We start from the raw sequence: 218,521 nt of genomic DNA, 5'->3' as shown, positions 1-218,521 counted from the left end.
GGGTGCGCGCTTAGGAACACAGATCGACTTCACCTCCAGTGGCGAGGTGGTGCTTCCATCCGGCGAGACGGCTCCCGCGAATGGCTTCATGGAGTGGGAAATCCCGCGCGATGCGCCCGCTGGTTGGCCCACCTCGGCTAAAGAGGCTCTGACGAGCTTTTGGGAGGCGAGGATCGCCCGCCAGAGCGAGATCGACGCCTCTATCGCCGCCAAAGCGGAGTTCGAATACCTCTACGACAAGCCCTACACCGACAACTCCAAGGTCCGTGTAGCCGGTCCATTCACAGTCGAAAGCCTGTCGCCCCATATCACGTTGGCCGTGGGACCGGATGACGAACTCCTCAACCTCTCGGGTGCAGACGTCGCTGACGAAGGGCTGGAGTTCGAAGACGCCGACGATTTTGCCAGCATGATCCTGAAGAACCTGCGAGTCGCGGGTGTTCAGCAGGCACACAAGGAAGACCGGATCACCTTCACCAGCCTGATTGGCTGGCCCGGCGACCTGATCTGCGCCGAGGGCCGTTATCTGGAAGGCGATGTCGAGAAGCGTGCAGGCATCTTCATCGGCCCTGAATTTGGCACTGTGTCACGACCTGATCTTGTTCAAGCGGCTCGCGAAGCAGGAGACGCAGGGTTCGATGTTCTGGTCGCCTGCGCCTTCAACTACGACGCCCATTCCGCCGAGTTCTCCAAGCTTGGACGCGTGCCGGTCCTGCGTGCGCGCATGAACCCGGACCTGCACATGGCGGGCGATCTGGCCGCGACCGGCGCGGGCAATCTGTTCGTCATCTTCGGCGAACCCGACATCAAGATCGAAGATGCGGGCAAGGACGCGGATGGCGCCGAACTGATCCGCGTGAAGGTCTCTGGCGTCGATGTCTTCAAGCCTCAGACGGGCGAGGTGGTTTCCGAGGACACGGACGGCATCGCCCTGTGGATGCTGGACACCGACTACAACGAAGAGAGCTTCTTCGTTCGCCACGCCTACTTCCTCGGTGCCAACGACCCCTACAAGGCGCTGAAGACCACCCTGAAAGCCGAGATCGACGAGGAGGCGTGGGCCACCCTGAACAGCGACGTCAGCCGCCCCTTCCCCAAGCCCACCTCCGGCCGGATCGCCGTGAAGGTCATCAACCACCTTGGCGACGAGGTGATGAAAGTGTTCGAGGCGCGCTGATGAAGGCCCTGATCTCCAAGCCCGTGAACGACCTCCAACGGCAGTTCAACGAACTCTGCGAGAAAGGTGGCGGCGTCAAAGGCGGGCCGGTTCGTGGGAAGACGCTGGAGCTTTTGAAGTTCTACGGCCAGACCCTGAACCAAGGCGCCAGCGAGGAGATTCAGGAGCACCTCGCCGCTTTCCCTGACGCCAATCCGTGGCACGTCTGCTTCGCGCTCGGCCTGTGCTGGGGCCACCTCGCGAAGGTCGATCTGACGTTCACTGAGGCCGCTATTGGCGCCTTGGAACACATCAACGACGACGACCTGAAGACCGCCGGAAGCTTCTGCCTTGAGCGCGGCCCAGAGCCGATCATCAACTCGCTGAGGGGCGGCCACGCGCTGTTCCAGCGGGTCATGCTGCCATCGACACTTCCCGACACGCTGGATCGCATGGATCGAGCGCAGCAACGCTGGCTCACACCCATCGTCCACCCGACCGACCGCCCGCCCTACATCGGCAGTTGGAACGCGACGGCGATGTTCATGACGGCTCTGTTCGCCAACCCTGCGCTGGCGGCCACGCAAATGGAGCCGAAGCCGGTTCTGCCGCCGGGAGGCCCGATCTTCACGGGTCTTTCCCTTCTGCATCAGGCGGGCTTGCTGCCAACTCCGCCCGATACGGCGGACATCGACGGCAAGTCCTTCGAACCGGGGGTGCTCTACACCAACAATGGGCTGCTCCAGTCGCTGCTGGCAGGCTGCACTGGATGGTCGATGACCGATGTGCACAGCGGCGTCTACCTGCTGGGCACCCGGCATCACGAGTCCGATAGCTGGATCAAAGCCAAGACAGCGGCGGTGGCCTGATGCCCTACTTCTTCAAGCCCGTGGTGTGGAACAGCGAGGGCTATCGCCGCCCTTCCGGCGGTCGCTTCAGCAGCGGCTTTCCGAAGGAGAACGGCTATGGCCATGAGGAGTGGAACAACGCACCTCAACTGGCCTACGCGGATGGCGCTGACCGCTTCAAGGTCTTCCATAGCGAGGGGCTAGGCAATCAAGACCTTGAGGCTCAGGCGGGCCTGATCGCGATGATGTTGATCGCATCACACAAGGGCAGCCAGTTCTTGGTCGGGATCGCGGCGGGCTGCACACCCTTGATGACGGAAGCAGATCGTCCCGCGCGGGTGAAGTTGGCGCAGCGCCTCGGTTTAAATTCCGACGCGATGGCCGAGGAGGCATGGTCACTGAAATCCGTTCGGGACGCCTATGACAACGACCGCCGCGCCTTTGTTCGGAAATGGCGCGCGGACTTCCATTGGTTGCCAAACTGGACGTGCCCGGCCGATCTCTACCTGCCTCTATTCGAACCGGTCGCACTCGATCCGATCTCGCTGACCGGTAAAAAACGGCTGGTGGCGATGTATGGGTCTTACCAGCCGGTGGATCGGGCTACCTTCCATCAGGTTCTGGCCCGTGTCCCTGCCTCGGCGGGTCAGGCCACGATTGAACGGCTTCGTGCTTGGGCAGGCTCCGCCACCGAGATCACCCATGACGTCGAGCAAGCGTCATCCGCTCCGACCACTGTCCGGGCGGCGCTTGTGCAGGCGCGGATCGGTCAAGGGGCCTATCGGGCAGAGGTGATGGCGGCGTGGAACCACGGGTGCGCCGTGACCGGCTGCACCATCCCAGAACTCCTGCGCGCCTCTCACATCCGCCCGTGGGCGGCCTCGAACAACGACCAGCGCTTGGACAGCGAGAATGGCCTGATGCTCGCCGCACATCTGGACGCTCTGTTCGACCGGGGCCTGATCTCGTTCGAAGAGGACGGTCGCATGATTGTCGCGGAATCAATCAGCACGGAAGCCAAGGTCGTCTGGGGCATCGGCGAGGGGCTGCGGCGTAGGCCGGGGGGACGGCTCGCCGACTATCTCGCCTATCATCGCGAGCGGGTCTTCGTCGGCTGACCATGACGACATCGACCCTCAAGAAGCCGACCCAGCACAGCCTTTTTGCGATGGCGTTCCTCGACGCCTCCAGCGAGACGCTGCTGCGAGACTTCTTTACCAAGCGCTGCGGTATCCCTCCCGCCTTGGTCTGCCGGGACATGCACGTCACGGTCTATCATGCTCGCCGCCCGATGGGCGTCGCTGACGCCACGGAGACCATCCAGTTTTCAGTGCCGGGCAGCGAACTTCGTATGATGACTATGGCGCCGGGCGGGGAGAACCCGCGCGACGACATTGATCCGCGCCGCTGCTCTATCGGGCTTCGAATTCGCCGGGCGGAAGGAGCCGCCAAACCACTGGAAGCCCTGCGCCGTCGCTTCTACGGTCTCGAAAGCGTCCGCGCGCTTGGAGCACGTCAGCGCAGCGACCGCCGGAACAGCGCCTTTGGCGCACGGCACTACCAACCTCATGTGACGGTGCTCCGACCGGGCGCGATCTCCGATCCAGACCTTTCGAAGCTAGGTGAGGCTCTGCGCGCCCATGTGCCCGCCATCGCCTTCGACCGCTTCGTCATTCGCAATCGAGTGCGCTGATGGATTTCCGCATTGCCGACACCTTCACCGAGAGCCTCGCGCGGTTGACCGGGCAGGAGCAGAAGGCCGTGAAGACAACCGCCTTCGATCTCCAGATGAACCCTTCGTCGCCGGGCCTGTCGTTCCACAAGTTGGATCGGGCGAAGGATTCCAACTTCTGGTCCGTGCGGGTGAACGCCGACATCCGGGTGATCGTCCACCGCACGCCCGGCAGCATCCTGCTGGCCTACGTCGATCACCACGACAACGCCTATCGATGGGCCGAGCGCCGCAAGATCGAGCGGCACCCGACGACCGGCGCCATGCAGTTGGTGGAGGTGCGGGAACGTGTCGAGGAACTGCCCTCGCCGCCCGCTCAACCGGCGGCTCCGGCACCGGTAGTGATGCCTACCGGCAAGCCCTTGCCGCTGCTGTTCGACAACCTCCGCAAGTTCGAACTGATGGCCTTCGGGGTGCCCGAGGAGTGGGTCGATGACGTGCGCCGAGCGACCGAGGCGACTCTGTTCGATCTGCTCGAACATCTGCCGCAGGAAGCGCAGGAAGCTCTGTTGAAGCTGGCGGTTGGCGAACAACCCGCGCCGCCCGAACCCGTGGCTCCCGATGTCGATCCCTTCGAACACCCGGACGCCCAGCGTCGCTTCCGTATTCTCACCAACGTCGAGGAACTGGAGCGCGCGCTCGACTCTCCGTGGGAGAAGTGGGCGGTGTTCCTGCACCCAGCGCAGCGAGAAACAGTCGAGCGCACCTATTCCGGCCCGGCGCGCGTCACGGGGTCGGCAGGCACCGGCAAGACTATCGTGGCGCTGCACAGGGCTGTCCATCTGGCCCGAGCGAACCCGACATCTCGCACCCTGCTGACCACCTTCTCCAAGGCTCTGGCAAATGCGCTGGAGGGCAAGTTGGCGCACCTGACAGGCAATCAGCCAGAGATCGCTTCGCGCATCCATGTGCAGGCTCTGACGGGCGTCGGCTACGATCTCTACGCCCAGCTATTCGGCCAGCCGACCTTGGCTTCGACCAGCGTGATCCAGTCGCTAATTACCAAGGCGGCCGAGGAAATCGCCGAGCCGCGCTTTACCCCGCACTTCTTGCTCGGCGAGTGGACCGATGTCGTCGATGCATGGCGACTGACCTCGTGGGAGGACTACCGCGACGTATCCCGCCTCGGTCGCAAGACCCGGATCGGCGGCAAGCAGCGCGAGACCCTTTGGGCGGTATTCGAACAGGTCCGCGCGGGCCTACGTGACCGCAAGTTGGTCACATGGGCGGACATCTTTGGCCGACTGGCGGACCACTACGGCAGCGGGGCTGCGGCGCCCTTCGATTTCGTCGTGGTGGACGAGGCGCAGGACATCAGCGTGGCCGAAGCTCGTTTCCTCAGCGCTCTCTCGAAGAACCGGCCCGAGGCTCTGTTCTTCGCGGGAGACATTGGCCAGCGCATCTTCCAGCAGCCGTTCTCATGGAAGTCTCTCGGTCTGGACGTTCGAGGGCGGTCATCGACCCTGCGGATCAACTACCGCACTTCGCACCAGATCAGGTCGCATGCTGACCGTCTGCTGCCCATCACCGTCACCGATGTCGATGGCGTGACCGAGAGCCGACGCGGGACCGTCTCCGTGTTCGATGGCGCCGAACCCATCGTGCAGACGTTCGACGACACCGGCGACGAACAGACCGCTGTCGGCGCATGGATCGCCGCACGGATCGCAGAAGGCTGTCTGCCGCACGAGATCGGGCTGTTCGTCCGATCCGATGCCGAGATGAAGCGTGCACGCGCCGCCGCCAAGCTGAGCGGCGCGGCGGCCGTCGAACTGAGCGACAAGGTGGAAGCCGAGCCGAACAAGCTGGCCGTTAGCACCATGCATCTGGCGAAGGGGCTGGAGTTCCGCGCTGTGGTGGTCATGGCTTGCGACGACGAAGTGATTCCAGATCAGGATCGCATCGAACGGGTCGCCGACGAGTCCGACCTGCAAGAGGTCTACGATACTGAGCGGCACCTCCTCTATGTCGCCTGCACCCGCGCCCGCGACCACCTGCTGGTGACGGGCGTAAACCCGGCGTCAGAGTTCTTGGAAGACTTCGGCGTCTAGCGGCCCGCCCCCCGAATGTTCCACGGCAAATCGAAGCTTTCGATCAAGCCGAGTTCGAGACCAGCATCCCCGCTCACTGGCATGCCGTTCCACGTCAGGTCGGGCGGATGAGCCGTGTAGACTTCGATCACGTCGCCGACGCCGAGCGCTTCAATAAGAGCGGCGTTCAAACGCTTGCTAGTCCTCTGGGACTTGCCGGGGCGGCAATAGGATCGAAAGCGCTGAAACACCCCCTTGGTCGCCAAACCGACGTATAGCGCGGCGCCGTCCTTCACAAAGGCGTAGACGCCACGCTCTTTCGGGAAGTCTGCGCCCTGAACGAGCGATGCCTCGGTCACCGTCCATGCACCCACCCGGCTAAAGCCGCCCTCCTCAAGGAGAGCTACCGTAAGCGGCGGTTTTCTCGGAGGAGCTTTGCGAACTCGCGGCACCGGGTTCGGCGCTCGGAGAGCGCTGCCCAACAGGTCACAGCGCTTCAGGACGTTGTAGGCGTGTTGGTAGCGCACGCCGACCTGATCAGCGATCTGTGAGGTCGTGAATCCCTCAGCGGCAAGCGCTCTGATCTGATCCGCCTTCGTCATGAGATGCCCGACTCAGGCTGGGCCGCCAGTCGTTCTGAGAGCCAGTCCCAGCGGCCTTGGAAGGGCTGAAGTCGCTGTCGCAGGTCCGCACCAACGCGGGTCACGGCGTATTTGCCTCCGGCCGCCCATGAGTTCGTAGCCATCGCCTTGGCGCCGAGGACCACCAAAGCTTCCTCATAGGTCATCAGGAATAGGACTGGCGCGCTCGTGACATTCCAGATGTAGGCCAACGGAATGCCTCGTCCCTCGTATTTTCGGTCCAGACTGAAGCTTTCACCCGAGGCGCACTTCAACTGAAGAGGGAGCGCCCGGATGCCCTGCTCACCGACTTCCTTGAAGACAATGAGATCGACCCCTCGGTCCACGACGGGGGTCGCCACTTCGAAACCGCGCATCAGGAGTTGAGCCGTAAGCCAGTTCCGCCCCGCCACTTCGACGGTCGCTGAACTGATGTTCGAGCCTGCGATCATTCCGCCTCCGAGGCTTAGATAAATACCGGAAAGGAGACCCTCCGGTATGGACATCTACCACCACTTCCTCGCTCGTGGACTGACCGACTCCCAACGGCATTTCAGCAGCGCATGGCTCGGTCGCGCCGAGAACTACCTGTGTATTCGGTCTGATCGAGGACCATCCGCCGACGCGCTAATCGGCCTCTTCCAAACCCTAATTCGCGAAGGTCGGCTGATGCTGGCCGCAAGGGTCGGCTGGTCGGTGCTCTGGCTTCCCGAGGAGGCGCGGCGATGAACGAGGATGATCTTCTCTTCGGGTTAGACGATCTGGTCGGCTGGCAGCGCGGCGAGCGACCGAAAGAGTGGCTGGAAGAGCGGAAGGAGGTGCTTCTCGCACGTTGCCAAGCGCAGACCGCGCGACTGAACATCCTTCTATCGTCAGCACACCCAGCTCTAGTGGCGCGACTTAATAGGCCGATCTGACAGCCATCGCGTTTTTTTCGGCGAGCGAGTTATCATTCGCATTGGCTCCGACCAAGCCGTCGCTTTCTCCAGAGCAGGCACCCAAGAGGCGCTCCTCGGCCATCTGGCAGTAGACAGGCGACTGCTCGATACCGATGAACTTCCGGCGTTCCATCAGGGCGGCCACGCCCGTCGAACCCGAGCCGCAGAACGGATCACAGACGGTCTTGGCGTCCGTAGCCCCGATGATCATGCGCGGCAGTTCGACCGGGAACGGCGCCGGATGCGGATTGCCGCAATCCGGCAACACCTTGAGGACATCCTTCAGACCGTGGCCCTTGCGGAACCGGAACTTCGGCTTGGCGAACACATAGATCACCTCGTGCGAAGGCGTCGCGAAGCTGCGGTTGAAGTTCATGCCGGAGCCGCGATCCCAGACGATGATCTGGCGCACCGGCAAGCCGGGATTGAGGTCGTGCGGCGTCCGCAGCACGCCGTGCTGAACCCGGTTCTTGTGCTGGTAGAAAATAGCACCGTCCTCGGGGATCAGGCGCCAGCATTCCAGCAGGAAAGCCCTCTGCCACGCGACGTAATCCTCGTGGGGCATGGCATCGCCGTGACCGTCGTAGCCTTCGCGCAGCTTCGCGGACTTCCACTTACCATTCTGCGTCGGGAAGCCTCCCTGCCCCTCGCCAAGATTATAGGGCGGGCTGGTCACGATGATGTCCACGGAGCCATCCGCCATCTTCTTCATCTCGGTCAGGCAGTCGCTATTGATGACCATCGCCCCGGTGAGGTCGCCAGAGGGGACTTTCCGCCCGAGGTTGTCATTCGCGGGCGACGTCAGCCCAACATCTTCAACACCGTGGGTCGCCGCCGAGACCGCATCCGGCAACAAGTCCGGCTCGACCGATTCGATGCGCTTCTTGGCGATCTGGAAGAACTCGGGATCGCGCTCGATACCGATGAATTTGCGCCCAGCGGCCACCGCCGCGCAGCCGGTCGTTCCGCTCCCCATCGTGTTGTCGAGCACGACGTCACCGGGATTGGAGTAGGTGCGGACGATCCAGTCGAACAGTTCGACAGGCTTTTGGGTCGGATGAACGCCCTTTTGGACCGAAGGAAAGCGCAGGACCGAGCGGGGATAGTTGGTGTGCGTCTGACGACGCTCGGAAGAGCAGCGGTAGGGATGGGTCTTGTAGAGGTTCGACCCCACGCCTCCGTTGCGGCTCATGCGAGGTTCAGCGAGTTCGACCAGTCCCTGCGGATTGTAGGTCATGGGGCTGGAAGCGCGGTTGCCGATCCCGCCCTTCGAGAACACCAGAACGTCCTCATGCTCCATCAGAACCTGCGACTTCGCATGGACGAAGCGGGTGGCGCGGGTCTTCTCCCAAACCAAGGAGTATTTGTAGAGGCCGGGGGCGGACATCATCAGCTTGGCCGAGAACAGCCCCGCCGACGTGAGAACGATGGTTCCGGTCGGCTTCAGAATGCGACGATACTCGGCCCACAGAGCAGCCATCGGAATGATCTCATCCCAAGGCGCTCGCGTGCAGCCATACGGAAGATCGGCCGCAATCAGGTCCACCGACTGGTCGGCGATTTCACCCATGCGGGCGAGGGTTTCGCCCAGCATCAGACGAACGGCATCGTCTTGCAGTCCGAGACGCTTCTCGATGATCGGCCAGTAGGTCGCCTCGCGCTCGATCATCACCGAGGAGCGGCCGTGGGCCATCGCCGCCGCACCAGTCGTTCCCGAGCCAGCGAAAGGGTCCAGCACCACATCACCGGGGTTCGAGCACGCCAGCACGATGCGCTCGATCATGGCCTGCGGGAACGGGCAGGGATGCGCGGTGCGCTCCTTCGACGTGCCGTGGACCTGCGTGAAATCCCAGATGTCGGCGGGATTGGCTCCCGCCGGGTTGTTTCGCTTGTCCGCCGACGTGGAGAGACGACGAACTTCATCGAGGTTGAAGGTCGGTTCGATCTTCTTCGGACGACCGCGACCGCCTTTCAGCACGCCGGGCTTGACCAGATAGAGCCAGCGCTCCGAGCGCGTGGCGAAGCGCTGGGTGGTGTTCTGTTGCGCGCGACGATCCCAGACGACCTCCTGAACAAAGGTCAGGCCGGTTCCAGCGATCAGGGGGAAGAGATAGTAGGTCAGCGGCACGCGGCTGTTCGGTCCCGCCTTGTGCATGCCGACGTTGATCCAGATGGCGCCACCCGGCTTCAGCACGCGAGCCGCAGCCGTGATCCATCGGCGCGAGAACTCGATGTAGTCCTCGATGCTGGCGAAGGCGTCGCCATAAGCCATGCCGATGTTCAGATAGGGCGGCGACGTCACGATCAGATCGACCGAGCCAGCAGCAAACCCTTCCATCGTGGCGATGCATTCGCCCTTCAGGAGACGCGCGGAGGGCGCGGAAGGCGGCGGCGTGATGGTCGGCAGATCGTCGTTGGAGGCGACCGCGAGAATGGCTTGCACGGTTTGTTCAGGGCGGACCGTCAGGTTGGACAATGAGAAGCTCCGGCTGTGACTGGAAGCTTCAATTTGCCACGAGAAGTTCGCTGGTCGCTCCAACATGAGACGCCGAGAAACCTTTTATATTTCCTCTGCTTCCGACATCGAGGCCGTTGGCCCGGATGTGATCGCCGACGACTTCATTGGCATTTACTGGACGCTTCCAGCCCCCGGTCGGCTGGCGCTCCCCACCCCAATCGACGAAGCGGCAACGGCGAGCTTCACCATCAAACGCCAGCGGCATCTAGTTTCGGCAGTCGCAACTCGCATTGGGCTGAAACCGCTGGCCGAATGCGCCCTGCAATTTTCCACAAGTCTCGAATGGACCGAGGAATTGGACGAGGTGCTGGCAGATGCACTCGCGCGTTCCGACGAGGATACCGTTCTGATCAGCGTGGATTTTCAGGCGTTCGGATGGCGCACCCACCACGCTCTACGGCACCGTCTTCGAGGGGCTGGGCTACAGGATATACGTGTGTCGGCCGGGATGGACCTCGATGTGGCGGACCACTTCGCGCTCAACCGGCATTGGGATGAACGGCACCGACAGTTGCGGAAAGAAAGGAGGACGGGACTGAAGTCCCCTCGCTTCCAGCCAGATCGTCAGCGGTTGGATCAATTTCACGAATACATGCGACGCCGCATCGAGAACATCGACGAATGGCAGGATTGGTCGCTGGCGAAGAAGGCAGAAGCTCTCAATGCCCGGGCGCTATGGACCGTCAGCGGACTTCGCTGGAATGTCGAACTAGTCCGCGATCTTGAGGCGGCGCTGCGCGCGAGACCCGACTGACCAACTGGTCGGGCTGGATCACGAGCTTCAGCTAGGTCCGCTCACTGGTGAAACTTCAGCCCAGATAGGCGATGGGATCGAACTCCGGCCCTCTGAACGAGATTGAGTTCAGGTAGGCGTGCCCGCGCGTGGTCCAGAGCGCGTTCACGCCCATCGACGTGATCGTCCCCGCAGCCATGGCCGCACAGACTCGCCAGCAGACCTCGGGAGGCAGAAAGCCGCCGAGTTCGAACCGGCTCTTGGTCGCTTGGATGCTGCCTACCGCTAGAATCGGTTCAGTCGGTCTCCGGCGTCGGGCTTCGCTTCCAGCCGTCAGACTGTCGCGCGCGAAGAAGTGGGCCTCGGCCTCCCGGCCCTTGAAGCGATCCGGCGACAGGCACTCGACGAGGAAGCTGAACGACTGGTGCTCGTCATACGGCTCGTCGATCCGCCGATCATGCTGGAGGCTGAAGGTGTAGGTGGCCGAGGGACGGCGAACCCAGAACACGAACTCCTCATAAGTCGGCTTCGGGCGCCGAGGCACCGCATTGGCCATTGCAGGCTCCTGAACGATCACAGAGGGAACGTCGGAAAGTCGATCCTGTCCATCGCGGCTTTCAGCACACTGATCCGCGCGCCTCGGCCGTATGCACGCCCCACGGCATTTCCGCCGGAATGCCCGGAGATAAGGTCGTGTATTTCATCTTTGACGTCTGTCTCCCGCACGGCCTGTTTCCAAGTGTGCCGGAAGGAATGGAAAACCTTGGCCGGGTTATCGAGACCTTCGCCCTCGACCTTTGCATTGGCATGGCACCAGCGCCCCCACCACGGGCCGAAGCTGGCAGAAGCCTTTTTTCCGTTCCTGTTCAGCTTCGGAAACAAGGGACCGGGCGGCAACGCAGCGACATGCTTCAGGAAGCCTAGCTGAACTAGCCGGTCATGGATCGGGATGATCCGGCGGGCGGAACGGTTCTTGACCCGCCTCGGGCCTTTCAGAGGCCGCTCCGTAAGATCGATGTAGTGGACCCCGCCTTCGATCTTGATCTCACTCGTTTCCAGCGTTGCGAGTTCCTCGACACGAGCGCCCGTCCACAAGCCGAGGATGGGGAGCCAATATTTGTGGTCGCGCACCACGTTCGAGCCGGGCCGGTCGCGGTAGCCCCTACTCCCGCTACCCGCGAACCCATTGAACATTGGAGCCGAGAAGATCGCGGCCAAATCGTCGTCATCGTAGGGGTCGCGTTCCTCGCTCTCTTCAGCGGAGGGTTTCCGCATGGTCTTCGCGGCTGGATTCTTACGAATGAGGTCTCGATCTAAAGCGAACTCAAACAGGCGCTTATAGGTGGTGATCCAGTTCCACACCGTCTTGATGTGAAGGGTGCGGTAGCTGCCCTGCTGTTGAGCCAGAGCGATCAGTTCTGTGAACGGAATCTCGTCGTCAGACAGCCGCTTGGTTAGGGGAAACTTCTCCAACTCCAGCTTCATCGCGTCCATCTGGAGGGCCGTGACGTCGGCTATGTCAGGGTCACCGAGGTATTCCACCAGCCGCTTGACGTAGCCTCTGTGACGCGGTTCCAGCTTGGCGGCGCCAGAGGCTTCCCACAGATCGTAGACCTCCATGATCTTCGTGCTCGACGAACTGGGCGGGGTAGTCAGTTCACCCGGCGGTTCGAAAGCCACATCCATGATGGGAGCAGGAGGCTCCGGCGCATCCGAGAGGTTTCCCTTCCGATACTCCATGATGCGGTGTTCGACCGTCGCGAGCGCATCGGCGAACCAATCCCGCATTGACGGTATTGCCGGGTGCTTCGGGTCGCACATGACCCGCTGCTCGTTCAGCGCCGCAGCAAGCTTGTGGTCGAAGTCGGCGACAGCGCTCCAATCGCCTTCGCGAAGACTACCTACCAAATGAACGTGCGCTCGCATCTCGTCGCTGAAGCCGACTGGCGCCGGTTCAAGCGCGCCGTTGAAGGCGAGGTTAAGGGCGTCCTTTATTTGCTGGGACTTCCAGCGCTGAATAGCCAGATAGGCCCTGTCGCGGTCGATAGCCTGACGTGGGAGGGGCTTTGCCGCCAGCGCCACCCTACCCTTCGCCGCATCAATCTGATCTGACCAGTCAGCCAGCAGCGGTGCGCCGAGGCGAATGGCCTCGTTTTCGTCTTTGGTGTTGAGCGCGGCTTTGAACTCGCGCTTTCCGAAGACCGGTCGCAGCGCCTCGGGGATGGCCTTTCGCGCCTCCCACAGACCAGCCGAACCGCTACGGCTCAACCCCTTCAGTCTCGACGATGTGTGCTTCAGCTTTTTACCCATTTTGTGCCGACCTTTTGTGCCGAGGTCAGCGCGGAAATCCCCCTGAAAGAGGGACTTCCAATGATTTCAATGGGCTTAAAAATGGATGGCTGGGGAACTAGGACTCGAACCTAGAATGACGGTACCAAAAACCGTAGTGTTACCATTACACCATTCCCCAGCAGGGCCGGTGCGTCGCGGGCGGGCCCGCGAGAGGCGCCGAGATACGCCAAGGCTGCGGGCGATGCAACACCCCGTTTTCGCTTCTTTTGCGGCGCTTTACATCTCGCTGAGAAATAGGCCCGATCCCGGCTTGCGGGCGGTGTCCGGCCTCGGTATAAGCCCCCTCCTCAAGTCGGAGTGTGGCTCAGCCTGGTAGAGCACTGCGTTCGGGACGCAGGGGTCGGAGGTTCGAATCCTCTCACTCCGACCATTTTATCTGCAGCGCGACCCGGGCGCTGATCGGGGCTCCCGGGCCCTCCTCCCCTCCCTACGCCTTAAATCTGCCAGCCACCTCCGCCAGATGGCGGCCCACGGCCTCGATCGGCCGTTCGCCCAGCGCCTTCCTGCGCGCCAAGAGGTCGGGGGAGCCCGCGTCATAGTCGGCCATAAGTGTCTTCACGAAGGCGCCCGAGCGCACCTCAGCCAGCACCTCGTCCATGGCGGCCCTGGACGCCTCGCCCAGCACGCGCGGCCCGGTCAGATAGGCGCCATACTCGGCCGTGTTCGATATCCGGCCGAAGGCCCCGGCGATGCCCTTTTCGAACATCAGGTCGGTGACCAGTTTCAGCTCATAGAAGCATTCGAACCAGGCGACCTCGGGCGGATAGCCGGCGTCGACCAGTTTCATGAAGGCCCCGTCGACCAGCTCCCTGACCCCGCCGCACAGCACCACCTGCTCGCCGAACAGGTCGCTCTCGCACTCAGCGGCGAAGGTGGTCTCGAGAATACCCTTGCGACCACAGCCCAGCGCCGCCGCATAGGACAGGCCGAGGGCATGGGCCCCGCCGGACGCATCCTGATGCACGCCGAACAGGCAGAAGACCCCCTGCCCCTCTTCATACAGGTCGCGGATGCGCGGACCGATCCCCTTGGGCGAGGCCAGGATCACATCGAGGTCCGCCCGGGGCGTTACCAGGCCGAATCGCACCGACAGGCCATGGGCAAAGATCAGGGCCGCGCCGGGGCGGATAGCGGGTTCGATCTCGTCGGCCCACAGATCGCGGTGCGCCTCATCCGAGACCATGATGGCTACGACATCGGCCCCGGCCGTCGCTTCGCCGGCGGTCCGGACCTTGAAGCCGTCCGCCTCGGCCACCGCGCGGGTCTTCGAGCCGGCTTTCAGGCCCACGACGATGTCGGTCACGCCCGAATCGCGCAGGTTCAGCGCATGGGTCCGCCCCTGACTGCCATAGCCGATCACGGCGACGCGTTTGCCCCGGATGATCGACAGGTCGCAGTCGCGGTCGTGGAAAACGGGCAGCGGGGTCAAAACGCAGTCCCTCCACGGAGTAAATAAATAATGGCCCCGGCGCGCCCGAAACCGGAATCCCGGCCGGCGATCCTCGTCGTCAGTGAGCCGTCATCAACTTCAAGCGTCCAACGTGTGTTGTCGGATGAGGTGACATGGGCAAACTCTGAAACGAACGGCTCACGAGCGAGGCAAGGGTCGGAAACGAGTTCGTCCATGCGCCGAGATGCCTCGGAGTCCAGAGTGCGTTGATCGCGCCTGACAGTGCCATCGTCGTAGCGTTGCACGTAGTCTACCCGCCAACTCCCATCCGGGAAGCGTACGGCAACGGTGCTTTCCGAGTGCCAGGCCCAATGTTCTGTCCGCTGGAACAGCAGGACGCTGGGCGAACCCGCAGGAAATTCGGCCACGGCCTGTCGCCTGACCGCCTCGTGCTCCTCCCGCACGGAAACAGGCCGGATCCAAGTCTCTGGTTCCGACAACACTTCCTTGGGCACTGCCGGAGGATCGATCCAGTCATCGTCGCCGGCCCAACGGACGTCGATTGGATCCCGCTCCATAACGATCAAGGTCGGATCATCCGGGGGCGAAGGCGCGCGTCTGGGCGCAGGTATCCACAGGGCTATTCCCGCGGCAGGGCAGGCCAGATAGGCATCGGCACGAGCCCGCGCGTCCTGGCCATGAGCCGTCGAACTGGCGAACGCCAGCAGCGCTGTCGCGAGCAGCAGGCTTGAAAGCAGGTTCACTTTGAGAGGACTATGACTGGCATGACCCAAGATATTTCTCCCACTGAAGTTGTCACCTTCTGGAAAGAGGCGGGCCCCGGCAAGTGGTTCGCCAAGGATGAGGCGTTCGATGCCGCCTTCAAGGACCGTTTCCTGGACGCCCACATGGCAGGCGCCCGGCGCGAGCTGGACGGGTGGATGGAGACGGCAGAGGGGGCGCTGGCGCTGATCATCCTGCTGGACCAGCTGCCCCGGAATGCGTTCCGCGGCACGGCCCACCAGTTCGCCACCGACCCGCTGGCGCTCAGCCTGGCGAACGATGCCGTGGCGCGGGGGCATCTGGAGCGGACCGAGGCGGGCTTGCGCAAATTCCTGCTGCTGCCCTTCGAGCATTCCGAGCGGCTGGAGGACCAGGATCGGTTCATGGCCCTGATCGGGGATGACCCCGAGGACCGCAAATGGGGCGAGATCCATCGCGACATCATCGTGCGCTTCGGCCGCTTCCCGCACCGCAACGCCGCCCTGGGCCGCGAGACGACGGCCGAGGAGCAGGCGTTTCTGGATGAGGGCGGGTTCGGGGGGTAGCTACAGAAAATACCGTCTGAATGGTCTGAATGGTCTGAATTGCGGGTGCCGAAAACACCGTCTGAACCGTCTGAACCGTCTGAAATGAGTGCACCTCTGTCGGCCAGGCATTCGGCAACCGCACAGTATGGGTGCGGCGCGGACCAAGGTGGGCAGAACGGTCCCGGAAACGCTGGGGTGTTGAAGGTATTCGGGAAATAGGTCGCGGCTATCGCGGTTCCCGTCTCCTCCTTATCGAAGATGGGGAGGTGGCGCGGCGCGCCAGCGCCGTGACGGAGGGGTTCTTGAGAGCGTGCTCAAGAAAGATCCCCTCCACCACTCCGTGGTCCCCCTCCCCACCGCTGCGCGGCAGGGAGGAGACGCCGATCCGACTGAGTCCACAGATGGGTGGGCAAGCTATCCACCGCCGCGCATTGGCGTTTCGCGAATCAGCGGCAAAGTGGCGGGATGAACGCCCTCGCCCCGATCCTGACCGACGATGCCGGACCGGCGGCGGATCCCGCGCATCCCGAGTATCAGTATCTGAACCTGCTGCGGGACATTCTGGACAATGGCGCGCGGCGCGGCGACCGGACGGGCACGGGCACGCTGGGGGTATTCGGGCGGCAGATCCGGTTCGACCTGTCGAAGGGGTTTCCGCTTCTGACCACCAAGAAGCTGCACACCCGGTCGATCATCGTCGAGCTTTTGTGGTTCCTGCGGGGCGAGACCAATATCCGCTGGCTGAAGGACAACGGCGTCCGCATCTGGGACGAATGGGCCGACGCCGAGGGCGAGCTGGGCCCCGTCTATGGCAAGCAGTGGCGCAGCTGGACCGCGCCCGACGGCCGGGTGATCGACCAGATCGAAAAGGTGGTCGAGAGCATCCGCACCAATCCCAACAGCCGCCGGCACATCGTCACGGCCTGGAACCCGGCCGATGTCGACGACATGGCCCTGCCGCCCTGTCACTGCCTGTTCCAGTTCTTCGTGGCGGACGGCAAGCTGAGCTGCCAGCTGTACCAGCGCTCGGCCGACATCTTCCTCGGCGTGCCGTTCAACATCGGCAGCTATGCGCTGCTGACCCTGATGATCGCCCAGGTGACCGGACTGGAGCCGGGGGAATTCGTCCATAGTTTCGGGGATGTGCACCTGTATCTGAACCATCTGGATCAGGCCGAGGAGCAGCTGTCGCGGGCGCCTCGCCCCTTCCCCACCCTGACGCTGGCCCCGCGCGACGACCTGTTCGCCTATGAGCTGTCGGACGTGACGCTGGAGGGCTATGACCCCTGGCCCCACATCAAGGCCGTGGTCGCGGTATGAGCGGTGGCTTGGTAGAGGCGGTCAACGCACTCCTCAAGCAGCCGCTCCGACTATCAGCGATATGCGGCGGCGCCGCAGCAATGTTTCTTCTGGCGGACTATAAAAACCTACTGCCTGACTTCGAGGATTGGGGCCCTCTGGGTAGTTTGATTGCAACCGGAATACTGCTGATTTCAGTTTTTACCTTTGTCGTAGTTGGTTTGATGCGAGTTGCTCCGCTGTTCAGCGGTTGGCGTTATGAGGCCGATGTCAAGAACAGGATTAGCAAGCTCCCCGACGAGAGTTTGGTACTGCTGAGATCGAGCTTGAAAGGCGGAAACAACCAGACATGGATCAAGCCAGATTACCCGGGCATTGAGCCGCTGCGTCGTAAGGCGTTGGTCGAGGTAGACACGAGTGTTCCGGGTGTAGTTGCCGTCGCCTGCCATGGTCCGGTATGGGCGGTACTCGTGAAAAATTACGAGAAGTATACGACGCGGCCAGTTTCAGACGATGTTCGACAGGAATTCACCGCAGCCCTCAGCCATGCTTGGTGGGCTTTGGATCAGGCAGGATATGACCATAACGGTAGACCAGTTAAAGCGTGACGTCCTGCGCATTTCCGACATCTATGCGGCCGAACACGGGATCGATCGCGACCGCGACTGGGCCCTGCTGAAGCTGCAGGAGGAGCTGGGCGAGCTGACGGCCGAGCATCTGCGGATGAGCGGACGGGCCCGCGGTGAGGCGGATGCCGGAAAGCTGGGCGATGAGGCGGCCGATGTGCTGGGTATGCTGCTGATCTATTGCGACAGCGCGGGCATCGATCTGGAGGCGGCCATGCAGCGGAAATGGCTGCACTGGCTGGAGAAGGCCCCCGCATGATCCGCCCTCGCCTGTCCCTCGTCGCGGCCCGGGCGCGGAATGGCGTGATCGGGCGCGACGGCGACCTGCCCTGGCGGCTGCGCGGGGACCTGCAGCGGTTCAAGGCCGTGACCATGGGCAAGCCGTGCCTGATGGGGCGGACGACGTGGGAGAGTTTGCCGCTCAAGCCCCTGCCCGGCCGGCTGAACATCGTGCTGACCCGCGACGAGAGCTTTGAGGCCAAGGGCGCGGTGGTCTGCACCAGCCTGTCGGAAGCGCTGGAGATGGCGCGCGAGCAGGCGCGCGAGGACGGCGTCGACGAGATCTGCGTGATCGGCGGGGCGCAGCTGTATGAGGCGGTGATGGACCGGGCCGACCGGCTGTACATCACCGAGGTCGAGGCCGAACCCGAGGGCGACACTCTGTTTCCGGCCTTTGACGAGGCGGCCTTTGTCGAGATGGCGTCCGAGGCGCATGATGCGGGCGAAAAGGACGACCACCCCTATGTGTTTCGCACCCTGGACCGGAGAGCCAGATGATCGTCGCCACTACCAATGACCTGCCCGGCCACCGCGTGGTGCGGGTGCTGGGCATGACGCGCGGGATCACCGCGCGCTCGCGCAACATCGTCTCGGACGCCATCGGCGGCCTGCAGTCGATGGTGGGCGGGCGCGTGGGCGCCTATGTCAAACTGGCCGAGGCCGCCCGGCAGGAAGCCTATGAGGCGCTGCTGGAAGACGCGAAGGGCATGGGCGCCAATGCCATCCTGGCCATGCGCTATGACGCCAATGAGATTATGCCCGGCATCACCGAAGTGCTGGCCTACGGCACGGCCGTGGTGGTCGAAGCCGAGTGATGAGTGTCGAGTGTCGAGTGGCGAGTGACGAGGAAAGCCTGAACGTCCGGCCGCCCGTCTTACACGCCACTCATCACGCGCCACTCGCCACTTCCTAGCTGAGCGTCGCCATTGCCGAGCGTTCGAAATCCTTGAGCTCACCCAGACGGCCGTCGCGGATTTTCTGCACCCAGTACGGGTCGGCCAGCAGGGCGCGGCCGACGGCGACCAGATCGAACTCCTCCCGCTCCAGCCGGGCGATCAGGCCGTCCAGCGAGGCGGGCTTCGACCCCGCGCCCCCGAAGGCCGCGATGAACTCTCCGTCCAGACCGACCGAGCCGACGGTGATAGTGGGCTTGCCCGTCAGCTTCTTGATCCAGCCGGCGAAATTGAGGTCCGAGCCCTCGAACTCGGGCTCCCAGAAGCGGCGCTGCGAGCCGTGGAAGACGTCGACGCCGGCCTCCGACAGCGGGGCCAGCCACTGGGCCAGCTCATCCGGGGTATGGGCATTCCTGGCGGCGAAGTCGTGGGACTTCCACTGGGACAGGCGCAGGATCAGGGGCATGTCGGGGCCGATGCCCTCGCGCACTGCCTTGACCACCTCCGCGCCGAAGCGGGCGCGGTCGGCGATGGTCGGGCCGCCCCAGCGATCGTTGCGATCGTTCAGGCCGCTCCAGAAGAACTGGTCAATCAGATAGCCGTGGGCGCCGTGGATCTCGACCGCGTCAAAGCCCAGCTCGCGGGCGGCCTTCGCCGAGCGACCGAAGGCGGCGATGGTGTCGGCGATGTCTTCCTCGGTCATGGGCTCCAGCTTGCGGTTGCCGGGGGTGGTCATGCCGGACGGGCTGTCGACCTTGCCGAGGGGCTTCCAGTCCTCGCCCTGGCCGCGGGCCGAGCCGACGTGCCAGATCTGCGGCGCGATCAGGCCGCCTGCGGCGTGGACCTCGTCGACCACCTTCTTCCATTCGGGCAGGGCCTCGCCGTGGAAGACGGGAACGTTGGCGTCATTGCGCGCGGCGGGGCGCTCGACGACGGTGCCCTCGGTGATGATCAGGCCGACGTCGCCCTCGGCACGCCGGCGATAGTAGCCGGCCACATCGGAGGTCGGGATGCCGCCCGGCGAGAAGGAACGGGTCATGGGCGCCATGACGATGCGGTTGGGCAGTTTCAGCGACTTGATCTGGAAGGGCTGGAACAGGGCATCGACGGACATGGCAGGCTCGCGGTTCAGTGACTGGAACCGCCAAGGTGGCGATTAGGGTTGCGTTTGAAAACCCTGCCTCGCGGATTTTTCTCAGGACGCCGTGAGATTGAGCCTGTCGGCCACGGCACGGGCCAGATCGGTGAAGCGGCGGCCGGCCTCTCCGTCGGGGCTGTCGAGGGTCACGGGACGGCCCGCATCGCCCGCCTGCCGGACGGCGGCGTCCAAGGGGATATCGCCGAGGACGGGGATGCCCAGCCGATCCGCCTCGGCCGGACCACCTTCGGTGCCGAAGATGTCGCCGCTCATGGTCTGGACCAGTCCGAGCACCGGCGCGCCGACTTTCTGGAACAGGGCGTGGGCGCGGCGGGCGTCGGCGAGGGCGACCTCCTGGGGCGTAGTGACGATGATGGCGCCGTCCAGCGGGGTCTTCTGGATCAGGCTGAGATGCACGTCGCCGGTGCCGGGCGGCAGGTCAACGACCAGCACGTCCAGCGGCGCCTCAGCCGTGCCCCAGCGGGTCTGGGTCAGCATCTGGGTCAGGGCCTGCGACGCCATCGGCCCGCGCCAGATCATGGCGTCGGAGGCTTCGGTCAGCAGGCCGACGGACATCGCGGCAAGCCCGTGCACCCGGTGCGGCTCCATCTTGCCGTCGACATAGTCGGGCTTGCCGGAGATGCCGAGCATGGTCGGCAGCGACGGGCCATGGACATCGGCGTCGAGAATGCCGACACGCAGCCCCTGCTGCGACAGGGCCACGGCCAGATTGACCGCGACGGTCGACTTGCCAACCCCGCCCTTGCCGCTGCCGACGGCGATGACGCGGCGCACATGGTCGGGGCGGTCAGTGGGCACCGGGGCCTTCGGGCGGCCCTGATCGACGGCGGCCTTGGACAGGCCGGCGGTGCGGCGCGCGGGCGCCGGTGTGGTCTCGGCCGTCAGGATGACCGACACGCGGGTGATGCCCGGCAGGGCCTTGAGCGCGGCTTCGGCCTGGTCGCGGACGGGGGCATAGCGGGTCACCTCGGCCTGATTGACCTCCAGCACAAAGCCGGCGCGATCCTCGGCCACCACCAGACCCTTGACCTTGCCGCCGTCCATCAGGCCGCCGCCGGTGACCGGATCGGTCAGGCGGTTCAGCAGATCGATGACGGCCTGTCTGTCGGGCACGGCTTGCTCCTGAGCGCGCGAGGGGGTTTACCGGACCTTCTATCCCCCTGACCGCATCGGCGCGAGGTTCCATTTGTCCCAGGGCGAGGCCGCCAGACTGACCCTGATCGGGGGGCCGACCGCGTCGGGCAAGTCGGCGCGGGCGCTTGAGCTGGCCGAACGGACCGGGGCGGTAATCATCAATGCCGACAGCCAGCAGCTTTACGCCGGGCTGCGCGTGCTGAGCGCCCGACCGGATGCGGAGGAAGAGGCGCGGGCCGAGCACCGGCTGTACGGCGTGGCGGCGGGCGATGACCCCTGGTCGGTCGGGCGCTGGGTGCGGGCGGTCGAGGACCTGCTGGACGAGATCGGGGGGCGGCCCGCCGTGCTGGTCGGCGGCACGGGCCTGTATTTCACGGCCCTCACCCGGGGGCTGGCCGACATTCCGCCGGTGCCAGACGCGGTGCGGCAGGCCGTCGAGGCCGATTATGACCGGGTGGGCGAGACGGCATTCCGGCAGCGACTGGCGGGGGTCGATCCCGAGGCCGCAGCGCGGATCGAGGCCAATGACCGGCAACGGTTGATCCGCGCCATGGCGGTGGCCACGCATACCGGACGGGCCCTGTCGGACTGGCAAGCCGACACCCGCCCGATCCTGAGCCCCGGCCGCTGGACCGGTCAGTTGATCCTGCCGGAACGCGAGGCCTTGTATACTGCCTGCGATGCCCGCTGCGCCGTGATGCTGGAACGCGGGGCGCTGGGTGAGGTGCGGGCCCTGATGGACCAAGGCCTGTCCCCTGCCCTGCCGGTCATGAAGGCGGTCGGCGTGCGAGAGCTGGCAGCGCATCTTCGCGGTGAGACCTCGCGGGAGGAGGCGCTGGCCCAGATGCGTCAGGCCACCCGCAACTATGCCAAACGCCAGCTGACCTGGTTCAGGAATCAGATGCCGGACTGGGAGCGCATCTGATCTGCGCGGCCAGCAGACCGACCCCCAGCCAGAAGCCCACGATGGGGCTCATGCCGATCCCCAGCAGGGGCATGGGGAAGGCCCCGAACAGGGTCGTGCCGACCGTCAGCAGGAAATAGACTGACAGGGGCAGGCCCATGCCGGGCAGCCTCGCACCCGACCGGGCACCTGGCATCGGGGCCAGCGCTGTCGCGAGGATCAGGACGACCGCCGCCACTGCCAGCACCGGCGTGATGCCCCAGGCCAGAGCGACGATCTCCTCGACCTCGGGTACGGGCGCCAGCGGATCAGGCCTCAGCCAGCTGAAGGCGGTCAGCCCGGCAGCCACCGTGACAAGGCCGACCCGCACAGGCGTCGAAAGCGGTGCCCGAAGCGCGATGAGGGCCATTGCCCCCGCGAACGCCGTCGTCTGTGAGGCATCGGGCTGGAGGACCAGAAGGCCCAGAAGGACAAGAGCGAGACCCCAGCTGGACGCGCGCTCCCGCGTCCAGCCCAGGGCCACGACGGCCATCGGCAGCATCAGCAGGGCAAGGTTGATGTGCAGCGGGCCCAGCACCAGCCAGCGGTGCACCCCCTGCTGCGCCGGGCCCAGCAGGCTGGCGGCCACGAGCAGGGCCGCCAGCCCGAGCAGGACGGTCGCGGTCCGCTTTCCGGCGAGGGTGGCAATCCCCCAGGCAGCGGTCAGACCCACGCCCCAGGCGATCAGATTGCGCACCCAGGATCCGGTCGGCACGCCCGCCAGCGCACAGATCAGGCATCCCAGCCCCACGGTCGCCAGGCTCAGTGCGCCATAAACCAGAAGCAGACGATGCGAACTCCTCAGCACGGTCACGATAGCCTTCTCCCCCGGCGCTGGGCGCTACTCGATGATTTCCATGGTGCCGGGCTGGAAGGTGACACCTTCGAACTCGGGGTAGGCCTGGCGGAGGATGGCCGCCTGGGCGGGGTCGTTGACGTCCATGATGTACCAGACGCCGTCATCCTTGAAGGCGAGATTGGGCGACACGGCCTTCACCCGGATGCCCTGGGTTTCCATCACCATGTTGAGGTCAAGGATGACATACTGCCGGCTGCCGTCCGGGGTGACGAAGGTCTCGGCTCCGGCCAGGTCGACGTCGTATTCTACGATGGTCACCTGGCTCATCAGTTCATCCACCATCTGCCGGCTGGCCTCCCGCGCCTCGTCGGCAGTGACTCCGTAGGTGTCGGCGATGGTCTGAAGCACCTTCGGTGGCAGGAATTCGATCATGGCCGAGAACTGCCCGGCCTCGATCATGCCGCTCATCTGATCGATCCGGGCGTCGAGACCCGCGCGGTCGGAGGCGGACAAGGTGGCTTTCGAAGCGTCCTGGGCCAGGGCGGGCGCTGTGGCGAGGCCGGACCCCAGGGCCAGCACCACGGCAATCATGAGAAGACGGGTGAACACAGGGGCCTCCTTGGAAAAATGGTTTCCGTTGATTGCCCCAGGTCCGCGTCTCTGGCCAGCGCTAACGGATGCTGTGGCCGGTTATTGGATTTTCATCCCTTCGCCCCTATATTGGGAAGGTCCGGGTTCGCCCGGACTATGGCGATAAAGGCGCTTGTAATAAGCGGACCGGACCCGGGTGCGATTCCCGGCGGCTCCACCATTTCCCCCGCGTTATCGGCGGAGATCATGGGGCCGACTAGCATCGACGGACGTGTAAAGAAGATTGCTTTCGCTCGTACTGGCCCATCGTCATCGGGCCGTTTTCTAACTGCGAACGATAACTTCGCTGGGGAATACGCTGTCGCCGCGTAATGCGGTTCCGGTAATTCCAATCTAAACTCCTGGAGGTTCAGATCTTCAGGCGGGGCCTGTCGGGAGCCTGGCAACAGAATCCCGGCGCTTTCCTGCATTGATGGCGAGACTGCCCTTCCGCTGATGGGCGCGCGGGGTTATCAGGGTCCGTTCCTCACAGAGGCAGGCATGACCAGCGCGACCCCTCCCGTCGATGAAATGCACTATGAACGCCTGGCACAGGATGCCCTGCGCGGCGTGATCCGTGCCGCGCTTGAACGCGCGGCCGAACCCGGCGGCCTGCCCGGGGCGCACCACTTCTACATCACCTTCCAGACGCGGGCACCCGGCGTCCTGCTGCCCCCCGACGTGGTGGCCAAATATCCGGAAGAGATGACCGTCGTCCTGCAGCACCAGTATGAGGATCTCGCGGTCGAGGCCGACCGGTTCAGCGTGATGCTGCGGTTCGGGGGCGTGCCCAAGGCCATGACCGTCCCCTATCTCGCCATCACCCGCTTCTTCGACCCGTCGGTGCAGTTCCTGCTGCAGTTCGAGACCGTGGTCGAAGAGGTGGTCGAGGACCCGGTCGAGGAGGCACCGGCCGAGCCGACCACCCCGCCTCCGCCGTCCGGCGACGACGGCCCCAAGGTCGTCTCTCTGGACCAGTTCCGGAAGAAGTAGAGCGGCTGGCTAGCTGCAGCGGTCCGTGGCAGGGGGTTGCGAGAAGCGGACCCGGCCTATCTCACAAGCGCGATGACCCTCTGTACGGCTTCCGCTAGCGTATCGGAGTCTGCGGGATTCGGAGACAGGTCTTCCGTCGATACCAAGAGCCTGAAGGTCCGAGGTGGGAGGCTGCCCGATGCCACCACTAGATCTTTGATCGCTCCGTTCCAGTGCTCAAGCTGGTGGCGGTTATGGCCGATACTTAGCTCCGAATTACCTATGCCTTTCCCAGCCGCTCGGACATCGGCTCTTGCGATGGCTTCTTGGCCGCCCTGTTTCGCCGCCATCAAAGCGATATGACACCCCTTCTCAGTTGGCCGCAGGTTGACCCCGACGATATAGTGGCCGTCGTTTTCCAGAGGCATCGACAGTCGCACAATCTCGCCCGCCGGGGTCTGAACTTTCCACTGCTCACTCAGGCCGTCGTAGTACAGCCATAGCCCCTCGCTGATTTCGCAGATCGAGAACCGCTCCTCGATTTTGAGCCCCGCCCAGCTGCCGGGCACCGCGCGTACAAATATGTAGCCACATTTGCCATTAGGAGCACCATAGCGGACGACTTTCGAGAGATCGGGGAGCTCGCCATCGCCGCTGTAGCTTCTGGACACCTCCCAGTACTGCCACGCTTCAATGCCCGCAGCACGCGCCTCCACGATGAACTCAATGTCGTCCGTTATAATTGCTGCATCGAGGTGCCGCGCTGCGCGCGCAATCGGTTCGTCAATTTTATTGACGTGCGGAATTGGAGGTCCTCTGGGAGGCGGAGCAAAAAGTATTCCTTGAGCGCGAAGAACAGTGCGGACTGCCTGTGCCGGGTCATACGCTAGCCTGTACTTCCGCTTCAAACGATCCGAAACGCGCCCAACCTCCGCTTCAATCGACGGTGTGACATAGACCGGGGTAGCCATTCTTCGAAGAACAGAGATGGCATGAGCCGCCAAGCCACCACGATTGAAGGTGGCGTTGAGCAGCGTATTTGTGTCCAGAATGACCCGCTTGCTAAAATCGTAGTCGAAGAGAGGCTTCAATCTAGGCCCCCTGCGAATAGTTTGAGCCGATCAACGGGCCGTCGAAACATCCACATCTATTCCGCACCCTTTATGAGCCATAGGCAAAGCTTGTAACGTGCTTTTCGGGTGAGGGAAGCCACTGTCGCTCGGGTCTGGAGCTAGGCGCCAAGAACGGTCATAAGTTATAATCTCTGGACTGGCCCCCGCCGTCAGCCCCTGTCACTTCCCAACGCCTCCTCCATAGTTTAGCGAATTCAGTCCGTAATACGGAGTGGACCGCATGAACGCAGTGGATCGCAGGGCGTGGGCGTCGGACAGTCTGATGGCGACCATTGATCCCGGCCAGACCGAGGCGAATTTCGCGGGCCGCAGGCGCGTCGTCGATGGCGTCCTGACGCCGTCCGAGGCGACGGCTCCGATCACCCCGGACCAGTATGGGGAGCAGGATTTCATCATCGTTCCGGACTTCCTGACGTCGGCGGAATGTGACCGCCTGCTGGGCATGTTCGACCGGTTGCACGGCCTGGTGAAACATCGCCGCATCGGCATCGACTTCTGGGAGGGCCGGATCGTCTATATGACCGATGTCGCGGCGCACGATGCCTCGGCGGCGGCGATCATGGGTGGGTTCCAGAAGCGGGCGACCGCCATGCTGGGTGAGTTCTATGCCCTGACCCGCCCGCTGTGGACCGACACGGTGCAGCTGAACATCTGGGAACAGGGCTCGTGCCTGCCACCCCACACCGACAACAGCAATCCCGACGGCACGGCCCACAGCACCCCGTGGCGGGACTTTTCCAGCATCGTCTATCTGAACGACGACTATGAGGGCGGAGAACTGTACTTCACCGCCAAGGACCGGGTGCTGAAGCCGAGGCGGGGCATGCTGGTGGCGTTCAGCGCCGGCTATCACCACGAGCATGGCGTGCTGAAGGTTACGCGCGGGCGCCGCATTACCATGCCGGCCTTTTACACTTTCGATCAGCGCAAGGCCGATGCCCATATCTATCCGGAGCTTTATCCTCCCGCACCCGCCCCGGCTTCCGCACAGGTCCAGCCTCTGTCGGCCATCCTCGCCAAACCGCAGGCCAGCCCGGCCCGGGACCCGCTGTCGATCCTGTCGCCCGGAGGACAGGCACCCACCTGGCAGCCCCCGGGCAAATGGCGGCCGCCGGGGTGAGGGGAATCAGCTTCCGACGGGTTGACCCTCGCCGTTTCGCCGGGATCAATGGCGTGTAACGCTGATTGGGCTGGGGAGCCGCAAATGATCCGTCGTGCCGTTGTCACCCTCATCGCCGGCCTGTCGCTGGCGGCCTGCGCGACCACCTCGAGCGGTCAGACTTCCGAAGGCGCATTCGACGGCTGGGCCGCGTCGATCGTCGCCGCCGACTGGACCACCAGCCGGGGCACGCCGATCCAGGCTTTCGACAATGCGCGTCGCGATTTGGTGGCGGGCTTCCAGGACGTCGGCTTTGCGCGGGCCGACATGGTCGACTTTACCCTGCGCCCCGATGTACCCAACCCGACCTCGGCCGATCAGGCGCTGGACGCCATAGGGCGCAATGCCGAACAGGCGACCCGGGGGTGCTTTCTGTATTTCACCTCCCACGGATCGCCGCGCGGGATCGTGTTCGGCCCCAATCGCCTGATGAGCCCCGACGAGATGGCGCGCCGGATTGACGGCTGGTGCGGGACGCGGCCGACGGTGGTGATCGTTTCGGCCTGTTTCTCGGGCGTGTTCGCCGACCGGCTGGCGGCCCCGAACCGGATGGTCATCAGTGCGGCGCGGCGGGACCGGTCGTCATTCGGCTGTTCCGAGGACGCGACCTACCCCTATTTCGACGGCTGTATTCTCGAGAGTCTGCCGACCTCACCGAACTTTCTGGTCCTCGCGGATCAGGCGACCCTGTGTGTCTCCCGGCGTGAGCGCGAGGAAGGCCTTCGGCCGGCCTCCGAGCCGCAGACCGTGGTCGGCGTGGACATCGCGCCGCTTCTGGCCACCACCTACGCCTTCCGCCGCTGAGGTCGCCTTCCCCGCTTGCCACGATCCGTCAGGCGTGGAACATTTGCGGAACATGGAGCGCGGGAGGACGATATGCTCGAGGGCGGATGCCATTGCGGCGCGGTGCGATACCGGACGGACGGTAAAGTTGAGCATCACGCGCTTTGCCACTGTATTGACTGCCGAAAGGCCTCGGGTGCGCCAGCCGTCAGCTGGTGTCTTGTACCGACCGACAGCCTGACGATTACGGGCGAGACTCGTACCTATGCCTCGTCCGAGCATGGCCGACGCTCGTTCTGCGTCACCTGCGGAACGGGCCTGTTCTATACGAATGACGTCATCTTTCCGGGCATGACCGACATCCAGGGGGCCACGCTGGATGACCCCGACGCCCTGCCCATCCAGGCCCAGATCCAGACCGCCGAACGGATCGGCTGGATGGCCGCTCTGGACCAGATCCCGGCGTTCGAGCGCTATCCGCCGATCGGGCCGGACGCCTGACCTGAGCGCGGAAAGACCCGGATGGTGATGCGCTCACGGTCACCCTCGTGGCGCTGGACCAGCAAGCGGGCGACCTGGGCATCGTCGTGGAACAGATAACCCTTGATGGCGTCCAGCAGGGCCTTGGCCAGATTGTCGAGATCCATGTGCGGGGGCTCGCCGACATGCTCCATGTCGATCTCGACGACGTGGTCGCCCCATGAGGGCCGGGCGCCGCGCCATTCCTTGCGCATGAACTCATAGACCAGCGGCTTATAGTATTTGGCCTGGGTTGTCAGGCCGTCGATGGTGATCTCGACCCCCTGCCCCACCTCCCGCGCCCGGACCTTGCCGATCCCGATCCAGTCGGGGCTCATGGGTGACAGGGGGCGGGCACCTCGCCCACCACGGTCGCGGCCAGGATTTTGATCGGCGGCGTCAGCTGTTCTTCGGCACCAGCCGGGCTGCGATGGATGTCATGGACCACGCCCATGCCGGCGGTCACCCGGCCAAAGGCGGCGAACCCCTGCCCGTCCGGATTGCGCGCACCGCCATAATCGAGCGCCGGCGCGTCCTCGACCATGATGAAGAAGCTGGAGGTGGCCGTATCGGGCCCGTCGCGCGCCATGGATATCGTGCCGGCCCGGTGGCTGAGGCCCGTGTCACGCGTGCGCTCCAGCGGAATCGGCGGGTTGAGGTCGTCGTCAGCCCCGCGCGGGGTGGCCGCCTGGATCACACTGATCGGATTGGGGTTGGCGTTGGTCTCGGCGACGACGGTGCGGAAGAAGCTGCCCCCCTCGTAATGGCCGTCGGTGACATAGGACAGGAAGTTGCAGACCGTCAGCGGCGCCTTGTCGGTGGCCAGCTCCAGCGAGATGACGCCGCGTTCGGTGACCAGATCGACGCGCACCGGATCGCCGGACACCCTGGCCTCGGTCGCGCAGCCTGCGAGGGCCGCCGCCGCGAGGGTGATCATCGCCAGATATCGCATCCTGTGTTCCCGCCCCCGGGGCGCTTGTCCCCCTGACACTTCGTGCTACACCCGCGCCCATTCCCGCGCCAAGCCCCTGATCCCCGCTACCGGAAAGCCGCTCATGTCCGATACCCAGAAGCCCCGCGTCGAAACTGATACCTTTGGCCCGATCGATGTGCCTGCCAGCCGCTACTGGGGCGCGCAGGCGCAGCGCAGTCTGGGGAATTTCAAGATCGGCTGGGAGACGCAGCCCCTGCCGGTCGTGCGGGCGCTGGGCATCGTCAAGAAGGCCGCCGCCGAGACCAATATGGCACTGGGCAAGCTCGACCCGAAACTGGGCCAGGCCATCATCAAGGCCGCCGATGAGGTGATCGAGGGCAAGCTGAACGACCACTTCCCGCTGGTCGTCTGGCAGACCGGCTCCGGCACCCAGTCGAACATGAACGCCAATGAGGTGATCTCCAACCGCGCCATCGAGATGCTGGGCGGCGAAATGGGCTCCAAGGCACCGGTGCACCCGAACGACCATGTGAATATGAGCCAGTCGTCGAACGACACCTATCCGACGGCCATGCACATCGCCTGTGCCGAGGAGGTGGTGCACCGCCTGCTGCCGGCCCTGCAGACCCTGCACAATGCCCTGAACGACAAGGCGCAGGCGTGGAAGGACATCATCAAGATCGGCCGCACCCACACCCAGGATGCCACCCCCATCACCCTCGGCCAGGAGTTCAGCGGCTACACCCAGCAGATCGCCAAGGGCATCGAGCGGATCCGGTCGACCCTGCCCGACCTGATGCAGCTGGCCCAGGGCGGCACGGCGGTCGGCACCGGCCTGTCGGCCCCGGTCGGATTCGCCGAGGGCGTTGCCGACAAGATCGCGCAGATCACCGGCCTGCCCTTCACCTCGGCCCCCAACAAGTTCGAGGCCCTGGCCGCCCACGACGCCATGGTCATGACCCACGGCGCGATCAACACGGTCGCCATGTCGTGCTTCAAGATCGCCAATGACATCCGCTTCCTCGGCTCCGGCCCGCGCTCGGGTCTGGGCGAGCTGGCCCTGCCGGAAAACGAGCCGGGCTCGTCGATCATGCCGGGCAAGGTCAATCCGACCCAGTGCGAGGCCCTGACCCAGGTTTGCGCTCACATCCACGGCAACAATGCCGCCATTGGCTTTGCCGGCTCGCAGGGGCATTTCGAGCTGAACGTCTACAACCCGATGATGGCCTACAACTTCCTGCAGTCGGTGCGGCTGCTGGCCGATGCGGCGGTCAGCTTCACCGACAACTGCGTGGTCGGCATCGAGCCGCGCCTCGACAACATTGAGCGCGGCCTGAAGAATTCGCTGATGCTGGTGACGCCGCTCAAGGAAAAATACGGCTATGACCTGGCCGCCAAGGTGGCCAAGACCGCGCACAAAAACGGCACCACCCTGCGCGAGGAAGCCATCGCGCTCGGCATCCCCGGTGAGGATTTCGACGCCATCGTCCGGCCCGAGACGATGATCGCGCCCGGCTAGGGACCCATGGCGCGGCTGGATCGCCCGCGTTACAACTTCGTGCTAGGCTTCCCCTATGGGAAAGGCCGAGCTGAGAATCGAAATCGATCAGGCGCTGCTGGACGAAGCCCGCGCGCTGAATATTGACGTCGAAGCTCTGACCGTCGAGAGCCTTCGAGCCATCCTCGACGAGAAGCGCGTGAATCTGGCCTCGGCGGAAAAGGCCCGGCAATGGGCCTCGGAGAACGCCGAAGCCATCGCCCTGCACCGTGAGCGGATCGATCGCCACGGCGTGTTCGGAGAGGATGTCCGGACCTGGTGATCCGCCAGTTCGACATTCTGGATAACCCCGCACTGCGATCCCGCGAGATCGCCCCGTTTGTCGTAGTCGTGCAGTCCCATCTCTACGATGAGGGGCCCACGGTGCTGGTGGCTCCGCTCTTCCGAATGCCGGAAGAGGCCGTGCTTACGAAGGTGACTCTGCGGGTTTCCCACGCGGAGGAAGCGTTCGTGTTGATGCTCTCGGAATTGGCGGCACTGGATCGCCGATCTCTCGGGCCGACCCGAGGGTCTCTCGCTGGCCGCGAGGATGACATCCGCCGAGCTCTTGATCGCCTACTGACCGGCTTCTGACGCGCAAGACCCCGCCGGTGAAAGCGGGGCCTTCCGTCTTTCAGAGGCGGACCAGCCTACTGTTTGTCGGTCCAGCGGGCCTTGGCCTCGTCCTCGGTGAGGTTCAGGTGGACGTGCTCATCGACGTGGTTGACCCAGTCCATGGGGATCATCCGATGTTTGAAGCCGGTGTCGAAATCCAGCTTGGCCAGTTCGATCTCATTACCCCTGACGTGATCGACGCGGCCGATGCGGCCCCCGTCGGATCCGATGACGTCCATATGTTCCTTGATGGCTTCCAGCATGGTCGCTCCCTTTCGGTTGGATGTGTCCAATCAACGGGAGGGCGCGGAAAGCCGTTGCATACGGCAGCGCTGGAGGATGCTTCAGGGCTTGTCGCGGATGGTACGGCCGACCGGCGCGAGCGCCAGCTTGGCCAGCTCCAGATCCTTGAGCGCGAACGGGATGCCGATGATGGTGATGGCCTCCACAAAGGCCGCAATCAGGTGGCTGAGAGCGATGTACCAACCGGCGAAAATGAACCAGATGACGTTCAGGATCACGCCCACCGGACCCACCCCGATGTCACCCACGTCGGGGTCACGCCACACGATCTCTCGCCCGAATGGCCACAGCGTATAGGTCCCGATCCGCCAGGCCGCGAAGGTCCACGGCAGGCCGACGATGGTGAGCGCCAGCAGGGCACCGCCGAAGAACCAGCCGACGGCCGAGATCAGGCCGCCGAAGATCAGCCAGAGCACATTGAGGATCAGTCGAATTAGGTCCATGCGCGAATATATAGGCAGGGAGCCGGCCGGCACCGAGTGAATTTCCTGACATCCTGGGGTAGGCTTTGTCGCATGGCCGAGATCATCAACCTGAACCGCGCGCGAAAGGCCCGTCAGAAGGCGGCGGCAGCGGCGACGGCGGCAACGAACCGGCTTCTGCATGGCCGCACCCGCGCGGACCGTGAGGCGCGGCGGATCGAACGCGAGCGGGCGGACCGGCATATCGAGGGCCACAAACGGGAGGACGATCATGATTGATCCCCGCAAGGACAAGCGCGTCCGGCACGGCCTCATCCCCCTGCTGGTCGCCCTGCGGCTGGAGGCGAAGCGCAAGGCCGCGCGCCAAGGCAAGCCCGCCCCGGATGACGAGCACGACGACGACCGTCGCTAGCCTTGGGGCTAGCTGACCTTCGGCGCGCGGATCAGCAGCACCTGACCAGCCAGCACGAGGGCGAGGCCGAACAGCGCCGCCAGACCAAAGCTGGCTCCCTCGAACAGCACCGACACCAGCATGGCAATGGGCGGGGTCAGGGCCGAGATATAGCTGGCCAGCGCATAGCCCCGGCTCCGGGCAATGCTGAAATAGATGACGAAGGCGACGACCGAGCCGAGCAACGACAGATAGAGCAGCGAGCCGATGTAGCTGACCGTCGGCTCGATCCGCCATTCGACCCCCTGGGTCAGGCCGAAGACGGCCAGCATGGCGGTGCCATAGGCCATGGCCCAGGCGGTGGCGGGCATGACGGCCGAACCCGCGACCTGTCCTCTCCAGGCGAAATAGTTTCCGAGGGCCGAACTGAGCACGGCCAGCGCGGCCATGCCGACACCGAGGCCCGCCGCCTCTGTCATGTCGCTGCCCAGAATCTCCGAGCCAGACAGGACTGCGACACCGAGGAGGCCCAGCGCTGCTCCACCCCAGGCCAGACGCGACGCCTTTTGCCCGGCGATAAAGCGGAACAGCACCAGGTTGATGAAGGCCAGGCCGGCGAAAATGACCGCGACCACGGCCGACGGCACCCGCTCTTCCGACGCATAGACAAAGCCATAGGAGACGGCGAAGACGAAGGCCCCCTGCCCCAGCGCCGCCAGTTGCTGCACCCGGTTCAGCCGGACCGGACGCCGGGTAGTGAGGCAGAAGGCGAACAGGGCCAGCGCCGCCAGACCGAACCGCCAGACGATCGAGACGGTCGGCGCGACCGGCCCCAGCTGCAGGGTGATGGCATACCAGGTCGTGCCCCAGATGACGGCGCAGACACCGATGCCGAGAACCAGTTTCATCGTTGAGGAGGGGTGTCCGGGCGAGGTCAAGGAAGGAGCCGGTCAGATGGGAACGGAGCAGCCCGCCTCATGCCCCGAATTCCGCCCCGTGACGAGCGCCCATTTGCGCGCCCGCCGTCAGGGACCGTCAGTTTATCGCACCGCGCAGGTTGGCAAGCTGGGCCGGAGGACGGAATTAACGGGAGGACTGGAATGCATACGTTCCGTTTTCACACGGCGGCCCTTCTCCTGGCGCTGTCGCTGGGACTGAGCCAGGCCCCGGCGGCCATGGCCCAGAGTAATCCCTATGAGGCCGGCTGGGATGCCTACGAGGCCGGAAATCACGCCCGGGCGGCGCAGCTGTTGCGCCCCTATGCCGAAGCGGGTGATCCGCATGCCCAGAACGCCATGGGCTATATGAGCTTCTACGGGTACGGAATGCCCCGGAACCGGCTGGAGGCGGGCCGGTGGTACGGACTTGCGGCCCGTCAGGGTCACGAGCCGTCGCAGCAGGTCCTGAACCAGATCGCGCCACACATCATGGAGGCCTTGTTCGTCGATCAGATTGATCGATTTGGCCCCGACACCACAGATGTGGGCACCTTCCGCTACGACGTCGAGGTCTACTGCATCTACGGCGGAACCAACTGTCAGGCCTGGAGAACCCGGGCCCGCCAGTTCCAGGACGACTGGAACCGCGCTGCGGAAGCGGCCAATCTTCGGCGGGCATGGGGCGTCTATACCGGAGGGTCCGATGACTTCTGGCGGCGATCGCGTGAGCGCAGCGCCTGCCTCCGTCGAGTCTCGGAGTCCATCCAGCGTCAGACCTATGGTCAGCAGACCTGGCGCTATGTCGACAGCTGCGGCACGCTGTAGTCCGGGCCTCCGCCCGGGTCAGGCGCGCAGCTTCAGCGCCCGCCGGACTTCGACGGGCACCGACAGATAGATGTCGGGTGTGCCGATACGCAGGCGGCGGCGGGCCTCGTCCAGCGGGCGAGCGAACAGAGCCTCATAGTCCAGGCCGGGTAGCCATTCGGCCCGCCGTCCCATCTGCCACGCCTGCCAGACCGCGCGACGCGCCGGCACCGCGCGGTTCTCGCGCCGGATTTCCCCGGCCGCACCCCAGCCGATCAAGGCAAAGCCGAGGCTTCCCGTCTGGCCATAGGAAAAGGCGACCACGCAGGCCTCACCCAGGGCGTCAGGCTCAAAGCCGGTCAGCACATGCCAGATGTCGTGGACATCGCGCAGGCGTCGCGAATACCAGACGGTCGGGTGTTCGGCATCGATGAAGGGCACCACTTCACGCTCGACCCGGACCAGGCCGTCGGCGGTAAATCCCGTCGCTTCCCGGAACGCGCGATACGCCGCCCCGACAGACCCCTCGGGAAAGCGGGTCAGCCACTCGGGGTCATCCAGGCGCTGCGCCAGCTCCTCGCGCAGATAGGCCTGACGCCCGCCCTCGAAGGTGCCCAGCAGCTTCTGATAGCCCCGCGTGGTCGAACGACCGTTCAGGGCCTTCATGATCTCGAACACCTGGGCGGTGTCGTCCTTGTTTCGCACCAGGCGCTGGAAGGCCCGGAGCGCGGTCAGCGGACGCAGACGCTCCGCGCGCACCGGATTGAAGCTGTCGATGCCGGGGATTTGTGTGGCAAGGTCGGTCATGTGGGATTCCGGACAGGACGGTTGCTTTAGCATACGCTTGGCTGGCCCGGACGTCACGCCTCGACAGGACCCGTTCATGCTGAAGAAAAAGTCCGTGATGCTGGCCGGGCACGCCACCTCCATCGCGCTGGAGCCGGAGTTCTGGGCGGTGCTGGAGGCCCGTGCGGCGACACTGGACATCAGCCTGGCGGCGCTGTTGAAACAGATCGATGCCGCGCGCGGCCGACGCCCCCTCGCTTCGGCCTGCCGGGTTCACGCGCTGGCCTGGGCGTCGGATCCCGCCCCGCCCCCGGGCCGGAATAACCCCGTTCGCGATAGCGTTTGACTCGTCCCACCAAGGGATCATGGTGCGGAGATCAGCACAGGATTCCCCCCATGAAAGCCGATAACCGCCTTGTTCCCGCCGTCGCTGTTGCCGGGCTTCTGGCGCTTGGGATGGTCGGGGGCGGAGCCCTGATCGGCCAGGGCGTGGTCAATGCCAGGGTAGGCGACCGGGTAGTCACCGTCCGGGGCCTCTCGGAGCGGGATGTGGTGGCCGATCTGGCCATACTGCCCGTCCGCTTCACGGCGACGGGTGAGGTTCTGTCGGAGGTGCAGGGCAGGATCGATGCGGACCTTGCGGCCGTGCGCCAATTCCTGACGGCCCAGGGCTATCCGGCGGATGCCGTCACCTTGGGGCGGCTGGAGGTTACCGACATGCAGTCGCGGGAATACGGCGGCCAGAACAACGGACCCCGCTTTATTCTGGCGCAGACGGTGATTGTGCGGACGACGGACGTGGCGCGGGTGCAGACCACGACACGCTCACTGAACGATCTGGTGCGCCAGGGGGTGGTGATCCAGGATTTCAGCGGCCCCACCTATGTTTTTACCCGGCTGAATGATGTGCGCCCGGAGATGATCGCGGAGGCGACCGCCTCGGCCCGCACCGGTGCGGAACAATTCGCCAGGGACTCCGGGACGGCGCTGGGCCCCATCCGGGAAGCCACCCAAGGCTCGTTCCAGATCCTGTCGCGGGATGAGATCGGCGACGAGAGCCAGTCTCCCGACAAGAAGGTGCGGGTGGTCACGACCGTCCGGTACAGCCTGCGATAGGCCGAACCGAACGGTCGATCCCATGGGTTATTGAGCCGGCGCGGGCGAAGGCGTGGGAACGTCGGGCGCCGACACCTCGGGCAGGTTCACATCGACATCGACCTGCTTCTCCTGGGTGCCCATGCCGCCCGCGAAGACGAAGTAGGCGATGATGGCCAGCACGACGACGACACCGCCGACGATGAAGGCCAGACCCGCATTCCCGCCGCCGCCGTTGCCACCCGTGTTGTTCGATTGATCGGACATTGTTTCCTCCGGTTAAGCCTGATGTGCCAAACGGAGGCGAACGGCGCAGGTTCCCGGTCTCGTTGCCTTGCCGCGCATGATGGCCTTGGCGCGCGCCGGTTCCTATTATGTTTCGCTCATGTCCGACTCGCTCCCCCTCCCTCCCCGTATTTCCGACCTGGCGCGGGTCGGCTCGCCGCTGCCCGACTATCTGCAGGGGCTGAATCCCGAACAGCGCGAGGCGGTCGAGACGACGGAGGGGCCGGTGCTGGTGCTGGCGGGCGCGGGCACGGGCAAGACGCGGGTGCTGACCACGCGGCTGGCGCACATTCTCGCGACGGGCAAGGCGCGCCCGTGGGAGTTGCTGGCCGTCACCTTCACCAACAAGGCCGCGCGCGAGATGCGCGAGCGGATCACCCATCTGATCGGGCCGTCGGCCGAGGGGCTGCGCTGGCTGGGCACCTTCCACTCGATCGCCGCCCAGATTCTGCGGCGCCATGCCGAGCTGGTGGGCCTGAGATCCAGTTTCACCATTCTCGACACGGACGATCAGGAGCGGCTGCTGAAACAGCTGATGGAGGCCGAGGGCATCGACACCAGGCGGTGGACGCCCCGGACGCTGGCCGGTCTGGTCGACCACTGGAAGAACCGCGGCTGGACCCCGGCCAAACTGCCGGGTACGGAGGATTTCGCCAACGGCAAGGCGAAGTCGCTCTATGCCGCTTATCAGGACCGGTTGAAGACCCTGAACGCCTGCGACTTTGGCGATCTGTTGCTGCACAACCTGACGATCCTGTCCGAGCATGCGGATATTGCAGAGGAATACCGCAGGCGGTTCCGCTACATCCTGGTCGACGAGTATCAGGACACCAACGTCGCCCAATATCTGTGGCTGAGGCTGCTGACCTCCTCCACCGGCAATGTCTGCTGCGTCGGCGATGACGACCAGTCGATCTATGGCTGGCGCGGGGCCGAGGTCGACAACATCCTGCGCTTCGAGCGCGACTTTCCCGGTGCGAAACTGGTCCGGCTGGAGCGGAACTATCGCTCGACGGGCAATATCCTGGGCGCGGCCTCGGGCCTGATCGCGGGCAACCGCGGTCGACTGGGCAAGACCCTGTGGACCGAGGATGACGGTGGCGACAAGGTCCGCGTACGCGGGGTCTGGGACGGCGAGGCGGAGGCCCGTCTGATCGCCGACGAGATCGAGACCGCCCGGGCCTCTGGCCTGAAATACAAGGACATGGCGGTCCTTGTTCGCGCGTCGTTTCAGATGCGGGCGTTCGAGGAGCGGTTCGTCATGCTGGCCATCCCCTATACGGTGATCGGCGGGCCGCGCTTCTTCGAACGGGCCGAAATCCGCGACGCCCATGCCTATCTGCGGCTGATCCAGTCCGAGGACGACGATCTGGCCTTCGAGCGGATCGTCAATGTGCCCAAGCGCGGGATTGGCGACACCTCGGTGCAAAAGATCCTGCATCTGGCGCGCACGGCGGGCATCTCGGCCATGGCGGCGGTCCACAGGCTGATCGAATCCGACGAACTTCAGGCCCGCACGCGGACCGCCCTGGCCGGGTTCGCCCGCGACCTGCACCGCTGGCGGACCCTGGCCGCCGACCTGCCCCACCCCCAGCTGGCCGAAACCGTGCTGGAGGAGAGCGGCTATACCGACATGCAAAAGGCCGATCGCCTGACCGGTCAGACGCGGCTGGATAACCTCAAGGAGCTGATCCAGGCCATGCAGGGGTTCGATACCCTTCAGGCGTATCTGGAGCATGTGTCGCTGGTGATAGACATGGAGCGGGCCTCGGGCGACGACTCCGTCCAGATCATGACCCTGCACGGGGCCAAGGGGCTGGAGTTTCCGCTGGTCTTCCTGCCCGGCTGGGAGGAAGGCGTCTTCCCCAGCCAGCGGAGCATCGACGAAAAGGGCGAAAAGGGTCTCGAGGAGGAGCGTCGGCTCGCCTACGTCGGCCTGACCCGCGCACGCCGCGATGCGCGGATCAGCTTCGCCGCCAACCGTCTGGTCTATGGCCGCTGGACCGCCCAGATGCCCAGCCGCTTCGTCGACGAACTGCCCATCGATCACGTCCAGCCCGAAAGCGAGACCGGCTATTACGGGGCCGCTCCCAGCGCCCGTCAGGTGCAGGACCGCTGGTCCGAAGGCACGACCTTTGGCGGCGGCTACGACAGCCCCGGCTGGAAGCGGGCCCAGCAGCGGACGACGTCCGGTTCGGCTTCGCGCACCCCGCCCATCGAGGGCGTCGCCCGCCGCGTCGACAGCCCGGCGACCGCCGCTCCGTCAGGCCAGTGGGCCCGGGGCGAGCGCGTGTTCCACCAGAAGTTCGGCTATGGCCGCATCCAGGGCGTCGAGGGCAACAAACTGCGCGTCGCCTTCGACAAGGCCGGCGAAAAGAAGGTCATCGACAGCTTCGTCGAGAAGGCTTGAGGCGCGCTTCCCCAACGCTTCGTTAACGCCGCGCGTTCACCTTCCGGGGGTGCGCGCCTCACCGGGAGATTCGGCCTTGTCCCTGCCCGCGCCGCCCCTGTGGGAACAGGTTGCGGCGGGGTTGGTGATCGTCATGCTGACGGGGGCGCTGATCGGGCCGGTGTTCGCGCCGGATCAGGGTGAGACGCCGATCCTCAGGCTGATCTGGTTGCCCGTCTATGCGATTACCCTGGGACTGATCCTCAACCGTCTCGGGCGGATGGCCTCGGCCTGGCCCGCGTGGATCATTCTCGGCCTTCTGACCCTGCTGGCGCTGGCATCGCGCTACTGGTCGATCGATCCGGCGGTGACGGACCGGCGCGTGATCGCCCTGTTCATGACCAGCGCCTTTGCCGTCTATCTGGGCGTCGCCTTTACCGGGGCGCAGCTGCCCCGCCTGCTGATGCACACCGGGCTGGTGATGGCGATCGGCAGTCTGGTCATGGTGCTGGCCTTTCCCGCCATCGGCATCCACCAGGAAGACAACGCCGGTCTCTGGCGCGGGCTCTGGTACGAGAAGAACCAGATGGGGATCGTCATGGTGGCAACCGCCGTGGCGTCGGCCGCAGTGCTGGCTGCGCCCGACCGGCATGAGCGCACCGTCTGGACGGCCCTGCTGACCCTGGCGATCAGCATCGGCCTGATGCTGGGCACCCAGTCCAAGACCTCCCTGCTGTGTCTGATGGCCGGGCTGGGGGTCATCGGCGGCCTGTGGATCATGCGTCGGGGTGGGCCCGTCCTGTCGGTGCTGGCCGTCTGGGGCGCAGTGACCGCGGCCGGCATCGCCGCCTGGGTCTGGACCGACAATTCCGCCCTGATCCTCGAGCTGCTGGGCAAGGATCCGACCCTGACCGGGCGGACGGACATCTGGGAAAGCCTGATGCGGCGCGTCGCGGAACGCCCGTGGACAGGCTTTGGCTACAGCGCCTTCTGGGGCAAGGAGTCGGTGCCCGCCCTCTATGTCCGGCTTGAAACCGGGTGGCTGGTGCCATCGGCGCACAACGGCTGGATCGACCTGCTGGTCCAGGTCGGCTGGCCGGGCGCGATCCTGGTCGGCACGATCATGATGATCACCCTGGTTGCGCTGGTCCTCCGGCTGGGCGGTCAGGGCCTTCGCGAGGGCGGGTTTTCGCTGGCCTATCTGCTGGTTTTCACCCTGCTGAGCGCGTCGGAAAGCGTGCTGCTCAGCCATGCGAACCTGCCCTGGGCGCTGTTTCTGGCCATGACGGCGCGGGCGCTGACGCCCGACCCGATGCCGAGACGCCACACCGCCACGGTTCCGCTTGCCCGACGCCGCAGAGGGGCCTACCTGACCTCCCCTCGAATCGTTCCAAACTGAGGTCATGCCTCCCACCTCCGCGCCGTCCCTGTTCGACCTGCCCGAGCCCGAGCCCGAAAAGCCTGCGGCGGGGTCCCCGCGCCCGCCGGTGGCCCCCGTCGCGGCCGTGAGGCCCGCCGAGCCCGTACAGGCACCCGTGGCAACGACCGGCTATTCTGCCTCCTCGATCGAGGTGCTGGAGGGCCTGGAGCCTGTCCGCAAGCGCCCCGGTATGTACATCGGCGGCACGGACGAGCGGGCCCTGCACCACCTGTTCGCCGAGGTGCTGGACAACGCCATGGACGAGGCCGTGGCCCGCCATGCGAAACTGATCAAGGTCGAGCTGGACGCCGAGGGCTTCCTGTCTGTCCAGGACGACGGTCGTGGCATCCCGGTCGATCCCCACCCCAAACACCCCGGCAAGTCCGCGCTCGAGGTCGTCATGACCGTACTCCACTCGGGCGGCAAATTCTCGGGCAAGGCCTATGAGACCTCAGGCGGCCTGCACGGGGTGGGCGTATCGGTCGTCAACGCCCTGTCGGACCAGCTGGAGGTCACCGTCTGGCGCGACGGCCATGAGTGGCACCAGAGCTTCTCGCGCGGCCTGCCGCAGGGCGGCCTCGAAAAGCGACAACCGTCGAAGAAGCGCGGCACCCTGATCCGCTTCCGGCCCGATGCCGACATCTTCGGCACGGGCGCCGCCTTCAAGCCCGCGCGCCTGTTCCGCATGACGCGTTCCAAGGCCTATCTGTTCCGGGGCGTGGAAATCCGCTGGACCTGCGCCCCCGAACGGATCGTTGATGCGACGCCGGAGGCGGCGGTCTTCCACTTCCCCAACGGCCTGGCCGATGCCCTTGCCGAGCGGATCGGTGAGCTGGAGACCGTCACCCCGACCTTCAGCGGCCGGGTTGAACGCAAGGGCGAGACCGGCGCCGTCGAATGGGCCGTGACCTGGAGCCCGATCGGCTTTGGCGAGGCCGATGGCTTTGTGCAGTCCTATTGCAACACGGTCGCAACCCCCGACGGCGGTACGCATGAGGCCGGCTTTCGCGCCGCCCTGGTCAAGGGTCTGAAGGCCTATGGCGAGCTGTCGAATGAAAAGCGCGCCACCATCATCACCGCCGAAGACGTCATCGCCAATGCCGGCGCCCTTATCAGCGTCTTCATCCGAAATCCGGAGTTCCAGGGTCAGACCAAGGACCGGCTGTCGTCGCCCGAGGGACAGCGCCTGGTCGAGGCCCTGCTGCGCGACCCGTTCGACCACTGGCTGACCGAAAGCCCCAAACAGGCGAACGCCCTGCTGGGTTTTATCATCGACCGGGCCGAGGATCGGCTGAAGCGCCGCAAGGACAAGGAGGTCCAGCGCGCCGCCGCGACCCGCAAGCTGCGCCTGCCCGGCAAGCTGGCCGACTGCACCCGTCAGGCGGCCGAGGGCACCGAACTGTTCATCGTCGAGGGCGACTCGGCCGGTGGCTCGGCCAAGCAGGCCCGGGACCGCGCGACCCAGGCCATCCTGCCCCTGCGCGGCAAGATCCTGAACGTGGCCTCGGCGACGGCGGACAAGCTGCGCGCCAATGTGGAATTGTCCGACCTGACCCTGGCCCTGGGGGTCCAGCCGGGGAACCGCTTCAACCTGGGCGACCTGCGCTATGAGCGGGTCATCATCATGACCGACGCCGACGTGGACGGCGCCCACATCGCGGCTCTGCTGATCACCTATTTCTATCGCGTCATGCCCGAGGTGATCCGCGAGGGTCGGTTGTTCATGGCCCTGCCGCCGCTGTACCGCATCCAGGCGGGCAACCTGTCGGAATACGCCCGCGACGAAGCCCATCGCGACGAGCTGCTGGCCACCACCTTCAAGGGCCGCAAGGTCGAGATCGGACGGTTCAAGGGCCTCGGCGAAATGATGGCGTCGCAGCTCAAGGAAACCACCATGGATCCGAAGAAGCGGACCCTGGCGCGCGTCACCCTGCCCGAGTCCGAAGGCGAGATCGCCGATCTGGTCGAGCGGCTGATGGGCAAGAAGGCCGAGCCGCGTTTCGACTTCATCCAGCAGAACGCCCGCTTCGCCCAGGCCGATCTGGACCTGTGACGATCCGTCCCGCAATCGTCATCGAATGGTGATGATCCCGGCATGTTGAGGCGGCATATACGGCGCACAAGGAGCCTCCCATGTCCCTGATCCGCCGCCAGCTGCTGACCGCCGGTGCCGCCGGCCTGGCCTTCTCCGGCCTCGCCCGCTTCGCCCATGGCCAGTCCGCAGAGACCTATATCAATGAGGTGGAAGGCTATGGCCCGCTGAAGACCGATCCCGCCGGCCTGCTCGATCTGCCGGACGGGTTCACCTATCAGGTCATCTCCCAGAGCGGCGACACCATGGAAGACGGGCTGTTCGTGCCCGGCCAGCCGGACGGCATGGGCTGCTTCGATCTCGGCAGTGGTCGCGTGGCCCTGGTCCGCAACCACGAACTGAAGGGCTCCAGCGCCCTGCATCGCAATCTGGGTCCGGGCGGCCTCAATCAGGAACGGATCGGCGGCGTCGACGTCTCGAAGTCCTATGACACCTACAAGGACGGGCGCCCCCTGCCGGGCGGCACCACGACGCTTATCTATGATCTGGAAAGCCGCCGGACGGTCGGCGAATACCTGTCGCTGATCGGCACCTCGACCAATTGCTGCGGCGGGATCACGCCCTGGGGCAGCTGGCTGACCTGCGAGGAAAACACCGAGCTGCCCCAGACGGACAACGTCACCCGGCCGCACGGCTTCGTCTTCGAGGTCCCGGCGACGGCCGAAGGGCTGGTCGAGCCCGTGCCGCTCAAGGCCATGGGCCGGTTCGATCACGAAGCGGTCTGCATCGATCCCCGGACCGGCATTGTCTATCTGACCGAGGACAAGAACGACGGCCTGTTCTACCGCTTCATTCCCAAGGTCGCCGACAGGCTGGCCGAGGGCGGCACGCTTCAGGCCATGGTGGTGCGGGGACAGGCGGGGGCCGACACCCGGAACCAGGACGACCGGCTGTGGAACGTCGGCGACTGGCTGGAGGTCGACTGGATCGACATGGAGGATGTCGAGGCCCCCAATGACGACCTGCGTCAGCGCGGCCATGCCGCGGGCGCGGCCCTGGTCGCGCGGGGCGAAGGCCTGTGGTGGGGTCAGGACGAGCTCTACATGACCGCCACCTCTGGCGGGCCGATCCGCCGGGGCCAGGTCATGCGCCTGCAGCCGAGCATCGACGGCGGTCCCGACCGGCTGCAGCTGTTCGTCGAGAGCACCGACGAGAAGATGGTCAATATGGCCGACAACCTGACCATCGCCCCCTGGGGCGACCTGATCCTGTGCGAGGACAACTATTCCAGCCAGATCCGCAATCACATCAAGGGCGTGACTCCGGATGGCAAGCTCTACACCATCGCCCGCAACGTCTTCACCGGGAATGCCGAGTTCGCCGGCGCCTGCTTCTCGCCGGACGGACAGGTGCTGTTCGTCAACATCATGTACCCGGGCATGACCCTGGCGATCAGAGGCCCATGGACCTCGGTCCGGCGATAAAGCGCCGGGGCCGCGACCGCATCACCAGCCACAGATTGACCGTCGCGGCCGCCAGCACAACGGCGGCCCCGGCCTGGTGCAACACGCCCAGCCACAGGGGCACACCCTGCATCAGGGTGGCGATGCCCAGCCCGGCCTGCATCATCACGGTCGCCAGAAGCACCCAGGCCGCAGCTCCCGCCCCCTCGGCCAGTCGCCAGCGCCAGGCCTGAACCGCATAGATCACCACGGCCAGCATCAGGGCATAGGCGGTCATACGGTGATTGAACTGGGTCAGGGCCTGATCGTGCAGGAAGGCCAGCGCCCCCTGCCCCCAGTCTACCGGCGCGAGGAAGGCCCCGTTCATCAGCGGCCAGTCGGTATAGACCAGCCCGGCCTTGCCCCCCGCGACCAGCGCGCCCAGCAGGCACTGCACAAACACCAGCCCCAGCATCAGGCTGGCCCCGCGTGTCCAGCCCGACGGCGACTCGGACCGCTCGGGCCCGTTCAGCGCCTCCAGCCCCGTCCAGATCAGGGCCGCAAAGATCAGCAGCGCCAGCCCGAGGTGAAAGGCCAGGCGCTCGGGCGCCACGTCCACGCGCGCCTCCAGCCCCGACGACACCATCCACCAGCCGACCACGCCCTGCAGGCCGCCCAGCACCAGCAGGATCAGGCATCGCCAGACCAGCCGGTCCGGCAGGGCGGGCAGACCCATGCGCCTCAGGCCGGTGACATGGCGCGCCGCGAGGAACACCAGGAACGGCAGGCCAAAGGCCAGACCGATCACACGGCCCAGCTGGCGGTGGATCCACTCCCACCAGAAAATGCTCTGGAACTCGGCCATACTCATGCCGGCATTGACCAGCTGGTACTGGGGAATGGCCTTGTACTTGTCGAAGGCTTCCTGCCAGTCGGCGGCGTTCATCGGCGGGATGGCGCCCATCAGGGGCTTCCATTCGGTGATCGACAGGCCCGAGCCGGTCAGCCGGGTAATCCCCCCGACCACGACCATGGCGAACACCAGGGCCGCCACCAGAAACAGCCAGACGGCCACGGAAACGCTACGCTCGGGCTGACCAAAACGGTTCATTCAAAGCTCGCCACGGGTACACTACAGTGAAAGGCCGATGGACCCGACCTCGATACAGGCGATATGCCTGTCGATGACGGCAAGATCGAGTCGCTTCTGACGGTCACGCCGTCGCACAGGATCGGAGACGGACATGGGCAATCTGGACATCGCGGTGGCCGTCATCCTGACAGCGGCCCTGGCCTTAGGGTTTGATGCCGTAACCGGACGGCGGGGCCTGGCCGCACCGCTGCTGGTGGCCTTCACGGGGGCCCTGTGCGGAGGCTTTCTGGCCGTGCGGGTGTTCGCCGTGGCGACCATGGACCAGTGGCCGTGGGTCATCTGGTCGGTTGTCGGCGCGGCGCTGGCGCTGGGGGCCCATTTCCTGTTCCGGAATACCCGCTGATGCCCGTTCGCATGCGGCGTCTGGTGGCCATGGTCGGCATCCTCGCCTTTCTGGCCTTCTACATCTGGGCGGTGCTGGCCATCCACGCCCTCCTGCCGCGCTCCTTCTGGACCGACCTGATCTTCTATCCGATCGCGGGCATCGCTTGGGGCATCCCCCTGTTCCCCCTCCTGAAGTGGGCCGAGCAGGAGCCGCCGCCCCGCTGACCCGGGTCCTTCGGGACCTTTAAAATTCCTGCCGACTTTCCATATCCATACGGAACAGATCCGGATGGAGCGACGACACAATGGCAGGCGGCTGGACACGCGACGGCGCGGTTCTTGACCAGATCGAGGATACGGTCGGCGACGCGGTCTCGTCGGCCCGCGCCCGCCTGCCCACCGGCCCCGGCACGGAAGAGTGCGTCGAATGCGGCGAGGTCATCCCCGAGCGCAGACGCCTCGCCCTGCCCGGCGTCACCACCTGCGTCCAGTGCCAGTCCGGCCGCGACGCCACCATCCGCCACTCCGCCATCAACCGCCGCGGCAGCAAGGACAGCCAGCTGCGGTAGGAGGCCGCGGGGGCGACGTCTACTCGAGCCCGATGAGCACGGCCCTGCCGGAGAGTCCGCAACTCCGCCAGTCACCGACCAACGGACTTGCGGGAGGTCAGGGATGGGTGGAAAGCGGGAGTCATGCCAGCGTGCAGGCTTAAACTGGCGGCAGGCATCAGTACTGATGCTTTTCGCCTGCCAAGTCGATTGCTTCGTTCCGTCGCCGCCACGCGTAAGCCAACGCAATCTGTGCTAACTGAAAGGGATTTGGCTCGGGTAGCGTGACGCCCAGACCACGCGATGGAACTCGAATTGCTTTCTGGCGATCTTTTATCTCGATCGGCGTGAGAACAGCGGGTGCCACGAACGACCCTCCGATCAGCGGCTCGTTCTTGCCGGTTTCGGCTGGCCTAAGCCTAAAACTCTGGGCTACGCCGTGTTCGAGGGCGTTCCGGGCCTCGCTGACGAACGTCAGAGTCTCATCTTCATCAATGTCGAGAGTGCATTTCCTCCAAGAGGACCGATCGGCCTGCGTGCCAATCCGATCACATTTGTTGATGCAGCGCCGCCAGCTAACGAGGAAGTCGGTCCAGTGTCCAACCGCCTCCTCGAAGGTGAAATGCCCCCTCAGGCGGTCGAGCGCATCGTCGGCTTTCAGCAGAGCCTCATCTAAATCTACGTGTCGTCGCTCATCTCGATCAATAGAAATGGCCCACAACAGGGACTGGTCGCCGGGGGCTCTCGGGATGCTCACTCTCTGGTAGACAGGATGTTGCACCTGCTCGCTAAGAACGATAACCCCGCCAACAACTACCGACAGAGTGTAATCGGCTCGCATGGCGAAAGCCGCTTTAACGTTTGTGGCGTGCAGTTCTATCACGGGCAGATGCCAACTGAGCTCGCGCTTCCCTATCTCGGCAAAGGTTAGTATCCATTGGCCGGTTGGTAGAGCGTCCAAGCGGATCGCGATGTCCTGCGTCCTTTGATCAAGAAGCGTCACCGGCTTCTGGGGCGGCCAGACCGGGTCAAGCGCTAAGTCCAAGATGATGGTGAAGGGCGGTGGCGTCAGCATTGGCGGTTGGGTCATCCGCCTATCCTGAATGATTCGTGTTGGACGCACGCTATCCCGACGTTGACCGTAACGTGTAGTGGCCGCCAAGGATGGCGGTCGTCGTCTTAGACCGAGATGCGGACGACCTATTAAGCGGACCTTTTGAAGGTGTGTGATGTGTCGAGATCGGTCATCGACGCCATGCCAGATTGCGGACCCTGGACCAGCCCATAACGGCGCCTGTGACAACGCCCGCGACAACCACCCCAATTGCAAAGGGGCCGCCCGAAAGCGACCCCTTCAACCAACCGTCTTCATTGCGGAAGATGGTCGGAGCGACAGGATTCGAACCTGCGACCCCTTGACCCCCAGTCAAGTGCGCTACCAGGCTGCGCCACGCTCCGAAGGCGCTCCCTATAGACGGGGAGCCGTTGCGTCGTAAACCCAAATCACGGCCGGATGGCACAATAAAGCTGTCAGCGACCGAGGGCGGCCTCCAGCCGGCTTTGCGCGGCCTCAATATCGCGCAGCACCTCGGCCAGACGCTGGCGCTGCTCGGCGGTGAGGCCGGGTGCGGCGAAGGGGCTCTCCGGCCCGACCGGGGCCTCGGGGGCGGGGCTCACCGGCGCGGGGCCGACGGGCTCCTGGCCCAGGATGCGCTTGACGCCCTGGGCCTTGTGCAGGCGGGCGACGCCCTTGAGGGTCAGGCCTTCCTCATGCAGCAGGCGCCGCACGCCCTTCAGGACCTCGATGTCCTCGGGGCGATAGAAGCGTCGGCCCCCGGCGCGTTTCACGGGGGTCACAAAGGCGAATTTGGTCTCCCAGAAGCGCAGCACGTGCTGGGGCACGCCGACCTCGGTGGCGGCTTCGGAGATACTGCGAAAGGCTTCGGGGCTTTTGGCCACGCGCGGCCCTCCGTTCAGCCGGCGGCGGCGGCGTGGACGCGGCTCTTCATGATCTGCGAGGCGCGGAAGCTGATGACCCGGCGCGGATTGATGGCGGCGGGCACGCCGGTCTTGGGATTGCGGCCCATGCGCGCGCGCTTCTCCCGGACCTGAAAGACGCCAAAGCCCGACAGTTTCACGGTCTCGCCGCGCTCCAGCGATTCGACGATCAGGCCCAGCGTCCGCTCGACCAGGGTGGCGCATTCATTGCGCGACAGGCCCAGGGCCTCATGCACCGCGTCGCACAGATCGGCCCGGGTGAGCGTGTGATGGTCGTCCAAGCGTCCCTCCCCTCGCTGAAGTCAGTTCCACATTAAAGGCTGAAAGCCGTTGAAATGGAAAGGCGGAAATTCGTTTTACAGGCGAAGAGCGCAGGCACCCCAGGTCAGACCGCCGCCCATGGCCTCCAGCAGCACCAGATCGCCGCGCTTGATCCGCCCGTCCCGGATCGCGGAATCGAGGGCCAGAGGGATGGATGCGGCCGAGGTATTGGCGTGCAGGGCCACGGTCGAGACGACCTTGTTTTCATCCAGCCCCAGCCGGTCACCGACGCCCTTGATGATGCGTTGATTGGCCTGATGCGGCACGAACCAGTCGACATCGGCGATCTCGATCCCGGCGGCCTCGGCGGCGGCGGTGATGGCCTCGGCGATATTGACGACCGCGTGGCGGAACACCTGATTGCCCAGCATGCGCAGATGGCCGACCTGACCGGTCGTGGCCGGACCGCCGTCGACATACAACAGGTCGGTCTTGGTGCCGTCGCAGCGCAGGGCCGAGCCCAGAATGCCGCGATCCGCCGATGTTCCCTGCCCCTCGACCGGCTCCAGCACCACCGCGCCGGCGCCATCCCCGAACAGGACGCAGGTGGTGCGGTCCTCCCAGTCCATCAGTCGGGTCATTTCCTCGGCCCCGATGACCAGAGCGCATTTCGAGGTTCCACGCGCGACGAAGCCGTCGGCGACGCTCAGCGCATAGACAAAGCCCGAGCACACGGCCTGGATGTCAAACGCCACACAGACCGGCACACCCAGCTTCCTCTGCACGATCGAGGCGGTGGCCGGAAAGGTCATGTCCGGGGTGGTGGTGGCGACGATGATCAGATCGACGTCGGCCGCGGTCTTGCCGGCCTCCGCCAGGGCCTTTTTCGCCGCCTCGACCGCCAGGTCGCTGGTCGGCTGATCCGGCGCGGCCTGATGCCGCTGACGGATGCCGGTCCGCTCGACGATCCATTCGTCCGAGGTATCGACGAACTTTGCCAGGTCGGCATTGGTCACGACCTTTTCCGGCAGATAGGCGCCGACGCCGGTCACGGCACTACGAACAACAGTCACTGGTCAGTCTCCACACCGGGGCCGGTTGCCGAACCGGCCTCGTCCTCCTCGAGGACGGTCGTCATGCGCTTCAGGCTGGCGCTGACCTTGGTCATATAATCACTGCGGGCCAGATCGCCCGCCACGCGGATGGCATTGCCAAAGCCATAGGCGCTGGCCCCGCCGTGGCTTTTGACGACGATGCCGTTCAGGCCCAGCAGCGGCCCGCCGTTGATGGCATTGGGATCGATGCGGCTGCGCATCTTCTTCAGCGCCGGCAGCGCCATCATGGCCCCCAGCCGCGACGGCAGGCCGGACATCAGCGCGTCCTTCAGCAGGGCCGAGATGAACCGCGCCGTGCCTTCCGCCGTCTTCAGGGCGACATTGCCGGTAAAGCCGTCGGTGACGATCACATCGACCGTGCCCTTGGCGATGTCATCGCCCTCGACAAAGCCGTGATAGTCCAGATCGAAGGCGCCGCTGCGCAGCAGGCGGTGGGCTTCCCGCACCTGTTCGTGGCCCTTCATGTCTTCCGAGCCGACGTTCAGCAGGCCGATGGTCGGGCGCTTCGTGCCGTGGACGGCGGTCTGGAAGGCGTCGCCCATGATGGCGAATTCGATCAGCTGGGCCGCGTCGCAGTCGATATTGGCTCCGACGTCCAGCACGGCCGTGATGCCGCGAAGGGTCGGCCAGCTGGCGACAATCGCCGGACGTTCCAGTCCCGGCGCGGCCATGCGCAGCTGCAGCTTGGCAATGGCCATCAGGGCGCCGGTATTGCCCGCCGAGACGATGGCGGCGGCCTCGCCGGACTTCACCGATTCGATGGCGTTCCACAGGCTGGAGCCCTTGCCGCGCCTCAGCGCCTGGGCCGGCTTTTCGTCCATGGCCACAACCTTGTCGGTGTGACGGACGTCGATCCTGTCGCCGTGCAGCCGGTGCGCCCCGATCTGGGCCTCGATCGCGTTCGCATCGCCATGCACCAGAAACCGCAGGTCCGACCCCGGATGGGCCTTCAGATAGTCAGCAATCCCGCCCACCACCACGGACGGACCGTGGTCGCCGCCCATGGCGTCCAGCGAAATGACGAGCGTCTTCGACAAGCAGAAAACTCCTGGGGGGCCGGTCGGCCCCGGGTGGCGGACGATAGCGCCCGGCCCGGCGGATGCAACCGTTCTGCGAACTCAGCCGTCGCTATCGGCGCGCGGTTTGACATGGCCCTTCAGCACGGCAAAGGGCGAAATCTCGGCCGTTTCTTCCGGAGCCTCGAACACGGCCCCGGGTTTGCGCGGAAAGGGGTCGAGCGCCAGCGACAGATGTTCCAGCACATGACGGCTGATGTCGATGCGCCCGTCGCTGATCACGTCCGGCGCATCCTCGTCCAGACTGACCTCGACCTCGGTGCCGTCCGCGTGCTCATCGGCCTCGACCAGATCCAGACCAAAGGTCTCGTCGATCTGCTCCTCGACCGGCTCCAGCGTCAGGCCACAGGCCTGAACGGCCTCGGCCGTCAGCCGCCCCGACAGATGCCAGCCGACCCGGGCGGGCACCAGCGTCAGCTCGGCCTCGAACCGGGGCAGGTCCAGAATATCCAGCCATCTTGCGATGGCCCGGCGGGTCTCCGCATCGGGGGCCAGGGTGAAGGTTCGCATGTCCCCGATCTGGTTGATGCGGACGGCCTCGATCAGCACGGGCGGTGCGCCGCTCATGAGGACACCCCGGCCCAGTCGGGGGTCTTCAGGCAGGCGTCGACCGGCTGGGCCGCGAGGCGTGCCCGGCATTCCAGGGCGTAGGCGGCCAGCCAGGGCGCGTGGTCCGCGCCGCTGCCGGCATAGACGTTGCGGTCCAGGGCCTCGGCCAGGCCGGCGGCATCGTTCGCGCGCAACGGTGCCTCATAGGCGTTCATACGACCGTAGACCGCCTCGCCCAGCTTTCGCATCTTCTTCGACACGGCGACGTCCCCGACGCCCAGTTCGCGCAGCGCATTGTCGAGCGCCGATACATAGGTGTCGAACAGATCCTGGGCCGCGTCCCGGGCCGCAGGCGTGTCCTCGTCGCGCAGACGCAGCACCAGCAGCAGCACATGCAGGGTATAAAGCTCGAATCGGGCGTCGATCCGGTCCTCGACCCCGTGGTCCAGATAGAATTCGCGGGCGCGGGCGCGGGAGACGGCCAGTCCATAGGCCTCGCGGCCCGGCGAGGCCCTTTCCCTGAGACCGAGAAGATTTTTCAGCATGATCACACGGCCCCTTTTCCGCCGCGACGTTGAACTAGGACGCGGCAGGGTCTAGGTCAAAGACCTTGTATTGTCGCAGGCGCTGTCCATGAACCGTTCCAAGTCCCTCGTCGCCGCTTTTCTCCTGTCCGCCGGGCTTGTGGCCTGCGCCCCGGTCGTGGGCGTGCATGGCTTCCAGGCCGTCGACGTCAGGCCCGCCGACATCGTGGCCGGCACCGACACCAAGGAAACCGTGCTGGCGCGGCTGGGCTCGCCCTCGGCCACCTCGGTCTTCGAGGAGGACAGCGTCTGGTACTACATCAGCCAGACGACGCGGAAATACACCTTCAACCGGGCCTTTGTCGCGCAACGCAATGTGACCGAGATCACCTTTGACGAGGCCGGCAATGTGGCGGGCGTCCGCACCCTGGGGCTGCAGGATGGCGAGCAGATCGCCATGAACCGCAACCAGACCCCCACCCGCGGTCGCGAACTGACCATCATCGAACAGCTTCTCGGCAACGTCGGGCGCGGCCAGCTGCCCCGCACCGACGAGGACGCCCCCGGCCAACGCCGCCCGGATTAACGCCTCAAGTCGCCAGACTCCGCGAGGCGAGAATAGGCACAAAAAAGGCCCCGGAGATCGCTCCCCGGGGCCTTTCTTTTGTCTCCTCCCTGTCGCGCAGCGATGGGGAGGTGGCTCGAAGCGTAGCGAAGAGACGGAGGCGGTCTTGCCACCCACAGAGCCCCTCCACCGCTTCGCGGTCCCCCTCCCCATTCACCAGGCGGCGAACAGGGAGGAGACCCGGTCGATCAGCCGATGTTCCCGCTGGCCAGCACCGCCAGCAGCAGCAGGGCGACGATGTTGGTGATCTTGATCATCGGGTTCACCGCGGGACCGGCCGTGTCCTTGTAGGGATCGCCGACCGTATCGCCCGTCACAGCGGCCTTGTGGGCTTCAGAGCCCTTGCCGCCATGATGACCTTCCTCGATCAGCTTCTTGGCATTGTCCCAGGCCCCGCCGCCCGAGGTCATGGAAATGGCCACGAACAGGCCCGTGACGATCACCCCCATCAGCATGGCGCCCACCGCGGCGAAGGCCGCGGCCTTGTCCGGCTGGATCAGCATGACGGCGACGAACAGCACGATGGGCGACAGCACCGGCAGCAGGCTCGGCACGATCATCTCCTTGATCGCCGAACGGGTCAGGATGTCGACCGCCTTGCCGTATTCCGGCTTGACCTCATAGGTCATGATGCCCGGGTTCTCGCGGAACTGGCGGCGCACCTCGGCGACGACCGATTCGGCCGCGCGACCCACCGCCATCATGGACATGCCACCGAACAGGAAGGGCAACAGCCCCCCGAACAGCAGGCCGACCACGACGTAGGGGTTGCTGAGGTCGAACGCGACCGGGCCCATGTCGGCAAAGAACGGATAGTCCGCCGGATTGGCCGAGAAGTAGCGCAGATCCTCGGTATAGGCGGCGAACAGCACCAGCGCGCCCAGACCGGCCGAGCCGATGGCATAGCCCTTGGTCACGGCCTTGGTGGTATTGCCGACGGCGTCCAGCGCGTCCGTCGAAGTCCGCACATCGGCCGGCAGTCCCGCCATCTCGGCGATGCCCCCGGCGTTGTCGGTGACCGGACCAAAGGCGTCCAGCGCCACGATCATGCCCGCCACACCCAGCATGGTGGTGGTGGCGATGGCGATGCCGAACAGGCCTGCCAGCTGATAGGTGGCGACGATGCCGATGATGATCACCAGGGCCGGCAGAGCTGTCGCCTCCAGCGAGACAGCCAGACCCTGGATGACGTTGGTGCCGTGGCCCGATGCCGAAGCCTTGGCTACCGACTTCACCGGACGGAAGCCCGTGCCGGTATAGTATTCGGTGATGACCACGATGGCCGCCGTCACGGCCAGACCGACCATGCCGCACCAGAACAGGCTCATGGCCTCGAAGGAGTTGCCGTTGGCCGTCTCGATCAGCGGCGGGGCCATGCGGGTCACGATGAACCACAGGGCCGCGGCCGACAGGACGCCCGTCACGATCAGCCCCTGATACAGGGCTCCCATGATGTTGTTCGACTTGCCCAGACGCACGAAGAAGGTGCCGAGGATCGAGGTCACGATACAGACGCCGCAGATGGCCAGCGGCAGCAGCATCATCACATCGACATAGGGCTGGTCGCGGAAGAAGATCGCCGCCAGCACCATGGTGGCCACCGTGGTCACCGCATAGGTCTCGAACAGGTCGGCCGCCATGCCGGCGCAGTCGCCGACGTTGTCGCCCACATTGTCGGCGATCGTCGCGGCGTTCCGGGGGTCGTCCTCGGGGATGCCGGCCTCGACCTTGCCGACCATGTCACCGCCGACGTCCGCGCCCTTGGTGAAGATGCCGCCGCCCAGTCGGGCGAAGATCGAGATCAGCGAGGCACCGAAGCCCAGCGCCACCAGACCGTCGATCACCTCGCGGCCCGTCCGTTCCAGCCCCAGCATTTCGGTCAGCACGGCATAATAGCCCGCCACACCGATCAGCGCGCCGCCCGCCACGAACAGGCCGGTGATGGCGCCCGAGCGGAACGCCAGGTCCAGGCCCTTCGAAAGGCTCTCGGACGCCGCCTGGGCCGTCCGCACATTGGCGCGCACCGAGATCAGCATCCCGGCATAGCCGGCGGCGCCCGACAGCACGGCGCCGATCGCGAATCCGATGGCGGCCCATTCGCCGATCAGGACATAGGCGGCGATCAGGATAACGATCCCGACCAGGCCGATGGTGGTGTACTGGCGCTTCAGATAGGCCGAGGCCCCTTCCTGGATCGCCGCGGCGATCTCGCGCATCTTGTCGTTACCGGTTGAGGCCTTCATCAGCGCAGCGGTCTGGACAAGCCCGTAGAGGACTCCCAGCGCGCCTGCGGCGATGACCAGCCACAGATAGTTTGTCATGGCGTTTCCATACCCTGTTCATGCAAGGCGCCCGGACCCTTGGCGCGGCGGGCTTTTCGCCTCTGTCCGCCTTCCGGTCCCCCCGTGCGCGATGGACGCGACGCTGCGTCCTTCGGGAATTGCGGCGGAAACGTGCCAAATGCCCGGGCGAAGCGCAACAGCAGAACGGTGGTCAGGCGGTGGGAATTCCTGTCCGTCGACGCGGCGCCTGATGCAGCACCTCGACCCGGCTGATCTTGCCCTGCCCGGCGATGCGCGCCGCCGAGGCCATCAGACTGCGGGACAGGGCCACCGCGTCCAGTTGGGACCAGTCACGGGCCAGGGTGAAGGGCGTCCGGTGGGCCGCCTTGACCAGGGCGTCGCGGAAATGGGCATCCTTGGCCCGCACCGCTTCCATCGAGGCCGATCCCGACAGATGCAGGCGGATACTGACGAACACATAGTTCCGCACCCGCCCGTCTGCGATCACCGGCAGGCCGACCCCCTGCAGATTGACGACGGCGGCGGCGGGCTTTTCATCCCCCGCGGCCAGCGCCGGTCCGGCGACGCCGATGCCCAGTCCGGCACCCATCAGGGAGAGAAGATGTCTGCGATCCATACCCCCGCATAGCCGACACGGGTTAGAATTCCGTTGCCGGACCGGTCAGCGGTGAACCCAGCCCGCCCGGTCGATCGGCACGGCCTCGCCCTGGTAGCGGACATGGACCCCTTCCCCCGCCGTCACCTCGCCGATCCGGGTCAGGCGCAGGTGCAGCCGCTCGGCCTCGCGCCGTAAAGCCCCCTCCACCCCGGGGCGGGCCGTAAAGGCGATTTCATAGTCATCGCCCCCCGTCGCCAGTTGGGACAGGGCGTCGACCGGATCGGCGCGGTCCTCGAACCAGGCCTGCCCTGCCAGCGACAGGGGCAGGCTCTCCAGGTGCAGCGTCAGACCGACCGCGCTGGCGCGCGCCAGATGGCCCAGGTCCGCGATCAGGCCGTCCGAAACGTCCAGCGCCGCGCTGGCATGCTCAAGTACCGCCGGCGCGAAGGCGGTGCGCGGCATGGGACGCCGATAATGTTCCACGAGTGCGCCCAGCCGCTCCGGTTCCAACCCCAGCAGGTTGCGCGCGGCCCGCAGACCCAGCCAGCCGTCACCCACCGTGCCCGTCACAAACACCGGGTCCCCGGGCTGGGCCCCGGCGCGACCGACGATACGGCCCTTTGCCGCCCAGCCCATCAGGGTGATCGAAAACGACGCCGGTCCCGGCGTCGACACCGTGTCTCCGCCCAGCAGGGCCACACCGAACATGTCCTGATCGCGGCCCAGTCCCTCGACGAAGGCCTGGCGTTCCGGCCAGCCGCACCGCTCCGACCAGTGACAGGCCAGCAGATAGCCGAACGGCTCGGCGCCCTTGGCCGCCAGATCCGACAGATTCACGCGCAGCAGCTTCTGGGCGACCGTATCCAGCGGGTCGGTCGCCAGAAAGTGCACGCCCTCCACCAGCGCATCCTTGGTGACCACCAGATCGTGGCCCCTGCGCGAGGGGATCAGGGCGACATCATCGGATAGCCCTCTGCCCCACTCAGGGTGAGCCAGCGGCGCAAGCAGTCTGCGGATGGTCTCGAACTCGTCGGCGACGTCGACCGCCGGCATCAGGACCGGGTGTCGCGCGCCACCCCGTCCAGGGCGGCATTGACGAACTTGGCCTCGGCATCGTCGAAGAAGGCCTTGGCCAGCTCGACATATTCATCGATGACGATTTCCAGCGCGACTTCGGGCTTCCGCATCAACTCCCACGCGCCCGAACGCAACAGGGCCCGCAGGGTGGCGTCCAGCCGCTCGATCTTCCAGTTGGACGCCAGACGCGCACGAATGGCCGCGTCAACGGCCTTCTGCTCGGTGACGACACCCCGCACCACATCGGCAAACCAGGCCTCATCGGCCTCGGCCAGCATCTGGCCCTCGATGTCGCCGTCGAAGCGGTGGCGCGAGAACTCCTCGATGACGGTCTCTACCCCCTCGCCGCCCAGCTCCATCTGATAGAGAGCCTGAACGGCGGCCAGGCGGGCGACGGTGCGCGCGCGCCTCTGGCGCGAGCTCAGGGTCGGGGCATCCCCGGGTTTCTGGGCTTCGAGAAGGTCCAGGACGGATTTGAGGCTGTTCGGTTCGGTCACGCGCCCAGTCCTACGCGCAACCGCTTCTTCAGGGCAATCATCTCCAGACAGGCGCGGGCGGCCCCGCCTCCCTTGTCGCCCTCGCTGCGTCGGGCCCGGGCCCAGGCCTGGTCCTCGTCCTCGGTCGTCAATATGCCGTTGCCGATCGACAGTCCCTTGATGCTCAGGTTCATCAGACCGGCCGCCGACTGGTCCGAGACGATCTCGAAATGATAGGTCTCGCCCCGGATGACACAGCCCAGGGCGACATAGCCGTCATAGCGGGGCGCGGTCGGATAGCGCCCGGCCTCCTCTGCGGCGGCGATGGCGCCCGGCACCTCAAGCGCGCCGGGCACGGTCACGACGTCATACTGGACCCCATGGGCTTTCAGCGCGTCGGTCGCACCGTCCAGTAGGGCATCGGCCAGCGCGTCATAGAACCGCGCCTCGACGATCAGAATACGATCGGGATCCTTCACGCCACCGGTTCTCCGTCCATGTCACGCCAGCCGACGATGCGCAGGCCATAGCCCTCCAGCGCCGTCGGATTGGGGCGGGTCGAGCTCATCACAATCATGTCGCGCACACCGAGATCCTTCAGGATCTGCGCGCCGACGCCATAGTTCCGGATCGACCGGTCGACCGCCTGCGGCCGCGGCGTGCCCATCAGTCGCTCGGCCAGCCCGTGCAGTTCCGGATCGCGCAGGAAGACGACGATGCCCGCTCCGGCATGCTCGCTGATCGTCTTCATCGACTTCGGCACATAGTCCTGACGTCCCTCGACATGGCCCAGCAGGTCGGCGGCGAAATCCACCTGATGCATGCGCACCAGGGTCGGCTTCGACGGATCGACCTTGCCGCTGACCAGGGCGACATGCTCCACGCCCTCGATCGTATTGCGATAAAGGACCATGCGGAACGGGCCGCCGTGGATGCTGTCGAAGTCCGTGTCCAGCACCCGCTCGACGAAGGTCTCCGTGCGCCGGCGATAGGCGATCAGGTCGGCAATCGTGCCGATCTTCAGTCCATGCAGCTGGGAAAAGGCCACCAGGTCCGGCATCCGCGCCATGGTGCCGTCGTCATTCATGATCTCGCAGATCACCCCGGCCGGTGTCAGGCCGGCCATGCGGCTGATGTCGACGGCCGCCTCGGTGTGGCCCGTGCGAACCAGCACGCCACCGTCCCGCGCCACCAGCGGAAAGACGTGGCCGGGGGATACCAGGTCCTCGGGCCCCCGGCTCGGGTCCACGGCAATCTGCACCGTTCGCGCGCGATCAGCGGCCGAAATGCCGGTCGTCACCCCTTCCTTCGCCTCAATCGAGACGGTGAAGGCCGTGCCCATGCTCTCGCGGTTCTCCGCAGCCATCGGCGGCAGGCGCAGCTGCCGCGCGCGATCAGCGGTGATCGCCAGACAGATCAGGCCGCGCGCGTGCTTGGCCATGAAGTTGATCTGGTCGGGCGTGGCGAACTGGGCGGGGATGATGACATCGCCCTCATTCTCCCGGTCCTCGGCGTCCACGAGGATATAGGGCCGCCCGTTGCGGGCGTCCTCGATGATGTCCTCGATGGGGCTGATCGGGGTGTCGGTTTGCCGGGCGGTTTGCATCATTGCGTCTCCTGCCATCTGGCAAGGTAACGCGCCAGCATGTCGATCTCCAGATTGACGGAATTTCCGACCTGAAGCCCGCCCAGCGTCGTGTGGTCCCAGGTATGGGGGATGATGTTCAGGCCAAAGGTCCGGCCCTCGACCGCATTGACTGTCAGCGACACCCCGTCGACCGTGATCGACCCCTTGGCGGCGATATAGCGATGCAGGGGCGCGGGCGCCTCGATCACCATCCGATGCGAGCCCCCCTCGGGCGTGATGGACACGACCGTGCCCAGCCCGTCGACGTGGCCCGAGACGATATGGCCGCCCAGCTCGTCCCCCAGCCGGGCCGCCCGTTCCAGATTGACGCGCGTACCCTCGGCCCAGTCGCCCAGAGTGGTCTTCGACAGGGTCTCGCCCGACACCTCGACGGCGAACCAGCCGGGGCCCTTCTCGGTCACCGTCAGACAGCAGCCCGCATGGCTGATCGAGGCGCCCAGATCGATCGTCGCCGTACCGAACGTCGTTTCGATCTCATAGCGATGATCGCGCGCGGTCGGCGTGATGCGCCGCACCCGCCCCACGTCCGTGACGATGCCGGTGAACATTCAGATCCTTTCAAGCCGCTCCCACAGATCGTCACCGACGACCTCAGCGGATATGCGCCGAAACTTGGGGGCATCCGCCAGCTTTGCAAGCGACAGGGCGGCGACGCACGGCCGCCCCTCGCTGCCCAGCAGGATCGGCGCGCGAAACCACTCCAGTCGGTCGACCAGGTTTTCGCGCAGGAAGGAGGCCGCCACCTCCCCGCCGCCTTCGATCAGCACCGAACGAACGCCGCGCGCATGGAGGATGTCGAGGGTCGCATGGAGGTTCGCGCGCCCGTCCACATCGACAACCTCTACGACTTTGGCCTGACCGATGGGGCGGGGTTCAACCGTCGTGACGATCAGGCTGTTGCCCTGTGCCACCTGCGCTGTCGAAGGGGTCCTGAGTCGGCTGTCGAGCACCACCCGCAGCGGCTGGGGACCCGTATGGTTCGGCAGCCGGACGGTCAGGGCCGGATCATCTGCCAGCACCGTGCCGACACCCACCAGAATGGCGTCATGCCGGGCTCTCAGCCGGTGGCCCTGTTCCCGCGCAGCCTCTCCCGTGATCCATTTTGACTCGCCCGATGCCAGGGCGATACGACCATCCAGCGAGGTGGCCAGCTTCAGCGTGACGGTCGGGCGGCCGCTCATTCCCGGGTGCCGTCGTCACCCGGCCTGTCGTCGTTGTAGCCCTCGTCGCCGAGGAAGCGGGCGAAGTCGCCCGTGTGCCGGAAGTCCTTGTAAACAGAGGCATATCGGACATAGGCCACGTCATCCATGCCCTTCAGCGCCTTCATGATGAAGTCGCCGACCACGCTGGACGGGATCTCGGTCTCGCCCAGGCTCTCCAGCTGGCGCACGATCCGGCTGACCATCTGCTCGATCTGTTCGGGCTGAACCGGCCGCTTGCGCAGGGCGATGCCCAGCGACCGCTCCAGCTTGTCCCGGTCGAAGGGCGTGCGCCGCCCGTTCCGCTTCAGGATCACCAGTTCCCGCAACTGCACCCGCTCGAAGGTGGTGAACCGCCCCTCGCACGACGGACACATCCGACGGCGCCGGATGGCCGCCCCGTCATCCGACGGGCGACTGTCCTTCACCTGGGTGTCCGCATGACCGCAGAAGGGACATTTCATCAGAGGGTTATCCGTAAATTGGGAAGCGACGCGTCAACGTGCGCACTTCGTCCGCCACCCGGCGCGAGACCTCGGGATCGGCCTCGTCGCCGCCCTTCATGCTGTCGATCACATCGGCGATCCAGTGGCCGATCTGCTGGAACTCGGCCACGCCAAAGCCCCGCGTCGTGCCGGCCGGGGTCCCCAGACGCACGCCCGAGGTCACGGTGAACGGCGCCGTGTCGAACGGCACGCCGTTCTTGTTGCAGGTCATCAGGGCGTGCTCCAGCGCCGCCTCGGTCGCCTTGCCCGTCACGCCCTTGGGACGCAGATCGACCAGCATCAGGTGGCTGTCGGTGCCGCCCGAAACGATGTGCGTGCCGCGCTCGACCAATACCGCAGCCAGCGCCCGGGCATTGTCGACGACCTGCTGCGCATAGGCCTTGAACTCCGGCTTCAGCGCCTCACCGAAGGCCACGGCCTTGGCCGCGATCACATGCTCCAGCGGCCCGCCCTGCAGGCCGGGGAAGACGGCCGAATTGATCTTCTTGCCCAGATCGACGTCGTTCGACAGCACCATGCCGCCGCGCGGGCCGCGCAGGGTCTTGTGCGTCGTGGTGGTCACCACATGGGCGTGCGGCAGCGGATCGGGATAGACGCCGCCGGCGATCAGACCCGCGTAGTGGGCCATGTCGACCATCAGATAGGCCCCCACGCTGTCGGCGATCTCGCGGAAACGTTTGAAGTCGATGTGCCGCGAATAGGCGCTGGCCCCCGCCAGGATCAGCTTCGGCTTCTCCCGCTCGGCCATCTCGGCAACATGATCATAATCAATCAGATGATCGTCTTCTTTCACCTTGTAGGTGACAGGCCGGAACCACTTGCCCGACTGGTTCGCCGGCGATCCGTGCGTCAGGTGTCCTCCGCAGGCCAGGTCCATGCCGAGGAAGGTGTCCCCCGGCGTCAGCAGGCTCATGAACACCGCCTGATTGGCCTGCGCGCCCGAGTGCGGCTGGACGTTGGCAAAGGCACAGCCGAACAGCGCCTTCGCCCGCTCGCGCGCCAGATTTTCGGTCACATCGACATATTCGCAGCCGCCGTAATAGCGCCGCCCCGGATAGCCCTCGGCGTATTTGTTGGTCAGGACCGACCCCTGCGCCTCCAGCACCGCCTTCGAGACGATGTTCTCGGACGCGATCAGCTCGATCTGCTCCTTCTGCCGGGCCAGCTCGCCCTGGATGCCGCCGAAGATATCCGGATCGGCCTCGGCCAGCGTGCGCGAGAAGAAGGCGTCATGGGTATGAGCAGTCACGGCGGTCCCCGAATTCAATGGTGAACCTATCTAGGCCCCGCGGGGAGAGACCACAACATCTTGTGGTCAGCGGGCCGCCAGCGCCCGTTTCAGCTTGGCGAGAGCGATGCGCTCCAGCCCGTGGCGCTCTGCGACGGGCCCGACGGCCGACACTTCGACCCCCGTCGCCACATGGACCGCCGAACACTTCAGCCAGGCGCCGTTGCGCACAAACTCGACGATCACCTCGCCGGGGGCAGACCGGTCGTCAGGCGACGGCAGGGAGGCGCGCCACGTTGCAGTGGGTCCACAGCTTGTCCATGGCGGTCACCAGCGCATCCATCATGCCGTCGTCGTGGTTCGGAGAAGGCGTGAAGCGCAGGCGCTCGGTACCCTTGGGCACCGTCGGATAGTTGATCGGCTGGACATAGATGCCGTGCTCTTCCAGCAGCATGTCCGAGATCATCTTGCAGTGGACGGGATTGCCGACATGCACGGGCACGATGTGGCTGACCGACGGCATGACCGGGATGCCCGCTGCGGCAAAGCGGTCCTTCAGCGCCTGGGCCCGCTCCTGGTGCGCCGCGCGCAGTTCGGGGTGGGCCTTCAGGTGGCGCACCGAGGCCAGCGCCCCGGCGGTCAGGGCCGGCGGCAGGCTGGTCGTGAAGATGAAGCCCGAGGCCCAGCTGCGGATCGCATCCACGATCACCGCGTCGGCCGCGATATAGCCGCCCATCACGCCAATAGCCTTGCCCAGGGTGCATTCGATGATGTCGATCTGGTCCAGCACGCCGTCGCGCTCGGCGATGCCGGCGCCGGTGTCGCCGTACAGGCCCACGGCATGGACCTCGTCCAGATAGGTCAGGGCACCATATTTGCGGGCCAGGGCAATCGTCCCGGCGAGGTCGGCGATGTCGCCGTCCATGGAATAGACGCTCTCGAAGGCGATCAGCTTGGGCGCATCGGCCGGCGCCGCTGCCAGCAGGGCCTCAAGGTGGTCCAGATCGTTGTGCTGATAGATGTGCCGCTCACAGCCACCATTGCGGATGCCCGCGATCATCGAGGCGTGGTTCAGCGAATCGGAAAAGATAATCAGCCCCGGCAGGATCCGCTGAAGCGTCGTCAGGGTCGCCTCATTGGCCACATAGCCCGAGGTGAACAGCAGGGCCGCTTCTTTGTGGTGCCAGGCGGCCAGTTCTGCCTCGAGGTCCACGGCGGAACGGGTGGTGCCCGAGATGTTGCGCGTGCCCCCGGCTCCGGCGCCCGTCGCCTCGACCTCGGCCTGCATGGCCTCGACCACCACAGGGTGCTGGCCCATGCCCAGATAGTCGTTCGAGCACCAGACCACGACGTCCCGCTCGGTGCCGTCCTCACGGCGCCAGACAGCGCGCGGGAACTCACCGCGAACGCGTTTCAGGTCGGCGAAGACACGATAGCGCCCCTCGGCCCGGACCTGGTCCACGGCGTTTCCAAAGGCGGCCTTATAGTCGAACAAGAGCGGCGGTCTTTCGCTGATGCGTTTCCAACGCCGTCCTTTTGCGCTTCCGGGGGCCGAAAGTCCATGTTCGCGGTGCGGCGAATTGGCCGCAACCCCCTAATTGATAACGGTTCTCAAACTCGCCGGTCAGCCCTTCGGCAGCTCGTCCAGCTTGCCGCGCAGCAGCTGCAGGATGGCCGAAAAGTCCCGCCCGCCGTAGCCGAGACCGTTGAACATCTGGAACAGGGCCTCGGTCTGGGCACCCAGTGGGGTCGAGGCCCCCGCCTTGGCCGCCGCGTCCTGGGCCAGCTTCAGATCCTTGAGCATCATGGCCGTGGCGAAACCGCCATCATAGTTGCGGTTGGACGGCGCGGTCGGCACCGGCCCGGGCCAGGGGTAGTAGGTCGTCACCGACCAGCTCTGGCCCGACGACTTGGCGACGATGTCGAACATCTTGACCGGGTCCAGTCCCAGCTTCTCGGCCAGGCCGATGGCCTCGCAGGTGCCCAGCATGGTGATGCCCAGGATCATATTGTTGCAGATCTTGGCCGCCTGCCCCGCCCCGTGATCCCCGGCGCGGAAGGTCGCCCGGCTCATGGGCTCGAGCGCCGGTTCAATCCGCGCAAAGTCGCCCTCGTCACAGCCGACCATGAAGGCCAGTGTCCCCGCATCCGCCGCCATGGTGCCGCCCGAGACGGGCGCATCGGCAAAGGCATAGCCCGCATCTTTCGCCAGACCCGCGACCTTGCGCGCCGTGTCGACGTCGATGGTCGAACAGTCCAGCAGCAGGGCGCTGGAGGGCGCGGCCCCGATGATCTGCTCCGAATAGACCTTCAGCACATGCGGCCCGGCGGGCAGCATGGTGATGACGATGTCGGCGTCCTTGACCGCCTCGACGACCGAGCCGGCGGCTTCACAGCCCGCCTCGACCGCGCGCGCCACCGCTACTTCGGACAGGTCGAACGCCCGGACCTTGCGGCCCGCCTTCGCCTGGTTGGCGGCCATGCCCCCGCCCATGTTTCCCAGTCCGATGAAGGCGATGGTCATGGTCATGTCGGCGTCTCCCTGTCGTCGCGTTTCTTGCGCGGAGGGTTAGCCGCTCAGGGCGGCCAAGGCCAGCGTGACCTTAACCCGGCTTGCGGAAGCGATAGACGAACTGGTCGGTCTGCCCCCGGATCGACTCGTCGAACACGCTGACGGTCCGGTAATCGTCGGGATTGGCCAGGGCCTGGCTGGCGCCCTCGAAGACAAAGCCCGCCGCCTCAACCTCGGCCCTCAGGAAGTCGCCCTCGATCCGGTGCAGGCTCTGGACCTCGCTGTTGCCCGTGCCGGCACGCCCCGAGTGATCGATAATCACATAAAGGCCGCCGGGCTTCAGCGCGTCATAGATGGCGCGGTTCATCCGGGCGACATCCACGCCAAAGGCGGGGATGTGGAAGTCATGATATTCTTGGCTCATGAACACCACGTCCAGCGGGGTGTCAAAACGCATCTCGTCCAGCAGGCCGACGACCGGCACCACATTGCCATAGGTCGCGGCCAGCGCATCGGCATAGGGCTTCTCCCGTTCGGCCGTCCGCGTCGGCACACAGGCATAGACCCGGCCCTGATCCCCGACGACGGGTGCGAACAGGCGGGTGTAATAGCCTTCCTCGGGCCGGATGTCGGCCACGTGATCGCCCGGTCTGATTCCGGTAAACGTCAGCACCTGCATCGGCATGCGCAGGGCATCGCGGGCGCGGTCTTCCTCCGGGCGGCGGGGATCCGACAGGGCCATGGCGACGCGCGTGTCGGCGCGGGCCGTTGCGGGCGAGGTCGGGGTGATGATGGTCTGTCCGCCGCCGTCGCTGGCGATGATGATGCAGCCCGAGGCGGCAAACGCCGCAGCCATCGCGATCGTGGTTCTGAGAAGGGTGCGCATGGTCAATACTCCCGGCCGGTTCGGTTCAGGCTTACGCCAGTTGCGGCAGGGGCGTCCATTCCTCATCGGCCGCAAGCGGCGCAAACAGGGCGTCCAGCGTCTCATCGGTCACGCCCTCGATGGCGGCCGGCGACCACTTCGGGGCGTTGTCCTTGTCGACGATCACCGCCCGCACCCCTTCCTGGAAGTCGTGCGTGCGCACGACCCGGCCGCCCAGCCGGTATTCCATGGCCATGTTGTCGGCAAAGCTGTCCAGCGTCGCCCCGGTGCGCAGCTGGCGCAGCGAGACCTTCATCGACTGGGGGGACTTGGTCTTCAGGATCGCCAGCTGGGCGCCGGCCCAGTCCGAACCGTCGGCCTCCAGCGCCGCGAAAATCTCCTCCAGGGTGTCAAAGCCGAACAGCCGGTCGATGGCCGGCAGGTGCGGCTCGACCGGTGCCTCTCCGGCATCGGTCTCCAGACCATCGGCGACATCGGCGGGATGGGCCGGATCGGCCGCCAGGATGGCGCGGAACGCTTCCAGGGCATCGGTGGGCAGATAGTGGGTGTGGATCCCCAGAAACACCGTGTCCGCCGCCTTCAGCCGCGCCCCGGTCAGCGCCAGCCAGGTGCCGACAAAGCCCGGCAGCCGCGGCAGGAACCAGCCCCCGCCCACATCGGGGAACAGGCCGATGCCCGTCTCCGGCATGGCATAGGTCGTCCGCTCGGTCGCGATCCGCACCTCGGCGGGCTCGGAAATGCCGACACCGCCGCCCATGACGATCCCGTCCACCAGCGCCGTCACCGGCTTGGGGTATTCGAACAGCAGGTGATTCAGCCGGTATTCGGCGTGGAAAAAAGCCTTGGCCTCCGACGCATCCCCTGCCCCGCTTTCGGCGATCATGCGGATGTCGCCCCCGGCGCAGAATCCGCGCTCGCCCGCATGGTCGATAAGCACGGATTTCACCGCCGGATCGTCCTTCCACGCCAGCAGCGCCTCCGTCATGGCGTCGCACATGCCCTTGTTCAGCGCATGGATGGCCTTGGGCCGGTTCAGCGTGATCCGGCCCAGACCGGACTGGATGCGGGAGAGGATTTCAGGTTCGTCGGTCATACTTTCGCTTTCTCTGCATCGGCGACCCACAGATAGCTCGTCGCTGCGGCGGCGAGCGTGATCCAGAGGGCGACCGGAAACAGCCACGTCGGAGGATAGGCATAGGGCTCAGCGATCGATGTGGATGGCCACAACCCCGCCAAAAGCAAGGCGATGGGAATTGGCACACTGGTCAGAAGCACGAATCCGAACCTGTTCAGTCTGAGAAGCCGCGACAGCCAGAAGCTCAGCGCGATCACCACGACGCCAAACCCGCCGATTTGCGTCGCCCAGACGAGCAGCTCCAACGGCGTTCGCGTGGCCCAAAGGTGGTTCATGTCCGCGTCCAGACCTCGCCGGGTCTGGTCGACCAGATACATCGAAGCCACGGTCAGGCTTCCCGAGACCGCCCATGGGGCCACCAGGGCCCACCACGACCAGGGCAAAGAGGACGTGCCCCTCATTGCCGCATCATCTCCCGCGCGGTGATGACGCGCATGATTTCATTGGTGCCTTCCAGGATGCGGTGCACCCGCAGGTCGCGGACGATGCGTTCCAGCGGATAGTCCTTCAGATAGCCATAGCCGCCGTGCAGCTGCAGGGCCTCGTCGGCGATCTGGAAACAGGCGTCCGTCGCCAGCCGCTTGGCCATGGCGCACCATTTGGTCTTTTCGGGATGGTTGGTGTCGATGGCCCAGGCGCCGCGCAGCACCATCAGGCGGGCGGCCTCCAGCTGCGTCGCCATATCGGCCAGCTTGAACTGGGTGTTCTGGAAGTCGCCGATCGGCTTGCCGAACTGTTTGCGGCTGGCGACGTAGTCCTGCGCCGTTTCCAGCGCCAGCCGCGCCCCGCCCAGCGAACAGGCGGCGATGTTCAGCCGTCCACCATCCAACCCCATCATGGCATAGCGGAAACCGTGCCCCTCCTGTCCCAGCAGGTTTTCGGCAGGCACGCGGCAGTCATCGAACTGAACGATGGCGGTCGGCTGGCTGTTCCAGCCCATCTTGCGTTCCTGCCCGCCAAAGCTGAGGCCCGGCGCGTGCTTGTCAACGACGAAGGTCGAAATGCCCTTGGGCCCGTCCCCGCCCGTGCGGGCCATCACCACATAGACATCCGACGAGCCCGCACCCGAGATGAAGGCCTTGGATCCGTTCAGCACCCAGTGGTCGCCGTGCCGCACCGCCGTGGTCCGGAGCGCCGCCGCATCCGAGCCCGAGCCCGGCTCGGTCAGGCAGTAGCTGGCGATCTTCTCCATGGTCACCAGCGCCGGGACATAGCGGGCGCGCAGCTCGGCCGAGCCGACGCTGTCGATCATCCAGGTCGCCATATTGTGGATCGAGATGAAGGCCGCGGTCGAGACATCGCCGCGCGACAACTCCTCGAAGATCACCGCCGATTCGACCCGGCCCAGCGCCATGCCGCCGTGCTCCTCGCCGGTGTAGATGCCGCAAAACCCCATCTCAGCGGCCTGGCGCATGACGTCGACCGGGAAATGTTTGGTCTCGTCCCATTCGGCGCTGTGCGGCGCCAGCTCGGCCTCGGCAAAGGCGCGGGCGGCGTCCTGAATGGCGCGCTGGTCTTCGGTCAGGGCGAAATCCATGGGGGTCCTCTCTTGTCCTGTCGCAGGCCTTCTAGAGCATGGCGGCGCAAACTGAACCCCCGGCGACCGGCTGCGGCTTTGCCGTCCGCCCGGCAAGGGTTATGAGGCGGCATGTCCACGCCCGTCTTTCCCGCCAGCTTTCCCCTGACCCGCGGTCGCCGCCTGCGCAGCCAGCCCTGGGTGCGGCGTCTGGTCGCCGAGACGACCCTGACCCCGGCCGATCTGGTCTGGCCGCTGATCCTGCACGACGGCAAGGCCGACCGGGTGCCGGTCGCCACCCTGCCCGGCGTCGACCGCCTGTCGACCGCCGCAGCCGTCGAAGCCGCCCGACAGGCGCGCGATCTGGGCATTCCGGCCGTCGCCCTGTTTCCCAATGTCGACAATGCGCTGAAGGACTCGGTCGGCACCGAGGCCACCAATCCCGACGGCCTGGTCCCCGAGACCATCCGCGCGATCAAGGCCGCTGTCCCCGACATCGGCGTCATCACCGATGTGGCGCTGGACTGCTACACCGACCACGGCCACGACGGCGTGGTCGAGGACGGTCGGGTGCTGAACGACGCCTCGCTGGAGCGACTGGCCGAACAGGCCTTCATCCATGCCCATGCCGGGGCCGATGTCGTGGCCCCCTCCGACATGATGGACGGGCGGGTTCAGGCCATCCGGGAGGCGCTGGAAGCCAACGGATATCAGGACGTTATGATCCTGTCCTATGCCGCCAAATACGCTTCGGCCTTCTACGGGCCCTACCGCGATGCGGTGGGGTCCGCCAAAGCCCTGGTCGGCGACAAGCGCACCTATCAGATGGATCATGCCAATTCCGACGAGGCCCTGCGCGAGGTCGCCATGGACCTGGCCGAGGGTGCCGACGCCGTCATGGTCAAGCCGGGCACCCTCTATCTCGATATAATCCAGCGGGTTCGTCAGACCTTCTCGGTTCCGGTCTTCGCCTATCAGGTGTCCGGCGAGTACGCGATGATGCAGGGGGCCATCGACGCCGGCTGGCTGGACGAGGAGCGCGCCATCCTCGAAAGCCTCGGCGCCTTCAAGCGTGCGGGCTGCAGCGGCGTCCTGAGCTACTTCGCCCCGCGCGTCGCCGAATGGCTCAATCGCTGACCGCTTGACAGAGACGCACTGTCACCGGATTTACGCCGAACGCTGTTAACCATTCAGGCGTCAGGCGCTGGGGTCGTCTGCCGTTCGCGTTTCCGGGGGGTGCATGGGGTTCTTCGGCTTTGGAAAGAAGGCGCCGCGCGCCGTAACCGCCCTCGGCGACGGGCCGGGCGGCGCGACCACTCTCGAACGGCCCATGGAGCCTGCGGCCCAGCCCGTTGCGCCGCCGCCTCCCGCGCGTCCGACGCCCGATCAGGCCCTGGCCGAACTGAAAGCCGGCAATGAGGCCTTCCTGCGTGGCGAAAATAACCTCGGCTACGTCAAGGTGGATGATCTGGAACCGCTGCAGGGCGGACAGAATCCGATTGCCACCATCGTCGGATGCGCCGACAGCCGGACACCACCCACTATTCTTTTTAATCAGGGGTTTGGACGACTGTTCTCAATTCGTGTGGCAGGCAATACCGTCGACCGTCGCGGCCTCGCCTCCATCGTCTATGCAGTCAAACACCTGAACTGTCCTCTGGTGGTGGTCATGGGGCATACCGGCTGTGGGGCGGTGGCGGCGGCCGAGGCCATCGTCGACGGGGCCATGCCGCTCGACCCGTCGCTGGAGGAAATGATCGTGCCCATCATTCCCGCAGTGCTCGAGGCCCGCCGGTCGGACGCGACGGACATGGCGGTCAAGGCCGTCGAGCTGAACGCCCTGCGGGTCGCCGACAAGCTGCGCGTAGCCGACGCCTCGCTGGCCGATGCGCTGGAGGCCGGCACCCTCAAGGTTGTCGCCGCCGTTAAACAGATGCAGACGGGCGAGGTGAAATTCCTGGGCTAGGTCCGCCTGCGGGCCTGCAAGCGCGCGGCCAGGCTTGAGGTGTCCCAACGGGCCCCGCCCATGGCCTGAACCTCGGAATAGAACTGGTCGACCAGGGCGGTAATGGCCAGATGGCTGCCATTGGCGCGGGCTTCTTCCAGCACCAGCCCCAGGTCCTTGCGCATCCAGTCGACGGCAAAGCCGAAATCGAACTGACCCGCGGCCGCCGTCTTCCAGCGATTGTCCATCTGCCAGCTCTGGGCCGCACCCTGCGAAATGGCCTCATAGACGGCGTCCGTGTCGAGACCTGCTGACCGGGCGAAATGCACGGCCTCGGCCAGCCCCTGAACCACACCCGCGATGGCGATCTGGTTGACCATCTTCGTCAGCTGCCCGCTGCCCGCCGGTCCCATGTGCCTGATCGCCTTGGCATAGACGGTCAGCACAGGCTCGACGCGGGACAGGGCCCCGGCGTCGCCGCCGACCATGATGCTCAGCTTGCCCGCCTCGGCCCCGGCCTGCCCGCCCGAGACCGGCGCGTCGAGGAAGGCCATGCCCCGCTCGGCCGCGACGGCCGCCATGTCGCGCGCCACCCGGGCCGAAGTGGTAGTATGATCCACAATCACCGCGCCGGGGGCCAACTCCGGCAAGGCCGCCCCCACGACCTCGCGTACATCGTCGTCATTGCCGACGCACAGGATGAACAGGTCCACGCCCCGTGCGGCCTCGGCCGCCGTGCCTGCCGCCGTCCCGCCGGTCGTCTTCGCCCAGGCTTCGGCCTTGGCCGGGCTGCGGTTGTGGCCGATGACCTCATGGCCCGCCGCGACCAGATGCCCCGCCATGGGGGCGCCCATCACACCCAGACCGGAAAATGCGACCTTCATTCCACGCCCTCCTGGATGCGCCCATAGCGGCCCCGGAAGAAGGTCAGGCCGGCCCCTTCATGGGCCTCGAAATGCTCAACACGTCCGACCAGGATCTGATGATCCCCCATGGATATCTGCCGGTGCAGCACACAGTCAAAGCGCGCCAGGCCGCCCTTCAGCACCGGTGCCCCGGTTTCCGCCTGCCCTGTCTCTTCCGCCGCCAGCCGGCAGTCACCCCGGCTGAAGCGGTCCGCCCAGCCGGCCTGATCCACGCCCAGCACATGGACCGAAAAGGGCTTGCCCTGCAGAAACGCCCCGGCCCGCTCGGCGCTGTCGTCCAGACACCACAGCAACAGCCGCGGCTCCAGCGACACCGAGGTTACGGAATTGACCGTCATGCCGACCGGGCCCGAGGCCCCCTCGACCGTCACCACACAGACGCCGGTGGCAAAGGCCCCCATGGCGCGGCGATAGGCACGGCCTTCCGCGCCGTCGGGTTCAGGGGAGGAGAAGTCGGTCACGCGGCGACCTTAACGCCCACGCAGGGGCACACAAGCCGGGCGACACGGGAAACGTCGCCTTAACCTTGATCGACCAAGGATGCGCCCAATCCAGTGAGGCGCCCATGTCCCTGAGCGATCGTCCGATCCTCATCAAGAAGGTCAAGAAGGTTGCGGGACACGGCCACCACGGCGGCGCGTGGAAGGTGGCCTACGCCGACTTCGTGACGGCCATGATGGCCTTCTTCCTGCTCATGTGGCTGATCAACACCACCGACCCCGAACAGAAGCGCGGCATCGCCGAATATTTCGCCCCGGCCAGCATCTCGGCCACCACATCGGGCTCGGGCGGCATTCTGGGCGGGACGGCCCTGGGGGATGACGGCTCCAAGAGCTCGGGCTCCATGTCGGTCATCACGCAAATGGCGCCCGAAGCCCCCGACGCCCCGGACCAAGCCGGACAAAGCAGCCATCTGGCCGCCGCCAGCGAGACGGCCCTGCGCGAAGAGATCGCCCGGCGCGAGGCGGCCGACTTTGCCAGCGCCGCCGAGTCCCTGCGCCAGGCCATGCAGTCGATGCCCGAACTGGCCGAACTGTCGAAGCAGCTGATCATCGACCAGACCCCCGAAGGACTGCGCATCCAGATCGTCGATCAGGAGGGCCGCTCGATGTTCGAAGAGAATTCCGCACGCCCCAACCCGCGCGCCCAGATACTGCTGCGGGCCGTGGCGCGCATCATCACCGCCCTGCCGAACCGCATTTCGATCACCGGACACACCAGCTCGGTCGCCGGGTCGAACCGGTCCAGCGCCCCGGGCGACTGGAGCCTGTCGGCAAGGCGCGCCGACGCCGCCCGCTCCATCCTCGAAGGGGCCGGGGTGGATGTGGACCGGATCTATTCGGTCAACGGCAAGGCCGGGTCAGAGCCGCTCTATCCCGATGACCCCAGCCTGGCGGGCAACCGGCGGATTTCGATCATTCTGTTGCGCGAGGCGCCGGTCCTGCCCCGCGATACCAGCCTGTGACACCGGCCCCCGCCCTTAGCGCCTTGATGGCGAAGGGCCTTGCGCCCGAGCGCGGACTGGTTTCCCATCCCTGCATGCGTGGTGCGTGTCCGACAGGCCGAGACGTCCATTCCCGTGTCCGGGAGACCGGAGCCCGGCCCGGAGCACAGTCATGACCCGGCATGTGCCCCAGCGTCAGTTGCGCTTCTATCTGACCGCCATGGCCCCCTGCCCTTATCTGCCGGGCAAAATCGAACGCAAGGTCTTCGCCAACCTGCCGTTCAGCGACGGAGCCGGGGTCAATGACGAGCTGACACAGGCCGGCTTCCGCCGCAGCCAGAACATCGCCTATCGCCCGGCCTGCGAGGGATGCGACGCCTGCGTTTCGGTCCGCGTGCCGGTCTGCGGCTTTTCGCCCTCGCGCTCGCAGAGGCGCGTCCTTCACCGCAATGCCGATCTGACCCGCGACCAGGTGGAGGCCGAAGCCACCATGGAGCAGTTCGACCTGCTGCGCCGCTATCTGCTGGCCCGCCACGCCGGCGGCGGCATGAGCGACATGGGCTGGGATGATTATGTCGCCATGGTCGAGGACACGGCCGTGCGCACCCACCTCATCGAATACCGCCTGCCGGCCGCGGGTGCCGGCCCCGGAGACCTGGTCGGGGTGGTCCTGACCGATGTACTCTCGGACGGGCTGTCGATGGTCTACAGCTTCTTTGATCCGGTCATGCCGCGTCGCAGTCTCGGCCAGTTTGCCATTCTGGATCACCTGATGCAGGCGCGCGAACAGGCCCTGCCCTTTGTCTATCTGGGCTATTGGATCCAGGGTTCGGCCCGGATGGACTACAAGGCCCGCCTTCGCCCGCTTCAGGCCCTGACCCGCGAGGGCTGGCGCGACCTGCCCTAGGTCGTGTGCTCATAAGCGACGCGCGACGCCCTCCAAAAAACGGACTCGCGGAATGTCCGCTGGGGGTGGGAAGCGGACACTGGAACGCAGACTTAGGTGGCTGCGAGAACTTCAGCCGCTAACGCCCATCGCGACCGCGCTTTTGTCAGGCTATTCATCACCTCGTCGCTGAGATCACGATCCACTAACCGACCGGTCCGTGTGATCAATGCATCATGACCTATGCGGACGCACTTTTTGTAATGAGTTTTTTTGCTCTAAGTATGTCCCTAAAAAGAAATCCTCCCCAGAAAACCATGCATCCAAATGCTATTGATAATAGGAAAATATCCATGTTTTGATTATCACCAATCATAGCAAAAATGACTGCCAGCGCTATAAATATGGTTCTAGTGCGCCAGATAAATCCGATATCCCTGTAGAACTTAAGTTCCATAGACTCATCAAATGTTGCACCACTGCTATAAATTGATACAATCATTGGACCGCCAACTAATCGCATGCCAGCCCAATCCATACTAAGCAGAATAAAAAATAGTGCTATAGCTTTAATCATCTGATCATACAACTAAGCATTGCCCCGACAGTTAAATCTTTAGACTCACCAGAAGCGGTTGGCCTGCCTCCGTTAGATAATTCAGGTTCGATGTTAGTTCATCTGCGTAAATTTGTAGTCGATGCGCAAGCGGGCAAGAGGGCGAGCGCAGATACGGAACTGGCGATCTAAAGCAAGGCTGTGTCTCCACGTTCTCATCCACTGCGGGAGCGGGCACCTGACAAGCTGGACGTGAGCCACGATGGCGTCCCATGGGGGAGTCCGCAATGGGTCGAAGGCGGACATTGACTTGCCGCTTGTAAGCGGACCCGTCGCATCGGCGATTTTATGGGTACACACCCTAACCGGCGCTGGGCACCGAGGTGGAGGAAGCGTAGGTCTGCTGCGACCACGGCCCGGAATCACGGCCGCCGCCGAACTTGACCAGCGCCTCGATCCGTTTCGGGATCGGGGGATGGGTGGCGAACAGCCCCATGACCCCGGCCTTCTCCGGCTGATTGTCGAGGAACATCCCCTGCAATTCGTCCGGAGCCTTCAGCGTCGAACGCCCCTCGATCTTGCGCAGGGCCGAGATCATGGAATCCGGGTTCTTGGTCAGCTCCACGGCACCCGCATCGGCCACATACTCGCGCGTGCGTGACAGCATCATCCGGATGACAAAGGCCAGGGCAAAGCCGATTGCGGCGATGGCGATCCCGATCAGGATCAGCGGGCCGGCATTCTTGTTGTTCCCCCGCCCGCCGCGCGAGAAAAACAGGCCGCGAAACACCAGCTCGGCCATGACGCTCAGAATCCCGGCAAAGATGGAGGCGATCACCATCGTCCGCACATCCTTGTTGATCACATGGGTCAGCTCATGGGCCAGCACCGCCTCGACCTCGTCGCGGGTCAGGGTGTTGATCAGGCCGCGCGTGACGGTCACGCTGTAGCGCCCCTCATGCAGGCCTGAGGCATAGGCGTTCAGCTGGTCCGTCTCGATGATCCGCAGGGTCGGCGTCCGCATGCCGCGCGAGATCGCCAGGTTCTCGAGCAGGTTATAAAGCTCGGGATTGTCGCGCCGCTCGACCTTGCGGGCGCCCGTCATGGCATCGATCATCGCTTGGCTGCCGAAATAGGCGATGGTGAACCAGATGGCCGCCATCACCACGGCGGCCGGCACGGTCCAGCCCAGCATGCCAGCGGCCAGCGCCGTGTCGTCGCCCAGGGTGCCGCCCGACCCCGGAATAATGCCAAAGCCCATAAGCACCAGTTGCAGGCCATACAGCACCAGCACCAGCAGCACCGGGAACATGGCCAGCAACACGATCGAGCGGGTGTTGTTCGCCCAGATATGGGTCTGGAGGCCGACAGCCTGCATGGACGCTAGAACTGCACCGACGGCGGGGCGGCGGTCATGGCCGCGCGCTCACCCTCGCCCACGTCAAAGAAGGGCTTGTCCGAGCCAAAGCCGACCAGGCCGGCGAACAGCACGGTCGGGAACTGGCGGCGGACGGCGTTGAACTCCGAGACAGCATTGTTGAAGAAGCGGCGCGCGGCGGCCAGTTTGTTCTCGATGTCCGACAGCTCGGTCTGCAGTTGCTGGAAATTGGTGTTGGCCTTGAGATCCGGATAGGCCTCCGACACGGCGAACAGGCGGCCGAGGGTGGCCGTCAGCATGTTCTCGGCCTCGACCTTGTCGTTGACCGAGGTCGCCCGGGCGGCGGCTGCGCGCGCCTGGGTCACGGCATCCAGCGTGGCCCGCTCGTGCGTGGCATAGCCCTTCACCGTCTCGACCAGATTAGGGATCAGGTCCTGACGCTGTTTCAGCTGCACATCGATGTCGGCGAACGACTGGTCCGCGCGCTGGTCCAGCGCCACCAGCCTGTTGTAGCCGCCGACGACGACAAGCAGGATGAAGGCGACGATGACGCCGATAACGATCCAGGTGATCATGATGCGGTTCCTTTGCTGACGAACGCCCTTATCGCGCGAACCGATCCCCGCACCCAAGTGAAATCGGCGTTATGTCCGCAAGGAAACCCGCGCCGTCAGCGGAATTTGCGCAGACCTCGCGGTCCCTGACGCCCGACGGCAGCGCGCTTGCCGACCCAGTCGCGCCAGTCGGGCCAGTTGCGGCGGCGCCCGCCGCCATCGACCCACTCCGGTCCGGTCTCCTCGGCAAAGACCGTGGCATCGGCCATGCCGCCCTGACGGTAGGACTGGAACTTCACGCCCTTGCCCCGGCTCATCTCGGGCAGTTCGGCCAGCGGGAAGATCAGGGCCTTGATGTTGTCGCCGATCACCGCGACATGGTCGCCGGTGATGCGCAGACACACCGCCATTTCGCCGTTCAGCACCTGTTTGCCGCCGCGCTTCTGGGCCAGCAACTCATCCTCCGGCGCGACGAAGCCATAGCCGGCCCTGGATCCGACCAAGAGCTTCGCCCCCGGCTGGTGCGCCAGCAGGGCGACGATCTCCGCGCCCTCCTCCAGATCGATCATCAGGCGGATCGGCTCACCGTGCCCGCGCCCGGACGCCAGCTTGTCGGCCCCGATCGTGAAGATGCGCCCGTCGGTCGCCGCCACCAGCAGCTTGTCGGTCGTGTACGCCGGCACCAGGAAGGCCAGGCTGTCGCCCTCCTTGAATTTGAGCTCGGACGGATCGTCGACCTTGCCCTTGGCCGCCCGGATCCAGCCGCGTTCCGACAGGATGACCGTGATCGCCTCGCGCGGGATGAAGGCCTCGACCGGCGCGCTGGCACCGCCCTCGGGCGCCTCGCCAAAGATCGTGCGGCGGGGCGACGGCAGGGCCTTTCGCACCTCGGCCAGATCCTGACCGATGCGCTTCCACTGCCGCGCCCGGGAATCCATCAGCGCCCGCAGCCCGGCCAGCTCTTCGGTCAGTTCCTTGTACTCGGTCTCGATGGCCATCTCTTCGAGCCGCGCCAGATGCCGCAGCCGGGTGTCGAGCACAAAGTCCGCCTGCACCTCGGTCAGGTTCAGCCGGGAGATCAGCGCGGCCTTGGGCTGTTCCTCCTCGCGGACAATGCGGATCACCTCGTCGAGGTTGAGGAAGACGATCCGCAGGCCTTCCAACAGATGCAGTCGTTTTTCAATCCGCTCTGCCCGCCAGTTCGAGCGACGGATCAGCACCTCGCGGCGGTGATCCAGGAAGGCCTGCAGACAGGCCTTCAGCCCCATCACCCCCGGCGTGCCCGTCGCATCCAGCACATTGATATTGACCGGGATACGGACTTCCAGATCGGACAGCCGGAACAGGCTCTCCATCAGCACCTCGGGCTCGACCGTGCGCGCGCGCGGGTCCAGCACCAGCCGGATGTCCTCAGCCGACTCATCGCGCACATCGCCCAGCAGCGGCGCCTTCTTCTGGTCGATCAGATCCGCCAGCGCCTCGATCAGCCGGCCCTTCTGGACCTGATACGGAATCTCGGTGACGACGATCCGCCAGGTGCCGCGCTCCAGATGTTCGACCTCCCAGCGCGCGCGCAGGCGCAGGCCGCCGCGACCCGTCTCATAGGTCTCCAGCAGCGAGGCCTTGCCCTCGACCAGCACGCCGCCGGTCGGGAAGTCCGGCCCCGGCATGTGCTGCATCAGGGTCTCGGTCGAAGCCTCGGGGTCCTCCAGCAGGATCAGACAGGCCTCGATCAGCTCGCCGACATTGTGGGGCGGAATCGAGGTCGCCATGCCCACGGCAATGCCCGATGAGCCATTGGCCAGCAGGTTCGGAAAGCCCGCCGGCAGCACGACCGGCTCCTGGTCCTGATCGTCATAGGTGGGGCGAAAGTCGACCGCGTTCTGGTCGATCCCCTCCATCAACAGCACGGCCGCCGGCGTCAGCTTGCACTCCGTGTAGCGCATGGCCGCCGCGTTATCGCCGTCAATATTGCCGAAATTGCCCTGACCGTCGACCAGCGGATAGCGTTGGGCAAAGGCCTGGGCCATGCGCACCAGGGCGTCGTAGATCGAGGCATCCCCGTGCGGATGATAGCCGCCCATGACATCGCCCACGACCTTGGCGCATTTGCGCGCCGCCGCCTGCGGGTTCAGCCGCATCTGGTGCATGGCGTACAGGATCCGCCGATGCACGGGCTTGAAGCCGTCCCGCACATCGGGCAGCGCCCGGTTGGTGATGGTCGACAGCGCATAGGCCAGATAACGCCGCGACAGGGCGTCCGCCATCGGCTCATCAACGATACGGCCGCCGTCGGGCGGAGGGGTGTGCAGGGTCATGGCATCAATACAAAGGGGAAGCGGTAGACGAATCGCCCGCCGCCTCGGTCAGTCTAGGCTGAAATCGGTGCGGACGGGTGTCCGCCAGGCTCAGGGGCGGGTGGCGCGGCGCCCCCCCGGGTCGAACAGGTCGCCGAATTCATCGCCTTCGTACCACAGGGGGCGGTCCTCACCATCGGCGATGGCCCGGGCGATCGAGGTGTTGACCCGCACGAACCGGGCGGCCGCAGTCCAGTCGAACGGCAGGTCCGACTGGTCGCTGACCTGGTGATAGTTGTCCCGCAGGAAGGCCGCGATCGCTTCGCGCCCCTCTCCGCCCGGCCCGGTCGCCAGAAACACCGAAGGAATGCCGACCTTGACGAACTCATAGTGATCCGAGCGCACGAACAGGTTCTCTTCCGGCATGAAGTCCGGAACGGTGGCGACGCCGACCTCGGCGGTGGCCGCCGCAACAATGGTCCCCAGCGTCGAGTGGTCGGCGCCAAACGCGACGACATCGACGAAGTCATAGGTCAGGATCGGCATGTCCAGATTGACCACGCCGACGATGTTTTCCAGCGGCACGGTCGGGTCGGCGGCAAAGCGGCTGGAGCCCAGCAGGCCCAGTTCCTCGCCCGTCACCGCCAGGAACATGACCGACCGGCGCGGACGCTCATCCGACAGCGACAGGGCGCGGGCCACCTCGATCAGGGTGGCGATGCCCGAGGCATTGTCCATGGCACCGTTGGAGATTCTGTCCTCGGCGCTCTCGTCATCCGAAATGCCGACGTGGTCCAGATGGCCCATCACCACCACGACCTCATCGGCGACCGACGGATCCGAACCCGGCAGCATGGCCACGATATTGGGGCTCTCGAAATAGCGGGCTTCGGCCGTCAGGCTGACGCTGGCCGCACCCGGGATTTCAAATCCCTTCGGCGAGGTCCCGGCGGCAGCGGCGTCCTGGATGGCCCGCAGGTCCTGACCGGCCGCCTCGAACAGCAGGGCCGTGGTCGGCTGCGACAGGAAACCTTCGACCCTGATCCCCGGCGCATCGCCCTGCGGCACACCGTCGGCGGTGGCCCAGCGGGTCTGGGGTTCCCCGAAATAGCCCATCAGGGCCGACCACGGGATATTCCGCGTGTCGGCCGAGTGGATCATGATGTAGCCGACCGCGCCGTGCTGAAATGCCGTCGTCGCCTTGGCCGATCCCAGATGGGCCGCCAGTTCGCTGGGCAGACCTTCGGGCATGCCATAGAGCGCCAGCACCACCTTGCCCTCGACGTCCAGCCCCGCATAGTCGTCCAGACCATGGCTCGGCACATCCAGGCCATAGCCGACGAAGACAAAGCCGGTGTCGAAGGCCACCTCACCGACCTGCGTCGGCATCAGGGCCACGCCGTCGCCCTGGCTCCAGCGGTGGGCGGTGCCGTCCGGGCCGGTCCAGCTCAGCTGGCCCGCAGACAGGCTGATCTCGGCGAAATTGACGGGCTGGCGCCAGCTGGTCCGCTCGGCATTGCCCGCCGGGGTCAGCCCTAGCGAGAAGAAGTGGCTCTCGACATAGAGGGCCGCCAGCTCATAGCCGCGCGAGCCCGTATCCCGGCCCTCCAGGGCATCATGGGCAAGGAAGGTCACATGGGCCTCCATCCGCCGGGCCAGACCGGCGTCCTCCGTCGACTGGGCCAGGACCGGCGCGGCCAGCCCGGCCAGCAGCAGCGACAGGGCGGCGCCCAGACCTGCAAGACGACGATGGATCATGGTGTGACTTCCCCGATTACTTTCGGCGCGACCCTAGTCTCCCGACTGGGCCTATAACAAGCCGGATCGCCGCAGGCGCTCGATCATCCAGTCCCGCGCGGGCGGCAGGGGCTTGTCACGCGGATGAAAGACCCAGGCCTCGAGGAAATGGCCGGTCAGGGCCAGGCCCAGGCCGACATCCCCTTCCACGACCGCCGCCTGATTGCCCAGCAGGAAGGGCGGCAGGCCCAGCAGGCGATCGGCATAGGGCGCACCCTCGGTCCGGCTGACCGCCCTCCCCGTGCGCGGGCTGACCCAGGCCAGGTCATCCGTCGCCCCCGACACCGCACAGACATCCAGATTGAGACCGAACCCCAGACTGGCCAGCAGCCCCAGCTCGAAGCGGATGAACACGGCGGGCCAGACCGCATCGTGGGCAAAGGCCGACATCAGCGCCTCCATGGCCGCGAAGACACCCGGCTCGGGCTCCCGCTCCGGCAAGGCGCCCTGCACCACGGCGGTTGCAGCCGCCAGCCCCGCCAGGGCCAGCGGCGAGTCGAACAGCTGGCTGATGTCCTCGCCTCGCGGTTCCAGCCGGGCCGAGCCCAGCTGGCTGTCGTCCCGGGCCCGAAAGGCGGCCCGTACCCGTGACCCCGGCTGCAGAAAGGGCTTCATCCGGCGTGACGCGCCGCCCGCGACATAGGTCATCCGCCGCCCGTGATATTCGGTCAGCAGGTCCGCGACCACGCCCGTATCGCCGTGGGGACGGGCCGAGAGCACAAAGGCGTCGTCCTCGAACTCCATCAGGGCCGGGCGGCTTCCCCTGCGCGGATCACGGCCACGACCTGGCGCGCGACCTCATTGGGCACGGCAAAGCTCAGCACATATTGTTCGATCTTCCAGCCCTCGTCGGTCAGCCTCAGCACGCCCGAGCCACGCACCGTGCCATAGCTCGCATTCTCCAGCACCTCGTCGAACACCGCCACACACCGGCACGCGATCGGCAGGATCGACAGGTCCCGGGTGATCACCTGATAGTCCCAGCCCTGCCCCCGGCTGAAATAGGGCGTGGCATAGGCCTCGAACTCCGCCACGGTCCAGCGCTCGGTCGCATCCGTGCCGATGAAGCGAGCATCCGGCGTGAACAGGGTGAAATAGGTCTCACCGTCCGCCTCGCGCGCAGCCTGATGCAGGGCATCAATCACCGCCCCCGGATCCTGGGCCCGCGCGGGACCGGTCACGAGCGTCAGCGCGGCGAGAATGGGAACAAGGGCTTTCATGATCCGCTCCAGCATAGGGACCGCCCCAGCATCCCTCAATGCGGACCGCCTGTCTCTCGCTGATTGAGTGCTGGGCTCACGCCCTCAAACAGGATGGCCGCGCCAGAATTGCCACTCCTGACCAGATCCGCGTGTGCCCCCTGTGATGAACATTTTCCATGAGTCCCCTCTCCGTTGGGAGAGGGGGTTGGGGGTGAGGGGCTCAACGCGTCCTTCGGCGTGAGCCGCCGCACCGGTCCTGCCACGGCTTGCGCCGAATGAAGCCGCCGCCCCTCATCCGGCGCTCACGCGCCACCTTCTCCCATCGGGAGAAGGACGGAAACTCCAGCCGACGCATGCCCGAATTCAGACCATTCAGACGGTGAACCCGGATCCCCACGCTTCACTTAACCGATCGGTTGACAAGAGACAGACCCCCGGATATTTAACCCTTCAGTTACATACCATGGCTGCCATGACCCCCGACCCGCTCAGTGCCCAGTTCGCCGCCCTCGCCGACCCGACCCGTCGGGCCATTCTCGCGCGGCTGTGCGAGGGCGAAGCCACCGTCAACGAACTGGCCGAGCCGTTCGACATGAGCCTGCCGGCCGTGTCGAAACACCTGAAGGTGCTGGAAAAGGCCGGGCTGATCAGCCGCAGCCGCGAGGCCCAGTGGCGCCCCGCGAAACTGGAGCCCATGGCCCTGAAGGGCGTGGCCGACTGGCTGGAACACTATCGCCGCTATTGGGACGCGTCGTTCGATCGCCTCGATAGCTATCTGAGAAATCTGCAAAAAGGCAAAGACGATGGCCCACGAAACTGACAATCCGTGCGACACGGACGGAGCGGCCCACAATTTCGACCTGGTGCTGGAGCGCATTTTCGACGCCCCGCCCGAGAAAATCTTTCGCGCCTGGACCGAGCCCGAGCTGATCAGGCAGTGGCTGGCCCCCCGGCCCTGGACCATCACCGAAGCGGTCTGCGACCCCCGCCCCGGTGGGCTGACGAAGTTCACCATGCGCTCGCCCGATGGCCAGGAATTCCCGAACACAGGCGTCTTCCTCGAGGTCATCCCGAACCGGCGCATCGTCTCGACCGACGGCCTGACGCCCGACTGGAAGCCCGCCGGCCAGCCCTTCATGGTCAGCCGTATCGAGCTGGAGCCCCTGCCCGACGGCCGCACGAAATACACGGCCACCGCCCATCACTGGAACGAGGCGACGATGAAGCAGCACGAAGCGATGGGTTTCCATGACGGCTGGGGCCAGTGCGCTGACCAGCTGGGTGACCTGCTGAAGACCCTCTGACATGACCCTCACCGACGATCTCGCGACCCGCCCCACCCTGCACATGACGCGGGTGTTCGACGCGCCACGGCCGCTGGTCTGGATGGCCTGGACCCGGCCTGAGATGGCCGTTCAGTGGATGGGCCCGGTCGAATGGCCGGCCATCAGGGCCACCCAGGATTTCCGCGTGGGCGGCGAATGGCGAAAATGCCTGCGCTCGGTCGAGACGGGCGAAGAGCTCTGGCAGGGCGGCACCTATGTCGAGATCGTCGAGAACGAGCGTCTCGTCTTCACCTTCAAGTGGGACGAGAGCCACGAGGACGGCCCGCCCGCCGACACCCTGGTCACCGTGGTGTTCAGCGACACCGACGACGGCAAGACCCACATGGACTTCACCCACGCCGGCCTGAAGTCCCAGCGCAGTCTGGAAGGCCATCGTCATGGCTGGACCAGCACGACCGACCGGCTGGAAGCCTGGCTGGCCACTCACAAGGATTGAACGGGAGGAATTCCATGAAGATCGTCACCAGCCTCAGCTTCCGCGGCCAGTGCCGCGAAGCCTTCGAATTCTACGCAAAGGTTCTGGGCGGAAAAATCACCGCCGCCCTCCCCTATTCCGATGGCCCGCCCGACATGCCGGTGGGGGCCCAGTACAAGGACTGGCTGATGCACTGCTGGCTCGAGGTCGGCGACCAGGCCATCATGGGCGCGGACATGGACGTCGACTGGGCACCCGGCATCGACAAGCCGAAGAACGGCTTCGACGTCACCCTGCACACCGACGACATCGACGAGGCGCGCCGCTGGTATGACGCCCTGAGCGAAGGCGGAAAGGCCGTCATGCCGTTCGAGGCGACCTTCTGGTCACCCGGGTTCGGCAGCCTGATCGACAAGTTCGGCGTGCCCTGGATGGTCAACACCAATCCCGAAATGCCCGCTTAGAAGGCTAGACCTTCTCGTTCAGTAGGGCCTGTTGATAGGCCCGCACCCAGACGTTGCGAAACCGGCGCGACCGCTCCGCATGATAGATGTGGGCCAGCTCCGCATAGGAGCGGTCGAAGTCGTCATTGACGAACACATAGTCGAACTCGTCCGCGTGCTCGATCTCGCCTTTGGCGTTGCGGATACGGCGGTCGATGACCTCTTCCGCGTCCTGCGAGCGGGTCACCAGCCGTCGGCGCAGCTCTTCCAGGCTGGGCGGCAGGATGAAGACGCGTACGGCGTCCTCCTTGCAGCGGCGGGCCACCTCGCGGGCCCCCTGCCAGTCGATGTCGAACAGCACGTCCCGGCCCTCGGCCAGGGCCCGGTCGACCGGGGCGCGCGGCGATCCGTACAGATTGCCGTGCACATTGGCCCATTCCAGAAAGGCGTCCGCCTCGACCAGCCGCTGGAATTCCTCGCGGTCGACGAAATGGTAGTCGCGCCCCGCCTGCTCGCCCGGCCGGATGGGCCGTGTGGTCATGCTGACCGACAGCTCAAGCCCCGCGTGATCGGCCATCAGCCGCCGGCACAGCGAGGTCTTCCCCGCGCCCGACGGGCTGGCGACGATCAACAGGACGCCCCGGCGGGGCATACGCTCATTCGACATTCTGAACCTGTTCACGCAACTGATCGATGGTGGCCTTCAACGCCAGACCGACCCGAGTCAACTCCACCGTCGCCGATTTGGAACACAGGGTGTTGGCCTCCCGCATGAACTCCTGCATCAGGAAATCCAGTTTGCGTCCCGCCGGGGGCTGGCCCAGCAGGCGCCGCCCACTGTCCAGGTGGGCCCGCAGCCGGTCCAGCTCCTCGCGCACATCGGCCCGCGCGGCCAGCGCCGCCGCCTCGACCACGATGCGGTCCGCGACCTCCGGCGTGTCCGGCGTCAGCTCGGCCATCCGCCGGCCAAAGCGCTCGCGCACCGCCTCTGTCTGGGCGGCGGCCTCCGCCTCGGCCTCTTCAACCCGGTCGGCGATCTGGGCAAGGAAGCCCTCGATCAGAACAAGCAGCTGACGGCCCTCGACATGCCGCGCCTCGACCATCGCTGTCAGGGCCTGATCGATGCTGGCGCTCATGGCGGCCTCAAGCGCGGCCTTCTGGTCCTCGCTTTCCGCCTCCTCCGGACGGTCCAGAACACCGCGCAGCGCCAAGAGCCCGTCGGCGCGCGGACGCTCGGCCCCGCGCTCGACCAGGTCCAGCGACAGCGCCAGATAGCGATCCAGCAAGGCCTGATCGACGGAAACCTCCCCGGCGGCGTCTGCTTCGCGCCGCGCCTGCACGCCGAGCGTCACCTGGCCCCGGCTCATCAGCGCCTGGGCCTTCGCCTTCGCCTGCCGCTCAAGGCCGTCGAACCCGGGCGGGCCCCGGAAGCGGACCTCCAGACCTCGCCCGTTGACCGAGCGGGCCTCGACCGTCCAGACCCAGCCGTCAAGCGCCCCCTCCGCCCGGCCGAAACCGGTCATGCCGGACAGTCCGGTCATTCCGGCCGGGTCCCGCGCGGCAGGATGGTGATGTCGGCGCCCGTCTCTGGCGCGGGCTCGACCTGCAACGGCACCTCGGCCGGCGGCAAGCCCTGTCTCTGGCGTTCAATCGCCCGCCACCGCGCGACATTCTGCTGATGCTCAGCATAGGTCGAGGCAAAGGCGTGACCCCCGGTGCCATCCGCCACGAAGAACAGGGCGTCGGACCGCGGCGGGTTCAGGACGGCAGTGATCGCCTCCCGCCCTGGATTGGCGATCGGCGTCGGCGGCAGGCCGTCAATCTGATAGGTGTTCCAGTCCGTCCGCCGATCCAGCTCCGAGCGGCGAATGCCCCGCCCAAGAGGCCGCCCCTGGGTGATGCCATAGATGATCGTAGGATCGCTCTCCAGCCGCATCCCCAGCCGGATCCGGTTCGAGAAGACCGAGGCTACCATCGGCCGTTCCTCGGCCACGGCGGTTTCCTTCTCGACAATCGAGGCGAGGATCACGGCCTCCTCCGGTGAGCTGACCACTGTGTTCGGACTGCGCTGGGCCCACAACTCGGCGAGGTTGCGATCATGCGCCCTCTGCATGCGCGCGATGACCGAGGCCCGGCTTTCACCCCGCGTGATCTCATAGGTGTCGGGCCACAGCGTGCCCTCTTCCGGGATCTCGATCTGGCCGGTGAGAAGCTCTTCCGCCATCAGGATGTCAAAGGCCTGGGCCGAGGACCACCCTTCGGGCAGGGTCACATAGTGGCGCACCACCCGGCCCTCGACCAGCAGGCTGATGACCGAGCGCAGCGACGCGCCCGATGGCACCTCATACTCGCCCGCGCGCAGCTTGCGATCCGCCCCGGTCAGGGTCACCGCCGCCTTGAACATGTCGGTCGAGCGGATCACCCCGGCCTGCTTGAGCGTCGCCCCGATCGCCGACACGCCAGCCCCGCTGGGCAGCACCACGATGGTCGTATCGCCCTGGCGCGCCGAGGGCCCGGGTGCGTAAAAGACGCTCCAGCCCCAGATGAGGGCCCCGATCAGAAACAGGCTGAAGGTCGCCGATGCCGCCAGCAGGGCGGCTCCCAGCGGCCGTTTCGAGTCGGACGGCGCCAGCCCCTTACCCGCCACTCTGGTCGACCTTCTTCAGGATCAGGCTGGCATTGGTGCCGCCAAATCCGAAACTGTTCGACATGGCCACGTCGATCTTCATCGGCTTCGCCTTGTGCGGCACCAGGTCGATGGCGGTCTCCCGTTCCGGATTGTCCAGATTGATCGTCGGCGGCGCGATCTGGTCGCGGATGGCCAGCACGGTGAACACCGCCTCGATGGCCCCGGCCGCCCCCAGCAGGTGTCCCGTCATCGACTTGGTCGAGGACATGGCGACGGTCGAGGCCGCATCGCCCACCAGCCGCTCGACCGCGCCCAGTTCGATCCAGTCGGCCATGGTCGAGGTGCCATGCGCATTCACATAGTCGATGTCGCCCGGCTGGATCCCGGCCCGCTTCACCGCCGCCGCCATGGCTCGATACGCCCCGTCGCCGTCCTCGGAGGGCGCGGTGATGTGATAGGCGTCGCCGCTCATGCCATAGCCGACCACTTCGGCATAGATTTTCGCGCCGCGCGCCTTGGCGTGCTCATATTCCTCCAGCACCACGACGCCCGCGCCCTCGCCCATGACAAAGCCCGCATGGTCCTTGTCGTACGGTCGGCTGGCCTTCTCGGGCGTGTCGTTGAAATCGGTGCACAGCGCCTTGCAGGCCAGGAAGCCCGCGATGCCGATCGGCACGATCGAGCTTTCGGCCCCGCCCGCCACCATGACATCAGCGTCGTCCATGGCGATCATGCGGGCCGCGTCGCCGATGGCATGCACGCCCGAGGCGCAGGCCGTGACCACGGCGTGGTTCGGACCCTTCAGTCCATGGCGGATCGAGATCTGCCCTGACGCCAGATTGATCAGGGCCGAGGGAATGAAGAAGGGGCTGATCCGGCGGGGCCCCTTGGCCTCCAGCTCCAGCGAGGTATCGGCAATGGGGCCCAGCCCCCCGATGCCCGAGCCCATCATAACCCCGGTGCGTTCCCGGTCGTGATCGCTCTCGGGCTTCCAGCCGGCATCGGCCAGCGCCTCATCGGCGGCCGCAATCCCGTACAGGATGAAGTTGTCGACGCGCTTGCGGTCCTTGGCCGACATGATGCTGTCGGGGTCGAACACGCCCGGCGTGCCCGGCGTGCCGCCGCCCCGCCCGTCGACGCTCGGAACCTCGCCCGCGATCGTGCAGCCCCAGCCCTCGGTGTCGAAGGTGGTGATCGGCCGGATGCCCGACCGGCCTTCCAGAATGCCCTTCCAGCTGTGTTCCACGCCCGCCCCCAGAGGGGTCAGAAGGCCCAGTCCCGTCACGACGACACGACGCATCTTGGCGGCTCCTATCGATTCCACTGTGGCCACAAACACTAATGGCCGCCGGGCGGACCCGCTAGGGGCACACCACGGCGGCCATCGGGCCGGTTTCAGCCGGGCATCAGCCCGCCAGTTTCTCGTCGATGAACTTCACGGCATCGCCGACCGTCTGGATGTGCTCGGCGGCATCATCCGGGATCTCGATGTCGAATTCTTCCTCGAAGGCCATGACCAGTTCGACGTTGTCGAGCGAGTCGGCGCCCAGGTCGTCGATGAAGCTGGCCTTTTCAGTGACCTTGTCGGGATCAGCGTCCAGGTGGTCGATGACGATCTTGCGGACGCGTTCCAGAGTATCGGACATGGGTGTCTCTGCCTTGATAAGCCGCAGGGTGCGGCAGTTGTCTTACATGCCTGCCGTATGACGGCGTGGTCGTCGGCGCAAGCCTGAACCGGACTCGCCGCCGCCGTGTGCCCCTGCCCTTTAGCACAGTCGCTCGCGGGGGGAAGCCCACCCGGCACTGACATTGTCGAGAGGGTTCAGGCCCCCCCCCCGGCTAATCAGGCATTCTGAACTTCCCACGTGCGGGTATGCGGGTTCCGGCACACCAGTTCGCGGTCCAGGGATCCCGACCCCGTATCCTCGACCGTCAGCGTGGTCTGCCGATAGCGACAGATGTCGGTCACGGTACCCGGCTTCTGATCCGGTGCCGCAGCCGTCTGCGTCGCGTCGACCGGGACACTCCACTCGCGCGGCGGAGCATCCTCGGTGCGGACCAGAATCGTGCGTCGCTTGCCGTCCTTGCCGACATAGCTGTCCTCGCGGTCCTGGCCGGTTTCAAGGGCGGCATACTCAGCCTCCCGGATGCGTCGCTTGTCCTCCTCGGAAGCCATGGCCAGCAGCACGCCACAGATGCCAACCCCGACCAGACCGCCGGTGCCGGCACCCTGGCGGGCGTTACCGCTGCCGGTGTTGTTGCCGATGATGGCGCCCAGAACAGCGCCGCCGACGACAGCGACCCCGCACTGCCCCCAGGCGCGGTCCATGGCGGTGCCGCCCGCTGTGGCGCAACTGGTCAGGGCCAGGGATGCCACGGCCACCGGTACAATCAGCTTTTTCATTTCCATCTCCTGAGGATCAGAACGGGTTCAGTTCGAAAGGCAGGGATTTGACGGTCGGGGCGTCCAGAAACCCGTCGACATCGGGGTCCCAGATCTCGCCCCTGGCATGGTCGGGCGCGATCTCGGCTGTGATGGCGCGCATGCCGCTCAGGGGCAGCTCCGCGTCGAATTCCGGCTTGGCGTCGGTATTGAGACTCCAGCGCTGCCCCAGACCGCTGTTGTCGGACAGAAGTTCGCAGACATCGCCCGAGCACCTGAGCGACCCGCCGACCGGTGTGGCCCATTCGGCATCCGAAGTGACGAACAGCCAGCTGTTGACCAGGCGGTTCTGGGCGTCCCGACCAATGATCAGGCGCATGGGATAACGCATGCCCGGATAGCGCAGTTCGCCGCTATAGGTCTGGACCGCGACCGGCGCCGCCGGCAAGGAACCGAGCGCGCCGCTGCCCCATCCCAGCAGGTCACTCTGGCTGCCCAGGAAGAAGGCCGTTGCGAAATCGCGGGAACCCGCGGTTCCGCTGCCCTGGGAGCCGATCAGCACAACGTCCGCGCCGCCCAGGAACAGCCGGGACTCGCGCGCCAGTTCGAAGCCCGCCTCGCGCGCGGCCGTACTGTCGGACATGTCCGGAAATGTCGCCAGATCCGTGAAGACAAAGTAGCGCGCGACCCCGGCCCCGTCCCGGGCCAGTTGCCGCACGGCGGACAGCGACGACAGCAGGCTTGAGCGGGCGAAATCTCCCGCGCGGACCGGCGGGGGCGCAGCGATGTCGCCCATCCGGGCGATGCTGAGGATGAAACGTCGATTGTACGCCTCGGTCGCGCTCTCCAGCTCACCGGCAAGCGACCCGCCGACGAAATCTCCGACGCGAGACCGGTTCGATTGCGCATCGGCCAGTTCGCCCGCGGAAAAACCTGGCGCGCAGCCACTGTATATCAGGCGCGGCGCGCCCCCGTCCGACGGCATGACATAGACCGTCAGGCGTTCGCGGGGCGCCATTATCCCCGAGGCCTGGCCCTGGCTGGGACTTGCCAGGGTATTCATGGCCTCGAACAGTTTCGGATTCGCCGTCCGGAACGCGGCCCCCTTCCCCGGGACCAGCGCGCGCTCGTCAACCAGAAACACCGTCTGGCGCAGGGCGGGTGTCAGACCTTCACGATTGCACCAGGCTTCATCAAGGATGGCGCGGTGCGTCCCCCCTCCCGGGGCTCCCGTCGCGGCCCCGTCACCCTTGCACCCGGCGATCAGCAGGGCGACCAGGGCAGCAAACATCACGTGACGCATACGAGCCATCCTCAGAGCAGTTTCAGCGTGATGGGGCGGCCCAGATAGGTCGCGCCGGTGAGCACTTCCTCGCGCGCGGCATCGTCGCGCGTCACGACGGGCTGGACGAATTTTGGCGACGTCCCCTCGCCCTGCATCTGCTTCACCAGTGCGGTACGATATCGATGCAGGGCCGCCGCAACCTTGTGGTCGACCGCGCGAAAGGCGGCCAAAGCCTTGCTGTTGGCTTCCCACGAGACGCTGGCCTTCTGCGCCTTTTCCAGCGCATCCAGCTCTTTCTCACGGTGGGCAGCCTTGTCGTCGGCCTCCTTGAGGCGAGTGTTGATTTTCCGCGTCTCAACCATGGCCGCGGCCTGAGCCTGATCCACCTGCACCTTCTTCGGCGGATAGTCAGGGTCCTCATCATGATGGAAATAGGCCCAGATGACCCCCACGCCATAAACAATGATGTTGCTCAGGGTCATGAACATGATCGAGAAAATCATGCTTGGCGGGGTCTCGCCCGTCACTTCGGCAAGCTCGATCAACGGCATCACATAGAACATGCGGGACCAGCCGATCAGGCCCAGCGCCAGCGCCAGAAGACCCGCGCCAATGCCGAGCTTTCGGGTGGCTTTCCAGATGCGCGTCCTGTCGAAGCTGTTGAACCAGTAGTGCCACTGTTTCAGGATGGTGCCGTGGACGTGCGCGGCAAATCCGACGGCGAGGCCCACCAGAATGGCCATGCCGACCGCGAACATCCCGCTCTTGATCATCGGCAGCTTCATGAGGCTGTCGAAATTGATCGCGATCTCGATGCCCACGACGGTGATCAATCCCCCCCAGTACAGCCAGGGATTGGTCATGATGGGATCACGGTTGCCGTGCTCGGCACGGGCCTCCTCGAACTCCCGCTGCCGGGCGTCACGCTCCGCCAGCAGGTCGTGGTGGTTACGCCGCAGGTCGCTGTGGATGCGGTGATAGGTCAGCAGGCGATCATGCTGGTTTCTTGCCCGCTCCATCTCGACCAGGGTGCCGCGCCCCACGGCGGTCTTTCCAAGCGTTGCCGCCGCAAATCCGGAGCGGAGATGCTGAAGGGCGGCGGTCCGGATCGGCTGGATGCGCGACTGAAACCAGCTCAGCATCTCGGGGGTCAGACCCTGCGGATAGGTCCCCAACTCGTCCGTCAGCTCGACACGGCCCTGATCGGACTGTTCCCGTTCCAGCCCCTCCATCAGTTCCGTGCACAGCGCCGACCGGTCCGACAGGTCCAGGGCCTGCCAGACCTTCATGGCGTCTGGATCCGGAACGGCATCGCCGCTTTCGAAAAGGGTGTGATCCGTGGAGCCTTCCATGGGCGAGCCTTTCATCGGCGGGGCGCCTGGATCGTCCGGGGACGATGCAGGGGAATTGTCAGGGTTTGGGGAACCGGCGCGCTGGCCAGACTTCCGGGACCAGAGGTGGATGAGGCGGATCTCCCACCCGCAGGCACAGGGGCCGAAACCCGCCCATCGCCGCCGACCCCGATGGGGCGCCGGGTCGCCTGGGTCGCGACAAAGGTGGTCCGGGCCGGCAGTTCGACCAGACAGCGTCGGCTTTCGGCGACATTCGACGAGATGCACACCTGCTCCTCGCGTTGCCCGCTGAGGACGTGAACGACAGGCTCCACCCGCGCACCGAAAAGGAACTCGACCCGCCGGTTATAGCTGCGGTTCACGTCCGAATCGTTGGCGTACAGCGGCGCCGACTCTCCAAAACCGACCCGCCACAGGGCGACATCACCGACGCCGAACCGCATCATGGCTTCCGACACCGCATCGGCGCGGCGGACGGACAGGTTCTGGTTGTATTCGTCGCCGCCGACATTGTCCGTATGGCCGGCCACGAAGATCGCCACATCCGGGGCCTCCCCGCGGGCAGCCGCCGCGACGGCCTCCACCGCTCGCAGGCCGGTCGGCAGGATCCGCCATTGGGCGGTGTCAAAGAAGGTTCGTTCCGAGAACGACACCCTCAGCACCGGGACCGAGACCTTGAAATTCGCCGGCATACGATCGCGCGGCACCCGCACAACATTAAAGCGCGGGCGCGGGGTGATGCCCAGCCGGTCGACGGCCTGGTTGAGCCGGAATACGCGATCCTCGTGCTCGATCTCGACCGTGTCCTCAGCGCGGTAAACCTGCTGTCCCGCAAGCGCCGACGGGGCGGCGATCATGCCCCCCAATCCCAGCAGATACGCCCGCCGCGATACCCTCACCCCCACACACCCCCGTTAGTCGAACGAGGGCACGCTAGTATCGCCTAGGTTGCAACGCAAGTGACTTTCGGTTGTGGCGGTCGTTGCGCTCACGACTGCCGTCCTCTGAGGTTCCCCTCAGATCATCGCCATCCCGCCGTTCACATGCAGGGTCTGGCCGGTGACATAGGCGGCTTCGTCCGAGGCCAGATAGACGGCGGCGGCGGCGATCTCGTCGCCTGTGCCCAGCCGCCCGGCGGGGATGTTCTTCAGAATGGTCTCGCGCTGCTGGTCGTTCAGCACATCAGTCATCGGGCTGGCGATAAAGCCCGGCGCGATACAGTTGACCGTGATCCCCCGCGAGCCGACCTCCTGCGCCAGCGACTTGGAAAAGCCGATCATGCCGGCCTTGGACGCGGCATAGTTGGTCTGGCCCGGATTGCCGGTCACCCCGACCACCGAAGTCACGCCGATGATCCGGCCCGAACGGCGCTTCATCATGCCCTTCATGGCCGCGCGCGACAGGCGGAAATAGCTCTCCAGATTGACCTTGATGACGTCGGCGAAGTCCTCGTCCTTCATCCGCATCAGCAGGCCGTCCTTCGTGATCCCCGCATTGGCGACCAGGATGTCCAGCGGTGCCCCGGCGGCTTCCTCGGCGCGCGCGATCAGGCCGTCGACGCTCTCCGCATCCGACAGATTGGCCGCCGCAGCAAAGGCGCGGTCACCCAGTTCCTTCGCCAGATCCTGCAGCACCGCCTCGCGCGTGCCCGACAGCACGACGGTCGCCCCCTGGGCATGCAGCGCGCGGGCAATAGCCCCGCCGATCCCGCCCGTGGCCCCGGTCACAAGGGCCGTTTTTCCAGTGAGGTTGAACATTCTGATGTCTCCGGTTCAGATCGTCTTTGCGAACGCGTCCAGATCCTCCGGCGCATTCAGGGCCAGGCTTTCGGCGTCGGGGGCGATGCGCTTGGCCATGCCGGTCAGGACCTTGCCCGAGCCGATTTCGGCAAAGCGCGTCACGCCGCCTTCACCGGCCATCCACTCCATGCTCTCGCGCCAGCGGACGCGGCCGGTGACCTGTTCGACCAGCAGGCGGCGGATCGCCTCGGGGTCGGTCTCGGGGCGCGCCGTCACATTGGCGACCACGGGCACGGCGGGCGCGATGATCTTCGCATCAGCGAGCGCGTCGGCCATCTCGTCGGCGGCCGACTGCATCAGCGGACAGTGAAAGGGGGCCGAGACGTTCAGCGGAATGGCGCGCGCGCCCAGTTCCTTGGCCTTTTCGATGGCGCGATCGACGGCGGCCTTGTCGCCCGAGATCACGATATTGCCGGCATTGTTGTCATTGGCGACGACGCAGACGCCGACCTCTGAACCCGTTGCTGCGGCCGCTTCGGCCAGGGCCAGATCCGTCTTCGGCCCGATCAGCGAGGCCATGGCCCCCTTGCCGACCGGCACGGCGCGCTGCATGGCCTGACCGCGCAGCTTCAGCAGGCGGGCAGTGTCCGCGAGGCTGATCGCGCCCGCGGCGCACAGGGCCGAATACTCGCCCAGCGAATGCCCCGCGACATAGCCCGCCCTCGACACATCGATCCCGAACTCGACCTTCAGCACCCGGGCCACGGCCACCGACACGGCCATCAGCGCCGGCTGGGCATTCTCGGTCAGGGTCAGCTGGTCCTCGGGCCCTTCGCGCATCAGCATCGACAGGCGTTGGCCCAGGGCCTCATCCACCTCGTCGAACACCTCGCGGGCGCTGGCAAAGGCCCCGGCCAGGCTGCCGCCCATGCCGACGGTCTGGCTGCCCTGTCCGGGAAAGAGGAAGGCGAGGGTCATGCGTCCGGGTCCATAGCTGTGATTCCGCGTGCGGAGGGGTAGGCCAAGCCTGCCGCGACGGCAAGCCGGGGGCGTCCTCAGCCCGTGATGATCTCGTACAGCTGCTGCCCGGCCAGAACCGCGAACAGCAGGGCCGCCAGCCCCAGTGCCCCGTTCGACAGCCAGCCGCTGCGCCACGCGGCCGGCTGGTCCCGCCCGTTCAGCAGCCAGATGAGCGTCCCCGCGAGGAATGGCATGAACAGGCTGCCCAGCACGCCATAGGCCACGATCAGCCCGAACGGCCGGTCGATGAACAGCAGGGCCATCGGCGGAAAGGTCAGCCACAGCAGATAGCCGCGAAACGCCGGTGACTTCGACCCCGTCATGGTCGGGTCATCGGACCGCCCCAGCGCATGGGCGACAAAGTCGGTGACCATCAGGCTGACGCCCTGCCACACCCCGATCAGGCTCGAGAAGGTGGTCGCCAGAAAACCGACAAGGAACAGGATCGCAATCGGCTGGCCGAACCGCTCACGTAGCACATCCGACAGGTTCAGCAGGCCCCTGTCTCCACTGGCCAGGGCGATACCCGCCGCATGCAGCAGCTCGGCCCCCACGATCAACATGGCCACCACGAAAATGCCGGTCATGCCGTAGGCGATCCGGTTGTCCCAGCGCATCACCGGCATGAACTCCGGACCCTTCCAGCCCTTGGCCGTCAGCCAATAACCATAGGCTGCCATGGTGATCGTGCCCCCCACGCCGCCGATCAGGCCCAGCGTATAGAATCCCGACCCCGCGGGCAGGGTCGGCCAGAGCCCGGTGATCAACCTCGGCAGGTCCGGGGTGACCAGCACCGCCAGCCCGACCACGGTGACGAACATTATGGCCACCAGCCCGGCCATGATCTTCTCGAACAGGCCATAGCTGCCCAGCCAGACGAGGATCAGGCCGATCACGCCGGTGATCATGCCCCACGTCTTCAGGTCCAGCGCCGGGAACAGCGCCGTCAGTGGCAGGCCCGTCGCCGTCATGGCGCTGGCCCCGTACACAAAGCCCCAGAGGATGGCGTAGATACCGAAATAGAGCCCGGCCCAGTTCAGCCTCTGCCCGCCGCCGACCCGCACCGACGGCCCCGGCAGCCGCGCCCAGCCGTCAAACAGGGTCCGCCCCGACGCCAGTGTCCAGCGCCCGACGCCCTCGGCGAGCGCAATCTTCAACAGGGTCCCGACCAGCGCCGCCCACAGCAGCACATAGCCAAAGCGCCCACCGGCGATCAGGGTCGCCAGCAGGTCGCCGGCCCCGATGCCCGTCGCCGCGACGACAATCCCGGGCCCGACCAGCGACAGCCGCGGCTTGACCGGCGGCGGGGACACGCTCACCCCTTCGCCTCGTCCGGGATGAAGGCGCCCGCGATCCAGCTGACGATGCCGGTCACGATGGCGGCTCCGATGCCCGGCCACAGGCCGTCAACCACGAAGCCTCCCAGAAACAGCGAAGTCAGGCCGATCATCGCCGCATTCACCACCAGCAGGAACAGCCCCAGGGTGATCACCGTGATCGGGAAGGTGACCACCACCAGGATCGGCCGCACGAAGGCATTGACGATCCCGAGGATGATAGCCGCCGCGATCAACGACCCGGTCGAGGCAAAGGACACGCCCGTGATCAGATAGTCCGCCAGCCACAGCCCGACCATCGTCACCAGGGCCTGAACAACAAAGCGCACCATGACGCCGCCTCCCTTCCTGCAGATCTTTGGGACCACCCTCCGCCACAGCGCATGGGCCGGTCAATGGCTCCCGCATTCACCGACATGTTAGGCTTGCGCTCGATTCACGCCGGAGAGCACCGCATGAGCCTGCATGGCCCCTACGACACGGACAACATCTTTGCCCGCATCCTGCGTGGCGAGATCCCCTCGGTGACGGTCTGGGAAGACGATCACGTGCGCGTCTTCATGGACGTCTTCCCCCAGTCCGAAGGCCATATGCTGGTGATCTCGAAAACCTCCCGGGCCCGCAACCTGCTCGAGGTCGACCCCGACACCCTGAACCACATCATGCGCGCCGTGCACCGCACCGCCCGCGCGGCGGAAATGGCCCTCAAGCCCGAGGGGATCAGCATCATGCAATTCAATGGCGAAGCGGGCGGCCAGACCGTCTTCCATCTCCATTTCCACATCATCCCGCGCTGGTCGGATCGCCCGATGAAGGGCCACGGCCACGCCCCCATGGCCGACAGCGACCGGCTGCGCGCCCTCGCGGACAAGGTGGCGGCCGAACTTGAACCCGTCTGACAAGAAACGCCCCTTGCACCGGGGGCGCGGCCTGCGCATAACCGCCCGGCGCCGGTTTAGCTCAGCTGGTAGAGCAGCGGTTTTGTAAACCGAAGGTCGCGGGTTCGATTCCTGCAACCGGCACCACTTCCCGTCCCCTCCCCCGGGGTTTTATGGCCGACGCCGTCAACAAGCTGGGACACAGGATCGGCACGCGCGGCAGGCGCACCCGTTCGGCCCTTCTGACGGCGCTCCGGGACCTGTTGGCCACCCGGCATCTGGGCGAGATCCGCATCGCCGACGTCGCCCAGTCGGCGGGCATGTCGGCCCCGACCTTCTATACCTATTTCGACACCCTCGACGAAGCCCTGCTGGCCCTGTGCGACGAGGTCGCCAGCGACTGGCAGGGGCTGGCCCATCATGTCGAGGCTGACTGGTCCGGCGGCCAGGGTCTGGGCCACGCCCGCGCCCTCATCACCGATATGCTGGCCCTCTGGTATCGGCATGGTGCCATTATCCGGGTCGAGCAGATGATGGCGGATCGGGGCGATCCGGCCTTCGTGGAAGCCCGCATCGGACGCCTGCGCCGGCTGCATCTGGCGCTGGAACGCCGCATCGCCCAGGCGGCCAACGCAGGTCTCCACCCCCCGGGCTATGACCCCCGGCTGGCCTCCTATGAGGTCGCCAATATCGCCGAGTCCGCCGCCGCCAGTTTCAATCTGCTGAAGCGCGCCGACAGCGACAGCGCCATCATCGAGACCACCGCGCACATCCTCGTCCGCCTGATCACCGGGCGCTGATCGCCAGCCCCAGCGGGCCATACAGCCACGTCAACCAGATGCCGATCGCCAGAAACACACCGAACGGCAGGGCGTCCTGACCGCTGACGGCCTTGCCCGTCACCCGTCGCGCGACCACCAGACTGAGCCCGGCGATCCCCGCCCACAGCATGACACTGGCCAGGCCCATCCAGCCCACCCAGGCCCCGGCCCCGGCCATCAGGAACGGATCGCCGCCGCCCAGCCCCTCCCGACCTCGCAGCTTCCGGTACAGCCAGCCCAGCCCCCACAGCAGGCCGAACCCTGCCACTGCCCCGATGGCGCGCGCCGTCAGAGTGTCCGGCTCCAGCCACCAGGCGGCCACCAGCCCTGTCACGACCAAGGGCCAGGTCAGCACATCCGGCAGCCAGAAATTCTCGCCGTCAACAATGGCCAGCATCAATAGCTGCCAGGCCAGCAGCGCGCTGACAGTGGCAATCATCAGGGTCGGGGAGGCCAGCGCGGCCCAGACCCCGAGGCCCCCGGCCATCAGGCTGATCGCCCCTTCCCGCTTCAAAGATGCCGACCGCGCTGCCTCACCGTCCAGCCTCGCCAGCCACAGGCTCAGCCGGGACACCACCAGACCGACGACCAGGCCCCCTGCTCCGATCCCGACCGCAACCAGCATGTCCGCTCCATCTCAGCCGAGGCCGAACGCCACCGCCAGCCGATAGACCACAAGGGCCGCGAGATAGGCCAGGGCGAACATATAGACCACCATGACCCACATCCATTTCCATGAATTGGTCTCGCGCTTGACCACGCCCAGGGTCGCCACGCACTGCGGTGCAAACACATACCAGGCGAGGAAGGCCAGACCTGTCGCCAGCGACCACTGCACCGAAAGCACCCCCGCCAGGGTGCCGACCGCGCTCTCGGCATCGGCCACGGCATAGACGGTGCCCAGCGCCGCCACCGCCACCTCGCGCGCGGCCATGCCCGGCACCAGCGCCACGACCATCTGCCAGTTGAAGCCGATCGGGGCGAAGATCGGCTCCAGCGTCCGGCCGATCATCCCGGCGAAACTGTAGTCGATCGCGGCACCCGTCGCGCCCGGCGGCGGTCCGGGAAAGGTCGACAGCGCCCACACCACCACCATCAGCGGCAGGATGATCCGCCCGGCCCGTTCGAGGAAGATCCGCGCCCGCTGCCACAGGTTCAGGGCGACACTGCCCGGGTCCGGCATCTTGTAGGCCGGCAGCTCCATCATGAAGGGCTCGAACGCGCCCCTCCAGAAGATCTTGCGGATAATGAACGACACCACCAGCGCGCTGATGATCCCCGCCGCGTACAGGCCGAACATCACCAGCCCCTGCAGCTCGACCCAGCCCCAGATCGTCTCGCGCGGGATGAAGGCGGCGATGATCAGGGTGTAGACGGGAATGCGCGCCGAACAGGTCATCAGCGGCGCCACCATGATGGTCGTCAGCCGGTCCCGCTTCGAGTCGATCACCCGCGCCGACATGACCCCCGGAATGGCGCAGGCAAAGCTGGACAGCAGTGGGATGAAGGCCCGCCCGTGCAGGCCGGCGCCTCCCATGATCCGGTCCATCAGAAAGGCAGCTCGCGCCATATAGCCAAAGTCTTCCAGCAGCAGGATGAACAGGAACAGCACCAGAATCTGGGGCAGGAACACCAGCACGCTGCCGACCCCGGCGATCAGGCCGTCGACGATCAGGCTCTGCAGCAGGCCGTCGGGCAGGATCCCCGCCATCCAGCCTCCCAGCGCGCCGAGTGCCATCTCGATGGCGTCCATCCCGGGTGCCGCCCAGCTGAACACCGCCTGGAACATGACGAACAGCAGGGCCAACAGGATCAGCAGCCCCGCGACCGGATGCAGCAACACCCCGTCGATCTTGCCGGTCAGGGTGTCGGGCCGTTCGGGTGGTCGCACATGGGCGGAGAGGATGCGACCGGCCTCGCGGTGCGCCTGCCGGATCTCTCCCGCGTCCGGCTCGTGCCAGGTGGAGGCCCGGGCGGTCGTGGAGGCCAGCACCCCTTGCACTGCGACCAGCAGATCGTCCAGCCCCCGCTTTCGCGTCGCCACCGTGGTTACGACCGGCATGCCGATGGCTTTCGACAGCCCCTCCAGATCGATCCGGAGGCCCTGACGCTCGGCGATGTCATACATGTTCAGCGCCATAACCGCCGGCAGACCGACCGCCCTGATCTCCAGCGCCAGCCGCAGCACCAGCCGCAGATTCGTGGCATCGGCGACCACCACCAGCACATCCGGCACATCCTCGGGCCGCTGGCCCAGCACCACATCGCGCGTGATCACCTCATCCGGACTGCGGGCCCGCAGCGAATAGGTCCCCGGCAGGTCCAGCACCGTCATCGGCGTGCCGTCGGGGGCCTTGATCGCTCCGGCCTTCCGCTCGACCGTCACTCCGGCATAGTTGGCGACCTTCTGCCGACTGCCCGTCAGGGCGTTGAACAGGGCGGTCTTGCCGCTGTTCGGATTGCCGACCAGGGCCACAGTCGTCATCGACGCGCTCATGCTCCGGCGTCCGCCTCGTCCAGTTGCAGGCTCAGGCCCCGCACCTCGTGCCGCCGCAGCGCGATCCGCATGCCCTCGACGTCCAGCACGACCGGGTCGCGCCCCACCGGCCCTTCGTGAAGCACGCCCACCCGCGCCCCTTCGACCAGACCGAACTCCAGCAGACGCCGTTCCAGCTCCAGCGCATCGGCCGGGTTGTCCTCAAGGGCCTCGACCGCGTGAATCCGACCCCCCTGACCCCGGCGGGCCCGGCTCAGCTTGATGATATCGGTCATGAAAATTCGTACTGCCGTCGCGGGTCGGGCGGAAATTGTCGGGCTGCAACCGTCCGCGTTCGGCGCGCCTTCCAGTTGACAGTGATTATCAGGTGCTGCCCCGCGTCGTCCAGTCCGCTTGTCGATTTCCGCCGCCCGACCTATGCCGGACCGAACACGGAGCTGCCCATGAAACCCTCCCCGTCCCTTCGCTTCGCGGGTCTCACCTGCGCCGCCCTGGCCGTCGTCGCTTGCGGCGACTCGTCGGGCACGCCGATGCCGAAGGCACCGCCGCCCGAGCCCCTGACCGCCGAGCAGATCAGCCTGGCGCTCGCAGCCCTGCCGGCACCCTATAATGAGGCGGATTACGAAAACGGCCGGCGCGCCTTCGCCCGCTGCCGCGCCTGTCACACGGTCACCGAAGGCGGTCCCAATATGACGGGCCCCAATCTGTGGGGCGTGTTCGGTCGCCCGGCCGGGCAGCATGAGGGCTACAACTACTCAAAGGCCCTGCAGGCCGCCGACTTCACCTGGGACGGAGAACAGCTGGACCAGTGGCTGGCCAATCCCCGCACCTTCCTGCCGGGCAACAAGATGAACTTCGCGGGCATGCCCGGCGATCAGGACCGTCGCGACCTGATCGCCTGGCTCAAGATCGAGACCTCGCCCCGCTAGCCCGCTATTCAGCGGCCTTGGGCAGGGGGTCATTGGCCGCGACTTCCTGCGCTTCCCATTCCTCGATCAGGCGGGCCGTATACTCCGGCGAGCGGGTGAAGCGCGCCAGCACCCCATAGATCACCGGCACCACGAACAGGGTCAGCAGGGTCGCGAACATCGCCCCGGCAAAGATCACCACGCCGATGGTCTGGCGGCTGCCCGCCCCCGCGCCCTGCCACAGCACCAGCGGCAGGGCACCGAAGGCCGTGGCGATCGAGGTCATGATGATCGGGCGCAGGCGCAGGGTCGACGACTCGATGATGGCCTCGCGCACCGTCCGTCCCTGATCCCGCAGCTGGTTGGCGAACTCCACGATCAGGATGCCGTTCTTCGCCGCCACCCCGATCAGGATGATCAGGCCGATCTGCGAATAGATGTTGAGACTCGACCCCGCCATCACCAGACCGAACAATCCGCCCGCCGCCGCCAGCGGCACCGTCAGCATGATGACCGCAGGCGTGATCCAGCTTTCGAACTGGGCCGCCAGTACGAGGAAGACCAGCACCAGCGCCAGACCAAAGGCCCAGGCCACCGCATTGCCGGCCTGCCGCTGGTCGCGGGCCGCGCCATCCCACTGCACATTCACCACGCCCTGGGGCTGTTCGTCCGCCCGGGCCTGCAGGAAGGCCATGGCCTCGGCCAGGGTGGTCCCCCCGGTCAGATCGGCCTGGAGGCTGATCGCCCGTTGCCGGTCCTGGCGGCGTCGGTCCGGCGTATCCCCCGAGGTCTGGGTGGTGACCACCGCCGACAGCGGCACCAGCGCGCCCGACCCGGTCGAGACATACAGCGATTCAAGGTCGCTGACGGTGCTGCGGTTGCCCCGCTCGGTCTGCAGGATGACATCATATTCCTGCCCGCCCTTGATATAGGTCGTCGCCCGGCGCGATCCGAACATGGTCTCCAGCGTCCGTCCGATCTGCTGGGACGATACGCCAAGGCTGGCCGCCGTCTGCGGGTTCACATCCACCAGCAGGCGCGGGGCGTTCGGCTCATAGTCGATCCGGGGCCGCGAAAAGCCGGGGTATTCCTGGGCCGCCGCCAGGACGGGCTGAAGCCAGCGGTACATCTCGTCATAGTTCGAACCGGTCACCAGCATCGATATGCTGTTCGAGTTTCCGCCACCGCGCTGGAAGCCGCCCGGCACGCTGACGTTCACCTGCGCGGCCGTCTGGCCGCGGAGCTTGCCGTTGATCTCCCGGGCGATCTCCGCCGCGGACCGGTCCCGCTCTGACCAGTCGACCAGATTGAGCACGGCATTGCCGGAGTTAAAGCTGCCGCCACCGAAGCCTGGAGCCGAGATCAGATAGCTCTCGACCTCGCCCGAGGCCTTGTACTCGGCCAGGATGGGCTCCAGCCCCAGCATGATGGCGCGCGTATATTCGAACCCGGCGCCTTCCGGGCCCTGCACGCGGCCCACGACCCGTCCCCGGTCTTCCTCGGGCACCAATTCATTCGGCAGGCTCAGGAACATGGCGACACCGCCCGCCCCGACCAGGGCGATCATCCCGACCATGCCGACGACGGCGATCCGCCGGCCCAGCAGCATGGCGAGCGAGTTCCGGTAAGAGCTCTTCATACGCTCCATACCGGCGTCGACCTTGCGGGCCAGCCACCCCGAGCCGGAGGCCGGACGCAGGATCTTCGACGCCATCATCGGCGACAGCGACAGGGCGAGGAAGGCCGAGAAGCCCACTGCCGCCGCGATCGCAGCCGCCAGCTCGACGAATAGCCTCCCCACATAGCCCGGCAGGAACAACAAGGGAGCGAACACTGACAGCAGCACGATGGTCGTGGCGACGACGGCAAAGAACACCTGCCGCGCACCACGCTCGGCGGCCACCAGCGGCGGCTCGCCGTGATCCAGACGCCGCTGGATGTTCTCGGTCACCACGATGGCGTCGTCGACCACCAGACCGATGGCCAGCACCAGCGCCAGCAGCGTCAGCAGGTTCAGCGAAAAGCCCAGCGGTGCCAGCACGATGAAGGTCGACAGCAGGCAGATCGGGGCCACGATCGAGGGGATGATGGCCGCCCGCAGGCTTCCGAGGAACGCGAAGTTGACGAAAGCCACCAGGGCCAGCGCGATGCCGATGGTGATCCACACCTCATCAATGGCATGCTTGGTGAACACCGAATTGTCGGAACCCAGTTCCAGCTCAACCCCCTCGGGCAGGCTGGGCCTGACGGTCTCCATCATGGCCCGGACGCCCTCGGAGATGGCCAGGTCATTCGACTGGGCCTGCCGCGTGATGGCCAGACCGATCTGATCCAGCCCGTTGCCGCGGAACAGACGCCGATCCTCGGCCGGGGCCTCCTCGACCCGGGCGACATCGCCCAGCCGCGTCACATAGGTCGCGTCGCCGAGACTGGCGGGCATGCCCCCGAGCCGCGATGCCGCCCCGCCGGTGCCGATCGGCATCTGGGCGAATTCCTCGGCGGTGGAATAGTTGCGGGCCACCCGCACGGTGTAATTCTTGGCATCCGACTCCAGCGCGCCGGCCGGCAGCTCGACATTCTGGCTGCTCAGCGCTTGTTCGACGTCCTGCACCGTCAGGCCCCGCGCGGCCATCGCACCCGGGTCCAGCCAGATCCGCATGGCATAGCGCTGCTCGCCATAGATCTGCACCTGGGCGACACCGGGCACCGTGGACAGTCGGTCGATCAGGTAGCGATCTGCATAATCCGTCAGATCCATGCGGTTCATGGTGCTGGACCGCAGGAAGAGGATGATCACCGGCTGGGAATCCGAGTCCGCCTTGGCGACTTCCGGAGGCTGGGCCTGGTCCGGCAGGCGTCCCACCACGCGCGAAACGCGGTCCCTGACATCGTTCGCGGCGTCATCGATGTCGCGGTCCAGGCTGAACTCGATCCGCACGTTGGAGCGGCCGTCCCGGCTGGTCGATGAAATCCGCTCGACGCCCGGAATACCCGCGACCTGCTGTTCGATCGGCTCGGTGATCCGGCTTTCGATGACCTCTGCGGACGCGCCCGGATAGCTGGTGCCGATCGAGACGATCGGGGGATCGACGTCAGGCAGTTCCCGCACCGGCAGGAAGAAGAAGGCCGCCAGCCCGATGACGCACAGCACGATGGCCGCCACGGCGGCGAAGACGGGTCGGCGAACCGCGACATCGGACAGCATCATGGCGCGCGACCCCCTGACCGGGCCCGCACAGGCGCGCCAGCCTGAATGCGATTCAGCCCTTCCGAGATCACGGTTTCACCGAGGGACAGCCCCGACTGGATTTCCACGTATCCGCCCTCGACGGCACCGGGCACGACCTCGACACGCTGGGCCACCTGGCCCCGCTCGCCCTCGGCCACCCGATAGACAAAGGCCCCTGACCCTTCGTACTGGACTGCGGCTTCGGGCACAGCCACGCTCTGGCGTTGTCCCTGCTGGACCCGCACACGCACCGACATGCCCGGACGGATGCGCCCATCCGGGTTCGGCAGCTCCGCGCGGGCGGTAACAGACCGCGTCACCTCATCGATCCGGGTATCGACCTGCGCCACCCGCCCCCCGAAAACCACGCCGGGATAGGCGTCGGTCGTGGCTTCGATGGCGGCTCCGGGCCGTATCGACCCGATGAATCGCTCCGGCAACGGAAAGTCGATCCGCACCGTGCTGATGTCATCCAGCGTGGTGATCACCGTGCCCGGCCCGACGAGGGTCCCGGGTGTGATCGTCGTCAGGCCCAGCACGCCCGAGAACGGCGCACGGATCACGCGCTCGCCCCTGCGCGCCTCCGCCGCCTCCAGCGACGCCTGGGCAGCCTTCAGGGCCGAGTCCGCCTGTTCCAGATTGACCCGGGGCGCGATCCCTCGATCCACCAGTTCCCGGGTGCGATCATAATCCCGCTGGGCCTGTTCGACGCGGGCACGGGCCTCGATGATCCCGGCTTCCTGCTCGCGCGCCTGCAGCTCGACCAGCGGCTGCCCGGCCCTCACCGTCTGGCCGTCGCGAAACAGCACCCGCGTGATCAGTTCGGTGTTGGTCGAGGCGATATTGACTGACCGCTGTCCCCGCGCGACGCCCAGCAGCTGGAGGCTGTCGGAAAACTCCCGTTCCCCGACCTGGACCACGGCCACCTCCTGGCCGCCTCCGCCCCCCCGACCGCCGCCGGGGCCCCCGCCCCCGCCGCCCTCATCCGCGAGGGACAGCCGCACGATGACGGCGACGGCCATCAGCACGATCAGAACGCCGGCGGCGATGAGAAGGAAGTGGCGCTTGATCACGTGACGGAAGGTCCCTGCAATAATAGGGGCAGCACATAGCGGTCTGGTTGGCAGACGCAATTACTAATCAGGAACGCATCAGGTTGCAGATTCCGGCGCGGTGTTCCGTCGCAGCGTTAGAATCGACGCCAGACCCCCACGACCCAGCCCTCGGACTGCGGGGTTTCCCGCCCCGCCAGCGCCGTCCGCCAGCCCAGTTGCACGCTCCAGTCGCCCAGATCGCGCACCACCGACGTCTCGGCCGACAGCCAGCGCGGGCCGCCATTGTCGACCTGGCCGCTATAGACCTGGCTCAGCACCATCCAGTCCCGGCCGAACCGGCTGCCCAGCGTCACGTCCAGCCGCGTCTCGTCGTCCAGGCCCTGCCGGAAGCGCCGCGCGCCCTGAATGTCCACGAACAGGGACTGCATCCCCAGCAGGGGCCGGTCCGGCGTGACAGATCGCCCGGCCGACAGCCGCACCTCCCAGTCGCCCGTGCCCTCCCCCGGCGCCGCATAGCCGGCATTCCGCCCCTCGCCCCCGTCGGCATAGGTCACCTGCAGGGCCACGGCATTCTTCGTATCGCGATAGATCTGCCAGCTGAGACCGATCTCCAGCGGCCCCCGCCCCTCATAGTCGACGAAGGCATCCGATCCGGTCTGCCATTCGCTCCTGAACACCACGGTCAGCCGGTCGGTCAGGCCGTATTCCGCGTAAAGACTGAGGCTGGTGTCGCGCCGTTCCCTGAGCAGCGGCAGGCTGTTTCCATCCGGGTCAAAGCCGCGCTCGGCGCGCATCACTTCATATTTGAGGATGAACTGGGCCGTGGCCTGCTCACGGGTCCAGGGACCGGCCGCGACCGGAGAGGCCGCTGCCGCACCGGCAAGGACCAGGACGATACTGGCCCCCCGCACCATCGTCAGACGTCATAGCCCGGCGACTTCCGGTCCAGCATGCGCAGCGCGCCCGGCCAGGCCAGCGACGAGATGAAGCCGATGCCCTTGCCCTGCTCCTTCGTCTCGTTCTGCGCCGCATCGGGGGCGATCAGGACCTGGTCGCGTCCTGCCGACAGGGCCGCGATCTGCTGGGCACAGGCGCGCTCGAGGAAGAACATCCCGACCCAGGCCGCCGCCGCCGTCTGTCCCACCGCCAGCGTGCCGTGGTTCCGGAGCAGCATCAGCGGCTTGTCGCCCAGATCCGCCACCAGACGTTCGCGCTCGTCATGGTTCAGCGCCAGACCCTCATAGCCGTGATAGGCGACCTGATGCTGCAGCAGACAGGCGTTCTGGCTGATCGGCAGCAGGCCCTGCTGCTGTGCCGCCACCCCCACGCCCGCCACCGTGTGCAGGTGAATGACGTAATGGGCATCCTCGCGCGCGGCATGCACCGCCGAATGGATGGTGAACCCGGCCGGATTGATGAAGTTGCTGGTCTCCTGAACGATGTTGCCGTCCAGATCGACCTTCACCAGCGACGAGGCGGTGATCTCCTCGAAATAATAGCCATAGGGGTTGATCAGGAAATGATGCTCCGGTCCCGGCACCCGCGCCGAGATGTGGGTGAAGATCATATCGTCCCAGCCGTGCAGCGCCACCAGGCGATACAGGGCGGCCAGATCAACCCTGGCCTGCCACTCGGCTTCGGACACGCGGGATTTCAGGGATGCAGGGGCTCCGTCGGCCATGGGGCAGTCTCCTCGGTTTCAATGGGAAACTCGCGCCGTATGGCCATGCGGTCAAGCGGAGGCGGGATACGGCAGCGCTCGGCAAGATGTGGTTAACCCTGTCTTCACCGCCTTTTCCGATAGTCGGTTCGACATTGCATCGAGTCGGTCGTCGGCTTGACCTGTCGGGAGTTGTCGAACGTGACGGCAGTCGCCCTGAAAGACACCAGCCCCTATCAGTCCCCCGACACCCCTGTGTCCGAACTGCTGGCCCTGGCCCGCAGTCGGGCGCTCGAGGATCGTCAGCGCCTTCTGATGGGGGTCATGGCCCTCTGCGACCAGCATCCGGCCGCCAGTCAGAACCTGTCCCCCGTCCTGACCGACATCTTTCTGGTTCTGGCCCGTCAGGCCGAGCACGATATTCGCAAGGCCCTGTCCGAGCGGCTGGCCAGCGCCACCTGGGCCCCGCCGGCGCTCGTCAATATCCTGGCCCTCGACGACATAGAGATCGCCCGACCGATCATCGCCAGAAGTCCGATCCTCAAGGATGAGGATCTGCTGGCCATTCTGGTCAAGGCCAGCCTGGAGCATCAGATCGAGGTGGCACGGCGGCCCCATCTCAGCGCGCGGGTCGCGGACACCATTCTGGACCAGGCCCACCCCGCGCCGCTGACCGCCCTTGCGGGCAATGCCACCGCCGAGATCAGCGCCGAGGGGCTGCGGCGACTGGTCGAACATTCGCGGCGTCTGGCGGCCCTGCGGGCGCCCCTTGCCCGCCATCCCCGCCTTGACGAATCCATGGCGCGTCAGCTGTACAGCTGGATCGGCACGACCCTGCGCGAGTCCGTGCAGGAGCGTTTCGCCATCACCGATCTCAGGCTGGACGATGCCGTCGAGGAGGCGGTCCAGACCGCCTTCTCTTCGCTCGGCATGGGGACCCCGCCGGCCCCCGCCGACCCCGACCGCGACGAGATGGATCGGCGGCTGGTCACCAAACTGCAGGCGGCGGGCCAGTTGCGCCCCGGTTATCTCATCCGGGCCATCCGCGAGAAAAAACTGGGCCTGTTCCAGCATGCCCTGGTCGTGCTGGGCGGCTTTACCATGGCCCAGGTCCGGGCCTGCCTGTCCTACCGAACACCGGAAGCGCTCTATTATGCCTGCGCTGCCGTCGGCATCGACCGTGCCGTGTTTCCGCCTCTGCTCTACGAAATCCGCCAGTTGAACGGCGGACCTCCGGGCGAGGCCGGCGATGCCGTCTGGCTGCGCGGCGGCCTGTCTCCGCAGTCGGCGGCCCGGGCCCTGCATGCCCTGATCGGCGACGGAGACACGCCGACCGGATGATGCGCTCTCCAGGCGGCACTGCGCGTTTGACAAGTCGGCACCCCCGGTCTCACCTGTGACGGTGACACCTCCTCCCGCTCCCCGGCTGGCCTTCGTGGCCAGCGAACGTCCCGAGGCCCAGGCCGCGCTCGCCCGCCTGCGCGAGCGCTATGCCCATGTCCCGGAGACCGAGGCCGACGTCATCGTCGCCCTGGGGGGTGACGGCTTCATGCTGGAAACCCTGCACGTCAATCTGGCGCGTGGCACGCCGGTCTACGGCATGAACCGCGGGTCGGTCGGCTTCCTGATGAACGACTATGACGAAGAGGATCTGCTGCCCCGGCTCGCGGCCGCCGACCGGACCGTCATCCACCCGCTGCAGATGGACGCCTGGAGCGAAAGCGGCGCGACCCACAGCGGCCTCGCCATCAATGAAGTCTCCCTGCTCCGCCAGACCCGGCAAAGCGCCAAGCTCCGCATCCGCGTCGATGGACGGGTGCGCATGGAGGAGCTCACCTGCGATGGCTGCCTGATCGCGACCCCGGCAGGCTCCACGGCCTATAATCTGTCGGCCCACGGCCCCATCATCCCGCTGGACGCCCGCATCCTGGCCCTGACCCCGATCAGCGCCTTTCGACCCCGACGCTGGCGCGGGGCCCTGTTGCCCCACGAGGCCCAGGTCAGCTTCGAGGTGCTGGAGGCCGACAAGCGCCCGGTCAGCGCCACCGCCGACAGTTTCGAGGTCCGGCGCGTGCGCCGCGTCGACGTATGCGAACGGCGCGACATCAGGCTTACCATGATGTTCGATCCCGGCCGCTCCTTCGAGGAGCGCGTGCTGGCCGAACAGTTCGCCGGCTGACGGTCACGGCTTCTTAAGATCACCTGCGGCATGATCCGCTCCTGATTTCGACAGGAGCAGCCGATGAGTGGTCCGGCACAGGTCATTCGCCCTCCCAACACCCTTCGCCTGAAGGCCGGTGGGGGATTCGGCGGCGTCGATGCCAAGGCGATCGCCAAGGCCGAGGAAGCCCTGCAGGCGATGTCGTCCCAGTTCGCCCAATGGCTTCAGGATGAGATCGACAAGCTGGACAAGGCCCAGGCCGACATCCGCACCAAAGGTTATACGCCCGAGACGGCCGAGGGCCTGTATTTCCGGGCGCACGACCTCAAGGGGCTGGGCGCCACCTACCAGTATCCGCTGGTGACCCGCCTCGCCGGCTCGCTGTGCAAACTGCTGGACAACCCGGACAAGCGCATGACCGCGCCCATGGTGCTGGTCGATGCCCATATCGACGCCATCCGCGCCGTCGTCCGTGACAAGATCCAGACCGATGACCACCCGGTCGGCCAGACCCTGGCCGAAACCCTGGAAGCCCGCGTCGCCGAATATTCGGCCTGACGCAATAGTTGGTCAGGCCGCGTTTGCGGACCTGTCGGCGTCGGCGGGCAGAGGCGCCCGGTCCAGCCGCTCCATCAGATAGGCCAGATCCTCGCGCGGCACATTGGGCCGCTGCGTCAGGAAGCGTTCCAGCATGCGCTGGCGGAAGGTTTCGGCGGTGAAATCCGCCCCCTCTGCCTGTAGCGCCCGCCAGGTGTCGATCCCCGACCGGAAGGCCTGGAACAGGCGCGGTGGCAGACCCGCCCGGTCATAGATGGCTTTCAGCCCCAGCGGCCCCGCGTCATGCACCATCAGCCAGGTCCGCGCATGCGGCGTCTGCGCCAGCTCGGCCAGCCCATGCTCGACAAAGGTCAGCTGGCCTCGCGCCAGCGCCCGCAGCAAAAGCGACGGCGTCAGCGCCCGACGTCCGTTCAGCCTTGCGACGAAGGTCGCCATATCTGTCGCGCTGGCGGCCTGATCGACCAGATCCAGGGTGGCCCGCTCGCGCGCATGAGCCGACAGGCGGATGGCCGCCTCGGGCGCGATCGCATGGCGGCTGATCAGATGCTCGCGCACCGTTTCGGACACATGGGCGACCAGCCGTTCGGTGATGTCCGGCGGCAGCACCTGCCTGTACGACAGGGCGGTCATCACCTCGGATGCGTCGGCAAACCGGTCGACGACGACATTCATGGCCTCCTCGGCCAGATCGGCATTGTCATTGGCGGCCAGCGTCCGCACCGCCTCGCGGCTGCCGGTCTCGGCCAGCACCTGACAGACGTCCCGCGAAACGCGCGGCCGGGCGGCCACGGCCACCTGCCGGGTCGTCGATCCCGCCTTGACGATCTCGATCAGGTCCTCGTCGGAAAAAGCCGGTGAAAAGCCGATGATCGGCAGGGCCACACTGTCCACATCCGCCGCCAGCCGTCGCGCCACATCGCGCGGGATCAGATCCGATGACTTCAGCGTCACGGCCATTGCCCGCCGCACCAGCTCCGCCGCATCATGAGCCAGCACGCGCAGGATCTTTTCGGCCGCCGCCCGATCCTCGGGTGTCAGCTCGACCCGTTCCATATTCCGGCACAGCTTGTGGGTCGCCGCCGCACGTTCGTCCTCGTCGGTCGACTTGATCAGCCGGCGGATGTCGAATTCGGTAAGGCGGGCGCGATAGGCCGTCATGTCGGACTCAGCTTGTCTGTACGAACCGGTGTGCGCCGATTCCCGTCCCGAAGCATGCCGTGGACAGGCTTAATGCACGGTTTACCAACCGGGCCGGCTCAGGCGTCCGCGGTCCCGACAAACGCCCGCAGGAAGCCGGCATTGCCCTCCTCGCCTTCCTGACCCAGCAACAGCGCCAGCAGACTCTGGTCCTGACGCATGCGATCCATCTGGTCGGCGATCATCCGATCCTTCGGCGACAGGGGGTCGACCACCGGTGCCGAGGACGGCAGGGCGGGCATGCCCTGCCCCGCCTTGCTGGTCAGATTGGCATAGACCTCGCCCACGGTGGCTGGACGTCCATCCCGGTAAAAGATGGACCGGTTCGCCGACGCCGCCTCCGGAAACAGGGCCGCCGCGCTGGCACCGGGCCTGGTCTGCACCGCGTCGATCAGCCGGGCGGCCCCCGCCGGTCCCAGAAAGTGCGCGGCATAAAGGTCGCCGGCCGTGGGCTCGCGTCCGATCCGTCCACGTAGATAGGCCGCGTTCGAGGCCGTCAGCTCCCCCGCCATGGCCGAGGCCGCGACGGGATCATAGCGCAGATCCAGCACCACGTTCCGCGCCGCGCCGTCCACGCGCCAGCGACCGTCCTGCCCCTTGTAGATCAGGTCCGCGTACTGGCCATAGCCGTGTTTGCCGCCGTGTTGCTTGAGCGTCGCCAGCCAGGTCTGCTCGATGAACTGAAACAGCCCCGCCGCCGAGGATGTCCGGGCCCGGGCCGATGGATTCATGGCGCTTTCACGCTGGGCCGTCTTCATCAGGAAATCGAAGTCCACGCCCGTCGAGGCCGAGGCGCGCCTTATGGCCACCTCGACGCCACCCTGGGAGGGAATCGCACTGATCGACATGAGCGGAAGGCTGGGCTGACATGGTTAATTGAATCTTAACTCCCCGAACCGTGATCGCCGCTGGTCAGATGCGCCTTAAACTTGCCGCAAGGGAAGCGCCCCCTCACCTCAGGGTGTGCTGTGGGGACGGCATAAGGGAGAGACGTTCATGATGATGACTCACGCCGGTGGCCCCGGTCTGGTCAGCCCCCTCGACTATGGGGAAACGCCGCGCCGGAAACTGACCCCCACCACCCTGACCGCACTGGCGATCGTGCTGGCTGCCCATGTCGGCCTCGGTATCGCCCTCTACCACCAGCGCTTCGAACTACCTGTGAGTGCACCCTCCACGCCCGACTCGACGATCAAGCTCGAGTTCTACCAGCGGCCCCCGCCGCTGCTGGAGGTCGCGCCCGAACCGCCGGCCCCGAACCCTCCGATTCACCGTCCGACCCTGACCGTTCCGGCGACCGAGTCGCTGACCGTCGTCATTCCGGACACGCCCACTCCTGCGACCGGTCCAGCCGTCACCCTGACCCAGCTGATCCCGAACCCGACACCGGCCGGCACCGGGACGACGCCGACCGAGGCCGTGTCGGCGGGGCCCCCCGTCATCACCGACCCGGACTGGGTGCGCAAACCCACGGGCGAGGCCCTGATGCGCGCCTATCCCGAGCGGGCCATACAGGCGAACGTGACCGGTTCGGCCACGCTCAGCTGCACCGTGCGCGTCAACGGCACCCTGACCGACTGTCAGGTGCTAAGCGAAACCCCCGGCGGTTACGGCTTTGGCCGCGCGGCGACCCGGCTGTCGCGCGACTTCCGCATGAGCCCGCGCACCGTGGACGGGCAGGCCGTCGGCGGCGCCCGCGTCACCGTCGGCATCCGCTTCACCCTGCCCGAAGGCTAGCGACACGAAAAAGGGGCCGCCCATTCCAGGCGGCCCCTGATCATCCATCCGATGCCTGTCCGGTGGTCAGGAAAAGATCCCGGCATCCGTCAGGCCGGCGGGCCCTGCCTCGGCGTCTTCCATCTCCAGCCGGGTCAGCGTCGGCGCGGTCCAGGATTGCATGTCCTGAACCTCGGTGTCGATCTCGTGAGTCTGGTCGTGGGTCATGTGCATATCTCCCCATGTCTAATGGCTGGTCTCGTCCCGGGTTCCCTATCATGAAGCAGCCCTCAGGCCAACCGGCGCTATCCCTGAACGGCCTCGACCGTCTTCCGCGCCACCTCCGGCGCCATCAGCCAGCCGTTGCGACGCGGGGCCAGGGCCAGGTGAAAGCGAGGCAGGACCTCACCGGTCAGAGGCAGGCCATCGGCGGTCGCGCCCCTGAGCCCCATCCGCCATTCCACCGGGCCGATCTCCGTCAGACCCAGGGCCTGTCGCGCCCGCTCCAGAAGCGCGTCCTGCAGGGCCGAGGCGTCGGCCAGCAGCCCGCCTGCCTCCATGGTCGCGCCGATCACCGTGCCCTCGCCCAGCGGCACCGCATAGCCGCCGACGAACCGCGCCGGGCGTACGACCAGCCGCCGGGGCGTATACGCCAGTCGCCCGCCGATCGCCTGGACCCCATCCACCGCCCGCCGCACCGCCTCGGGCATTTCGGGAAAGGTCGTCCCGCACGCCAGCACCACTGCCCGCGCAGAAACGCCGGCCCCGTCGGCCAGCGTGAGCAGCCACGCCTCCCCTTGCGCCTGCACCACGGCGACCCGGCCCTCCAACCGTTCGACGCCCCGGCCGAGCGCTCCCAGCGCCGCGACCGGATCGACTCGCCAGTCCTCCGGGGTAAAGGCCCCGGTCTCCGTCCGCTCCGCGGCAAAGCCCAGCCCCGCCAGCCGGGCCATCACCCTGTCCGCGTCGTCGCCGATCCAGTCCGCCCCGTCACGGATCAGCTCGACACCATGGCGGGCGGCAAAGTCCGGCCACAGATCGCGGGCCTGCCGCAGCACGACGGCCCGCCCCACCGGATCGGCCTGCCAGGGGTCCAGCAAGCTCTCCATCGCCGGCGCGATCATGCCGGCCGCCACTGACGAGGCATTGGCGCCGCCCGGGTCGATGACGCACACCTCCCGCCCGTGCGCGCGCGCCTCTGCGGCGACGCTGAGGCCCAGCACGCCCGCGCCGATCACGGCAATGTCGCAAGAGGAGGTCACGCCCGGTGCATCGACCGGGCGCGTCCCGAAATCAAGCGGGGACGTGACCTATTCGGCGGCCATGGCGGCGCTGCGGGCCTCGGACAGCCGCTGCTCCAGCGCCTTCAGCTGATCCCACAGGGCCTTCGGCATGCGATCCTCGAAGGTCTCGAAAAAGGCCGGGATGCGCGAGGCCTCCTCGGTCCAGACCTCGACATCGACATCCAGCAGGGTGGCCAGATCGGTCTCCGACAGGTCCAGCCCGTCCAGATCCAGCGACTCGCGCGTCGGCACCCGGCCGACCGGCGTCTCGACTGCCCCGGCCTCGCCGTTCAGCCGCTCGCTGATCCACTTCAGAACCCGGGCGTTGTCGCCAAAGCCCGGCCAGACGAACTTGCCGTCCGATCCCTTGCGGAACCAGTTGACGAAGTAGAAGCGCGGCAGTTTCGCCGGGTCGCTCTTTCCGCCCATGGCCAGCCAGTGGGCGAAATAGTCCCCCATGTTGTAGCCGCAGAACGGCAGCATGGCGAACGGGTCGCGGCGCAGCTCGCCGACCTTGTTCTCGGCCGCCGCCGTGCCTTCCGACGCCACGGTCGAGCCCAGGAACACCCCGTGCTCCCAGTCGAACGCCTCGGTCACCAGCGGCACGGCCGACGCGCGGCGCCCACCGAACAGGATGGCGTCGATCGGCACGCCCTTGGGGTCTTCCCACTCGGGGGCGATGGTCGGGCACTGGCTGGCCGGGGCGGCAAAGCGGGCATTCGGATGGGCCGCAGGCTCGCCCGAGGCGGGATCGTGCGGCTGGCCCTTCCAGTTGGTCAGACCGGCAGGGGCCTCCTTCGTCAGGCCCTCCCACCACACATCATTGTCGGCCGTCAGCGCCACATTGGTGAAGATGGTGTTGGTGGCCAGCGTCTCCAGCGCATTCTTGTTGGTGTTGCGGCTTGTGCCCGGCGCCACGCCAAAGAAGCCCGCCTCCGGGTTCACCGCATACAGCCGCCCATCATCCCCGAACCGCATCCAGGCGATGTCGTCGCCGACTGTCTCGGCCTTCCAGCCGGGGATCGACGGCTGCAGCATGGCCAGATTGGTCTTCCCGCACGCGGACGGGAAGGCTGCGGCCACATATTTCACCCGGTCCTGCGGATCGGTCAGCTTCAGGATCAGCATGTGCTCGGCCAGCCAGCCTTCGTCGCGGGCCATGACCGAGGCGATCCGCAGCGCATAGCATTTCTTGCCCAGCAGGGCGTTGCCGCCATAGCCCGAGCCATAGGACCAGATTTCCCGCGTCTCGGGGAAGTGCACGATCCATTTGTCGTCATTGCAGGGCCAGGGCACATCGGCCTGACCCTCGGTCAGCGGCGCCCCCAGCGTATGGACGGCCGGCACGAAGGTCCCGTCGTCTCCCAGGGCGTCCAGCGCATCCTTGCCCATGCGGGTCATGATGCCCATCGACACGGCGACATAGCCGCTGTCGGTGATCTCGACGCCCAGCGCGCTGATCTCCGAGCCCAGCGGCCCCATGCAGAACGGCACCACATACATGGTCCGCCCGGCCATGCAGCCGTCGAACAGGCCGTTCAGGCGCGCCCGCATCTCGGTGGGCTCGGCCCAGTTGTTCGTGGGACCCGCGTCCTTCGGATCCGCGGGACAGATGAAGGTCCGGCTTTCGACGCGCGCCACATCGCGCGGGTCCGAGGCGGCATAATAGCTGCCCGGACGCTTGACCGGGTCCAGCGCCCTGAGCGTGCCCTTGTCGATCAGATCGGCGACGATCGCCGCCTTCTCGCTCTCCGAGCCGTCGCACCAGTGCACGCGCGCAGGCTTCGTCAGCCGGGCGATCTCCTCCACCCAGGCCACCAGCTTGGCATGACGGGTCGGGGCCGGGTGCAGCCCGGCAACGGGGGATTGGGCCATTTATGCGCTCCTGAACGTCAGACGGGAGCGCCGATCTTCGCCGGACTGCCCCCAGTGAGCGCGACGATCACGCTCTGTTACACGCTCAAAACACCGTCTGGACGCAAGGTCAACTGCTGCAAGTTTTGACCGCCCATGCCACACAACGCGCCCGGTCCGGGCACGCCGCATGGCTGTAACCGGTTACTTCGGGCACGGATGTGATGGAGATTTTTTTTGACGAACGGCAACGCTGCACACGATCCGGCCCTGTTAACCCCGGCTGGCGAACGAAACCTACCGCATATCCTCAAGTTCCTCGTCCCGCACCTTCCCGAGACCGGACGGCTGCTGGAAGTCGCGACCGGCACCGGCGGCCACGGCCTGGCCCTCGCCCGGGCCCATCCGGGCCTGAGCGTCCTGCCCACCGACTTCAGTGACGATGCGGTACGGGCTCTCGCGGGCTGGCGGGCCGCCCATGGCCCCGACAACTTCCTGCCCCCCGTCCGGCTGGACGCCGCTGACGCCGCGACCTGGCCGGACGGCCCGTTCGATGTCGTGTTGTGCATCAACATGATCCACATCAGCCCCTGGTCTGCGACCGTGGGTCTGATGAAGCTGGCGGGCGAGCGGCTGGTCCGGCCGGGTGGCCTGCTGGCCCTTTATGGCCCCTATTTCGAGGCCGACTTCGAAACCGCGGCCAGCAATCTGGCCTTCCATGAAAGCCTGAGGGCGCGCGACCCGGCGTGGGGTCTGCGCGCCCTCGAAGACGTCGTGTCAGAGGCCCGGTCGAACGGATTGAGACTGACGCGTCGCGCCGCCCTGCCCGCCAACAACCTCGGCCTCCTCTTCCGTACGCTCTGAACGCCCCTTCAGCCGATACGGGCAGTCGCCGCCGACAGGGCATCCCGGTCGGCCAGCATGGTCACGACGTCGCCATCGGTCACCACGGCCGGCGCATCCACATAGTCAGACGGATTTGCTCCGACCGCGCGGGTCGCATGCACCACGCCTTCGCCAAAGGCGATGACCGGCACGCCCCGGCTCCGGGCCGTGTCGATCAGCGCGCGCACCGCCTTGTCGCCCGCCTCGTCAGAATGGCCGCCCGGCACCACCAGCGCCTTCAGGTCACCGCTTTCCAGATCACGGGCCCTGGCCGTGGGCAGGACCGTCACGCCGTTGATGTGCAGGCTGGCATCACCGGTCGAGATCGGCGCGATCGACAGGCCACCGGCCTGGATCATCGGTTCGACATCGCCGAGCGGCCCGAAATTCATGTCACGGCGCATGGCCAGGCCGATGCGGGCCCGTGTCGGCACGCGCTGGAAACGATTACGATGAGCAGGCTTTCTGATGGTTTGAGCTTTCAAAACACATCCTTCTGTTATGGGCACGCATATTCCACGAAATCAGCGAGAAATCTGGACAGCGGCTCACTGCAGAAAACACAGCTTCATTTTCCGTAATCTGGGATCACGGGCCGCCACGCGTGCACGGTTCAATTGATGGGTTTTGATATAGGGCGCTTGTACTCAAAGTCAACGCGCGGTTAGGGCTTCAGTCCTGTATGCCCAGGTCGCTGGCGGCACGTCCTGCGACAGGATAAACCCGCCCCATGTCGCTAAGCCGCACCTATAAGGGCACCGAGCCCGTCCGCCTGAACAAGTTCATGGGCCAGTCCGGCCTGTCCTCGCGGCGCGAGGCCGACGCCCTGATCGCAGAGGGCCTCGTCTCGCTGGACGGCGAAACCGTGCGGGACGCGGGACGCAAGATCCTGCCCGGCCAGACCCTGACCCTCGCCCGTGCGGCACAGGACAAGCTGGCCGAAGCCGTGACGATCCTGCTGCACAAGCCCATGGGCTATGTCTCGGGCCAGCCCGAGCCCGGCAAGATTCCGGCCGCCCGCCTGCTGACGGCGGCAGCGCAACTGGATGACGGCCCCCTGCCCTCCTCGCGCGACAGCCTGCCTCCGATCGGGCGGCTGGACGAGGATTCCCGCGGCCTGCTGATCCTGTCGACCGACGGGGTGGTGGCCAAGGCCGTCATCGGTCCCGACGCCGACCTGCCCAAGACCTATCAGGTCTGGGTACGCGGCACGCTGACGGACTCCAAGATCGCCCGCCTACGCTTCGGCCTGTCGCTGGACGGCCGCGCCCTGAAGCGCGCCGAGGTCAAGCAGCTGGGGCCCCTCTGCCTGCGCTTCGTCCTGCGCGAGGGCCGCAACCGCCAGATCCGCCGCATGTGCGAAATGCTGGACCTGCGCGTCATGGACCTGTGGCGCACCCACATCGGCCCCCTCAGCCTCGACGGCCTGCCCGAAGGCCGCTGGCGTCACCTGACTGCCGCCGAGCGCGCGGCCCTCACGGGATCTGGCGCCGCAGGTGCCGCTTAGGCCGGGACGTAGGTCAGCTCGATCGCCTCCCCGCCGATCCGGCGGTGCATGACAAGGCGCAGCGGCGGCCGGGGCCCGACGAACAGCGGATCGCCTCCGCCCAGCACGACGGGGTGAACGCAGAGGCGATACTCATCGATCAGCCCGGTCAGACTGTGCGCCAGCACCGGCCCGCCGACATAGAGGTCGCCCTCCCGCTCCTGCTTCAGGCGGCCCACCACGCCCTCCACATCGTCGGCGACAAGCGTCGCATTGGGCCCCACCGACGTCAGGGTACGCGACACGACCCATTTGGGTTCGGCGCGCCACGCCGCCGCAAACTCATGCAGATCCGGCGTCCACTCGGGATCATCCTGTTCCCAGTAGCGCATGATCTCATACAGGCGCCGGCCATAGATGCTGCCGGCCGAGGTACGGACCTGTTCGATGAAATGCCGAAACAGGACCTCATCGGGTCCGAACTTCTCGTGATCGACATAGCCGTCCAGCGAGACATTCATTCCATAGACAAGACGGGCCATCCCGCACCCCCCACAAACTGACGCGTGTCCCCGGACGGGCCTGCGACCGGCTCAGGCCGGGGCGTGTTCCCGGAACGGCTTCATCTGATCCGCCAGCGCCCGCTGGAACGCCGGCCGCGCCTCGGCCCGGGCGACATAGGCGGCCAGCGCCGGATAATCCGCGACGATATCGGTGTGCCGCAGCGCCCGCAGGACATGGGTCATCAGGATGTCGGCCGCACTGAAGCGGCCTTCGACCAGCCACGGGCGGTCCCCCAGCGCCGTCTGGAGGGCAGAGAGACGCTGACGCACCCGGGCCTCAACCTGCGGGCGTCGCTCCCTGGTCCAGGCCTCGTCGGCGTGGAACAGATCGATCCCGGACAGTTCGGAGACCGACGGCTCGACGCTGTTCAGAGCCGCGAACATCCAGGTCATGACCATGGCGCGGTCGGCGGGGTCGGCGGGCATCAGCTGATCGGACGACTGGGCGATCCACAGGACGATGGCGCCGCTCTCGAACATTTCGACCGTGCCATCCCGATAGGCGGGCACCTGACCAAAGGGTTGCCAGGCGCGATACTCCGGCGTTGCCGTGTCCTCGAAGCCCAGCAGCCGATCTTCATAGGCCAGCCCCGTCTCCTCCAGCGCCCAGCGCACGCGCAGGTCCCTGACCAGCCCCTCCGCGAAAGGGGGCACCCATTTGAAGGCGGTGACGGTCGGCATGCTCTCTCTCCCTTTGACTTATACGTTGATATCAAGCTAATTGAGCGTATGTCAAACCCGATGCCCTATCAGGCCACGCTCCATGTCCGGGACCACTGCCTGTGCCTTCATGCCCAGCGAGCGGCGCGGGTGCTGGCCCGGCGATTCGACGTGGCGCTCGCCCCGGTGGGCCTGACCAGTGGTCAGTTCAGCCTGCTGAACGGTCTGAACCGACCCGAGCCCCCCACTATCGGTGCGGTGGCCCAGCTGCTGGCCATGGACCGATCGACCGTCACCGCCAACCTCAAGCCGCTTGAGCGCAAGGGTCTTGTGGTAACCACCCCCGACGCCCGGGATCGCCGCAGCCGCCGGGCCTCCCTGACCGATGCGGGCCGCACCATCCTCGCCGAGGCCCTGCCGATCTGGACGCAGGAACACGGTCGCCTCGATGCCGGGCTCACCGACGTCTCCGCGCTCCGCTCAGGTCTGAACGAAGTCACCGCCACCGCCTGACCCCGGCATTGCCTTTTCCGGGTCAGGCGAACTTCAGAACGCTATGAAGGCGCTGGTGCCATGGCGATGGCATCGGCGCAGGTCATCGTGTCGGGGGCGTTGTGGACGAACCGCACATATTGCACGCGGTCGGCCGAGTCATAGACCACCACCGCCGAGTAATCCCGGGCCGGTTCATACTTGAGAACCTTGGCCAGCACCTCTGTCGCGATTCCCATGTATCCCCGCGCTACGCCCTCTGTGCTGCACCAGTGCGTTTTCCGGCCCGCCACCGCAGGAACATTGACCCACGGAGCCAAGCGATGCGAACCGACATTCAGGTCCCCGCCCACCAGGACCTCGAGGGCCTCATTCACAACAACGGCTCCAGGAGACAAAGACGCGACGGTCGCGACCTTCGGATCCGGCATGGCGACAGTCACGATGGCCGTGTTGCCCTTGAGCGTGGAATGCAGGGCCTTGTCGAAATCGAGTGTGTCGCTGAAGCTCACAGCGGTGACGTTTGTGATTGGCAGGCAACAGAACTCGTTAGGAACGCAGGAGGTGACAGCGATACCGCTCGCCAGCACCGCAAGTCCGGCAAAAATTCTCATAGCGATCTCCTTGGATTTGAAGCGGGCGTATTGCCCCTCAAGACTCTCTCCGCGGTGCCATGGGTCGGGAAAGCCGCCATGACTATCGGTCGTTCAGATACGCTTCGTACTCACACGCATACGGGTAACCCAGCGCGCAGCCTCGCCTCAGCGCGGTGCGTGCCAGGCTCAGATTGGCGATACCGCCCCGGCCTTCGGCATACATTCGGCCCAGATTGCCGCAGGCCGGCCCGAAATCGGCGTCACACGCCCGTCGATATAGATAGAGCGCCCGCGGCAGGTCCCGCTCCACACCCAGCCCGGCGTCATAGTGGAACGCCAGGCCGCTACAGGCGGCAACATCATTGCCGTCGCACGCCCGCCGCAAGGTAGACGCGGCACGCCGGTCGTCGTGCGGCACCCCGCGAGCGTTGGCATAGGCAAAGCCCAGGTTTGCACAGCCCGGTGCAGACCCGCCCTGGCAGGCCTGATCATAGAGCCGCGCGGCCCGGGTATCGTCGCGGGGTACCGCGCGGCCCTCGGCGTACATGAACCCCAGACTGGAGCAGCCTTCTGCGCTGCCCCCGTCGCACGCCGACTGGTAAAGCGCGACGGCGCGAACATCGTCCGGCGCCACGCCCACCCCGTCCCGATACATATAGCCCAGGCTGTTGCAGCCCAAGGCCGAGCCCCCGCTGCACGCCGTTTCGAACAGGGCGAAGGCGCGCTCCACGTCCCGTGCGACCCCGCGTCCGTAGAGATGCAGAATCCCCAGATTCCGGCAGGCGACGAACACGTCCCCATCGCACGCCCGCTCAAACAATATGGCGGCCCTTGCATGGTCCTGCGGCACTCCCCGCCCCGCTTCATGGATGGCGCCCAGATCGTTGCAGGCGGCAGCGTTACCCGCCTCACACGCCTCACGCTTGCGGGCGCTGTCCTGCGTCTCCCCGGGCAACAGAGTGGCCGGGGCCGGCGCAAGCGCCGCCGTCAGATAGAGCGGCGCGGTCAGATAGCTGGCAACCATCGGGTTCTGCCGTCCCCCCGACGCCAGACGCACATCACGCCTTACCAGCATGAAGATGTCGTCCACCCGGTCGACGGAGCCATCCAGCCGCGGAAGCAGCGCGGCCGCAAACCGGCTGTTGGCCCCCGCCCTTCCATCTGCCGCTTCCTCACCGATATCAGCAGAATACGCGACCAGTAGCCCGGTGGCCGCCCGGCCGTTCGGCATGGCAAGGCCCGTGGAGGTCCCTCCCGTCTGACGACTCGGCAGCCGCAGATTGCGGCAGGCATCGATCACCACCACGCCAGTGACCTGGGCCTCATGCAATCGACCTAGCAAGGCGGTCAGCTTCACCGCCTGCTCCGGCAAATCCTCCCGGTACCGCAGGGCCCTGTCATCCTTGGGAATCAGATAGGTCTCCGCTTGGGCCCCGTCGCCGAAATAGCTGCCGTGACCCGCGAAATAGACGAAGACCATGTCTCCGGGGCGCAGCCGCCTCGCCAGGGCGTCGACCTGGTCCAGCAATTCCGCCCGGGTCAGGTCAATCTGGGCACCGCCGCCGACGAGCGTATATCCCAGCTTGCCCAGCCGGTCGGCGACATCCCGCGCATCCCGCACCGGGTTGTAGAGATCGTTACCGCTCTCATAGTCGTTAATGCCGATGATCAGGGCGTAGCGGTCCTGCGCCTGCGCCGGTCCCCACACAGCCACGAGGGCGACAATCAGACCCAACAGGGCGATGAAGCCCCTGCCCTTTCGAACGGCTGCCGGCAGCGGCAAGTCCATGGCCTCCCCAACCCACGTTCCCCGAACGACTAGACATCAGATGGGCCAGAGCCTGTCAACAACCCTGAGTCTGCCCCAGCGCTGCGATGTCGCAGGCCAGCGACGGAACTCTGCTGCGCCGCACGCGCTTGATGGCTAACGCCCCACCCCCATCCCATCAGGAGAACTTCATGACCGATCAACGTATCGAAGGCGCCGCTGAGCAGGCTATCGGCAAGACGCGCACCGGGCTCGGCCGACTGACCGGCGATCGCAAGCTGGAGCTCGACGGCCGCCTCACCGAATACAAGGGCAAGGCCCGCGACGCCTATGGCCGGGTCATCGACGGCCTTGACGGCCTCGTCGCCCGCGCCCCCGCCGACTATCAAGACACGGCCCGCAAGGGTCTGGACTTCGCTCGCCGCAAGCCGCTGCTGACCACCGGTATCGTCGCCGGTCTGGCCGTGGTGCTGGGTGCGCTCGGCCGCCGTCGCTAAACGCATCCCCTGACAGAGCAAGGGCCCGGAGATCGCTCTCCGGGCCCTTTTCGTGGGTCACATCACAGTCAGTCGGCAGCGGCGTCTTCGTCGGCTTCTGCGGCCTGCTTCGCCGCCGCCTCGGTGCCCGAGATGTCGAAGACGATCTTGCCGTCCTTCAGCGCCACCTTGACGTGCCCGCCCCGGGTCAGGCGTCCGAACAGGATGTCGTCGGCCAGCGGCTTCTTGATGTGCTCCTGGATCACCCGGCCCAGAGGCCGCGCGCCATACAGTTCATCAAAGCCGTTCTTGGCCAGCCAGTCGGTCGCCTCATCGGTCAGCTCAAGCGTGATGTTGCGATCGCCCAGCTGGGCTTCCAGCTGCAGGATGAACTTCGTCACCACCTGGCGGATGGTGTCCGCCCCCAGCGCCTTGAAGGTGATGATCGCATCCAGCCGGTTGCGGAACTCGGGCGTGAACAGGCGCTGGATGGCCTTGTCGTCCTCGCCCTCGACCTTGCCCCGGCCAAAGCCGATCGCCGCCCGCGCATTGTCGGCCGCCCCGGCGTTGGTGGTCATGATCAGCACCACATTGCGGAAGTCGACCTTCTTGCCCAGGGCATCGGTCAGCATGCCGTTGTCCATCACCTGCAGCAGGATGTTGTAGACGTCCGGGTGGGCCTTCTCGATCTCGTCCAGCAGCACCACGGCATGCGGATGCTGATCGACGGCATCGCTCAGCAGCCCGCCCTGGTCATGCCCGACATAGCCGGGGGGCGCCCCGATCAGACGGCTGACGGTGTGCCGCTCCATATATTCCGACATGTCGAAGCGCAGCATCTCGATGCCGAGCGTCGCGGCCAGTTGCTTGGCCACCTCGGTCTTGCCGACGCCCGTCGGACCGCTGAACAGGAAGCTGCCGATCGGCTTGTTCGCCTCGCGCAGACCGGCCCGCGCCAGCTTCATGGCCGAGGACACCTGGTCGATAGCCTGCTCCTGGCCATAGACCACCCGCTCCAGATCGCCCTTCAGCTCCTTCAGGCTCTCGGTGTCGGACTTGGAGACCGACTTCGGCGGAATGCGCGCCATCCGGGCGATGACGGCCTCGACCTCCTTCTGGCCGATGGTCTTCTTGCGCCGAGACTCGGGCAGCAGCATCTGGCTGGCGCCGGCCTCGTCGATCACATCGATCGCCTTGTCGGGCAGTTTCCGGTCCGACATGTAGCGCGCCGACAGCTCCACCGCCGTGCGGATCGCCGCCTCGGTGTAGCGCAGCTTGTGGTGGCTTTCGTAATACGACTTCAGACCGCGCAGGATCTTGACCGTGTCCTCGACCGTCGGCTCATGCACATCGATCTTCTGGAAGCGGCGGGCCAGGGCCCGGTCCTTCTCGAAATGCTGCCGGTATTCCTTGTAGGTGGTCGAGCCCATGCAGCGCAGCGTGCCCGACGCCAGCGCCGGCTTCAGCAGGTTCGAGGCATCCATGGCCCCGCCCGAAGTCGCCCCTGCGCCGATCACCGTATGGATCTCGTCGATGAACAGGATGGCATTGTCGTGGGTCTCGAGTTCCTTGACGACCTGTTTCAGCCGCTCCTCGAAGTCCCCGCGATAGCGCGTCCCCGCCAGCAGCGAGCCCATGTCCAGCGAGAAGATGGTCGCGTCCTTCAGGACGTCCGGCACCTCGCCGTCGACGATCTTCTTTGCCAGACCCTCGGCGATGGCGGTCTTGCCGACGCCCGGATCCCCCACCAGCAGCGGATTGTTCTTGGTCCGCCGGCACAGGATCTGGATCGAGCGCTCGACCTCGCTCTGGCGGCCGATCAGCGGATCGACCTTGCCCTGGCGCGACTTCTCGTTGAGGTCGACGCAATAGGCCTCCAGCGCCTCATCGCCCGACTTGGCCGCCGCCGCGTCCTCGGCATCCTCGGGCGAGGTCGCCTTGGCGGGTCGGGTCTCCGACGCCCCCGCCCGCTTGGCGATGCCGTGCGCGATATAGTTGACCGCGTCATAGCGGGTCATGTCCTGCTCTTGCAGGAAGTAGGCCGCGTGGCTCTCACGCTCGCTGAAAATGGCGACCAGCACATTGGCGCCCGACACCTCCTCGCGGCCCGAGGACTGCACGTGGATGACCGCGCGCTGGATCACGCGCTGGAAGCCCGCGGTCGGCTTGGCGTCGTCGCCGTCGGCCGTGGTCAGGGCCGCCAGGTCGTTGTCGACATACAGCGTCAGCGCCACCTTCAGCGCCGCCAGATCGACGTTGCAGGCACCCATGACGACCGAGGCATCCGGGTCGTCGATCAGGGCCAGCAGCAGGTGCTCAAGGGTCGCATACTCGTGGCGGCGATCGTTGGCATAGGCCACCGCGCGGTGCAGCGTCTCTTCGAGAGGACGGGAAAATGAAGGCATGGGCGAAGGCTCCTCTCAGTCCTTTTCCATCGTACATTGCAGGGGGTGCTGGTGCCGCCGGGCCGTCTCGACCACCTGGGCGACCTTGGTCTCGGCCACCTCATAGGTGAACACCCCGCACACCCCCACACCGTTCTGGTGCACGAGCAGCATGATGCGAGTCGCGTCCTCGCGGCTCTTTCCGAAGAAGCGTTCCAGCACATAGACGACGAATTCCATCGGCGTGTAGTCGTCGTTCAAAATCAGAACGCGATACAGCGACGGTTTTTTCAGCTTGGGGCGGGTCTCGGTGACGACAGCGGTCCCGCGACCCCCACCCGTCTCATCAGGCCGGTTCTGGGGCATTCGACGTCCGGTTCGGGGAAGAACTGATCATGTAGGTCATCATGTCCCGAATTGAAGCGGCGTCCAGTCACAGGTCCTTGTGAAATCTGACGGACCCGGTCGCCCTCCCGCGAAAACGGGGCCCGAACGCAAACAGGCCCCGGCGTTTCCACCGGGGCCCGTCCATGATCAGTCAGGAAACTCGGCTTAGCGAGCGGCCTGGAACTTCTCGACCGAGGCGGTGACGCGCTCGTTGATCGGCTTGAAGCTGTCCTTGACCGAGGCGGTCAGGACTTCGGCGGCCTTGTTCATTTCGGCCACATACAGCTCGATGGCCGACTTGGTGAAGCTGGTCTGCAGCTCGATCATTTCCTGGACCGAGCGGGCCTGGGCCAGCGACTGGGCGGCGGCGATGCCGTCTTCCCACGACTTGCGCGAATAGGCGGCGGCCTGCTTGGTCAGGGCCTCGGTGCCCTTCTGGGCAGCGGCGGCCGACTCGACCACGGCGTCGAGGTTCTTCTTGGCCTGGACGCTCAGCTCGCTCATCGAGGCCAGCGACTTGTCCATGCCTTCGCGGACGGCTTGCGCGCCGGCGGCCTGGATCTTTTCAGCCTGGGCCTGGGCCTTGGCGGTGGCGGTCTCGACGGTCTTCTTGGTGGTCTCGGCGGTGTCAGCCATGGTCACATCTCCTGGTTCGGTGGCGGCCTGCGCCGCTCTGAAAGGTCCACCCCACGCGAATTCCCGGGGCGTTGATGTGCCATATGGTGCAAGTGCGAAGGGAATGCAAGGGATTTTTGTGCACCGCACCATTTTGGGGAGCGTCCCGACACCGGAAGCCCGCTAGCGACCTATTGCGGACGTTAGCTGGAGCGCTTCAGCCGACTGGCAAGCTCAAAAGCTTCACTGAGCAACCGCTCTAGTCGACCGTTCTCCTCAACCAAAGGAACGCCGTTGCGATGTAGCGATAGATCGTTGATCGACCCCATTCCACCGTAGAGCTGAAGAAAGCGCTCAACACCGTAGCCGTCGGATCGTTCGACTATATCGGCGCAACGGGAGACCTGATTTGCCCAACGAACTGCACCTCCAGCACGCAAGACGTCCTCAATCTCCCGCATTAACCCAGCAAGGTGCGACACCTCGGGGTGAAGGCCAGCCGATTTTCGCCGCAACCATCGGAACATTGCACCCCCCATCCCAGACAGTGACTGTAGATGTGGCGACGTCCCCTTTCCACCCATCGCGGAAATTCGCAGAGTCCCCACTGGCCACTCCGCCGAGCCTCTGACATCGGACCCCGCACCACCCCGCCGTGACCGCCGTGCCTTCGCTGTGTCCGCTGTGATGAACCTCATTCTTAAGTCCCCTCTCCGTTGGGAGAGGGGGTTGGGGGTGAGGGGCTAACCGTCTCCTTCGGCGTGAGCCGTCGCACCGGCCCTGCCACGGCTGTCGCCGACAGACACCAACGACCCTCATCCGGCGCTCACGCGCCACCTTCTCCCATCGGGAGAAGGAACAATGAGGGTGGGTCAAACTCCACCCCCGTCGTGTTCTTCGTGCCTTCTTTGTGGTCTTTGTGATGAACCTCTTGCTTGAGGCGGGTGGATGTCGGGTTCAGGGCAGCAGATAGGATAGCCGCCGCCCGATTCCCCAACCCTTTCAACACCCCCACCGTTTCCCGGACCGTTCTCCCCGCCCTACCTCCCCGCCCCCGCACACTGGCCGGTTGAGACATACGGAGAGAACGCCATGGACCCAAACCACACCGAAGACGGCTACTGGCCCAACGACTGGCCCGGCCACGATCCCGACTACGACCCCGACCGCGCCAGCATCGACGACGAATGCGCCGGCATCTTCGCCGAGCGCGAGCCCCGATCCCGCGCATCCGGTCGCTCCGGCCATCACCGCGCCTCGGACGCCACCTGGGCCCGCGCCCGGGCCGACTATCTGGCGGGCGAGTCGGCCTCGGTCGTCTGCGACCGCTACGGCATGCGGGTCTCGACGCTCCGCAACCGCGCCGCCGAGGAAGGCTGGCGTCGTCAGGATCAGCCCGCCCCCGAACCCGTCGACCTCGAGGCCGAGCTTGAGGCGGGCCTGCCCGACTATGCCGACATGGCCAACCACGCGCTCATCCGCCTGAACCGCGTCATCCTGAAGGGCCACGCCACCGAAGCCGGCCGCTGGATGCGCCTGCACCGCACCCTGCTGGACATGGCCCGGAAGCCGGTATTCCTCCCCCCACGGGGGAGGGGGACCGCAGCGCAAAGCGCTGGGGTGGAGGGGGTAGTACCGCAGGCGAAACCCAATCCCCTCATGGACGCCCTCGAAGCCCAGGTCGCCGAAATCCAGGCGATGGCGCGATCGCTGGCCAGGGCGAATTCAGACGGTTCAGACGGTTCAGACGGTAAATTGCGGGAGGACGCAGCGTCTCCTCCCCACCTCGGGTGGGGAGGGGGACCACGAAGTGGTGGAGGGGATCTTCACCCCGCGCACAGCCCTCAGCCCTCGGCCCAGAACCCCTCCGTCACGGCGCAAGATGCGCCGCGCCACCTCCCCATTGCTCCGCAACAGGGAGGAGACCATTCAGACCCTTCAGACAGCAAATTCTCATCACCTCCCCATCTTGATGGGGAGGGGGACCGCATAGCGGTGGAGGGGGCGGCGGTGCCCTGTCCGAAAATGTCGCTGGCCGCGCCCGCCGTCATGAGCCACGGAAGCGCCGCCCCCTCCGTCACGCCGACTGCGCCGTCGCGCCACCTCCCCGCAAACGGAGAGGAGATGAGGGAGGCCGTTTCAGACCCTTCAGACCCTTCAGACGGTATTTCCCCACCGGCCAGCTGACGCACCCCGCCCCCATCACAAGTCGTTGACCGCGTCTTAACCCCCGTGAAACCCGCTATCTTCATGATAGGGTAAGCTCGTTCCGCCTGTGCGGCCCTTCCGGCGTGTTGGAGGGTCGCGTGTATCCGCAGGTCTTGATCCAGTAAGGCAGAAACCGCCCATGACCCTTCTTTTCCGGCGTACGGTCGTTCTTCTCCTGTCCCTGTCGCTGCTGACGGTCGGCCCCTTGCCGGGCGCGTTCACGCCCGCCGCCGAAAGTCGCGAGAACCTGCGCTATGCCGCCATTGTGGTCGATGCCCAGACGGGTGAGGTCATGTTCGCGCGCCACGCCGACAGCCGCCGCTATCCGGCCTCCATCACCAAGGTCATGACCCTCTATCTGGTGTTCGAGGCGATCACCGAGGGCCGCATTCAGCTCAGCGACGTGATCCGGGTCTCGCCGCGCGCCGCCTCCCAGCCGCCGTCCAAACTGGGCCTCGCCGCCGGTCAGACCATCACCGTCGCCGACGCCATCCAGGCCACGGCCCTGCGCTCGGCCAATGACATGGCCACCGCTCTCGCCGAGCACGTCGCCGGGTCCGAGGCCCGCTTCGCCGCCATGATGACGCTCAAGGCCGAGGCGCTCGGCATGTCCGACAGCCGCTTCGTCAACGCCAACGGCCTGCCCGACAGCCGCCAGATCACCACCGCCCGCGACATCACCATCCTGTCGCGCGCCGTCATGCGCGACTATCCGCAGTACTACCGCTTCTTCGGTGTCTCCAGCTGGACCTATCAGGGCCGCGACTATCGCAACACCAACGGCCTGCTCAGCGCCGGTGGGGGCTATGACGGCATCAAGACCGGCTACATCAATGCCTCGGGCTACAACCTTGCCGCCTCGGCCGTGCGCGACGGCCGCCGCCTGATCACCGTCGTGCTGGGCGGACGGTCCAGCGCCACCCGCAACGCCCATGTCGCCGAGTTGATGGACACCGGCTTCGAGATCGCCGCCAAGCGCGCGCGCGGTGAGCGGATCGAGGTCGCCCAGCTCTATTTCGAGCAAAAGGGCTATGGCATCGGCCCCGAGGTCGCGCCGCCGGTGGTCTATGCCTCCGCCGCGCCCCAGCCCTATGCGCCGTCGTCGCAGACCGCTTCGCCCCCGGCCGCCCTCGCCCAGGCCATGGGCGACCGCGACCCCGAGGTCATCCTCACCTCGGGCCCCGCCGTCGTGCCGTCGAGCACCACCTCGCGCCTGAACAGCGACACGCCCGCGCGCCGCCCCGCCCCCGCCCCCGCTGCGGGCGGCTGGTCCGTGCAGGTCGGGGCCTTCCGCGACCGCACCGTGGCCAACGACTGGCTGACCGAGGTCAACCGCCGCTTCCGCTCGACATTCCAGGGCAGCGGACGGTCGGTCGAGGAGGCCTCCGGCTGGTACCGCTCGCGCTTCACCGGCTTTACCGAGGAACAGGCCCGCGCGGCCTGCGAGACCCTGTCAACGCGCAATGTTACCTGCATGGTCGTGCGTCCCAACTGATGCCGCTTGTGTCGGCGCGCCGGGCTGATAGCGTCACCGCATGAAGCTTCACCGTCTCGCCCTGATCCCGCTCGCGGCCCTGGCCCTCACCGCCTGTGCCACGGCCGCGCCCGCCCCTGACGTCGTCCCCAGCCAGGCGGGGTGGGAGGCCGGGCAGGCCGCCTATCTGGACTGGAACGGCAACCGGCGCGGCTGGACCATCACCGACAGCGGGCTGCAGTTCCGCCGCGTCGGCCGCGCCAACCCGGACGGCCGCCAGCCTGCGGCCACCGACACCGTCCGCGTCCACTACCGCGGCACCTTCATCGACGGGCGCGAGTTCGACAGCTCGTACAGCCGCAACGAACCGGCCGAGTTCCCGCTCAACCGCGTCATCAGGGGCTGGACCGAGGGCGTGGCCCTGATGCGCGAGGGCGAGACATATGAGTTCGTCATACCGGCCGACCTCGCCTACGGCGACCGTTGGGTCGGCGGCGGCGAGATCCCGCCCAACTCGGTGCTGCTGTTCACCGTCGAGCTGCTGGCGGTTCTCTAGCGGCGCTTCAGCAGGGTCTCGCGGGCGGCGTTCAGCTGGGCCGCCAGCCCTTCGGTCCCGCCCTGGTCCGGGTGCGCCCGCGCCATCAGCCGACGCCAGGCGGCGTTGACCTCGGCGGCCGTGGCGTCCGGTCCCAGACCCAGCAGGGACCGCGCCTGCTCGACGGGCATGGCCCCCTGCCGCCGGGTTGCATCGGCCCTCCGCCCCAGCAGGACCAGGGCCCAGAAGGCCACCCCCACCGCCAGGACCGCCAGCAGGATCATTCCGTCACGTCAAAGGCCGCCTCGGCCCCCTCCAGCCCCAGCGCCATCATCAGCGAGCGCATCTCCTGCCGCGCCGCGACATGGGCCAGCGACACCGCCACCGGCCGGATCTCGTTCGACAGGTCGGCCACCGTCAGGCCGAAGGGGAACAGCTCGCGGTAGATGACCCGGTCCCGCAGACCCGGTCCGATGCGAAAGCCGATCCGCTTCGACAGCTTCTTCATGCGGTCGGACAGGCGCTCGCGGTTCCGCGCCGCCGCCACCGCCAGGCGGTTGGTGACCACGATCCAGTCGATGGGCGTGCCGCCCGCGATCGCCCGGTTCTTCCGCGCCTCCCACACGCTCTCGGAGTAGATCGACGGCCGGATCAGGTCCAGGCTGACCGGGTCCACCTGGCCCAGAAGGTCAAAGTCCACGAAGCTGTCGTTCATCGGCGTGACGATCTGGTCGGCAAGGCCATGCGCTCGGCGCGAAAGGACCGTGTCCCCGCCCGGCGTGTCGATCAGCACCACATCGGCCATGCGGCGGGCCTCGGCAAAGGCCTGTTCGAAGCGGGCCAGCTGTTCCTCTTCGCCGGCCCTGGCCAGCGCCTTGCCCTCCCCCAGATCGGGCTCGACCGGCAGGGGCAACTTCTGCCCGTTGGCCAGCATCCAGGCCTTGCGGTTGTCGAAGAAGCGCGCCATCGACCGCTGCCGCAGATCCAGGTCCAGCAGGGCCACGCTCCGCCCCGAGTACAGCAGGCCGACGGCGATGTGGATCGCCAGGGTGGACTTGCCGGCCCCCCCTTTCTCGTTCCCGACGACAATGACTTTCGGCTGGTTCATGCGCACTCTGCCCTGTCCCGCGACTCATGCGGGGCCCGGGCGCAAAATCGGGGGCCGGCCCGTCGGGGTCAACGGCTCATCGGCGGGCGGATGCGGTTCCCGGCCTCACGTGCCTCTTTGGCACCAAGGGTCCTGGATGCGCGCGGCGGCACAGACGGCGGCGGCACCGGATGCCGGCACAGCCACCTTCAGCCGGACCAACGACCGGCCGTCGACCGTCACAGGCTCGAAGCGCGGCGTCAGACCGGCAAGAGCCTCTGGGGCAGATGCGCGGATACGGGCCCAGGCCGTGCGGGCCGAAGCCTCACTGCCAAAGGCGCCCAGCTGGACCAGGGAGGCTTCGCCCGCATCCCTGTGGGTCGAAACCGGACGGGCGCGCAACTGCGGCACCGAGGCGGAGACGCGCTTCCCGACGGTATCGACGGTGGCCTCTGCGATGACCGGAGCCGCCGCCTGGATCAGGCCTTCCATGGCACCGTCCCGGGCTTCCCACAGGTCGTGCGGATCCATGACCTCGACGCGGACGGCGTCGGCACGGGCGTCTCTCAGGCCCATGTCGCGGGTCTTCATCGGCGTCTGCAGCCGGGACTGGCCGGGCCGGTCGAGGGTGACCGGGATGGCGGCGACCCGCTCGGCCATCTGCTCGAACCGGTGCGGATCATGCTCGACCCAGCCACAGCCAGTCAGGCTGAGGGCCAGGCCTGCCGCTAGGGCTCGCAGGACGCGGTGCTTCTGCACTGGACGAAGGACTTCTGCGGACGTCATAAGGCCACCCTACCCAGCCTCTGTTGCAGCCCCGTGCACAAGTAGGCTTAAGCGAGAAGGTAAATCCGGTCTCAACCATGGACTCAGCCGCCCCGCCCCTGCTCCGTGCCGCGTCCCCCGCCGACCTGCGTCGCGTCGTTGCCGGCTGGCGCGCAGCCGGCGAGACGGTGGCTTTCGTCCCGACCATGGGCGCCCTGCACGCGGGCCATCTGCGGCTGGTCGAGCAGGGGCGCAGGGAGGCACGTCGGGTGGTCGCCAGCGTCTTCGTCAACCCGACCCAGTTCGCGGCGCACGAGGACCTCGACACCTACCCGCGGACGCTGGAGCGCGACGCCGGGCTGCTGGCCGGGGCCGGTTGCGACCTGCTGTACGCTCCGACCGCCAGGGTCATGTATCCACAGGGGTTTGCCACCCGCATCGCCATGGATGGACCGGCGCTCGGGCTGGAGACCGACCACCGCCCGCACTTCTTTGGCGGGGTCGCCATCGTCGTCGCCAAACTGTTGAATCAGGTCCAGGCCGACGTCGCCCTGTTTGGCGAAAAGGACTATCAGCAGCTGCGGGTCATCGCCCGACTGGCGGCGGATCTCGACATCCCGACGCGCATCGTCGGCGTGCCGACCGAGCGGGACGGGCATGGCCTGGCCCTGTCGTCTCGCAATGCCTACCTCAGCGAGGCCGAACTCGACATCGCCCGTCGTCTGAATGGGCGACTGGCCGCCGCCGCCGCGCGTATCCGCGACGGGGACCCGATCGACATCGTGGAGCACGAGACCGCTGCATCGCTGCTCAGCGACGGCTTTGCCCGCGTGGACTACGTCGCCGTGCGCGACGCGGACACGCTCGAGCCGCTCGCGACCGCCCGCGACCGAGCCATGCGTATTCTCGCCGCCGCCTGGCTGGGGCGCACCCGCCTGATCGACAATATGGCGGTCTAGTCGAACCGACCGCGCCCGGTCTCGTGATAGTTCCGCCACCAGCTCTCGTCGCGAGACCGCTGCGCCGCCGACTGGTTTCCGCCGCCCGTGGATCCGATGCCGGAAAAGGGCAGGGTCCAGACCTCATAGTCCGCCGTGCGAACACGCTCGGGCTCGGCGCAGACATGCGGATTCAGCTCGCAGAAGGCCATCGCCCAACGATCATCGACAAAGGCCTGACTGGCGGCGCGGCCGGCCGGGTCCGTGCCGAAATCCGGGATCGAGGGATCGTCGATGACCGAGATGTGCCCGTTCACATACAGGAACTCATAGGCCGCCCGGCCCTCCTCGATGTAGATCATCCGACCGCGCGACCCGTCATAGGCCTTGAGCAGGGTGCGCGTCCGCCCCCGGCGAACCGGATGCGGTTGCCGCAGGGCAATCACCCGGTAGGCCGGAGTGAAACTCTGGGCACCCTCGAGGAGGACCTCCATCAGGCCGTCGATGTTCGGCAGAATGGCGAACTGCGGCGTCCACGGCGTATCCAGTTGCGGCTTCATCACCGTGATCCGGCACGCCGGTTCAGGCTGGCCGCGGCTGTTGGGACTGTAGTCGGCGGAAAGCGTCACGACCCGTCCGCTGACATCCCGGTAGAAATAGGCCGTTCGGGCACCCGGCATCTGGCTGAACCCGGACTGTCGGGCGAGGGCAAAGACGTCGGCCCCGTCTTCCCCCTCCCAGCAGACATTGAACGCCGTCAGCACGACGCTTTCGACCGTCGTCCCACCCCCCTGTGCTGCTGCCAATCCCGGAAGCGCTGCCAGGATCAAGCCGCCAATGACGGCTGCCAGTCGTCCAACAAATCTCACCATTTCGTCAGCTCCCCTCGGTTCGGCCGGTATGATCCGACGACGGCAGGTCCGAGGAAACCAACCAAACGTGACGGCTCAGCCTATCGCGCCGACGCAGCCTTCCGGACCGCCGGGAGCAACGGACGCCGAGGTCAGCGCCAGGGTCCAGCCGTGGTGGGTGTCCAGTCCGCGACGCCCCGCGCCCGAGCCGTCACCGGCGTCACCCCCGGCGGTCACCAGCACCCGGTCTCCGCGCGGCAGGGCCGAGGGATCGATCCGCCCGATGGCCAGCGAGGTCGGGATGTCCTTGCCGAAGCCCTCGAAGACGCTGAGGGCCGCCCATTCGCGGCGCAGGCCCATCCACCACGGGTCACCGGCATTGATGGCCAGTACGGCGACCCCCCTGCCCTCTGCAGCAAAGGCCAGGGCGGCCTGCGGATCGCGCTCGGTCTTCAGTTCGGCGGCGCGACCGAACCGCAGGCGCGCCGCATCGAACGCCCGCGCCGGCTCGACCGGGGCCCAGACGCGGACCGACAGCTGGCCCTGACGCGCCAGACCATGGCCGACGACCTCGCGCCACAGGGCCTCGACGGCTGCCCGGGTGTCGGGTCGGGCGCTCTGGAGGACATGGGCCAGCACCGCCTGCTCCCGATCGGGGCGCAGCTTCACATAGCCGCCGGTCGGGGCGTCCTTGGCCTTGCCGACACGGTCCGCCAGGGCCAGGCGCTTCTGGAACAGGGCCACCATCCGGGCATCGATCTCGTCGATCTCGTGGCGCAGGGCGGCCAGGGTCATCTGTTCGGCATCGGCCGGAGGTTCGGGGGATTTCACAAGGGTCAGGGGCATCTTCAGAACTTTCGAAAAGGGAGGATCGGGGGAGGCCGAAGTCCGCCGCTCCGGTCGGAGCGGTCGCCGGTGAGGGGTCAGGAAGCCAGTCCCGACGCCTCAGCCGGCGTATCGAAAGCCGTAGAAATAGACGCCACAGGCATAGCGGGCCGACGCCGCGAAAGCGCGGGCGTCAAAAGCGGCAGTCAGGGCACGCTTGCAGGCCATGCATCGCTGATGCCCGCATAAATCATGCGTCGTCAAGCGCCCTCTCGCCCCAGAAGGACAAACCGCGTGCGGTTATCGGCGGAATCCTGCATGTCGTTGCGCAGAATCGACAGGCCGTAGATCTCGGCTGCGCCGGCGGGCGCAAGCGCCGCGCGTGCCGGATCTTCCGCTTCGGCGACCGCACGGGCGGCCCCGGCTGTGTCATAAGCCTCGACGGGCTTGAGGTTCAGCGCTGCCATTGTGCCCACGCATTGGCCCAGGGCCGCCGGGTGGCTTTCCACCGTCCGCACATCAGACAGGCGGCTGCCCGGCGGGCCCATCAGCGCCAGCCGGATCGGTCGCCAGACCTCGGCCAGAACATCGAGCCCCGACGCCTCGACCAGCCGCCTTGCCGGCTGAACGTCGCCGATCCGGGAATTCTCGACCGGGATCAGGGCGCAGTCGCACCGCCCCTCGTGGACCGACTGGATCGCGGCCTGAAAGGTGTCGTGGCCGATTGCCTCATCCCACGGGCGCAGCACGGCGCAGGCCTCGTGGCTGAAGGAGCCCGGCGCACCCTGATAGGCGACGCATCCCCGGGCCATGGCGGTCTCAGGCCGCTGCAGAGCGGGACTGCCGCCCGGATTTCAGTCGCTCCGCAACCAGGAAGGCCAGTTCCAGAGCCTGGTCAGCGTTCAGGCGCGGGTCGCAATGGGTGTGATAGCGGCTGGAAAGATCGTCCTCGGTCAGCATCTGGGCCCCGCCCAGGCATTCGGTGACGTTCTGGCCCGTCATTTCCAGATGCACCCCGCCCGGGTGCACACCCTCAGCTTCGGCGACATCGATGAAGGTCCGGACCTCGCTGAGGATGCGCTCGAAAGGCCGGGTCTTGTACCCGTTGCCGGCCTTGAGGGTGTTGCCATGCATGGGATCGATCGACCAGACGACCCGGCGGCCCGCAGCCTTGATCTCGCGCATCAGCCTGGGCAGGCGCTCGCCCACCTTGTCCGCCCCGAACCGCCCGATCAGCGTCATCCGGCCGGGGATGTTGTCGGGGTTCAGGATGTCCAGCAGGCGCAGCAGATCCTCCGCCTCCATGGTCGGGCCGCACTTGAGGCCGATCGGATTCCTGATACCCCGCGCGAACTCGACATGGGCCCCGTCAGGCTGGCGCGTGCGCTCCCCGATCCAGACCATATGGGCCGAGGTGTCGAACCATTCGCCGCTGGCTCCGTCCAGTCGCGTCAGCGCGCTTTCAAGGTTCAGCAGCAGGGCCTCGTGGCTGGTGAAGACCTCGACGCGGGACAGGTCCGGATGGGTTTCCGGCGTCACCCCGACCGCCTCCATAAAGGCCAGGGCCTCGCCGATCTTGTCGGCCAGTTCACGATAACGGGCCCCATAGGAGTTGTCGGCGGCGAACCCCAGCGTCCAGCGATGGATGTTGTAGAGGTCGGCATAGCCGCCGCCGGCAAAGGCGCGCAGCAGGTTCAGCGTCGAGGCCGACTGGTGATAGGCCTTCAGCAGCCGCTGGGGGTCGGGTACCCGCTCTGCGGCGGTAAAGCCCATGCCGTTGATGATGTCGCCGCGATAGCTGGGCAGTTCGAGCCCATCGATCATCTCGACCGAGGACGAGCGCGGCTTGGCGAACTGACCCGCGATACGGCCCACCTTCACCACGGGCTTGCGGCCCGCGAAGGTCAGCACGACCGCCATCTGCAGGATCAAACGGAAGGTGTCGCGGATGTTGTCGGTCGAGAACTCCTTGAAGCTCTCGGCGCAGTCGCCGCCCTGCAGCAGAAAGGCATTGCCCGCCTCGACCTGGGCCAGCCGTTCGGTCAGGCGCCGCGCCTCGCCCGCGAAGACCAGCGGCGGCAGCGCGCGCAGTTCGTCCTCCACCGCGGCCAGGGCGCCCGCGTCGGGATAGTCCGTCGGCATCTGCACGACGGGTTTCTCTCTCCAGCTATCGGGGGTCCAGCGGCGGGTCATAAGGCCAAGATAGGCCCTTGATCCTTCCCGAACAATAAAGCGTTGTGTCCATCGCGTCGCAGGCTTGCCCCGCGGCCGGACAGCCCTTGCCGTGCGCCCTGAAATCCCCTATACGCCGCCGCTTTCCAGGGCCTCGGTCCCGGTGCGGAATGTCAAAGGGTCCGGGAATGCCTTCCGGCCGCCGCTTCGGGAACCATCGTGGAGCCGACTCACCCGGTCCCTCCATGCCGAGCCCCACAAGGGAGATGACGATGGCTCTTTACGAGCACACGGTCATGTCGCGCCAGGACATCAGCGCGCAACAGGCCGAAGCCCTCAATGAAACGATCAAGGGTCTGGTCGAGCAAGGCGGCGGTGCCGTCGCCAAGATCGAATACTGGGGCCTGCGCAACCTGACCTATCGGGTCAAGAAGAACCGCAAGGCGCATTATTCGCTGCTCGCCATCGACGCCCCTCCCGCCGCCATGGCCGAGGTCGAGCGTCAGCTGTCGATCAATGAAGACGTTCTGCGCTGGCTGACCGTCCGCGTCGAGGAACTCGACCTGGAACTGTCGCCCCTGCTGGCCCGTCGCGAACGCGAGCGTGAACGCTCGACCCGCGACGAGTCCTCCAACGCTTCGGAATAAGGACCGGCCCCATGACCGATACCCAATCCCCCAAGCCGGGCGCCCCCGTCGGTGACGGCCCCGCCCGTCGCCCTTTCCATCGTCGCCGCAAGGTCTGCCCGTTCTCGGGCGAGAATGCGCCGAAGATCGACTACAAGGACGTCAAGCTGCTGCAACGCTACATCTCGGAGCGCGGCAAGATCGTTCCCTCGCGCATCACCGCGGTGTCGCAAAAGAAACAACGCGAGCTGGCCAAGGCCATCAAACGCGCGCGTTATCTGGCCCTCCTGCCGTATGTGGTGAAGTAAGATGAAGGTCGTTCTGCTTGAACGCGTCGAAAACCTCGGCGCCATCGGCGACGTCGTCACTGTCAAGGACGGTTTCGCCCGCAACTTCCTTCTGCCGCGCGACAAGGCCCGCCGGGCCACCGCCGCCAACCTGAAGGCTTTCGAAGTCGAACGCGCCGCCATCGAGGCCCGTAACGACAAGAACAAGGCCGAGGCCCAGAAGATCGCCGACAAGATCGACGGCCAGACCTACGTCATGATCCGTCAGGCCGGTGAAACCGGTCAGCTGTACGGTTCGGTCGCCGGTCGCGACGTCGCCGAGGCCATCCAGGCCGAAGGTGGCAAGGTCGAGCGCTCGCAGGTCGTGCTGCACTTCCCGATCAAGACGCTGGGCGTCCATGAAGTGCAGGTCCGCCTGCACGCCGAGGTCTCGGCCACCGTCAAGATGAACGTCGCGCGTTCGGCCGATGAAGCCGAGCGTCAGGCGCGCGGTGAGGACGTCATCCGCTCGCAGTTCGATGATGAGCGTCAGGCCGCCGAACAGGCCGCCCAGGACCTCATCGAGGGCGGCGCAGGCCAGCAGGAAGGCCTCGGCGAAGAGGCCTGATCGCCTCCACCCGAACGGACTGCCGATGAATGAGGGGGATGCGCCAGCCGGTGCATCCCCTTTTTCATGGTCGAATTCCATCCGTCCACAAGGCGGACGGACTATCGACAGCTTTCCGACCGCGTCTGACGCAGGGACGGCTAAAGGTTAACCCATGAACGCTCTCGCCGCCCTCGCTCCCTCGGACACCGGTCTGACCTCCCTGCCCCATAATCTGGAGGCCGAGCAGGCGCTGCTGGGCTGTCTGTTGTTCGACAACGCCGCCTTCGAACGCCTGTCGGACAAGCTGCGCGGAAGCCATTTCCACGAGCCGTTCCACCAGCGGCTCTATGATGTGATCGAGGATCATATCCGCCAGGGCCTGTTGGCCGAGCCCACCCTGCTGATGGGCCGTTTCAAGCAGGATCCGGCGTTCGAACAGTTCGGCGGCCTGCGCTATCTGGCCGATCTGGTTGACCGGGCCCCGCCAGCAGCCAATGCTCCGGATTATGCGCGGGTCATCTATGATCTGGCGCTGCGGCGCGAACTGATCCGGATCGGCGGCGACATCAGCCGGGCCGCCCCGGACCCCGAGACCCCCGCGCTGGACCAGATAGAAAGCGCCGAACAGTCGCTCTATACCCTGGCCGAAACCGGCAAGCCGTCCTCCGGCTTTGTCAGCTTTTCCCAGGCCCTGGCCGGGGCCGTGCAGATGGCCGGCGAGGCCTATCAGCGTGACGGCAAGCTGGCGGGTCTGGCCACACAGCTGGATGACCTCGACCAGAAGCTGGGCGGCCTCTATCCGTCCGACCTGCTGATCCTCGCGGGCCGCCCGTCGATGGGCAAGACCTCGCTGGCCACCAATGTCGCCTTCAACGTCGCCCGCAACTATCGCTGGGAGCCGACACCCGAGGGGCGCAAGACGGTTTCGGGGGGCGTGGTCGCCTTCTTCTCGCTGGAAATGAGCGCCGAACAGCTGGCCATGCGCATTCTGGCGGATGCCTCGGGCATTTCATCAGACCGGCTGAGAAAGGGCGAGATCGACGCCTCGGACTATGGCCGGCTGCGCGACGCCGCCATCGAGATCGGCGAGAGCCCGCTCTACATCGACGCCACCGGCGGCCTGCCCATCTCCAAACTGGCCGCCCGCGCGCGCCGCCTGAAGCGGCAGGAGCAGGGGCTGGACCTGATCATCGTCGACTATCTGCAGCTGCTGACCGTCGGCGACGCCAACAATCAGAAGAACCGTGTGCAGGAGGTGTCCGAGATCACCGGCGGCCTCAAGGCACTGGCCAAGGAACTGAACGTGCCCGTGCTGGCCCTGTCACAGCTGTCCCGCCAGGTCGAGAGCCGCGACGACAAGCGGCCCCAGCTGTCTGACCTGCGGGAATCGGGCTCGATCGAGCAGGACGCCGATGTGGTCATGTTCGTCTATCGCGAAAGCTATTACCTCGGCCGGTCCGAGCCGCGCGAGGGCACGGAGGAGCACCTCAAGTGGCAGCAGGACATGGACCAGCTGCAGCACGTGGCCGAGGTCATCATCGGCAAGCAGCGCCACGGCCCCATCGGCACGGTGCGCCTGTCGTTCGATGCCGATACGACCCGCTTCGGCAACCTCGCCCGCGACGGGCGCTATGACAGCAGCAACTACGGCGACTGACCCGGGCGTTTCGTTCCCTTCGCACCTGCGGCATAAGGGGCGGATGACCCGTGCCCGCCTGTCGGTCGATCTCGACGCCCTTGCCGCCAACCATGATTGTCTCGCGCGACTGACCGGACGGCCGGTCCAGCCGGTGGTCAAGGCCGACGCCTATGGGCTTGGGGCCGGGGCCTGCGTGACGCGGCTGATGCGGGCGGGGGCGCGCACCTTCTTCGTGGCGCGCCTCTCCGAAGGCGTGGCCCTGCGCGAGGCCGTGGGCGAAGCGCCGGTCATCTATGTGCTGGATGGCTGCACCTCAGGGGCTGCGGCGGCGCTCAGGGACGCGGGTCTTCGCCCCGTGATCAATCACGCCGACCAGTTGAGCCGCTGGCAGGAGGCCGGGGGCGGCGCGTGCGGCCTGCATATCGACACCGGCATGAACCGGCTGGGCTTCCGGCCGGAAGATGCCCCCGCCCCCTTCGCCGGGCTGGCGCTGGTCATGAGCCATCTGGCCTGCGCCGATGAGCCTGACAGCCCGATGAACCGGCAGCAGCGCGACAGCTTCGCCGCCATCCGCCGTCGCTATGCCGACATCCCGGCGTCGTTTGCCAATTCGGGCGGCTGCTTCCTGGGGCCCGACTATGCCTTCGATGCCGTGCGACCCGGCATCAGCCTGTGGGGCGGGGGCCCCGAGGGGCGGCCCGATCCGCGGATCCGGCCTGTCGCCACCTTCAGCGCCCCGATCCTGCAGGTGCGGCAGGTCCCGACGGGTGAAAGCGTGGGCTATGCCCGGGGGAAGGTGGCCGTCCAGCCTCTGACCGTCGCCACCGTTGGCGCCGGCTATGCCGACGGGGTGATGCGCGCCACCAGCCCCCGGGGCCAGGTCTTCGTGGCCGGACATCTGCGGCCCATTCTGGGGCGGATTTCCATGGACGCGCTGGCGGTCGACGTCACCGGACTGGATGTGGTCGAGGGCGACCGGGTCGAGCTGTTCGGGCCGAACCGGCCGATCGACGATGCCGCGCGCGACACCGGCACCATCGCCTATGAGCTGCTGACCTCGGTCGGCAGCCGGGTGGATCGCACCTACTCCGGCTGAGGCTACGTCAGGATCGGTCGTAGCCCGCATTTCCGCCGCTGCGCCCGCCTCGGGATTCGGTGTAAGCGAACCGCATGGCGCGTGACTCATCCCAATACATCTGCCGCGTCTGCGGCGCCGTCCATGCCAAATGGGCGGGCCAGTGCTCGGCCTGCGGCGAGTGGAACTGCCTGACCGAGGAGGTGGCCAGCGCCCCGCCCGGCGGGCTCAAGCCAGCAGCGACCAAGCGGGCGCGCGGCATCCAGTTCGAGGATCTGCGCTCCGAAAGCCCCGACCCGCCTCGCCTGATCACCGGCGTCAGCGAATTCGACCGTGTATGCGGGGGCGGTCTGGTGCCCGGCTCGGCCCTGCTGATCAGTGGTGACCCGGGCGTCGGCAAGTCGACGCTGCTGCTTGAGGTCTGCGCGCGCGCGGCGCTGAAGGGCGCCAGGGTCGCCTATCTGTCGGGCGAGGAGGCGGTCGAGCAGATCCGCTCGCGTGCCCGGCGCATGGGCCTGTCGGAGGCCGACGTCGCCCTCGCCTCGGCCACGGCGCTGCGTGAGATCGTGGCGACGCTGAAGCGCGAGACCTTTGATCTGGTTGTGATCGATTCCGTCCAGACCCTGTGGTCCGACGTGCACGAGGCCGGGCCCGGTTCCATCGTCCAGGTGCGGGCCTGTGCGTCCGAACTGGTACGTCTGGCCAAGGCGGGCGGTCCGGCCATGATCCTGGTTGGGCACGTGACCAAGGACGGACAGGTCGCCGGCCCCCGGGTGGTCGAGCACATGGTCGATGCGGTCCTGAATTTCGAGGGCGAGCGCGGCTATCCGTTCAGGGTGCTGCGCGCCGGCAAGAACCGCTTTGGCGCCACTGACGAGATCGGCGTATTCGAGATGGGCGACACGGGCCTGCGCGAAGTCACCAACCCCTCGTCGCTGTTCCTCGGCGACCAGAACGGGGACCGGTCAGAGCGCGAGCCAGGCACCGCCGTCTTTGCCGGGATCGAGGGCTCGCGCCCGGTCCTGGTCGAGATCCAGGCCCTGTCGGCACCCTCGGCCTATGGCACGCCGCGACGTGCGGTGGTGGGCTGGGATTCCGGGCGTCTTGCCATGGTGCTGGCGGTGCTGGAGTCGCGCTGCGGCCTCGGCTTTGGCGATCGCGACATCTATCTGAACGTCGCTGGAGGCCTGAAGATCAATGAGCCCGCCGCGGACCTCGCCGCCGCCGCTGCCCTGATCAGTTCGGTCTGCGACAAGCCCCTGCCGCGTGGCTGTGTGGTGTTTGGCGAGATCGGCCTGTCCGGCGAGGTCCGGGCCGCCGGCCGGGCCGAGGCGCGGCTGCGCGAGGCCCGCAAGCTGGGCTTCGACAGGGCCCTGTGCCCGCCCCTGACCCACGAACCCGGCGACATGACAGCTACCTCGCTCAGCCGTCTGGCGGAGGCGGTCGAACGAATCTCGCAAAGCAGGTATTAAACGCCTGTCTCCTCCCTGTTCGCGCAGTGAATGGGGAGGTGGATCGACGGCGCAGCCGGCGAGACGGAGGGGTTGTATGACGAGCACGAGCAGGTCAGTGGGGCGGAAAGAACCCCTCCACCGCTTCGCGGTCCCCCTCCCCATTTGCAATGGGGAGGAGACGCCGTGACCGCCTGGGACGTCTTTGCCGTACTGGTTCTTCTGGCCTCGGCGGCGGCGGGCTGGATCCGGGGCGGCACGCGTGAGCTTCTGACCCTGCTCAGCTTTGTGCTGGCGGCCTTCATTGCCCTGATCGCCCTGCCCTTCTCTGCCCCGGTCGGCAAGGCGCTGGTCGATCCCGACTGGGCCGGGACTCTGCTGGCGGCCCTGGCCAGCTTCCTGATCGTCTATTTCGGCGTCCGGATTTTTGGCTCGACCCTGTCGCGCCGGGCCCAGGCCCATCCGCATCTGGGCGGGATCGACCGGGTCTTCGGCATCGTCGTCGGTGTGACGCGCGCCCTGGTCTTGCTGGGCGCCATCCATCTGGTGATCGTGGCCGCCATGCCCGGCGAGAGGACGCCTCGCTGGCTGGGCGAGGCCGGCCTTTATTCCGTCAGCGCCGGCGCGGCCCGTATGATCCAGTTCATCCTGCCGGGAATCGGACGGGGCGCCGACGCCCTGGCACCGGTCGTGGATTCCTCCGTACGCCAAGGGTTTTCCGGTGACGACGCCTTGCCGAAAACACAAACAGGGCCTAACTCGCCCGACAACGCCCCCGAGTAGTTTCCTCCCGGTCATCGGAGCCGCCGACGATGTCCCACCGCCTCGCCGATCCCGTCGTCCATCACTGGCCTGAGCGCGAGGCCGAGGATGACCAGCTGCGGCTGGAGTGCGGTGTGTGCGGGGTCTGGGGCGCGGCCGCCAACGAAGCCTCCTCCATCGTCGCCCTCGGCCTGCACGCCCTGCAGCATCGCGGACAGGAAGCCTGCGGCATCGCCAGCGTGGCCGACACCCATTTCCATACCGAGCGCCACGTCGGTCTGGTGGGCGAGGCCTTCGGCAGCACCGATCTGACCGGGCGCCTGCCCGGCTCGGCCGCCGTCGGCCACACCCGCTATTCCACCTCGGGCGGCAGCTTTTTGCGCAACATCCAGCCGATGTTCGCCGATCTGGATACCGGCGGCATCGCCGTGGCCCACAACGGCAATCTGACGAACTTCCTGTTCCTGCGGAACCAGCTGGTCGCCGAGGGTGCCATCTTCCAGTCGACCTCGGACTCGGAGGTCATCCTTCACCTGATCGCCCGCAGCCGAAAGGCCCGCGTCGTCGACCGCTTCATTGACGCCCTGGCGCGGATCGAGGGCGGCTATGCCCTGGTGGCCCAGACGCCCAAGAAGATGATCGGCGCGCGCGACCCGCTGGGTATCCGGCCGCTGGTGCTGGGCAAGCTGGGTGACGCCTGGGTGCTGGCCTCGGAAACCTGTGCGCTCGACAGCATGGGCGCGACCTTCGTCCGCGATGTCGAACACGGCGAGGTGGTGGTCATCGACGATCAGGGCCTGAGCTCGCTCAAGCCCTTCCCGGCGCGCGCCGCGCGCCCGTGTCTGTTCGAATATGTCTATTTCGCGCGCCCCGACAGCGTGGTGAACGGCCGCTCGGTCTATGAGGTGCGCAAGCGCATGGGTCAGGGTCTGGCCCGCGAGCACGCGGTCGAGGCCGATGTCGTGGTGCCGGTGCCGGACTCGGGCGTGCCCGCCGCGCTCGGCTATGCCCAGGCCAGCGGGATCCCCTATGAGATGGGCATCATCCGCAGCCACTATCTGGGCCGCACGTTCATCCAGCCCAGCCAGGGCGCCCGGCAGAAGGGGGTGCGCATGAAACACAGCCCCAACCGGTCGGTTCTCCAGGGCAAGCGGGTGGTGCTGATCGACGACTCCATCGTGCGCGGCACCACCTCGGTCAAGCTGGTGCGCGCCGTCCGTGCCGCCGGTGCCACCGAGGTGCACCTTCGCTCGGCCAGTCCGCCCATTCTCTATCCCGACTTTTACGGCATCGACATGCCCGAGCGCGGGCAGCTGCTGGCGGCCAACAAAACGCTCGAGGAAATGCGCGCCCACCTGGAGGTCGACAGCCTGGGCTTCCTGTCCGTTGACGGCCTCTATGCCGCCATGGAGGCCGGTCCGCGCGACCGGGCCAATCCGCAGTTCACCGACCACTATTTCACCGGCGACTATCCCACGCGCCTGCTCGACCGCGAGATCGAGGAAGGGGGCCGCGACGCCAATCCGCGCCAGCTGTCCCTGCTGGTCAGCGCCTGATCCATGGTTGATGCCCCTGTGTTGAAAGACCGTATCGCCCTGGTCACGGGCGCCTCGCGCGGGATCGGCTATGAAGCGGCTCTCGGCCTCGCCCGCGCCGGCGCGCATGTCGTGGCCACCGCCCGCACCCAGGGCGGACTGGAAGAGCTGGACGACGCTGTTTTTGCCGCGACCGGCCAGCACGCCACCCTGATCCCGTTCGATCTGGTTGACGGCGGCGCCATCGACCGGCTGGGCGGGGCGCTTTACGCGCGGTTCGGACGGCTGGACGTCTGGGTCAACACCGCCGCCACCCTGGGGGCCGAGGGCCTGACCCCGGTCGCCCATGCGGACCCGCGCCAGTTCGCCAAGATCGAAAAGGTCAATCTGACCGCCGTCTATCGCCTGATCCGCTCGCTGGAGCCGCTGCTGCGGGCCTCTGATGCCGGTCGGGCCATCCACCTGACCACCAGTCTGGCCAGTGCGCCCAAGGCCTTCTGGGGCAGCTATGCTGCGACCAAGGCGGCGGCCGAGGTGCTGGTGCGGTGCTGGGCCGATGAGATCGAGTCCACCCCGATCCGCGCGACTGTGCTCGATCCGGGTCGCATGCGCACCCGCCTGCGGGCCCAGGCCTATCCGGGCGAGGATCCCGAAACCCTGCCCCATCCGTCGGAAATCGCGCCCCTGATCGTCGATCTGGCGCGCGGCGATCAGGTGCCCCCCGGGGTTGTGAGCTTCAAGGACTGGCGGGCTGCCCGGGCCTGAACAAATCGCTGTTCGATCCGGAAATGCGCTGATAGCGTCGCCGCAAAATCGGAGATTCCCATGCGCCTTCTTTTCGCGGGTCTGACCACCCTCCTGCTGCTTCTGACGCCGGTCGCGGTCTCTGCCCAGGACCCCAGCCGCGCCGAGCTGGAAGGTGCCATGGTCCAGATGTTCTCGACCGAATCCGTCCTCATCATGAATGTGGCCGGCGACGAGGACACGCCCGAGCACTGGTACATGATCCGCGAGATCAGCGGCGCGAAGGTGACCTCCGACTGCCATATGGAACTGGCCACGCCGACCATTCTGGAAAACAGCCCGAACGTGAACCCGGCCCCGCATTACCGCATCGCCTGGGGACAGCTGAGCGACCTTGAGCTGGATGGAGAACTGCTTGTCTTCCGGGCCGGTCACATGGCCGAAGACGAGCTGGCGGGCATGCTGTTCGATGACGAGTATCTGGCCGAGATGGTCTGGGCCGTCTTCCAGTTCATGATCGACGAGTGCAGCTGAGGGGGGCTGCCTAATACCCCGGGCCGTAATCCCAGCCCGCTAGGTCAGACATGAAGGCGCCGAGTTCGTAGAACGGGCCCTCCTGCGGGGTCTGCCTGTAGTTGTAGCGATACCCTTCAACGGGATCGAATGTCTCGATGATCCAGGAAATGCCATCGACCCCGCCAGCCACACAACTGCTTGAGGGGCTCCTTATCAAGCCTGATCTATCCAGCAGGCGCTCGAATGACCCGACTTCCCGAGCGTCCAGGCGACGGACAATCTCTCCCGTGGGAGGACCGTCGCGCCCCGGCCGATAGCGGGGATAAAGGGACAAACTCCTGGCCCTCATGGTCCACTGACCATCCTCTCCAGCTTCCAGTCGGACCGACATGGGACCGTCATAGCCGGGGTCCCAGACCAGGCGCACAACACGCGGCGATCCTGCGGGGCGTTGGTAGAGGGATGGCTCGCCGAGGTCTGCCATAACCTCGCCCCACCAAACCGCATCTTCCCTAGCGAGGACAAGGCCGCGATACCGTAAGCCAGGTTCGGGGATGCACTCGTTGGCCGTTGTGTGGAGCTCGGGCGGGAAATAGAGGGCTTGCCGGTTGCTGTACCAGCCCGCGACCAAAGCCGCCGCGAGCACACCGAAGGTGAAAACGATGGCGAGGCCTTTGGACATCGCCGCCCCCCTACTTCTTCGGCGCGTGCTTCTGGCCGGTGCGGATGCGGCCGGAGCGGCTGACCTGGCGGGCACCCCCGCGGGCCCCCTTCTGGATGGCGACACTCTGGCCGGCCTTTTTCGATGAGCGCGCCTTCAGGCCGCTGATCACCTTGGGCTTGGGTCCGCCGGCCTTCTTCTGCTCCAGCGCCTTGCCGGGCAGGTTCGACAGGGCCTCGGCCTTCTCCGCCTTCTTGATGCGACGGGGGGCGGTCTTGGCTGTGCCCTTGTAGCGTTCCGGCCCGGACTTGGCTCCGCCCTCGGCATAGGGGTTGGCCCCGCCCGACTTGACGGTCAGGCGGATCGGCGTGCCCGGCAGATCAAAACTTTCTCGCAAGGTATTGATCAGATAGCGTTTGTAGGTCTCGGGCATGGCCGAGGCCCGGCTGGCGAACAGCACAAAGGTCGGAGGCCGAGCCTTGGTCTGGGCCATGTATTTGGGCTTGATCCGCTTGCCGTCGACGGCGGGCGGCGGGTGTCGTTGGGTGGCCAGCGCCAGCCAGTCGTTGAGGTCGCGGGTCTTCACCTTCACCGACCAGGTGTCGTAGGCCTTGAGGATGGCGGGCATCAGGCGGTCCACGCCCCAGCCCGAATGCGCCGACAGGGCCACGAACGGCGTGCCGCGCAGCTGCGGCAGCTTGCTCTCGGCCAGCCGGGTCAGCTCGGCCAGTCGTGCCTGGGGCTGTTCCTCGAGATCCCACTTGGAGGCCACATAGACCAGCGCCCGGCCCTCGCGCTCGACCAGATCGGCCAGCTGCAGGTCCTGGATGTCAAAGGCGTTGTCCTTGTCCATCACCAGCACGACCACCTCGGCAAAGGTGATGGCGCGGATGGTATCGGCGACCGACAGCTTTTCCAGCTTCTCCTGCACGCGGGCCTTGCGGCGCATGCCGGCCGTGTCGACCAGCCGGATGTTCCGGTCTTCATATTGCCAGTCGACCGAGATGGAATCGCGCGTGATGCCGGCCTCGGGACCGGTCAGCATGCGATCCTCGCCGATCAACCGGTTGATCAGGGTCGACTTGCCGGCATTGGGGCGGCCGATGATGGCGATGCGGATCGGCTTGTCGGCCTCGTCCTCTTCATCGGCGATGAAGGATTCCTGACCCGCGGCGGCGACGAGGGCCGCATAGAGGTCCGCCATCCCCTCGCCATGCTCGGCCGACAGGGGCACCGGCTCGCCAAAGCCCAGGGAGTGGGCCTCGCCCACGCCGCCTCCGCTCTCGCGGCTCTCGGACTTGTTGGCGACCAGCACGACCGGCTTGGGCTGACGGCGCAGGCGTTCGGCGAAGATGCGGTCCAGCGGGGTCACGCCCTCGCGGGCATCCATCATGAACAGGATCAGGTCGCCGTCGCTGATGGCCGCCTCGGTCTGTTCGCGCATGCGCGATTCCAGACTGTCGTCGGTGATGTCCTCGAACCCCGCCGTGTCGATCAGGGTCAGTTCCAGATCGCCGAGCGTGCCCCGGGCATAGCGACGATCCCGCGTGACGCCCGGCCGGTCATCGACCAGGGCCAGGCGCTTTCCTACCAGCCTGTTGAACAGGGTGGACTTGCCTACATTGGGGCGGCCGACAATGGCGAGTTTCAAGGCCATAGCGGCGTCTAGCGTGTTTCTCTTGTGGCCGAAAGGCGGATCAGCGGACGCTGATCACCTCACCGCGATCCGTGACGACCAGAATGGCCCCGTTGAAGGCCGTCGGCGCCACATAGGACGGTGCCCCCAGACGCAGGGTCGAGATCACCTCGCCGGTCTTGGGATTCAGCCCGACCAGCTCACCATCCGAATTGGTCAGCACCAGCCGGTTCGACGCCAGCAGCGGCCCCGACCAGGTCGGGCGTACCGTCCGGTCGAAGAAGCCCAGGAATCCGCCTTCCTGACGCACGCGACCCTCGTTCAGGTCCCTGGTCCAGTAGACCTGGCCCGTCTCGCGGTTCAGCACGCTCAGCTCGCCCGACTTCGACACGATATAGACCACATCGCCGACCGGCAGCGGGGCGTTGACGGCCGCGACCGGCACCTGCCAGCGCGGTTGTCCCGTGCGAATGTCCATGGACGCCAGCACGCCCGAATGGCTGACCGCATAGACGAAGCCGCGGCTGATCACGGGACGACCGGCGATGTCACGGATTTCCGACAGGGCGCTGGTGCGGGTCGTGCGCGACAGTTCTTCCTGCCAGACCGGTTGACCGGTCGTGGCCCGGAAGGCGAACACCTCGCCCGACGACATCGGGGCGATCACCGTATCGCCGGTGATGGCCGGGCTCGAGGCCCGCATGATACGCGCGGGCTCCACGATGCCCCGGTACGACCACGCGACCGAACCGGTATTCACATCGAAGGCCAGGATCTGGTTGTCCAGATCGATCGCATAGACCCGCGATCCGGCCACGGTCGGAGCGCCGTGGATCGGCACGTCCACGGCCGTCTGCCACAGCATCGCGCCGCTGGTCTGATCAAAGGCCGTCATGGTGCGATAGCCCGACGAGACGAAGACCTTTCCACCGCCCAGGGCCACACCGCCACCGAAGCCGCCGCTTTCCCGACCCTCGGGCTTGACCGAAGCCCGCCAGATCACCGATCCGCTCTGCGCATCCAGAGCCGACACCGTGTGCTCGGCGTCGAGCGCAAAGATACGGCCATTCTCGGCCACAGCCGGGGCCATCACCTGCCGGGTCCGCGCCGAGCCCGCGCCGATGTTCCGGCGCCAGGCGATCCTGAAGTCTGCACCCGCGATCACATGCTCGACCGCGTTTTCCGAATTGCCGCCCGGTGCCGGCCACGACACGGCCGCCTGGGGGCCTGGCAGGAAGAAGTCACGCCCCGCCAACGCCGGCGACGGCACGAGGGCCTGATCGAACTCCAGCACCGACAGGCGCTCGCCTTGCGAAGCGACCGCCCCGGCATCCGGCGAACGGCCCAGGCTGAAAGGCAGCAGGTTGCTGACCGTTCCGCAGGCGGCGACCGAAAGGCCCGCGCCACAGACGAGGAGCATTCTCGCGAACCGGTTCATAGGCTTACTCCTGAACGTGGACGTCATTCGGCGGGCGCGGGCTGGGCCGCGGCCCCAGGCGAGGGGGCCTGGCCCTCGGGCGAGACCATCACTGGCGGGGCCTTCTGGGCCTCAAGGATATCGGACAGCGATCCGAGCGTGCCGGTGTCGATCATGGCGATGGCCGTCTGGGCACGCTGGCGAACCGTATCGGGAACGTCCTGTCCCAGCTGCAGCTGGACGAAGGTCGCGCGAGCCTCGGTGTTCTTGCCGTGCTGAAGCTGCGCCATGGCCAGGGCTTCGAGCGCCTGGGGCCGCAGCGGCCGACCCTCGCGGGTAAGCGGGGTCAGGCGTCTCTCGATATCCTCGTAGCTGGCGTCGGTGTCCATCACCAGGAGGGCGGCCTTGAATGCCGAGGGATCGGACAGCAGTGGGTCACCGACGGCCTTGGCCGACCGGTCAAGCAGGTCGATCGCCTCTTCGAAACGGTTGGCGGCCACGGCCAGGCCGGCGCGCTGGGCCAGGGCCATGGACCGGTAGGCGCCGTTGCCTTCGCGTTCGGCCTCGGCAAAGGCGGATTCGGCGGCGGCCAGGTCGTTGGTCTGCAGCGCTTCAATGCCCCGCTCATAGGCGACGGAGGCCTTGGCGGCGCGCCCGTTTTCATTCGCCTGCCAGCCCCACCAGCCGAGCGCGGCGATAAGGGCCAGGACAAGCACACCGCCCACCACGGGCAACCACGTTCTGGCCAGTCGCTTATAGCGGTCGGAGCGAAGCTCCTCCTCGACCTGCTCGAAGATATCCGTCACGAAAAAGCACGCCCCAAGTCGTTAATCTGAGTTCGGCGCGACCCTAGACCATTTTCGGCCCGGGTCGAGACGCCCCCATTGAAAAAGCGCATAATCTGCCTGCGGGAGAGTACCCGCTAGGACGCGACCGGCTTGCGCGAGAAATAGGTCTCGACTTCGGCAGGAAAACGGCGGGACCGAACATCTTCGGCATAGCTTGCCACCCCCTCCCGAATCTGGCCGCGCAGATCGCCATAACGGCGCACGAATTTGGGCGTCCAGTCGAACAGACCCAGCATATCCGGGGTCACCAGAATCTGCCCGTCGCATTCGGCGGAGGCCCCGATTCCCACAGTCGGGACAGCGATGGCGCGCGTGATCTCACCGGCCAGACCCTCGGCCACGCCTTCGATCACGACGGCAAAGGCCCCGGCATCGGCGGTGGCCTCGGCCTCGGCCATCACGCGCAGGCGCTCGTCCTCGGTCTTGCCCTTGGCCTTGAAGCCGCCTTCGGTCAGAACCGCCTGGGGCCGCAACCCCACATGGCCCATCACCGGAATGCCCCGCTCCACCAGATAGGCGATGGTTTGCGGCACGGTCGGGCCGCTTTCCAGCTTGACCCCCTGTGCCCCGGTTTCCTTCATCACGCGGGCACAGTTCTGATAGGCGATCTCCTTGCCCCCTTCATAACTGCCGAACGGCATGTCGACGACGACCATCGCCCGTTTGGCCCCCCGCATGACCGCCTGGCCGTGCAGGATCATCATCTCCAGCGTCACGCCGACCGTATTGGGCAGGCCGTGCACCACCATGCCGACGCTGTCACCCACCAGAAGCAGATCGCAGTGCTCGTCCAGCAGGGCCGCTGTCGGCGCGTCATAGGCGGTCAGGCAGACCAACGGTTCCTTGCCCTTTCGGGCCTGGATGTCCGGCGCAGCAAGGCGACGGACGGTTTCCTGTTTCTGGCTGGACATGGGAGGCTCCGGGCGGCTTTCGCATTGCAGCCTAGCCCCTCGGCGCTCCCGCGTCATCCGCGGGCCCGGTCGCGCGGGTCAGATATCCTGCGACAGGCGCACCACACCGGCCAGGGCCAGAGCCGCCACGACCGCCGCCGCGATCCAGAACAGCTGCATACTGCCGAGACCGCCCAGGGCCAGGTCCGCGACGCCCCAGCGCTCCAGAGCCGCCTGCAGGGCCGTGGCCACGTCCAGGTTGATCGACTGCCCGGCGGATTGCGCCGCGCCCACGCCGGGCAGGGCGTCCGTCCCGCCCAGATCCATGTCTAGAGTCAGCATCTCCCGCAGGGCCACCACCCCGCCGATCGCGCCCGCAACACCCAGGCCGACCGCCCGGAAGCGGGCGCCACTCTGAAGCCGGGCCTCAAGGTCCGCCACGAACAGTGCGGTATCGGGCATGGGGGGCGTGCGATCAAAGGCGCGCTCGATGAAGGGATCGAATTCATCAACCGACATGCGATTCCCTCCCTGTCTCGCCAGCCCCGGGATTGAGGATCTGGCGGAGTTTATCCAGACCACGTTTGACATGAGATTTCACCGTTCCAAGCGGCAGATTTAGGGCAGTGGCGATCTCCGGATGGGTCATCCCGGCTCCATGGCCGAGGGACACACACAGACGTTCCGCCTCGCTCAGGGTCTGCAATGCCGCGTCCAGGTCGAACCGACCCAAGGGATCGACACTCGATACCTGATCTTCTGCCGAATCTTCCGAAACATAGCGCGCCTCTTTCTCGCGTCGTTTGAGATAGAGGCGCGCGGCGATACGCTTGACCCAGGCCGCGAAGGTGCCCTCGCCCCGGAACTCGGTGCACCGCTCATAGGCCAGGATGAAGGCATCCTGGGCGATGTCATCGGCCAGCGAGGGCTGCGCACCCATCCGCCGCAGCAGCGCCCGCACGGTCGACGAATGCCGCCGCACCAGTTCGCCGAACGCCCGCCGGTCGCTGGCCGCCGCCAGGGCGGCCAGTTCCACATCGTGCCGGTCGGACAGGCCGGGTTGGGTCATGGTCGCGTCCCCCTTCGATCCCGGTCTCAGTCCCTGTTCTTGTTGAAGAAGCTCAGGATCAGGAAGGCCAGGCCGATGGTCGCCGGAATGACGGCAAACGCCAGCATGCCGTCGCCGACATTGTCGCTCCAATCGCCGTCGCCCAGATTACTGATCAGGCTGAAGGCGGCGATGCCGATGCCGACCGCCAGCCAGATGATCCCGCGCCGGATGTCCTTGGTGCGCGACGGCAGGTTCTTCGTGATGTCCTTGCTCAGCGCCTCGATCACCTCGGGCGGCAGGGGCTGGCCCTTGTCGATGGCGGTGCGAACCGTCGTCTGGATTTCCCGGCGCTCGCGGCTCTTCAGATAGCTGGGTCCGACAATGATCGCCACGATAGCGGCGAAGATGGTCCCTACGATGAAAATGGCGACGATGCCCTCGTCCATGGTTTGATCCTCTCAAGCGGCCTGAAACAGAATGTTCCCGGCTTCTATGGGGGAAGAGGCGCCGACAGGGTTGTACAGATGCGCCGCCCCGGGTGAAATCTTCGTAAGGTTGCCGCCGACTGTACGGAGTATCGCGTCATGACCACCCGCCGGACCCTGCTGGCCGCCCTGCCCGCCCTGTCGCTGGCCGCCTGCGCGACGGGTCAGATCCGCGGCCGCGGCCCGGGCCTGACGGTTGCGACCTTCAACATCTGGCACGATCAGGGCGACTGGCCCGCGCGCCTGCCCCTCATCGAGGCGATCCTTCGCGGCGCGAACGCCGACGTCATCGCCCTTCAGGAAGTGCTTCAGGACGGCGAGGCCCTGCCCAATCAGGCCCGGACCCTGGCCGACCGGCTGGGCATGCAGATGATGTTCAGTTCGGTCGATGCCGAAGATCAGCCGCGCCGCTATGGCAATGCCCTGCTGTCCCGCCTGCCGATCCTCGATCACGCCTGGGTCAAGCTGGAGCCGCACGACGATTACCGCACCGGCCAGCGCATCCGCTGCCGGATGGCCGACGGCACGGTGGTCGACATCGCCAACACCCATCTGCATCACACGCCCGAGGGCGGTGCCATTCGCGCCCGCCAGATCGCGCACCTGCTGGACTGGCTGCCCGACGACGGCACCCCGCTGATCCTGATGGGCGACCTGAACGCGCCGCTGGACAATCCCGAGATGGCGCCGCTGCGCGCCCGCTTCTCGGAGGCCCTGCGCGCCGTGCACCCGGATCAGGCCGACCGCACCACGCTGAACACCGCGCTCGGGCACCGGTCGGTGCAGATCGATCACATACTGTATGAGGCCGGGGCCTTTACTCCGGTCGAGGCGGCGATCGTCGGCGATCAGCCGGTAGGGGCGGTCTGGCCCTCCGACCACTTCGCCAAGGTGGCACGCTTCAGGACGGCCTGAGGCGGCGCACCAGCAGGCCCGCCGTCAGGAGCGTCAGCGCCGCCAGTCCACCGACCATGCTGACCTGCTCCACCACCGGGGCCAGCCCCGGCCCCATGGCCCTCAGCACCGGCAGCGCGAACGCAGCCAACACACAGGCCACCAGCACCCACGGTAGCAAAGCCAGCTGGCTCATCCAGAAGCGCCGGCGCGCGACGCGCTCGGCTACGGCAAGCTCAAAGACCGCATCGCGCGGCGCGGGTCTTCCGGCCGCGAGGAAGGCTTTCAGCGTGTCATCCGGCGTCATGGGTGCCTCCCAGAACGGACAAAAGCCGGGCCCGGCCTCTGCTGACATGAGATTTGACCGTCCCGAGCGGCAGATTCAAGACCATTGCCGCCTCGGCATGCGACCAGTCCTGCGCCAGACACAGCAGCACACAGGCCCGCTCCGGCGCCGACAGGCCGGACAGGGCCCGGTCCAGCGACAGGGCGTCCTCTGGTTGCACCCCTGCCGGGGTCCCCTGCCCCTCCAGCCAGGCCAGATCGCGGGCCGAGCCCCGCCGCGTAGAGCGTATCCGGCTGAACGCCCTGCGCCAGGCGATACCCATCAGCCAGATGCGAAATCCCTCGGCCCGCTTGAGCTCCGACAGCCTCTGCCAGGCGATCACCAGCGCCTCCTGCGCCAGATCGTCGGCCTCGGCCCAGCCGCCGCCCATCAGCGGCCTCAGGAATCCGCGCAGCGCCGCCTGATGCCGCTCGACCAGGCGCGAAAAGGCCGCGTCCGACCCGGAACGGGCGGCCGCGACCAGTTCGGCATCGGATCGGGTGTCGATCACCGCCCTGCCCCGACACGAACGTCAGGATCGGGGCCGTCGCGTCGTCGCGGCTGAAATCAGGGCCCAGACCGCCACCGCGCCCATCACCAGAGCCACCACGGTGAAGGGAAAGCGGATGTCAAAGTCGATGCCGAAGGTCTCCGGCATGTAGGCGGCGATGCCGAACCCGCCGGCCAGCACGGCAAACAGGCCGAACAGCGACCAGTAATTTGTCGGCCTGCCCGGACCGTCGTTGTCCGCGTCGATGGGCTTGTCCAGCACACGCAGCAGGGACTCGGGCGGCTCCTGCCCCTTGTCGGCATAGGTCTTCAGCAGCTTCAGCGTCTCGCGTTGCTTGCGATAGTTCAGCCAGCTGGAAAAGCCGCCGAACACGAACCAGGCCATCGGGAACAGCAGCCACCAGTAGGAATGAAACAGATCCACCATCTCTTGATCTCCGCATCGGCCGCACCGCTGATCGACGGGCCGGTCATGGTGTAGTCGCCGCCCTTCCCCGGATCGGATGCAGCCCGTGCGATTTTATCCGAACGCCGTCTGCCATTCCTCAGGCTTGAATCCGACCAGCAGCCCGCTGCCCGTCTCGACCACCGGCCGCTTGATCATCGACGGCTGGGACAGCATCAGGGCCACGGCCTTGTCCGTCGTCAGGTCGGCCTTGTCCGTCTCGGGCAGTTTGCGAAACGTCGTCCCCGCCCGGTTCAGCAGCCTTTCCCAGCCGACCTGCTCGACCCAGCCCCGCAATCGCGCCTCGTCGATGCCCGCCTTCCTGTAGTCGTGAAAGGCATAGGCCTGCCCCGCCGCCTCCATCCACACCCGCGCCTTCTTGACCTATGTCGACAGCTCGGCCTCATAGATTTCCGGCTTGAACCCGACGATCCGTCGGTCGCCCAAATCCAAGATCGGCCGTTTGATCATCGACGGCTGCGTCAGCATCAGGTCGATTGCCTTCGCCGCATCGAGATTGGTTTTGTCGGCATCAGGCAGCTTTTTGAAAGTCGTGCCTGCACGATTGAGGACAACTTCCCAACCGTGCTCATCGACCCACTGCTTCAGCCGGTCGCGCTCAATCCCAGCCTTCTTGTAGTCATGGAAGTCGAACGCGACGCTATGCGCTGCTAGCCAATCGCGACTTTTCTTGACGGTATCGCAGTTAGGAATTCCGTACATGATCAGGCTCATGGGTTCACGCCTCCGAGCCACGGCTGGGCTCAAAATGGGGATTACCGGCCAAGAGCGAGCTCCTGAGAGCCTCGAATTGCGCCTGATCAAATGGCTTGTCGTAAAACCGCTCCAGCCATCTAGCTTGCGCCTCTTGGAAGTCCAGCTTCGCCAAGCTGTCCTCCGGACTCTCAGATTTGAACAAACGGACGAAAACACCGCCGGCTTGGAGGGCCAGCTTTGCCAGCTCAGACAGCGTCGCGCTCATCGCCGTTTCCTCGAAGAAGGGCCCGCAGTGTGCGCCTAAATCACCGGCTTGGAGCATCGCGAACCCGACTGTCGACGGATGGCTCGCAAGGTCATTCAGAAGCTCGTAGTGGACCGCGCGCTTCTTCTCGGTGAACCCGTCCAATTCATCGAGTTCCGTTCTCACCTTAACTGGCTTGAAGCGGGCCCAACGCTCCTTTTTGTCGAGCGTTCGCCAAGCTGAAATCAACGTCCGATCTCGACCGAAGAGGTCCAAGAGGAAGGATGTTTCCAGAAGGTCGCGCTGCTGCCCGGCAGAGGCCTGATAGTAGCCGGTCAGCGCGTTGTTTAGGGCGACAGCAATCCCGTTGAACGCTCTGATCCCAAGATGCTGCACCGTAAGGACATCCTGATCGTCCGATCCGCGCTCCAAAATGAAGTGATGGATTACATCCATCGAGGCCTTGATGATGGCCGCATGGCATCCCAGCACCTCGCAAGCCTCTATGGCTTCCGCAGATTTCTGGCGCAGAAACTCCTGTCCTTCAGCAAGGCCGCGGAATGCGTCGGGATAACCGGTCATCGGAATTTCGCTACAACCCTGACAGCTTGCTCGCAGTTCGGAATGCCGTAGAGAGTCGGGGTCATGTGGAGCTCCAGTTCGGTCATGACGACAATGGCGTTCCGGCCGAGTCGGGGCCACCCCTTGCATTTAACTATGTGGTTTAATATAGTCGCCGCCACATCCCACCGGAGGCCCCGCCATGACCTATGCCGATCCGCGTTGCCGGCTGATCCCCTGTCTGTGGTTCGATCATCAGGGCGAGGAGGCCGCCAACTTCTATGTCTCGCTGTTGCCCGACTCGCGCATCGACCACATCACCCGCGCGCCCGACGACTATCCGGGCGGCAAGGCCGGTCAGGCGCTGGAGATCCAGTTCACCCTGGCAGGTCAGCCGTACTCTGCGCTGAACGGCGGGCCCCATTTCAAATTTACGGAGGCCATCTCCCTGCAGGTCATCTGTGACGATCAGGCCGAACTGGACCGGCTGTACACAGCCCTGTCAGTGGTGCCCGAAGCCGAGCAGTGCGGCTGGCTGAAGGACAAGTATGGCCTGTCCTGGCAGCTGATCCCCCGGTCCATGCCGGCCATGCTGTCCGATCCCGATCCGGCACGCGCCAAACGGGTCTTTCATGCCATGATGGAGATGAAGCGGCTGGACATCGCCGCGATCGAGGCCGCCTACGCGGGCTGATTGTCGTCTGGCACGGCGCAGAAGATGTCGTGCAGCATGCCCATGATGCCCTGCACCCGGTCGTCGGCGATCGAATAATAGATGGAGCGCGACTCGCGTCGCGTCTTGACCAGGCCAGCCTGGCGCAACTCGGCCAGTTGTTGAGACAGTCCCGGCTGTTTCAGGCCAAGGTCCCGCTCCATCTCGCCCACGGCCCGCTCTTTCTGGACGATATGGCACAGGATCAGCAAACGCGTGGGATTGGCCAGCTGCCGCAGCAGGTCGGCGGCCTCCGGGGCCTTGTCCTTCAGGCGGGCCAGGGCGCGGTCGTCAGGCAAGGAAGGGGTGTCGGGGCTCATGGTGTCATGGGGGAAGGCTGCATCATCACGTCCAGATAATTACACACTTGTAGTAATTATGAAACTGTTTATATCGGGGCTCTGCAGCACGGAGTTTTGTGATGTCCGCTCTCTCCTCCGACACCGCCCGCGACCACGCCGCCTCGCTGATCAACGCCGCCCTGGCGGACCCGCGCAAGCGCCCGGTGGTCAAATCCTTCTTCGACGAAGCCACCTTCACCGTCAGCCACGTCGTCCATGACCCGTCGACGAAGAAGGCGGCCCTGATCGACAGCGTGCTCGACTTCGACCAGCCGTCAGGTCGCACCTCCCATGCCTCGGCCGATGCCCTGATCACTTACGTCGAGGACCGGGACCTGACTGTCGACTGGATTCTGGAAACTCACGCCCACGCCGACCACCTGTCCGCCGCCCCCTACCTTCAGGACAAGCTGGGCGGCCGACTGGCCATCGGTCATGAAATCCTGACGGTGCAGGACGTCTTCGGGAAAATCTTCAACGAAGGCACCGAATTCCGCCGTGACGGCAGTCAGTTCGACCAGTTGTTCAACGACGGCGACCGTTTCACCCTGGGGTCGCTCGAGGCCACGGTCCTGCACGTACCCGGGCACACCCCCGCCTGTCTGGCCTATGTGATCGGGGATGCGGTCTTCCCGGGCGACACCCTGTTCATGCCGGACTATGGCACCGCCCGCTGTGACTTCCCCGGCGGCGACGCCCGCACCCTGTACCGCTCGATCCAGCGACTGCTGAGCCTGCCGGATGAGACGCGCGTCTTCCTCTGCCATGACTACAAGGCGCCCCCCGGCCGGACCGAGTTCGCCTGGGAAACCACCATCGGGGCCGAGCGCACCGGCAACATCCATGTGCGCGAGGGCATCAGCGAGGACGAGTTCGTTGCCATGCGCACCCGGAGGGACGCCACCCTCGCCATGCCCCGGCTGATCCTGCCTTCGGTTCAGGTCAATATGAACGGCGGTCGTCCGCCCGAGCCGGAATCGAACGGCACCCGTTACCTCAAACTGCCGCTGAACCTGCTGTGAGCGGCCGTCTGTACCCCCGGTCAGCCTCGCTTGCCAAAGGCAGGCATGGGATGATTTCGACTCCCCCTCGGCCGCAGGGCCGGACATTCCCAGCCTACAGGAGGCGCACATCATGACGGACCGCAAGCTGGACGAGACGCTCACGACCTCACCCCAGATCCATCCGGACGAACTGGAGGCCATAGCCGCCGCGGGCTTTCGCGCGGTGATCTCAAACCGTCCCGACGGCGAGGAACCCGGCCAGCCGTCCGCCGCCGAGATGAAGGCTGCCGCAGAGGCCCATGGCCTCGAGTTTCGCCACATCCCCGTGACGGTTGGCGCGATTGGACCCGACGCCATCCAGGCCATGGCCGAGGCGCTCGATACCCTGCCCGGCCCGATCTTCGGCTTTTGCCGCAGCGGCACCCGCACCGCCATGCTGTGGGCGCTGGCCAGGGCCCCGGCCTCTGATCCCGACACCCTGATCGCCGCTGCCCGCGACGCGGGCTATGACCTGTCGGGGCTTCGCTCCCGGCTCTGAGGAGTCCCGCGTGGACCTGTCCCTGCTGCAGTACGCGCTCGGAGCGGCCGCCGGTTCGCTGGTCGGCTTTTCGCTCGGTCTGGTCGGTGGGGGCGGGTCGATCCTGGCCGTGCCCCTGATCGTTTATCTGGTGGGGGTGAAGGAACCGCATCTGGCCATCGGCACCAGCGCGCTGGCGGTCGCCGCCAATGCTGCGCTCAACCTGATCACCCACGCCCGGCACGGTACGATCAAGTGGAAGATCGCCGGCCTGTTCGCGGTGGCCGGCGTCGTGGGCGCCCTGCTGGGCTCGACCCTCGGCAAGGCCGTCGACGGCCAGAAGCTGCTGGCCCTGTTCGCCGTGTTGATGGTGGTCGTCGGCATCCTGATGCTGCGCGGGCGCAGGGGAGACGGTGATCCGGACGTCACCCTGACCGTAGGCAATGCGCCAAAGCTGGTCGTCACCGGCACCGCGACCGGCATCCTGTCCGGCTTTTTCGGCATCGGCGGCGGCTTCCTGATCGTACCCAGCCTGATGTACGCCACCCGCATGCCGATCTTTTACGCGGTGGGATCGTCGCTGGTCGGCGTCACCGCCTTCGGCCTGACCACGGCGGCCAACTATGCCCTGTCCGGCTGGGTGGACTGGCCGCTGGCCGGGGTCTTCATCGGCGGCGGTCTTGTCGGCGGCCTGATTGGTGCGGGCCTCGGCAAGACCCTCTCGACCCACAAGGGCGCCCTCAACACCGTCTTCGCCACCCTGATCTTCGTGGTTGCCGCCTATATGCTCTACCGCAGCGCGGGGGCGCTGGGGATGATCGGCGGCTGAGACGAGGGCCCGAATGGCTGCGGGGCTTCACAGCCTCTGGACCGGCGGCGATGTCAGTGTCCCGGCCCTGTCACCCAGCCTGCGATCAAACGTCAAAAAGGCGGTGCAGCGTTCCGACCCGGACAGATGCAGCGCATCGGCAAAGTCCATCCCCCGTTCCATCCATTCGAGAGCCTGCGCCAGGGACGAGGGTGTCTCCACCAGGATCCCCGGCAGACCCGCCAGCCCTCTCAGCGCCTGACTAATCTGCGCTGCCTCAAAGTTGTAGGCACTGCGCAACACCCATTCGGTTTCCAGCAGGACCGTCGTCGGGAGGAAGATGTCACCGTCCTCGACCACTGCACGTGCCACAGCCCCTTGCTGCGGGTCGTCGTTGGTCAGGAACCGGACGACAACATTCGTATCAATCGCGCGCACGACGTCTGGCCTCTGCTGCGACCGCCGCATCCATCTCTTCGAGAGTGACGGCCTTTCCCGAATGAGCCAGAGAGCCAAACACCGCATCCAGCTGTGTCGGTGAAAACACGGGCGCGGGTTTGAGCAATACACCCTCCGGCGTATTTTCCACGGTCAGTCGCGTACCGGGCAACCAGCGACGCTGATCACGGATGGCCTTGGGCAGGATCACCTGCCCCTTGGTGGAGACCGTTGTAGCGGTCTTTTCTGAGGGTTTCGGCATAGGCGAACCTCGCGGTAAGACACAAGTAAGATAATCGTTCAGTCTCGAGTCCGCAAGGTATCAACCGCGCCAACCATACGAGCATCCAACCCTATTCCCACTCAATCGTCCCCGGCGGTTTCGACGTCACATCATAGACGACGCGGTTGACGCCGCGCACCTCATTGACGATCCGCGTGGCCGTGCGGCCCAGCACGTCCCATGGAAATTCGAAGAAGTCCGCCGTCATGCCGTCGGTCGAGGTCACAGCGCGCAGGGCCAGCACCTTTTCATAGGTGCGGGCGTCACCCATCACACCGACGGTCTTCACCGGCAGGAGCACGGCAAAGGCCTGCCAGATCTGGTCGTACAGGCCGGCCTTCCTGATCTCCTCGAGGTAGATGGCGTCCGCGTCCTGCAGGGTCGCCACGGCATCCGGCGTGATCTCGCCGGGGATGCGGATGGCCAGGCCCGGCCCCGGGAAAGGATGCCGCCCGACGAAGGCGTCGCTCAGGCCCAGTTCGCGTCCCAGCGCCCGCACCTCGTCCTTGAACAGCTCGCGCAGCGGCTCGACCAGCTTCAGCTTCATATAGTCGGGCAGGCCCCCGACATTGTGGTGGCTCTTGATAACATGGGCCTTGCCGCTGGACGAGGACACGCTCTCGATGACGTCGGGATACAGCGTCCCCTGGGCCAGGAATTCAGCGCCCTCGATCTTGTTGGCCTCGCGGTCAAACACCTCAATGAACACCCGGCCGATGGTCTTGCGCTTGGTCTCCGGGTCCGACTGGCCTGCCAGCGCGCCGAGGAATTCCTTCGACGCATCAACATGGATCAGCGGGATATTATAGTGATCCCGGAACAGGGTCGTGACCTGTGTCGCCTCGTCCTTGCGCAGCAGTCCGGTGTCGACAAACACACAGGTCAGCTGGTCGCCGATCGCCTCGTGGATCAGCACCGCAGCTACCGAGCTGTCGACCCCGCCCGACAGGCCGCAGATGACTTTCGCATCCCCCACCTGTTCGCGGATCTGGGCGATCTTCTCCTCGCGATAGGCGGCCATGGTCCAGTCGCCCTTCAGGCCCGCGATGCCGTGGGTGAAGTTCTTCAGCATCCGGTCGCCGCGCGGGGTGTGCATCACCTCGGGGTGGAACTGGATACCATAGAAGCGCCGCGTCTCATCCCCGATCACCGCATAGGGCGACCCCGGCGAGGTGGCGATGACGCCAAAGCCTTCAGGGATGGCGACGATCTTGTCGCCGTGGCTCATCCACACTGGCTCGTTCTCGCCGACGGCGGCCAAGCCTTCCAGCAGGGGCGAGGCCTTCTGCACGGTGATCTCGGCCCGGCCAAACTCGCGGTGGTGGCCGCCCTCGACCTTGCCGCCCAGCTGCTCGCACATGGTCATCTCGCCGTAGCAGATGCCCAGCACCGGTACCCCCGCCTCGAACACCGCCTGCGGGGCGCGCGGGCTGCCTTCCTCGTGAACGCTCTCGGGTCCGCCCGACAGGATGATCGCGGCCGGGTTCATCGCCGCCATCGCGGCCTCGGCCTTCTGGAACGGATGGATCTCGCAATAGACCTTCGCCTCACGCAGCCGCCGCGCGATCAGCTGCGTCACCTGACTGCCGAAATCGACGATCAGGACTTTCTGGTGTTCGGGCTGGCTCATGCGATCAGTTCCGGGGCGGCAGGATGGGCGGGGTCTAGTCGGTCAGGTGCGCGACGATCAAGGGCGCGGAGGCCCTGTGCCTCCAGCACAGCCCCCAAACGATCCCAGACAGCCGCCAGATTCTCATCGACGTGATGCAGGGTGGACGTCCAGTCCTCCAGCGCCCTCAGCTCGGCTCGGCCGTCCGACACGCCGCGCAGGGCGACCAGCGGCACGTCAAACGTCTGCGCCGCGCGCACCAGCGCCCAGGTTTCCATATCGACCATATCGGCGTCTATGACCTCATAGGCGGCACCCGACACGACATTGGCGCCCGTCGAAAGCGTCGCGGTCGCCACGCCGGGGACCGGGCATGGCAGCGGCAGGATCGCGGGAAGGTCCGACAGCGGCGTCACCCCCTTCGGAAAGCCCAGCGCGCTCGCATCCATGTCGCGGTAGGAGACCGAGTCCACCTGATAGACCGCCGCATGATCCAGCGTGCGCGATCCACAGGAACCCAGCGAAACGATCAGGTCGGGCCGCTCGCCCCTCGCCTCAAGCCTCGCCAGCGCCGCCGTCAAGGCAACTGCCGCCTCGACCGGTCCGATACCCGTCATCAGCGGCTGGATGCGGGCCCGCAGATGCGCGCCATATTCAGCCGGTGCCGCCATGACCGGCAGCACAGTGACCGCGCCATAGCGTTCCAGCCGTGCCGTCATTCCCCTCGCTCATAGGCGGCAAAGAAGAAGCCATCGGTGCCCGTCGATCCCGGCGACAGACGCACCCGCGCCTGCGGGCCCTCGGCCCACGGCGGCGTCACCGGAACGGGCCGGAAGGCCGGGTTCGCCGCCTCGAACGCATCCAGGCTGGCCTCATTCTCCCGGGTCAGCAGCGAGCAGGTGACATAGACCAGCCGCCCGCCCATCTTCACCAGCTTGGCCGCCTGCCCCATGATCCGGACCTGCAGGGCATGCAGCCGCTCGATTTCGTCGGCCTTCAGCCGCCAGGCCTCCTCCGGGTGCCGCCGCAGCGTGCCCGATCCCGAGCACGGCGCATCGACGAACACCAGATCGGCCTCGCCGTTCAGGGCTTCGGCCCCGCCGCCATTCTGGCCCAGCAGCAACAGCTCGGCCTCGACCCCGGCCCGCGCCACACGCGGACGGATATTGTCCAGCCGCTTTTGCACGACGTCACAGGCGACCAACCGGCCCTTGCCCTGCATGGCCTGGGCCAGCGCCAGCGTCTTGCCGCCGCCGCCCGCGCAATAGTCGACGACCGTCATTTCCGGCCGGGCATCGGCCAGCCAGGTCACCACCTGACTGCCCTCGTCCTGGACCTCGAACCGTCCCGCCTTGAAGCCCTCCAGCGCCTGGATGTTGGGCGGCGGCTCCGACGTCAGGCGCAGCCCCCAGGGCGACCACGGCATGGGCTCGGGCGACAGGCCCGCCGCGCGCAGCTCGCCCTCGACATCCTCGACCGTCGCCACCGCCCCGTTGATACGCAGATCGATCGGCGCGCGCGGCGCCATCAGAGCGTGGGCCTCTGCGGCCCAGCCTTCGCCGAAGGTCGCCTTCAGGTCCTCGACCACGAATTCGGGCAGGCCCGCCTCGACCCAGCCGGGCAGTTCACTGTCCTTGATCGCCAGCCGCCCGCGCTCATGCTTCGACAGCGGCCCCGGGCCATAGCCCTCACCCGTGTGCAGCGCCTCGATCTCTTCCAGCGACAGACCGTCCAGCGTCGCCAGCGATCCGATCACCAGCGCCCGACCGTCCTCGCGGCCGCCCATGATCCACGACAGACGCCCCCGCGCGCGCAGCACCTTATAGACCCGGTCGGCGATCGCCTTCCTGTCCTTGGACCCGGCATATCGGTTCTGCTGGCCCCAGGCCTTGACCACCACCTCGGCCGGTTGGCGTCCCTGGGCGATAGAGTCCAGGATGGAGGCGGCGGCGGCGAGGCGGGCAGCAGGGGTCATTCAACGCTTTCAGACAAACAGGGCGGCGATGATCAGGATCAGGCCGACGGCGGCCACGCCCCAGACGGCGGACCGCAGATAGGGAATGCCCAGCGCATAGATCGGCACATAGACCAGACGCCCGAAGAAGTAGAGGTGGGCCCCCATTGCGGTCAGCTCGCCGGTCTTGCCCGCCACCTCGGCCATCAGCACCGCGGCGATGAACAGCGGCAGGGTCTCGAACAGATTGTCCTGGGCCCGCTTCAGCCGCCCGGCCAGTTTGCCCGGAGGTGGCACCTCGCCGTCGCGCGGCCCCGCGTTCCATTTGGCCCCCAGTTCGGAGGTCCGGACCGCGCCCGCCGCCAGGATCTGGACCAGCGCCAGAACGAGAGTAGCGGCCAGTGCGATAAACTCAGGCGTCATATCCATGGCCGAAACCCTCCCTAGCCCTGCCGATAGTTGGGCGCTTCGCGAGTGATCATCACGTCATGGACGTGGCTTTCCCGCAGGCCCGCATTGGTGATGCGCACGAACCGGGCGCGCTTTTGATACTCATCGATGGTGGCCGCCCCGACATAGCCCATGGCGGCGCGCAGCCCCCCGACCATCTGGTGGATGACCGGCGAGATCGGGCCCTTGTAGGGCGTCTGCCCCTCAATGCCCTCGGGCACCAGCTTTTCGGACGAGACCTCTTTCTGGAAATAGCGATCCGCCGACCCCCGGGCCATGGCCCCCACCGAGCCCATGCCGCGATACGACTTGTAGGACCGGCCCTGGTACAGGAAGACCTCGCCGGGGCTTTCGTCGGTGCCTGCGAACATCGAGCCCATCATGGCCACGCTGGCCCCCGCCGCGATGGCCTTGGCCAGGTCGCCCGAATATTTGATGCCGCCGTCGGCGATCACCGGCACGCCCGTGCCCCTGGCCGCCCGTGCCGACTCCATGATGGCGGTCAGCTGGGGCACGCCCACGCCGGCCACGATCCGCGTTGTGCAGATGCTGCCCGGCCCGATCCCGACCTTGACCGCATCGGCCCCGGCATCGATCAGCGCGCGCGCCGCGTCATAGGTCGCGACATTGCCGGCCACGATCTGTACCCGGTTGGTCTCGCGCTTCATGCGCTCCACCGCCCGCGACACCTGCACCGAATGGCCGTGCGCCGTGTCGATGACGATCACGTCGACGCCCGCATCGGCCAGCGCCAGCGAGCGCTCATAGCCGCTGTCCCCGACGGTCGAGGCCGCGCCGACCAGCAACCGCCCCTGCTCGTCCTTGGCCGCATGCGGATGGGCCTGGGCCTTTTCGATGTCCTTCATGGTGATCAGGCCGGTCGCGCGCATGTCGCCGTCGACCACGATCACCCGTTCGATCTTGCGCTCGCGCAGGATGGCGATCGCCTCTTCGCGCCCGGCCCCTTCCGGGACCGTGTACAGCGGCTCGCGCGTCATCAGCTCGGCCGCCTTGCGATCGGGCGAGGTATCAAACCGCATGTCGCGGTTGGTCAGCATGCCGACCAGCCGACCGGTCTGGCGGTCCACCACGGGAAAGCCCGAGATCTTCTTGCGGGCCACGATGTCCCGCACCTCGCCCAGGGTGGTGTCGGGATGAATGGTCACCGGATTGATGACCATGCCGCTTTCATAGCGTTTGACGACGCGGACCTGTTCGGCCTGTTCCTCGACCGTCAGGTTGCGGTGCAGAACGCCCAGCCCACCAGCCTGGGCCATGGCGATGGCCAACCGGCTTTCGGTCACCGTGTCCATGGCCGAGGACACAAGCGGGATGTTCAGCTTCAGGTCACGCGTCAGCCGGGTCGAGACGTCCGTCTCGGCGGGCATGACCTCGGACTCTGCGGGTTCGAGCAAAACATCATCGAAGGTTAGGCCTTCGCGTATCTCCATGAGGAGTCTCCGTTTTGCGGGCCGCGTATAGCGGTGAGCGCCCCGACTCGGCAAGGGGCAATCGCGTCCCGGTCGCCGCTTATGCCGACGATAGATTTTATCTCGTTGCAACCGTCGCTGATCCCAACCATTTTCGCGAGCGATGGTGCGACTGATCCTTCACACGGCGCGCAGCCTGGCGCTCAAGATCGCCAGCTATGGCGTGATGCACCTGGTGGTGGCCATTCTGGTCGCCTATGCCCTGACCCGCGACTGGCGGCTGGCGCTGGCCGTCGGCATGGTCGAACCCTTCTTCCAGACCATCGCCTATTCCATCCACGACCGCATCTGGCACCGCATCGAACGCCGCAAGCGTCTGACGCGTGTCGAGGAAACGGCCGAGGCCTTCACCGCCCGTCTGGAGCTGATGGACGCCCGCGAACAGGCCCGGTCGCACGGGCATGCGGGCCACAGCCACGCCCTGCCGACCTCATTCAGCCAGATCGCCATCAAGACCCTGACCTACGGGGTGATGCATTTCCTCGTGGCCGTGGCCGTCGCCTTCGCCATCACCGGCGACGTCCGCATCGCCCTGGCCATCGGCATCGTCGAGCCGCTCGTCCAGACCCTGTTCTTCACGATCCATGACCGCGTCTGGAACCGGATCGAAGCCCGCCGCGCGCGCAAGGCCAAGGATCTATCGCCGGCCTAGAGCCACCAGATAGACCTCGGAGCTGTCCTTTCGGCTGGACGCCGGCTTGACGTATTTGACCTCCCGGAACTCCGCCCGCAGATCGGCCAGCACGCCCCCCGCATCCCCGCCCTGGAAGTTCTTGGTCACGAAATGCCCGCCGGGCTTCAGGGTGCGCAGGGCGAATTCGGCGGCGCTCTCGATCAGGGCCACGATCTTCAAATGGTCGGTCTTGCGGTGCCCGATCGTATTGTGCGCCATGTCCGACAGCACGACGTCCGGGGCCCCGCCCAGGGCCTCGATCAACTGCTGGTCCACCCCCGGGTGGGTGAAGTCCGCCTGGATCAGCTCGGCGCCCGGGATTGGTTCAATCATCAGAAGGTCCACCCCGACAACCGAGCTCGCCCCGCGTGCCAGTGCCACCTGCACCCAGCCGCCCGGTGCCGCGCCCAGATCGATCACGCGCGACCCCGGCTTGATCAGATGAAACCGGTCGTCGATCTCCATCAGCTTGAAGGCCGCCCGGCTGCGCCAGCCCTCGGCCCGCGCCCGCTCCGACCACTTGTCCGCCAGCTGCCGCTTGATCCACTGCTGGCTGGACATGGACTTGTCGTCCGCGGTCTTCATCTTCGTGCCCATGCCCCGGCCCGCCGCCGTGCCCTTGGTCGGCGGTCGCACCATCCTGCGGCGGGGGGCGGGGTTTTCTTCGTCGGTCATGGCTCCCGACATAGCGCCCCGCGCGTTGAGCCGCTATGACCCCGCCACGACAAAAGGAGCCCGCATGACTGCACAGACCCTCACCTTCACGCTCGACACCGGCAATGACACCGGCGGCGACGTCGTCATCCGCCTGCGACCCGACCTGGCGCCCGGCCACGTCGCCCGCATCACGGAGCTGGCGCAGGAAGGCTTTTACGACGGCGTGGTCTTCCACCGCGTCATCGCCGGTTTCATGGCCCAGGGGGGTGATCCCACCGGCACCGGCACCTCGGGCTCGAAGAAGCCGAACCTCAAGGCCGAGTTCTCGGCCGAGCCGCACGTGCGGGGCGTCTGTTCGATGGCCCGCACCAGCGACCCGAACAGCGCCAACAGCCAGTTCTTCATCTGCCTGGACGACGCGACCTTCCTCGACCGCCAGTACACCGTCTGGGGCGTGGTGGAATCGGGCATGGAACACGTCGATGCCCTGCCCAAGGGGGAGCCGCCGCGTACGCCCGGCAAGATCGTCAAGGCGACGGTCAGCTAGATCGATTTCGCCGATCCGGGCGGGGTGACGTCAGTCCCCCGCCCACCAGCGAAAGCCCACCGCCTGCGGCGGTGCATCGCCCAGGCTGAGAGTGCCGTTCAGCACCGCCCCCTCCGCGCCCAGATTGCGGCGCGCGGTGGCCAGGGCCTCGTCATTCAGCCGCGCATCCAGCTGCACGATCCCCAGTTCCTCGGACACGCCGACAAAGCGCAGCATGCCGTTCTCGACGCTGTAGAAGCGCGGCAGCACCCGTACCCGGCCGGTGTGGATCTCGCCCAGCTCGGTCTGGATCATCGGGCTGGACTCATCAACGAACTCCAGCATGACCGGGGCAAACCGGCCCTCGCGTGTGCCCCCCTCCCAGGCGGCAAAATCCTGCGACTGTCCCATGAACACATGATCCAGCCGCCAGCTTCCCTGCCGCACCTCGGTGGTCGGCATGTAGAAGCCCGACACATCGTCCTTAAGGTCGTTCGAGAACCCCTCGGGCAGGTTGGCGGTGGCGCCCGTATCACTGCCGGCCGGCGCATTGGCCGGTTCCAGCGGCGGGTCGCAGGCGGCCAGCGCAAGCGCCGCCACCCCACAGGCCACAAGGGCGATCCGTCGGAACATCATCGGCTTGCTCTCCTGTGCGTCAGCGGCTCATCCCGGCGTCCAGCGCCCGGAATGACTGGATCGCCAGCGCGGTGGCGTTTCCGAAAACCGCCGGCGTGATCCGTTCGGCGTCGTCGCTGGGCTTGTGATAGTCGGGGTGGAAGTCGACGCCCAGATACAGGAACGGCACCCCGGCCGCGTGGAAGGCCCCGTGGTCCGAGGCGCTGACCCAATTATCCGATCCCGTGTCCTCGGGCCTGTCCTTGCCGAAGGCCAGGGACACGGTGCCGATCGGCCCGATCCCCTCCAGCAGCGGACGCAGGGTCGGGTGCTGATAGGTGCCGGTCACCCACAGGTGGCCGTCGGTCTCGGCACGCGCAGTCATGTCGAAATTCAGGTTCAGCGCGATCGATTCCAGCGGGAACGGCGGCGCCTCGACGAAATGCCTTGCCCCCAGCAGGCCGCGTTCCTCGCCGTCGAATGCCACGAACAGCACGCTGTGCTCGGGCGGATTGGCCTTCAGATATTCGGCCAGCGCCAGCATGGTCGCCACGCCCGAAGCGTTGTCGTCAGCCCCGTTGTAGATCTGGCCACCATACATGCCGACGTGGTCATAGTGGGCGGTCACCACGATGTAGCGGTTACCGACCCGGGTCCCCGGGATGAGGCCCAGGATGTTCACCCCGTCAAAGGTCTTGCGCCCCTCATGCGACCGCCCCTCGGCAGTGAAGGGCTGCAGCCGGCCCATGGGCGGGGCGGCGATCCCGATCTGCTCGAACCGTGAGACGATATAGTTTCGCGCCCGCTCGCCGCCCGGCGTGCCCGTTCCGCGGCCCTCCATATCGTCCGCCGACAGGGTCACCAGATCAGCCCACAGCTGGGACGAGACGACCGGATCAGGTGCTCCGGCCGTCTCCGGCAGGCCCGGAACACAGGCGGACAGGGCCGCGGCGGCCACAAGGGCCACCACGCTATAGGCGGATTTCGACAGACGACGCATGGATCCTCCGGATAACACTCAGCGCGACCCTAGCCGTCGTCGCGCACCCCGTCAGATTAACTTCCTGTCATCGGCACTGGGAAGCCGCCCGGGCGGTGTTAGACAGGGGACCAGCAGATTCCCGGACCTGACCATGACCGACCCCTCCTCCCCCGCTGTCGAAACCCTGACGCTTGATCAGGCCCGCACGGAGCTGGCGCATCTGTCCGCTGAACTGGCCCGCCACGACGCCCTCTATTTCGCCGAGGACACGCCCGAGGTCTCCGACGCCGCCTATGACGCGCTCAAGCGTCGGGCCCTGGCCATCGAGGCGCGCTTTCCCGAACTGACCACCGCCGACAGCCCCTCGACCCGCGTGGGCGCCGCCCCGTCCGGCACCTTTGCGGCCGTGCGCCACGGCGTGCCCATGCTGTCGCTCGACAATGCCTTTGACGAGGGTGACATCGCCGACTTCGTCGCCCGGGTCCGGCGTTTCCTCGCCCTCGACGTCGACACCCCCATGGCCTTCATTGCCGAGCCCAAGATCGACGGCCTGTCCGCCAATCTGCGCTATGAAAAGGGCCAACTGGTCGTCGGCGCGACCCGCGGCGACGGCCGTGAGGGCGAGGACGTCACCGCCAATCTGCGCACCCTCCCCGACATTCCCGACCAGCTGTCCGGCAGCGGATGGCCCGACCTCATCGAGGTGCGGGGCGAGGTCTATACCCCGACCGCCGACTTCCTCGCCTTCAATGCCGACGCCGAGGCCGCGGGCCGCCGCACCTATGCCAACCCGCGCAACTTCGCCGCCGGCTCCCTGCGCCAGAAGGACCCGGCGATCACCGCCGACCGCCCCTTGCGCTTCTTCGCCTATGGCTGGGGCGAGCTGTCCGCCGACTTTGCCGAAACCCAGAGCGACGCCATCGACCGGCTGGCCGATTGGGGCTTTCCCGTCAACGACCGCCGCCGGGTGGTCGAGGACACCGCCGGCCTGCTCGAGGTCTATCGCAGCCTCGAGACCGACCGCGCCCGCCTCGGCTATGACATCGATGGCGTGGTCTACAAGGTCGACCGGCTGGACTGGCAGAAGCGCCTGGGCTTCATCGCCCGTAGCCCCCGCTGGGCCATCGCCCACAAGTTCGCCGCCGAGCAGGCGCGCACGATCCTGAACGCCATCGATATCCAGGTCGGCCGCACCGGCTCCCTCACCCCGGTGGCGCGCCTGACCCCGGTGACCGTCGGCGGCGTCGTGGTCTCGAACGCCACCCTGCACAATGAGGATGAGATCGCCCGCAAGGACGTCCGCATCGGAGACACCGTCATCGTCCAGCGCGCCGGAGACGTCATCCCCCAGATCGTCGGCATCGTGCCCGAGCTGCGCCCGGACGGCACGGAGCCGTACGCCTTTCCGACCCACTGCCCCGTCTGTGGCTCCGAAGCCGTGCGCGAGGAAGGCGAGGCCCGCCGGCGCTGCACCGGCGGCCTGATCTGCGCCTCCCAGATCGTCGAGCGCCTCAAGCATTTCGTCAGCCGCCGCGCCTTCGACATCGAGGGCCTCGGCGAGAAGCAGCTGACCGCCTTTCACGAGCGCGGCTGGATCCGCGAGCCCGCCGACATCTTCCGCCTCGCCCGCGACACCGCCCGTCTGGACGAGCTCCGCGCCGAGGACGGCTATGGCGAGACCAGCGTCGGCAATCTGATCGCGGGCATCGACGCCCGCCGCACCATCCCCCTCCAGCGGATGATCTATGCCTTGGGCATTCCCGACATCGGCGACCAGACCTCTCTGCTGCTGGCCCGCCATTTCGGCAACTGGACGGCCTTCAAGGCGGCCGGCATCGAGGCCTCGACCGGCATCCAGACCGATGCCTGGACCCGCCTGTCCGAGGGGCACGGCATATCGGCGCGGGTCCTGTCGGTCCTCGCCGCAGCCGAGCTCGACGAAGCGGACCCCTGGCCCGACGCGCCGCTGGACCAGAAGCTCAGCCTCGCCTTCCCCGGTCTCGCCTCGCCTGCCCGTCGGGCGCTGGCGGAGCGCGCCTCTGACTGGTCCGGCATCCGCCGCCTGGCCGACATCGCCCGCACGGAAGGCCCCGGGCCCGCCCTGACCGGCATCGCCTCGGTCTCCGGGGTCGGACCGGTCGCGGCGCGCGAGATCGCCCACTTCTTCCACGAGGCCCACAATCGCGCCGTGGTCGAGGCGCTGGAAGCCGAGCTCACCGCCATCGAGGATGCTGAACGGCCCGAGGCCGATAGTCCGGTGAGCGGCAAGACCGTCGTCTTCACCGGCTCGCTCGAACGCTTCACCCGCGACGAGGCCAAGGCCCGCGCCTCGTCGCTGGGGGCCAAGGTCTCGGGCTCGGTGTCGAAGAAGACCGACTATCTGGTCGCGGGCCCCGGCGCCGGCTCAAAACTGGCCGAGGCCGAAAAGCACGGCGTCACCGTCCTCACCGAAGACGAATGGCTGGCCCTGATCGGCGGTCAGTAGAAGTCGCGCGCCACCAGCGTCACGGTTCTCCCGTCCTCCTGCGTCAGCACCACCTCGCGACCCGCCGGGCTGGTCAGCATGGTCCGGAGCTTCGCTGCATCCATCCCGGCGGCGGGATCGCCATCCACCGCCACGATACGACTCTCCGTGGTCAGCCCGGCGGCCTCCGCCGGCGAGCCCGGCGCCACGCGGGTGACCACAATCATCCCCGCGTCGAGCCGGACACCCAGCCCCAGCCGGTCTTTCGCAAACGGCGCCGCCAGTGCCTCCGGCGTCGCCGAGAGCCATAGCCGATCATGGGCAAAGTCCGTCACCAGGCGGAAGCGGCCCAGTATGCCCATGCCGATGTTGCCCGCCGTCCGGTCGGCATCCACCGCCGACGGGCCCGCAGGCGGAAACACGGTCGGGACATCCCGGATCTCGAACCCGCCAAGGGTCAGGGTCTGGATGGTGGCCAGTCCGCTCTCACGTACCCCGCCGACCGCACCGGACATCACGGTCGTCGCCGGACGTCCCTCCAGCAGCCCCTCGGCTTCCGCATAGGCCGGATAGAGGATCAGGGCACCGCCGTTGCCGGTGTCGAAGTCGACCAGCACGGGGGGGCGCCCCTCGATCGAGACCGCCACCCCCCGGATGGCCCCTGAGGACACCAGGGTCAGTTCGGTCGTGCCCTCCGGGGGGGCATATCCGCTCGGCTCGTGGAAGGTCAGGCTGCGCGCGGGAAAGTCGATGTCGACCACCAGGGCATTGAAGGCATCCTTGCCCAGAATGACCGGCAAGGGTCGTCCCAGCGCCTGGCCGATGGCGGCCAGATCGATGACTGCGACCGTCCGGTCAACGAAGGTGATCCCGCCCAGATCCAGCGTCACCCCGCGGGCAAAGCGTGCCTCGCCGACGCCGCCGGTCCCCACCGCCGCGACCTCGCCCTCGAGCGCAAGGCCGAGGGTTTGGGCAAAGCCCAGGTCCAGCACCGTCATTTCGGCGCCACTGTCCAGCAGCACCTCGGTCTGCGTGCCATTGACCCTGGCCGGTATGTAGATGCGTGTTCCGGCATAGAGGTCAAAGCTGATCGGGCCGCTGTTGCTGGCGCCTTCAACGGCCATCCGGTGGGCAGCCGTCACGGCGGGGGGTGCCCAGGCCGAGGTCGGCACGACCGGATTCAGCTCCACTGTCGACCAGCGCACCTCTCCCGGTTCACCCAGTTCACCCACGTTCCGCTCGCGGAACGGCATGCGCACACCATCGACGAACCGCCAGTCGTCGAAGGTCACCCTCGATTCCCGCCGGTCTCTTACGGTCCGAAGGCCGTAAAGTTCGCCGGTCCGGAGGTCGATCCACAGTTCGTGCACATCGACGTCCGGGCCGAAATCGATATCGATGACTGCCAGGGTCCGCCCCTCGATCACGACGTCCGGGCGGCGGCTCAAGCGCGAAGGGTCGTCCAGTACGCCCTCGAACCGCAACAAGGCATCGCGCCGGAGATCCTCGGCGTCATGGGGGCTCAGGGCTTCGATCTGCCCGGAATTGGTCAGCACCCAGCCGTCGGCGCCGTGCCGCGCACTGGCCGAGCGTACCACGCCCAGATCCTGTTCTCGCCGCAGATCTCCGTCAGCCTCGGCCAACATGACCAGTGTCCCCTCCAGTCCCGAGGCCGTGACCCGCCCCTCCAGCCGCACGGCCTCCAGCGCCTCAAACGCCGGACCACCGCGCCAGTCGCGGTAACGGTCGACGATTTCACCCACCGAAGCATCCTGTGCGGCCCCGGGGGCCGCCAGAACCAGCCAGGCGGCCACGGCCATCAGGGTCTTCTTCATAACGGTGTCTCCGGATTGGATCGTCGCGTAAGCGCCGCCAGCCCTGCGGGGGCGCTGGCAAAAAGTGACAGGACCGCAAGGGGATCGGCCACGGATCTACCCCGCTCGGTCAGCCGAATTTCAGCTGAAAGCCCGCTATGCTGCAGGCAGGACAGATAGGCGCTGTCGCTCCACAGGGCCCGATGTACTCCGGCCAGATCCTCGGCCATCAGGGCGACCAGATGCTCCTGCCCGTCCACTACCAGGGTCAGTTGCTGGCCGGGCCAGTCGGTCGCCACCCGGGCTTCGGCCGTCGCCCGTCGCTGCGTCACTCCGGCGATCTCCGCGCTCTCACCATAGACCAGTCCCGCCACGGTGACGCCCCGCGCCGCGCAGTTCGCCAGATCCCCGCGCAGGGCCTCCAGCGGGACCGGGAACAGGTCGAACAGCACGATCTGACGCGCCGAGGACAGCATGGCCCTGGCTCGTTCCACCACCTGCCCCGCCTCGGCGATCTGATAGATGCGGTCGTCGTCGGCCGGTCGCGCCAGCGACCTCAGGGCCTCATCGGCCGCAGTCCGCGCCGACTCGAAATTGGCCTTCAAGGCGGCCAGCACCTCGCTCGGGGCGCTTGCCCGATAGGCCGACGGCTCACCCTCCTCGGCCAGCACCACGCCCTTCTGCGTCAGATGGCCCAGCGCCTGATAGACGTTCGGCGGCGCCTTGCCGCACAGCTTGGCCAGCCGGTATCCCGTCGACGGCCCCGCCTGCAGCAGGGTGCAGTAAATCCGCGCCTCCAGTTCGGTGAAACCGAGGGCCCTCAACCCCGCTTCAGCCTCGTTGCTCTGCTGTAGTGTTTGCATATGCTAATACTATCGGGCGGGCGGACCACGGGCGAATGAATTCGCGGTAATCCGTCAGGGGTTCAGCGCCCGGATCGTCGGTGAGGCGTCCAGCGCGGTCGCCTCCACCGGATCGGCCTGCAGCGACAGATGCGCGAACATCGTGCGGGCGCCTTCCAGATCGGCGCCGGATATCACGGCCGGATAGGCACCCTGCCCCTCGACCAGCGGCAGCAGGGTCAGGCTGACCCCGTTCAACACATTGCCGCCGATCACCGCGACCGTGTCCTCGCCCACCCGCACCACGACGTCGCAATGGCTGCCGACATAGCGGCCCAGATCCCGGCGCCGGTCGGCCAGACTGCGATAGTTGACCCCGCCGCGTGAGTTGCACAGCAGGTCCCCGGGCTGGATCGCCACCTCGCCCGGATCGTGGGCGACATAGGCCGCCCCTGGCCGCTCGCCGTCGCGCGCACGGATGGCCTGATCGATATAGACGCGGTGCGAGATGTCCCGCTCGAACTGGGCCATCTCGCCCAGGCCCGCTTCGCACATCACCCAGCTGACGAAGGCCGCCGACCACGGCTCGACCCAGTTGATCTCCCCCTCGCCACTGCGCCACTGCCGGTTCTGGCGGGACAGGATGCTGGCCCCGTCGGGCGTCGCGCTCCAGTATCCGGCGATGGTGGCCGCAAGCGCCGGCGTATGCTCCCAGCGCCCCACCGCTACGATCATCCGATCCTGGGCCGGCTCGTCCAGCCGCGGGTTGAGCGCATCCGGCACCACCCCGTCGGGCAGCCGCCGCTCGCGCACCCCGCGCAGGTCGATGGTCTGAAAGCCGAACACGCCCCATTCCTGCACCGCGACATCGACGATCCGTCGCCGCGCCCAGTGGGTCGGGCCAACCCGGCATCCCGATTGCACGATCCGCATCGCCCCGCGCCGTCCCTCGACCCGCTCGGACGGCGGGATTACGTCGAACGTTTCGCGCGGCAGCCGTTCCATGTTCTGGGCCGATGCCGACGGGCAGACCAGCAGGACCGCCAGCGCCAGCGCCGGCACCAGGATCAGCGCCCGCCTCAAAGCGCGGACCTCACGTCGGTCCGGACAAAATCATCGCCCTTGAACAGCAGCGGTTCCCCGGTTTCGCTCGCCAGGGCATAGGCGAAACAATCCCCGAAGTTCAGACGAGCCGGGTGGTTGCCCTTGCCGAACCGGCGGTAGGCCGCGCGAGCCGCCTGCGCCAACCCCTCATCGACCACCACGATTTCGGCTTCAATCGAAAGCAGCAGGAGGTCGGCGTCCCTGGACGACTGCTCATCCTTCCAGCCGTCGACCACCATGCCAAACTCAAACGCCGTGACGGCGGACACCTTGACCGGTTGATCCAGCAACCGCGTCAGATAGATCGCCGCCTCGGGCTCGCCCTTCACCACAGCCACAAGCGCAGAGGTGTCGACGATCAAGCCGGTAGACCCGTCTCTGGGTCATAGAACACGGCAGTGGGATCTTCGGCGGCGAAGAATTCAGGCGGCGCTGCCTTTCTCATCCGCTGCAGGATCGCTTCAACTTCCTCTCGCGTCGCCTTCTTCTTCACGGGCTCGGGCTCTCGAGCCAGTTGTTCGCGGAGCGCATAGGTCACGACCGCCGTCAGGCTTTCGCCGCGGCGTCGCGCCAGATCCTTGGCCAGGCGATGAGCTTCCGGGTTCTTGATGTTCAGCATGGTAGAAGCCAGTCTACCACACCGGCCCACCCTCTCATAGCGCGGCGCACTGCACCGTCAGCCAGTCCAGCACCTCGCCGTCCAGCAGCGGCCCGACCCTGGCCAGCACCTCGGCATGATAGGTATCGACATAGGCCCGCTCGGCGGGGGTCAGCAGGTCGACATCGATCAGCTTGCGATCCAGCGGCGCCAGCGTCAGTTGCTCAAAGCCGTGCATCGGCCGCTCGCCGCCCTCAATGGCCTCGGGCGGTGTCACCACCTGCAGCGTCTCGATGCGGATGCCCCAGTGGCCTTCGCGGTAATAACCGGGCTCGTTCGAGACGATCATGCCGGTCAGCAGAGGCTGGCTATTGACCGCCTTGGCGATACGCTGCGGCCCCTCGTGGACCCCCAGATAGCTGCCGACGCCATGGCCGGTGCCGTGATCATAGTCGAAGCCCTGCATCCACAGCGGCAGCCGCGCCAGGGCGTCCAGCTGATGCCCGGTCGTGCCTTCGGGGAAGCGCACCACGGCCATGGCGATATGGCCCTTCAGCACCAGGGTGAACATCCGCCGCTGATCGTCCGAGGGCTCGCCCACGGCAATCGTCCGTGTCACATCGGTCGTGCCGTCCAGATACTGTCCGCCGCCGTCGACCAGCAGCAGCGAGCCCTTCTCCATCCGTCGGATCGTGCGGGTCACCGGCTTGTAGTGCGGCAGGGCTCCGTTCGGCCCGGCCCCCGCGATGGTATCAAAGCTGAGGTCCATCAGGGCGCCCGTGCCCTCGCGGAACTGCTCCAGCTTTTCGACCACGGCCCGCTCGTCGGGCAGGGTCTCCTGCGCCTCGGTGTCCAGCCAGTGAAGGAACCGCGCCAAGGCTGCCCCGTCGCGAATGTGCGCCTGACGTGCCCCCTCGATCTCGACCGGATTCTTGACCGCGCGCGGCAGGGTGCAGGGATCCTGGCCGCGCACCACGGTTCCTCCGGCGGCCTCGACCCGGTCGAAATACCAGGCCGCGCTCTGGCCGGGATCGATCAGCACCGACCGGCCCGTCATCTCGTCCAGCGCCGCCGCCAGGGTGTCCGGATGTTCCAGCGTGACATCCTCGCCCAGCCAGCCGGGCAGTTCGTTCGTGACCTTGGCGGGGTCCAGGAACAGTCGCGCGCGCCCCTCGACATCGACCAGCGCCTGTCCCAGCGGCAGGGGCGAGCGGATCACGTCCCCACCCCGGATGTTGAACAGCCAGGCGACCGAGGTCGGCGCCGTCAACAGCGCCGCATCGGCCCCGGCGTCAGCGATGGCCTTGCCGACCCGCGCGCGCTTGTCGGCCGCCTCCTCGCCCGCATAGTCGATCGGATGGGGCACAACCTTCGCCTGCGGCTGGGCCGGGCGCTCGGCTCCCCAGGCCGCGTCCAGCGGATTGCTGTCGACGGGCGTCAGCGTCACACCGGCGCGCTGCGCCGCCGTCTGCAGGCGCTTCAGGGCATCGGGGCTATGCAGGCGTGGATCATAGCCAACAACCGAGCCTTTCGGCTGTTCCGCGAGATAGCGGGCCACGGCGGTTTCGTTGAAGTCGCGCAGCTCGAACTGGCCCTGATCCACCTGGGCCTTGACCTGCACCGTATAGCGGCCATCGGCGAATACGGCCGCCTTGTCCTTCATCACCACCCCGGCCCCGGCCGAGCCGGTAAAGCCGGAAATCCACGCCAGCCGGTCATTGGCCGCCGGCAGATACTCATTCTGGTGCTCGTCCTCGTGCGGCACCAGAAAGCCGTCCAGGCCCATGGCCTGCATCTCGCGTCGAAGCAGCGGCAGGTGGCGCGCACCAAAGCCAGGGTCGGTGGTCTCGTCGAATGTCTGTCTCATGCGCGGGGCTTAGCATCTCCCTCACACGTGCGGGAGTGCCGAAGCCCTATTGTTGAGGCGTCGTCGTCGTGACAACGGCCGGGCCCTCCGGGGTCGGGGCGGCCGGGGCCACTTCCCGTTCGATTACCACGGGTTCGGCGGCGCGGGCCTCTGCGGCGCGGGCCTCGGCTTCAGCGCGGGCAGCATTGGCACGGGCGACCTCGACACTGGCCTGGGCTCCGGCGATCTGGCCGGCGACCGTCGCCTGACGGGCGTCGGCCTCAGCCTGAGCCGCCGCCACTTCGGCAGCAAGCAGCTGGTCGTCGGTCTGCGGGGCCTGCCGGTTGAACAGGATGACCATGACGGCGATCAGGACCAGCCCGCCCAGAATGCCGGCGATCCACCAGCCGGTATTGCTCTCGCGCACGACGACGGTTTCCGTGGTTTCGGAATAGGCCGCCGGCTCGACGATGACCGTGTCCCGGTCGGGGTCGTTGGGATTGAAGTGGGTCACGCGGAAACTCCTCAGGTTCGTCACCTGAAACGGCGCTGCTGCCCCCCGTGTTCCTTAACCCTTCCGTCTCAGAACCAGCGCGCTCCAGGCGTCGCGGTGGATGCGCCGTTCCAGCCGGAAGCCTTTCGACGTGTAGGCCGCAGTCACCCGCCGTTCCTGACTGCGCAGCAGACCCGACAGGATCGCGACTCCGCCCGGCAGCAAGGCGGTCCGGATCGGCTGGGACAGCGCCACCAGGGGCGGAGCCAGAATATTGGCGAACACCAGATCATAGGGCCCCTGTCCGCGGACCTTCTGGTCATTGAGGCCCGAAGCATGGACAAAGCTGGCCTTCGCCTGGTTGAGCGCCGCGTTCTCATTGGCGATACGCACGGACGGGGCGTCTATATCCGTGCCGATCGCCACCCGGCTGCCAGTCTTCGCGGCCGCAATGGCCAGCACGCCCGTGCCCGCACCCACGTCCAGGACCCGCTCGAACCGCTCGCGCTTCAGAAGGTCGTCAAAGGCTATCAGACAGCCGACCGTCGTGCCGTGATGGCCGGTACCAAAGGCGGCACCGGCATCGATCTTCAGGTTCACCGTATGTCTCGGCACCCGCCCCTGATCGTGCGCACCATAGACAAAGAACCGCCCGGCGCGCACCGGCGGCAGGCCCGACAGCGACATGGCCAGCCAGTCGGCATCGGCCAGATCCTCGACCGTGGTGGTCAGCGCGGTGTCACCCTTCAGCGAGGTGACCAGCCGCTCGACCTCGGCATCCGTGGTTGGAAAGGCATCGATCCGCCAGATGCCGCGATCCTCGTCCTCTTCCAGAATGGAATAGGTCACGCCTTCCAGCAGGGGGTCGGAGTCCCAGGCGGCAACGCGGGCCTCGGTTGCGTCGCGCGACCCATGTGCGATAATTTGAATTGCGGACTCTGACATTTCTCAAACGCCGCTATCATACCGAATCGAGTGCATCGTCGGCGCGGCGTCTCGCGTCAAATCCATCCGAGGGGTCGGGGAATACATGGCCAAGGTTCCATCCAAGTCGAGTACGTCCAAGGCGGGCGCAACTGCATCTGCGGCTTCCAAGCCTAAAGCCGCGCCGAAGTCCACGGCGAAAGCGGCGGCGAAGCCCGCTGCGGCCAAGCCAGCCGCTGCCAAGGCCGCTCCTGCCAAGGCCCCCGCGAAGGCCGTAAGCAAGCCCGCCGCCGCCAAGGCCCCTGCCGCGAAAAAGCCCGCCGCCGCGAAGAAGCCGGCCGCGAAGGCCCCGGCCACCGCCAAGGCTCCGGCTGCTGCGAAGAAGCCTGCCGCCGCGCGCGCGACCCCGGCACGTCCTGCCGCTGCCAAGAAGGCCACCACGCCGCGCGCCGCCGCCAAGCCTGCGGCCAGGCCGGCCACCACGCCCAAGGCGGCGGCCGTGACCCCGGCCCCCGTCCAGGCCGCGCCCAGCCCGGCCCCGTCTCCGGCGCCTGCCGCCAAGCCGGCCGAAAAGAAGAGCTTCATCGGCGGCATCCTGGACGCCATCTTCGGCAAGCGCTGATCCGGTTCGCCCAAACAGAAACCCCCGCCGGTCGCTCCGGCGGGGGTTTTCAATTCGGGCCACGGGCAACGTCAGGCGGGCGGCAGGTCCTCGCCCAGAATGGCCATTTCGAACATGAAGGAGCCATCGCCGTCCTCGTCCTCAAAGACGATGCCGACGAACTCGTCGTCGACATAGACCTCGACCGAGTCGGCCTGCTTGCGGGCCTTCAGCTTGATGCCGCCATGGTTGAAGGTGCGCTTCAGATAGGTTTCGAGGCGCTTCTGGTCTGACTCGTTCACGGCATGCCTTTCACTTCGTTCGGCGCGGACCCTAAAGAAGGGAACACGCGAGGGAAACCCCGCCCCGGCCTAGATCACAAAGTCATACACAATGTCGGCCAGGGTATGGTCCATGGTCCGGGCGGGCGTGGCATCGGTCGGACAGTTGACCAGTCGCGCGGGCACGCCCGCCACCGTGCACCCTGCGGGCACGGGTTTCAGCACCACCGAACCAGAGGCCACCTTGGCATAGTCGCCGACGGTGATATTGCCCAGCACCTTGGCCCCTGCCCCCAGCAGCACGCCCTTGCCGATCTTCGGGTGGCGGTCGCCGCGCTCGGCACCGGTCCCACCCAGCGTCACCGCGTGCAGCATGGACACCTCATCGCCGACCACCGCCGTCTCGCCGATCACAATGCCCGTGCCATGGTCAAGGAACAGGCCCGCCCCCATCTGCGCCCCCGGATGGATGTCGACCTGGAACAGTTCTGAAATCCGGCTCTGGAAATGGAGCGCCAGGGTCTCGCGTCCCTCGCTCCACAGCCAGTGCGCCACCCGCCAGCCCTGCAGCGCCTGAAACCCCTTGAAGTAGAGGAACGGCTGCAGCAGCGAGCGGATCGCCGGATCGCGCTCCTCGACCGCCTGCAGGTCCGCCTCGGCCGCCGCGACAATCCCCGGATCGGCTTCGAAGGCCGCCAGACATACCTCGCGCACCGTCATGGCCCCCAGCTCGGCATCGCCCAGCTTCCGCGCAATCTGGAAACTCAGCGCCGCGCCAAGATTGCCGTGCGACAGGATCACCGCATTCATCTGCGAGGCCAGATCCGGCTCGTCGCGCGACGCCTGTTCGGCCGCCTGCCGCAGCTGGTGCCACAGGTTCGGGGCTTGCGGAACGGCCTCCAGTCGGGGCGTGGCCATGGGTCCTCACTCTTCGGTTCAGGGCGCAAGATAGGCTTCCGACCGCCAAATCGCCACCCCGGCCACTGGCGGCCCTGCCGGCGCGCGCCTAGCTAGGCTGCATGACCGAGCTTGCCACCCCCCTCGCCCTGCCCCGCCGCGATCCGGCCCTGATCGCCTATCTGCGGACCCGCCGCTCCGCTCCGGCCCAGGCCCTGGCCGCCCCCGGCCCTTCGGAGGCCGACCTCCAGACCATCCTCGACATCGCCCTGCGCACCCCGGATCACGGCAAGCTCTTCCCTTGGCGTCTGGTGGTCCTGACCCCGCAAACCCGCATGGCACTCGGCCATTCCCTCAGCCCCCTCGCCGACGCCCAGGCCGATCCGAACAAGGCCCGCGCGGTCCTCGCCAAGCTGACCGCCCCGCCTGTCACCGTCATGGTCGTCTCCACCCCCGTCCGCGATCACAAGGTCCCGGTCTGGGAGCAGGAATTGTCCGCCGGGGCCCTGGCCATGAACCTCAGCCACGCGGCCTTTGCGCATGGTTTCTCCGCGAGCTGGATCACGGACTGGTACGCCTACGACCCCCGCGCCCTCAGCCTGTTCGGCATCGCCGAGAACGAACGCATCGCCGGCTTCATCCACATCGGCACGCTCGAGAACCCGCCCATGGAGCGCCCACGGCCGGATGCGGCGCAGCACATCGCGGTGCGCTAACGCGGTTCCTCCTCCGGCCGGTGCACCAGCGACACCAGCACAATCGAGATGATCATCAGCAGGAACCAGCTGCCCAGCTTGTCCAGCGACACCGGCTCCCAGCCCGCCTCCTGCCCTGGATAGGTCCAGGCCCGCGCGAAGGTCCCGACGTTCTCGGCGATCCAGATGAACAGCGCGACCAGCCCATAACCCGACAACAGAGGCATCGATCGCCGCCGCCGATCCGGCGTGAACCAGAACCATCCCCGCCCGAACAGCACCCCGACCATCAGGAACAATAGTCCCCGCACATCGGGCAGCCAGTGGTGCAGGAAAAAGTTCAGATAGATGGCTGCCCCGAGCGCCCCCGTCATCCATAGCGGCGGATAGTCCCGCACCCGGATATGAAAGATGCGCTGCACCCGCGCGATATAGCTGCCGACCGCCGCATACATGAACCCCGAGAACAGCGGCACATCCCCGATCCTCAGCACCGACGCCTCGGGATAGACCCACGACCCGTGCGCCGTCTTGAACAGTTCCATGATCGTCCCCGCGATATGGAACAGCAGGATGACCCGCGCCTCATCAGGGCTCTCCAGCTTGAAGATCAGCATCCCCGCCTGGATCGCCACCGCCCCGATCACCAGAAAATCATAGCGCGCGACCGGCACCTCGGCGGGCCACAGCAGATAGGTCGCGACGATCAACGCCAGCAACAGCCCGCCGAACAGACAGGCCCATCCCTGCTTGATCCCGAACATCAGGAGCTCAAAGGCATATCCCCGCCATCGCCCCCGATCCGCCCACCCTTGCGCCCCTGACAGCCAGCGGCGACCGATCCGTTCAAGCGGGGGGCGATGGGACAGGGACATGCCCTGCCTTCACCAGTCCCGGCCCGGCAAATCATGAGCGGAGAATGAGCATGCGCTGAAACGCGCGCGCCGGTCAGGCGGCCAAGGGGGTGTTCAGCGCCGGCTTCAGGGGCTCGGCCCGTGTCAGGGGCAGGGTGACGGTGAAGGTTGTCCCCTTCTGAAGCACGCTATTCACCGCGATCGTACCGCCCATGGCGGTCACCAGCCGGCGACAGACCGCAAGCCCAAGGCCCGCCCCCTCATGGACCCGCGTGATCGATTCATCGGCTTGCGCGAAGTCGTCGAACAGGCGTGGCAGGAAGGCAGGGTCGATCCCCGGCCCGGTGTCGGCCACCGTCAGTTCCACACCCTCGTTCCGAACCGTCGACGTCAGCCGGATTTCCCCGCTTTGGGTGAAGTCCGCCGCATTGGTCAGCAGACACTGCAGGGCCTGGCCCACATGGTTCGCGTCCCCGCGCCACAGGCCGGGAGCACCCGCGTCGACGCCCACCGATATGGCGCGATCGGCGACGGCCATCCGCGCCTGCCCGGCCAGATCGTACAGCAGGGCGTCGAGGTTGAACGGCGCCATGTCGATGCTGACCTCGGCCCGCTCCAGCCGCGTCACCAGCAGGATCTGCTCGATCATGCCCAGCAGGTCAGCCCCCGACGCCTTCAGGATCTTCAGATGCTTCTGCTGGATGGGGCTCAGCTCGCCGTGCTCCATGATCTCGGCCATGCCCAGAACCCCGTTCAGGGGTGTCCGCAGTTCGTGACTGATGTTGGCCAGAAACCGCGTCTTGGCCTCATTGGCGGCTTCAGCCCGCTCCTTCGCCTCGGCCAGTTCGGCCCGGGCGCGATCCATTTCCCGCGCGATCCGGTTCAGCAGGACCCACAGCACCCCTGCGGCGCCGACCAGTGCCAGAACCAGACCGACCAGTAGCGGTGCCGCCTGGGCCAGCACCCGTGCGCCTGGCCGAGCGGGGGTCCAGGCCAGCTCTCCCAACGTCCGCCCCGCGCGATCCATGACCGGCAGCCCCGCCTGTCCCGCGGCCGCCTCGGCCACGAACGTCGGGTCGGTCAGCGCCAGATCGGTCGACAGACTGTGTACGACCGCCGTGATGTTCCGGGCCGAGACGATCACGGGATCACGTTCGCCGCGCGCCACCGTGCCGTCTTCCGGCACCACGGTTGACACGGCCAGCAGATAGGTCGCCTCCCCGACCCGCTCGACCACCGTCCTGTGTTGGGCCGCAGTAAAGCCAAAGCCCTCGGGGTGCCGGGCCTGCAGCTCCCGCACCAGCGGCAGCGCCACCTGGGTCAGATCCGCCTCGACCGCCGCCGGCACAGGCTCGCTCTCGCGCGAGGCCAGGATCATCTGCCCCGACGAATCAAAGGCCAGGGTCACGTCATGGCCCATGTAGTCGGCATAATAGTCGCCGAAGTTGACCTGCATCCACTCCAGGTCCCCGCGGTCGAATGCGAGCACCGCATCGTTCCAGACCGCCGCCGACTGCACGTCTTCCAGCGTCCTCTCCTGCATCCGGTCGAGGCGCAGGCTGGCCAGGGCGATCTCGTTTTCCCGCTGCACCCGGTCCACCGTGCGCGAGGCATAGGCGAACAGCCCCATGGCCCCGCCCAGCACCAGCGCCCCGACCAGCAAGGCAGCGGTCAGAACACGGCGCAAACCCAGATGGTGAGACAATTGGACCCCGGACATGGGATCATCATCCGCCCCCACCGCATAATATCGCGTTATTCGGGATGGTTAAGCGAGACTTGCACCCGCGATACGCGATCTTAAACCTTGCGCGTCATGGTCCCCGCTCCATGTGGAGTTCATCGATGCGTCTCACCCTCCTGCTCCTCGCCCTCCCCGCCGCGGCCGTGGCGAGCGCCGCCTCGGCCCAGGAGTCTCCCTGGACCTGGAGCGGTCAGGCCACCGTCGTCTCCGACTATCGTGACCGGGGCTACACCCTGTCCGATGAAAAGCCCGCGCTGCAGGGCGAACTGACCCTCATTCACGAGTCCGGCTTTTACGGCGGGGTCTGGGGCTCAACCATAGACGACTACGGCATTGGCCCCGACGGCGACGGCGCCCGCGTCGAGCTGACCCTCTACGCCGGCTGGTACGGCACCGTCCGCGGCTGGGATGTTGACGTCGGCGTGTGGGACAACCGCTATCCCGACGGCACCGACGTCGACTATGTCGAATTCCCCGTCCAGATCGGCCGCTCCATCGGCCCCGCCGCCTGGACGCTCGGTGTCATCTACGCCCCCTCCCAGACTGGTCTGGGGGACCAGGACAACACCTATCTCTGGACCCGCTTCGACTATGCCCCGACCACCTGGCCGGTTAGCGTCAGCGCCACCGTGGGCCACGAGAACGGCAGCTTCGCCCCCGACGGTAAGATCGACTGGAAACTGGCCGCCGAACGCGACTTCGGCCCCGCCACCCTCGGCCTCGCCTGGGTCGACAGCGACACCGAAGACAGCGCCGTGGTGCTCAGCGTTGGCGTGGGGTTCTAGGCCTCACCCCCGCCCGCGATATCCCGGTACGCCCTGCTCCGGCAGCCACACCCCCTCGGGCACGGCCCCCGTCTGCCAGAAGACGTCGATGGGAATGCCGCCGCGCGGGTACCAGTAGCCGCCGATCCGCAGCCATTTGGGATCCAGCAGGGCCACCAGACGCTTGCCGATGGCCACCGTGCAATCCTCGTGAAAGGCACCGTGGTTGCGGAAACTGGTCAGATACAGTTTCAGGCTCTTGGACTCGACCAGCCAATCCCCCGGCACATAGTCGATCACCAGATGGGCAAAGTCCGGCTGGCCCGTCACCGGGCACAGGCTGGTGAACTCCGGCACCGTAAAGCGCGCCACATACAGGGTGTCCTCATGCGGATTGGGCACCCGCTCCAGATGGGCGGAGTCGGGATCGGTCGGTTGGTGCGTCTGCGCGCCCAGCTGGCTCAGGCCGGAAGTGTCGGTGGTCATGGAGGGGCCTTTAGCGGTTTGCGGGGCCGGTGAAAATGGCGGGATGCGGCAGTGGCCCTTCTCCCCTCGGGGGAGAAGGTGTCAGGCGGAGCATGACGGATGAGGGGGACGTTTGCAGCCACACGGGACGTGACCTGTCTGTTCTCAACTCTCCCCCTCATCCGGGCCGCTCACGCGGCCCACCTTCTCCCCCCAAGGGAGAAGGGCTAAAATTGTCGGGTGGACCCTTGGCCACGTGCACACCCCCGCTGTGTTCTCTGTGTCTCCTCTGTGTTCGCTGTGATGAACCTCTTTTCTTCCTTCCCGTCAGCCGTCGCGGACGGCACCGTTCCTCGGATCGAGCCCGAGGATGACGATGGGTCGAACGCCCAGCTATGAAACCTCCCCCCGAATTCCACTACCCTTTCAAAGGGCCCACCGTTTCCAGAACCGTTCTTCCCGCCCTCGCTCGCGCGCCACCGATACTGTCCGGTTGCCGACATCGCTGGAGGAACGCGGCCATGATTTCAGACCATTCAGACGGTTCAGACGGTCAATTCTTCCCCTCTCCCGTGGGAGAGGGGGTAGGGGGTGAGGGGCTCTCCGGGACCTTCGGCGTGAGCCGTCGCACCGGCCCTGCCACGACAGTCGCCGACGGAGGCCGCCGCCCCTCATCCGGCGCTCACGCGCCACCTTCTCAGGCTCCGCGCTGCCCTTCGGGTCCCATCGGGAGAAGGACCAAGCCTTGTCGGAAGTTGTCCATTTCAGACGGTTCAGACGGTTAGACGGTCCTTTTCACCGTCTGAATTCCCCACCTCCTCCCCCATTTCAGACGGTTCAGACCATTCAGACGGTGTTTTTCACCCCCACCCCACACCGCCCGCTACTCGACCGTTGCCTTCCCCGGCGACAGCCGTCTATCCGTAGCCAAAGACAACGGAGGAGCCGCCCATGACCATTCCCGCTTCCCTGCAAAAGGGGCTGAAGCTGCCGGTGATCGCGGCGCCCATGTTTCTGGTCTCCGGGCCGGATCTGGTGGTCGAGGCCTGCAATGCCGGTGTCATCGGCACCTTCCCGTCGCTGAACCAGCGGACCACCGAGGGCTATCGGGAATGGCTCAAGGACATCAAGGCGCGGCTGAAACCCGATGCCGCCGCGTTCGGCGTCAACCACATCGTCCATCCGACCAACCCCCGCCTGATGGCCGACATGATGGTCTCGGTCGAGGAACAGGTGCCGCTGATCATCACCTCGCTGGGCGCAGTGCGCGATGTGGTCGATGCCGTCCACGGCTATGGCGGGGTGGTGTTCCACGACATCGCCAATGTCCGCCATGCGCGGAAGGCCGCCGAGGCCGGGGTCGACGGCCTGATCCTGGTGGCCAACGGCGCGGGCGGCCACGCAGGCGTGATCAATCCCTTTGCCCTGATCGAGGAGGTGCGCAGCTTCTTTGACGGCACCCTGATCCTGTCGGGCTGTCTGTCGACCGGCCGCGACATCGCCGCCACCCGCATGCTGGGGGCCGACTTCGCCTATATGGGCACCCGCTTCATCTCGACGACCGAGTCGATGGCCCAGAGCGCCTACAAGCAGATGATCGTCGACGCCGGCGCCTCGGACATCACCTATACCCCCGCCGTCTCGGGCATTCCCGCCAACTTCCTGACGCCCTCGCTGATCGAGAACGGCATCGACCCCAGGACCCTGCCCGAACACAAGCTGGACATGGCCGATGAGGCCAAGGCCTGGAAGACTGTCTGGTCCGCCGGTCAGGGATCGGGCGGCGTCCACGATGTTCTGCCCGTCGCGGACCTCGTGGCGCGCATGCAACAGGAATACCGTCAGGCTTCGGAGCAATTCGCCAGGGACAGCAACTTCGGCTAAGGGGGCGGCGTTTCTGTCGACCCGACACGCCGGAGTTCCCATGCGCCCTGTCCTGATCGCCCTTGCGGCGCTGACCGCCTCGGTCGTCGCCTCCCCCGCCCTCGCCCAGAGCCTGTCGGGGGGCAGCTGGGAGTACGGCGTCGGTCTGGGGACGGACAATCGCTCCAAACAGGTCTCCAAGTCGGACACCAATCCCTTCGTCTGGGGTCTGGCGGAATGGACCAGCGGCGACGGCTTCTTCTACGGCGGGCCCGGCATCGAGACCATCGACAGCGCGGGCTCGGACGTGGAAGTCGAACTGGGCTTCGGCGCCCGGCCCCAGGTCGCGGGCTTCGACCTGGACCTCAACGTCACCCACAAGTGGCGGCTCGACTCCAATCCGGGCACGGACGATGAGGCCTGGGAACTGACCGCCGACGTCAGCCGCGCCATCGGCCCGGCAACGGGCAAGCTGCGGTTTCAGTACTCGCCCGACGGCATGGGAACGACCGAGGCCTGGACCTGGGTCGAGGCGCGCGCCCGCTGGGACCTGACGCTGGACACCGCCCTCTCGGCCGGCATCGGTCGCCGCGAGCAGGATCTGTCGGTGGACTATACCGGCTGGGACGTGGGCGTGACCTGGCAGCTGACCCGGGCCATCGACCTCGATCTGCGCTACCACGACACCGACGCCGACCCGTCCCTGTTCGGCGACCAGTACGGCTCCGCCCTCGTCGCCAACGTCGGCTTCTACTTCTAAACCTTGGCCTTAGTCCCTATATAGGGGCATGACCTTTCGACCCACGACACTCGAGCGCGCCTATCAGCTGGCGCGCGAGGGCCGATGCCGGACCGTCGGTGATATCAAGATCCAGCTGAAACTCGAAGGCTACGAACGGATCCGTGAGTCGCTGTATGGCGGCACCCTCAACGCCGCCCTCCGCGACCTGTGCCGCGAGCACTACGCCGCTGCCGAGGCGGACGGCCCGGCCTAGCCCAGTGCCTGATCCAGATCGGAGATCAGGTCGTCGACGTCCTCGACCCCGACGGACAGGCGGATCAGGCTGTCGGTGACGCCCCCCGCCTCGCGGACCTCCTTCGGCACCGAGGCGTGGGTCATGATGGCCGGGTGGTTGATCAGGCTTTCGACCCCGCCCAGCGACTCGGCCAGGGTGAAGACCTCGACCCGCTCCAGCACCCGGCGCGTCCGCTCCAGATCGCCGTCGATCACCACGCTGACCATGCCGCCGAACCCGCCGCTCATCTGGCGCGCCGCCAGCTCATGCCCCGGATGGCTGATCAGGCCGGGATAGATGACCCGGGCCACGCCCCTGCGGGTCTCCAGCCAGCGCGCCACCGCCAGGGCGTTCTCGCAGTGGGCCTTCATCCGCAGGCCCAGCGTCTTCAGCCCCCGATTGGCCAGGAAGGCATCGAACGGGCCCATGATGCCGCCGACCGAGTTCTGCAGAAACTTCAGCTGCGTCGCCAGCTCGGGGTTGGCCGTCACCAGCACCCCGCCCACGATGTCCGAGTGCCCGTTCAGATACTTGGTCGCCGAGTGCATGACGATGTCGGCCCCCAGGCTGATCGGCTGCTGGCAGAAGGGCGTGGCAAACGTGTTGTCGACTACCAGGATCAGCCCCCTCGCCTTCGCGATCTTCGAAAGCGCCGCGATGTCGGCCAGCTTCATCAGCGGATTGGTCGGGGTCTCGACCCAGAGCATCCGGGTCCGGTCGGTGATGGCCGCCTCGACCGTCGCCGGGTCGGCCATGTCCACATAGGCGAAGTCCAGCCCCATCGACCGCCGCCGAACCCGCTCGAACAGCCGCCACGAGCCGCCGTACAGGTCATCGCCCGTGACGATGTGGCTGCCGGCGTCCAGCAGCTCCAGCGCTGTCGAGGTCGCCGCCATGCCGCTGGCAAAGCCAAAGCCGTGCGTGCCGCCCTCCAGGTCCGCGATACAGGCCTCGAACGCCTCGCGCGTCGGGTTCTTGCCCCGCGCATACTCATAGCCCTTGTTCACCCCGGGGCTTTCCTGGGCATAGGTCGAGGTGGCGTAGATCGGCGTCATCACCGCCCCGGTCGTCGGGTCCGGGCGTTGTCCCGCGTGGATGGCGCGCGTCGAGAATCCCGGGCGGTTCTTGCGGTCGGTCATGAGGGCTCGGCTCTCTAAAGAAGGGTTCGCTTGAGGAAGTCAGAGGCCAGTCGATGCACCTCGATCCATTGGGCGGGGGTATAGAGGTGGCCGGCGCCGGGCACCACCTGCAGCCGGACGGGCACATCCGCCTGTCGCAGGAAATCAACCCATCGGCGTGTGCTGGCCGGCGAGACATGGGTGTCGTTCTCCGAGTGGATGACCAGCACCGGAATGCGGCGACGTGGCGGGCGCGGTACATAGACGTCCCAGCCGCCCGCGACACCGATGGCCGCCGCCGCCCGGCTGTTGCCCAGTGCGCCATCGACAGCGACGTACGACCCCAGCGAATAGCCCATGATACCGACGCGGCGCCGGTCAATGCCCGAGCCGATCATCCAGCCGACGGCGTCGCTGCCGACCGCGCGCCAGGCATCCATGACCGGCTCCGGTCGGACGCCATCGTCGCCCGCCGCGTCGTAATAGGCCGGCACCATGACCTTGAAGCCCTCTGCGGCAAACCGCTCCGCGAGCGTGAGATAGGCCGGACCTATCCCGCCCGAGCCATGCATGAAGACCACCGCCGCTCCGTTCGGCCGCGCCGGAACATAGAGCGCCGCGCGGATCGGCCTTCCCCGGCTCTCGTAGGTCAGCGTCTCGACGGAGAAGGCCGCCTGCTCTGCCGGGGCCCCGCCTGTCAGCCACGGAGCCACCGCCGCCGCCACAAGAAGCTGTCGACGGGTGCCCCTCATGCCAACGTCCGGTCAAGGAACCGCCCGGCCCCATCGAACACGGTCCGCCATTCATCGGCATTGAACCGATGGCGGGGTGAGCGGAGCTCATGCGTCTCGACCGGTACCTGGGCAGAGGCCAGGACCGCTGCCCGCTCCCGCACGCGTCGCGCCGGGACCACCGGATCGCCATCAGCATAGATGAACAACACGGGCGGCCGGTAGCGAATGTCGCCGATATCCAGCGAACCGCCCGACGCCACGCCCACAAACGCCTGCGCGCCACCCTCTTGCAGTACACCGTCCAGCCCCAGCGATCCTCCTCGGGAAAAGCCCAGCCCCCCGACGCGGCCAGGATCAACACCCGGCTGCTGACCCAGCCAGCCCAGTCCATCGAGGATCGCCCGCCGCCAGCGTCGCGCGGCGGTAGCGGTGCTCCGCCTCTGGCTGGGCGTCGCATCGAAGTAGTTGGGCATCAGGCAGTGATAACCTCGCGCCGTAAGGCTTAAGGCTCCCTCGGTGAAGATGTGCACATCATCCTGGGCTCCGCCGCCGCCATGCAGCAGGGCAACCGCCGCACCGGCCATGGGGCCCCGTCGCGCCTCACCGACCGGCGAGAACAGCAGCCCGTTGATGGGGAAGGCCCCGCTCGGATAGCTGACCAGCGATATCCCCAACGCGGCCGGATCCTGTGCACCGGCCGGACGGGGCCAGACCCCGGTTGTCGCCGCCAGGCCCCCGAGCACAAGCTGGCGACGATCCGGGATCATCTCACCGGTTCAGGCTCAGGTGGTTGATCAGGTCGGTGCGGGTGATCAGGCCGACGAACCTTTCGCCGTCCAGCACGATGGCCACCCTGTCCCGGTCGAACAGCGGCACCAGGGCCTCGAGCGGCTCATTGACCTGAACCGTGTCCAGATCGCGGGTCATGATCCTGGAGACAGGCAGCCTGAACCGCTCCTCGCGGGTGATCTCGTCGGTGTTCATGGTGTGCACCAGATCGCTCTCGTCGACGATCCCGACCAGCCGCCCCTGGCTGATGATCGGGAGCTGGGAGACATCCGCCCCGCGCATCCGCTTGAACACGGTGTCGAGGGTATCGTCCGGCCCGGCGACCACGACAGCCCCGTCCTCATATTTGCGGGTAATCAGGTCGGACAGATCACCGTGCAGTTCGCGCTCGCCCAGACCCTGATCGGCCAGCCAGGCGTCGTTGTAGACCTTGGACAGGTACTTGGCCCCGGTATCGCAGACGAAGGTCACGCAGGATTTCGGCTCGGTCTGCTCGCGGCACCAGCGCAGCGCAGCGGCGATCAGCGTCCCGGACGAGGACCCCGCCAGGATGCCTTCCTTGAGCAGCAGTTCGCGGACCGTGGCGATCGCCTCGGCATCCGGGATCGAATAGGCCTTGTCGATCAGCTCCATGTCGGCCGTGTCGGGCACAAAGTTCTGGCCGATCCCCTCGACCGTATAGCTGCCTTCCGGGCCGGGCACGCCCTCATTCACGATACCGGCCAGGGTCGAGCCGACCGGATCAGCGAGGATGATCTCGGCCTTGGATCCCTTTGACTTCAGGAACTGGCCGATGCCCGTAATGGTGCCGCCCGAGCCGATCCCGGCGACGAAGGCGTCGACCTTGCCGTCCAGCTGGTCCCAGATCTCCGGGCCCGTGGTCTCGAAATGCGCGGCAGAGTTGGCGTCGTTTGCGAACTGGTTGACGTAGTAGCCACCCGGGATCTGCTGGGCCAGACGCTCGGCCATGTCTGTGTAGTACTCGGGGTGGCCGTGCGGTACGTCCGACCGGGTCAGGCGGACGTCGGCGCCCATGGCCCGCAGGTGCTGGATCTTCTCCTTGGACATCTTGTCCGGGATGACCAGCAGGACCTTGTAGCCCTTGGCCTGCCCCACCAGCGTCAGGGCCAGACCAGTATTGCCCGCCGTCGCCTCAACAATGGTGCCGCCGGGCTTCAGCCAGCCTTCCTTCTCGGCCGCCGCGATCATCGACAGGGCAATCCGATCCTTGATCGACCCGCCCGGGTTCTGACTTTCCAGCTTCAGGAACAGACGGCATTTGCCCGTATCCATGCGGCTGACCTCGACCATGGGCGTCTTGCCGATCAGGTCGAGCAGGGAGGCGGTGGGACCGGCAAGGACCGGTTTGGGGGCAAGCGACATTCTGACTCCTGGGCTTTGGGCGGAAGCTGGTCCCCCCATCTGCTCAGGTCAAGCCACCTGTCCGGTCGATGCCCTACATGACGGCGTGGACATAGGCACCGATGCAGCCGTCCAGCTCCCGTTCAATCACAGCCTGGGGGTTGTCAACATTGGCCTCGAGCCACGCGTTCAGCGCCGCCCCATTGGCGTCCGTCGACAGACCTTCCCGAGCTGCCGCCGCCAGTCGTTCTGCGTCGGCTGCCTTCAGTAGCTGGCCCGCCGTCTGTGCGGTCTCCTGATTCTCGGACGTCGGATCCGACTCGACCACCTGGGCTGTCAGCACGAGGGTGTAGAGAAACACACCGGTGCAGGTGACGGCCTGGCGGTGGGACTGCGGTTCCTGGGCGGCGGTCGAAAGGGCAAACGACAGGGCAAGGGCAGAGATGAACATGGCATGGCTCCATAGCGATGAGGCCACACTGCCCTGCCCCCGTCCGGTCTCATACCGCCGGAACCTGACGACAAATCCGCCCGAAGCGCGTTATGGAGCGATGATGACCAAGTCTCCCCGTCGCCCCCCCGCCGGCCTCCCGGACAAGGACACCCTGCTCGCCTTCCTGCGCGAGACCGGCTCGGCCCAGAAGACCGACATCGCCCAGCATTTCGGCCTCAAGGGCGCCGACCGCCGCGCGCTGCGCCAGATGATCCGCGAACTCGAGGATGAGGGCCGACTGGGTCGGCGCGGGCGCAAGGGTCTGAGCGAGGCCGGCGGCCTGCCGCCGGTGGGCGTTGCCGACGTCGTCGAGCGCGACATCGACGGCGAACTCATCGTCCGGCTGGTCGAGGCCTCCGACGATGCGCCATCGGCCGTGCTGAGCCCTGATCGCAAATCCGTCGGACCCGCACCGGCTGTGGGAGATCGCCTGCTGGTCCGCTTCTCGCGCGGCGAGGACGGCTGGGAAGCCCGCCTGATCAAGAAACTCGACACCGGCGCCGACCGGGTTCTGGGCGTGATCCGCCGATCCGCGCGGCAGGTACGCATCGAGTCCGTTGACCGACGGGGCAAGGACACGTTGATCGTCCCGGAAAGTCAGGTCGAGGGCCTGAGGGACGGCGACCTCGTCCTTGCTGCCGTCGAAAAGGGTCGTGACCGATACGGTCCGAAACGCGGCAAGGTGCTGGAGAAATTGGGCCGTGAGGATGACCCGCGCGCTGCCTCGCTGATCGCCATCCATGCCCACGGCCTGCCGACCGGCTTTTCCGAGACGGTCGAGTCCGAGGCCGAAGATCAGGCCCTGCCGTCGCTGAAGGGACGCGAGGACCTGCGCGACCTGCCGCTGATCACCATCGACCCGGCCGATGCGCGCGACCACGACGATGCCGTCTATGCCCATGCCGACGAAGACGCGAAGAACCCGGGCGGCTGGATCGTCTGGGTCGCCATCGCCGATGTCGCCGCCTATGTCCGCCCTGGCACGGCACTGGACCAGCAGGCGCGCGACAAGGGCAATTCCACCTACTTCCCCGACCGGGTTGAGCCCATGCTGCCCGAGGTACTGTCGAACGGCCTGTGCAGCCTCAAGGTCGGCGAGAACCGCGCCTGTCTGGCGGTCCGCATGGTCTTCGACGCCGAAGGGAAGAAGCGCAGCCACCGCTTCGTCCGGGGCCTGATGCGCTCGCACGCCAGCCTGTCCTATGAACAGGCGCAGGCCGCCTCCGAAGGCCGGTTCGATGATGTGACCGGCCCTATCATCGACGTTATCCTCAAGCCCCTGTGGGCCGCCTATAGGACCATGCTGAAGGGCCGCAGGAAGCGGGCGCCGCTGGCCATCGAAAGCCTTGAGCGCAAGATCAACATGTCGCCGAAGGGCGAGATCCTCTCGATTGAACCGCGCGTCTCTCTGGAGGCGCACCGGCTGATCGAGGAGATGATGATCCAGGCGAACGTCTCGGCCGCCGAGACGCTGGAGCAGAAGCGCACGCCGCTGATCTACCGCGTGCACGACACGCCCAGCCAGGAAAAGGTCTTCAACCTGGCCGACTTCCTGCAGACGCTGGGCCGCCCCTGGAACAAGGGCGAACCGCCGACCACGAAGAAGCTGAACGCCCTGCTGGACAGCATGCGCGACACACCCCACGCCGAGATCGTCAATGAGGTGGTCCTGCGCAGCCAGATGCAGGCGATCTATACGCCCGAGAACATCGGCCACTTCGGGCTGAACCTCGACCGCTATGCCCACTTTACGTCGCCGATCCGACGCTACTCCGATCTGATCGTGCACCGCGCCCTGATCCGGGCACTGGGCCTCGGCAAGGACGGCCTGACCGAGCGTGAGGTGTCCGAACTGCCGGCCATCGCCGAGCATCTGGTGATGACCGAGCGCCGTTCGATGGCGGCCGAGCGTGACGCCACCGACCGCTATATCGCCGCCTTCCTCGAGGAGCGGGTCGGGGCGACCTTCGAGGGACGGATCACCGGCGTGACGCGCTTTGGCCTGTTCGTGCGGCTGGACGAGACCGGCGCCGACGGCCTGATCCCGATCTCGTCGCTGGGCCGGGATTACTTCCACCATGACGAGGCGGCTCACGCGCTCGTCGGTCAACGGTCCGGCCAGCGGTGGACCTTGGGGCGCCGGGTCGAGGTCAGGCTGGTGGAGGCCACCCCTTTGACCGGCGGGCTGGTGCTGGAGATGCTGTCAGACGCCGAGGAGGGCAAGCCGCCCGCCAACTCCGGCGGTCGCGGCGGTCCGCGTGGTGGACCGCCCCGGGGCGGCAAGGGTCCGCGGGGCGGCAAGGGAGGTCCGCCTTCCGGCAAACCGAAGGGGCCGCGACGTCGCAAATGAGCCAGCCGTTCGACGCGCGGGCGGATCTGGCCGACTCGCCGGATGTCGGAGCCCGGATTCGCCCTCGCGACGCCGCGACCCTGATCCTGACCCGCACTCGTGCTGGGCAGCCGGAAGTGCTCATGGGGTGTCGCGCGCCGGGGCATGTCTTCATGGCGTCGAAATGGGTCTTCCCCGGCGGACGGGTTGAGCGGGCCGACTTCACTGCCCCCTGTGCCACCGACCTGCCTGCGCGGGAACTCACTTTGCTGTCGCGCGAGATGCCCGAGCGCCGGGCCCGGGCCCTCGCCATGGCAGCCGTGCGGGAGACCCACGAGGAGACCGGCGTCATCATCGGGCGACCGGCACCTCTCCGCAGCGTGGCCGGTCCGTGGCGCGACTTCCTGTCGACCGGACATCAGGCGGATCTGGCCTCCCTCCGCTATATCGCCCGGGCGATCACGCCGCCGGGCCGGCCCCGTCGCTACGACGCGCGCTTCTTCCTGGCGGATGCGGACGCCATGGATCTGCCGGCGCGCACGGACCATGGGGACGAGCTGGAGCGCGTGGCCTGGATTCCGCTGGACGATCTGAAGGACCTCGCCCTGCCCGCCATCACCCGGTTCGTGGTCGGCGAGGTCAGGGAACGGCTCACGGGACGGGACCCCGGGCGCCCCTTCATTCGCCAGCTCTATGGCCAGCATAAGATCGATCGGCTTTGACCCCCTCCCGGACGGGGCGTATCTGTTGGCCCTGCCCTCTCCTCGAGTATCGGCCCTGATCGCGTGAAACTGTCCCGCCCCTTCATCAAGCTGCCCTTCCGCTTCGACGTGGACCAGCTGCGGCGCGAGGTCGAGGCCTTCCCGGCTGACGCCTGGGCCAAGCACCCGAACAACATCCCCGGCAACAGCGCCCTGCGCCTGATCACCGTCGGCGGCACCGAGAACGACGACGTCGCCGGGGCCATGGCGCCGACCCCGCATCTGCAGTCCTCGCCCTATATCCAGCAGGTGCTCAGCCACTTTGGCGTGGTGTGGAGCCGGTCGCGGCTGATGCGACTGGGGCCGGGATCGTCGGTGCCCGAGCACACGGACATAAACTACCACTGGTTTCACCGGGTGCGGCTGCATGTGCCGATCGTGACGACGCCGGACGTGCGGTTCCACTGCGATGGCGAGGTGGTCCACATGGCCCCGGGGGAGGCCTGGATCTTCGACAACTGGCGGATCCACAAGGTCGACAACGGCTCCGACATCTCGCGGGTGCACCTGGTGGCGGACACCACCGGCAACGGCCGCTTCTGGGACCTGGCGGAGGCTGCGGCGACGCAGGCCCTGCCCGAGACGCCGATCCCCTTCCGGCCCGGCGAGCGGGCCCCGCTGGCCGTGGAGCAGTTCAACATCTACCGCGTCATGCCGCCGTCGGAGGTCGATGAGCTGCTCAGCGATCTGGTGGCCGAGACCGGCTCGGTCCGGCAAGGTGACGAGGGCCGGGCGCATCTGCAGCAGTTCGCCAGACTGACGCACGCTTTCCGGCAGGACTGGCGCCAGCTGTGGTCGCTGTTCGCCGACACCGACCGGGGCATCCCCCACTACCAGAAGCGGCTGCAGATGCTGATGCAGCAGGTCACCGCGCTGGGCGACGACCTGAGGGTCACCTCCAACATGATGCCCGTGCCCGCCGTGGTCCGGCAGCGGATCGGCGCTTACGGCGTCAACCCGGGGGTGGCGCCGATGGGCGGTGGCGCGCCGACCGGCATGGTCGGTCAGGCCCCCGCAGCGGCCACTGCAAGCCCGGCTCCGTCGCGCCCGTCCGCCATCCTGCAGACGCCGGACTATGACCGGCCGGTGATCATCGTGGCCGCCCCCCGGTCGGGCAGCACGGCCCTGTTCGAGACGCTGGCGGTGACGCCCCAGCTGCACACCGTGGGCGGCGAGGCCCACTGGCTGGTCGAGGGCTTCAAGGCCCTGCGGCCCGGTGCCCCCGGCATCGACTCCAACAGGGTAACGGCCGAGCACTACAGCGACCAGATCGGCCTGGCGATGAAGGCCCGGCTGGCCGAGAAGCTGCGCGACGGGGCCGAACGGCCCTTTGCCAACCAGGACAGCGTGAGGCTGCTGGAGAAGACGCCCAAGAACGCCCTGCGGATCCCCTTCTTCAACGCCCTGTTCCCGGACGCGCGGTTTGTCTTCCTGTGGCGCGAGCCGGAAGAGAACGTCTCCAGCATCATCGACGCCTGGCGGTCGGGCGGGTGGGTCACCTATCCGCAGCTGCCGGGCTGGGAGGGGCCGTGGTCGCTGCTGCTGCCGCAGGGCTGGCAGGGCCTGAAGGGCAAGCCCCTGCCGGAGGTGGCGGCCTATCAGTGGGCGACCACCAACCAGACCATCATGGACGACCTGTCGGCCCTGCCCGCCGACCGGCGGCACGTGGTCCTCTATGCCGACTTTGTGGCCGATCCGGCGGCAGTGATGCGGGGCATCTGTGACTTCGCCGGGCTGGAGTTCGATGCAGCGCTGGCGGAGCGGACCGGCGGCAAGCTGCCCGAGTCGCGCCACACCCTGACCCCGCCGGCCCCCGACAAGTGGAAGAAGAATGCGGCGGAGATCGAGCCCCTGCTGGCGGGCCTGAAGCCGATCCGGGACCGGCTGGCCGGGTTCTGAGCTCCTATTCGGCGGCGGTCGCGGCGACCGACTGTTTGTCCTTCAGGGTGACCAGTTCCTCGGCCAGCGTCGGGTGAACGGCGCAGGTGGCGTCCCACTGGGCCTTGGTCAGGCCGGCCTTGACCGCAATGGCGGCCAGCTGGATCATTTCGGGCGCTTCGGGGCCCACGATGTGGACGCCGACCACGCGCTGGGTGTCGGCATCGACTACCAGCTTCATCAGCACCCGCTCGTCCGAGCCGACGAACACGGTCTTCATGGGCCGGAAGCGGGTCAGATAGACATCGACGCCCTTTGAACAGTGACGCCGCGCCTCGGCCTCGCTGAGGCCGACCACACCGACCGGCGGCTGGCTGAAGACGCCGGTGGCGACGGCCTCATAGTCGAACGAGGAGGGATTGTTATTGTAGACGGTCTCGTGGAAGGCCACGGCCTCGCGGATGGCGACGGGCGTCAGATTGATCCGGTCAGTGACGTCGCCGATGGCCCAGATGCTGTCGACGCTGGTGCGCGAGTATTCATCGACCTTGATGGCCCCGCCCTCGGTCAGTTCGACCCCGGCCTCCTCAAGCCCCAGACCCTTGACGTAAGGGATGCGGCCCGTGGCGAACATGACGGCCTCGGTCGTCAGCTTCATGTCGTTTTCCAGATGGCTGACCAGGCCGTCGGCGGTCTTTTCGATCGAGGAATGCTGGCAGCCCAGCACCACCTTGATGCCGCGCCGCTCGATCTCGCCCGCCAGATGGGCGCGGACATCGTCGTCAAAGCCGCGCAGGATGTTGGGCCCGCGATAGACCAGGGTGGTCTCGACCCCCAGACCGGCAAAGATGCCGGCGAACTCGACCGCGATGTAGCCGCCGCCGGCGATCAGGATGCTTTTCGGCAGCTCGGGCAGGTGGAAGGCCTCTTCCGAGGTGATGGCGTGTTCAATGCCCGGCAGGTCTTCCGGCACCCAGGGGCGGCCCCCGGTGGCGATCAGGATGGTTTCGGCGGTGACGGTGCGGTCGAGCGCGCCGTCCTTCTTGAGCACCTCGACCGTATGGGCGTCCTTCAGCCGGGCGCGGCCGTGGATCAGCTCGGCCCCTGCCTTGCCCAGATTGGCGACATAGATGCCGGACAGCCGGGCGATCTCGACGTCCTTGGTCTCAAGGAAGCGCTTCCAGTCGAAGGTCGCGCCCTCGATGTCCCAGCCATAGCCCCCGGCGATTTCCAGCGCGTGGCTGACCTCGGAGGCCATGACCATGAATTTCTTGGGCACACAGCCCCGGATGACGCAGGTGCCGCCGACCCGGTGCTCCTCGGCCACGGCAACCTTCTTGCCCGACAGGGCCGTCAGCCGCGCCGCCCGCACCCCGCCCGAGCCCGCACCGATGACGAAGAGGTCGTAGTCGTAGGTCGTGGGCATTCGGGGCTCCTGAACCAGACGGTGAAAAAAGACCGTCTGAATGGTCTGAATAGTCTGAAACCGGGGGCGGTCCGGAACTCAGACGGTGAAATTAGACCGTCTGAACCGTCTGAAGGGTCTGAAATCGGCGGCAGTGCCGAATTCAGACGGTGGAAAAAAGGGTCTGAACCGTCTGAACCGTCTGAAATCCGCTCCGGCGAAGACAGGGTGAAGAGGGGTGCTGCAGAGCGGGTCGCTCCGTCGTGTCAGGGACTTAGGAAGGAAGGGGCGCTGCAGCAAGGAGAGGTCGGGTGTGCATCGGCTGTTACCCGGCCAGCTTCATATTCACGAGGCTTAGGGCCTCTGCGGGCGATCGGCGGTCACCTCGAGGGCGTCGAGAGTGCCTTCATGTACCGACACAGACGAGCCATCTTCGAACTCGATATCGTAAACGATACCAGTCGGAAACTGCTCAAGAAGCGAGTCAGACCTCGTAGCTTCCGGCAAGATTCCAACCACCCACGCACGCTCACCGGGCCTTGTCTCCGGCGGCGCCCCCGCCTTGGCCGTGACAATGTCGTTCCATGTGAACTTGGTGGTGCGAGAGTCTCCCATCACGGCACCAACACCTCAATCCCGTCGTCGGTCCCGATGATCGCCTCATCCGCGAGGTCGAGGAACAGGCCGTGTTCGACGACGCCGGTGATCAGCTTCAGGTCGTCGGCGAGGCGGCTGGGGTCGGTGATGGCACCGCATCTGGCGTCATAGATCAGATTGCCGCCGTCGGTGCGCACCAGTCCCCGCTCGGCCGTGCGAACCCGGGCGGGCATGGCGATGTCGTGGTCGGCCAGTACATCGGCGATGCGGTTGCCGGTGGTCTTGTGCCCGAAGGCGACGACCTCGATCGGCAGGGGAAAGGTGCCGAGCGTCTTCACCACCTTGGCCGCGTCGGCGATGACGAGGCAGCGGTCCGAGGCCTCCCACACCAGCTTCTCGCGCAGCAGGGCCGCACCACCGCCCTTGATCAGGGCCAGGCCCGGTCCGACCTCGTCCGCCCCGTCGACGGTGAGGTCGAGGCGCGGGGTGTCTTCCAACGTCGAGAGCGTCAGGCCAAGCTCCCGTGCCAGATCGGCCGTGGCATCCGACGTCGGCACGCACCGCAGGTCGGGCAGGTTGCGGGCGGCCAGCGCCTTGACGAACCAGGCGGCGGTCGAGCCGGTGCCGAGCCCGACCTTCATGCCCGCCTCGACCCGAAGGGCGGCGGCCTCGCCGGCGAGGCGTTTTTGGGAATCAGACATGACTATTTCGCCCCCTCCACCGCCATTCGGCGGTCCCCCTCCCCCGAAGCTGCGCGTCGGGGGAGGATCATTTCTTCTGGTTCGCCTTCTTGGCGGTCATCATCTGCATGAAGCGGGCGGCCCAGCCGTCCTTGACGGTCTGGGTGGCGCGGCCGAGGGCGAGGGCGCCGTCGGGGACGTCTTCGGTGATGACCGAGCCCGAGGCGGTCATGGCGCCGGCGCCGATGCTGACGGGGGCGACCAGCGAGCTGTTGGAGCCGACGAAAGCCCCCTCGCCCACCGTGGTCTTGTGTTTGAACACGCCGTCATAGTTGCAGAAGATGGTGCCCGCGCCGATGTTGGCGCGCGGGCCGACATGGCCGTCGCCGAGGTAGGACAGGTGATTGGCCTTGGCACCCTCGCCGATGTGGCTGTTCTTGACCTCGACGAAATTGCCGATGTGGACGTCGCGGTCGAGGCGGGCGCCGGGGCGCAGGCGGGCATAGGGGCCGACGATGGCGCCCTCGCCGACGTCAGCGCCCTCCAGATGGCTGAAGCTGCGGATGCGGGCGCCCGAGGCGACCTTCACGCCGGGGCCGAAGACGACATAGGGCTCGACGACTACGCCGGGTTCCAGATCGGTGTCCCAGGCGAAATGGACGGTGTCCGGGGCGGGCATGGTGACGCCGCGGGCGAGGAAGGTGTCGCGCTGGACCTTCTGGAACAGGGCCTCGGCCTCGGCCAGTTCGGACTGGGCGTTGACGCCCATGACCGCGTCCTCGGACGCCATGACGGCCCGGGTCGGCACACCGGCCTCGCGGCCCAGCTGGACGACGTCGGTCAGATAGTATTCGCCCTTGGCATTGTCGTTGCCGACCTTGTCCAGCAGGTCGAACAGCACGCGCGCCGGGGCCGACATGACGCCGGAGTTGCAGGTGCGGATGGCCAACACCTCGGCCGAGGCCTCCTTGGCTTCGGTGATCGCGGTCAGTTCGCCGCCCTCAATGACCATACGGCCATAGGCGCCGGGGTCACGGGCCTCGAAGCCGATCACCGACAGGGCGTCGGCGGCCTCGAACACCGGGGCGATGTCGTGCGCCTTGAGCAGGGGCACATCGCCATAGGTGATGACCACCTGTCCGTCGAACCCGTTCAGCGCCTCGCGGGCACACAGGACGGCGTGGCCCGTGCCCATGGGCGGATCCTGAACCGCGATGGCGGCCTCGCCCAGACGGGCGACGACATGGGCGCGGACCTCGGGCGAGTGGGTGCCGACGACGACCACAATGCGCTCACAGCCCAGAGCCTCGGCGGCGTCGATGGCGTGGTCCAGCATGGCGCGCCCGCCGACCGGGTGCAGCACCTTGGGCAGGCGGGATTTCATGCGGGTGCCCTGCCCCGCGGCAAGGATGACGGCGGCGCGCGCGGGCCCGTTATGGCTGTGGGTGGTCACGTCGTCGTTCCTCGTCTAGTCGTCCGTCTCATCGTCCGGGCGGCATAACGCATGAGACGGCATAAGGGGAGGCTGTATGTCATCAAAGGCGAAAGGATGGACGCTGCTGTTCGACCTTGACGGGACTCTGGTCGATTCCGCGCCGGACCTGATCGGCACGCTGAATGCCGTGCTGGCGACCGATGGCCTGCCGACCCTGCCGATGGCACAGGGGCGCGACCTGATCGGACACGGGGCGCGGGCGCTGTTGCGGCGGGGCTATGCGGCGGCGGGCGCGCCGCTGGAGGCCGAGGCACTGGATGTGCGGTTCGCCCTGTTCCTTGAGCTGTACGTCGGGCGGATCGCCGATCTGACCCGGCCCTATCCGGGCTGTGTGGAAGCGCTGACGGCGCTGAAGGCCGAGGGCCATACGCTGGCGGTGACGACCAACAAGCGGACGGACCTGTCGGTGGCCCTGACCGACGCACTGGGACTGACCGGCCTGTTCGCCTGTGTATTCGGGCCGGACCGGGTGTCGGCGCGGAAACCCGATGCCGCGCATCTGCTGGAGGCCATCGCGGCATGTGGCGGACGGGCGGATCGCGCCCTGATGGTCGGCGACAGCAGTCTGGATGCCGGGGCCGCCCACGCCGCGGGCCTGCCGTTCGTGGCCGTCGGCTTCGGCTATGCCGACATGGCGATTCCCGGGATGACGCCCTGGGCGGTGCTGGACCATTACGATGCCTTTCCAGCGCTGGTGGCGCGCTGTGTGCGAGAGACCGAACAGGGCCTTGCCCTTGCCGGATCGCCGGGCTAAACACCCCGCCTCCTGACCGGTCGGATGCGTAGCTCAGCGGGAGAGCACCTCGTTCACACCGAGGGGGTCACAGGTTCAATCCCTGTCGCATCCACCATTCCCCTACTTTTCATCACTCACGCCAGGACCGCTGGCGCGATCCGCTCCGTGAGGGGCGGCGAACGCTCGCCGACGCCCGGTCGGGCGCGTGAAAGGGCCGGCGACATATTCCTGTGACACCGCGCTTGATCGGGGCCTGTAACCGGTTACGTTGACGCCAACGAGAAACGAAGGGCAGGAAACGCGATGGCATGCGTCGGTCTCAACGGCGTGCGGAAGGACTTTGGCACCGTGCAGGTGCTGAAGGGCATCGACCTCGACATCGCCGACGGAGAGTTCGTCGTATTCGTCGGCCCCTCGGGCTGTGGCAAGTCGACCCTGCTGCGCACCATCGCGGGGCTGGAGGAGGTCAGCGCCGGCGAGGTGATGATCGGCGACCGGGTGGTGAATGATCTGTCTCCCTCGGACCGGGGCATCGCCATGGTGTTCCAGTCCTATGCGCTCTACCCGCACATGACGGTGCGCGAGAACATGGCCTTTGGCCTGAAGCTGGCCAAGCACGACAAGGTCGAGATCGCGCGGCGCGTCGATGCGGCGGCGACCATCCTGAACATCACCGACTATCTGGACCGCAAGCCCAAGGCCCTGTCGGGCGGGCAGCGCCAGCGGGTGGCCATCGGCCGGGCCATTGTGCGCGAGCCCGAGGTCTTCCTGTTCGACGAGCCGCTGTCGAACCTGGACGCGGCGCTCAGGGTGCGTATGCGCTATGAGTTCGCGGCCCTGCACCAGCGGCTGAAGACCACCATGGTCTATGTAACGCACGACCAGATCGAGGCCATGACCCTGGCCGACCGGATCGTGGTGCTGAACGGCGGGGTGATCGAACAGGTCGGCGCGCCGATGGATCTGTATGAGCACCCCTGCAACCGCTTCGTGGCCGAGTTCATCGGCAGTCCGAAGATGAACATGATCCCGGTGACCCTGGTCGAGGCCACGGCTGCGGGTGCGGTGGTGAAGACGGCGGGCGGCGATACGCTGCGGGCGGCGGTCAGGGCCGGGGGTGCGAAGCCGGGCGACACCCTGACGCTGGGGATCCGGCCCGAGCATCTGTCGCTGGACGGACCGGGCGAGGCCATCCATGGGCGGGCCGACTTTGTCGAGACGCTCGGCAATGCCACCTATGCCTATGTCGACATCGGCGAGGGCCAGGACAGTATGACGGCCCAGTTGGCCGGGTCGGCGCGACCGAAGTCGGGCGACCGGCTGGAGCTGAAGGTGCCCTCGGACAAGGCCTATCTGTTCGATGTGGACGGCAAGGCGTTCCAGCGGCTGCAAGGCGAGGTCCAGAAAAAGGCCTGAGCCGACCGTGTTGCAAGTCTCTCTGGGCCCCGGCCTACGCCGGGGAAGCGGAGGGAGAGCTTTCCTGTCTCCTCCCTGACGAAGTTGGGGAGGTGGCGCGGCGCGAAAGCGCCGTGACGGAGGGGCTCTTGAGGGCGTAGACGGAGGGGCTCTTGAGGGCGTACCTGCGGTGAAAAACCCCTCCACCACTTCGTGGTCCCCCTCCCCACCGCTGCGCGGCAGGGAGGAGACGATGTGTCGGCTTCGATACCGTTGTGAAATCGCCTTGGTCGCTGTGATGAAACCTGTTTAGCGCAGCTCGACCCTCCGCGTGCCCGGCGGAAGGACCAGCTCGCCGCCGGACCAGTCGATCGCGCGGCCGTCGATGCGGGCGGTGCGGGCATCGCTGCCATCGGGCCAGGCGAGGACGAAGCCGCCAGGGGGCGTAGCCGCGGTGTCGAGGTCGAGCACATAGCCGCGGCCGTCCTGCCGCAGGTGCCAGCTGACCGGGCCGTAAGCAGTGCGAAGATTGGCGATGCCGACGCCCTCCTCCGTCTCGATCCAGTCCAGCGGGATGCCGGCCGCCAGCACGAGGGCGTGGTCGCGGTCCCGCTCGTGCACGAACAGGTCCAGCGCCGAGCGGATGTAGTCCGAGCTGATCCAGGCGTGGGGCATGTCGCCGATGAAGCGCGGCTCGCGCTCGTGGCGGCCGACGACCTCGGCCCAGCCGTTCCAGGCGACGGGGCGCATGTCGCCGAAGAAGTAGTCGAGCGCGGCGATGGCCCGGTCGCGCTGGCCAAGGCGAACGAAGGCGCCGACCGCGCGCAGTTCATACGGCGTATAGTCGGGCCAGTCGGGACGGGCGTCCCAGCCCTGGGCCGTAAGCGGCGACCAGTCACCCGTGCGGCGGGCCTCGAAATTCAGCCAGTAAAGATCAAAGGTCCGCTGCAGCAGGTCACGCGGCAGGGCGTCGATCAGGCCACCGGGCGACAGAGCGATGGTGGTCGAGGTGGCGTCGAAATCGCCCCGGTCAGCCGCGCCCGCGATCCAGTCAATGTCGTGGTGCTCGGCGGTGGCGACGATGGCGGCGGCGATGTGGGCGCTGAACTGGTCGCGGCCGGCGGCGAAACGGGTGCGGGCCACGTCCTCGCCCAGAACATCGGCGATGAAGACGGCGTCGCGATAGCCGATCAGGCCCCAGAAGTCGTCCCAGTAGGAATAGGCGACCTTGTCGGAATAGCCCTCGTGGCTGATGGTCGGTGGCAGCAGGCCGTAGAGGTGGCGGGTGTCCGGGGCCTGGTATTCCGCCGTGCGGGTCTCGGCGCGCAGTTCGTCCATGTAATTGATGGCGCCCTCGACCTGGGGCCAGACGTCGCGCAGCAGGGCCTGGTCGCCGGTGTAGCGATAGACTTCGGCGGCGAGGAAGACGAACTCGCCGTGGCTGTCGTTCTCGGGGACGGGATCGGCCCCGCGCGCGTCGACGCAGCACGGCACCTTGCCGTTATCGAACACATAGGGGGCGAACCAGCGCAGATAGTCGGCCGAGATATCGGCATGTCCGAGGCGGTTCAGCCCCTCGGCGATCATGGCCCCGTCTCGGATCCAGGAGCGGTTGTAGGAGCGGGTTCCGGGCTGGAGGATCGGCCCCTGACGCGACATCAGGATGTGGGCCAGCGAGGATTTCAGCACATCCTCAACCACCTGGGCCCGGGGCGGCAGGATCAGCTCGACGCGGTCGATCCTGGCGCGCCAGTCGGCGGCGACGCGATCCTCGATGGAATCAAGGGCAGCCTCGGCCGAGGCGGTGACCGGCAAGGGATCAGGGACACCGGCCATGGGCAGCATCCAGCCGAACTGCCGCGTTTCGCCGGGCTGGAGGGTGACCTCATAGAAGAGCGCGCCGGCCATGAGGCCGTCGTCGGACTCGACCAGACGCGTGGACGCAGACTGGCGGCGTTCGGGCCGCGTCAGCAGGCTGTGCGGGTCGGCCCCGGAGGCGAAGATGGAGGCGGCAACCCCGTCGGGCATGACCAGTGGGCGGACGCGCGTGTCGTCGTTGAGCACCAGCTCGCCGCCGGTCCAGTCGATCCGGGCGATGGGGCCGACGCCCCCGGGCACGGCAAGGAACTGGCGAGGGCCGTTGACCTGATACGGACGCGCCATCAGGGCGAGCGTCACGGTGCGGGCGCGGTCCGAGGTGTTGGTCAGGTGATAGCGACCGAACAGGCGGGAGTTGTCGGGCGTGCCATCGGCAAAGGACGCGATCCGCAGGGCGAGGCCGTCCGTCTGCCACTGGACCCAGGGCATGGGCAGGTCATCGTCGCGCAGCCCCTGCGTGATGTTGACGTCGGCCCAGGTAGTCAGGCGACCGTCCTCGAGGATGAAGGGTTCGATCGAGGGGCCGCCGCGGCGCAGCTCGATGGCGCCGTCCTCGCCCATCAGGCCGCTTTCGCCGCCGCCATCGACGCCGACCAGGGTCCAGTAGGGCTGTTCGCCGTGGAACCCGCGCGGATACTGGCCGCGACGGGATTGCGAGGCGATGGCGGTGACGAACGCGGTCTGGGAGGCACCGAAGGCCAGCGGCTGGACCTCGAGGTCGGCGAGGCCATAGGTCTCAGCCCCCTCGAACAGCATGAGGCGAAGATAGCGGGCCGAGGCCTCGGGCGTGCGCAGCCAGTCGGTACCGCCGTCGGCATCCTCGACCGCGATCAGGGTCTGCCAGGTCGTGCCGTCGTTCGAGGCCTCGACGCGGTAGCGGGTGGCGGCCCGGTCGCGCTCCCACTGCAGGGTCAGGCCACCGAACTCACGCTCATAGCCGAGGTCGAGCGTGAGGCTCTGGAACGCCCCCTCCCCGGTGCGCCAGACGGTGGACGGGTCGCCATCGACGGCGTTGGACGCGGGAAAGCCCTCGGCTTCGGACGTCGCGGACGCGAGCGGACGCGGCGGCACGGCGGGCTCGGGCGGCAGTTCGCGTAGGGTCAGTTGATCGATCTCGATATGGCCTGCGCCACCCTCGGCGGCGACCACGACGAACTCCATCCGCTCGGCGCGGCGCAGGACCGGATCTTCACCCGGGCCCCAGGCCTTGGTCACCTGACGGCGCTTGATGGTGAACAGGGTCCAGTCGTCGGGGAAGTCATAGCGGGACACCTGACGCCACCAGACGTTTTCATTGGCCGCGTCGGTAAACTTGACCTCGAAGGTGTTGGACGGGCCGACGCCGCGCACCCAGAAGCTGATCTCGTAATTATCGGGCAGGACGAGGTCGATCTCGCGCGCGGCAAAGGCGTAACCGGCGCGGCCATTGAAGTCGAAGTCGAGGCGGAGGGCCTGCCCCTCCCGCCCCGGCACGGTGCGGATGGTGGAGGTCACATCGGTCGAAGCGTCGGCTTCCCACGCGCCGGTGGTCTCGAAGGCGTCAAGCACGCGGGTGTCCTGGGCGAGCGCCGGAGCGACAGCCAGAAGACAGGCAATGGTCGCCAAAAGACCGTTTCGGATCATGGACATACGAGGCACTCCTTACTCAGCCTTTGACGCTGCCGGCCAGCATTCCCCGGATGTAGTAGCGCTGCAGCGCGAGGAAGAGGATCAGCACGGGAGCGACGGTGATGACCGATCCGGCCATCATCATTTCAATGTCCTGCACATGCTCCCGCGACATGGCGGCCAGGGCGACCGGCAGGGTGTAGTTCGACTGGTCCGTCAGGATGATCAGCGGCCAGAGGAAGTCGTTCCAGCTGCCGAGGAAGACGAACAGGCCCAGCGTCACGATGATCGGCTGCATGGTCGGCAGGACGACACGGCGGAAGATCTGGCCCTCGGTCGCGCCGTCGACGCGGGCGGCTTCCAGCATTTCGTCGGGGATCGACAGGGCGTACTGGCGGACCAGAAACAGGCCGAAGATCGAGGCCAGCCAGGGTACCAGCGCGCCCGCATAGGTGTTCACCAGCCCCATGCCCTTCAGCATCAGGAACAGCGGCAGGGTGCCGATCTGGGCCGGGATGACCAGAGCGCCGATCAACAGTTGAAACAGCCGGTCGCGCCCGGCGAACTTGAGCTTGGCAAAGGCGTAGCCGGCCGGGACCGTGAAGCTGAGCGCCAGCACAGTGGCCATGGTGGCCAGCGCGAAGCTGTTCCACAGGTACTGGCCCATGCCCTGGGTCACGAACAGGGTGCGGTAGTGTTCGAGCGTCCAGTTGTCGGGCAGCAGCGGCGGCGGGAAGGTGGCGGCCTCGCCGGTCTGCATGAAGCTGACCGAGACCATCCAGGCCAGCGGGAACAACACCATCAGGGCGATGAAGGCGACCGCGAGGTTCAGCGCGATGACACGGGGTTTGAGCTTCAGGGGCTTCAGCTTCATGACGTGGCCCCCAGACGCTTCGACACCCACAGCTGGATCAGGGTGATGGCGAAGATGCACAGGAACAGGATGAAGGCGACGGCCGAGGCGGAGCCGAGGTTCCACCATTTGAAGCCCTCTTCGTACATGAAATAGAGGACGGTCACGGTCGACTGGGCGGGCCCCCCTTGCGTCATCACATAGGGCTCGGCGAACAGCTGGAAGAAGGCGGCGACCGAGATGATGCTGACCAGCAGCAGGGTCGGCGCGATGGCCGGCAGGGTCACGTGGCGGAACTGTTTCCAGGGGCCGGCGCCGTCGATGCGGGCGGCCTCGTAAAGCTCGTCCGGGACGGTCTGAAGCACGGCCAGGAAGATCAGCATATTGTAGCCGAAGGTCTTCCACACAACGAACATCAGGATGGCGGGGATGGAAGTCGAGGGCTGGCCCAGCCAGTCCACGGCGGGCAGGCCGACCGAGGTCAGGCCCCAGTTGATGATGCCGTAGCGGGTGTGCAGCAGATAGTTCCAGAGCACCGCCGTGGCGACCAGGGTCGTCACATAGGGGGCAAAGAACATCACCCGCCAGATCGGCCGCCACAGCACCATGCGGGCGTTCAGGATCACGGCGGCGGCCAGCGACACGGCGAGCGTCAGGGGAACGCCCAGAACGCTGAACCAGACGGTATTTCTCATCGCCCCCCAGAACAGGGAATTGCCCAGCAGGTTCTGGTAGTTGTCGAGGCCGACGAAGCGCAGGTTGTTGAGGTCGGCCAGCGCATAGATGTCGAAATCGGTCAGGCTGAGCAGCAGGGCCGAGACCATCGGAATGACGAAGAACAGGCCGATGGCGATCAGCGAGGGCGCGACAAAGCCCCAGGCGGCGCGGGTCCGCTTGCGGTGGTCCGAGCGCCGGGGCGGACGGGTCGCCTCGCGCGTGGCGGCAGGGGCCGTGACGGTCCGCATGGTCATGAGGCCCCTCCCCGCTCCAGCATCCAGCGGCGTTTTTCAAGCAGGCGGTCGGCGCGGCGGTCGATCTCGGCGGCGGCGGTCTCGGGCGTGTATTCGCCGCGCACCATGCGCTCGGCGACGATCTGCATCTCGGTGACGATCCGCTCCCACTCCGGGGCCTTGGGCACGGCTTCAGCGCGTGCCAGCTGGGCCTTGAAGGGCTGGATCATGGGGTCCGAGGCCAGAGCCGGTGCCGACCAAGCGCTTTCGCGGGCCGGCAGGCTGCCGGTGATCTGGTTGAAGCGGACCTGGGTCTCGGGCTCGAGCAGATAGCGCACCCAGGCCCAGGCGGCCTCGGGGTGGCGGGTCGAGTGGAACACCGCCAGCGACGAACCGCCGGGGGCCGAGGCGCCGGGGCCGGTGGGGCCCGGTATGCCGGCGGTGGCCCATTGGGTCTCGGGCGGCAGGCGGCGGCGGAAGTCGCCGATCGACCAAGGCCCGGAGAAGTAGAAGCTGAAATAGCCGCGCTGGAACTCGGTCCAGACGTTCGAGATCTGGGTGGCGGACACCAGCGGCGCCAGACCCTCGTCGAACAGGCTTTTGTAGAAGGCCAGCGCCGCGATGAAGCCGGGGCTGGAGAAGTTGCCGCGCGTCGCCTGATCGGCCAGCAGGGGCTCGTCCGCCTGAAGTCCGAAGGTCAGAAGTTGCTCGAACTCATTGACTGGCAACAGGATTGCAAAGTTGCCATCGCCCGCCGCACGCTTGACGGCATGCATGGCGGTCTTCCACTCGGCCCAGGTGGTCGGCACGGTGTCATAGCCGGCGCGGGACAGGATATCGGTGCGGCAGAACAGCAGGCGGGTGTCGACATACCAGGGCGTGGCGACGGCCTGACCGTCGACGCGGTTGGTGTCGAGCACCGCCGCGAACTGGTCGGTCAGCAGGTCCGAGGCGAAGGCGGGGGTGGCTGACAGGGCCCCGATGGCGGCCATTTCCGACACCCAGGTGTTGCCGATCTGGCTGATGTCCGGAAGGGAGTCGCCGGCATAGGCGGTCAGCAGCTTCTGGTGGGCCGCAGTCCAGGGGACGGCCTGGACCTCGACCGCGATGCCCGGATTGCGGCGTTCGAACTCGGGGACCAGTTGCGGCACGGCCGTACCCTCGGCGCCCATGGCCCAGAAGGTCAGGTGTGTGCGTCCATCGTTGCGGCCCGAGCAGCCCGCTGTGGCCAGTGCCGCGGTCGATCCGGCCAGCCAGCCCAGTGCCGTCCTGCGGTCGGGCCGGGCCAGCGTCATGCCGGGTCCAGCCAGCCGCCCTGGAAGCCGGCGCGCTGAAGGCCCCGGATCAGATTGGGCTCGCCGTGCATGTGGTTCCAGACGAGGTTGGTGCGATGGTTCTCGATCATGACCACGATGGGTCCCTGGTCGATGCCGAGATAGTCGCCGTTCACCCAGCCGATGTCGGGCACGATCTTGCCGTGCATCAGCGGGCCTTCGCGTTCCCTGAGGGTCGGATTGAAGGAATCGAGGAAGCCCCACTGCGTGTAGAGCGCCTCGCCGTAGCGGGCTTTCATGGCCTTGAGGCAGGCGGTGACCGCGTCCGGCGCGAAGGCCATCGAGGCCATGGCGGCGGTCGGCGCAATGGTGCCGTCGTCGCGCTCGCCCGGACCACGCGCCGAGTAGCTGAAGAACTCGCGCTCGCGCCCGTCGACGGTCTGGACGAAATCACCCGGGCCGTCGCAGGCCGTCAGACCCCAGATCTGATCGTCATAGCCCGCCCAGCCCATGGGATTGGTGCGGGCATAGTACTGCTGGGCCGCAACGGCGCGGACGCTGTTCTCGAAATAGTCGAAGTCGCCGATCTCGGCCGATTTCTCGCGCATCCAGGCGTCGCGGATGCCACGGAAGTCGATGAACATGTGGCTGTACTGGTGGCCGAACATCGGGCCGAAGTGCAGATGCGGCGTGCCGTATTCGGCGGTCCAGCTGCGGTCGTACACGGAGCACCACTCTTCCCACACCTCGGGGCCGACCGGGTGGGTGGGGCTGCCCATCGCCAGCAGCAGGACGATCATGCCCTCATTGTAGACATGCCAGTCGGCCTCGATGAAGCCGGTCTCGGGGTGCCAGCCCATGGTGATACGACGCGGGCGGACCTCGACCCAGTCCCATTCGACGCGCTCATAGATGGTCTGGACCTTCTGGCGGATCTCGGTCTCGCCGGCGTCGTCGCCATCGAAATAGCGGGCGGCGAACAGCATGCCGCCCAGCAGCAGGGCGGTGTCGACTGTCGACAGCTCGGTCGTGCCGAAGCGGTGGCCGGTGTCCATGTCGAGGAAGTGGTAGAAGAAGCCCTTGTAGCCCGTCATGCCGGTGGCCTCGGGCCCCTGGGGCGCATCATGGAAGAAGCGCACCGTGGTCAGGGTGATGTCGCGGGCCTCCTCGCGCGTCATCCAGCCGCGCTCGACGCCGACCGGCCAGCAGGCCAGGGCAAAGCCGACGGCCGCGACCGAGGAGAAGGACGGGGTGGGCCAGCGGTCGGGGGTCAGGCCGGTGCGCGGATCGGTGACATGGCGGAACCAGTCAAAGGTGCGCTTTTGCAGCTCCTCGACATCGGCATCGAGGGTGACCGGTGCCGCGGCACCGTCGCCGTTGCCGCGTCCGCAGGCGGCAAGCCCGACGAGCCCTGCACCCGCCACTGAAGCCAGAAGAAACCGTCTGCGATCCATACTTACACCTTTACGCGACTGTCGGGGCAAACCCGAAAACACAAAAAAAGAGGGGCCGCCCCCCACGCACGGTGAGAGGCGGCCCTCAGGCTCAGGAGATCAGAACTTGTAACGCGCGCCGAACTGGAAGGTCCGGGTCGGGAACAGCACCCGCGAGGGCTGTCCGAAGTTCGGGTTGGGGCTGGCGGCAGAGCCGGTGCCCCCGTCGAAGCCGGCGTAGTTGTCGAAGTTGAAGACGTTGATGGCGTCCACAAAGACCGACAGCTCGGAGCCGTTCGGCAGGCCCAGGTTCTTGGTCAGACGCAGGTCCAGGTTCCGGTAGGCGAAGGCGTTCGGAATGATGAAGCTGTATTTCTCCGGACGTCCGCCATAGGGGCGGTAGTAGAACCGGGAACCCGTCCCGTCGAAGACGTCGAACGGTGTGCCGGACCCGAGGGTCAGGATGCCCGACAGTTGCATGTCCCACGGCAGGTCGTAGATGCCGTTCGCGACGATGCGGTGCTCTTCATCATTGGCCGAAGGCCGGGTCGGTGAGGTCTCGACGCTGAAGCAATCGAAGCAGAAGGCGTCATTGCCACCGTTCTGGGTCGCTTCCGACCAGGTATAGGCCAGGTTCAGACCCCAGCCGGAGTCCCGGGTATAGGGCTTGTCCAGCTTGACGTAGAGGGCGGTGAATTCGCGCTCCTTGTTGTGATCCGAGACGAAATAGCCGCGGTAGGGGTTGGCCGCGCCCGGTCCACAGAAGCCGCCGTTGTCGCCGAAACCGCCGCCGTCGTTACCGAAGGTCTGCTCGCGGCAGCGGGTCAGATACTGCCAGGTGAACTCGTTTTCGGTCTTGCCGTAGGCCAGGGTGAACTCGGTCTGCCACTCACCGACGCGCTGGCGGATGCCGAGGTTGAACTGGTCAGTGCGCGGCGGTTCCCAGTCGTTCTTGAGCAGGAAGACCTCGCCCTTGCCGGCGATGGTGGCGAACACCGGATCCAGACCTGCAGCCGTGCGATAGGACTCCTGCCACAGGATCGGGTCGCCCGCAGAGCCGGAGGCCACGCCCAGCGGTCCGCCGGTGGTGCTGAAGAAGACGTTCTGACGGATGTCGAACGGCTTGACGATCTCGTCGTACGAGAAGTTGAAGTTGATCCGGTCGTAGTAGCGGCCGGCACCACCGAAGATCACCGTGCGGCGATCCCCGAACACATCGTACGAGAAGCCGATCCGGGGCTGGAAGGCGCCCATGAAGGGATCACGGTTGTCGCCGGTCGAGATATAGTCGTCGCGGTTGAACCAGCTGGGAGCATAGCCGGCCGGCTTGCCGCCGTCGGTCGAGGCGATCCACTGGTCCAGACCCGCCACCACGGCGGCCGGGGTGACATAGTCCTTGTTATTGGAGTTGGACTCATAGTCCCAACGGAGGCCGAGGTTGATCTCGAGCTTGTCGGTCAGCTGCCAGTCATCCTGGACGTACAGGCCGATCACCGTGTTATCCAGATCGACGTTCGGGAAGGAGCGGCCCAGTTCGACGCGATAAGGCACGGTGGTCGAACCGCTCAGTTCCGGGCGACCGTCGACATCGAAGTAGAAGAACGGGTTGCGGCCGAACTGCTTCAGGACCTCATAGTTCTGCATCGAGACCTTGGCGCCGATCTTGACGGTGTGGAAGCCGTTCATTTCCAGCTGGTTGAAGGTCAGATCGTTGCGGAGCGTCAGGGCCCGATCGTTGATGTCCTGGGTGCTGTCACGACCGCCCAGGTTGATGATGGTGGCCCCGCCGAAATAGTCCGGCTGGAAGCCCGGCAGGGTCGGATTGGTGTCGTTCTCGAACAGGCGGTAGCTCTGGCCGACATCCGAGAAGTTCAGGGCGCCGGGGTTATAGTTGTAATCCCGGTAGTCGACGGCCAGCTCGTTGAGGAAGCCATTGCCCTGCCACTGCCAGCGCAGGTTGCTGGTCAGGGTTTGCTGGCTGAGATTGTTGGCGCGCTCGTAGGAATCCGCACCGCCGAAGTCGCGGATATCGAACTCGTCACGGTAGGTGACGCTCCAGTCGACCAGATGGCCTTCCCGAGGCTGCCAGCTGAGCTTGCCGAAGAACAGGTCTTCCTCGAAGGGCGCGGCGAAGGTGCCGACATACTGACCGAACTGGGTCTGGAAGCGCGGGTCCTGGCGGCCGAGGTTGACCACATTGGCGCGGTTTTCTTCCTTGCGCTCATAGGTGCCGAAGAAGTGCAGCCGGTCCCGGATGATGGGGCCGCCGAAGGCCACACCCCACTGCTCGACGCTGAGGTCAACCTTGTCGTCACCCCGACGGCGGGCGAACACATCCTGCGCGATCAGGCTCTCGTCGCGGTACGAGCCGAAGATTTCGCCCTGGAATTCGTTGGTGCCCGAGCGGGTCACCGCCGTGATAATGGCCGACGAGGCCTGTTCATACTCGGCCTTGAAGTTCTGGCTGACGACCCGGAACTCCTGGATGCCGGCCTGGGGGAAGGGGTTCCCGCGGCTGTCGTCCTGGCCGATGATGCCCCCCGCGATGACGTTCGACTTCAGGCTGGCGCCATCGATGAAGGCATTGACCGACTCGGCGCGCTGACCGCCCGCAGTGATGGTCTGCTCCTGCTCATTGACCGAGACACGCACGCCCGGGGCCAGGGCGGCGAAGTTCAGGAAGTTGCGGTTGATCTGCGGCAGGGTCTCGATCTGCTGGGTGGTGACGTTGGTCGCGATTTCCGGGGTGCGGACCTCGGGCAGGCGACGACCCACGACCACGATGTCATCCACGCTGGTGCCACCGGGCGTGCCAGCGACGACGGTACCGCCGACGTCCAGATCCAGATCGCCGACCTGGCCGACGCCGATGGTGACGACGTCGGTGGCGGTTTCACCCTCGGCCGTCGTGACCGTGATCTGATAGGTGCCGGGGCGCAGACCCGACAGGACATAGCCGCCGTTGGCATTGGCGGTGGTCCGCGAGGTGAAGCCCGAAGCCACATCGCGGGCCACGATCGTGGCGCCGGCTTCCGCCGCACCGCCGTCGGTGACCGCACCCCGGATGGTGGACGTCGCCACCTGGGCCGTGGCCGTTCCAGCCATGCCCAGCGACACGGCCATGGCGAGGGCGGAGACCGCCCCCAGATATCGAATGTTCATTTTAGCCATCCTGGTTTTCCCCCTGAGCGGAAGCGGTCACGCCCGACGGCCGCCCGTCCGTCGCGCGCGTGGTTGAGACCGACGCCCGGGTGGACGTGCGGATTACGAGTTCAGGTCGAACGACCTCGCAGATGGAGGACGACCCGGTCGCCTCTCGTCCGGCCTGCGCGGTCCCGATCTGATCGACCAGCCGCTGCAGGGCGCGGCGACCGGTCTCGGCGATGCGAATTCTGAGCGTGGTCAGACCGGGCCTGACGAGGGCGGCGATCGGCACATCGTCGAAGCCGACCACGGCGACATCCTCGGGGCAGCGCACGCCCGCCTCCTGGAAGGCCAGCAGCGCCCCGATGGCCATCATGTCATTACCGCAGAAGACGCCGTCGAAGCGACGCGGGGCCGCCATCAGGGCGCGGGCCGAGGCATGGCCGGAGCCCTGGTTGAAGTCGCCCTCGACGACATGCGGCTCAAGTCCGGCCTCGGCCATGGCTTCGAGGTAGCCGGCCAGACGGGCCTCGGCCTCGAGGTTGCCGGCCGGACCGGCGATGTGGGCAATCGAGCGGCATCCCGTGGCCAGCAGATGGTCCACGGCCGCATGCGCGCCGCCGTTGTTGTCGACCACGATCGACGGGAGGGTGCTTTCGGCCGCCCCGCCGTGCATCAGCACCACGGGCAGGCGTCCGGCCATGGCGGTGGCCAGATTGGCCGAGTCGATCTGGGGCGACAGGACGAACAGGCCATCCACCCGGCCGCGCATCGAGCGGATCGCGGCGGCGGCACCGTCGGCATCGTCATGCGAGCTGGAGACGATCAGGTGATAGCCGTGCTCGCGCGCGGCCAGATCCATGCCCCGGATCAGTTCTGAGAAGAACTCTCCGTACAGGTCGGGCAGGATGATGCCGAGGGTGTTGGTCTTGCTGGTCGACAGGCTGCGGGCACCGCTGTGGGGCACGTACTGCAGGGCTTCGGCCGACTCGAGAATTCGCTTGCGGGTTTCCTCGGTGACGGTGTCCGAGCCGTTCAGGGCGCGCGAGACCGAGGCCACAGAAACCTGGGCATGACGCGCCACATCGCGAATTGTAGCCGGTTTCATTTTCCGGCCTCGCGGACTGGCGAAGGGTCTGGATCGAACGTCACGCTTCGGGCTCCCTGAACGATCCAGCCGTGCCGACCCCTTGGCGAGGTTCGTCGGTCAGATCGTGTAATCGGTTACATGACACACGAGTCATGAAACGCGCAAGTGCCCCGAATTAGACACAGGTGCCCGGGGTGGGCGGGCCACACCCCCCTTCCCCCACGCTCATCGCCCGATGCACGGGGCCGGATCGCGCGTTTGGATAACACCGTTAACATTGTAAACTCTGGTGTTTTTCAGTCCCCGTTCGGCCGACGGGAGCGGTCGACCGGGCCGGTGCAGATGGCCGGCGGCCTGGGGTCACTGCGTCACAGTTCGGTCCAAAATGTCACGGGAAAGCGACCGATCTTCGAACGCGACCTGCGGAACGGGGTGGCAGTGCGCCCTGCCAGGCGGTCGAAGGTGGACTTGACATGCAGGTATTTACCTGCATATTGGCCGGCAACACCGATTGAGAGCGATGGACACGGACAAGGTTTTCAAGGCACTGGCCGACCCGACACGCCGCAAGCTGCTCGATCTTCTGGCCGAGCGGAACGGGCAGACGCTCGGCCAGCTCTGCGACCATCTCGACATGGCCCGGCAGTCGGTCACGCAGCATCTCGGCATCCTGGAGGACGCCAATCTTGTGAGCACAACACGGCGCGGCCGCGAGAAGCTGCATTTCATCAACCCGGTGCCCCTGCACGACGTCTACGAGCGGTGGGTACGCAAGTTCGAACGCCAGCGGCTGAGCCTGCTGCACGACCTGAAGAAGGACCTGGAAGGAAATCCGGAATGACCCTGCAGAAGACCCGCTTCGTCTATGTGACCTATATCCGCTCGACGCCCGAAAAGGTGTTCGAGGCGATCACCCGGCCCGAGCTGGCCCGCCGTTACTGGGGGCACGAGAACGTGTCCGACTGGCAGCCCGGCTCGAAGTGGCAGCACATCCGCGCCAACGACGCACGCACCGTGGAATTGGTCGGCGAGGTCGTCGAAGTCTGCCCGCCCTCGCGCCTCGTCATGACCTGGGCCAACGCCTCCCAGGAAGCGGATCGCGACGCCTACAGCCGCGTCACCTTCGGCATCGAGGAGTATGAGGACATGGTGCGGCTGACCGTTTCCCACGACGACCTCATCGTCGGCAGCGGCATGGAAACGGGCGTCACCCGGGGCTGGCCGGTCGTCCTGTCCAGCCTGAAGTCCTTCGTCGAGACCGGTGCCGGTCTGGACATCTTCGCCAAACCGAAAGCCGCCTAGCGACTGAGGGAGTCGGCAACGCGGGCACCGCGCCGCGCGCCCATTTTCAACAGAGAGACACAATGTCCGGTCCCGATTTCACGACCTCCTTCCGGGTCGCCCAAGGCCCCGAAGTGGTCTTTGCCGCCATCACCACTCCGCGCGCCTGGTGGAGCGGACAGCATGAAGGCAACCCCGCCCGACTCGGCGAAACCTTCACCTACCGCTACGAGGATCTGCACTATTCGAGGCAGCAGGTGAGCGAACTGGTGCCCGGCAAGCGGGTTGCCTGGCGGGTGCTTGAAAGCGTGCTGAACTACGTCGACGACAGGAGCGAATGGACCGGCACGACCATTGCATTCGACATCGCGCGCAAAGGTGCGGGCACAGAAATCGTGTTCACCCATGTCGGCCTCAAGCCGAACGTCGAGTGCTTTGACACCTGCTCGGACAGTTGGACCGCCCTGATACAGGGCAGCCTCAAGGAACTGATCGAGACGGGCAGGACCGAACTGCCCGAACTGGCGGCCCCCGCCGCCTGAAGGCGCGACAGAACGTGAGCATCACCATGACCAGGATATATTCCGGCGGATGTGCCTGTGGCGCGATCCGCTATGAGACGCGCCGCGAACCCGTCTTCCAGAACCATTGCCAGTGCCGGGACTGTCAGACGAGGAGTGGCACCGGTCACGGCTCCTACCTCTCCTTCTCGGGCCGCGACGGGGTGAAGGTGACGGGCGAGGCGCGGGCATGGGGGATTGTCGCCGACAGCGGCAACGAAAAGCGGCACGCCTTTTGCCCGGCCTGCGGCACGCCGGTCTATCTGACCTTTGCTGCCATGCCGGACCTGATCGCGGTCCATGCGGCGAGTCTGGACGATCCCGGCCTGTTCGTTCCGCAGGCGGTCACCTACGGCGTCCGTGCCCAGACATGGGACACCCTCGATCCGGCGCTGCCGGTCTTCGAGCGCATGGTCCCGGGCTGACCCGCCTGACGCCCAGGGCGATTTGGACGAAGGGCTAACCTGCGGGGCGGACCCGGGCGTAGAAGGCTTCGATCAGGTCCAGCCGGTCGGCATGAGGCATCGGTCGGGCAACGGGACCGTCATTGGTGAACTCCAGAAGCTGATCCGGGGCAGAGCGCAGGTCCGGCCAGACAACCGCGGAAGGGGTGTTTGGATCGCCGGCCCTCGCGAAACGGGTCCAGTAGCCGGCCATGGCGTCGGCGGCGTCCTGATCTCTCTGGCCCAGGGGCCGTCCGACCGTGTCCAGGGTGTCGAACACATAGGGACGTTCGGAGGCATGGGTCGCCCCGCCGCTGGGCTCGGGGTTGGAATCCGCCACCACGTCGAACCGGTAGAGGAAGGTCGGATGCCCGGCTGCGGCGTGCAGGCGCGTCAGATGGCGGGCCGGCTCGTTGAAGATCAGGTCGCTGACCACATGGGCGTCATAGCCGTCGGGGCCGCCGTAGGCCGCCAGCAGGGCGTCGTGCTCGGCGGTGGTCATGGCATCGTCGGTGCGGCCGTAGGCCCCGGCGTCCGTGGGGCGGATCCACCAGAACTCCGCGCTGTTGGTGCCAAGCATCAGGGGCACCGGGGCCTGACGCCCGGCGGCGAAGGCCTCGACCACATCTTCGGTGAGGATGATGCCGTCGACAATCAGATTATCCGAGTAGAAGGCCGGCATGGGGCTGAGCAGGGCCTCGGCGGGCACGGCGCGCAGTTGCACCGCATCGACCTCGGCAGGCAGGCGGGCGCTGCGGGCGAAGGCGACCCCCAGCGACTGGGCCGAGGGTCGGCCGGGGCGGTCAAGCGCAAGCTGGGCCGATCGCTGACGGCCGAGGCCCGACTGGACGATGGCCTTGTGGAACAGGCCGCGTGCGGAGGGGGCAATCATCAACTGGGTGACCGCGACGCCGCCCGCCGACTCGCCGAAGATGGTGACGTTGCCGGGGTCACCGCCCAGAGTCGCGATGTTGCGACGGACCCATTCGAGCGCGGCGATCTGGTCCATGACGCCATAGTTGGCCGCCGGTTCACCGGCGGGTCGTTCCGCGGCCAGGGCCGGGTGATCGAAGAAGCCCAGACGGCCGAGGCGATAGTTGATTGTCACCACCACCACGCCGCGACGGGCCAGCGCACTGCCGTCATAGAGGGCTGCGGTGCCTGAGCCGTTGCTGTACCCCCCGCCGTGAATCCAGACCATGACGGGCAGCGGGCCCGGACGTTCGACCGGGGCCCAGACATTGAGGGTGAGGCAGTCCTCGCTCATCGGCAGGGGGCCGACGCCGGGATCGCCGTTCGCGGGTGGCTGGATACAGATGGCCCCGTAATCCGTGGCGTCGCGCACGCCCGACCAGTCTGCGGCCGGGGCCGGGGGACGCCAGCGCCGCTCGCCCACCGGGGGCGCGGCATAGGGCAGCCCCTTGAACGCCACCACATCTTGCGTCACCACGCCCTGAACGATGCCGTTTTCCAGCCGGAC

Annotated in this window: 236 protein-coding genes, 5 tRNA genes, 1 other RNA gene and 1 pseudogene (2 of these 243 cut by a window edge); 94 read left to right on the top strand and 149 right to left on the bottom strand. The window is 66.6% G+C overall.

Annotated features, from left to right (window positions below; translation table 11 throughout):
• The 5 genes in view from IBJ06_RS05535 to IBJ06_RS05515 are tightly spaced (at most 2 nt apart) and all read left to right on the top strand, a layout consistent with a single transcriptional unit that may run on beyond the window.
• A protein-coding gene (locus IBJ06_RS05535) for a site-specific DNA-methyltransferase (RefSeq protein WP_292158044.1) crosses the window boundary here: on the top strand, positions 1-1,177 show its final stretch. The gene continues 1,733 nt to the left of window position 1, outside the view; 1,177 of the gene's 2,910 nt are visible here — the last part of the coding sequence; its start codon lies off the left edge, out of view; its stop codon occupies positions 1,175-1,177.
• Entirely contained in the window at positions 1,177-2,025 is an 849-nt protein-coding gene (locus tag IBJ06_RS05530) for a hypothetical protein (RefSeq protein ID WP_292158041.1), read from the top strand. The genes IBJ06_RS05535 and IBJ06_RS05530 overlap by 1 nt, the downstream gene beginning before the upstream one ends.
• Positions 2,025-3,122, top strand: a complete 1,098-nt coding sequence (locus IBJ06_RS05525) for an HNH endonuclease signature motif containing protein (RefSeq protein ID WP_292158038.1) — start codon at positions 2,025-2,027, stop codon at positions 3,120-3,122. The genes IBJ06_RS05530 and IBJ06_RS05525 overlap by 1 nt, the downstream gene beginning before the upstream one ends.
• A gap of 2 nt (positions 3,123-3,124) precedes the next feature.
• The gene (locus tag IBJ06_RS05520; RefSeq protein ID WP_292158037.1) at positions 3,125-3,697 is read left to right on the top strand and encodes a hypothetical protein; all 573 of its coding nucleotides are present in this window, start codon (positions 3,125-3,127) and stop codon (positions 3,695-3,697) included.
• Complete coding sequence (locus IBJ06_RS05515) at positions 3,697-5,787, top strand: UvrD-helicase domain-containing protein (protein ID WP_292158036.1); 2,091 nt, start codon at positions 3,697-3,699, stop codon at positions 5,785-5,787. The genes IBJ06_RS05520 and IBJ06_RS05515 overlap by 1 nt, the downstream gene beginning before the upstream one ends.
• Here the strand turns inward: IBJ06_RS05515 and IBJ06_RS05510 are convergent.
• Positions 5,784-6,368, bottom strand: a complete 585-nt coding sequence (locus IBJ06_RS05510; RefSeq protein ID WP_292158034.1) for a hypothetical protein — start codon at positions 6,366-6,368, stop codon at positions 5,784-5,786. The two genes, IBJ06_RS05515 and IBJ06_RS05510, sit on opposite strands and share 4 nt — an antisense overlap.
• Positions 6,365-6,838 (bottom strand): hypothetical protein, encoded by a 474-nt coding sequence (locus tag IBJ06_RS05505; RefSeq protein WP_292158032.1) that lies wholly within the window; start codon positions 6,836-6,838, stop codon positions 6,365-6,367. Before IBJ06_RS05505 ends, IBJ06_RS05510 begins: the two co-directional genes overlap by 4 nt.
• A 46-nt stretch (positions 6,839-6,884) precedes the next feature.
• On the opposite strand from IBJ06_RS05505, the gene IBJ06_RS05500 reads away from it, so the two are divergent.
• Complete coding sequence (locus IBJ06_RS05500; protein ID WP_292158030.1) at positions 6,885-7,115, top strand: DUF6626 family protein; 231 nt, start codon at positions 6,885-6,887, stop codon at positions 7,113-7,115.
• 171 nt (positions 7,116-7,286) lie between these two features.
• Here IBJ06_RS05500 and IBJ06_RS05495 read toward each other — a convergent pair whose 3' ends face one another.
• Entirely contained in the window at positions 7,287-9,800 is a 2,514-nt protein-coding gene (locus tag IBJ06_RS05495) for a site-specific DNA-methyltransferase (protein ID WP_292158028.1), read from the bottom strand.
• A gap of 64 nt (positions 9,801-9,864) precedes the next feature.
• On the opposite strand from IBJ06_RS05495, the gene IBJ06_RS05490 reads away from it, so the two are divergent.
• A complete protein-coding gene (locus IBJ06_RS05490) occupies positions 9,865-10,596 on the top strand; it encodes a hypothetical protein (RefSeq protein ID WP_292158027.1) in 732 nt (243 codons plus the stop codon).
• 55 nt (positions 10,597-10,651) lie between these two features.
• On the opposite strand, the gene IBJ06_RS05485 is transcribed toward IBJ06_RS05490, so the two are convergent.
• The 3 genes from IBJ06_RS05485 to IBJ06_RS05475 form a co-directional block, all read right to left on the bottom strand.
• Positions 10,652-11,131, bottom strand: a complete 480-nt coding sequence (locus tag IBJ06_RS05485; RefSeq protein WP_292158026.1) for a hypothetical protein — start codon at positions 11,129-11,131, stop codon at positions 10,652-10,654.
• 17 nt (positions 11,132-11,148) lie between these two features.
• Positions 11,149-12,885 (bottom strand): site-specific integrase, encoded by a 1,737-nt coding sequence (locus tag IBJ06_RS05480; protein ID WP_292158024.1) that lies wholly within the window; start codon positions 12,883-12,885, stop codon positions 11,149-11,151.
• An 86-nt stretch (positions 12,886-12,971) separates the two neighbouring features.
• Positions 12,972-13,045 (bottom strand) — tRNA-Gln (locus tag IBJ06_RS05475).
• A 175-nt stretch (positions 13,046-13,220) separates the two neighbouring features.
• Here IBJ06_RS05475 and IBJ06_RS05470 point away from each other — a divergent pair.
• Positions 13,221-13,297: transfer RNA gene (locus IBJ06_RS05470), tRNA-Pro, on the top strand.
• A 57-nt stretch (positions 13,298-13,354) separates the two neighbouring features.
• Here IBJ06_RS05470 and ilvC read toward each other — a convergent pair.
• Positions 13,355-14,356, bottom strand: coding sequence for a ketol-acid reductoisomerase (gene ilvC / locus IBJ06_RS05465; protein ID WP_292158022.1), 1,002 nt, complete (start codon positions 14,354-14,356; stop codon positions 13,355-13,357).
• Positions 14,353-15,111 (bottom strand): hypothetical protein, encoded by a 759-nt coding sequence (locus IBJ06_RS05460; protein ID WP_292158020.1) that lies wholly within the window; start codon positions 15,109-15,111, stop codon positions 14,353-14,355. Before IBJ06_RS05460 ends, ilvC begins: the two co-directional genes overlap by 4 nt.
• Here IBJ06_RS05460 and IBJ06_RS05455 point away from each other — a divergent pair.
• The 6 genes from IBJ06_RS05455 to IBJ06_RS05430 all read left to right on the top strand — a co-directional run bounded on the left by IBJ06_RS05455 (position 15,103) and on the right by IBJ06_RS05430 (position 18,646).
• The gene (locus tag IBJ06_RS05455) at positions 15,103-15,645 is read left to right on the top strand and encodes a DUF924 family protein (RefSeq protein WP_292158018.1); all 543 of its coding nucleotides are present in this window, start codon (positions 15,103-15,105) and stop codon (positions 15,643-15,645) included. The genes IBJ06_RS05460 and IBJ06_RS05455 overlap by 9 nt on opposite strands.
• A 447-nt stretch (positions 15,646-16,092) precedes the next feature.
• Positions 16,093-16,947, top strand: coding sequence for a thymidylate synthase (locus tag IBJ06_RS05450; protein ID WP_292158016.1), 855 nt, complete (start codon positions 16,093-16,095; stop codon positions 16,945-16,947).
• Positions 16,944-17,534, top strand: coding sequence for a hypothetical protein (locus IBJ06_RS05445; protein WP_292158012.1), 591 nt, complete (start codon positions 16,944-16,946; stop codon positions 17,532-17,534). The genes IBJ06_RS05450 and IBJ06_RS05445 overlap by 4 nt, the downstream gene beginning before the upstream one ends.
• The gene (locus IBJ06_RS05440; protein WP_292158010.1) at positions 17,503-17,811 is read left to right on the top strand and encodes a phosphoribosyl-ATP pyrophosphohydrolase; all 309 of its coding nucleotides are present in this window, start codon (positions 17,503-17,505) and stop codon (positions 17,809-17,811) included. The genes IBJ06_RS05445 and IBJ06_RS05440 overlap by 32 nt, the downstream gene beginning before the upstream one ends.
• Positions 17,808-18,329, top strand: coding sequence for a dihydrofolate reductase (locus IBJ06_RS05435; RefSeq protein WP_292158008.1), 522 nt, complete (start codon positions 17,808-17,810; stop codon positions 18,327-18,329). The genes IBJ06_RS05440 and IBJ06_RS05435 overlap by 4 nt, the downstream gene beginning before the upstream one ends.
• Entirely contained in the window at positions 18,326-18,646 is a 321-nt protein-coding gene (locus tag IBJ06_RS05430; protein ID WP_292158006.1) for a YbjQ family protein, read from the top strand. Before IBJ06_RS05435 ends, IBJ06_RS05430 begins: the two co-directional genes overlap by 4 nt.
• Before the next feature lie 94 nt (positions 18,647-18,740).
• On the opposite strand, the gene IBJ06_RS05425 is transcribed toward IBJ06_RS05430, so the two are convergent.
• On the bottom strand, positions 18,741-19,838 hold the full coding sequence (locus IBJ06_RS05425; RefSeq protein WP_292158004.1) for an NADH:flavin oxidoreductase: 1,098 nt from the start codon (positions 19,836-19,838) through the stop codon (positions 18,741-18,743).
• Between the two features lie 81 nt (positions 19,839-19,919).
• Positions 19,920-20,996, bottom strand: coding sequence for an Mrp/NBP35 family ATP-binding protein (locus tag IBJ06_RS05420; RefSeq protein WP_292158002.1), 1,077 nt, complete (start codon positions 20,994-20,996; stop codon positions 19,920-19,922).
• A 73-nt stretch (positions 20,997-21,069) separates the two neighbouring features.
• On the opposite strand from IBJ06_RS05420, the gene miaA reads away from it, so the two are divergent.
• On the top strand, positions 21,070-21,942 hold the full coding sequence (miaA, locus tag IBJ06_RS05415) for a tRNA (adenosine(37)-N6)-dimethylallyltransferase MiaA (protein ID WP_292158000.1): 873 nt from the start codon (positions 21,070-21,072) through the stop codon (positions 21,940-21,942).
• Here the strand turns inward: miaA and IBJ06_RS05410 are convergent.
• Entirely contained in the window at positions 21,908-22,774 is an 867-nt protein-coding gene (locus IBJ06_RS05410; protein ID WP_292157996.1) for a hypothetical protein, read from the bottom strand. The genes miaA and IBJ06_RS05410 overlap by 35 nt on opposite strands.
• A gap of 27 nt (positions 22,775-22,801) precedes the next feature.
• Positions 22,802-23,368: a hypothetical protein gene (locus tag IBJ06_RS05405; RefSeq protein ID WP_292157994.1), complete on the bottom strand. Its 567-nt coding sequence runs from the start codon at positions 23,366-23,368 to the stop codon at positions 22,802-22,804.
• An 80-nt stretch (positions 23,369-23,448) separates the two neighbouring features.
• Between IBJ06_RS05405 and ssrA the strand changes: the two genes are divergently transcribed.
• Both ssrA and IBJ06_RS05395 read left to right on the top strand, forming a co-directional pair.
• Positions 23,449-23,811, top strand: a transfer-messenger RNA (tmRNA) gene (gene ssrA / locus IBJ06_RS05400).
• 79 nt (positions 23,812-23,890) lie between these two features.
• Positions 23,891-24,382, top strand: coding sequence for a ClpXP protease specificity-enhancing factor SspB (locus tag IBJ06_RS05395; RefSeq protein ID WP_292157992.1), 492 nt, complete (start codon positions 23,891-23,893; stop codon positions 24,380-24,382).
• Positions 24,383-24,438: 56 nt separating this feature from the next.
• Here IBJ06_RS05395 and IBJ06_RS05390 read toward each other — a convergent pair whose 3' ends face one another.
• Positions 24,439-25,452, bottom strand: coding sequence for a hypothetical protein (locus IBJ06_RS05390; protein ID WP_292157990.1), 1,014 nt, complete (start codon positions 25,450-25,452; stop codon positions 24,439-24,441).
• Between the two features lie 262 nt (positions 25,453-25,714).
• On the opposite strand from IBJ06_RS05390, the gene IBJ06_RS05385 reads away from it, so the two are divergent.
• The 3 genes from IBJ06_RS05385 to IBJ06_RS05375 all read left to right on the top strand — a co-directional run bounded on the left by IBJ06_RS05385 (position 25,715) and on the right by IBJ06_RS05375 (position 27,937).
• Complete coding sequence (locus tag IBJ06_RS05385) at positions 25,715-26,614, top strand: 2OG-Fe(II) oxygenase (protein WP_292157988.1); 900 nt, start codon at positions 25,715-25,717, stop codon at positions 26,612-26,614.
• Between the two features lie 84 nt (positions 26,615-26,698).
• Entirely contained in the window at positions 26,699-27,457 is a 759-nt protein-coding gene (locus IBJ06_RS05380) for a C13 family peptidase (RefSeq protein WP_292157986.1), read from the top strand.
• A 72-nt stretch (positions 27,458-27,529) separates the two neighbouring features.
• On the top strand, positions 27,530-27,937 hold the full coding sequence (locus IBJ06_RS05375) for a GFA family protein (RefSeq protein ID WP_292157984.1): 408 nt from the start codon (positions 27,530-27,532) through the stop codon (positions 27,935-27,937).
• Here the strand turns inward: IBJ06_RS05375 and IBJ06_RS05370 are convergent.
• Entirely contained in the window at positions 27,910-28,293 is a 384-nt protein-coding gene (locus tag IBJ06_RS05370) for a RusA family crossover junction endodeoxyribonuclease (RefSeq protein WP_292157982.1), read from the bottom strand. The genes IBJ06_RS05375 and IBJ06_RS05370 overlap by 28 nt on opposite strands.
• Entirely contained in the window at positions 28,290-28,907 is a 618-nt protein-coding gene (locus tag IBJ06_RS05365) for a peptidylprolyl isomerase (protein WP_292157980.1), read from the bottom strand. The genes IBJ06_RS05370 and IBJ06_RS05365 overlap by 4 nt, the downstream gene beginning before the upstream one ends.
• A gap of 103 nt (positions 28,908-29,010) precedes the next feature.
• Between IBJ06_RS05365 and fumC the strand changes: the two genes are divergently transcribed.
• From fumC to IBJ06_RS05350, 3 genes are read left to right on the top strand one after another with little or no spacing between them, the layout of a single operon-like run.
• Complete coding sequence (gene fumC / locus IBJ06_RS05360; RefSeq protein ID WP_292157978.1) at positions 29,011-30,408, top strand: class II fumarate hydratase; 1,398 nt, start codon at positions 29,011-29,013, stop codon at positions 30,406-30,408.
• 55 nt (positions 30,409-30,463) lie between these two features.
• Positions 30,464-30,709: a type II toxin-antitoxin system CcdA family antitoxin gene (locus IBJ06_RS05355; protein WP_292157976.1), complete on the top strand. Its 246-nt coding sequence runs from the start codon at positions 30,464-30,466 to the stop codon at positions 30,707-30,709.
• Entirely contained in the window at positions 30,706-31,020 is a 315-nt protein-coding gene (locus tag IBJ06_RS05350; RefSeq protein ID WP_292157974.1) for a CcdB family protein, read from the top strand. Before IBJ06_RS05355 ends, IBJ06_RS05350 begins: the two co-directional genes overlap by 4 nt.
• A 56-nt stretch (positions 31,021-31,076) precedes the next feature.
• Here the strand turns inward: IBJ06_RS05350 and IBJ06_RS05345 are convergent, their stop codons facing one another.
• Positions 31,077-31,304 carry a DUF2171 domain-containing protein gene (locus IBJ06_RS05345; RefSeq protein WP_292157972.1) on the bottom strand — a complete coding sequence of 76 codons (228 nt, stop codon included), beginning with the start codon at positions 31,302-31,304 and terminating at the stop codon, positions 31,077-31,079.
• An 81-nt stretch (positions 31,305-31,385) separates the two neighbouring features.
• Positions 31,386-31,787, bottom strand: coding sequence for a YccF domain-containing protein (locus tag IBJ06_RS05340; RefSeq protein ID WP_292157970.1), 402 nt, complete (start codon positions 31,785-31,787; stop codon positions 31,386-31,388).
• Between the two features lie 72 nt (positions 31,788-31,859).
• Here IBJ06_RS05340 and IBJ06_RS05335 point away from each other — a divergent pair, with 72 nt between their 5' ends.
• Positions 31,860-32,045, top strand: a complete 186-nt coding sequence (locus IBJ06_RS05335; RefSeq protein ID WP_292157968.1) for a DUF4169 family protein — start codon at positions 31,860-31,862, stop codon at positions 32,043-32,045.
• The gene (locus IBJ06_RS05330; RefSeq protein WP_292157967.1) at positions 32,038-32,178 is read left to right on the top strand and encodes a hypothetical protein; all 141 of its coding nucleotides are present in this window, start codon (positions 32,038-32,040) and stop codon (positions 32,176-32,178) included. The genes IBJ06_RS05335 and IBJ06_RS05330 overlap by 8 nt, the downstream gene beginning before the upstream one ends.
• Before the next feature lie 8 nt (positions 32,179-32,186).
• Here IBJ06_RS05330 and IBJ06_RS05325 read toward each other — a convergent pair whose 3' ends face one another.
• Positions 32,187-33,065 carry an EamA family transporter gene (locus IBJ06_RS05325; protein ID WP_292157965.1) on the bottom strand — a complete coding sequence of 293 codons (879 nt, stop codon included), beginning with the start codon at positions 33,063-33,065 and terminating at the stop codon, positions 32,187-32,189.
• Positions 33,066-33,257: 192 nt separating this feature from the next.
• Between IBJ06_RS05325 and IBJ06_RS05320 the strand changes: the two genes are divergently transcribed.
• Entirely contained in the window at positions 33,258-33,920 is a 663-nt protein-coding gene (locus IBJ06_RS05320; protein ID WP_292157963.1) for a hypothetical protein, read from the top strand.
• 18 nt (positions 33,921-33,938) lie between these two features.
• On the opposite strand, the gene IBJ06_RS05315 is transcribed toward IBJ06_RS05320, so the two are convergent.
• On the bottom strand, positions 33,939-34,706 hold the full coding sequence (locus IBJ06_RS05315; protein WP_292157961.1) for a Coq4 family protein: 768 nt from the start codon (positions 34,704-34,706) through the stop codon (positions 33,939-33,941).
• Between the two features lie 76 nt (positions 34,707-34,782).
• Here IBJ06_RS05315 and IBJ06_RS05310 point away from each other — a divergent pair, with 76 nt between their 5' ends.
• Both IBJ06_RS05310 and IBJ06_RS05305 read left to right on the top strand, forming a co-directional pair.
• Complete coding sequence (locus IBJ06_RS05310) at positions 34,783-35,031, top strand: ribbon-helix-helix domain-containing protein (RefSeq protein ID WP_292157959.1); 249 nt, start codon at positions 34,783-34,785, stop codon at positions 35,029-35,031.
• Positions 35,032-35,081: 50 nt separating this feature from the next.
• Entirely contained in the window at positions 35,082-35,801 is a 720-nt protein-coding gene (locus IBJ06_RS05305; protein WP_292157957.1) for an SIMPL domain-containing protein, read from the top strand.
• 27 nt (positions 35,802-35,828) lie between these two features.
• On the opposite strand, the gene IBJ06_RS05300 is transcribed toward IBJ06_RS05305, so the two are convergent.
• Positions 35,829-36,047 carry a hypothetical protein gene (locus IBJ06_RS05300; RefSeq protein WP_292157955.1) on the bottom strand — a complete coding sequence of 73 codons (219 nt, stop codon included), beginning with the start codon at positions 36,045-36,047 and terminating at the stop codon, positions 35,829-35,831.
• Between the two features lie 118 nt (positions 36,048-36,165).
• Between IBJ06_RS05300 and IBJ06_RS05295 the strand changes: the two genes are divergently transcribed.
• The 4 genes from IBJ06_RS05295 (at position 36,166) to IBJ06_RS05280 (ending at position 43,390) form a co-directional block, all read left to right on the top strand.
• Positions 36,166-38,475: a UvrD-helicase domain-containing protein gene (locus IBJ06_RS05295; protein ID WP_292157953.1), complete on the top strand. Its 2,310-nt coding sequence runs from the start codon at positions 36,166-36,168 to the stop codon at positions 38,473-38,475.
• A 76-nt stretch (positions 38,476-38,551) separates the two neighbouring features.
• Positions 38,552-39,853 carry an O-antigen ligase gene (locus IBJ06_RS05290; protein WP_292157950.1) on the top strand — a complete coding sequence of 434 codons (1,302 nt, stop codon included), beginning with the start codon at positions 38,552-38,554 and terminating at the stop codon, positions 39,851-39,853.
• Between the two features lie 4 nt (positions 39,854-39,857).
• Positions 39,858-41,927, top strand: coding sequence for a DNA topoisomerase IV subunit B (gene parE, locus IBJ06_RS05285; RefSeq protein ID WP_292157948.1), 2,070 nt, complete (start codon positions 39,858-39,860; stop codon positions 41,925-41,927).
• 80 nt (positions 41,928-42,007) lie between these two features.
• A complete protein-coding gene (locus tag IBJ06_RS05280) occupies positions 42,008-43,390 on the top strand; it encodes an alkaline phosphatase PhoX (protein WP_292157946.1) in 1,383 nt (460 codons plus the stop codon).
• On the opposite strand, the gene IBJ06_RS05275 is transcribed toward IBJ06_RS05280, so the two are convergent.
• A complete protein-coding gene (locus tag IBJ06_RS05275; protein ID WP_292157944.1) occupies positions 43,359-44,459 on the bottom strand; it encodes a COX15/CtaA family protein in 1,101 nt (366 codons plus the stop codon). The two genes, IBJ06_RS05280 and IBJ06_RS05275, sit on opposite strands and share 32 nt — an antisense overlap.
• Before the next feature lie 133 nt (positions 44,460-44,592).
• On the opposite strand from IBJ06_RS05275, the gene IBJ06_RS05270 reads away from it, so the two are divergent.
• The 3 genes from IBJ06_RS05270 to IBJ06_RS05260 all read left to right on the top strand — a co-directional run bounded on the left by IBJ06_RS05270 (position 44,593) and on the right by IBJ06_RS05260 (position 45,394).
• Complete coding sequence (locus IBJ06_RS05270) at positions 44,593-44,844, top strand: transglycosylase (protein WP_292157943.1); 252 nt, start codon at positions 44,593-44,595, stop codon at positions 44,842-44,844.
• Positions 44,844-45,050 carry a DUF2842 domain-containing protein gene (locus tag IBJ06_RS05265; protein WP_292157941.1) on the top strand — a complete coding sequence of 69 codons (207 nt, stop codon included), beginning with the start codon at positions 44,844-44,846 and terminating at the stop codon, positions 45,048-45,050. The genes IBJ06_RS05270 and IBJ06_RS05265 overlap by 1 nt, the downstream gene beginning before the upstream one ends.
• 80 nt (positions 45,051-45,130) lie before the next feature.
• Positions 45,131-45,394 carry a DksA/TraR family C4-type zinc finger protein gene (locus IBJ06_RS05260; RefSeq protein ID WP_292157939.1) on the top strand — a complete coding sequence of 88 codons (264 nt, stop codon included), beginning with the start codon at positions 45,131-45,133 and terminating at the stop codon, positions 45,392-45,394.
• 157 nt (positions 45,395-45,551) lie between these two features.
• On the opposite strand, the gene IBJ06_RS05255 is transcribed toward IBJ06_RS05260, so the two are convergent.
• The 8 genes from IBJ06_RS05255 to IBJ06_RS05220 all read right to left on the bottom strand — a co-directional run bounded on the left by IBJ06_RS05255 (position 45,552) and on the right by IBJ06_RS05220 (position 50,917).
• Entirely contained in the window at positions 45,552-46,463 is a 912-nt protein-coding gene (locus IBJ06_RS05255) for a hypothetical protein (protein ID WP_292157937.1), read from the bottom strand.
• Positions 46,464-46,754: 291 nt separating this feature from the next.
• A tRNA-Pro gene (locus IBJ06_RS05250) sits at positions 46,755-46,831 on the bottom strand.
• Between the two features lie 72 nt (positions 46,832-46,903).
• Positions 46,904-47,332 (bottom strand): MerR family transcriptional regulator, encoded by a 429-nt coding sequence (locus tag IBJ06_RS05245; RefSeq protein ID WP_292157934.1) that lies wholly within the window; start codon positions 47,330-47,332, stop codon positions 46,904-46,906.
• Positions 47,333-47,346: 14 nt separating this feature from the next.
• Positions 47,347-47,652, bottom strand: a complete 306-nt coding sequence (locus IBJ06_RS05240) for an integration host factor subunit alpha (protein WP_292157932.1) — start codon at positions 47,650-47,652, stop codon at positions 47,347-47,349.
• Positions 47,653-47,727: 75 nt separating this feature from the next.
• A complete protein-coding gene (locus tag IBJ06_RS05235) occupies positions 47,728-48,705 on the bottom strand; it encodes a beta-ketoacyl-ACP synthase III (protein ID WP_292157930.1) in 978 nt (325 codons plus the stop codon).
• Positions 48,702-49,784 carry a phosphate acyltransferase PlsX gene (gene plsX / locus IBJ06_RS05230; protein WP_292157928.1) on the bottom strand — a complete coding sequence of 361 codons (1,083 nt, stop codon included), beginning with the start codon at positions 49,782-49,784 and terminating at the stop codon, positions 48,702-48,704. Before plsX ends, IBJ06_RS05235 begins: the two co-directional genes overlap by 4 nt.
• 81 nt (positions 49,785-49,865) lie before the next feature.
• Positions 49,866-50,390: a DUF177 domain-containing protein gene (locus IBJ06_RS05225; protein ID WP_292157926.1), complete on the bottom strand. Its 525-nt coding sequence runs from the start codon at positions 50,388-50,390 to the stop codon at positions 49,866-49,868.
• Positions 50,387-50,917, bottom strand: coding sequence for a ubiquinol-cytochrome C chaperone family protein (locus tag IBJ06_RS05220; RefSeq protein ID WP_292157924.1), 531 nt, complete (start codon positions 50,915-50,917; stop codon positions 50,387-50,389). Before IBJ06_RS05220 ends, IBJ06_RS05225 begins: the two co-directional genes overlap by 4 nt.
• A gap of 88 nt (positions 50,918-51,005) precedes the next feature.
• On the opposite strand from IBJ06_RS05220, the gene bamE reads away from it, so the two are divergent.
• Complete coding sequence (bamE, locus tag IBJ06_RS05215; protein ID WP_292157922.1) at positions 51,006-51,482, top strand: outer membrane protein assembly factor BamE; 477 nt, start codon at positions 51,006-51,008, stop codon at positions 51,480-51,482.
• A 227-nt stretch (positions 51,483-51,709) separates the two neighbouring features.
• Here the strand turns inward: bamE and IBJ06_RS05210 are convergent, their stop codons facing one another.
• The 17 genes from IBJ06_RS05210 to IBJ06_RS05130 all read right to left on the bottom strand — a co-directional run bounded on the left by IBJ06_RS05210 (position 51,710) and on the right by IBJ06_RS05130 (position 66,626).
• Positions 51,710-53,842, bottom strand: coding sequence for a sodium-translocating pyrophosphatase (locus tag IBJ06_RS05210; RefSeq protein WP_292157920.1), 2,133 nt, complete (start codon positions 53,840-53,842; stop codon positions 51,710-51,712).
• Between the two features lie 172 nt (positions 53,843-54,014).
• Positions 54,015-54,440, bottom strand: coding sequence for a hypothetical protein (locus tag IBJ06_RS05205; protein ID WP_292157918.1), 426 nt, complete (start codon positions 54,438-54,440; stop codon positions 54,015-54,017).
• Between the two features lie 45 nt (positions 54,441-54,485).
• Complete coding sequence (gene thiL / locus IBJ06_RS05200; protein ID WP_292157916.1) at positions 54,486-55,475, bottom strand: thiamine-phosphate kinase; 990 nt, start codon at positions 55,473-55,475, stop codon at positions 54,486-54,488.
• Positions 55,475-55,996, bottom strand: a complete 522-nt coding sequence (nusB, locus tag IBJ06_RS05195) for a transcription antitermination factor NusB (RefSeq protein ID WP_292157914.1) — start codon at positions 55,994-55,996, stop codon at positions 55,475-55,477. The genes thiL and nusB overlap by 1 nt, the downstream gene beginning before the upstream one ends.
• Positions 55,993-56,454, bottom strand: a complete 462-nt coding sequence (gene ribH / locus IBJ06_RS05190; RefSeq protein ID WP_292157913.1) for a 6,7-dimethyl-8-ribityllumazine synthase — start codon at positions 56,452-56,454, stop codon at positions 55,993-55,995. The genes nusB and ribH overlap by 4 nt, the downstream gene beginning before the upstream one ends.
• Positions 56,451-57,584 (bottom strand): 3,4-dihydroxy-2-butanone-4-phosphate synthase, encoded by a 1,134-nt coding sequence (ribB, locus tag IBJ06_RS05185; RefSeq protein WP_292157912.1) that lies wholly within the window; start codon positions 57,582-57,584, stop codon positions 56,451-56,453. Before ribB ends, ribH begins: the two co-directional genes overlap by 4 nt.
• A complete protein-coding gene (locus IBJ06_RS05180; RefSeq protein ID WP_292157911.1) occupies positions 57,581-58,171 on the bottom strand; it encodes a riboflavin synthase in 591 nt (196 codons plus the stop codon). The genes ribB and IBJ06_RS05180 overlap by 4 nt, the downstream gene beginning before the upstream one ends.
• A complete protein-coding gene (gene ribD, locus IBJ06_RS05175; protein ID WP_292157908.1) occupies positions 58,172-58,804 on the bottom strand; it encodes a bifunctional diaminohydroxyphosphoribosylaminopyrimidine deaminase/5-amino-6-(5-phosphoribosylamino)uracil reductase RibD in 633 nt (210 codons plus the stop codon).
• The gene (nrdR, locus tag IBJ06_RS05170) at positions 58,801-59,286 is read right to left on the bottom strand and encodes a transcriptional regulator NrdR (protein WP_292157906.1); all 486 of its coding nucleotides are present in this window, start codon (positions 59,284-59,286) and stop codon (positions 58,801-58,803) included. The genes ribD and nrdR overlap by 4 nt, the downstream gene beginning before the upstream one ends.
• 7 nt (positions 59,287-59,293) lie before the next feature.
• Positions 59,294-60,577, bottom strand: coding sequence for a serine hydroxymethyltransferase (glyA, locus tag IBJ06_RS05165; RefSeq protein ID WP_292157903.1), 1,284 nt, complete (start codon positions 60,575-60,577; stop codon positions 59,294-59,296).
• A 66-nt stretch (positions 60,578-60,643) separates the two neighbouring features.
• Positions 60,644-60,802 (bottom strand): hypothetical protein, encoded by a 159-nt coding sequence (locus IBJ06_RS05160; RefSeq protein WP_292157901.1) that lies wholly within the window; start codon positions 60,800-60,802, stop codon positions 60,644-60,646.
• Positions 60,803-60,824: 22 nt separating this feature from the next.
• A complete protein-coding gene (hemA, locus tag IBJ06_RS05155; RefSeq protein ID WP_292157900.1) occupies positions 60,825-62,051 on the bottom strand; it encodes a 5-aminolevulinate synthase in 1,227 nt (408 codons plus the stop codon).
• Between the two features lie 129 nt (positions 62,052-62,180).
• Positions 62,181-63,080: a 3-hydroxyisobutyrate dehydrogenase gene (mmsB, locus tag IBJ06_RS05150; RefSeq protein ID WP_292158520.1), complete on the bottom strand. Its 900-nt coding sequence runs from the start codon at positions 63,078-63,080 to the stop codon at positions 62,181-62,183.
• Positions 63,081-63,159: 79 nt separating this feature from the next.
• Positions 63,160-63,954 (bottom strand): hypothetical protein, encoded by a 795-nt coding sequence (locus IBJ06_RS05145; protein ID WP_292157897.1) that lies wholly within the window; start codon positions 63,952-63,954, stop codon positions 63,160-63,162.
• A gap of 31 nt (positions 63,955-63,985) precedes the next feature.
• Positions 63,986-65,047 carry an enoyl-CoA hydratase/isomerase family protein gene (locus IBJ06_RS05140; RefSeq protein WP_292157896.1) on the bottom strand — a complete coding sequence of 354 codons (1,062 nt, stop codon included), beginning with the start codon at positions 65,045-65,047 and terminating at the stop codon, positions 63,986-63,988.
• Positions 65,044-65,406, bottom strand: a complete 363-nt coding sequence (locus IBJ06_RS05135) for a hypothetical protein (protein ID WP_292157894.1) — start codon at positions 65,404-65,406, stop codon at positions 65,044-65,046. Before IBJ06_RS05135 ends, IBJ06_RS05140 begins: the two co-directional genes overlap by 4 nt.
• An 80-nt stretch (positions 65,407-65,486) precedes the next feature.
• Positions 65,487-66,626, bottom strand: coding sequence for an isobutyryl-CoA dehydrogenase (locus tag IBJ06_RS05130; protein ID WP_292157892.1), 1,140 nt, complete (start codon positions 66,624-66,626; stop codon positions 65,487-65,489).
• Between the two features lie 111 nt (positions 66,627-66,737).
• Between IBJ06_RS05130 and hemB the strand changes: the two genes are divergently transcribed.
• Both hemB and IBJ06_RS05120 read left to right on the top strand, forming a co-directional pair.
• On the top strand, positions 66,738-67,742 hold the full coding sequence (hemB, locus tag IBJ06_RS05125) for a porphobilinogen synthase (RefSeq protein WP_292157890.1): 1,005 nt from the start codon (positions 66,738-66,740) through the stop codon (positions 67,740-67,742).
• A 103-nt stretch (positions 67,743-67,845) separates the two neighbouring features.
• On the top strand, positions 67,846-68,571 hold the full coding sequence (locus tag IBJ06_RS05120) for a carbonic anhydrase (protein ID WP_292157889.1): 726 nt from the start codon (positions 67,846-67,848) through the stop codon (positions 68,569-68,571).
• Here the strand turns inward: IBJ06_RS05120 and IBJ06_RS05115 are convergent.
• Together IBJ06_RS05115 and IBJ06_RS05110 are read right to left on the bottom strand one after the other, a co-directional pair.
• A complete protein-coding gene (locus tag IBJ06_RS05115) occupies positions 68,568-69,434 on the bottom strand; it encodes an NAD(P)-dependent oxidoreductase (RefSeq protein ID WP_292157887.1) in 867 nt (288 codons plus the stop codon). The genes IBJ06_RS05120 and IBJ06_RS05115 overlap by 4 nt on opposite strands.
• Positions 69,431-69,937, bottom strand: coding sequence for a flavin reductase family protein (locus tag IBJ06_RS05110; protein ID WP_292157885.1), 507 nt, complete (start codon positions 69,935-69,937; stop codon positions 69,431-69,433). The genes IBJ06_RS05115 and IBJ06_RS05110 overlap by 4 nt, the downstream gene beginning before the upstream one ends.
• Before the next feature lie 104 nt (positions 69,938-70,041).
• Between IBJ06_RS05110 and IBJ06_RS05105 the strand changes: the two genes are divergently transcribed.
• Entirely contained in the window at positions 70,042-70,941 is a 900-nt protein-coding gene (locus tag IBJ06_RS05105; RefSeq protein ID WP_292157883.1) for a flagellar motor protein MotB, read from the top strand.
• Between the two features lie 151 nt (positions 70,942-71,092).
• The gene (locus tag IBJ06_RS05100; protein WP_292157881.1) at positions 71,093-71,827 is read left to right on the top strand and encodes an arginyltransferase; all 735 of its coding nucleotides are present in this window, start codon (positions 71,093-71,095) and stop codon (positions 71,825-71,827) included.
• A gap of 220 nt (positions 71,828-72,047) precedes the next feature.
• On the opposite strand, the gene IBJ06_RS05095 is transcribed toward IBJ06_RS05100, so the two are convergent.
• The 7 genes from IBJ06_RS05095 to IBJ06_RS05065 all read right to left on the bottom strand — a co-directional run bounded on the left by IBJ06_RS05095 (position 72,048) and on the right by IBJ06_RS05065 (position 79,608).
• Positions 72,048-72,383 (bottom strand): hypothetical protein, encoded by a 336-nt coding sequence (locus IBJ06_RS05095; RefSeq protein ID WP_292157879.1) that lies wholly within the window; start codon positions 72,381-72,383, stop codon positions 72,048-72,050.
• A 340-nt stretch (positions 72,384-72,723) separates the two neighbouring features.
• Positions 72,724-73,740, bottom strand: a complete 1,017-nt coding sequence (locus tag IBJ06_RS05090) for a M48 family metallopeptidase (RefSeq protein WP_292157877.1) — start codon at positions 73,738-73,740, stop codon at positions 72,724-72,726.
• A gap of 5 nt (positions 73,741-73,745) precedes the next feature.
• Positions 73,746-74,315, bottom strand: coding sequence for a LemA family protein (locus IBJ06_RS05085; protein ID WP_292157875.1), 570 nt, complete (start codon positions 74,313-74,315; stop codon positions 73,746-73,748).
• 95 nt (positions 74,316-74,410) lie between these two features.
• Positions 74,411-76,612, bottom strand: a complete 2,202-nt coding sequence (gene parC, locus IBJ06_RS05080) for a DNA topoisomerase IV subunit A (protein ID WP_292157873.1) — start codon at positions 76,610-76,612, stop codon at positions 74,411-74,413.
• A gap of 90 nt (positions 76,613-76,702) precedes the next feature.
• Positions 76,703-78,349, bottom strand: a complete 1,647-nt coding sequence (locus tag IBJ06_RS05075; RefSeq protein ID WP_292157871.1) for a M20/M25/M40 family metallo-hydrolase — start codon at positions 78,347-78,349, stop codon at positions 76,703-76,705.
• Between the two features lie 51 nt (positions 78,350-78,400).
• On the bottom strand, positions 78,401-79,132 hold the full coding sequence (gene recO, locus IBJ06_RS05070; RefSeq protein ID WP_292157869.1) for a DNA repair protein RecO: 732 nt from the start codon (positions 79,130-79,132) through the stop codon (positions 78,401-78,403).
• Complete coding sequence (locus IBJ06_RS05065) at positions 79,132-79,608, bottom strand: nuclear transport factor 2 family protein (protein ID WP_292157867.1); 477 nt, start codon at positions 79,606-79,608, stop codon at positions 79,132-79,134. Before IBJ06_RS05065 ends, recO begins: the two co-directional genes overlap by 1 nt.
• A gap of 454 nt (positions 79,609-80,062) precedes the next feature.
• On the opposite strand from IBJ06_RS05065, the gene IBJ06_RS05060 reads away from it, so the two are divergent.
• The 4 genes from IBJ06_RS05060 to IBJ06_RS05045 are packed head-to-tail and all read left to right on the top strand — an operon-like array spanning position 80,063 to position 81,815.
• A complete protein-coding gene (locus tag IBJ06_RS05060; RefSeq protein WP_292158518.1) occupies positions 80,063-80,410 on the top strand; it encodes a metalloregulator ArsR/SmtB family transcription factor in 348 nt (115 codons plus the stop codon).
• The gene (locus IBJ06_RS05055; protein ID WP_292157865.1) at positions 80,394-80,894 is read left to right on the top strand and encodes an SRPBCC family protein; all 501 of its coding nucleotides are present in this window, start codon (positions 80,394-80,396) and stop codon (positions 80,892-80,894) included. Before IBJ06_RS05060 ends, IBJ06_RS05055 begins: the two co-directional genes overlap by 17 nt.
• Before the next feature lies 1 nt (position 80,895).
• Positions 80,896-81,372 carry an SRPBCC domain-containing protein gene (locus IBJ06_RS05050; RefSeq protein ID WP_292157863.1) on the top strand — a complete coding sequence of 159 codons (477 nt, stop codon included), beginning with the start codon at positions 80,896-80,898 and terminating at the stop codon, positions 81,370-81,372.
• A 14-nt stretch (positions 81,373-81,386) separates the two neighbouring features.
• Positions 81,387-81,815, top strand: coding sequence for a VOC family protein (locus IBJ06_RS05045; RefSeq protein ID WP_292157846.1), 429 nt, complete (start codon positions 81,387-81,389; stop codon positions 81,813-81,815).
• 4 nt (positions 81,816-81,819) lie between these two features.
• Here the strand turns inward: IBJ06_RS05045 and gmk are convergent, their stop codons facing one another.
• The 13 genes from gmk to IBJ06_RS04980 all read right to left on the bottom strand — a co-directional run bounded on the left by gmk (position 81,820) and on the right by IBJ06_RS04980 (position 93,871).
• Entirely contained in the window at positions 81,820-82,461 is a 642-nt protein-coding gene (gene gmk, locus IBJ06_RS05040) for a guanylate kinase (RefSeq protein ID WP_292157844.1), read from the bottom strand.
• Positions 82,451-83,335 (bottom strand): YicC/YloC family endoribonuclease, encoded by an 885-nt coding sequence (locus IBJ06_RS05035; RefSeq protein ID WP_292157842.1) that lies wholly within the window; start codon positions 83,333-83,335, stop codon positions 82,451-82,453. The genes gmk and IBJ06_RS05035 overlap by 11 nt, the downstream gene beginning before the upstream one ends.
• Positions 83,332-84,441: an endolytic transglycosylase MltG gene (mltG, locus tag IBJ06_RS05030; RefSeq protein WP_292157839.1), complete on the bottom strand. Its 1,110-nt coding sequence runs from the start codon at positions 84,439-84,441 to the stop codon at positions 83,332-83,334. The genes IBJ06_RS05035 and mltG overlap by 4 nt, the downstream gene beginning before the upstream one ends.
• Complete coding sequence (gene fabF, locus IBJ06_RS05025) at positions 84,431-85,723, bottom strand: beta-ketoacyl-ACP synthase II (protein ID WP_292157837.1); 1,293 nt, start codon at positions 85,721-85,723, stop codon at positions 84,431-84,433. The genes mltG and fabF overlap by 11 nt, the downstream gene beginning before the upstream one ends.
• A 106-nt stretch (positions 85,724-85,829) precedes the next feature.
• A complete protein-coding gene (locus IBJ06_RS05020) occupies positions 85,830-86,069 on the bottom strand; it encodes an acyl carrier protein (protein WP_092312098.1) in 240 nt (79 codons plus the stop codon).
• Positions 86,070-86,266: 197 nt separating this feature from the next.
• Positions 86,267-86,827, bottom strand: coding sequence for a hypothetical protein (locus IBJ06_RS05015; RefSeq protein ID WP_292157835.1), 561 nt, complete (start codon positions 86,825-86,827; stop codon positions 86,267-86,269).
• Between the two features lie 16 nt (positions 86,828-86,843).
• A complete protein-coding gene (locus IBJ06_RS05010; protein WP_292157833.1) occupies positions 86,844-88,109 on the bottom strand; it encodes a hypothetical protein in 1,266 nt (421 codons plus the stop codon).
• An 11-nt stretch (positions 88,110-88,120) separates the two neighbouring features.
• On the bottom strand, positions 88,121-89,458 hold the full coding sequence (locus tag IBJ06_RS05005) for a hypothetical protein (protein WP_292157831.1): 1,338 nt from the start codon (positions 89,456-89,458) through the stop codon (positions 88,121-88,123).
• The gene (locus IBJ06_RS05000; RefSeq protein WP_292157829.1) at positions 89,455-90,300 is read right to left on the bottom strand and encodes an OmpA family protein; all 846 of its coding nucleotides are present in this window, start codon (positions 90,298-90,300) and stop codon (positions 89,455-89,457) included. The genes IBJ06_RS05005 and IBJ06_RS05000 overlap by 4 nt, the downstream gene beginning before the upstream one ends.
• 159 nt (positions 90,301-90,459) lie before the next feature.
• Positions 90,460-91,200 carry a 3-oxoacyl-[acyl-carrier-protein] reductase gene (gene fabG, locus IBJ06_RS04995; RefSeq protein WP_292157827.1) on the bottom strand — a complete coding sequence of 247 codons (741 nt, stop codon included), beginning with the start codon at positions 91,198-91,200 and terminating at the stop codon, positions 90,460-90,462.
• 15 nt (positions 91,201-91,215) lie between these two features.
• Positions 91,216-92,160, bottom strand: coding sequence for an ACP S-malonyltransferase (gene fabD, locus IBJ06_RS04990; protein WP_292157826.1), 945 nt, complete (start codon positions 92,158-92,160; stop codon positions 91,216-91,218).
• A gap of 77 nt (positions 92,161-92,237) precedes the next feature.
• The gene (locus IBJ06_RS04985; RefSeq protein ID WP_292157824.1) at positions 92,238-93,521 is read right to left on the bottom strand and encodes an Nramp family divalent metal transporter; all 1,284 of its coding nucleotides are present in this window, start codon (positions 93,519-93,521) and stop codon (positions 92,238-92,240) included.
• A complete protein-coding gene (locus tag IBJ06_RS04980) occupies positions 93,518-93,871 on the bottom strand; it encodes a phage holin family protein (RefSeq protein WP_292157822.1) in 354 nt (117 codons plus the stop codon). The genes IBJ06_RS04985 and IBJ06_RS04980 overlap by 4 nt, the downstream gene beginning before the upstream one ends.
• 123 nt (positions 93,872-93,994) lie before the next feature.
• Here IBJ06_RS04980 and IBJ06_RS04975 point away from each other — a divergent pair, with 123 nt between their 5' ends.
• The 3 genes from IBJ06_RS04975 (at position 93,995) to IBJ06_RS04965 (ending at position 95,217) form a co-directional block, all read left to right on the top strand.
• Positions 93,995-94,438 (top strand): HIT family protein, encoded by a 444-nt coding sequence (locus IBJ06_RS04975; protein WP_292157820.1) that lies wholly within the window; start codon positions 93,995-93,997, stop codon positions 94,436-94,438.
• A gap of 50 nt (positions 94,439-94,488) precedes the next feature.
• Positions 94,489-94,564, top strand: a tRNA-Thr gene (locus tag IBJ06_RS04970).
• Between the two features lie 26 nt (positions 94,565-94,590).
• Entirely contained in the window at positions 94,591-95,217 is a 627-nt protein-coding gene (locus IBJ06_RS04965) for a TetR family transcriptional regulator (RefSeq protein ID WP_292157818.1), read from the top strand.
• On the opposite strand, the gene IBJ06_RS04960 is transcribed toward IBJ06_RS04965, so the two are convergent.
• The 3 genes from IBJ06_RS04960 to IBJ06_RS04950 are packed head-to-tail and all read right to left on the bottom strand — an operon-like array spanning position 95,204 to position 98,010.
• Positions 95,204-95,863, bottom strand: a complete 660-nt coding sequence (locus tag IBJ06_RS04960; protein WP_292157816.1) for an A24 family peptidase — start codon at positions 95,861-95,863, stop codon at positions 95,204-95,206. The genes IBJ06_RS04965 and IBJ06_RS04960 overlap by 14 nt on opposite strands.
• 12 nt (positions 95,864-95,875) lie before the next feature.
• Positions 95,876-97,723, bottom strand: coding sequence for a ferrous iron transporter B (locus IBJ06_RS04955; protein ID WP_292157814.1), 1,848 nt, complete (start codon positions 97,721-97,723; stop codon positions 95,876-95,878).
• Positions 97,724-97,731: 8 nt separating this feature from the next.
• On the bottom strand, positions 97,732-98,010 hold the full coding sequence (locus tag IBJ06_RS04950) for a FeoA family protein (RefSeq protein ID WP_292157812.1): 279 nt from the start codon (positions 98,008-98,010) through the stop codon (positions 97,732-97,734).
• A 255-nt stretch (positions 98,011-98,265) separates the two neighbouring features.
• Between IBJ06_RS04950 and IBJ06_RS04945 the strand changes: the two genes are divergently transcribed.
• A complete protein-coding gene (locus IBJ06_RS04945) occupies positions 98,266-98,664 on the top strand; it encodes a cytochrome c family protein (protein ID WP_292158516.1) in 399 nt (132 codons plus the stop codon).
• A gap of 4 nt (positions 98,665-98,668) precedes the next feature.
• On the opposite strand, the gene IBJ06_RS04940 is transcribed toward IBJ06_RS04945, so the two are convergent.
• The 4 genes from IBJ06_RS04940 to IBJ06_RS04925 form a co-directional block, all read right to left on the bottom strand.
• Positions 98,669-101,848, bottom strand: a complete 3,180-nt coding sequence (locus tag IBJ06_RS04940) for an efflux RND transporter permease subunit (RefSeq protein WP_292158514.1) — start codon at positions 101,846-101,848, stop codon at positions 98,669-98,671.
• A complete protein-coding gene (locus IBJ06_RS04935) occupies positions 101,848-102,945 on the bottom strand; it encodes an efflux RND transporter periplasmic adaptor subunit (RefSeq protein WP_292157810.1) in 1,098 nt (365 codons plus the stop codon). Before IBJ06_RS04935 ends, IBJ06_RS04940 begins: the two co-directional genes overlap by 1 nt.
• A 116-nt stretch (positions 102,946-103,061) precedes the next feature.
• The gene (locus IBJ06_RS04930; RefSeq protein ID WP_292157808.1) at positions 103,062-103,841 is read right to left on the bottom strand and encodes a hypothetical protein; all 780 of its coding nucleotides are present in this window, start codon (positions 103,839-103,841) and stop codon (positions 103,062-103,064) included.
• Positions 103,842-103,843: 2 nt separating this feature from the next.
• Entirely contained in the window at positions 103,844-104,608 is a 765-nt protein-coding gene (locus IBJ06_RS04925; RefSeq protein ID WP_292157806.1) for a class II aldolase/adducin family protein, read from the bottom strand.
• 180 nt (positions 104,609-104,788) lie between these two features.
• Between IBJ06_RS04925 and IBJ06_RS04920 the strand changes: the two genes are divergently transcribed.
• The 3 genes from IBJ06_RS04920 (at position 104,789) to IBJ06_RS04910 (ending at position 107,306) form a co-directional block, all read left to right on the top strand.
• Positions 104,789-105,928, top strand: a complete 1,140-nt coding sequence (locus IBJ06_RS04920) for a DUF2336 domain-containing protein (RefSeq protein WP_292157804.1) — start codon at positions 104,789-104,791, stop codon at positions 105,926-105,928.
• Between the two features lie 55 nt (positions 105,929-105,983).
• Positions 105,984-106,766 carry an NAD kinase gene (locus IBJ06_RS04915; RefSeq protein ID WP_292157802.1) on the top strand — a complete coding sequence of 261 codons (783 nt, stop codon included), beginning with the start codon at positions 105,984-105,986 and terminating at the stop codon, positions 106,764-106,766.
• Positions 106,767-106,829: 63 nt separating this feature from the next.
• Positions 106,830-107,306: an Hpt domain-containing protein gene (locus IBJ06_RS04910; RefSeq protein ID WP_292157800.1), complete on the top strand. Its 477-nt coding sequence runs from the start codon at positions 106,830-106,832 to the stop codon at positions 107,304-107,306.
• A 12-nt stretch (positions 107,307-107,318) separates the two neighbouring features.
• On the opposite strand, the gene IBJ06_RS04905 is transcribed toward IBJ06_RS04910, so the two are convergent.
• Both IBJ06_RS04905 and IBJ06_RS04900 read right to left on the bottom strand, forming a co-directional pair.
• Complete coding sequence (locus tag IBJ06_RS04905) at positions 107,319-108,464, bottom strand: DUF2336 domain-containing protein (RefSeq protein ID WP_292157798.1); 1,146 nt, start codon at positions 108,462-108,464, stop codon at positions 107,319-107,321.
• 98 nt (positions 108,465-108,562) lie between these two features.
• Complete coding sequence (locus IBJ06_RS04900) at positions 108,563-109,351, bottom strand: transglycosylase SLT domain-containing protein (protein ID WP_292157796.1); 789 nt, start codon at positions 109,349-109,351, stop codon at positions 108,563-108,565.
• A 148-nt stretch (positions 109,352-109,499) separates the two neighbouring features.
• Here IBJ06_RS04900 and IBJ06_RS04895 point away from each other — a divergent pair, with 148 nt between their 5' ends.
• A complete protein-coding gene (locus tag IBJ06_RS04895; RefSeq protein ID WP_292157794.1) occupies positions 109,500-110,240 on the top strand; it encodes an energy transducer TonB in 741 nt (246 codons plus the stop codon).
• Positions 110,241-110,306: 66 nt separating this feature from the next.
• On the opposite strand, the gene IBJ06_RS04890 is transcribed toward IBJ06_RS04895, so the two are convergent.
• From IBJ06_RS04890 to IBJ06_RS04880, 3 genes are all read right to left on the bottom strand, one after another.
• Positions 110,307-110,447, bottom strand: a complete 141-nt coding sequence (locus IBJ06_RS04890) for a hypothetical protein (protein ID WP_292157792.1) — start codon at positions 110,445-110,447, stop codon at positions 110,307-110,309.
• 77 nt (positions 110,448-110,524) lie between these two features.
• Positions 110,525-111,481 (bottom strand): FAD-dependent oxidoreductase, encoded by a 957-nt coding sequence (locus tag IBJ06_RS04885; RefSeq protein ID WP_292157790.1) that lies wholly within the window; start codon positions 111,479-111,481, stop codon positions 110,525-110,527.
• 48 nt (positions 111,482-111,529) lie between these two features.
• Positions 111,530-113,377 carry a phosphoenolpyruvate carboxykinase (GTP) gene (locus IBJ06_RS04880; protein ID WP_292157788.1) on the bottom strand — a complete coding sequence of 616 codons (1,848 nt, stop codon included), beginning with the start codon at positions 113,375-113,377 and terminating at the stop codon, positions 111,530-111,532.
• 216 nt (positions 113,378-113,593) lie between these two features.
• Here IBJ06_RS04880 and IBJ06_RS04875 point away from each other — a divergent pair, with 216 nt between their 5' ends.
• The gene (locus IBJ06_RS04875) at positions 113,594-114,220 is read left to right on the top strand and encodes a DUF938 domain-containing protein (RefSeq protein ID WP_292157786.1); all 627 of its coding nucleotides are present in this window, start codon (positions 113,594-113,596) and stop codon (positions 114,218-114,220) included.
• A gap of 8 nt (positions 114,221-114,228) precedes the next feature.
• On the opposite strand, the gene IBJ06_RS04870 is transcribed toward IBJ06_RS04875, so the two are convergent.
• On the bottom strand, positions 114,229-114,675 hold the full coding sequence (locus IBJ06_RS04870; RefSeq protein ID WP_292157784.1) for a hypothetical protein: 447 nt from the start codon (positions 114,673-114,675) through the stop codon (positions 114,229-114,231).
• A gap of 296 nt (positions 114,676-114,971) precedes the next feature.
• Between IBJ06_RS04870 and IBJ06_RS04865 the strand changes: the two genes are divergently transcribed.
• Positions 114,972-115,748 (top strand): pseudouridine synthase, encoded by a 777-nt coding sequence (locus IBJ06_RS04865; RefSeq protein ID WP_292157782.1) that lies wholly within the window; start codon positions 114,972-114,974, stop codon positions 115,746-115,748.
• On the opposite strand, the gene IBJ06_RS04860 is transcribed toward IBJ06_RS04865, so the two are convergent.
• Both IBJ06_RS04860 and IBJ06_RS04855 read right to left on the bottom strand, forming a co-directional pair.
• On the bottom strand, positions 115,745-116,269 hold the full coding sequence (locus IBJ06_RS04860; protein WP_292157780.1) for a dihydrofolate reductase family protein: 525 nt from the start codon (positions 116,267-116,269) through the stop codon (positions 115,745-115,747). The two genes, IBJ06_RS04865 and IBJ06_RS04860, sit on opposite strands and share 4 nt — an antisense overlap.
• Positions 116,270-116,320: 51 nt before the next feature.
• A complete protein-coding gene (locus IBJ06_RS04855; protein ID WP_292157778.1) occupies positions 116,321-116,971 on the bottom strand; it encodes a glutathione S-transferase family protein in 651 nt (216 codons plus the stop codon).
• 60 nt (positions 116,972-117,031) lie between these two features.
• On the opposite strand from IBJ06_RS04855, the gene IBJ06_RS04850 reads away from it, so the two are divergent.
• Complete coding sequence (locus IBJ06_RS04850; protein WP_292157776.1) at positions 117,032-117,463, top strand: MarR family winged helix-turn-helix transcriptional regulator; 432 nt, start codon at positions 117,032-117,034, stop codon at positions 117,461-117,463.
• A 41-nt stretch (positions 117,464-117,504) separates the two neighbouring features.
• On the opposite strand, the gene IBJ06_RS04845 is transcribed toward IBJ06_RS04850, so the two are convergent.
• Together IBJ06_RS04845 and IBJ06_RS04840 are read right to left on the bottom strand one after the other, a co-directional pair.
• Positions 117,505-118,056 (bottom strand): hypothetical protein, encoded by a 552-nt coding sequence (locus IBJ06_RS04845; RefSeq protein ID WP_292157773.1) that lies wholly within the window; start codon positions 118,054-118,056, stop codon positions 117,505-117,507.
• An 82-nt stretch (positions 118,057-118,138) separates the two neighbouring features.
• Positions 118,139-119,827 carry a caspase family protein gene (locus IBJ06_RS04840; RefSeq protein ID WP_292157771.1) on the bottom strand — a complete coding sequence of 563 codons (1,689 nt, stop codon included), beginning with the start codon at positions 119,825-119,827 and terminating at the stop codon, positions 118,139-118,141.
• A gap of 170 nt (positions 119,828-119,997) precedes the next feature.
• Here IBJ06_RS04840 and IBJ06_RS04835 point away from each other — a divergent pair, with 170 nt between their 5' ends.
• On the top strand, positions 119,998-120,303 hold the full coding sequence (locus tag IBJ06_RS04835; protein WP_292157770.1) for a CsbD family protein: 306 nt from the start codon (positions 119,998-120,000) through the stop codon (positions 120,301-120,303).
• Positions 120,304-120,371: 68 nt separating this feature from the next.
• Here the strand turns inward: IBJ06_RS04835 and clpA are convergent, their stop codons facing one another.
• From clpA to phaP, 3 genes are all read right to left on the bottom strand, one after another.
• The gene (gene clpA / locus IBJ06_RS04830) at positions 120,372-122,687 is read right to left on the bottom strand and encodes an ATP-dependent Clp protease ATP-binding subunit ClpA (protein WP_292157768.1); all 2,316 of its coding nucleotides are present in this window, start codon (positions 122,685-122,687) and stop codon (positions 120,372-120,374) included.
• Positions 122,688-122,702: 15 nt separating this feature from the next.
• Positions 122,703-123,032 (bottom strand): ATP-dependent Clp protease adapter ClpS, encoded by a 330-nt coding sequence (clpS, locus tag IBJ06_RS04825; protein WP_292157766.1) that lies wholly within the window; start codon positions 123,030-123,032, stop codon positions 122,703-122,705.
• Between the two features lie 186 nt (positions 123,033-123,218).
• Positions 123,219-123,689 (bottom strand): TIGR01841 family phasin, encoded by a 471-nt coding sequence (gene phaP, locus IBJ06_RS04820; protein ID WP_292157764.1) that lies wholly within the window; start codon positions 123,687-123,689, stop codon positions 123,219-123,221.
• Between the two features lie 1,071 nt (positions 123,690-124,760).
• On the opposite strand from phaP, the gene IBJ06_RS04815 reads away from it, so the two are divergent.
• The 3 genes from IBJ06_RS04815 to IBJ06_RS04805 all read left to right on the top strand — a co-directional run bounded on the left by IBJ06_RS04815 (position 124,761) and on the right by IBJ06_RS04805 (position 127,906).
• A complete protein-coding gene (locus IBJ06_RS04815) occupies positions 124,761-125,855 on the top strand; it encodes a hypothetical protein (RefSeq protein WP_292157762.1) in 1,095 nt (364 codons plus the stop codon).
• A 160-nt stretch (positions 125,856-126,015) separates the two neighbouring features.
• Positions 126,016-127,371, top strand: coding sequence for a D-alanyl-D-alanine carboxypeptidase (locus IBJ06_RS04810; RefSeq protein ID WP_292157760.1), 1,356 nt, complete (start codon positions 126,016-126,018; stop codon positions 127,369-127,371).
• Positions 127,372-127,411: 40 nt separating this feature from the next.
• Positions 127,412-127,906 (top strand): FKBP-type peptidyl-prolyl cis-trans isomerase, encoded by a 495-nt coding sequence (locus IBJ06_RS04805; RefSeq protein WP_292157758.1) that lies wholly within the window; start codon positions 127,412-127,414, stop codon positions 127,904-127,906.
• Here the strand turns inward: IBJ06_RS04805 and IBJ06_RS13300 are convergent.
• The 3 genes from IBJ06_RS13300 to IBJ06_RS04790 form a co-directional block, all read right to left on the bottom strand.
• Positions 127,903-128,169: a hypothetical protein gene (locus IBJ06_RS13300; RefSeq protein WP_365812019.1), complete on the bottom strand. Its 267-nt coding sequence runs from the start codon at positions 128,167-128,169 to the stop codon at positions 127,903-127,905. The genes IBJ06_RS04805 and IBJ06_RS13300 overlap by 4 nt on opposite strands.
• Positions 128,166-128,993 (bottom strand): division plane positioning ATPase MipZ, encoded by an 828-nt coding sequence (locus IBJ06_RS04795; RefSeq protein ID WP_292157756.1) that lies wholly within the window; start codon positions 128,991-128,993, stop codon positions 128,166-128,168. The genes IBJ06_RS13300 and IBJ06_RS04795 overlap by 4 nt, the downstream gene beginning before the upstream one ends.
• 105 nt (positions 128,994-129,098) lie before the next feature.
• Positions 129,099-129,731, bottom strand: coding sequence for an SPOR domain-containing protein (locus IBJ06_RS04790; RefSeq protein WP_292157754.1), 633 nt, complete (start codon positions 129,729-129,731; stop codon positions 129,099-129,101).
• Positions 129,732-129,835: 104 nt separating this feature from the next.
• Here IBJ06_RS04790 and panC point away from each other — a divergent pair, with 104 nt between their 5' ends.
• Complete coding sequence (panC, locus tag IBJ06_RS04785; protein ID WP_292157753.1) at positions 129,836-130,696, top strand: pantoate--beta-alanine ligase; 861 nt, start codon at positions 129,836-129,838, stop codon at positions 130,694-130,696.
• Here the strand turns inward: panC and IBJ06_RS04780 are convergent.
• From IBJ06_RS04780 to IBJ06_RS04765, 4 genes are all read right to left on the bottom strand, one after another.
• Positions 130,693-131,547 (bottom strand): hypothetical protein, encoded by an 855-nt coding sequence (locus IBJ06_RS04780; protein ID WP_292157752.1) that lies wholly within the window; start codon positions 131,545-131,547, stop codon positions 130,693-130,695. The genes panC and IBJ06_RS04780 overlap by 4 nt on opposite strands.
• A gap of 75 nt (positions 131,548-131,622) precedes the next feature.
• The gene (locus IBJ06_RS04775; RefSeq protein WP_292157751.1) at positions 131,623-132,372 is read right to left on the bottom strand and encodes a chorismate mutase; all 750 of its coding nucleotides are present in this window, start codon (positions 132,370-132,372) and stop codon (positions 131,623-131,625) included.
• A 239-nt stretch (positions 132,373-132,611) separates the two neighbouring features.
• Entirely contained in the window at positions 132,612-133,163 is a 552-nt protein-coding gene (locus tag IBJ06_RS04770) for a prephenate dehydratase domain-containing protein (RefSeq protein ID WP_292157750.1), read from the bottom strand.
• 7 nt (positions 133,164-133,170) lie between these two features.
• Positions 133,171-134,544 carry a class II 3-deoxy-7-phosphoheptulonate synthase gene (locus IBJ06_RS04765; protein WP_292157748.1) on the bottom strand — a complete coding sequence of 458 codons (1,374 nt, stop codon included), beginning with the start codon at positions 134,542-134,544 and terminating at the stop codon, positions 133,171-133,173.
• Positions 134,545-134,795: 251 nt separating this feature from the next.
• Here IBJ06_RS04765 and rpsF point away from each other — a divergent pair, with 251 nt between their 5' ends.
• The 10 genes from rpsF to IBJ06_RS04715 all read left to right on the top strand — a co-directional run bounded on the left by rpsF (position 134,796) and on the right by IBJ06_RS04715 (position 143,765).
• Positions 134,796-135,170 (top strand): 30S ribosomal protein S6, encoded by a 375-nt coding sequence (gene rpsF / locus IBJ06_RS04760; protein ID WP_292158512.1) that lies wholly within the window; start codon positions 134,796-134,798, stop codon positions 135,168-135,170.
• An 11-nt stretch (positions 135,171-135,181) separates the two neighbouring features.
• Positions 135,182-135,457 (top strand): 30S ribosomal protein S18, encoded by a 276-nt coding sequence (rpsR, locus tag IBJ06_RS04755; RefSeq protein WP_292157747.1) that lies wholly within the window; start codon positions 135,182-135,184, stop codon positions 135,455-135,457.
• A gap of 1 nt (position 135,458) precedes the next feature.
• Complete coding sequence (rplI, locus tag IBJ06_RS04750; RefSeq protein ID WP_292157745.1) at positions 135,459-136,043, top strand: 50S ribosomal protein L9; 585 nt, start codon at positions 135,459-135,461, stop codon at positions 136,041-136,043.
• Between the two features lie 154 nt (positions 136,044-136,197).
• Positions 136,198-137,682 carry a replicative DNA helicase gene (locus tag IBJ06_RS04745; protein WP_292157743.1) on the top strand — a complete coding sequence of 495 codons (1,485 nt, stop codon included), beginning with the start codon at positions 136,198-136,200 and terminating at the stop codon, positions 137,680-137,682.
• Between the two features lie 43 nt (positions 137,683-137,725).
• Entirely contained in the window at positions 137,726-138,760 is a 1,035-nt protein-coding gene (gene alr / locus IBJ06_RS04740) for an alanine racemase (protein ID WP_292157741.1), read from the top strand.
• Between the two features lie 74 nt (positions 138,761-138,834).
• Positions 138,835-140,211, top strand: a complete 1,377-nt coding sequence (gene radA, locus IBJ06_RS04735) for a DNA repair protein RadA (protein WP_292157739.1) — start codon at positions 138,835-138,837, stop codon at positions 140,209-140,211.
• A 165-nt stretch (positions 140,212-140,376) separates the two neighbouring features.
• Positions 140,377-140,973 (top strand): CvpA family protein, encoded by a 597-nt coding sequence (locus IBJ06_RS04730; RefSeq protein ID WP_292157737.1) that lies wholly within the window; start codon positions 140,377-140,379, stop codon positions 140,971-140,973.
• Between the two features lie 29 nt (positions 140,974-141,002).
• Entirely contained in the window at positions 141,003-142,508 is a 1,506-nt protein-coding gene (gene purF / locus IBJ06_RS04725) for an amidophosphoribosyltransferase (RefSeq protein ID WP_292157735.1), read from the top strand.
• Between the two features lie 3 nt (positions 142,509-142,511).
• Entirely contained in the window at positions 142,512-143,252 is a 741-nt protein-coding gene (locus tag IBJ06_RS04720) for an SDR family NAD(P)-dependent oxidoreductase (RefSeq protein ID WP_292157733.1), read from the top strand.
• 60 nt (positions 143,253-143,312) lie between these two features.
• Positions 143,313-143,765, top strand: coding sequence for a hypothetical protein (locus IBJ06_RS04715; protein ID WP_292157731.1), 453 nt, complete (start codon positions 143,313-143,315; stop codon positions 143,763-143,765).
• Positions 143,766-143,775: 10 nt separating this feature from the next.
• On the opposite strand, the gene IBJ06_RS04710 is transcribed toward IBJ06_RS04715, so the two are convergent.
• The 8 genes from IBJ06_RS04710 to IBJ06_RS04675 all read right to left on the bottom strand — a co-directional run bounded on the left by IBJ06_RS04710 (position 143,776) and on the right by IBJ06_RS04675 (position 150,696).
• On the bottom strand, positions 143,776-144,429 hold the full coding sequence (locus tag IBJ06_RS04710; RefSeq protein WP_292157729.1) for a hypothetical protein: 654 nt from the start codon (positions 144,427-144,429) through the stop codon (positions 143,776-143,778).
• 10 nt (positions 144,430-144,439) lie between these two features.
• Positions 144,440-146,065, bottom strand: a complete 1,626-nt coding sequence (der, locus tag IBJ06_RS04705) for a ribosome biogenesis GTPase Der (protein ID WP_292157727.1) — start codon at positions 146,063-146,065, stop codon at positions 144,440-144,442.
• 40 nt (positions 146,066-146,105) lie between these two features.
• On the bottom strand, positions 146,106-147,482 hold the full coding sequence (locus IBJ06_RS04700) for a PQQ-binding-like beta-propeller repeat protein (protein WP_292157726.1): 1,377 nt from the start codon (positions 147,480-147,482) through the stop codon (positions 146,106-146,108).
• Positions 147,483-147,505: 23 nt separating this feature from the next.
• A complete protein-coding gene (locus tag IBJ06_RS04695) occupies positions 147,506-148,267 on the bottom strand; it encodes a tetratricopeptide repeat protein (RefSeq protein WP_292157725.1) in 762 nt (253 codons plus the stop codon).
• A 116-nt stretch (positions 148,268-148,383) separates the two neighbouring features.
• Positions 148,384-149,220 carry a 3-methyl-2-oxobutanoate hydroxymethyltransferase gene (gene panB, locus IBJ06_RS04690; RefSeq protein ID WP_292157723.1) on the bottom strand — a complete coding sequence of 279 codons (837 nt, stop codon included), beginning with the start codon at positions 149,218-149,220 and terminating at the stop codon, positions 148,384-148,386.
• A gap of 78 nt (positions 149,221-149,298) precedes the next feature.
• Positions 149,299-149,718, bottom strand: coding sequence for a hypothetical protein (locus tag IBJ06_RS04685; protein WP_292157722.1), 420 nt, complete (start codon positions 149,716-149,718; stop codon positions 149,299-149,301).
• Positions 149,708-150,268, bottom strand: coding sequence for a sigma-70 family RNA polymerase sigma factor (locus IBJ06_RS04680; RefSeq protein ID WP_292157720.1), 561 nt, complete (start codon positions 150,266-150,268; stop codon positions 149,708-149,710). The genes IBJ06_RS04685 and IBJ06_RS04680 overlap by 11 nt, the downstream gene beginning before the upstream one ends.
• Before the next feature lie 26 nt (positions 150,269-150,294).
• Positions 150,295-150,696, bottom strand: a complete 402-nt coding sequence (locus IBJ06_RS04675; RefSeq protein ID WP_292157718.1) for a DUF6249 domain-containing protein — start codon at positions 150,694-150,696, stop codon at positions 150,295-150,297.
• Between the two features lie 138 nt (positions 150,697-150,834).
• Here IBJ06_RS04675 and IBJ06_RS04670 point away from each other — a divergent pair, with 138 nt between their 5' ends.
• A complete protein-coding gene (locus IBJ06_RS04670) occupies positions 150,835-151,650 on the top strand; it encodes an endonuclease/exonuclease/phosphatase family protein (RefSeq protein ID WP_292157716.1) in 816 nt (271 codons plus the stop codon).
• Here IBJ06_RS04670 and IBJ06_RS04665 read toward each other — a convergent pair.
• The 6 genes and pseudogenes from IBJ06_RS04665 to IBJ06_RS04640 form a co-directional block, all read right to left on the bottom strand.
• Positions 151,637-151,936 carry a hypothetical protein gene (locus IBJ06_RS04665; RefSeq protein ID WP_292157714.1) on the bottom strand — a complete coding sequence of 100 codons (300 nt, stop codon included), beginning with the start codon at positions 151,934-151,936 and terminating at the stop codon, positions 151,637-151,639. The two genes, IBJ06_RS04670 and IBJ06_RS04665, sit on opposite strands and share 14 nt — an antisense overlap.
• The gene (locus tag IBJ06_RS04660) at positions 151,923-152,465 is read right to left on the bottom strand and encodes an RNA polymerase sigma factor (RefSeq protein WP_292157712.1); all 543 of its coding nucleotides are present in this window, start codon (positions 152,463-152,465) and stop codon (positions 151,923-151,925) included. The genes IBJ06_RS04665 and IBJ06_RS04660 overlap by 14 nt, the downstream gene beginning before the upstream one ends.
• A gap of 21 nt (positions 152,466-152,486) precedes the next feature.
• A complete protein-coding gene (locus tag IBJ06_RS04655; RefSeq protein WP_292157710.1) occupies positions 152,487-152,891 on the bottom strand; it encodes a hypothetical protein in 405 nt (134 codons plus the stop codon).
• A 93-nt stretch (positions 152,892-152,984) separates the two neighbouring features.
• A pseudogene (locus IBJ06_RS04650) lies at positions 152,985-153,281 on the bottom strand (ArsC/Spx/MgsR family protein); the annotation flags it as partial.
• 12 nt (positions 153,282-153,293) lie between these two features.
• Positions 153,294-153,644 carry an arsenate reductase gene (locus IBJ06_RS04645; RefSeq protein WP_292157709.1) on the bottom strand — a complete coding sequence of 117 codons (351 nt, stop codon included), beginning with the start codon at positions 153,642-153,644 and terminating at the stop codon, positions 153,294-153,296.
• Positions 153,645-153,648: 4 nt separating this feature from the next.
• Positions 153,649-154,452: a hypothetical protein gene (locus IBJ06_RS04640; RefSeq protein WP_292157707.1), complete on the bottom strand. Its 804-nt coding sequence runs from the start codon at positions 154,450-154,452 to the stop codon at positions 153,649-153,651.
• Positions 154,453-154,633: 181 nt separating this feature from the next.
• Here IBJ06_RS04640 and IBJ06_RS04635 point away from each other — a divergent pair, with 181 nt between their 5' ends.
• On the top strand, positions 154,634-155,125 hold the full coding sequence (locus IBJ06_RS04635) for a VOC family protein (RefSeq protein ID WP_292157705.1): 492 nt from the start codon (positions 154,634-154,636) through the stop codon (positions 155,123-155,125).
• Here IBJ06_RS04635 and IBJ06_RS04630 read toward each other — a convergent pair.
• Entirely contained in the window at positions 155,113-155,442 is a 330-nt protein-coding gene (locus IBJ06_RS04630) for a metalloregulator ArsR/SmtB family transcription factor (RefSeq protein WP_292157703.1), read from the bottom strand. The genes IBJ06_RS04635 and IBJ06_RS04630 overlap by 13 nt on opposite strands.
• A gap of 122 nt (positions 155,443-155,564) precedes the next feature.
• Here IBJ06_RS04630 and IBJ06_RS04625 point away from each other — a divergent pair, with 122 nt between their 5' ends.
• From IBJ06_RS04625 to IBJ06_RS04615, 3 genes are all read left to right on the top strand, one after another.
• Positions 155,565-156,506, top strand: a complete 942-nt coding sequence (locus IBJ06_RS04625; RefSeq protein ID WP_292157702.1) for an MBL fold metallo-hydrolase — start codon at positions 155,565-155,567, stop codon at positions 156,504-156,506.
• A gap of 112 nt (positions 156,507-156,618) precedes the next feature.
• Positions 156,619-157,026 carry a TIGR01244 family sulfur transferase gene (locus IBJ06_RS04620; protein ID WP_292157700.1) on the top strand — a complete coding sequence of 136 codons (408 nt, stop codon included), beginning with the start codon at positions 156,619-156,621 and terminating at the stop codon, positions 157,024-157,026.
• Positions 157,027-157,036: 10 nt separating this feature from the next.
• On the top strand, positions 157,037-157,834 hold the full coding sequence (locus tag IBJ06_RS04615; protein WP_292157699.1) for a sulfite exporter TauE/SafE family protein: 798 nt from the start codon (positions 157,037-157,039) through the stop codon (positions 157,832-157,834).
• A gap of 27 nt (positions 157,835-157,861) precedes the next feature.
• On the opposite strand, the gene IBJ06_RS04610 is transcribed toward IBJ06_RS04615, so the two are convergent.
• From IBJ06_RS04610 to guaB, 7 genes are all read right to left on the bottom strand, one after another.
• The gene (locus tag IBJ06_RS04610; RefSeq protein ID WP_292157697.1) at positions 157,862-158,251 is read right to left on the bottom strand and encodes a type II toxin-antitoxin system VapC family toxin; all 390 of its coding nucleotides are present in this window, start codon (positions 158,249-158,251) and stop codon (positions 157,862-157,864) included.
• Positions 158,238-158,513, bottom strand: a complete 276-nt coding sequence (locus IBJ06_RS04605) for an AbrB/MazE/SpoVT family DNA-binding domain-containing protein (protein ID WP_292157695.1) — start codon at positions 158,511-158,513, stop codon at positions 158,238-158,240. The genes IBJ06_RS04610 and IBJ06_RS04605 overlap by 14 nt, the downstream gene beginning before the upstream one ends.
• Before the next feature lie 91 nt (positions 158,514-158,604).
• Positions 158,605-160,164, bottom strand: a complete 1,560-nt coding sequence (guaA, locus tag IBJ06_RS04600) for a glutamine-hydrolyzing GMP synthase (protein WP_292157694.1) — start codon at positions 160,162-160,164, stop codon at positions 158,605-158,607.
• The gene (locus IBJ06_RS04595; RefSeq protein WP_292157693.1) at positions 160,161-160,862 is read right to left on the bottom strand and encodes a 5'-methylthioadenosine/S-adenosylhomocysteine nucleosidase; all 702 of its coding nucleotides are present in this window, start codon (positions 160,860-160,862) and stop codon (positions 160,161-160,163) included. The genes guaA and IBJ06_RS04595 overlap by 4 nt, the downstream gene beginning before the upstream one ends.
• Positions 160,859-162,118 (bottom strand): RsmB/NOP family class I SAM-dependent RNA methyltransferase, encoded by a 1,260-nt coding sequence (locus tag IBJ06_RS04590; RefSeq protein ID WP_292157692.1) that lies wholly within the window; start codon positions 162,116-162,118, stop codon positions 160,859-160,861. Before IBJ06_RS04590 ends, IBJ06_RS04595 begins: the two co-directional genes overlap by 4 nt.
• Before the next feature lie 9 nt (positions 162,119-162,127).
• The gene (locus IBJ06_RS04585) at positions 162,128-162,526 is read right to left on the bottom strand and encodes an MAPEG family protein (protein WP_292157691.1); all 399 of its coding nucleotides are present in this window, start codon (positions 162,524-162,526) and stop codon (positions 162,128-162,130) included.
• A 14-nt stretch (positions 162,527-162,540) separates the two neighbouring features.
• Positions 162,541-163,998 carry an IMP dehydrogenase gene (gene guaB / locus IBJ06_RS04580; RefSeq protein ID WP_292157690.1) on the bottom strand — a complete coding sequence of 486 codons (1,458 nt, stop codon included), beginning with the start codon at positions 163,996-163,998 and terminating at the stop codon, positions 162,541-162,543.
• A 142-nt stretch (positions 163,999-164,140) separates the two neighbouring features.
• On the opposite strand from guaB, the gene IBJ06_RS04575 reads away from it, so the two are divergent.
• On the top strand, positions 164,141-164,689 hold the full coding sequence (locus tag IBJ06_RS04575) for a DUF2061 domain-containing protein (RefSeq protein WP_292157689.1): 549 nt from the start codon (positions 164,141-164,143) through the stop codon (positions 164,687-164,689).
• Here IBJ06_RS04575 and IBJ06_RS04570 read toward each other — a convergent pair.
• Positions 164,675-165,385 (bottom strand): RlmE family RNA methyltransferase, encoded by a 711-nt coding sequence (locus IBJ06_RS04570; RefSeq protein ID WP_292157688.1) that lies wholly within the window; start codon positions 165,383-165,385, stop codon positions 164,675-164,677. The genes IBJ06_RS04575 and IBJ06_RS04570 overlap by 15 nt on opposite strands.
• 64 nt (positions 165,386-165,449) lie before the next feature.
• Between IBJ06_RS04570 and IBJ06_RS04565 the strand changes: the two genes are divergently transcribed.
• Positions 165,450-165,914, top strand: coding sequence for a peptidylprolyl isomerase (locus IBJ06_RS04565; protein ID WP_292157687.1), 465 nt, complete (start codon positions 165,450-165,452; stop codon positions 165,912-165,914).
• A 30-nt stretch (positions 165,915-165,944) separates the two neighbouring features.
• Here the strand turns inward: IBJ06_RS04565 and IBJ06_RS04560 are convergent, their stop codons facing one another.
• Positions 165,945-166,529, bottom strand: a complete 585-nt coding sequence (locus tag IBJ06_RS04560) for a hypothetical protein (RefSeq protein WP_292157686.1) — start codon at positions 166,527-166,529, stop codon at positions 165,945-165,947.
• 19 nt (positions 166,530-166,548) lie between these two features.
• Entirely contained in the window at positions 166,549-167,508 is a 960-nt protein-coding gene (locus IBJ06_RS04555) for a M28 family peptidase (RefSeq protein ID WP_292157685.1), read from the bottom strand.
• A 133-nt stretch (positions 167,509-167,641) separates the two neighbouring features.
• Between IBJ06_RS04555 and ligA the strand changes: the two genes are divergently transcribed.
• Positions 167,642-169,975: an NAD-dependent DNA ligase LigA gene (ligA, locus tag IBJ06_RS04550; RefSeq protein ID WP_292157684.1), complete on the top strand. Its 2,334-nt coding sequence runs from the start codon at positions 167,642-167,644 to the stop codon at positions 169,973-169,975.
• Here ligA and IBJ06_RS04545 read toward each other — a convergent pair.
• From IBJ06_RS04545 to IBJ06_RS04510, 8 genes are read right to left on the bottom strand one after another with little or no spacing between them, the layout of a single operon-like run.
• Complete coding sequence (locus IBJ06_RS04545) at positions 169,969-171,789, bottom strand: aspartyl protease family protein (RefSeq protein WP_292157683.1); 1,821 nt, start codon at positions 171,787-171,789, stop codon at positions 169,969-169,971. The two genes, ligA and IBJ06_RS04545, sit on opposite strands and share 7 nt — an antisense overlap.
• Positions 171,786-172,631 (bottom strand): helix-turn-helix domain-containing protein, encoded by an 846-nt coding sequence (locus IBJ06_RS04540; RefSeq protein ID WP_292157682.1) that lies wholly within the window; start codon positions 172,629-172,631, stop codon positions 171,786-171,788. Before IBJ06_RS04540 ends, IBJ06_RS04545 begins: the two co-directional genes overlap by 4 nt.
• A 54-nt stretch (positions 172,632-172,685) precedes the next feature.
• On the bottom strand, positions 172,686-173,693 hold the full coding sequence (locus tag IBJ06_RS04535) for a DUF2272 domain-containing protein (protein ID WP_292157681.1): 1,008 nt from the start codon (positions 173,691-173,693) through the stop codon (positions 172,686-172,688).
• Positions 173,690-174,076 (bottom strand): type II toxin-antitoxin system VapC family toxin, encoded by a 387-nt coding sequence (locus tag IBJ06_RS04530; RefSeq protein WP_292157680.1) that lies wholly within the window; start codon positions 174,074-174,076, stop codon positions 173,690-173,692. The genes IBJ06_RS04535 and IBJ06_RS04530 overlap by 4 nt, the downstream gene beginning before the upstream one ends.
• Positions 174,073-174,333, bottom strand: coding sequence for a type II toxin-antitoxin system VapB family antitoxin (locus IBJ06_RS04525; RefSeq protein WP_292157679.1), 261 nt, complete (start codon positions 174,331-174,333; stop codon positions 174,073-174,075). Before IBJ06_RS04525 ends, IBJ06_RS04530 begins: the two co-directional genes overlap by 4 nt.
• A gap of 34 nt (positions 174,334-174,367) precedes the next feature.
• Positions 174,368-176,179, bottom strand: coding sequence for an aminopeptidase P family protein (locus tag IBJ06_RS04520; RefSeq protein ID WP_292157678.1), 1,812 nt, complete (start codon positions 176,177-176,179; stop codon positions 174,368-174,370).
• Between the two features lie 46 nt (positions 176,180-176,225).
• A complete protein-coding gene (locus IBJ06_RS04515; protein ID WP_292157677.1) occupies positions 176,226-176,672 on the bottom strand; it encodes a hypothetical protein in 447 nt (148 codons plus the stop codon).
• Between the two features lie 54 nt (positions 176,673-176,726).
• The gene (locus tag IBJ06_RS04510) at positions 176,727-177,596 is read right to left on the bottom strand and encodes a 50S ribosomal protein L11 methyltransferase (protein ID WP_292157676.1); all 870 of its coding nucleotides are present in this window, start codon (positions 177,594-177,596) and stop codon (positions 176,727-176,729) included.
• 85 nt (positions 177,597-177,681) lie between these two features.
• On the opposite strand from IBJ06_RS04510, the gene IBJ06_RS04505 reads away from it, so the two are divergent.
• Positions 177,682-178,197 carry a hypothetical protein gene (locus IBJ06_RS04505; RefSeq protein WP_292157675.1) on the top strand — a complete coding sequence of 172 codons (516 nt, stop codon included), beginning with the start codon at positions 177,682-177,684 and terminating at the stop codon, positions 178,195-178,197.
• 71 nt (positions 178,198-178,268) lie between these two features.
• Here IBJ06_RS04505 and IBJ06_RS04500 read toward each other — a convergent pair whose 3' ends face one another.
• Together IBJ06_RS04500 and cysE are read right to left on the bottom strand one after the other, a co-directional pair.
• Complete coding sequence (locus IBJ06_RS04500; protein WP_292157674.1) at positions 178,269-178,478, bottom strand: DUF3126 family protein; 210 nt, start codon at positions 178,476-178,478, stop codon at positions 178,269-178,271.
• 69 nt (positions 178,479-178,547) lie between these two features.
• The gene (cysE, locus tag IBJ06_RS04495; RefSeq protein WP_292157673.1) at positions 178,548-179,375 is read right to left on the bottom strand and encodes a serine O-acetyltransferase; all 828 of its coding nucleotides are present in this window, start codon (positions 179,373-179,375) and stop codon (positions 178,548-178,550) included.
• Positions 179,376-179,476: 101 nt separating this feature from the next.
• Here cysE and IBJ06_RS04490 point away from each other — a divergent pair, with 101 nt between their 5' ends.
• Entirely contained in the window at positions 179,477-180,070 is a 594-nt protein-coding gene (locus IBJ06_RS04490; RefSeq protein ID WP_292157672.1) for a nitroreductase, read from the top strand.
• Here the strand turns inward: IBJ06_RS04490 and IBJ06_RS04485 are convergent.
• Both IBJ06_RS04485 and IBJ06_RS04480 read right to left on the bottom strand, forming a co-directional pair.
• Complete coding sequence (locus IBJ06_RS04485) at positions 180,067-180,813, bottom strand: DUF817 domain-containing protein (RefSeq protein WP_292157671.1); 747 nt, start codon at positions 180,811-180,813, stop codon at positions 180,067-180,069. The genes IBJ06_RS04490 and IBJ06_RS04485 overlap by 4 nt on opposite strands.
• A 184-nt stretch (positions 180,814-180,997) precedes the next feature.
• Positions 180,998-182,623, bottom strand: a complete 1,626-nt coding sequence (locus IBJ06_RS04480) for an ATP-binding protein (RefSeq protein ID WP_292157669.1) — start codon at positions 182,621-182,623, stop codon at positions 180,998-181,000.
• Positions 182,624-182,748: 125 nt separating this feature from the next.
• Here IBJ06_RS04480 and IBJ06_RS04475 point away from each other — a divergent pair, with 125 nt between their 5' ends.
• Positions 182,749-183,432: a TorF family putative porin gene (locus IBJ06_RS04475; protein ID WP_292157667.1), complete on the top strand. Its 684-nt coding sequence runs from the start codon at positions 182,749-182,751 to the stop codon at positions 183,430-183,432.
• Between the two features lie 3 nt (positions 183,433-183,435).
• Here the strand turns inward: IBJ06_RS04475 and queF are convergent, their stop codons facing one another.
• Positions 183,436-183,897, bottom strand: coding sequence for a preQ(1) synthase (gene queF, locus IBJ06_RS04470; protein WP_292157665.1), 462 nt, complete (start codon positions 183,895-183,897; stop codon positions 183,436-183,438).
• Positions 183,898-184,827: 930 nt separating this feature from the next.
• Here queF and IBJ06_RS04465 point away from each other — a divergent pair.
• Genes IBJ06_RS04465 through IBJ06_RS04455 form a run of 3 tightly spaced genes read left to right on the top strand, consistent with a single transcriptional unit; the run spans position 184,828 to position 186,734 of the window.
• Complete coding sequence (locus IBJ06_RS04465) at positions 184,828-185,760, top strand: nitronate monooxygenase family protein (RefSeq protein ID WP_292157664.1); 933 nt, start codon at positions 184,828-184,830, stop codon at positions 185,758-185,760.
• 40 nt (positions 185,761-185,800) lie between these two features.
• Positions 185,801-186,499, top strand: a complete 699-nt coding sequence (locus tag IBJ06_RS04460) for a TorF family putative porin (protein WP_292157663.1) — start codon at positions 185,801-185,803, stop codon at positions 186,497-186,499.
• Between the two features lie 28 nt (positions 186,500-186,527).
• Positions 186,528-186,734 carry a hypothetical protein gene (locus tag IBJ06_RS04455; RefSeq protein ID WP_292157662.1) on the top strand — a complete coding sequence of 69 codons (207 nt, stop codon included), beginning with the start codon at positions 186,528-186,530 and terminating at the stop codon, positions 186,732-186,734.
• On the opposite strand, the gene IBJ06_RS04450 is transcribed toward IBJ06_RS04455, so the two are convergent.
• The 5 genes from IBJ06_RS04450 to IBJ06_RS04430 form a co-directional block, all read right to left on the bottom strand.
• Positions 186,731-187,894: a cystathionine gamma-synthase gene (locus IBJ06_RS04450; protein ID WP_292157661.1), complete on the bottom strand. Its 1,164-nt coding sequence runs from the start codon at positions 187,892-187,894 to the stop codon at positions 186,731-186,733. The two genes, IBJ06_RS04455 and IBJ06_RS04450, sit on opposite strands and share 4 nt — an antisense overlap.
• Before the next feature lie 14 nt (positions 187,895-187,908).
• Positions 187,909-188,625 carry a dienelactone hydrolase family protein gene (locus tag IBJ06_RS04445; RefSeq protein ID WP_292157660.1) on the bottom strand — a complete coding sequence of 239 codons (717 nt, stop codon included), beginning with the start codon at positions 188,623-188,625 and terminating at the stop codon, positions 187,909-187,911.
• Positions 188,622-189,374, bottom strand: a complete 753-nt coding sequence (locus tag IBJ06_RS04440) for a dienelactone hydrolase family protein (protein ID WP_292157659.1) — start codon at positions 189,372-189,374, stop codon at positions 188,622-188,624. The genes IBJ06_RS04445 and IBJ06_RS04440 overlap by 4 nt, the downstream gene beginning before the upstream one ends.
• Before the next feature lies 1 nt (position 189,375).
• Positions 189,376-190,779, bottom strand: coding sequence for a cystathionine beta-synthase (locus IBJ06_RS04435; RefSeq protein WP_292157657.1), 1,404 nt, complete (start codon positions 190,777-190,779; stop codon positions 189,376-189,378).
• A 73-nt stretch (positions 190,780-190,852) separates the two neighbouring features.
• Positions 190,853-191,209: a hypothetical protein gene (locus IBJ06_RS04430; RefSeq protein ID WP_292157655.1), complete on the bottom strand. Its 357-nt coding sequence runs from the start codon at positions 191,207-191,209 to the stop codon at positions 190,853-190,855.
• Between the two features lie 103 nt (positions 191,210-191,312).
• Here IBJ06_RS04430 and rnr point away from each other — a divergent pair, with 103 nt between their 5' ends.
• The 3 genes from rnr (at position 191,313) to IBJ06_RS04415 (ending at position 196,240) form a co-directional block, all read left to right on the top strand.
• Positions 191,313-193,601 carry a ribonuclease R gene (gene rnr / locus IBJ06_RS04425; RefSeq protein ID WP_292157654.1) on the top strand — a complete coding sequence of 763 codons (2,289 nt, stop codon included), beginning with the start codon at positions 191,313-191,315 and terminating at the stop codon, positions 193,599-193,601.
• The gene (locus IBJ06_RS04420; RefSeq protein WP_292157652.1) at positions 193,598-194,302 is read left to right on the top strand and encodes an NUDIX domain-containing protein; all 705 of its coding nucleotides are present in this window, start codon (positions 193,598-193,600) and stop codon (positions 194,300-194,302) included. The genes rnr and IBJ06_RS04420 overlap by 4 nt, the downstream gene beginning before the upstream one ends.
• A gap of 63 nt (positions 194,303-194,365) precedes the next feature.
• Positions 194,366-196,240 (top strand): sulfotransferase, encoded by a 1,875-nt coding sequence (locus IBJ06_RS04415; protein WP_292157651.1) that lies wholly within the window; start codon positions 194,366-194,368, stop codon positions 196,238-196,240.
• A 4-nt stretch (positions 196,241-196,244) separates the two neighbouring features.
• On the opposite strand, the gene gor is transcribed toward IBJ06_RS04415, so the two are convergent.
• The 3 genes from gor to glmU all read right to left on the bottom strand — a co-directional run bounded on the left by gor (position 196,245) and on the right by glmU (position 200,354).
• On the bottom strand, positions 196,245-197,645 hold the full coding sequence (gor, locus tag IBJ06_RS04410; RefSeq protein WP_292157649.1) for a glutathione-disulfide reductase: 1,401 nt from the start codon (positions 197,643-197,645) through the stop codon (positions 196,245-196,247).
• A gap of 593 nt (positions 197,646-198,238) precedes the next feature.
• A complete protein-coding gene (rpiA, locus tag IBJ06_RS04405; RefSeq protein ID WP_292157647.1) occupies positions 198,239-198,922 on the bottom strand; it encodes a ribose-5-phosphate isomerase RpiA in 684 nt (227 codons plus the stop codon).
• A gap of 67 nt (positions 198,923-198,989) precedes the next feature.
• Positions 198,990-200,354, bottom strand: a complete 1,365-nt coding sequence (gene glmU / locus IBJ06_RS04400; RefSeq protein WP_292157645.1) for a bifunctional UDP-N-acetylglucosamine diphosphorylase/glucosamine-1-phosphate N-acetyltransferase GlmU — start codon at positions 200,352-200,354, stop codon at positions 198,990-198,992.
• A 76-nt stretch (positions 200,355-200,430) separates the two neighbouring features.
• Here glmU and IBJ06_RS04395 point away from each other — a divergent pair, with 76 nt between their 5' ends.
• From IBJ06_RS04395 to ugpC, 3 genes are all read left to right on the top strand, one after another.
• On the top strand, positions 200,431-201,150 hold the full coding sequence (locus tag IBJ06_RS04395; RefSeq protein WP_292157644.1) for an HAD hydrolase-like protein: 720 nt from the start codon (positions 200,431-200,433) through the stop codon (positions 201,148-201,150).
• A gap of 22 nt (positions 201,151-201,172) precedes the next feature.
• A tRNA-Val gene (locus IBJ06_RS04390) sits at positions 201,173-201,247 on the top strand.
• A 188-nt stretch (positions 201,248-201,435) separates the two neighbouring features.
• Complete coding sequence (gene ugpC, locus IBJ06_RS04385) at positions 201,436-202,548, top strand: sn-glycerol-3-phosphate ABC transporter ATP-binding protein UgpC (protein ID WP_292157642.1); 1,113 nt, start codon at positions 201,436-201,438, stop codon at positions 202,546-202,548.
• Between the two features lie 288 nt (positions 202,549-202,836).
• On the opposite strand, the gene IBJ06_RS04380 is transcribed toward ugpC, so the two are convergent.
• The 7 genes from IBJ06_RS04380 to IBJ06_RS04350 all read right to left on the bottom strand — a co-directional run bounded on the left by IBJ06_RS04380 (position 202,837) and on the right by IBJ06_RS04350 (position 214,775).
• Positions 202,837-206,034, bottom strand: coding sequence for a discoidin domain-containing protein (locus IBJ06_RS04380; RefSeq protein ID WP_292157640.1), 3,198 nt, complete (start codon positions 206,032-206,034; stop codon positions 202,837-202,839).
• A 16-nt stretch (positions 206,035-206,050) separates the two neighbouring features.
• Positions 206,051-206,887: a carbohydrate ABC transporter permease gene (locus IBJ06_RS04375; protein ID WP_292157638.1), complete on the bottom strand. Its 837-nt coding sequence runs from the start codon at positions 206,885-206,887 to the stop codon at positions 206,051-206,053.
• Positions 206,884-207,837 carry a sugar ABC transporter permease gene (locus IBJ06_RS04370; RefSeq protein ID WP_292157636.1) on the bottom strand — a complete coding sequence of 318 codons (954 nt, stop codon included), beginning with the start codon at positions 207,835-207,837 and terminating at the stop codon, positions 206,884-206,886. The genes IBJ06_RS04375 and IBJ06_RS04370 overlap by 4 nt, the downstream gene beginning before the upstream one ends.
• Complete coding sequence (locus IBJ06_RS04365) at positions 207,834-209,111, bottom strand: sugar ABC transporter substrate-binding protein (protein WP_292157634.1); 1,278 nt, start codon at positions 209,109-209,111, stop codon at positions 207,834-207,836. The genes IBJ06_RS04370 and IBJ06_RS04365 overlap by 4 nt, the downstream gene beginning before the upstream one ends.
• The gene (locus IBJ06_RS04360) at positions 209,108-210,544 is read right to left on the bottom strand and encodes a glucoamylase family protein (protein WP_292157632.1); all 1,437 of its coding nucleotides are present in this window, start codon (positions 210,542-210,544) and stop codon (positions 209,108-209,110) included. The genes IBJ06_RS04365 and IBJ06_RS04360 overlap by 4 nt, the downstream gene beginning before the upstream one ends.
• 99 nt (positions 210,545-210,643) lie before the next feature.
• A complete protein-coding gene (locus IBJ06_RS04355) occupies positions 210,644-213,685 on the bottom strand; it encodes a carboxypeptidase regulatory-like domain-containing protein (RefSeq protein WP_292157630.1) in 3,042 nt (1,013 codons plus the stop codon).
• Position 213,686: 1 nt separating this feature from the next.
• On the bottom strand, positions 213,687-214,775 hold the full coding sequence (locus IBJ06_RS04350; protein ID WP_292157627.1) for a LacI family DNA-binding transcriptional regulator: 1,089 nt from the start codon (positions 214,773-214,775) through the stop codon (positions 213,687-213,689).
• 502 nt (positions 214,776-215,277) lie between these two features.
• On the opposite strand from IBJ06_RS04350, the gene IBJ06_RS04345 reads away from it, so the two are divergent.
• From IBJ06_RS04345 to IBJ06_RS04330, 4 genes are all read left to right on the top strand, one after another.
• On the top strand, positions 215,278-215,598 hold the full coding sequence (locus tag IBJ06_RS04345; RefSeq protein ID WP_292157625.1) for a metalloregulator ArsR/SmtB family transcription factor: 321 nt from the start codon (positions 215,278-215,280) through the stop codon (positions 215,596-215,598).
• Positions 215,595-216,059 (top strand): SRPBCC family protein, encoded by a 465-nt coding sequence (locus tag IBJ06_RS04340; protein ID WP_292157624.1) that lies wholly within the window; start codon positions 215,595-215,597, stop codon positions 216,057-216,059. Before IBJ06_RS04345 ends, IBJ06_RS04340 begins: the two co-directional genes overlap by 4 nt.
• 62 nt (positions 216,060-216,121) lie before the next feature.
• Positions 216,122-216,580: an SRPBCC domain-containing protein gene (locus IBJ06_RS04335; RefSeq protein ID WP_292157622.1), complete on the top strand. Its 459-nt coding sequence runs from the start codon at positions 216,122-216,124 to the stop codon at positions 216,578-216,580.
• Positions 216,581-216,606: 26 nt separating this feature from the next.
• Positions 216,607-217,023 (top strand): GFA family protein, encoded by a 417-nt coding sequence (locus IBJ06_RS04330; RefSeq protein ID WP_292157620.1) that lies wholly within the window; start codon positions 216,607-216,609, stop codon positions 217,021-217,023.
• A gap of 34 nt (positions 217,024-217,057) precedes the next feature.
• Here the strand turns inward: IBJ06_RS04330 and IBJ06_RS04325 are convergent, their stop codons facing one another.
• Positions 217,058-218,521: the 3' portion of a carboxylesterase family protein gene (locus tag IBJ06_RS04325; RefSeq protein WP_292157618.1), read on the bottom strand. 78 nt of this gene lie beyond the right edge of the window; only the last 1,464 of its 1,542 coding nucleotides appear in the window; its start codon lies off the right edge, out of view — the gene reads right to left on this strand; it ends in the stop codon at positions 217,058-217,060.

This window comes from Brevundimonas sp. (genome assembly GCF_016742135.1).
In the GTDB taxonomy this organism is placed as follows: domain Bacteria; phylum Pseudomonadota; class Alphaproteobacteria; order Caulobacterales; family Caulobacteraceae; genus Brevundimonas.
The sequence above is the reverse complement of the archived record's forward strand: the minus strand, read 5'-3'. Positions and strand labels throughout refer to the sequence as shown.

Excerpts from the sequence above, each read along its gene's own strand:
- IBJ06_RS04645 (WP_292157709.1), bottom strand. The coding sequence starts at position 153,644 with ATGAGCCTGATCATGTACGGAATTCCTAACTGCGATACCGTCAAGAAA.
- IBJ06_RS04860 (WP_292157780.1), bottom strand. The coding sequence starts at position 116,269 with ATGGCCCGTCTTGTCTATGGAATGAATGTCTCGCTGGACGGCTATGTC.
- IBJ06_RS05370 (WP_292157982.1), bottom strand. The coding sequence starts at position 28,293 with ATGAGCCCCGACTGGATCGGGATCGGCAAGGTCCGGGCGCGGGAGGTG.
- IBJ06_RS05330 (WP_292157967.1), top strand. The coding sequence starts at position 32,038 with ATGATTGATCCCCGCAAGGACAAGCGCGTCCGGCACGGCCTCATCCCC.
- recO (WP_292157869.1), bottom strand. The coding sequence starts at position 79,132 with ATGGAGTTCGAGGACGACGCCTTTGTGCTCTCGGCCCGTCCCCACGGC.
- IBJ06_RS04460 (WP_292157663.1), top strand. The coding sequence starts at position 185,801 with ATGCGCCCTGTCCTGATCGCCCTTGCGGCGCTGACCGCCTCGGTCGTC.
- IBJ06_RS05055 (WP_292157865.1), top strand. The coding sequence starts at position 80,394 with ATGGCCCACGAAACTGACAATCCGTGCGACACGGACGGAGCGGCCCAC.
- IBJ06_RS04815 (WP_292157762.1), top strand. The coding sequence starts at position 124,761 with ATGGACCCAAACCACACCGAAGACGGCTACTGGCCCAACGACTGGCCC.
- IBJ06_RS04925 (WP_292157806.1), bottom strand. The coding sequence starts at position 104,608 with ATGGCCGACGGAGCCCCTGCATCCCTGAAATCCCGCGTGTCCGAAGCC.
- IBJ06_RS04365 (WP_292157634.1), bottom strand. The coding sequence starts at position 209,111 with ATGACGCTGGCCCGGCCCGACCGCAGGACGGCACTGGGCTGGCTGGCC.
- IBJ06_RS04945 (WP_292158516.1), top strand. The coding sequence starts at position 98,266 with ATGCCGAAGGCACCGCCGCCCGAGCCCCTGACCGCCGAGCAGATCAGC.
- IBJ06_RS05090 (WP_292157877.1), bottom strand. The coding sequence starts at position 73,740 with ATGCAGGCTGTCGGCCTCCAGACCCATATCTGGGCGAACAACACCCGC.
- IBJ06_RS05255 (WP_292157937.1), bottom strand. The coding sequence starts at position 46,463 with ATGACCCAACCGCCAATGCTGACGCCACCGCCCTTCACCATCATCTTG.
- IBJ06_RS04585 (WP_292157691.1), bottom strand. The coding sequence starts at position 162,526 with ATGGATATGACGCCTGAGTTTATCGCACTGGCCGCTACTCTCGTTCTG.
- IBJ06_RS04455 (WP_292157662.1), top strand. The coding sequence starts at position 186,528 with ATGACCTTTCGACCCACGACACTCGAGCGCGCCTATCAGCTGGCGCGC.
- fabG (WP_292157827.1), bottom strand. The coding sequence starts at position 91,200 with ATGTTCAACCTCACTGGAAAAACGGCCCTTGTGACCGGGGCCACGGGC.
- IBJ06_RS04475 (WP_292157667.1), top strand. The coding sequence starts at position 182,749 with ATGCGTCTCACCCTCCTGCTCCTCGCCCTCCCCGCCGCGGCCGTGGCG.
- fumC (WP_292157978.1), top strand. The coding sequence starts at position 29,011 with ATGTCCGATACCCAGAAGCCCCGCGTCGAAACTGATACCTTTGGCCCG.
- hemB (WP_292157890.1), top strand. The coding sequence starts at position 66,738 with ATGTCCACGCCCGTCTTTCCCGCCAGCTTTCCCCTGACCCGCGGTCGC.
- IBJ06_RS05315 (WP_292157961.1), bottom strand. The coding sequence starts at position 34,706 with ATGACCGACCTTGCCACACAAATCCCCGGCATCGACAGCTTCAATCCG.
- IBJ06_RS05140 (WP_292157896.1), bottom strand. The coding sequence starts at position 65,047 with ATGACCGACGAACCTGAAATCCTCTCCCGCATCCAGTCCGGTCTGGGC.
- IBJ06_RS04450 (WP_292157661.1), bottom strand. The coding sequence starts at position 187,894 with ATGACCGACCGCAAGAACCGCCCGGGATTCTCGACGCGCGCCATCCAC.
- IBJ06_RS04890 (WP_292157792.1), bottom strand. The coding sequence starts at position 110,447 with ATGACCCACGACCAGACTCACGAGATCGACACCGAGGTTCAGGACATG.
- IBJ06_RS05180 (WP_292157911.1), bottom strand. The coding sequence starts at position 58,171 with ATGTTCACCGGCATCGTCACGGACGTGGGGCGGGTGCGGCGCATCACG.
- IBJ06_RS05320 (WP_292157963.1), top strand. The coding sequence starts at position 33,258 with ATGCATACGTTCCGTTTTCACACGGCGGCCCTTCTCCTGGCGCTGTCG.
- IBJ06_RS05000 (WP_292157829.1), bottom strand. The coding sequence starts at position 90,300 with ATGATCGCCGCCCCGTCGGCGCTTGCGGGACAGCAGGTTTACCGCGCT.
- IBJ06_RS05305 (WP_292157957.1), top strand. The coding sequence starts at position 35,082 with ATGAAAGCCGATAACCGCCTTGTTCCCGCCGTCGCTGTTGCCGGGCTT.
- IBJ06_RS04595 (WP_292157693.1), bottom strand. The coding sequence starts at position 160,862 with ATGACGGCACGGCTGGAACGCTATGGCGCGGTCACTGTGCTGCCGGTC.
- IBJ06_RS04420 (WP_292157652.1), top strand. The coding sequence starts at position 193,598 with ATGAGCCAGCCGTTCGACGCGCGGGCGGATCTGGCCGACTCGCCGGAT.
- IBJ06_RS05050 (WP_292157863.1), top strand. The coding sequence starts at position 80,896 with ATGACCCTCACCGACGATCTCGCGACCCGCCCCACCCTGCACATGACG.
- IBJ06_RS04850 (WP_292157776.1), top strand. The coding sequence starts at position 117,032 with ATGCCCTATCAGGCCACGCTCCATGTCCGGGACCACTGCCTGTGCCTT.
- IBJ06_RS05130 (WP_292157892.1), bottom strand. The coding sequence starts at position 66,626 with ATGGATTTCGCCCTGACCGAAGACCAGCGCGCCATTCAGGACGCCGCC.
- IBJ06_RS04465 (WP_292157664.1), top strand. The coding sequence starts at position 184,828 with ATGACCATTCCCGCTTCCCTGCAAAAGGGGCTGAAGCTGCCGGTGATC.
- IBJ06_RS05380 (WP_292157986.1), top strand. The coding sequence starts at position 26,699 with ATGATCCGTCGTGCCGTTGTCACCCTCATCGCCGGCCTGTCGCTGGCG.
- IBJ06_RS05310 (WP_292157959.1), top strand. The coding sequence starts at position 34,783 with ATGCTGAAGAAAAAGTCCGTGATGCTGGCCGGGCACGCCACCTCCATC.
- fabF (WP_292157837.1), bottom strand. The coding sequence starts at position 85,723 with ATGCGTCGTGTCGTCGTGACGGGACTGGGCCTTCTGACCCCTCTGGGG.
- IBJ06_RS04380 (WP_292157640.1), bottom strand. The coding sequence starts at position 206,034 with ATGTCCATGATCCGAAACGGTCTTTTGGCGACCATTGCCTGTCTTCTG.
- IBJ06_RS05065 (WP_292157867.1), bottom strand. The coding sequence starts at position 79,608 with ATGAAAGCCCTTGTTCCCATTCTCGCCGCGCTGACGCTCGTGACCGGT.
- alr (WP_292157741.1), top strand. The coding sequence starts at position 137,726 with ATGACCCGTGCCCGCCTGTCGGTCGATCTCGACGCCCTTGCCGCCAAC.
- IBJ06_RS05365 (WP_292157980.1), bottom strand. The coding sequence starts at position 28,907 with ATGCGATATCTGGCGATGATCACCCTCGCGGCGGCGGCCCTCGCAGGC.
- IBJ06_RS05455 (WP_292158018.1), top strand. The coding sequence starts at position 15,103 with ATGACCCAAGATATTTCTCCCACTGAAGTTGTCACCTTCTGGAAAGAG.
- IBJ06_RS04905 (WP_292157798.1), bottom strand. The coding sequence starts at position 108,464 with ATGACGGCCTATCGCGCCCGCCTTACCGAATTCGACATCCGCCGGCTG.
- IBJ06_RS05270 (WP_292157943.1), top strand. The coding sequence starts at position 44,593 with ATGGGCAATCTGGACATCGCGGTGGCCGTCATCCTGACAGCGGCCCTG.
- IBJ06_RS05260 (WP_292157939.1), top strand. The coding sequence starts at position 45,131 with ATGGCAGGCGGCTGGACACGCGACGGCGCGGTTCTTGACCAGATCGAG.
- IBJ06_RS05445 (WP_292158012.1), top strand. The coding sequence starts at position 16,944 with ATGAGCGGTGGCTTGGTAGAGGCGGTCAACGCACTCCTCAAGCAGCCG.
- IBJ06_RS04810 (WP_292157760.1), top strand. The coding sequence starts at position 126,016 with ATGACCCTTCTTTTCCGGCGTACGGTCGTTCTTCTCCTGTCCCTGTCG.
- IBJ06_RS04940 (WP_292158514.1), bottom strand. The coding sequence starts at position 101,848 with ATGCTGTCCGATGTCGCGGTTCGCCGACCCGTCTTCGCCGCCGTGGCG.
- IBJ06_RS05085 (WP_292157875.1), bottom strand. The coding sequence starts at position 74,315 with ATGATCACCTGGATCGTTATCGGCGTCATCGTCGCCTTCATCCTGCTT.
- IBJ06_RS04350 (WP_292157627.1), bottom strand. The coding sequence starts at position 214,775 with ATGAAACCGGCTACAATTCGCGATGTGGCGCGTCATGCCCAGGTTTCT.
- rplI (WP_292157745.1), top strand. The coding sequence starts at position 135,459 with ATGAAGGTCGTTCTGCTTGAACGCGTCGAAAACCTCGGCGCCATCGGC.
- IBJ06_RS04675 (WP_292157718.1), bottom strand. The coding sequence starts at position 150,696 with ATGGACGAGGGCATCGTCGCCATTTTCATCGTAGGGACCATCTTCGCC.
- IBJ06_RS05530 (WP_292158041.1), top strand. The coding sequence starts at position 1,177 with ATGAAGGCCCTGATCTCCAAGCCCGTGAACGACCTCCAACGGCAGTTC.
- IBJ06_RS04485 (WP_292157671.1), bottom strand. The coding sequence starts at position 180,813 with ATGTTCGGGATCAAGCAGGGATGGGCCTGTCTGTTCGGCGGGCTGTTG.
- guaA (WP_292157694.1), bottom strand. The coding sequence starts at position 160,164 with ATGAGCCAGCCCGAACACCAGAAAGTCCTGATCGTCGATTTCGGCAGT.
- rpiA (WP_292157647.1), bottom strand. The coding sequence starts at position 198,922 with ATGTCTGATTCCCAAAAACGCCTCGCCGGCGAGGCCGCCGCCCTTCGG.
- IBJ06_RS04620 (WP_292157700.1), top strand. The coding sequence starts at position 156,619 with ATGACGGACCGCAAGCTGGACGAGACGCTCACGACCTCACCCCAGATC.
- IBJ06_RS04965 (WP_292157818.1), top strand. The coding sequence starts at position 94,591 with ATGGCCGACGCCGTCAACAAGCTGGGACACAGGATCGGCACGCGCGGC.
- IBJ06_RS05385 (WP_292157988.1), top strand. The coding sequence starts at position 25,715 with ATGAACGCAGTGGATCGCAGGGCGTGGGCGTCGGACAGTCTGATGGCG.
- IBJ06_RS04980 (WP_292157822.1), bottom strand. The coding sequence starts at position 93,871 with ATGGTGCGCTTTGTTGTTCAGGCCCTGGTGACGATGGTCGGGCTGTGG.
- guaB (WP_292157690.1), bottom strand. The coding sequence starts at position 163,998 with ATGGAGATACGCGAAGGCCTAACCTTCGATGATGTTTTGCTCGAACCC.
- IBJ06_RS04635 (WP_292157705.1), top strand. The coding sequence starts at position 154,634 with ATGACCTATGCCGATCCGCGTTGCCGGCTGATCCCCTGTCTGTGGTTC.
- IBJ06_RS04680 (WP_292157720.1), bottom strand. The coding sequence starts at position 150,268 with ATGACCCAACCCGGCCTGTCCGACCGGCACGATGTGGAACTGGCCGCC.
- IBJ06_RS04805 (WP_292157758.1), top strand. The coding sequence starts at position 127,412 with ATGAAGCTTCACCGTCTCGCCCTGATCCCGCTCGCGGCCCTGGCCCTC.
- IBJ06_RS05015 (WP_292157835.1), bottom strand. The coding sequence starts at position 86,827 with ATGAAAAAGCTGATTGTACCGGTGGCCGTGGCATCCCTGGCCCTGACC.
- IBJ06_RS05375 (WP_292157984.1), top strand. The coding sequence starts at position 27,530 with ATGCTCGAGGGCGGATGCCATTGCGGCGCGGTGCGATACCGGACGGAC.
- IBJ06_RS04955 (WP_292157814.1), bottom strand. The coding sequence starts at position 97,723 with ATGACGACTGTGGCCCTGGTCGGCAATCCGAACAGCGGCAAGACCGCC.
- thiL (WP_292157916.1), bottom strand. The coding sequence starts at position 55,475 with ATGCCGGCGGTCGACGTCGCCGACGAGTTCGAGACCATCCGCAGACTG.
- IBJ06_RS04570 (WP_292157688.1), bottom strand. The coding sequence starts at position 165,385 with ATGACCGACGAAGAAAACCCCGCCCCCCGCCGCAGGATGGTGCGACCG.
- cysE (WP_292157673.1), bottom strand. The coding sequence starts at position 179,375 with ATGGCCACGCCCCGACTGGAGGCCGTTCCGCAAGCCCCGAACCTGTGG.
- IBJ06_RS04715 (WP_292157731.1), top strand. The coding sequence starts at position 143,313 with ATGCGCCTTCTTTTCGCGGGTCTGACCACCCTCCTGCTGCTTCTGACG.
- IBJ06_RS04345 (WP_292157625.1), top strand. The coding sequence starts at position 215,278 with ATGGACACGGACAAGGTTTTCAAGGCACTGGCCGACCCGACACGCCGC.
- IBJ06_RS04605 (WP_292157695.1), bottom strand. The coding sequence starts at position 158,513 with ATGCCGAAACCCTCAGAAAAGACCGCTACAACGGTCTCCACCAAGGGG.
- IBJ06_RS05340 (WP_292157970.1), bottom strand. The coding sequence starts at position 31,787 with ATGGACCTAATTCGACTGATCCTCAATGTGCTCTGGCTGATCTTCGGC.
- IBJ06_RS13300 (WP_365812019.1), bottom strand. The coding sequence starts at position 128,169 with ATGATCCTGCTGGCGGTCCTGGCGGTGGGGGTGGCCTTCTGGGCCCTG.
- IBJ06_RS05435 (WP_292158008.1), top strand. The coding sequence starts at position 17,808 with ATGATCCGCCCTCGCCTGTCCCTCGTCGCGGCCCGGGCGCGGAATGGC.
- clpS (WP_292157766.1), bottom strand. The coding sequence starts at position 123,032 with ATGCCCCAGAACCGGCCTGATGAGACGGGTGGGGGTCGCGGGACCGCT.
- IBJ06_RS04435 (WP_292157657.1), bottom strand. The coding sequence starts at position 190,779 with ATGTCGCTTGCCCCCAAACCGGTCCTTGCCGGTCCCACCGCCTCCCTG.
- IBJ06_RS05520 (WP_292158037.1), top strand. The coding sequence starts at position 3,125 with ATGACGACATCGACCCTCAAGAAGCCGACCCAGCACAGCCTTTTTGCG.
- IBJ06_RS04540 (WP_292157682.1), bottom strand. The coding sequence starts at position 172,631 with ATGCAAACACTACAGCAGAGCAACGAGGCTGAAGCGGGGTTGAGGGCC.
- IBJ06_RS05500 (WP_292158030.1), top strand. The coding sequence starts at position 6,885 with ATGGACATCTACCACCACTTCCTCGCTCGTGGACTGACCGACTCCCAA.
- IBJ06_RS04710 (WP_292157729.1), bottom strand. The coding sequence starts at position 144,429 with ATGTCCAAAGGCCTCGCCATCGTTTTCACCTTCGGTGTGCTCGCGGCG.
- IBJ06_RS05485 (WP_292158026.1), bottom strand. The coding sequence starts at position 11,131 with ATGGCCAATGCGGTGCCTCGGCGCCCGAAGCCGACTTATGAGGAGTTC.
- IBJ06_RS04975 (WP_292157820.1), top strand. The coding sequence starts at position 93,995 with ATGAGCCTGCATGGCCCCTACGACACGGACAACATCTTTGCCCGCATC.
- IBJ06_RS05395 (WP_292157992.1), top strand. The coding sequence starts at position 23,891 with ATGACCAGCGCGACCCCTCCCGTCGATGAAATGCACTATGAACGCCTG.
- IBJ06_RS04770 (WP_292157750.1), bottom strand. The coding sequence starts at position 133,163 with ATGGCCCGGGGATGCGTCGCCTATCAGGGTGCGCCGGGCTCCTTCAGC.
- IBJ06_RS05300 (WP_292157955.1), bottom strand. The coding sequence starts at position 36,047 with ATGTCCGATCAATCGAACAACACGGGTGGCAACGGCGGCGGCGGGAAT.
- IBJ06_RS05225 (WP_292157926.1), bottom strand. The coding sequence starts at position 50,390 with ATGAGCGGCGCACCGCCCGTGCTGATCGAGGCCGTCCGCATCAACCAG.
- parC (WP_292157873.1), bottom strand. The coding sequence starts at position 76,612 with ATGACCCTGCACACCCCTCCGCCCGACGGCGGCCGTATCGTTGATGAG.
- ribD (WP_292157908.1), bottom strand. The coding sequence starts at position 58,804 with ATGAGCGGCCGCCCGACCGTCACGCTGAAGCTGGCCACCTCGCTGGAT.
- gmk (WP_292157844.1), bottom strand. The coding sequence starts at position 82,461 with ATGTCGAATGAGCGTATGCCCCGCCGGGGCGTCCTGTTGATCGTCGCC.
- IBJ06_RS05325 (WP_292157965.1), bottom strand. The coding sequence starts at position 33,065 with ATGAAACTGGTTCTCGGCATCGGTGTCTGCGCCGTCATCTGGGGCACG.
- gor (WP_292157649.1), bottom strand. The coding sequence starts at position 197,645 with ATGCCCACGACCTACGACTACGACCTCTTCGTCATCGGTGCGGGCTCG.
- IBJ06_RS05425 (WP_292158004.1), bottom strand. The coding sequence starts at position 19,838 with ATGTCCGTCGATGCCCTGTTCCAGCCCTTCCAGATCAAGTCGCTGAAA.
- IBJ06_RS04930 (WP_292157808.1), bottom strand. The coding sequence starts at position 103,841 with ATGGTGCGGGGGGCCAGTATCGTCCTGGTCCTTGCCGGTGCGGCAGCG.
- IBJ06_RS04835 (WP_292157770.1), top strand. The coding sequence starts at position 119,998 with ATGACCGATCAACGTATCGAAGGCGCCGCTGAGCAGGCTATCGGCAAG.
- IBJ06_RS04545 (WP_292157683.1), bottom strand. The coding sequence starts at position 171,789 with ATGAAGAAGACCCTGATGGCCGTGGCCGCCTGGCTGGTTCTGGCGGCC.
- IBJ06_RS04555 (WP_292157685.1), bottom strand. The coding sequence starts at position 167,508 with ATGCGTCGTCTGTCGAAATCCGCCTATAGCGTGGTGGCCCTTGTGGCC.
- IBJ06_RS05440 (WP_292158010.1), top strand. The coding sequence starts at position 17,503 with ATGACCATAACGGTAGACCAGTTAAAGCGTGACGTCCTGCGCATTTCC.
- purF (WP_292157735.1), top strand. The coding sequence starts at position 141,003 with ATGTCCCACCGCCTCGCCGATCCCGTCGTCCATCACTGGCCTGAGCGC.
- IBJ06_RS04950 (WP_292157812.1), bottom strand. The coding sequence starts at position 98,010 with ATGACCGATATCATCAAGCTGAGCCGGGCCCGCCGGGGTCAGGGGGGT.
- panC (WP_292157753.1), top strand. The coding sequence starts at position 129,836 with ATGGACTCAGCCGCCCCGCCCCTGCTCCGTGCCGCGTCCCCCGCCGAC.
- IBJ06_RS05295 (WP_292157953.1), top strand. The coding sequence starts at position 36,166 with ATGTCCGACTCGCTCCCCCTCCCTCCCCGTATTTCCGACCTGGCGCGG.
- nrdR (WP_292157906.1), bottom strand. The coding sequence starts at position 59,286 with ATGAAATGTCCCTTCTGCGGTCATGCGGACACCCAGGTGAAGGACAGT.
- IBJ06_RS04330 (WP_292157620.1), top strand. The coding sequence starts at position 216,607 with ATGACCAGGATATATTCCGGCGGATGTGCCTGTGGCGCGATCCGCTAT.
- phaP (WP_292157764.1), bottom strand. The coding sequence starts at position 123,689 with ATGGCTGACACCGCCGAGACCACCAAGAAGACCGTCGAGACCGCCACC.
- IBJ06_RS05100 (WP_292157881.1), top strand. The coding sequence starts at position 71,093 with ATGACCCGGCATGTGCCCCAGCGTCAGTTGCGCTTCTATCTGACCGCC.
- bamE (WP_292157922.1), top strand. The coding sequence starts at position 51,006 with ATGAACCGTTCCAAGTCCCTCGTCGCCGCTTTTCTCCTGTCCGCCGGG.
- IBJ06_RS05355 (WP_292157976.1), top strand. The coding sequence starts at position 30,464 with ATGGGAAAGGCCGAGCTGAGAATCGAAATCGATCAGGCGCTGCTGGAC.
- IBJ06_RS04430 (WP_292157655.1), bottom strand. The coding sequence starts at position 191,209 with ATGTTCATCTCTGCCCTTGCCCTGTCGTTTGCCCTTTCGACCGCCGCC.
- IBJ06_RS04560 (WP_292157686.1), bottom strand. The coding sequence starts at position 166,529 with ATGATGTTCCGACGGATCGCCCTTGTGGCCTGTGGGGTGGCGGCGCTT.
- IBJ06_RS04855 (WP_292157778.1), bottom strand. The coding sequence starts at position 116,971 with ATGCCGACCGTCACCGCCTTCAAATGGGTGCCCCCTTTCGCGGAGGGG.
- IBJ06_RS04720 (WP_292157733.1), top strand. The coding sequence starts at position 142,512 with ATGGTTGATGCCCCTGTGTTGAAAGACCGTATCGCCCTGGTCACGGGC.
- IBJ06_RS04685 (WP_292157722.1), bottom strand. The coding sequence starts at position 149,718 with ATGTCGGTTGATGAATTCGATCCCTTCATCGAGCGCGCCTTTGATCGC.
- IBJ06_RS05005 (WP_292157831.1), bottom strand. The coding sequence starts at position 89,458 with ATGAAAGGCTCGCCCATGGAAGGCTCCACGGATCACACCCTTTTCGAA.
- fabD (WP_292157826.1), bottom strand. The coding sequence starts at position 92,160 with ATGACCCTCGCCTTCCTCTTTCCCGGACAGGGCAGCCAGACCGTCGGC.
- IBJ06_RS05505 (WP_292158032.1), bottom strand. The coding sequence starts at position 6,838 with ATGATCGCAGGCTCGAACATCAGTTCAGCGACCGTCGAAGTGGCGGGG.
- IBJ06_RS05275 (WP_292157944.1), bottom strand. The coding sequence starts at position 44,459 with ATGAACCGTTTTGGTCAGCCCGAGCGTAGCGTTTCCGTGGCCGTCTGG.
- IBJ06_RS04900 (WP_292157796.1), bottom strand. The coding sequence starts at position 109,351 with ATGTCGATCAGTGCGATTCCCTCCCAGGGTGGCGTCGAGGTGGCCATA.
- IBJ06_RS05010 (WP_292157833.1), bottom strand. The coding sequence starts at position 88,109 with ATGCGTCACGTGATGTTTGCTGCCCTGGTCGCCCTGCTGATCGCCGGG.
- IBJ06_RS04490 (WP_292157672.1), top strand. The coding sequence starts at position 179,477 with ATGACCGAGCTTGCCACCCCCCTCGCCCTGCCCCGCCGCGATCCGGCC.
- IBJ06_RS04370 (WP_292157636.1), bottom strand. The coding sequence starts at position 207,837 with ATGACCATGCGGACCGTCACGGCCCCTGCCGCCACGCGCGAGGCGACC.
- IBJ06_RS04510 (WP_292157676.1), bottom strand. The coding sequence starts at position 177,596 with ATGTCAGAGTCCGCAATTCAAATTATCGCACATGGGTCGCGCGACGCA.
- IBJ06_RS05120 (WP_292157889.1), top strand. The coding sequence starts at position 67,846 with ATGGGGTTCTTCGGCTTTGGAAAGAAGGCGCCGCGCGCCGTAACCGCC.
- IBJ06_RS04640 (WP_292157707.1), bottom strand. The coding sequence starts at position 154,452 with ATGACCGGTTATCCCGACGCATTCCGCGGCCTTGCTGAAGGACAGGAG.
- IBJ06_RS04845 (WP_292157773.1), bottom strand. The coding sequence starts at position 118,056 with ATGAGAATTTTTGCCGGACTTGCGGTGCTGGCGAGCGGTATCGCTGTC.
- IBJ06_RS04625 (WP_292157702.1), top strand. The coding sequence starts at position 155,565 with ATGTCCGCTCTCTCCTCCGACACCGCCCGCGACCACGCCGCCTCGCTG.
- IBJ06_RS05020 (WP_092312098.1), bottom strand. The coding sequence starts at position 86,069 with ATGTCCGATACTCTGGAACGCGTCCGCAAGATCGTCATCGACCACCTG.
- IBJ06_RS05205 (WP_292157918.1), bottom strand. The coding sequence starts at position 54,440 with ATGGATCGCAGACATCTTCTCTCCCTGATGGGTGCCGGACTGGGCATC.
- IBJ06_RS04565 (WP_292157687.1), top strand. The coding sequence starts at position 165,450 with ATGACTGCACAGACCCTCACCTTCACGCTCGACACCGGCAATGACACC.
- IBJ06_RS04665 (WP_292157714.1), bottom strand. The coding sequence starts at position 151,936 with ATGACGCCGGATGACACGCTGAAAGCCTTCCTCGCGGCCGGAAGACCC.
- IBJ06_RS04375 (WP_292157638.1), bottom strand. The coding sequence starts at position 206,887 with ATGAAGCTGAAGCCCCTGAAGCTCAAACCCCGTGTCATCGCGCTGAAC.
- IBJ06_RS05430 (WP_292158006.1), top strand. The coding sequence starts at position 18,326 with ATGATCGTCGCCACTACCAATGACCTGCCCGGCCACCGCGTGGTGCGG.
- IBJ06_RS04525 (WP_292157679.1), bottom strand. The coding sequence starts at position 174,333 with ATGCTGAACATCAAGAACCCGGAAGCTCATCGCCTGGCCAAGGATCTG.
- ligA (WP_292157684.1), top strand. The coding sequence starts at position 167,642 with ATGACCGACCCCTCCTCCCCCGCTGTCGAAACCCTGACGCTTGATCAG.
- IBJ06_RS04780 (WP_292157752.1), bottom strand. The coding sequence starts at position 131,547 with ATGGTGAGATTTGTTGGACGACTGGCAGCCGTCATTGGCGGCTTGATC.
- mmsB (WP_292158520.1), bottom strand. The coding sequence starts at position 63,080 with ATGACCATCGCCTTCATCGGACTGGGAAACATGGGCGGGGGCATGGCC.
- IBJ06_RS05075 (WP_292157871.1), bottom strand. The coding sequence starts at position 78,349 with ATGATCCATCGTCGTCTTGCAGGTCTGGGCGCCGCCCTGTCGCTGCTG.
- IBJ06_RS05060 (WP_292158518.1), top strand. The coding sequence starts at position 80,063 with ATGACCCCCGACCCGCTCAGTGCCCAGTTCGCCGCCCTCGCCGACCCG.
- IBJ06_RS04360 (WP_292157632.1), bottom strand. The coding sequence starts at position 210,544 with ATGGATCGCAGACGGTTTCTTCTGGCTTCAGTGGCGGGTGCAGGGCTC.
- IBJ06_RS05145 (WP_292157897.1), bottom strand. The coding sequence starts at position 63,954 with ATGCGCACCCTTCTCAGAACCACGATCGCGATGGCTGCGGCGTTTGCC.
- clpA (WP_292157768.1), bottom strand. The coding sequence starts at position 122,687 with ATGCCTTCATTTTCCCGTCCTCTCGAAGAGACGCTGCACCGCGCGGTG.
- IBJ06_RS04340 (WP_292157624.1), top strand. The coding sequence starts at position 215,595 with ATGACCCTGCAGAAGACCCGCTTCGTCTATGTGACCTATATCCGCTCG.
- IBJ06_RS04795 (WP_292157756.1), bottom strand. The coding sequence starts at position 128,993 with ATGAACCAGCCGAAAGTCATTGTCGTCGGGAACGAGAAAGGGGGGGCC.
- ugpC (WP_292157642.1), top strand. The coding sequence starts at position 201,436 with ATGGCATGCGTCGGTCTCAACGGCGTGCGGAAGGACTTTGGCACCGTG.
- IBJ06_RS04700 (WP_292157726.1), bottom strand. The coding sequence starts at position 147,482 with ATGAACCGGTTCGCGAGAATGCTCCTCGTCTGTGGCGCGGGCCTTTCG.
- IBJ06_RS04880 (WP_292157788.1), bottom strand. The coding sequence starts at position 113,377 with ATGGCCCAATCCCCCGTTGCCGGGCTGCACCCGGCCCCGACCCGTCAT.
- IBJ06_RS05345 (WP_292157972.1), bottom strand. The coding sequence starts at position 31,304 with ATGCTGGAAGCCATCAAGGAACATATGGACGTCATCGGATCCGACGGG.
- IBJ06_RS04440 (WP_292157659.1), bottom strand. The coding sequence starts at position 189,374 with ATGATCCCGGATCGTCGCCAGCTTGTGCTCGGGGGCCTGGCGGCGACA.
- der (WP_292157727.1), bottom strand. The coding sequence starts at position 146,065 with ATGGCCTTGAAACTCGCCATTGTCGGCCGCCCCAATGTAGGCAAGTCC.
- IBJ06_RS05335 (WP_292157968.1), top strand. The coding sequence starts at position 31,860 with ATGGCCGAGATCATCAACCTGAACCGCGCGCGAAAGGCCCGTCAGAAG.
- IBJ06_RS04865 (WP_292157782.1), top strand. The coding sequence starts at position 114,972 with ATGTCGCTAAGCCGCACCTATAAGGGCACCGAGCCCGTCCGCCTGAAC.
- IBJ06_RS04575 (WP_292157689.1), top strand. The coding sequence starts at position 164,141 with ATGGTGCGACTGATCCTTCACACGGCGCGCAGCCTGGCGCTCAAGATC.
- ribB (WP_292157912.1), bottom strand. The coding sequence starts at position 57,584 with ATGATGCAAACCGCCCGGCAAACCGACACCCCGATCAGCCCCATCGAG.
- IBJ06_RS05510 (WP_292158034.1), bottom strand. The coding sequence starts at position 6,368 with ATGACGAAGGCGGATCAGATCAGAGCGCTTGCCGCTGAGGGATTCACG.
- queF (WP_292157665.1), bottom strand. The coding sequence starts at position 183,897 with ATGACCACCGACACTTCCGGCCTGAGCCAGCTGGGCGCGCAGACGCAC.
- IBJ06_RS04670 (WP_292157716.1), top strand. The coding sequence starts at position 150,835 with ATGACCACCCGCCGGACCCTGCTGGCCGCCCTGCCCGCCCTGTCGCTG.
- IBJ06_RS04480 (WP_292157669.1), bottom strand. The coding sequence starts at position 182,623 with ATGTCCGGGGTCCAATTGTCTCACCATCTGGGTTTGCGCCGTGTTCTG.
- IBJ06_RS05135 (WP_292157894.1), bottom strand. The coding sequence starts at position 65,406 with ATGTATCTGGTCGACCAGACCCGGCGAGGTCTGGACGCGGACATGAAC.
- IBJ06_RS05515 (WP_292158036.1), top strand. The coding sequence starts at position 3,697 with ATGGATTTCCGCATTGCCGACACCTTCACCGAGAGCCTCGCGCGGTTG.
- IBJ06_RS05105 (WP_292157883.1), top strand. The coding sequence starts at position 70,042 with ATGTCCCTGAGCGATCGTCCGATCCTCATCAAGAAGGTCAAGAAGGTT.
- parE (WP_292157948.1), top strand. The coding sequence starts at position 39,858 with ATGCCTCCCACCTCCGCGCCGTCCCTGTTCGACCTGCCCGAGCCCGAG.
- IBJ06_RS05095 (WP_292157879.1), bottom strand. The coding sequence starts at position 72,383 with ATGATTAAAGCTATAGCACTATTTTTTATTCTGCTTAGTATGGATTGG.
- IBJ06_RS04335 (WP_292157622.1), top strand. The coding sequence starts at position 216,122 with ATGTCCGGTCCCGATTTCACGACCTCCTTCCGGGTCGCCCAAGGCCCC.
- IBJ06_RS04895 (WP_292157794.1), top strand. The coding sequence starts at position 109,500 with ATGATGATGACTCACGCCGGTGGCCCCGGTCTGGTCAGCCCCCTCGAC.
- panB (WP_292157723.1), bottom strand. The coding sequence starts at position 149,220 with ATGTCCAGCCAGAAACAGGAAACCGTCCGTCGCCTTGCTGCGCCGGAC.
- IBJ06_RS05525 (WP_292158038.1), top strand. The coding sequence starts at position 2,025 with ATGCCCTACTTCTTCAAGCCCGTGGTGTGGAACAGCGAGGGCTATCGC.
- rpsF (WP_292158512.1), top strand. The coding sequence starts at position 134,796 with ATGGCTCTTTACGAGCACACGGTCATGTCGCGCCAGGACATCAGCGCG.
- IBJ06_RS04590 (WP_292157692.1), bottom strand. The coding sequence starts at position 162,118 with ATGACCCCTGCTGCCCGCCTCGCCGCCGCCGCCTCCATCCTGGACTCT.
- IBJ06_RS04395 (WP_292157644.1), top strand. The coding sequence starts at position 200,431 with ATGTCATCAAAGGCGAAAGGATGGACGCTGCTGTTCGACCTTGACGGG.
- IBJ06_RS04655 (WP_292157710.1), bottom strand. The coding sequence starts at position 152,891 with ATGGTGGATCTGTTTCATTCCTACTGGTGGCTGCTGTTCCCGATGGCC.
- IBJ06_RS05280 (WP_292157946.1), top strand. The coding sequence starts at position 42,008 with ATGTCCCTGATCCGCCGCCAGCTGCTGACCGCCGGTGCCGCCGGCCTG.
- IBJ06_RS04910 (WP_292157800.1), top strand. The coding sequence starts at position 106,830 with ATGAGTGGTCCGGCACAGGTCATTCGCCCTCCCAACACCCTTCGCCTG.
- IBJ06_RS04520 (WP_292157678.1), bottom strand. The coding sequence starts at position 176,179 with ATGAGACAGACATTCGACGAGACCACCGACCCTGGCTTTGGTGCGCGC.
- rnr (WP_292157654.1), top strand. The coding sequence starts at position 191,313 with ATGACCAAGTCTCCCCGTCGCCCCCCCGCCGGCCTCCCGGACAAGGAC.
- IBJ06_RS04445 (WP_292157660.1), bottom strand. The coding sequence starts at position 188,625 with ATGAGGGGCACCCGTCGACAGCTTCTTGTGGCGGCGGCGGTGGCTCCG.
- IBJ06_RS04960 (WP_292157816.1), bottom strand. The coding sequence starts at position 95,863 with ATGCTGGTTGCGGTCGGGATCGGAGCAGGGGGCCTGGTCGTCGGTCTG.
- IBJ06_RS04765 (WP_292157748.1), bottom strand. The coding sequence starts at position 134,544 with ATGACCCGCCGCTGGACCCCCGATAGCTGGAGAGAGAAACCCGTCGTG.
- IBJ06_RS05115 (WP_292157887.1), bottom strand. The coding sequence starts at position 69,434 with ATGAAGGTCGCATTTTCCGGTCTGGGTGTGATGGGCGCCCCCATGGCG.
- IBJ06_RS04505 (WP_292157675.1), top strand. The coding sequence starts at position 177,682 with ATGGCCAAGGTTCCATCCAAGTCGAGTACGTCCAAGGCGGGCGCAACT.
- IBJ06_RS04840 (WP_292157771.1), bottom strand. The coding sequence starts at position 119,827 with ATGGACTTGCCGCTGCCGGCAGCCGTTCGAAAGGGCAGGGGCTTCATC.
- IBJ06_RS05450 (WP_292158016.1), top strand. The coding sequence starts at position 16,093 with ATGAACGCCCTCGCCCCGATCCTGACCGACGATGCCGGACCGGCGGCG.
- rpsR (WP_292157747.1), top strand. The coding sequence starts at position 135,182 with ATGACCGATACCCAATCCCCCAAGCCGGGCGCCCCCGTCGGTGACGGC.
- IBJ06_RS05220 (WP_292157924.1), bottom strand. The coding sequence starts at position 50,917 with ATGCTGAAAAATCTTCTCGGTCTCAGGGAAAGGGCCTCGCCGGGCCGC.
- IBJ06_RS05265 (WP_292157941.1), top strand. The coding sequence starts at position 44,844 with ATGCCCGTTCGCATGCGGCGTCTGGTGGCCATGGTCGGCATCCTCGCC.
- IBJ06_RS05210 (WP_292157920.1), bottom strand. The coding sequence starts at position 53,842 with ATGACAAACTATCTGTGGCTGGTCATCGCCGCAGGCGCGCTGGGAGTC.
- IBJ06_RS05480 (WP_292158024.1), bottom strand. The coding sequence starts at position 12,885 with ATGGGTAAAAAGCTGAAGCACACATCGTCGAGACTGAAGGGGTTGAGC.
- IBJ06_RS05045 (WP_292157846.1), top strand. The coding sequence starts at position 81,387 with ATGAAGATCGTCACCAGCCTCAGCTTCCGCGGCCAGTGCCGCGAAGCC.
- IBJ06_RS05035 (WP_292157842.1), bottom strand. The coding sequence starts at position 83,335 with ATGACCGGACTGTCCGGCATGACCGGTTTCGGCCGGGCGGAGGGGGCG.
- IBJ06_RS04745 (WP_292157743.1), top strand. The coding sequence starts at position 136,198 with ATGAACGCTCTCGCCGCCCTCGCTCCCTCGGACACCGGTCTGACCTCC.
- radA (WP_292157739.1), top strand. The coding sequence starts at position 138,835 with ATGGCGCGTGACTCATCCCAATACATCTGCCGCGTCTGCGGCGCCGTC.
- IBJ06_RS04355 (WP_292157630.1), bottom strand. The coding sequence starts at position 213,685 with ATGAACATTCGATATCTGGGGGCGGTCTCCGCCCTCGCCATGGCCGTG.
- IBJ06_RS05490 (WP_292158027.1), top strand. The coding sequence starts at position 9,865 with ATGAGACGCCGAGAAACCTTTTATATTTCCTCTGCTTCCGACATCGAG.
- IBJ06_RS04775 (WP_292157751.1), bottom strand. The coding sequence starts at position 132,372 with ATGCCCCTGACCCTTGTGAAATCCCCCGAACCTCCGGCCGATGCCGAA.